The organism is Rhizobium aethiopicum, from assembly GCF_014197535.1.
In the GTDB taxonomy this organism is placed as follows: Bacteria; Pseudomonadota; Alphaproteobacteria; order Rhizobiales; family Rhizobiaceae; genus Rhizobium; species Rhizobium aethiopicum_A.
The window spans coordinates 112504-326220 of sequence record NZ_JACIFV010000005.1; the positions used below are offsets into that span (position 1 = coordinate 112504).

209 protein-coding genes, 8 pseudogenes and 1 riboswitch (1 of these 218 only partly in view) are annotated in these 213717 nt (G+C 61.2%); of the genes and pseudogenes, 105 read left to right on the forward strand and 112 right to left on the reverse strand.

The annotated features are described in order from the left end of the window. Positions 1–525 carry the 5' portion of an aldose 1-epimerase family protein gene (locus GGD53_RS09650; RefSeq protein ID WP_184455304.1) on the reverse strand. Its footprint begins 345 nt before the window's first position, so only the first 525 of its 870 coding nucleotides appear in the window; it begins with the start codon at positions 523–525; the stop codon falls past the left edge of the window. An 85-nt stretch (positions 526–610) separates the two neighbouring features. Then, positions 611–940 carry a DUF6665 family protein gene (locus GGD53_RS09655; RefSeq protein ID WP_184455306.1) on the reverse strand — a complete coding sequence of 110 codons (330 nt, stop codon included), beginning with the start codon at positions 938–940 and terminating at the stop codon, positions 611–613. A 143-nt stretch (positions 941–1083) separates the two neighbouring features. Here GGD53_RS09655 and GGD53_RS09660 point away from each other — a divergent pair, with 143 nt between their 5' ends. From GGD53_RS09660 to GGD53_RS09680, 5 genes are all read left to right on the forward strand, one after another. Beyond that, positions 1084–2706 carry an ABC-F family ATP-binding cassette domain-containing protein gene (locus GGD53_RS09660; protein WP_184455308.1) on the forward strand — a complete coding sequence of 541 codons (1623 nt, stop codon included), beginning with the start codon at positions 1084–1086 and terminating at the stop codon, positions 2704–2706. Positions 2707–2804: 98 nt separating this feature from the next. Continuing rightward, complete coding sequence (locus GGD53_RS09665) at positions 2805–3377, forward strand: hypothetical protein (RefSeq protein ID WP_348647408.1); 573 nt, start codon at positions 2805–2807, stop codon at positions 3375–3377. 92 nt (positions 3378–3469) lie between these two features. Continuing rightward, the gene (locus GGD53_RS09670) at positions 3470–3634 is read left to right on the forward strand and encodes a DUF1328 domain-containing protein (protein WP_003571841.1); all 165 of its coding nucleotides are present in this window, start codon (positions 3470–3472) and stop codon (positions 3632–3634) included. A 326-nt stretch (positions 3635–3960) separates the two neighbouring features. After that, entirely contained in the window at positions 3961–4482 is a 522-nt protein-coding gene (locus tag GGD53_RS09675) for a DUF992 domain-containing protein (protein ID WP_184455310.1), read from the forward strand. A gap of 79 nt (positions 4483–4561) precedes the next feature. Further along, a complete protein-coding gene (locus GGD53_RS09680) occupies positions 4562–5029 on the forward strand; it encodes a GNAT family N-acetyltransferase (protein ID WP_184455312.1) in 468 nt (155 codons plus the stop codon). Positions 5030–5087: 58 nt separating this feature from the next. On the opposite strand, the pseudogene GGD53_RS09685 reads toward GGD53_RS09680, so the two are convergent. Beyond that, positions 5088–6015 (reverse strand): annotated as a pseudogene (locus GGD53_RS09685) (LysR substrate-binding domain-containing protein). 73 nt (positions 6016–6088) lie between these two features. Here GGD53_RS09685 and GGD53_RS09690 point away from each other — a divergent pair. The 10 genes from GGD53_RS09690 (at position 6089) to glpK (ending at position 17209) form a co-directional block, all read left to right on the forward strand. Then, a complete protein-coding gene (locus GGD53_RS09690; protein ID WP_184455687.1) occupies positions 6089–7006 on the forward strand; it encodes a DMT family transporter in 918 nt (305 codons plus the stop codon). Between the two features lie 110 nt (positions 7007–7116). Then, positions 7117–7890 (forward strand): DeoR/GlpR family DNA-binding transcription regulator, encoded by a 774-nt coding sequence (locus tag GGD53_RS09695; RefSeq protein WP_184455314.1) that lies wholly within the window; start codon positions 7117–7119, stop codon positions 7888–7890. A 121-nt stretch (positions 7891–8011) separates the two neighbouring features. Further along, the gene (glpD, locus tag GGD53_RS09700) at positions 8012–9526 is read left to right on the forward strand and encodes a glycerol-3-phosphate dehydrogenase (RefSeq protein ID WP_184455316.1); all 1515 of its coding nucleotides are present in this window, start codon (positions 8012–8014) and stop codon (positions 9524–9526) included. A 42-nt stretch (positions 9527–9568) separates the two neighbouring features. Then, positions 9569–10666, forward strand: coding sequence for an ABC transporter ATP-binding protein (locus tag GGD53_RS09705; RefSeq protein ID WP_184455318.1), 1098 nt, complete (start codon positions 9569–9571; stop codon positions 10664–10666). 9 nt (positions 10667–10675) lie between these two features. Next, a complete protein-coding gene (locus GGD53_RS09710; RefSeq protein WP_184455320.1) occupies positions 10676–11746 on the forward strand; it encodes an ABC transporter ATP-binding protein in 1071 nt (356 codons plus the stop codon). Positions 11747–11749: 3 nt separating this feature from the next. Further along, positions 11750–12616, forward strand: a complete 867-nt coding sequence (locus GGD53_RS09715; RefSeq protein WP_184455323.1) for a carbohydrate ABC transporter permease — start codon at positions 11750–11752, stop codon at positions 12614–12616. Between the two features lie 14 nt (positions 12617–12630). Then, positions 12631–13458, forward strand: coding sequence for a carbohydrate ABC transporter permease (locus GGD53_RS09720; RefSeq protein ID WP_184455325.1), 828 nt, complete (start codon positions 12631–12633; stop codon positions 13456–13458). A gap of 13 nt (positions 13459–13471) precedes the next feature. Then, positions 13472–13753, forward strand: a complete 282-nt coding sequence (locus GGD53_RS09725) for a DUF2160 domain-containing protein (protein WP_184455327.1) — start codon at positions 13472–13474, stop codon at positions 13751–13753. Between the two features lie 77 nt (positions 13754–13830). Beyond that, positions 13831–15555, forward strand: a complete 1725-nt coding sequence (locus GGD53_RS09730) for an ABC transporter substrate-binding protein (protein WP_184455329.1) — start codon at positions 13831–13833, stop codon at positions 15553–15555. Positions 15556–15706: 151 nt separating this feature from the next. Next, positions 15707–17209, forward strand: coding sequence for a glycerol kinase GlpK (gene glpK / locus GGD53_RS09735; protein WP_184455331.1), 1503 nt, complete (start codon positions 15707–15709; stop codon positions 17207–17209). A gap of 102 nt (positions 17210–17311) precedes the next feature. On the opposite strand, the gene GGD53_RS09740 is transcribed toward glpK, so the two are convergent. Next, positions 17312–18247, reverse strand: coding sequence for an alanine--tRNA ligase-related protein (locus GGD53_RS09740; protein ID WP_184455690.1), 936 nt, complete (start codon positions 18245–18247; stop codon positions 17312–17314). Between the two features lie 70 nt (positions 18248–18317). On the opposite strand from GGD53_RS09740, the gene GGD53_RS09745 reads away from it, so the two are divergent. Beyond that, positions 18318–18749: an antitoxin Xre-like helix-turn-helix domain-containing protein gene (locus tag GGD53_RS09745; RefSeq protein ID WP_184455333.1), complete on the forward strand. Its 432-nt coding sequence runs from the start codon at positions 18318–18320 to the stop codon at positions 18747–18749. Beyond that, positions 18746–19228, forward strand: a complete 483-nt coding sequence (locus tag GGD53_RS09750; RefSeq protein WP_184455335.1) for a type II RES/Xre toxin-antitoxin system toxin — start codon at positions 18746–18748, stop codon at positions 19226–19228. The genes GGD53_RS09745 and GGD53_RS09750 overlap by 4 nt, the downstream gene beginning before the upstream one ends. A gap of 57 nt (positions 19229–19285) precedes the next feature. On the opposite strand, the gene pdxA is transcribed toward GGD53_RS09750, so the two are convergent. The 4 genes from pdxA to GGD53_RS09770 form a co-directional block, all read right to left on the reverse strand. After that, positions 19286–20272: a 4-hydroxythreonine-4-phosphate dehydrogenase PdxA gene (gene pdxA, locus GGD53_RS09755; protein ID WP_184455337.1), complete on the reverse strand. Its 987-nt coding sequence runs from the start codon at positions 20270–20272 to the stop codon at positions 19286–19288. Positions 20273–20353: 81 nt separating this feature from the next. Next, positions 20354–21487, reverse strand: a complete 1134-nt coding sequence (locus GGD53_RS09760) for an iron-containing alcohol dehydrogenase (RefSeq protein ID WP_184455340.1) — start codon at positions 21485–21487, stop codon at positions 20354–20356. Positions 21488–21842: 355 nt separating this feature from the next. Next, positions 21843–23033, reverse strand: coding sequence for a sialidase family protein (locus GGD53_RS09765; protein ID WP_184455342.1), 1191 nt, complete (start codon positions 23031–23033; stop codon positions 21843–21845). 11 nt (positions 23034–23044) lie between these two features. Beyond that, positions 23045–23950 (reverse strand): dihydrodipicolinate synthase family protein, encoded by a 906-nt coding sequence (locus GGD53_RS09770; RefSeq protein WP_184455344.1) that lies wholly within the window; start codon positions 23948–23950, stop codon positions 23045–23047. Positions 23951–24274: 324 nt separating this feature from the next. Between GGD53_RS09770 and GGD53_RS09775 the strand changes: the two genes are divergently transcribed. From GGD53_RS09775 to GGD53_RS09805, 7 genes are all read left to right on the forward strand, one after another. Continuing rightward, entirely contained in the window at positions 24275–25912 is a 1638-nt protein-coding gene (locus tag GGD53_RS09775) for an ABC transporter substrate-binding protein (protein ID WP_184455346.1), read from the forward strand. A gap of 130 nt (positions 25913–26042) precedes the next feature. Further along, positions 26043–26999, forward strand: coding sequence for an ABC transporter permease (locus tag GGD53_RS09780; RefSeq protein ID WP_064696813.1), 957 nt, complete (start codon positions 26043–26045; stop codon positions 26997–26999). 2 nt (positions 27000–27001) lie between these two features. After that, a complete protein-coding gene (locus GGD53_RS09785) occupies positions 27002–27961 on the forward strand; it encodes an ABC transporter permease (RefSeq protein ID WP_184455348.1) in 960 nt (319 codons plus the stop codon). After that, positions 27958–28965 (forward strand): ABC transporter ATP-binding protein, encoded by a 1008-nt coding sequence (locus GGD53_RS09790; protein WP_184455351.1) that lies wholly within the window; start codon positions 27958–27960, stop codon positions 28963–28965. The genes GGD53_RS09785 and GGD53_RS09790 overlap by 4 nt, the downstream gene beginning before the upstream one ends. Further along, positions 28965–29957, forward strand: coding sequence for an ABC transporter ATP-binding protein (locus GGD53_RS09795; RefSeq protein WP_184455354.1), 993 nt, complete (start codon positions 28965–28967; stop codon positions 29955–29957). The genes GGD53_RS09790 and GGD53_RS09795 overlap by 1 nt, the downstream gene beginning before the upstream one ends. Next, the gene (locus tag GGD53_RS09800) at positions 29954–31018 is read left to right on the forward strand and encodes a four-carbon acid sugar kinase family protein (RefSeq protein WP_184455356.1); all 1065 of its coding nucleotides are present in this window, start codon (positions 29954–29956) and stop codon (positions 31016–31018) included. The genes GGD53_RS09795 and GGD53_RS09800 overlap by 4 nt, the downstream gene beginning before the upstream one ends. 131 nt (positions 31019–31149) lie before the next feature. Beyond that, the gene (locus GGD53_RS09805; protein ID WP_184455358.1) at positions 31150–31914 is read left to right on the forward strand and encodes an FCD domain-containing protein; all 765 of its coding nucleotides are present in this window, start codon (positions 31150–31152) and stop codon (positions 31912–31914) included. 27 nt (positions 31915–31941) lie between these two features. Here the strand turns inward: GGD53_RS09805 and GGD53_RS09810 are convergent, their stop codons facing one another. From GGD53_RS09810 to GGD53_RS09835, 6 genes are all read right to left on the reverse strand, one after another. Next, positions 31942–32250 carry a HigA family addiction module antitoxin gene (locus GGD53_RS09810; protein ID WP_184455360.1) on the reverse strand — a complete coding sequence of 103 codons (309 nt, stop codon included), beginning with the start codon at positions 32248–32250 and terminating at the stop codon, positions 31942–31944. A gap of 28 nt (positions 32251–32278) precedes the next feature. Then, positions 32279–32557, reverse strand: coding sequence for a type II toxin-antitoxin system RelE/ParE family toxin (locus GGD53_RS09815; protein WP_184455362.1), 279 nt, complete (start codon positions 32555–32557; stop codon positions 32279–32281). Positions 32558–32664: 107 nt separating this feature from the next. Next, positions 32665–34449, reverse strand: a complete 1785-nt coding sequence (locus GGD53_RS09820; RefSeq protein WP_184455364.1) for a thiamine pyrophosphate-requiring protein — start codon at positions 34447–34449, stop codon at positions 32665–32667. 114 nt (positions 34450–34563) lie between these two features. Further along, on the reverse strand, positions 34564–34959 hold the full coding sequence (locus GGD53_RS09825) for a DUF2934 domain-containing protein (RefSeq protein ID WP_184455367.1): 396 nt from the start codon (positions 34957–34959) through the stop codon (positions 34564–34566). A gap of 51 nt (positions 34960–35010) precedes the next feature. Next, on the reverse strand, positions 35011–35538 hold the full coding sequence (locus GGD53_RS09830) for a DUF4142 domain-containing protein (protein ID WP_184455369.1): 528 nt from the start codon (positions 35536–35538) through the stop codon (positions 35011–35013). Positions 35539–35640: 102 nt separating this feature from the next. Then, positions 35641–37623 carry a protein-L-isoaspartate(D-aspartate) O-methyltransferase gene (locus GGD53_RS09835; protein ID WP_184455371.1) on the reverse strand — a complete coding sequence of 661 codons (1983 nt, stop codon included), beginning with the start codon at positions 37621–37623 and terminating at the stop codon, positions 35641–35643. A 354-nt stretch (positions 37624–37977) separates the two neighbouring features. Here GGD53_RS09835 and GGD53_RS09840 point away from each other — a divergent pair, with 354 nt between their 5' ends. The 3 genes from GGD53_RS09840 to GGD53_RS09850 all read left to right on the forward strand — a co-directional run bounded on the left by GGD53_RS09840 (position 37978) and on the right by GGD53_RS09850 (position 40494). Beyond that, positions 37978–39876: an APC family permease gene (locus tag GGD53_RS09840; protein WP_184455373.1), complete on the forward strand. Its 1899-nt coding sequence runs from the start codon at positions 37978–37980 to the stop codon at positions 39874–39876. A 77-nt stretch (positions 39877–39953) separates the two neighbouring features. Continuing rightward, complete coding sequence (locus GGD53_RS09845) at positions 39954–40199, forward strand: hypothetical protein (RefSeq protein WP_184455375.1); 246 nt, start codon at positions 39954–39956, stop codon at positions 40197–40199. Positions 40200–40230: 31 nt separating this feature from the next. Next, on the forward strand, positions 40231–40494 hold the full coding sequence (locus tag GGD53_RS09850) for a hypothetical protein (protein WP_184455377.1): 264 nt from the start codon (positions 40231–40233) through the stop codon (positions 40492–40494). Between the two features lie 51 nt (positions 40495–40545). Here GGD53_RS09850 and GGD53_RS09855 read toward each other — a convergent pair whose 3' ends face one another. Both GGD53_RS09855 and GGD53_RS09860 read right to left on the reverse strand, forming a co-directional pair. Beyond that, entirely contained in the window at positions 40546–41346 is an 801-nt protein-coding gene (locus GGD53_RS09855; RefSeq protein ID WP_184455379.1) for an SDR family NAD(P)-dependent oxidoreductase, read from the reverse strand. 11 nt (positions 41347–41357) lie between these two features. Further along, positions 41358–42527 (reverse strand): alcohol dehydrogenase catalytic domain-containing protein, encoded by a 1170-nt coding sequence (locus tag GGD53_RS09860; protein ID WP_184455381.1) that lies wholly within the window; start codon positions 42525–42527, stop codon positions 41358–41360. Positions 42528–42750: 223 nt separating this feature from the next. Here GGD53_RS09860 and GGD53_RS09865 point away from each other — a divergent pair, with 223 nt between their 5' ends. Then, complete coding sequence (locus GGD53_RS09865) at positions 42751–42957, forward strand: hypothetical protein (RefSeq protein WP_184455383.1); 207 nt, start codon at positions 42751–42753, stop codon at positions 42955–42957. Positions 42958–42975: 18 nt separating this feature from the next. Here the strand turns inward: GGD53_RS09865 and GGD53_RS09870 are convergent, their stop codons facing one another. Then, positions 42976–43698 (reverse strand): metallophosphoesterase family protein, encoded by a 723-nt coding sequence (locus tag GGD53_RS09870; RefSeq protein ID WP_184455385.1) that lies wholly within the window; start codon positions 43696–43698, stop codon positions 42976–42978. A gap of 9 nt (positions 43699–43707) precedes the next feature. Beyond that, the gene (locus GGD53_RS09875) at positions 43708–44469 is read right to left on the reverse strand and encodes a nucleotidyltransferase family protein (protein WP_432443123.1); all 762 of its coding nucleotides are present in this window, start codon (positions 44467–44469) and stop codon (positions 43708–43710) included. Between GGD53_RS09875 and GGD53_RS31435 the strand changes: the two genes are divergently transcribed. The 4 genes from GGD53_RS31435 to GGD53_RS09890 are packed head-to-tail and all read left to right on the forward strand — an operon-like array spanning position 44468 to position 45294. After that, positions 44468–44668: a hypothetical protein gene (locus GGD53_RS31435; RefSeq protein ID WP_210303162.1), complete on the forward strand. Its 201-nt coding sequence runs from the start codon at positions 44468–44470 to the stop codon at positions 44666–44668. The two genes, GGD53_RS09875 and GGD53_RS31435, sit on opposite strands and share 2 nt — an antisense overlap. A 43-nt stretch (positions 44669–44711) precedes the next feature. After that, on the forward strand, positions 44712–44933 hold the full coding sequence (locus tag GGD53_RS09880; RefSeq protein ID WP_184455390.1) for a hypothetical protein: 222 nt from the start codon (positions 44712–44714) through the stop codon (positions 44931–44933). Beyond that, complete coding sequence (locus tag GGD53_RS09885; protein WP_184455392.1) at positions 44930–45127, forward strand: hypothetical protein; 198 nt, start codon at positions 44930–44932, stop codon at positions 45125–45127. The genes GGD53_RS09880 and GGD53_RS09885 overlap by 4 nt, the downstream gene beginning before the upstream one ends. Then, positions 45124–45294 carry a hypothetical protein gene (locus tag GGD53_RS09890; RefSeq protein WP_166486940.1) on the forward strand — a complete coding sequence of 57 codons (171 nt, stop codon included), beginning with the start codon at positions 45124–45126 and terminating at the stop codon, positions 45292–45294. Before GGD53_RS09885 ends, GGD53_RS09890 begins: the two co-directional genes overlap by 4 nt. A gap of 4 nt (positions 45295–45298) precedes the next feature. On the opposite strand, the gene GGD53_RS09895 is transcribed toward GGD53_RS09890, so the two are convergent. Together GGD53_RS09895 and GGD53_RS09900 are read right to left on the reverse strand one after the other, a co-directional pair. Then, on the reverse strand, positions 45299–46324 hold the full coding sequence (locus tag GGD53_RS09895; protein WP_184455394.1) for a Gfo/Idh/MocA family protein: 1026 nt from the start codon (positions 46322–46324) through the stop codon (positions 45299–45301). After that, entirely contained in the window at positions 46321–47310 is a 990-nt protein-coding gene (locus GGD53_RS09900; RefSeq protein WP_184455395.1) for an MDR/zinc-dependent alcohol dehydrogenase-like family protein, read from the reverse strand. The genes GGD53_RS09895 and GGD53_RS09900 overlap by 4 nt, the downstream gene beginning before the upstream one ends. Before the next feature lie 198 nt (positions 47311–47508). Between GGD53_RS09900 and GGD53_RS09905 the strand changes: the two genes are divergently transcribed. The 13 genes from GGD53_RS09905 (at position 47509) to GGD53_RS09965 (ending at position 65043) form a co-directional block, all read left to right on the forward strand. Further along, complete coding sequence (locus tag GGD53_RS09905) at positions 47509–48612, forward strand: NAD-dependent epimerase/dehydratase family protein (protein WP_184455397.1); 1104 nt, start codon at positions 47509–47511, stop codon at positions 48610–48612. Continuing rightward, positions 48609–50651, forward strand: a complete 2043-nt coding sequence (locus tag GGD53_RS09910) for an NAD-dependent epimerase/dehydratase family protein (protein ID WP_184455400.1) — start codon at positions 48609–48611, stop codon at positions 50649–50651. The genes GGD53_RS09905 and GGD53_RS09910 overlap by 4 nt, the downstream gene beginning before the upstream one ends. Positions 50652–50689: 38 nt before the next feature. After that, the gene (locus tag GGD53_RS09915; protein ID WP_184455692.1) at positions 50690–51760 is read left to right on the forward strand and encodes a glycosyltransferase family 4 protein; all 1071 of its coding nucleotides are present in this window, start codon (positions 50690–50692) and stop codon (positions 51758–51760) included. A gap of 2 nt (positions 51761–51762) precedes the next feature. Next, positions 51763–52893 carry a CgeB family protein gene (locus GGD53_RS09920; protein ID WP_184455402.1) on the forward strand — a complete coding sequence of 377 codons (1131 nt, stop codon included), beginning with the start codon at positions 51763–51765 and terminating at the stop codon, positions 52891–52893. After that, positions 52890–53978: a CgeB family protein gene (locus tag GGD53_RS09925; RefSeq protein WP_184455404.1), complete on the forward strand. Its 1089-nt coding sequence runs from the start codon at positions 52890–52892 to the stop codon at positions 53976–53978. The genes GGD53_RS09920 and GGD53_RS09925 overlap by 4 nt, the downstream gene beginning before the upstream one ends. Continuing rightward, positions 53975–55075: a CgeB family protein gene (locus tag GGD53_RS09930; RefSeq protein WP_184455406.1), complete on the forward strand. Its 1101-nt coding sequence runs from the start codon at positions 53975–53977 to the stop codon at positions 55073–55075. The genes GGD53_RS09925 and GGD53_RS09930 overlap by 4 nt, the downstream gene beginning before the upstream one ends. A 12-nt stretch (positions 55076–55087) precedes the next feature. Beyond that, complete coding sequence (locus GGD53_RS09935) at positions 55088–56134, forward strand: UDP-glucuronic acid decarboxylase family protein (RefSeq protein WP_184455408.1); 1047 nt, start codon at positions 55088–55090, stop codon at positions 56132–56134. Between the two features lie 14 nt (positions 56135–56148). Next, positions 56149–56883 carry a TIGR04290 family methyltransferase gene (locus tag GGD53_RS09940; protein WP_184455694.1) on the forward strand — a complete coding sequence of 245 codons (735 nt, stop codon included), beginning with the start codon at positions 56149–56151 and terminating at the stop codon, positions 56881–56883. A gap of 151 nt (positions 56884–57034) precedes the next feature. Beyond that, positions 57035–57949, forward strand: a complete 915-nt coding sequence (locus GGD53_RS09945; RefSeq protein ID WP_184455410.1) for a cytochrome c — start codon at positions 57035–57037, stop codon at positions 57947–57949. Between the two features lie 156 nt (positions 57950–58105). Then, positions 58106–59278: a helix-turn-helix domain-containing protein gene (locus tag GGD53_RS09950; RefSeq protein ID WP_184455412.1), complete on the forward strand. Its 1173-nt coding sequence runs from the start codon at positions 58106–58108 to the stop codon at positions 59276–59278. A 165-nt stretch (positions 59279–59443) separates the two neighbouring features. Then, complete coding sequence (locus tag GGD53_RS09955) at positions 59444–59839, forward strand: response regulator (protein ID WP_184455414.1); 396 nt, start codon at positions 59444–59446, stop codon at positions 59837–59839. Positions 59840–59987: 148 nt separating this feature from the next. After that, positions 59988–61013, forward strand: a complete 1026-nt coding sequence (locus tag GGD53_RS09960; RefSeq protein ID WP_184455417.1) for a chemotaxis protein CheB — start codon at positions 59988–59990, stop codon at positions 61011–61013. Positions 61014–61074: 61 nt separating this feature from the next. After that, positions 61075–65043, forward strand: a complete 3969-nt coding sequence (locus GGD53_RS09965) for a CheR family methyltransferase (RefSeq protein ID WP_184455419.1) — start codon at positions 61075–61077, stop codon at positions 65041–65043. Between the two features lie 180 nt (positions 65044–65223). On the opposite strand, the gene GGD53_RS09970 is transcribed toward GGD53_RS09965, so the two are convergent. The 20 genes and pseudogenes from GGD53_RS09970 to GGD53_RS10060 all read right to left on the reverse strand — a co-directional run bounded on the left by GGD53_RS09970 (position 65224) and on the right by GGD53_RS10060 (position 82103). Further along, on the reverse strand, positions 65224–65481 hold the full coding sequence (locus GGD53_RS09970) for a hypothetical protein (RefSeq protein ID WP_184455421.1): 258 nt from the start codon (positions 65479–65481) through the stop codon (positions 65224–65226). Positions 65482–65689: 208 nt separating this feature from the next. Further along, complete coding sequence (locus tag GGD53_RS09975; protein WP_184455423.1) at positions 65690–66112, reverse strand: c-type cytochrome; 423 nt, start codon at positions 66110–66112, stop codon at positions 65690–65692. After that, the gene (locus tag GGD53_RS09980) at positions 66087–66983 is read right to left on the reverse strand and encodes a cytochrome c oxidase assembly protein (protein ID WP_184455425.1); all 897 of its coding nucleotides are present in this window, start codon (positions 66981–66983) and stop codon (positions 66087–66089) included. Before GGD53_RS09980 ends, GGD53_RS09975 begins: the two co-directional genes overlap by 26 nt. Beyond that, the gene (locus tag GGD53_RS09985) at positions 66980–67582 is read right to left on the reverse strand and encodes a cytochrome c oxidase subunit 3 (protein ID WP_184455427.1); all 603 of its coding nucleotides are present in this window, start codon (positions 67580–67582) and stop codon (positions 66980–66982) included. The genes GGD53_RS09980 and GGD53_RS09985 overlap by 4 nt, the downstream gene beginning before the upstream one ends. Beyond that, positions 67579–69489, reverse strand: coding sequence for a cytochrome c oxidase subunit I (gene ctaD / locus GGD53_RS09990; protein ID WP_184455429.1), 1911 nt, complete (start codon positions 69487–69489; stop codon positions 67579–67581). The genes GGD53_RS09985 and ctaD overlap by 4 nt, the downstream gene beginning before the upstream one ends. Continuing rightward, positions 69486–70469 (reverse strand): cytochrome c oxidase subunit II, encoded by a 984-nt coding sequence (coxB, locus tag GGD53_RS09995; RefSeq protein WP_184455431.1) that lies wholly within the window; start codon positions 70467–70469, stop codon positions 69486–69488. The genes ctaD and coxB overlap by 4 nt, the downstream gene beginning before the upstream one ends. Then, entirely contained in the window at positions 70466–71023 is a 558-nt protein-coding gene (locus GGD53_RS10000; protein WP_184455696.1) for a c-type cytochrome, read from the reverse strand. Before GGD53_RS10000 ends, coxB begins: the two co-directional genes overlap by 4 nt. A 206-nt stretch (positions 71024–71229) precedes the next feature. Next, positions 71230–73632, reverse strand: a complete 2403-nt coding sequence (locus GGD53_RS10005) for an FdhF/YdeP family oxidoreductase (protein ID WP_184455433.1) — start codon at positions 73630–73632, stop codon at positions 71230–71232. Between the two features lie 171 nt (positions 73633–73803). Then, positions 73804–74055, reverse strand: a complete 252-nt coding sequence (locus tag GGD53_RS10010; protein WP_184455436.1) for a hypothetical protein — start codon at positions 74053–74055, stop codon at positions 73804–73806. A 611-nt stretch (positions 74056–74666) separates the two neighbouring features. Beyond that, positions 74667–74945 carry a FadR/GntR family transcriptional regulator gene (locus tag GGD53_RS10015; RefSeq protein WP_246717731.1) on the reverse strand — a complete coding sequence of 93 codons (279 nt, stop codon included), beginning with the start codon at positions 74943–74945 and terminating at the stop codon, positions 74667–74669. A 70-nt stretch (positions 74946–75015) separates the two neighbouring features. Then, on the reverse strand, positions 75016–78039 hold the full coding sequence (gene ydiJ, locus GGD53_RS10020; protein WP_184455438.1) for a D-2-hydroxyglutarate dehydrogenase YdiJ: 3024 nt from the start codon (positions 78037–78039) through the stop codon (positions 75016–75018). 65 nt (positions 78040–78104) lie between these two features. Then, positions 78105–78724: pseudogene (locus GGD53_RS10025) on the reverse strand (thiamine phosphate synthase). Continuing rightward, positions 78721–78832, reverse strand: a pseudogene (locus GGD53_RS32365) (thiazole synthase); the annotation flags it as partial. The pseudogenes GGD53_RS10025 and GGD53_RS32365, both read right to left, overlap by 4 nt. A 43-nt stretch (positions 78833–78875) precedes the next feature. After that, positions 78876–79122, reverse strand: a pseudogene (locus GGD53_RS10030) (GSU2403 family nucleotidyltransferase fold protein); the annotation flags it as partial. 30 nt (positions 79123–79152) lie between these two features. Next, positions 79153–79440, reverse strand: coding sequence for a hypothetical protein (locus GGD53_RS10035; RefSeq protein WP_176536298.1), 288 nt, complete (start codon positions 79438–79440; stop codon positions 79153–79155). A gap of 62 nt (positions 79441–79502) precedes the next feature. Next, positions 79503–80567 (reverse strand): fatty acid desaturase, encoded by a 1065-nt coding sequence (locus tag GGD53_RS10040; RefSeq protein WP_183706733.1) that lies wholly within the window; start codon positions 80565–80567, stop codon positions 79503–79505. 65 nt (positions 80568–80632) lie between these two features. Continuing rightward, a complete protein-coding gene (locus GGD53_RS10045; RefSeq protein WP_183706732.1) occupies positions 80633–81004 on the reverse strand; it encodes a DUF6481 family protein in 372 nt (123 codons plus the stop codon). 156 nt (positions 81005–81160) lie between these two features. Next, complete coding sequence (locus GGD53_RS10050; protein WP_088396361.1) at positions 81161–81370, reverse strand: cold-shock protein; 210 nt, start codon at positions 81368–81370, stop codon at positions 81161–81163. 226 nt (positions 81371–81596) lie between these two features. Further along, complete coding sequence (locus GGD53_RS10055; protein WP_097599675.1) at positions 81597–81839, reverse strand: hypothetical protein; 243 nt, start codon at positions 81837–81839, stop codon at positions 81597–81599. Positions 81840–81905: 66 nt separating this feature from the next. After that, on the reverse strand, positions 81906–82103 hold the full coding sequence (locus GGD53_RS10060; protein WP_184455440.1) for a hypothetical protein: 198 nt from the start codon (positions 82101–82103) through the stop codon (positions 81906–81908). Between the two features lie 650 nt (positions 82104–82753). Between GGD53_RS10060 and GGD53_RS10065 the strand changes: the two genes are divergently transcribed. From GGD53_RS10065 to GGD53_RS10080, 4 genes are all read left to right on the forward strand, one after another. Next, complete coding sequence (locus GGD53_RS10065) at positions 82754–83527, forward strand: hypothetical protein (protein WP_184455442.1); 774 nt, start codon at positions 82754–82756, stop codon at positions 83525–83527. 621 nt (positions 83528–84148) lie between these two features. Continuing rightward, positions 84149–84415 (forward strand): DUF1488 family protein, encoded by a 267-nt coding sequence (locus GGD53_RS10070; RefSeq protein ID WP_184455444.1) that lies wholly within the window; start codon positions 84149–84151, stop codon positions 84413–84415. Between the two features lie 39 nt (positions 84416–84454). Further along, a complete protein-coding gene (locus GGD53_RS10075) occupies positions 84455–84721 on the forward strand; it encodes a BON domain-containing protein (RefSeq protein WP_184455446.1) in 267 nt (88 codons plus the stop codon). A 1402-nt stretch (positions 84722–86123) separates the two neighbouring features. Then, on the forward strand, positions 86124–86339 hold the full coding sequence (locus GGD53_RS10080; RefSeq protein ID WP_425516143.1) for a DUF982 domain-containing protein: 216 nt from the start codon (positions 86124–86126) through the stop codon (positions 86337–86339). A gap of 586 nt (positions 86340–86925) precedes the next feature. Here the strand turns inward: GGD53_RS10080 and GGD53_RS10085 are convergent. The 3 genes from GGD53_RS10085 to GGD53_RS10095 form a co-directional block, all read right to left on the reverse strand. Next, positions 86926–87465 carry a hypothetical protein gene (locus GGD53_RS10085; protein WP_184455450.1) on the reverse strand — a complete coding sequence of 180 codons (540 nt, stop codon included), beginning with the start codon at positions 87463–87465 and terminating at the stop codon, positions 86926–86928. 750 nt (positions 87466–88215) lie between these two features. Then, entirely contained in the window at positions 88216–88539 is a 324-nt protein-coding gene (locus GGD53_RS10090) for an ATPase inhibitor subunit zeta (protein ID WP_184455452.1), read from the reverse strand. Further along, on the reverse strand, positions 88536–88862 hold the full coding sequence (locus GGD53_RS10095; RefSeq protein WP_432443122.1) for a hypothetical protein: 327 nt from the start codon (positions 88860–88862) through the stop codon (positions 88536–88538). Before GGD53_RS10095 ends, GGD53_RS10090 begins: the two co-directional genes overlap by 4 nt. A gap of 426 nt (positions 88863–89288) precedes the next feature. Between GGD53_RS10095 and GGD53_RS10100 the strand changes: the two genes are divergently transcribed. Next, complete coding sequence (locus GGD53_RS10100) at positions 89289–89648, forward strand: hypothetical protein (RefSeq protein ID WP_184455454.1); 360 nt, start codon at positions 89289–89291, stop codon at positions 89646–89648. A 39-nt stretch (positions 89649–89687) separates the two neighbouring features. Here GGD53_RS10100 and GGD53_RS10105 read toward each other — a convergent pair whose 3' ends face one another. Further along, positions 89688–89903, reverse strand: a complete 216-nt coding sequence (locus GGD53_RS10105; protein ID WP_097599683.1) for a hypothetical protein — start codon at positions 89901–89903, stop codon at positions 89688–89690. Between the two features lie 259 nt (positions 89904–90162). On the opposite strand from GGD53_RS10105, the gene GGD53_RS10110 reads away from it, so the two are divergent. From GGD53_RS10110 to GGD53_RS10120, 3 genes are all read left to right on the forward strand, one after another. Beyond that, positions 90163–90606 (forward strand): hypothetical protein, encoded by a 444-nt coding sequence (locus GGD53_RS10110; protein WP_246717732.1) that lies wholly within the window; start codon positions 90163–90165, stop codon positions 90604–90606. A gap of 466 nt (positions 90607–91072) precedes the next feature. Next, positions 91073–91372, forward strand: coding sequence for a hypothetical protein (locus GGD53_RS10115; protein WP_184455456.1), 300 nt, complete (start codon positions 91073–91075; stop codon positions 91370–91372). A 295-nt stretch (positions 91373–91667) separates the two neighbouring features. Continuing rightward, positions 91668–91979: a hypothetical protein gene (locus tag GGD53_RS10120; RefSeq protein WP_184455459.1), complete on the forward strand. Its 312-nt coding sequence runs from the start codon at positions 91668–91670 to the stop codon at positions 91977–91979. An 87-nt stretch (positions 91980–92066) separates the two neighbouring features. Here the strand turns inward: GGD53_RS10120 and GGD53_RS10125 are convergent, their stop codons facing one another. The 6 genes from GGD53_RS10125 to thiC all read right to left on the reverse strand — a co-directional run bounded on the left by GGD53_RS10125 (position 92067) and on the right by thiC (position 96843). Beyond that, positions 92067–92330, reverse strand: coding sequence for a cold-shock protein (locus tag GGD53_RS10125; RefSeq protein ID WP_097599688.1), 264 nt, complete (start codon positions 92328–92330; stop codon positions 92067–92069). A gap of 99 nt (positions 92331–92429) precedes the next feature. After that, positions 92430–93056, reverse strand: a complete 627-nt coding sequence (locus GGD53_RS10130; RefSeq protein WP_184455462.1) for a thiamine phosphate synthase — start codon at positions 93054–93056, stop codon at positions 92430–92432. Further along, positions 93053–93826, reverse strand: a complete 774-nt coding sequence (locus GGD53_RS10135) for a thiazole synthase (protein ID WP_184455464.1) — start codon at positions 93824–93826, stop codon at positions 93053–93055. The genes GGD53_RS10130 and GGD53_RS10135 overlap by 4 nt, the downstream gene beginning before the upstream one ends. Before the next feature lies 1 nt (position 93827). Further along, the gene (gene thiS / locus GGD53_RS10140; protein WP_085781504.1) at positions 93828–94025 is read right to left on the reverse strand and encodes a sulfur carrier protein ThiS; all 198 of its coding nucleotides are present in this window, start codon (positions 94023–94025) and stop codon (positions 93828–93830) included. Further along, complete coding sequence (thiO, locus tag GGD53_RS10145; protein WP_184455698.1) at positions 94022–95008, reverse strand: glycine oxidase ThiO; 987 nt, start codon at positions 95006–95008, stop codon at positions 94022–94024. The genes thiS and thiO overlap by 4 nt, the downstream gene beginning before the upstream one ends. A gap of 2 nt (positions 95009–95010) precedes the next feature. Then, complete coding sequence (gene thiC, locus GGD53_RS10150) at positions 95011–96843, reverse strand: phosphomethylpyrimidine synthase ThiC (protein ID WP_184455467.1); 1833 nt, start codon at positions 96841–96843, stop codon at positions 95011–95013. A gap of 95 nt (positions 96844–96938) precedes the next feature. After that, positions 96939–97070: riboswitch (TPP riboswitch) on the reverse strand. Positions 97071–97159: 89 nt separating this feature from the next. On the opposite strand from thiC, the pseudogene GGD53_RS10155 reads away from it, so the two are divergent. After that, positions 97160–97832, forward strand: a pseudogene (locus GGD53_RS10155) (flotillin family protein); the annotation flags it as partial. 47 nt (positions 97833–97879) lie between these two features. On the opposite strand, the gene GGD53_RS10160 reads toward GGD53_RS10155, so the two are convergent. Genes GGD53_RS10160 through GGD53_RS10185 form a run of 6 tightly spaced genes read right to left on the reverse strand, consistent with a single transcriptional unit; the run spans position 97880 to position 102924 of the window. Then, positions 97880–98188 carry a YciI family protein gene (locus GGD53_RS10160; RefSeq protein ID WP_184455469.1) on the reverse strand — a complete coding sequence of 103 codons (309 nt, stop codon included), beginning with the start codon at positions 98186–98188 and terminating at the stop codon, positions 97880–97882. Continuing rightward, positions 98185–99033 carry a dioxygenase gene (locus GGD53_RS10165; protein ID WP_184455471.1) on the reverse strand — a complete coding sequence of 283 codons (849 nt, stop codon included), beginning with the start codon at positions 99031–99033 and terminating at the stop codon, positions 98185–98187. Before GGD53_RS10165 ends, GGD53_RS10160 begins: the two co-directional genes overlap by 4 nt. A gap of 20 nt (positions 99034–99053) precedes the next feature. After that, positions 99054–100112, reverse strand: a complete 1059-nt coding sequence (locus GGD53_RS10170; RefSeq protein ID WP_184455474.1) for a maleylacetate reductase — start codon at positions 100110–100112, stop codon at positions 99054–99056. 1 nt (position 100113) lies between these two features. Further along, positions 100114–101094, reverse strand: a complete 981-nt coding sequence (gene tsdA / locus GGD53_RS10175) for a gamma-resorcylate decarboxylase (RefSeq protein ID WP_184455476.1) — start codon at positions 101092–101094, stop codon at positions 100114–100116. A 47-nt stretch (positions 101095–101141) separates the two neighbouring features. Next, the gene (locus GGD53_RS10180; RefSeq protein ID WP_184455478.1) at positions 101142–102374 is read right to left on the reverse strand and encodes a flavin-dependent monooxygenase; all 1233 of its coding nucleotides are present in this window, start codon (positions 102372–102374) and stop codon (positions 101142–101144) included. Between the two features lie 10 nt (positions 102375–102384). Further along, positions 102385–102924 carry a flavin reductase family protein gene (locus GGD53_RS10185; RefSeq protein WP_184455480.1) on the reverse strand — a complete coding sequence of 180 codons (540 nt, stop codon included), beginning with the start codon at positions 102922–102924 and terminating at the stop codon, positions 102385–102387. Between the two features lie 205 nt (positions 102925–103129). On the opposite strand from GGD53_RS10185, the gene GGD53_RS10190 reads away from it, so the two are divergent. Together GGD53_RS10190 and GGD53_RS10195 are read left to right on the forward strand one after the other, a co-directional pair. Then, entirely contained in the window at positions 103130–103582 is a 453-nt protein-coding gene (locus GGD53_RS10190; protein WP_184455482.1) for a MarR family winged helix-turn-helix transcriptional regulator, read from the forward strand. A gap of 181 nt (positions 103583–103763) precedes the next feature. Then, positions 103764–105065, forward strand: coding sequence for an MFS transporter (locus GGD53_RS10195; RefSeq protein ID WP_184455484.1), 1302 nt, complete (start codon positions 103764–103766; stop codon positions 105063–105065). Between the two features lie 45 nt (positions 105066–105110). Here the strand turns inward: GGD53_RS10195 and GGD53_RS10200 are convergent, their stop codons facing one another. Then, positions 105111–105389 carry a hypothetical protein gene (locus GGD53_RS10200; RefSeq protein WP_184455486.1) on the reverse strand — a complete coding sequence of 93 codons (279 nt, stop codon included), beginning with the start codon at positions 105387–105389 and terminating at the stop codon, positions 105111–105113. 144 nt (positions 105390–105533) lie between these two features. On the opposite strand from GGD53_RS10200, the pseudogene GGD53_RS10205 reads away from it, so the two are divergent. From GGD53_RS10205 to GGD53_RS10215, 3 genes and pseudogenes are all read left to right on the forward strand, one after another. Beyond that, positions 105534–105790 (forward strand): annotated as a pseudogene (locus GGD53_RS10205) (flotillin family protein); the annotation flags it as partial. A gap of 154 nt (positions 105791–105944) precedes the next feature. Next, positions 105945–107213: a metallophosphoesterase family protein gene (locus GGD53_RS10210; RefSeq protein WP_184455488.1), complete on the forward strand. Its 1269-nt coding sequence runs from the start codon at positions 105945–105947 to the stop codon at positions 107211–107213. Continuing rightward, positions 107213–110686, forward strand: a complete 3474-nt coding sequence (locus tag GGD53_RS10215) for an AAA family ATPase (RefSeq protein WP_184455490.1) — start codon at positions 107213–107215, stop codon at positions 110684–110686. Before GGD53_RS10210 ends, GGD53_RS10215 begins: the two co-directional genes overlap by 1 nt. A gap of 46 nt (positions 110687–110732) precedes the next feature. Here the strand turns inward: GGD53_RS10215 and GGD53_RS10220 are convergent, their stop codons facing one another. Both GGD53_RS10220 and GGD53_RS10225 read right to left on the reverse strand, forming a co-directional pair. Next, on the reverse strand, positions 110733–111155 hold the full coding sequence (locus GGD53_RS10220) for a type II toxin-antitoxin system VapC family toxin (protein WP_184455492.1): 423 nt from the start codon (positions 111153–111155) through the stop codon (positions 110733–110735). Then, the gene (locus GGD53_RS10225; RefSeq protein WP_184455494.1) at positions 111152–111406 is read right to left on the reverse strand and encodes a type II toxin-antitoxin system Phd/YefM family antitoxin; all 255 of its coding nucleotides are present in this window, start codon (positions 111404–111406) and stop codon (positions 111152–111154) included. Before GGD53_RS10225 ends, GGD53_RS10220 begins: the two co-directional genes overlap by 4 nt. Positions 111407–111640: 234 nt before the next feature. On the opposite strand from GGD53_RS10225, the gene GGD53_RS10230 reads away from it, so the two are divergent. After that, positions 111641–112555 carry an acetamidase/formamidase family protein gene (locus tag GGD53_RS10230; protein WP_184455700.1) on the forward strand — a complete coding sequence of 305 codons (915 nt, stop codon included), beginning with the start codon at positions 111641–111643 and terminating at the stop codon, positions 112553–112555. 16 nt (positions 112556–112571) lie between these two features. Here the strand turns inward: GGD53_RS10230 and GGD53_RS10235 are convergent, their stop codons facing one another. Together GGD53_RS10235 and GGD53_RS10240 are read right to left on the reverse strand one after the other, a co-directional pair. After that, positions 112572–113474: a proline iminopeptidase-family hydrolase gene (locus GGD53_RS10235; protein WP_184455496.1), complete on the reverse strand. Its 903-nt coding sequence runs from the start codon at positions 113472–113474 to the stop codon at positions 112572–112574. Positions 113475–113536: 62 nt separating this feature from the next. Next, positions 113537–114331, reverse strand: a complete 795-nt coding sequence (locus GGD53_RS10240) for a helix-turn-helix transcriptional regulator (RefSeq protein ID WP_184455499.1) — start codon at positions 114329–114331, stop codon at positions 113537–113539. A 127-nt stretch (positions 114332–114458) separates the two neighbouring features. Between GGD53_RS10240 and GGD53_RS10245 the strand changes: the two genes are divergently transcribed. The 5 genes from GGD53_RS10245 to GGD53_RS10265 are packed head-to-tail and all read left to right on the forward strand — an operon-like array spanning position 114459 to position 120418. Then, positions 114459–115349, forward strand: a complete 891-nt coding sequence (locus GGD53_RS10245; RefSeq protein WP_184455501.1) for a proline iminopeptidase-family hydrolase — start codon at positions 114459–114461, stop codon at positions 115347–115349. A gap of 51 nt (positions 115350–115400) precedes the next feature. Next, positions 115401–116339 (forward strand): ABC transporter permease, encoded by a 939-nt coding sequence (locus GGD53_RS10250; protein ID WP_184455503.1) that lies wholly within the window; start codon positions 115401–115403, stop codon positions 116337–116339. Beyond that, positions 116336–117187, forward strand: coding sequence for an ABC transporter permease (locus tag GGD53_RS10255; protein ID WP_184455505.1), 852 nt, complete (start codon positions 116336–116338; stop codon positions 117185–117187). The genes GGD53_RS10250 and GGD53_RS10255 overlap by 4 nt, the downstream gene beginning before the upstream one ends. Continuing rightward, positions 117184–118884, forward strand: coding sequence for a dipeptide ABC transporter ATP-binding protein (locus GGD53_RS10260; RefSeq protein WP_184455507.1), 1701 nt, complete (start codon positions 117184–117186; stop codon positions 118882–118884). The genes GGD53_RS10255 and GGD53_RS10260 overlap by 4 nt, the downstream gene beginning before the upstream one ends. 19 nt (positions 118885–118903) lie before the next feature. Then, positions 118904–120418, forward strand: a complete 1515-nt coding sequence (locus tag GGD53_RS10265) for an ABC transporter substrate-binding protein (RefSeq protein ID WP_184455509.1) — start codon at positions 118904–118906, stop codon at positions 120416–120418. A 77-nt stretch (positions 120419–120495) separates the two neighbouring features. Here the strand turns inward: GGD53_RS10265 and yghU are convergent, their stop codons facing one another. From yghU to GGD53_RS10300, 7 genes are all read right to left on the reverse strand, one after another. Continuing rightward, complete coding sequence (gene yghU, locus GGD53_RS10270; RefSeq protein WP_184455511.1) at positions 120496–121371, reverse strand: glutathione-dependent disulfide-bond oxidoreductase; 876 nt, start codon at positions 121369–121371, stop codon at positions 120496–120498. 152 nt (positions 121372–121523) lie between these two features. Then, positions 121524–121904, reverse strand: a complete 381-nt coding sequence (locus GGD53_RS10275) for a cupin domain-containing protein (protein ID WP_184455513.1) — start codon at positions 121902–121904, stop codon at positions 121524–121526. Between the two features lie 14 nt (positions 121905–121918). Beyond that, positions 121919–123010, reverse strand: a complete 1092-nt coding sequence (locus GGD53_RS10280; RefSeq protein WP_184455515.1) for a Gfo/Idh/MocA family protein — start codon at positions 123008–123010, stop codon at positions 121919–121921. A 2-nt stretch (positions 123011–123012) separates the two neighbouring features. After that, complete coding sequence (locus GGD53_RS10285; protein ID WP_184455517.1) at positions 123013–123840, reverse strand: carbohydrate ABC transporter permease; 828 nt, start codon at positions 123838–123840, stop codon at positions 123013–123015. Further along, complete coding sequence (locus GGD53_RS10290; protein WP_184455702.1) at positions 123837–124772, reverse strand: carbohydrate ABC transporter permease; 936 nt, start codon at positions 124770–124772, stop codon at positions 123837–123839. Before GGD53_RS10290 ends, GGD53_RS10285 begins: the two co-directional genes overlap by 4 nt. Positions 124773–124831: 59 nt before the next feature. Next, the gene (locus GGD53_RS10295) at positions 124832–126085 is read right to left on the reverse strand and encodes an ABC transporter substrate-binding protein (RefSeq protein WP_184455519.1); all 1254 of its coding nucleotides are present in this window, start codon (positions 126083–126085) and stop codon (positions 124832–124834) included. A 70-nt stretch (positions 126086–126155) separates the two neighbouring features. Then, positions 126156–126827 (reverse strand): GntR family transcriptional regulator, encoded by a 672-nt coding sequence (locus GGD53_RS10300; protein ID WP_184455521.1) that lies wholly within the window; start codon positions 126825–126827, stop codon positions 126156–126158. 132 nt (positions 126828–126959) lie between these two features. On the opposite strand from GGD53_RS10300, the gene GGD53_RS10305 reads away from it, so the two are divergent. The 5 genes from GGD53_RS10305 (at position 126960) to GGD53_RS10325 (ending at position 131031) form a co-directional block, all read left to right on the forward strand. Beyond that, a complete protein-coding gene (locus GGD53_RS10305; protein ID WP_184455523.1) occupies positions 126960–128156 on the forward strand; it encodes a Tm-1-like ATP-binding domain-containing protein in 1197 nt (398 codons plus the stop codon). A 10-nt stretch (positions 128157–128166) separates the two neighbouring features. Next, positions 128167–128991 (forward strand): phosphoenolpyruvate hydrolase family protein, encoded by an 825-nt coding sequence (locus GGD53_RS10310; protein ID WP_184455525.1) that lies wholly within the window; start codon positions 128167–128169, stop codon positions 128989–128991. Between the two features lie 262 nt (positions 128992–129253). After that, positions 129254–129700, forward strand: coding sequence for a universal stress protein (locus GGD53_RS10315; protein ID WP_184455527.1), 447 nt, complete (start codon positions 129254–129256; stop codon positions 129698–129700). Between the two features lie 90 nt (positions 129701–129790). Then, positions 129791–130705, forward strand: coding sequence for a DnaJ C-terminal domain-containing protein (locus GGD53_RS10320; RefSeq protein ID WP_085781529.1), 915 nt, complete (start codon positions 129791–129793; stop codon positions 130703–130705). 2 nt (positions 130706–130707) lie between these two features. Continuing rightward, entirely contained in the window at positions 130708–131031 is a 324-nt protein-coding gene (locus tag GGD53_RS10325) for a chaperone modulator CbpM (RefSeq protein WP_184455529.1), read from the forward strand. 18 nt (positions 131032–131049) lie between these two features. On the opposite strand, the gene GGD53_RS10330 is transcribed toward GGD53_RS10325, so the two are convergent. Continuing rightward, a complete protein-coding gene (locus GGD53_RS10330) occupies positions 131050–131979 on the reverse strand; it encodes a phosphatidate cytidylyltransferase (protein WP_184455532.1) in 930 nt (309 codons plus the stop codon). After that, a complete protein-coding gene (locus GGD53_RS10335) occupies positions 131976–132653 on the reverse strand; it encodes a lysophospholipid acyltransferase family protein (protein WP_246717739.1) in 678 nt (225 codons plus the stop codon). The genes GGD53_RS10330 and GGD53_RS10335 overlap by 4 nt, the downstream gene beginning before the upstream one ends. A 237-nt stretch (positions 132654–132890) precedes the next feature. Between GGD53_RS10335 and GGD53_RS10340 the strand changes: the two genes are divergently transcribed. Genes GGD53_RS10340 through GGD53_RS10365 form a run of 6 tightly spaced genes read left to right on the forward strand, consistent with a single transcriptional unit; the run spans position 132891 to position 140123 of the window. Further along, positions 132891–133877 (forward strand): BMP family protein, encoded by a 987-nt coding sequence (locus GGD53_RS10340; RefSeq protein WP_184455534.1) that lies wholly within the window; start codon positions 132891–132893, stop codon positions 133875–133877. Positions 133878–133885: 8 nt separating this feature from the next. Continuing rightward, positions 133886–135298 (forward strand): amidase, encoded by a 1413-nt coding sequence (locus tag GGD53_RS10345; protein WP_184455536.1) that lies wholly within the window; start codon positions 133886–133888, stop codon positions 135296–135298. After that, on the forward strand, positions 135295–136827 hold the full coding sequence (locus GGD53_RS10350) for an ABC transporter ATP-binding protein (protein ID WP_184455706.1): 1533 nt from the start codon (positions 135295–135297) through the stop codon (positions 136825–136827). Before GGD53_RS10345 ends, GGD53_RS10350 begins: the two co-directional genes overlap by 4 nt. Further along, positions 136817–137866 carry an ABC transporter permease gene (locus tag GGD53_RS10355; protein WP_184455538.1) on the forward strand — a complete coding sequence of 350 codons (1050 nt, stop codon included), beginning with the start codon at positions 136817–136819 and terminating at the stop codon, positions 137864–137866. Before GGD53_RS10350 ends, GGD53_RS10355 begins: the two co-directional genes overlap by 11 nt. Then, positions 137863–138807, forward strand: coding sequence for an ABC transporter permease (locus tag GGD53_RS10360; RefSeq protein WP_184455540.1), 945 nt, complete (start codon positions 137863–137865; stop codon positions 138805–138807). Before GGD53_RS10355 ends, GGD53_RS10360 begins: the two co-directional genes overlap by 4 nt. A 26-nt stretch (positions 138808–138833) precedes the next feature. Further along, positions 138834–140123: an amidohydrolase family protein gene (locus tag GGD53_RS10365; RefSeq protein ID WP_184455542.1), complete on the forward strand. Its 1290-nt coding sequence runs from the start codon at positions 138834–138836 to the stop codon at positions 140121–140123. Here GGD53_RS10365 and GGD53_RS10370 read toward each other — a convergent pair. After that, a complete protein-coding gene (locus GGD53_RS10370) occupies positions 140117–140908 on the reverse strand; it encodes a class I SAM-dependent methyltransferase (RefSeq protein WP_184455544.1) in 792 nt (263 codons plus the stop codon). The genes GGD53_RS10365 and GGD53_RS10370 overlap by 7 nt on opposite strands. 148 nt (positions 140909–141056) lie before the next feature. Between GGD53_RS10370 and GGD53_RS10375 the strand changes: the two genes are divergently transcribed. Further along, on the forward strand, positions 141057–141923 hold the full coding sequence (locus GGD53_RS10375; RefSeq protein ID WP_184455545.1) for an alpha/beta fold hydrolase: 867 nt from the start codon (positions 141057–141059) through the stop codon (positions 141921–141923). A 68-nt stretch (positions 141924–141991) separates the two neighbouring features. On the opposite strand, the gene msrA is transcribed toward GGD53_RS10375, so the two are convergent. Continuing rightward, entirely contained in the window at positions 141992–142501 is a 510-nt protein-coding gene (gene msrA / locus GGD53_RS10380; RefSeq protein ID WP_184455547.1) for a peptide-methionine (S)-S-oxide reductase MsrA, read from the reverse strand. A gap of 187 nt (positions 142502–142688) precedes the next feature. Here msrA and GGD53_RS10385 point away from each other — a divergent pair, with 187 nt between their 5' ends. From GGD53_RS10385 to GGD53_RS10400, 4 genes are read left to right on the forward strand one after another with little or no spacing between them, the layout of a single operon-like run. Next, complete coding sequence (locus GGD53_RS10385) at positions 142689–143834, forward strand: extracellular solute-binding protein (protein WP_184455549.1); 1146 nt, start codon at positions 142689–142691, stop codon at positions 143832–143834. Further along, entirely contained in the window at positions 143834–144724 is an 891-nt protein-coding gene (locus tag GGD53_RS10390; protein WP_184455551.1) for an ABC transporter permease, read from the forward strand. Before GGD53_RS10385 ends, GGD53_RS10390 begins: the two co-directional genes overlap by 1 nt. Continuing rightward, positions 144721–145548: an ABC transporter permease gene (locus tag GGD53_RS10395; RefSeq protein WP_184455553.1), complete on the forward strand. Its 828-nt coding sequence runs from the start codon at positions 144721–144723 to the stop codon at positions 145546–145548. Before GGD53_RS10390 ends, GGD53_RS10395 begins: the two co-directional genes overlap by 4 nt. A gap of 35 nt (positions 145549–145583) precedes the next feature. After that, a complete protein-coding gene (locus GGD53_RS10400) occupies positions 145584–146663 on the forward strand; it encodes an ABC transporter ATP-binding protein (RefSeq protein WP_184455555.1) in 1080 nt (359 codons plus the stop codon). A 5-nt stretch (positions 146664–146668) separates the two neighbouring features. Here the strand turns inward: GGD53_RS10400 and GGD53_RS10405 are convergent, their stop codons facing one another. The 7 genes from GGD53_RS10405 to GGD53_RS10435 all read right to left on the reverse strand — a co-directional run bounded on the left by GGD53_RS10405 (position 146669) and on the right by GGD53_RS10435 (position 153926). Beyond that, positions 146669–147502, reverse strand: coding sequence for an inositol monophosphatase family protein (locus GGD53_RS10405; RefSeq protein ID WP_184455557.1), 834 nt, complete (start codon positions 147500–147502; stop codon positions 146669–146671). Positions 147503–147608: 106 nt separating this feature from the next. Then, a complete protein-coding gene (locus GGD53_RS10410) occupies positions 147609–148685 on the reverse strand; it encodes an ABC transporter ATP-binding protein (protein ID WP_184455559.1) in 1077 nt (358 codons plus the stop codon). A gap of 61 nt (positions 148686–148746) precedes the next feature. After that, positions 148747–149634, reverse strand: a complete 888-nt coding sequence (locus GGD53_RS10415) for a carbohydrate ABC transporter permease (protein WP_184455561.1) — start codon at positions 149632–149634, stop codon at positions 148747–148749. Between the two features lie 3 nt (positions 149635–149637). Continuing rightward, a complete protein-coding gene (locus GGD53_RS10420) occupies positions 149638–150546 on the reverse strand; it encodes a carbohydrate ABC transporter permease (RefSeq protein ID WP_184455563.1) in 909 nt (302 codons plus the stop codon). Between the two features lie 66 nt (positions 150547–150612). Then, positions 150613–151875, reverse strand: a complete 1263-nt coding sequence (locus GGD53_RS10425; protein WP_184455565.1) for an ABC transporter substrate-binding protein — start codon at positions 151873–151875, stop codon at positions 150613–150615. Positions 151876–151980: 105 nt separating this feature from the next. Then, the gene (locus GGD53_RS10430) at positions 151981–152880 is read right to left on the reverse strand and encodes a TIM barrel protein (RefSeq protein WP_184455568.1); all 900 of its coding nucleotides are present in this window, start codon (positions 152878–152880) and stop codon (positions 151981–151983) included. A gap of 11 nt (positions 152881–152891) precedes the next feature. Further along, positions 152892–153926: a Gfo/Idh/MocA family oxidoreductase gene (locus GGD53_RS10435; protein ID WP_184455570.1), complete on the reverse strand. Its 1035-nt coding sequence runs from the start codon at positions 153924–153926 to the stop codon at positions 152892–152894. Between the two features lie 134 nt (positions 153927–154060). Between GGD53_RS10435 and GGD53_RS10440 the strand changes: the two genes are divergently transcribed. Both GGD53_RS10440 and GGD53_RS10445 read left to right on the forward strand, forming a co-directional pair. Next, entirely contained in the window at positions 154061–155104 is a 1044-nt protein-coding gene (locus GGD53_RS10440) for a substrate-binding domain-containing protein (RefSeq protein WP_184455572.1), read from the forward strand. A gap of 175 nt (positions 155105–155279) precedes the next feature. Further along, complete coding sequence (locus GGD53_RS10445) at positions 155280–156149, forward strand: glycerophosphodiester phosphodiesterase (RefSeq protein WP_184455574.1); 870 nt, start codon at positions 155280–155282, stop codon at positions 156147–156149. A gap of 23 nt (positions 156150–156172) precedes the next feature. On the opposite strand, the gene GGD53_RS10450 is transcribed toward GGD53_RS10445, so the two are convergent. The 7 genes from GGD53_RS10450 to GGD53_RS10480 all read right to left on the reverse strand — a co-directional run bounded on the left by GGD53_RS10450 (position 156173) and on the right by GGD53_RS10480 (position 163362). Then, positions 156173–156982: an inositol monophosphatase family protein gene (locus tag GGD53_RS10450; RefSeq protein WP_184455576.1), complete on the reverse strand. Its 810-nt coding sequence runs from the start codon at positions 156980–156982 to the stop codon at positions 156173–156175. After that, complete coding sequence (locus tag GGD53_RS10455; RefSeq protein WP_184455578.1) at positions 156982–157986, reverse strand: LacI family DNA-binding transcriptional regulator; 1005 nt, start codon at positions 157984–157986, stop codon at positions 156982–156984. The genes GGD53_RS10450 and GGD53_RS10455 overlap by 1 nt, the downstream gene beginning before the upstream one ends. Further along, the gene (locus GGD53_RS10460; protein ID WP_184455580.1) at positions 157979–158749 is read right to left on the reverse strand and encodes a glycerophosphodiester phosphodiesterase; all 771 of its coding nucleotides are present in this window, start codon (positions 158747–158749) and stop codon (positions 157979–157981) included. The genes GGD53_RS10455 and GGD53_RS10460 overlap by 8 nt, the downstream gene beginning before the upstream one ends. Then, entirely contained in the window at positions 158749–159804 is a 1056-nt protein-coding gene (locus GGD53_RS10465) for an ABC transporter ATP-binding protein (RefSeq protein WP_184455582.1), read from the reverse strand. Before GGD53_RS10465 ends, GGD53_RS10460 begins: the two co-directional genes overlap by 1 nt. Beyond that, on the reverse strand, positions 159804–160646 hold the full coding sequence (locus tag GGD53_RS10470; protein ID WP_184455584.1) for a carbohydrate ABC transporter permease: 843 nt from the start codon (positions 160644–160646) through the stop codon (positions 159804–159806). The genes GGD53_RS10465 and GGD53_RS10470 overlap by 1 nt, the downstream gene beginning before the upstream one ends. A 2-nt stretch (positions 160647–160648) precedes the next feature. After that, positions 160649–161950 carry a carbohydrate ABC transporter permease gene (locus GGD53_RS10475; protein ID WP_184455586.1) on the reverse strand — a complete coding sequence of 434 codons (1302 nt, stop codon included), beginning with the start codon at positions 161948–161950 and terminating at the stop codon, positions 160649–160651. A 65-nt stretch (positions 161951–162015) separates the two neighbouring features. Then, entirely contained in the window at positions 162016–163362 is a 1347-nt protein-coding gene (locus GGD53_RS10480) for an extracellular solute-binding protein (RefSeq protein ID WP_184455588.1), read from the reverse strand. 249 nt (positions 163363–163611) lie between these two features. On the opposite strand from GGD53_RS10480, the gene GGD53_RS10485 reads away from it, so the two are divergent. Further along, positions 163612–164070: a YbaK/EbsC family protein gene (locus GGD53_RS10485; RefSeq protein ID WP_184455590.1), complete on the forward strand. Its 459-nt coding sequence runs from the start codon at positions 163612–163614 to the stop codon at positions 164068–164070. An 84-nt stretch (positions 164071–164154) separates the two neighbouring features. Next, positions 164155–165162: a Tim44 domain-containing protein gene (locus tag GGD53_RS10490; protein WP_184455592.1), complete on the forward strand. Its 1008-nt coding sequence runs from the start codon at positions 164155–164157 to the stop codon at positions 165160–165162. 55 nt (positions 165163–165217) lie between these two features. On the opposite strand, the gene GGD53_RS10495 is transcribed toward GGD53_RS10490, so the two are convergent. Continuing rightward, a complete protein-coding gene (locus GGD53_RS10495; RefSeq protein ID WP_184455594.1) occupies positions 165218–166249 on the reverse strand; it encodes a hydroxyacid dehydrogenase in 1032 nt (343 codons plus the stop codon). 285 nt (positions 166250–166534) lie between these two features. Between GGD53_RS10495 and GGD53_RS10500 the strand changes: the two genes are divergently transcribed. From GGD53_RS10500 to cydX, 7 genes are all read left to right on the forward strand, one after another. Beyond that, entirely contained in the window at positions 166535–167134 is a 600-nt protein-coding gene (locus GGD53_RS10500) for a HupE/UreJ family protein (RefSeq protein WP_184455596.1), read from the forward strand. Between the two features lie 274 nt (positions 167135–167408). Beyond that, positions 167409–167984, forward strand: coding sequence for a GbsR/MarR family transcriptional regulator (locus GGD53_RS10505; protein ID WP_184455599.1), 576 nt, complete (start codon positions 167409–167411; stop codon positions 167982–167984). Positions 167985–167988: 4 nt separating this feature from the next. Continuing rightward, positions 167989–169719, forward strand: coding sequence for a thiol reductant ABC exporter subunit CydD (gene cydD / locus GGD53_RS10510; RefSeq protein ID WP_184455601.1), 1731 nt, complete (start codon positions 167989–167991; stop codon positions 169717–169719). Continuing rightward, complete coding sequence (locus GGD53_RS10515) at positions 169716–171410, forward strand: amino acid ABC transporter ATP-binding/permease protein (protein ID WP_184455604.1); 1695 nt, start codon at positions 169716–169718, stop codon at positions 171408–171410. Before cydD ends, GGD53_RS10515 begins: the two co-directional genes overlap by 4 nt. 77 nt (positions 171411–171487) lie before the next feature. Continuing rightward, on the forward strand, positions 171488–173068 hold the full coding sequence (locus GGD53_RS10520; RefSeq protein WP_184455606.1) for a cytochrome ubiquinol oxidase subunit I: 1581 nt from the start codon (positions 171488–171490) through the stop codon (positions 173066–173068). A gap of 6 nt (positions 173069–173074) precedes the next feature. Further along, positions 173075–174229 (forward strand): cytochrome d ubiquinol oxidase subunit II, encoded by a 1155-nt coding sequence (cydB, locus tag GGD53_RS10525; protein WP_184455609.1) that lies wholly within the window; start codon positions 173075–173077, stop codon positions 174227–174229. Positions 174230–174242: 13 nt separating this feature from the next. Then, the gene (gene cydX / locus GGD53_RS10530; protein WP_184455610.1) at positions 174243–174365 is read left to right on the forward strand and encodes a cytochrome bd-I oxidase subunit CydX; all 123 of its coding nucleotides are present in this window, start codon (positions 174243–174245) and stop codon (positions 174363–174365) included. A gap of 43 nt (positions 174366–174408) precedes the next feature. Here cydX and GGD53_RS10535 read toward each other — a convergent pair whose 3' ends face one another. From GGD53_RS10535 to GGD53_RS10555, 5 genes are all read right to left on the reverse strand, one after another. Then, entirely contained in the window at positions 174409–176412 is a 2004-nt protein-coding gene (locus GGD53_RS10535) for an aldo/keto reductase (protein WP_184455612.1), read from the reverse strand. A 37-nt stretch (positions 176413–176449) separates the two neighbouring features. Then, a complete protein-coding gene (locus GGD53_RS10540; RefSeq protein WP_184455614.1) occupies positions 176450–177532 on the reverse strand; it encodes an ABC transporter ATP-binding protein in 1083 nt (360 codons plus the stop codon). A gap of 13 nt (positions 177533–177545) precedes the next feature. Next, positions 177546–178382 (reverse strand): carbohydrate ABC transporter permease, encoded by an 837-nt coding sequence (locus GGD53_RS10545; protein ID WP_184455616.1) that lies wholly within the window; start codon positions 178380–178382, stop codon positions 177546–177548. After that, a complete protein-coding gene (locus GGD53_RS10550; RefSeq protein WP_184455618.1) occupies positions 178379–179239 on the reverse strand; it encodes a carbohydrate ABC transporter permease in 861 nt (286 codons plus the stop codon). The genes GGD53_RS10545 and GGD53_RS10550 overlap by 4 nt, the downstream gene beginning before the upstream one ends. 87 nt (positions 179240–179326) lie before the next feature. Then, positions 179327–180601, reverse strand: a complete 1275-nt coding sequence (locus tag GGD53_RS10555) for an extracellular solute-binding protein (RefSeq protein ID WP_184455620.1) — start codon at positions 180599–180601, stop codon at positions 179327–179329. Positions 180602–180687: 86 nt separating this feature from the next. Here GGD53_RS10555 and GGD53_RS10560 point away from each other — a divergent pair, with 86 nt between their 5' ends. Next, complete coding sequence (locus GGD53_RS10560) at positions 180688–181608, forward strand: helix-turn-helix domain-containing protein (protein ID WP_184455708.1); 921 nt, start codon at positions 180688–180690, stop codon at positions 181606–181608. 42 nt (positions 181609–181650) lie between these two features. Here the strand turns inward: GGD53_RS10560 and GGD53_RS10565 are convergent. Continuing rightward, positions 181651–182043 (reverse strand): annotated as a pseudogene (locus GGD53_RS10565) (VOC family protein); the annotation flags it as partial. 142 nt (positions 182044–182185) lie between these two features. On the opposite strand from GGD53_RS10565, the gene GGD53_RS10570 reads away from it, so the two are divergent. Further along, the gene (locus GGD53_RS10570; protein WP_184455622.1) at positions 182186–182695 is read left to right on the forward strand and encodes a GNAT family N-acetyltransferase; all 510 of its coding nucleotides are present in this window, start codon (positions 182186–182188) and stop codon (positions 182693–182695) included. 4 nt (positions 182696–182699) lie between these two features. Here GGD53_RS10570 and GGD53_RS10575 read toward each other — a convergent pair whose 3' ends face one another. Beyond that, positions 182700–183794, reverse strand: a complete 1095-nt coding sequence (locus tag GGD53_RS10575; RefSeq protein ID WP_184455624.1) for a Gfo/Idh/MocA family protein — start codon at positions 183792–183794, stop codon at positions 182700–182702. A gap of 10 nt (positions 183795–183804) precedes the next feature. Continuing rightward, a complete protein-coding gene (locus tag GGD53_RS10580) occupies positions 183805–184815 on the reverse strand; it encodes a Gfo/Idh/MocA family protein (RefSeq protein WP_184455626.1) in 1011 nt (336 codons plus the stop codon). 369 nt (positions 184816–185184) lie between these two features. Here GGD53_RS10580 and GGD53_RS10585 point away from each other — a divergent pair, with 369 nt between their 5' ends. After that, the gene (locus GGD53_RS10585; RefSeq protein ID WP_184455628.1) at positions 185185–186345 is read left to right on the forward strand and encodes a fumarylacetoacetate hydrolase family protein; all 1161 of its coding nucleotides are present in this window, start codon (positions 185185–185187) and stop codon (positions 186343–186345) included. 45 nt (positions 186346–186390) lie between these two features. Here GGD53_RS10585 and scpA read toward each other — a convergent pair whose 3' ends face one another. From scpA to GGD53_RS10615, 6 genes are all read right to left on the reverse strand, one after another. Next, on the reverse strand, positions 186391–188529 hold the full coding sequence (scpA, locus tag GGD53_RS10590) for a methylmalonyl-CoA mutase (RefSeq protein ID WP_184455630.1): 2139 nt from the start codon (positions 188527–188529) through the stop codon (positions 186391–186393). A gap of 116 nt (positions 188530–188645) precedes the next feature. Beyond that, positions 188646–189299 (reverse strand): methionine ABC transporter permease, encoded by a 654-nt coding sequence (locus GGD53_RS10595; RefSeq protein ID WP_184455632.1) that lies wholly within the window; start codon positions 189297–189299, stop codon positions 188646–188648. After that, positions 189280–190365, reverse strand: coding sequence for a methionine ABC transporter ATP-binding protein (locus GGD53_RS10600; protein ID WP_184455634.1), 1086 nt, complete (start codon positions 190363–190365; stop codon positions 189280–189282). Before GGD53_RS10600 ends, GGD53_RS10595 begins: the two co-directional genes overlap by 20 nt. A gap of 80 nt (positions 190366–190445) precedes the next feature. Next, positions 190446–191285, reverse strand: a complete 840-nt coding sequence (locus GGD53_RS10605) for a MetQ/NlpA family lipoprotein (RefSeq protein ID WP_184455636.1) — start codon at positions 191283–191285, stop codon at positions 190446–190448. Between the two features lie 310 nt (positions 191286–191595). Further along, complete coding sequence (locus tag GGD53_RS10610; protein ID WP_184455638.1) at positions 191596–192798, reverse strand: MFS transporter; 1203 nt, start codon at positions 192796–192798, stop codon at positions 191596–191598. Further along, entirely contained in the window at positions 192798–192974 is a 177-nt protein-coding gene (locus tag GGD53_RS10615) for a hypothetical protein (protein ID WP_164517817.1), read from the reverse strand. Before GGD53_RS10615 ends, GGD53_RS10610 begins: the two co-directional genes overlap by 1 nt. 170 nt (positions 192975–193144) lie before the next feature. On the opposite strand from GGD53_RS10615, the gene GGD53_RS10620 reads away from it, so the two are divergent. Continuing rightward, positions 193145–193597: a helix-turn-helix domain-containing protein gene (locus GGD53_RS10620; protein ID WP_184455639.1), complete on the forward strand. Its 453-nt coding sequence runs from the start codon at positions 193145–193147 to the stop codon at positions 193595–193597. 50 nt (positions 193598–193647) lie between these two features. Here the strand turns inward: GGD53_RS10620 and GGD53_RS10625 are convergent, their stop codons facing one another. Next, a complete protein-coding gene (locus tag GGD53_RS10625; protein WP_184455641.1) occupies positions 193648–193998 on the reverse strand; it encodes a hypothetical protein in 351 nt (116 codons plus the stop codon). Between GGD53_RS10625 and repA the strand changes: the two genes are divergently transcribed. The 6 genes and pseudogenes from repA to GGD53_RS10655 all read left to right on the forward strand — a co-directional run. Then, positions 193997–195211, forward strand: coding sequence for a plasmid partitioning protein RepA (gene repA / locus GGD53_RS10630; RefSeq protein ID WP_184455643.1), 1215 nt, complete (start codon positions 193997–193999; stop codon positions 195209–195211). The genes GGD53_RS10625 and repA overlap by 2 nt on opposite strands. Before the next feature lie 42 nt (positions 195212–195253). Continuing rightward, on the forward strand, positions 195254–196303 hold the full coding sequence (gene repB, locus GGD53_RS10635) for a plasmid partitioning protein RepB (RefSeq protein WP_184455645.1): 1050 nt from the start codon (positions 195254–195256) through the stop codon (positions 196301–196303). Between the two features lie 149 nt (positions 196304–196452). After that, the gene (repC, locus tag GGD53_RS10640) at positions 196453–197745 is read left to right on the forward strand and encodes a plasmid replication protein RepC (RefSeq protein ID WP_184455647.1); all 1293 of its coding nucleotides are present in this window, start codon (positions 196453–196455) and stop codon (positions 197743–197745) included. Positions 197746–198019: 274 nt separating this feature from the next. Then, complete coding sequence (locus GGD53_RS10645) at positions 198020–198586, forward strand: sugar transferase (protein ID WP_184455709.1); 567 nt, start codon at positions 198020–198022, stop codon at positions 198584–198586. 124 nt (positions 198587–198710) lie between these two features. Continuing rightward, positions 198711–200705, forward strand: coding sequence for a polysaccharide biosynthesis protein (locus tag GGD53_RS10650; protein ID WP_184455649.1), 1995 nt, complete (start codon positions 198711–198713; stop codon positions 200703–200705). Positions 200706–200935: 230 nt separating this feature from the next. Further along, positions 200936–201472 (forward strand): annotated as a pseudogene (locus tag GGD53_RS10655) (O-antigen ligase family protein); the annotation flags it as partial. A gap of 37 nt (positions 201473–201509) precedes the next feature. Here GGD53_RS10655 and GGD53_RS10660 read toward each other — a convergent pair. Genes GGD53_RS10660 through GGD53_RS10670 form a run of 3 tightly spaced genes read right to left on the reverse strand, consistent with a single transcriptional unit; the run spans position 201510 to position 203484 of the window. Then, entirely contained in the window at positions 201510–202301 is a 792-nt protein-coding gene (locus GGD53_RS10660) for an anti-sigma factor family protein (protein WP_184455651.1), read from the reverse strand. Further along, positions 202298–202903 carry an RNA polymerase sigma factor gene (locus GGD53_RS10665; protein ID WP_184455653.1) on the reverse strand — a complete coding sequence of 202 codons (606 nt, stop codon included), beginning with the start codon at positions 202901–202903 and terminating at the stop codon, positions 202298–202300. The genes GGD53_RS10660 and GGD53_RS10665 overlap by 4 nt, the downstream gene beginning before the upstream one ends. Positions 202904–202947: 44 nt before the next feature. Further along, on the reverse strand, positions 202948–203484 hold the full coding sequence (locus tag GGD53_RS10670) for a tetratricopeptide repeat protein (protein ID WP_184455655.1): 537 nt from the start codon (positions 203482–203484) through the stop codon (positions 202948–202950). A 169-nt stretch (positions 203485–203653) separates the two neighbouring features. Here GGD53_RS10670 and GGD53_RS10675 point away from each other — a divergent pair, with 169 nt between their 5' ends. The 3 genes from GGD53_RS10675 to GGD53_RS10685 all read left to right on the forward strand — a co-directional run bounded on the left by GGD53_RS10675 (position 203654) and on the right by GGD53_RS10685 (position 206527). After that, on the forward strand, positions 203654–204706 hold the full coding sequence (locus tag GGD53_RS10675) for a 3-oxoacyl-[acyl-carrier-protein] synthase III C-terminal domain-containing protein (RefSeq protein WP_184455657.1): 1053 nt from the start codon (positions 203654–203656) through the stop codon (positions 204704–204706). Next, on the forward strand, positions 204703–205206 hold the full coding sequence (locus tag GGD53_RS10680; RefSeq protein WP_184455659.1) for an isoprenylcysteine carboxyl methyltransferase family protein: 504 nt from the start codon (positions 204703–204705) through the stop codon (positions 205204–205206). Before GGD53_RS10675 ends, GGD53_RS10680 begins: the two co-directional genes overlap by 4 nt. A gap of 73 nt (positions 205207–205279) precedes the next feature. Continuing rightward, positions 205280–206527, forward strand: a complete 1248-nt coding sequence (locus tag GGD53_RS10685) for an NAD(P)/FAD-dependent oxidoreductase (RefSeq protein ID WP_184455661.1) — start codon at positions 205280–205282, stop codon at positions 206525–206527. Here GGD53_RS10685 and GGD53_RS10690 read toward each other — a convergent pair. The 7 genes from GGD53_RS10690 to rirA all read right to left on the reverse strand — a co-directional run bounded on the left by GGD53_RS10690 (position 206517) and on the right by rirA (position 213458). Then, positions 206517–207059 (reverse strand): gluconokinase, encoded by a 543-nt coding sequence (locus GGD53_RS10690; RefSeq protein ID WP_184455663.1) that lies wholly within the window; start codon positions 207057–207059, stop codon positions 206517–206519. The genes GGD53_RS10685 and GGD53_RS10690 overlap by 11 nt on opposite strands. 27 nt (positions 207060–207086) lie before the next feature. Further along, positions 207087–208040, reverse strand: a complete 954-nt coding sequence (locus GGD53_RS10695) for a peptide ABC transporter ATP-binding protein (RefSeq protein ID WP_184455665.1) — start codon at positions 208038–208040, stop codon at positions 207087–207089. Beyond that, the gene (locus GGD53_RS10700) at positions 208037–209053 is read right to left on the reverse strand and encodes an ABC transporter ATP-binding protein (RefSeq protein WP_184455667.1); all 1017 of its coding nucleotides are present in this window, start codon (positions 209051–209053) and stop codon (positions 208037–208039) included. The genes GGD53_RS10695 and GGD53_RS10700 overlap by 4 nt, the downstream gene beginning before the upstream one ends. After that, a complete protein-coding gene (locus tag GGD53_RS10705; RefSeq protein WP_184455669.1) occupies positions 209053–209943 on the reverse strand; it encodes an ABC transporter permease subunit in 891 nt (296 codons plus the stop codon). Before GGD53_RS10705 ends, GGD53_RS10700 begins: the two co-directional genes overlap by 1 nt. 9 nt (positions 209944–209952) lie before the next feature. Continuing rightward, on the reverse strand, positions 209953–210957 hold the full coding sequence (locus GGD53_RS10710) for an ABC transporter permease subunit (protein ID WP_184455671.1): 1005 nt from the start codon (positions 210955–210957) through the stop codon (positions 209953–209955). A gap of 87 nt (positions 210958–211044) precedes the next feature. After that, positions 211045–212640: an ABC transporter substrate-binding protein gene (locus GGD53_RS10715; protein ID WP_184455673.1), complete on the reverse strand. Its 1596-nt coding sequence runs from the start codon at positions 212638–212640 to the stop codon at positions 211045–211047. Positions 212641–212975: 335 nt separating this feature from the next. Next, the gene (gene rirA, locus GGD53_RS10720) at positions 212976–213458 is read right to left on the reverse strand and encodes an iron-responsive transcriptional regulator RirA (RefSeq protein WP_064800737.1); all 483 of its coding nucleotides are present in this window, start codon (positions 213456–213458) and stop codon (positions 212976–212978) included. Positions 213459–213717 lie beyond the last annotated feature (259 nt).

Sequence of the window (213717 nt, forward strand, 5' to 3'; positions counted from 1 at the left end):
CTCCAGCCGCACAAGCTCAGGCTCACCCTCATTGTCGAGCGTGACGGTGTGGGCGCGCCCGGAGGCATCCGGCAGCGGCCAGGCGAAGGCCGGATGGAAGCCCAATCCGAACGGCATCGCCTGCTGATCGCGGTTGCTGACCTCGGCGGTGACGGTTAAGGCGTGGCCCTCGACCGCATGTTCCACGGCCAACAGAAAGTCGAACGGATAGACCGCCCGGGTGGCCGCCGACGCGGCAAGCTCGTGCCGGCAGCTCGTTGCCGTGGAGGCTGTAAGGGCAAATTCGCTGCGCCGGGCAAACCCGTGCTGCGCCATCGGATAGACCGTGCCGCCGATCGCGAGCTTGTCGTCCGGCGCCTTGCCGACGATCGGAAACAGGATCGGCGAGCGCCCTGCCCAAAACGCCGCGTCGCCCGTCCACAACCAGGAGCGCCCGTCATTGGTGGTCAGCGCCTGCATTTCTGCGCCGAGGGAAGAGACGTCGACGGTGATATCCCCATTGCCGATCCGGATTGTGCTTGGCATGGCAATTCCTTTCACGCTGGTTCGGTACAAGCATAGCTGCCTGCACCGCGGTTTCTATCTGTGGGTGGAAGACGTACGTCAGCCGTTATTTCCGTATTGCGCCCAGTCTGGCGATCACTTCGTTCGGGATGCCGTAGCGCTGGATGGCGTCGCGGTTGTTGCGCAAGCCGCAAATCTCCCGCTGAATGAAGAATGCCCAGACGGCGTCGGAGGCGTCATTGACAAGCCTCTCGCGTGCCTCTGCGCTTCGATGCTCGCCGGTCCAGGCTTTCAGCGCGGTGAGTGCCGCCTCCACCTTCAGTCCGTGACGTCCGAGCGCATCGGCGCGTTCCGACATCAACTCGTATTCGAGGACGTTGAAGCCGTTTTTATCCTGCTGGGATTGTCTGAAGGATTGTGGCGGACGAACGCTCATGGGTACGGATTCCTTGATCGGCGTAGGCCAACAACATTATCCAATGCGGCCTTCGAGATCGAGAGGGTAGGGGAACGGACCTATCCCGCCGTTTCGCCGCGTGGTAAGGGCGCCGTAACTTTTTTCCGGCCCCGCAGCACATCATGATTCGTATCGAAAATATCAGCAAGCAGCTCAGCCACCGCATCCTCTTTATCGAGGCTTCGGCAGCTCTCAACAAAGGCGAGAAGATCGGCCTCGTCGGCCCGAACGGCGCCGGCAAGACGACGATCTTCCGGATGATCAACGGCGAAGAGCAGCCCGACGAGGGCCAGGTCTCCTGCGAGAAGGGCGTGACCATCGGCTATTTCAACCAGGACGTCGGCGAAATGGCGGGGCACAGTGCCGTCGCCGAGGTGATGAACGGCGCCGGGCCGGTCAGCGTCGTTGCCGCCGAGCTGCGGGAGTTGGAGGCTGCCATGGTCGATCCCGAGAGGGCCGGCGACATGGAGGAGATCATCGAGCGCTACGGCGAGGTGCAAGCGCGTTACGAGGAGCTGGACGGTTATGCGCTCGACGGCCGCGCCCGCGAAGTGCTTGCGGGCCTGAGCTTCAGCCAGGAGATGATGGACGGCGATGTCGGCGCGCTGTCGGGCGGCTGGAAGATGCGTGTAGCTCTTGCCCGCATCCTGCTGATGCGCCCCGATGTCATGCTGCTCGACGAACCGAGCAACCATCTCGATCTCGAAAGCCTGATATGGCTCGAAGAGTTCCTGAAGGGCTATGAGGGTGCGCTGCTGATGACCTCGCATGACCGCGAGTTCATGAACCGCATCGTCAACAAGATCCTCGAGATCGATGCCGGCTCGCTGACCTCCTATTCCGGCGATTATGAATTTTACGAGCAGCAGCGGGCGCAGAACGAAAAGCAGCAGCAGGCCCAGTTCGAGCGCCAGCAGGCGATGCTCGCCAAGGAAATCAAGTTCATCGAGCGGTTCAAGGCGCGCGCTTCGCATGCTTCGCAGGTGCAGAGCCGCGTGAAGAAGCTGGAGAAGATCGACCGGGTGGAACCACCCAAGCGCCGCCAGTCGGTCGCGTTCGAATTCCAGCCAGCGCCGCGCTCCGGCGAGGACGTGATCAGCTTGAAGAACGTCCACAAGAAATATGGCACCCGAAGCATCTATGAGGGGCTGGATTTCATGGTGCGGCGGCGAGAACGCTGGTGCATCATGGGCATCAACGGCGCCGGCAAATCGACATTGCTGAAGCTGGTGACGGGCACCACGACGCCCGACGAAGGCAGTGTCGCTCTCGGTGCCAGCGTCAAGTTAGGCTATTTCGCCCAGCACGCCATGGATATCCTCGATGGCGAGCGCACGATCTTCCAATCGCTGGAAGATCGGTTTCCCCAGGCAGGGCAGGGGCCTTTGCGGGCGCTCGCCGGATGTTTCGGCTTTTCCGGCGACGATGTCGAAAAAAGGTGCCGGGTGCTGTCGGGCGGGGAGAAGGCCCGATTGGTCATGGCGATGATGCTGTTCGACCCGCCGAACCTGCTCGTGCTTGACGAACCGACCAACCATCTCGACCTCGACACCAAGGAAATGCTGATCAAGGCGCTCTCGCAATATGAGGGTACCATGCTGTTCGTCTCCCACGACCGGCATTTCCTGGCTGCGCTTTCCAACCGCGTGCTGGAGCTGACGCCGGAGGGCGTCCATCAATATGGTGGCGGCTATACGGAATATGTGGCGCGTACCGGCCACGAGGCGCCCGGACTTCGGAGCTGAACGGCTATTTTTCCGCCGGCTGTGAGGGCCGTTCATGTGAGCGAAGAACAGCGCCGGCCGACATTGCCGGCGTTCTGCCACGATGATGACCCATTTCCGTGGTGTTCGGGCCTTCTTCAAACAATCGGGGCGGGCACATCAGCATGGACTGGATCAATCGTCATATCGATCAGCCGTTATTGAACGGCGCGGCAGGCTTGCTGCGGCAGTGGCACATTCGTACACGGCAGTCGCCGGAGCTGCTGGAGCCGACGTGGAATCTTGTCGTGCTATCCTTTCTCCTGATTGCCAGCGGACAGGTTATGACGGGCAAGCCTTTCGCGCTCAGCATTGCCGCGCTGATCATGCTGGCCCTGCCTTCAGCCAAAAAATTGCTTTCGGCGGTCAAGGCAGGGGGAAGCGCCTATGGCGCCCGGGAATACAAGTCGTCGCGGGCGCGCGCCGTCGCCAAACGGGAAGCGGAATGGTCGGTGCGAATCATCGTGCTGTTTTCATCCGCCTGCCTTCCATTCATCGCCCGCATCGATGATCCGGTGGGCGCCTGTTTCATGCTGGGGGCAAGTGTCTGGTTCGTGCTGACCGGGCCGCTCAAGACTTATCTCGATGCGGCCGAACCTCCCGAACCGACTGAAGGCGACCGGATGTACAGCGGCGTCTTTCATTTCGGTTGAACAAAGCGACGGTCCAGCCGCAGGCCGTGAGAGTGAGGGAACCAAACAGGGCGGTCGCCGTTATCTCCGCAGCAACGTAAAAGGAGATTGCGATGCTTTACTACGCTCTGGTGTTTCTCGTTGTGGCCTTGATTGCCGGCGTCCTCGGATTTGGCGGCATCGCAGGGGCTTCAGCTTCCATTGCCCAGGTTCTGTTCTTCATTTTCCTGGTGTTGTTCGTCGTCTCGCTTGTGATGCGCTTCATGCGCAGAGTATAGTGAAGATGGGTCAAGTATAAAGCCCGGTGATAATTATCGCCGGGTTTTGTTTTTCTTGAGTCCCGCAGCGGTCGGCGGAAACTCGCTTCGAGCGAATGTGCTTTTCGTGCAACCATTCCTAACAAGATCGTGAAAGACCGCATGCTGGTCGCATATGCCTTCGAAATGTCCCAATGGGGCTGAACCGTGAGGCTGTCGCTTGCGCCTTCCCACGCGCTTTGAGACGCGACACGAAAACGGCGCCGTCCGGGATTGCTTTGCGGTCCCCTCCGATATCCGGTGCCGCCAGCCGGGTGTTCCCGTCACGATTTGAGAAGGAGAGACTTATGAAAAAAACTCTTGCGACGGCGTTTGCCGCGGTATCGTTGACGTTTGTCGGCGCGGTGGCGGCCAATGCCGCCGACCCCGTCGCCAGAACCTATGAAGAGCCGGACCTGCGCAACGGCGTGAAAATCGGTTATCTCACTTGCGATATCGGCGGCGGCACGGGTTATGTGCTCGGCTCGTCCAAGGAAGCCGATTGCGTCTTTCAGTCAATTGTCGGCAATGAGCTTTTCGATCACTACACCGGCGAAATTCGAAAGCTTGGCATCGATCTCGGCTTCACCACGCGCAGTCGCCTGATCTGGGCGGTGTTTGCGCCGACGGCTGGTTATCATCGCGGGTCGCTCGCCGGACTTTATGTCGGTGCCAGCGCAGAGGCGACGGTTGGTGCCGGCGTCGGCGCCAACCTACTAGTCGGTGGCACCTCCGGTTCAATCCATCTGCAGACGGTTAGCCTGACCGGCCAGCTTGGCCTGAATGTTGCGGCCGGCAGCGCATCGATGACCTTGACCCCGGCGGATTGACGGGTTTTGTCGCCCCCCGCCGCGACGCGGCGGGGGCGTCACGAGCTTATTGGCTTGGCTTTGCGCTGGCGGCGAAGCAATGGATATCCGAATTGCAATGCCCGACGAGGATGAGATCCTGGTCGGGCACTACCTGAAAATCTGGGACAGCTATGGCACGCCGCCCGAACATTACAGGCCGGACGCGGGGGTGCGGATATTGTCGTTTTTGAGAAGCGGTCGCGAGGAGCGACGCCTCGCCTCGTTCTTCGCCATTGTGGACGATGAAATCGCCGGTTCCGTATCTTGCCAGCTGCACCAATCGCCGTTTCCGGAAGTCATTCGGCCGGAGCAGCGGTTGCACGGTTACGTCTGGTGCGTCTATGTCGCGGAGGCCTTCCGCCGGCGCGGCATCGCTTTGGCGCTGACGAACAGGGCCGTTGATTATCTGAAATCCATCGGCTGCACGACCGCTGTCATCCACGCCTCGGATGCGGGGGAGCCAGTCTATCGCAGCGCTGGCTTCGAGCTGGCGAAGGAAATGCGCCTAAAGTTCCCCGGGGAGTGAGCCGCGTAGCCGAAGCGCCTACAGACGGCTGAGGAATGTGCGCGGCGGCGTCGTCCATTTACCCTTTCGCCCTGCCGGGTGCGATAAAGGCGTTGATCGTCGCCTCGTCATGGCCGGCTTCGCGCAGGAAGCGGCCGGCGAATTCGATTGCAGGGCTTCTCAATGCATCGTCCGGCCGGATCAGGTGAAAAGCGACATGGGAATCGAGGGTGCGCTGTGACACTGCGACGACGCGCCCGGCGGCAAGCGCGGCATCCGACAGCGGCGGCCGTGCAAGCGCAATGCCGAGCCCTTGCGCGCAGGCATCGACCACCAGATTGTAATCCTCGAAGCGTCGGTCCTGGCCACGCGGCGTATAGTCGACGCCCTCACGCGCAAGCCAGCGACGCCAGCCCTCGATATTGGAGTCGTGAAGGATCGGCAGATCGAGCAGCGAAAGCGCATCCGAGCGTTGCCCGAGTCGTGCTGCCATCGCCGGTGAGGCGATCGGAAAAGATTTCTCCTGCCAGAGCGGCAGGGCGCGCACGCCCGCCCATGGTCCCTTGCCGCAGCGGATGGCAAGGTCCGTGCCCTCACCGAAATCCGCCAGGCGGTGTTCGAGCGTCAATTCGACATGCAGCCCATTTCCTTCGAGCTTTGCCAGGCGCGGAAACAACCATAGAGAGGCGACGGACGGAGTAACGGAAAGGCGCACCACCGCCTTGGTCGGCCGTGGCAGCCAGCGCTCGCCGGTGTTGCCGAGCAGGGAAAGGGCTTCCTCGGCACGGGCGAAACCGCATGCCCTCCGGGGTGAGGCGCACACCGCGAGCCTCACGCGCGAAGAGCCGCACACCCATCCAGCGCTCGAGCCGCGAGACCTGCCGCGATACGGCGCCATGGGTGATTCCGCTTTCCTCGGCCGCGGCCGAAAACGATCCGAGCCGGGCGGCGCGAGCAAAGGTCTCGAGCGTATCGAGCGGTGGGAGCACTGGCGAGCTGTGAACCATGTGCACATTTGATCATCGATTGCGGTGCTTTTCAAGCATGCATCGAAAGCCTAATTCGTTGTCGCACGCACAGATGGAGGCGAAAATGAGCATGGCGGCAAGCGCACCGGTTTCGGCCAAACAGCAAGGCGGCTTCGACCTGATCGCCTTTGCCGCGATTGTCGTCACCATCCTCTTCTGGGCCTCTTCCTTCGTGGTGATCCGTATCTGTCTCGGACCGCTGACGCCGATCGAACTGGCAACGGCCCGTTATGTGGCGGCAGGCGTCCTCGCCCTTGTCTACCTAGCCATCTACCGGCCGATGCCGGAAAAGCGGGATTTCCTCCGCCTGTCGGTCGCTGCCGTGCTCTTCATCGCCGCCTATGCGGTTCTCCTGAACACCGGCGAGCAGACCGTGGCGGCGGGACCGGCGAGCTTCATCATCAATACCATGCCGGTCTTCACCGCCCTGATTGCCACATTCGTGCTCGGCGAGCGCTTTGGCCTCTGGGGCTGGGTTGGCACCGCGGTTTCCTTCGGCGGCGTGGCGCTGATCGCCGTCGGCTCCGACGGCGGCTTCAAGCTCGATCCGAACGCTGTGCTGATCCTCGGTGCAGCGCTCTGCTCGGCGATCGCCAGCGTGTTGCAGAAACCGCTGCTCGCTCGCCTGCCGGCGCTTGCCGTCACCGCCTGGATCCTGCTGATCGGCTCCGTTCCGCTGTTTCCGGCCGTCCCATCGACGATCAGCGCGCTGGCCGCGGCGCCGGCAGAGGTCAATTGGGGCGTTGCCTATCTTGTCATCTTCCCGACTGCGATCGGTTATCTCACCTGGGCCATCGCGTTGAAGCGGCTGACGGCCGCGCGCGCCTCGAATTTCCTCTACGGCGTCCCGCCGGTCGCAACGCTGATCGGGTTCGTCTGGCTGGGCGAGGCGCCGACGGCACTGGGTGCTGCCGGCGGCGTCATGGCGATCCTCGGCGTGCTCGTCGTCAACGTGATGCGGAAACGATAGGTGCATCGCACTGCCGCCATATTAAGGTGACGAAGTCGGCTCGCTGACAAATAGGCATTGCGCCGCCGTTCGCTTTCTTTAAAAACGAAAGCAGATCGAAAGGGGCGCCGATGTTCTTGACCGACCGACAAACTGAAATCGTGTCAATTGCGAAATCGAGCGGCAGGGTTCTGGTCGAGGAGCTTGCCTCCCGTTTTTCGGTGACGCCGCAAACAATCCGCAAGGATCTGAACGATCTCTGCGATGCCCAGGTGCTGACACGCATCCATGGCGGTGCGACATTCCCGAGCGGGACGGAGAACGTCAAATATGAGGCGCGGCGGCAGATCGCCGCTTCCGAGAAGCAGGCAATCGGTATGGCGGCGGTCGAGCTGATCCCGAGCGGAGCCTCGCTTTTCATCAACATCGGCACGACGACCGAAGCGGTGGGTGAGGCGCTCGCCAATCACCACGAGCTGATGGTCATCACCAATAATATCAACGTCGCCAACAGGTTGCGTCTCTTTCCGGCTATCGAGGTGGTGATTGCCGGCGGCGTCGTGCGTGGCTCGGACGGCGGCATCGTCGGCGAAGCGGCGGTCGATTTCATCCGCCAGTTCAAGGTCGATTACGCCGTCATCGGCGCATCGGCGATCGATATCGACGGCGCGCTCCTCGATTATGATTTTCGCGAAGTGAAGGTCGCTCAGGCGATTATTGCCAATGCCCGCCACGTTATTCTGGTTGCCGATTCGACGAAATTCGAACGCACCGCGCCGGTTCGGATCGGCCAGCTTTCCCAGGTCCATACCTTCATCACCGACCAGTGTCCGGTGCCGTCGATCCGCAATCTCTGCCTCGAAAACAATGTGAAGCTGATCGAAACGAACAGCAGATCGCGTTAGGTCATGCGAATGGAACAAACATTCGTTTGACATTCACATTCCTTTCGTTTTAACTGTTATCACTTTCGCAATCGCGCAGATTTTGTGCGATGCGAAATCAGCAGTGGGCTCGGAGGGGCAATTGGGCCGGGAGATACACGACATATTCGTCATCGGCGGCGGCATCAACGGCTGCGGCATTGCGCGCGACGCCGTCGGGCGCGGCTATTCCGTCGCGCTGGCGGAGATGAACGATTTCGCCTCCGGCACCTCGTCCGGAGCCACCAAGCTGATCCATGGCGGCCTGCGTTATCTCGAGCATTATGAATTCCGCCTGGTGCGTGAATCGCTGATGGAGCGCGAGATCCTCTGGGCGATGGCGCCGCACATCATCTGGCCGCTGCGCTTCGTATTGCCTTATCATAAGGGCGGCATTCGCCCCGCCTGGCTGATCCGGCTCGGCCTCTTCCTTTACGATCATCTCGGCGGCCGCAAGCTACTGCCGGCGACGTCGGTGCTCGACATGCGCAGGGATCCGGCCGGCAAGCCGCTGAAGGCGCTGTTCACGAGAGCATTCGAATATTCCGACGGCTGGGTCGATGATGCCCGCATGGTCGTGTTGAACGCCCGCGACGCTGCCGACAAAGGGGCGACGATCATGCCGCGCACCAAAGTGGTGTCGGCGCGACGGGAGAATGGTCTCTGGCACATTGACACGACCGATACGGTCACTGGCCGCAATGACAGTCATCAGGCCCGCATGCTGATCAATGCCGCCGGTCCCTGGGTCGATCATGTCATCCGTTCCGCCTTCGGCCAGAACGGGGCCCACCACGTTCGTCTCGTTCAGGGTAGCCATATTATCGTCAGGAAGAAGTTCGACGACCCTCGTGCCTATTTCTTCCAAAATCCCGACAATCGCATCATCTTCGCCATCCCCTATGAGGGCGACTTCACCCTGATCGGCACCACCGACCGCGACTACACCGCCGATCCCAAGGATGTGCGGATCTCCGAGGAGGAGACCGTCTACCTCTGCAACGCGGCTTCGGAATATTTCAAGGAGCCGGTTCGGCCTGAGGACATCGTCTGGACCTACTCGGCAGTCAGGCCGCTTTTTGACGACGGCGCCTCGAAGGCGCAGGAGGCGACCCGCGATTATGTGCTGAAGCTGGAAGGCGAGGGCGGGGCTGCGCCGCTGCTCAACGTCTTCGGCGGCAAGCTCACCACCTATCGCCGGCTTTCCGAACATGCGCTGGAGAAGATCGGCGCCGCGATCGGTGTCAAGGGTGCTCCTTGGACGGCCAAAAGCCATCTGCCCGGCGGCGACTTCCCGGTTCGTGGCTACGAGGCGGAGGTCGCCGGTTTGAAGCGGCGCTATCCGTTTCTTGCCGATGCACACGCCCGCCGGCTGGTGCGCCGCTACGGCACGCGGGCTGCGGCGCTGCTCGGCGCTGCTCGCGGCCTTGAGGACCTCGGGCGGCTGTTCGGCGGCGATCTTTACGAGACCGAGGTCAAATATCTCGTCGAGCATGAATGGGCCCGGCACGCCGAAGACGTGCTGTGGAGGAGAACAAAGGATGGTCTGCGCCTTTCGAAGGAACAGGCTCAGTCACTGGAGGAGTACATGGCTGCCATACCGGCGATGGCCGGATAAGGCGGCGTGTGGTCCCCGCTGCGTGGAGGCACGGGAATCGGAATGCTGGAACTGCGAAACGCCGCCAAGATGGTAGGCGCGGACTATCACATCTATCCGACCGATCTGGTCCTTGAGCGGGGTACGCTGAATGTCCTGCTCGGTCCGACGCTGTCGGGCAAGACGTCGCTGATGCGGCTGATGGCCGGGCTTGATCGTCCGACTGCCGGCTCCGTCCATTTCGACGGCGCCGATGTCACCGGCATGCCGGTGCAGAAGCGCAACGTCGCCATGGTCTACCAGCAGTTCATCAATTATCCGGCGCTGACCGTATACGAGAACATTGCCTCGCCGATGCGCATCTCGGGCAAGGATGCTGCCACGATCGACCGCGAGGTGCGCAAGGCGGCCGAGCTTTTGAAGCTGACGCCCTATCTCGACCGCACGCCGCTCAATCTGTCCGGCGGCCAGCAGCAGCGCACCGCGCTTGCACGCGCACTCGTCAAGAATGCCAGCCTCGTGCTGATGGACGAGCCGCTCGCCAACCTCGATTACAAGCTGCGCGAAGAACTGCGTGAGGAACTGCCGAAGATCTTTGCCCAATCCGGCGCGATCTTCGTCTATGCGACGACCGAACCGTCCGAGGCGCTCCTGCTCGGCGGCAATACGGCGACATTGAACGAAGGCCGGGTAACCCAGTTCGGGCCGACCATCGATGTTTACCGCCGGCCCGCCGACCTCGCCACCGCAGGCATCTTCGCCGACCCGCCGCTGAACACGCTCGACGTCACCAAATCCGGCAATGTCTTTACGCGGCCAGGCGGAGCCGCACTTCCGGTTCCCCCGCATCTGGCTGCCGTGCCGGACGGGCCGGTGACCGTCGCTTTTCACCCGCATCATCTCGGCTTCAAGCCGCAGACGGACGACGCAGCCCGTTTGCAGGCGCGCACGCTGGTGTCGGAGATCACCGGCTCTGAGAGCTTCGTCCACCTGGACTATGACGGCGTGCGCTGGGTGATGCTCGCGCATGGCATTCACGACATCGATCCGGACGTCGAGATCGAGGCTTTTCTCGACACGCGCCACCTCTTGGCCTTCGGCGGCGACGGCCGCGCCATCGCCACGGTCGGCCACGCTGCCGCTGCAGTCGCAAAGGCATAGGAGAGTCCAATGGCACGCATTACGCTCGACCATATCCGCCACGCCTACGGAGCCAATCCGCAGACCGAGAAGGATTATTCGCTCAAGGAAGTCGACCACGAGTGGAACGACGGCGGCGCCTATGCGCTGCTCGGTCCTTCCGGCTGCGGCAAGACCACGCTGCTGAACATCATCTCGGGTCTGCTGCAGCCCTCGCATGGCCGCATCCTCTTCGACGGCAAGGACGTGACGAACCTGTCGACGCAGAGCCGCAACATCGCCCAGGTCTTCCAGTTTCCGGTCATCTACGACACGATGACCGTTTACGACAATCTCGCCTTCCCCTTGCGCAACCGCGGCGTGGCGGAAGCCGATGTCGACCGGCGTGTCCGCGACATTCTCGAGATGATAGATCTTGCCGGCTGGGCCAAGCGCAAGGCGCAAGGGCTGACGGCGGACCAGAAGCAGAAGATCTCGCTCGGCCGCGGCCTGGTGCGCAACGACGTCAACGCCATCCTGTTCGACGAGCCGCTGACCGTTATCGATCCGCACATGAAATGGGTGCTGCGCTCGCAGTTGAAACGGCTGCACAAGCAGTTCGGCTTCACCATGGTCTACGTCACCCATGACCAGACTGAGGCGCTGACTTTCGCCGAGAAGGTCGTCGTCATGTATGACGGCCAGATCGTTCAGATCGGCACGCCCGCCGAACTTTTCGAGCGGCCGAGCCACACCTTCGTCGGCTATTTCATCGGTTCGCCGGGTATGAACGTCATGCCGGCGCAGATTGACGGCAGCGCCGTCAAGGTCGGAGACGAGGTGCTGGCGCTCGATTACGCGCCGAAGACTACAGGCAGCTCCAAGACCGAACTCGGCATCCGCCCGGAATTCATCCGCCTCGGGCGGGAAGGCATGCCGGTCAGCATCACCAAGGTCGAGGACATCGGTCGGCAGAAGATCGTCCGCGCCCGCTTCGCCGGACAACCGATTGCGATCGTCGTGCACGAGGATGCTGACATCCCCACGGATGCCCGCGTCACTTTCGATCCGTCCGCCATCAGCATTTACGCCGACAGCTGGCGTGTCGGCAGGGAGGCCTGAGCCATGCAGAAGACGTGGAACAACAAAGCCTGGTTTCTGGTCCTGCCGGTGCTGCTGCTCGTCGCCTTTTCGGCCGCCATCCCGCTGATGACCGTCGTCAACTATTCGGTGCAGGATACGTTCGGCAACAATGAGTTCTTCTGGGCAGGCACTGACTGGTTCGTCCAGACCCTGCATTCCGATCGCTTCTGGGAAGCGCTCGAGCGCAACTTGCTCTTCTCCTTCATCATCCTGGCGCTGGAAATTCCGCTCGGCATCTTCATCGCGCTCAACATGCCGAAGAAGGGTATCGGCGTTCCGGTCTGCCTCGTTCTGATGGCGCTGCCGCTGCTCATTCCGTGGAATGTCGTCGGCACCATCTGGCAGGTTTTCGGACGCGTCGATATCGGCCTGCTCGGCCATACGCTCGACGGGCTCGGCCTCGATTACAACTACGTCCGCGATCCGGTCGACGCCTGGGTCACGGTCATCGTCATGGATGTCTGGCACTGGACGAGCCTCGTCGTGCTGCTCTGCTATGCCGGCCTCGTATCGATTCCCGACGCCTATTACCAGGCCGCCAAGATCGACGGCGCCTCGCGCTGGTCCGTATTCCGCTACATCCAGCTTCCGAAAATGAAACGGGTGCTGCTTATCGCCGTTCTCCTGCGCTTCATGGACAGTTTCATGATCTATACCGAGCCCTTCGTCGTCACCGGCGGCGGCCCCGGCAACTCGACGACCTTCCTGTCCATCGATCTCGTGAAGATGGCCGTCGGCCAGTTCGATCTCGGCCCCGCCGCGGCGATGTCGATCATCTACTTCCTGATCATCCTGTTGCTGTCATGGATCTTCTACACGGTCATGACCAGCAGCGACGCCAACGCCTGAGAAAGGAGAGATCCATGGGTTCGACGATGAAATACAAGCCCGCCGGGAACCTCTCATGGGTGGTCACGACGCTCTACATCGTCTTTCTGCTCCTGCCGATCTATTGGCTGATCAACATGAGCTTCAAGGAGAATGCCGAGATCACCGGCGCCTTCTCGCTCTGGCCGCAAAACCCGACGCTCCGGAACTATACCGTCATCTTCACCGATCCGTCCTGGTATAGCGGTTACATCAATTCCATCATCTACGTGGTGATGAACACGGTCATTTCAGTGCTTGCGGCGCTGCCGGCGGCCTATGCCTTCTCGCGCTACCGCTTCCTCGGCGACAAGCACCTGTTCTTCTGGCTGCTCACCAACCGAATGGCGCCGCCGGCCGTCTTTGCGCTGCCCTTCTTCCAGCTCTATTCCGCCTTCGGCCTGATCGACACCCATATCGCCGTGGCGCTTGCCCACTGCCTGTTCAACGTGCCGCTGGCGGTCTGGATCCTCGAAGGCTTCATGTCCGGCGTGCCGAAGGAGATCGACGAGACCGCCTATATCGACGGCTACTCCTTCCCGCGCTTCTTTGTGAAGATCTTCATGCCGCTGATTGCGAGCGGGATAGGTGTCGCCGCCTTCTTCTGCTTCATGTTCTCGTGGGTCGAACTGCTGCTGGCCCGCACGCTGACGACGACCGCGGCAAAGCCGATCTCGGCGATCATGACGCGCACGGTTTCGGCGGCCGGCATGGACTGGGGTGTACTGGCGGCAGCCGGCGTGCTGACCATCATTCCCGGCGCACTCGTTATCTATTTCGTTCGCAACTACATCGCCAAGGGCTTTGCCCTGGGCCGCGTCTGAGGAGGAGACGGTCATGAATTTTTCCTGGATGGCCTGGACGCTACCGACGGCGCTGTTCTTCCTGACGATCCTGACGCTTCTGATCGCCATGAGCGTCTGGGAATATTTTTCGCCGGGCGGCACGCCGCGCACGGGCGTGCTGCGTTTCGAGACGACCCGCGGCGACCGGCTGTTCATTTCGCTGCTTGGCGCAGCGTTTATTCATCTTGCATGGCTTGGGCTCGCTGGGCCCAACCTGTGGTGGGCTCTTGCCATTTCCGTAGTCTACGCCATCGGCGTGTTCCGCTACGTGTGACGGCAAGGAGAAGACAGATGGCCGGGGGTACTGGCCGCCTGAGACGTGACTGCAATCGCAAACCCTGGGAGGATATTATGCGACGGCACTTATTGACGACGACAGCAGGCTTGCTGCTGGCGATGACAGCATCGGCCTATGCCGGCATGGACGAGGCCAAGACCTTCCTCGACAAAGAAGTCGGCGACCTCTCGACGCTTTCCCGCGCCGACCAGGAAAAGGAAATGCAGTGGTTCGTCGATGCCGCGAAGCCCTTCGCCGGCATGGACATCAAGGTCGTTTCCGAAACGATTACCACGCATGATTACGAGTCTAAGGTGCTGGCCCCGGCCTTCACCGCGATCACCGGCATCAAAGTCACCCATGACCTGATCGGCGAGGGCGACGTTGTTGAAAAGCTGCAGACGCAAATGCAGTCGGGCGAAAACATCTACGACGCCTATATCAACGACTCGGACCTGATCGGCACCCATTGGCGCTACCAGCAGGCCCGCTCGCTGACCGACTGGATGGCCAATGAAGGCAAGGATGTCACCAATCCTGGGCTCGACGTCGACGACTTCATCGGCAAGTCGTTCACGACAGCGCCCGACGGCAAGCTCTACCAATTGCCGGACCAGCAGTTCGCAAACCTCTACTGGTTCCGCTACGACTGGTTCAACGACGAGAAGAACAAGGCGGACTTCAAGGCGAAGTACGGCTACGATCTCGGCGTGCCGGTCAACTGGTCGGCCTATGAGGATATTGCCGAGTTCTTCACCGGCCGCGAGATCGACGGCAAGAAGGTCTATGGCCATATGGACTATGGCAAGAAGGACCCATCGCTTGGCTGGCGCTTCACCGACGCCTGGCTGTCGATGGCCGGCAACGGCGACAAGGGCATTCCGAACGGCAAGCCGGTCGACGAATGGGGTATCAAGGTCGACGAGAACTCCCGTCCGGTCGGTTCGTGCGTCGCGCGCGGCGGCGACACCAACGGCCCGGCAGCGGTCTATTCCATCCAGAAGTATCTGGACTGGATGAAAGCCTATGCACCGGCCGCCGCTCAGGGCATGACCTTCTCCGAATCCGGCCCGGTCCCCTCGCAGGGTGAAGTTGCTCAGCAGATGTTCACCTACACGGCCTTCACGGCCGACTTCGTCAAGGAAGGCCTGCCGGTCGTCAATGCGGACGGCACACCGAAATGGCGCTTCGCACCGAGCCCGCACGGCGTCTACTGGAAGGACGGCATGAAGCTCGGCTATCAGGATGCCGGCTCCTGGACGCTGATGAAGTCCACGCCTGTCGATCGCGCCAAGGCGGCCTGGCTCTATGCCCAGTTCGTCACTTCCAAGACTGTCGACGTGAAGAAGAGCCACATGGGCCTCACCTTCATCCGCCAGTCGACGCTCGACCATAAGTCCTTCACCGATCGCGCGCCGAAGCTCGGCGGCCTGGTCGAATTCTACCGTTCGCCGGCCCGCCTTCAGTGGTCGCCGACCGGTACGAACGTTCCTGACTATCCGAAGCTCGCGCAGCTGTGGTGGCAGGCGATCGGGGATGCCTCTTCCGGCGCCAAGACGGCGCAGGGAGCAATGGACTCGCTTTGCTCCGAGCAGGAAAAGGTGATGCAGCGCCTCGAACGCGCCAAGGTCCAGGGCGATATCGGTCCGAAACTCGCCGAAGAGCATGATCTCGCATATTGGAACGCGGATGCGGTGAAGAAGGGCAACCTGGCACCGCAGCTGAAGATCGAGAACGAGAAGGAAAAGCCGCTTACCGTCAACTACGACGAACTCGTCAAGAGCTGGCAGAAGAAGTAAGGCGGACCCGGTCGGAGGCGACGAGGCCTCCGACCATCACTTCCTGCCACCGGCTTGGAGCCGGTGGCACCCACAATCTTTCTCTCATCAAACCTTGTGCCCTGCCGCTGAGCGGCGGGCCGAGCGGTTTCGTGCGAGCCGGAGATGTTGTATGAGCGGCTATATTCTTTCGATCGACCAGGGCACGACCTCTTCACGCGCCATCATCTTCGATGGCGACATGAAAATGGCCGGCTCGGCGCAGGCGGAGATCACCCAATATTATCCGCAGCCCGGATGGGTGGAGCATGACGCCGCCGAAATCTGGCAGTCCGTCCTTAATACAGTGCGCAAGGCGATCGCCGATGCCGGCATCGACGCCGCCGCGATCGCGGCAATCGGCATCACCAATCAGCGTGAGACGGCGGTCGTCTGGGATCGCAAATCCGGCATGCCGCTTTCCCGCGCGATCGTCTGGCAGGACAGGCGCACCGCCGAAATGTGCGAGAGCCTGAAGGCCGACGGATATGAGAAGCTGTTCAGCGCCAAGACCGGCCTGCTGCTCGACCCCTATTTCTCCGGAACGAAGCTGCGCTGGCTGCTCGACAATGTCGCCGGCCTGCGCGAGAAGGCGGAGGCGGGCGAGGTCTGCTTCGGCACGATCGACAGCTGGCTGATCTACAAGCTGACTGATGGTCGCGTGCACGCCACCGATGCGACCAACGCGTCGCGAACGCTGCTCTACAATATCGATGACGGCGCCTGGGACGAGGAGCTTCTCGGCATTCTCGGCATTCCCTCTCCCATGCTGCCCGAAGTCAGAGAATGCGCCGATGATTTCGGCCGTGTCGACGAGGCTCTGTTCGGGGCCGCGCTGCCGATCCTCGGCGTCGCCGGCGACCAGCAGGCTGCGGCCATGGGCAATGCCTGCTTCGAGCCCGGCATGATGAAATCCACCTATGGCACCGGCTGCTTCGCCCTTCTGAACACCGGCAGAGACCGTGTTTCCTCCTCCAACCGGATGCTGACGACCATTGCCTGCCGGCTCGACGGCGAGACGACCTATGCGCTGGAAGGTTCGATCTTCATTGCAGGTGCTGCTGTGCAATGGCTGCGCGACGGTCTCGGCATCATCAGCCAGGCTTCCGAAGCGGGAATTCTTGCGACCAAAGCGGATCCCGGACAGCAGGTCTATATCGTTCCGGCCTTCACCGGCCTCGGCGCTCCCTATTGGGATCCGGCCGCGCGCGGCGCGATCTTCGGCCTGACGCGCAACAGCGGCCCGGCGGAATTTGCCCGCGCCGTGCTTGAATCCGTCGCCTATCAGACGCTCGACCTGCTGGTGGCGATGAAGAAGGACTGGGGCGCCAACCAGTTGGAAACCGTGCTGCGCGTCGATGGCGGCATGGCGGCTTCGGATTGGACGATGCAGTGCCTGGCCGACATCACGGGAAATCCGGTCGACCGTTCGGCGATCCGCGAGACGACGGCGCTGGGCGCTGCCTGGCTCGCCGGCTCGAAAGCCGGTATCTGGCCAGGCAGGCGGGAGTTCGCGCGGGCCTGGGCCTGCGACCGCCGCTTCAATCCCTCGATGAAGGAGGGCGAGCGGCAGGCCAAGATCATAGGTTGGAAGAACGCCGTGTCGCGGATGATTTCGGACACAGCGGCGGGATAGCGCCGGATCGGGTTTGGACTGTCTGACGCGGCATGTGACCAGAGGGGCCTTCGGCATCTGGCAAGGCCGCCTGTTATCGTCTGTCGGGCGGCCTCCTCCTTGTTATTCGCCCATGGTCTCCTGAATGTCAGCGAGATCAATGCCATGGGTGTCAAACCACCAATCCGCACTCATGGCGCAATAGCGGTCACGCAGGCGCAGATATTTTGCGCGGAGCCGCTTCTGGCGTTCGACCTCGTCCCTGAAGAAGGGATGGTCGAGCGTGCCGCCCATTTTATGGATGCGGCGGAGCAATTTGCGCAGAACATATCCCTGTTCCTTGTTGCCCGGCCGATAACCGCTCTCCACGATCGTCATGACCGTCTCGCACAATGTCTGCAGCGCATCGCTTTGCGGCGTGCCGTTGACGATCATGTCGAGACGTTCCGCGCCGAAGCCGACGTCTATGCAGCTTCCGAGCGGATTGACGATGTTTCCGATCTCGACGCCATCCTTGTAGAACTCGGTGCAGTATCCGGTGATGCTGCCATCGCTCCAGATGCATTCCGGATCTGGAACGACGGGCATGCGCCCGGCATAGAGCGGCGTCCATTCGATCAGACGGTCCGGATGGATCGTTACATGATCCGGCGCCAGACCCAGCGTTCCCAGAAACTTAAGCCAGAAGTCGATGGCATCGCCGACTGTCATTTCTCTGAAGGAGAAAAGGCCGAGCATGGTGAAGTGGAGAAGATGAGTCCCGTCGCCGATCTCATCGAGGTCGCCCATGCGCAGGCAAGCCTGGCTGTTTGCGACGGTTCGACGATAGGAAGGATCCAAGAACAGAGATTTGTACTGCTGCATTCCAGCGCTGCAGAAGAGCGTTGTATCGTCGTGCGGCCGTACGGATTCAATGCGTGTGAAATCGATGCCCTTGGAAAGGCAGAAGTCTTGATAGTGCTGGATCAGGCGTCCCGCGATGACATAGGCAACCTCCTTTGCTGTTCGTGCCTTTCTGCAAGATAGCGATATCGCACGCCTGCGGCAATCTGCTGGCATCAAAGACAGGCTCTTGAACATTGGCTCATTTGAGACTAAATGTAACCTCAAGTGAATTGGAGCCATTGTCATGACCGGATTTGCAGTCATTGCCGATGTTCTCGGCTTGCCAGCCAGGGAGCCGGCCTCGCGTTCGGCCTTCGGGCTGCTGTCCAGCATCGAGGAGGGATTGCCGGTCAAGGCGCTTGACCGGATGGCGCTGCTTCTCGCCCCGAGCGATGCGCAGTTCAAGTACCGACTGGTGCCGAAGGCCACCTATGAGCGGCGCAAGTCCAAGCATCGGCTTTCCTCCGACGAGGGCATAAAGCTCGCTCGCCTCGCGCGCGTCTGGGGACTGGCGCTCGAAGTCTGGCAGAGCGAGATCGAGGCGCGAGATTTCCTGTTCCGCCCCCATCCGATGCTGGAGGACAGGCGGCCGATCGACGTCGTTATCCAGAGCGAAATCGGCGGCGAACTCGTTCTCGATATCCTCGGAAGCCTGAAATACGGCAGTGCTGCGTGAGCGCGCAACGCCTGGATCGCACGCTGACATCTGTCCGCATCGGAGATCCTGACGGAACCTATCCGATCTTCGACGCCACCGGCTCGACCATCGCGCCGGGGCGGTGGAATACGGCAGGCAGCCCGATCATTTACACGAGCGAACACTATTCGACGGCGCTTCTCGAAAAGCTCGTGCATGGCAGCGGGCGGCTGCCGCCCAACCAGCATTATGTCACCATCACCATACCGCGCGGGGTTAGCTACGAAGTTTTCTCTGAGCCCGCGCTGCCGGGCTGGGACAGCATGCCGGCCAGCGTCAGCAAGGACTTCGGTGAAGGCTGGTGCCAGGAGAAGCGCAGCGCCATCCTGCTGGTGCCGAGCGTCGTTGCCCGCATTGACCGCAACGTGCTGATCAATCCGGCGCATCCGGAATTCTCCTCTATCACGGCGAGTCTCCACGAGCCAGTGTTCTGGGATCGCCGTCTGTTCGGCATGTGACGCGGCAGCAGGAAACGTTTCCCGCGACCAATGGCGCGCTGCTCCCTGATGTTGCGATCAGGTCTTCTGGCGCGGCGAGCGGGCCATCAGCCTGGCATAGGCAATAGCCGACAGCATGTTGACGTGATTGGCTTTACCGGTGCCGGCGATATCGAAGGCGGTGCCGTGATCGACTGAGACGCGGTCGATCGGCAGGCCGAGCGAGACGTTGACGGCCGTCTCGAAGGCGACGAGCTTGATCGGGATATGGCCCTGATCGTGATACTGGGCAATGACCAGATCAAAGGCGCCGTTATAGGCCCGGGCGAAAACCGTGTCGGCGGAGATCGGGCCGACAACGTCGATACCCCTGGCCTGCGCCTGCTCGACGGCCGGCGCCAGGAATTCCATGTCCTCGGTGCCGAATAGGCCGTTTTCGCCGCAATGCGGATTGAGGCCGGCGACGGCAATGCGCGCCTTTTTGCCGAGGCGCAGGAAATGCCTGTGGCCGGCTTCGATGGTGGCGAGCACGCGCTCGGTCTTGGCGCGTTCGATCGCGCCCTTCAGCGAGATATGGGTCGAGACATGAATGGTGTTCAGCCGCTCGGAAGCAAGCAGCATGAAGGAGCTCTTCGAGCCTGTGAGGTGTGCGAGAAGCCCGGTATGGCCGTCATGGTGATGGCCGGCAAGGTTCATCGCTTCCTTGTTGATCGGGGCGGTGACGATGACATCGGCCTGTCCGGACATGGCGAGATCGACGGCGCGGGTGATGTAGCGCACCGATGCATCGCCGGCGACCGGGCTGACCCTGCCGATCTCGGGCAGGGCGGCGCCGAGCGGCACTTCGTCGACCGCGATCCTGTCGCCGCCGGCGGCCTCGGCGGGTCCGAATTTCAGGCCCGAGCCGGTAACGCGATCGGCCCGCTCCAGCGCTTCCACATTGCCGACGATGACGAAATCGCGGCGCTCTTCGCTTGGAAGCGCCGCCAAGGCCTTGACGATCACTTCGGGGCCGACGCCGGCGGGATCACCGAGTGTCACGGCGACTTTCGCATTCCTGTCCATCAATCGAGTTCCTTCTGAAACCGTTGCTTAGGTCCGAAGCATGATGTCGTCCGAACCGCCCACGCTTTTCGGCATCATGCTTTAAAAGGCGGCAGCGTAAATCGAGCGAATGTCGGCGCGGGTGAGATCGCGCGGATTGTTGTCGAGCAGTCGGCGAATGGCAAAGGCGTCGTCGGCCATAGCGTCGAGATCGCTTTCCGGCACGCCCAGACCGGAGAGCTTCATTTCGATGCCGAGTTCGGCGCAGAAAGCGTAAGCCGCATCGAAGACGGAGGCGATATTTTCCGCGGTTTCGTAGCCGAGCGCCGCCATCACCGCTTTCGTCTTCTCCGCCGCTGCCGGCGTGTTGAAGGCGAGAACATGCGGGAAGATCAGAGCATTCGCGGCACCATGCGCCACGTGCCAGCGCGTGCCGAGAGGGTAGGCGAGAGCATGGCCGCCGGCAGTATTGACCGGGCCGAGACAGCAGCCGCCGTAAAGGGAGGCGAGCGCGAGACCGGCGCGCGCCTCCGCGTCGCCGCCGTCCTTGACGGCACGGGCGAGATATCTGCCGACGAGCCGCGTTCCCTCGATCGCATAGATGTCGACCATCGGATGGGCTTTGCGGTTGGTGAAGGCCTCGACACAATGGGCCATGGCGTCGACGCCGGTGGCCGCCGTGGTGCGCGCCGGTACGCTGAAGGTCAGAGCCGGATCGATGACGGCGATGTCGGCCAGCATATGCAAGCTTTCAACGGCGAGCTTCGCCATCGTCCTGGGATCGGTGACGAGCGCGCGGATGCCGGCCTCGCTGCCGGTGCCGGAAGTCGTCGGCACCTGAGCGAGCCCGACTTTGCGCGGGCCGTGCACATTGTTCGGACCGACAACCTCGTGCAGCGTCTGCGTCGAGCCGGCAAGAACGGCGGCGAGCTTTGCCAGATCCATGGCGCTGCCGCCGCCGAAGCCGACGATCAACTCGGCATCGGCGGCGTTGGCCACTGCCAATACTTTGTCGAGATTGGCCGTATCCGGCTCGGGCGTCACCTCGGAAAACACCGTGACCTCGCCCTTCAGTTCCAGCACATCGATGCGCGAAGCGTTGAACGCATCCGAGATCACAAGCGTGCGCCTGTAGCCCTTTTCGGCAGCCCATCTGCCGAGCTTTCCCGCCGTGCCGATGCCGAACTCGATCAAATGCGGCCGAACTATCGTGATTGGCAAACCCAAGCTGGCCATGAACCAGTCCTCCCTGCGGATCTTGCGGCAACAGTGTCGTCTTCTTTAATGTAAAGTTGTAATGTCAATGTCAAGTCGGCATTCCCGAGAGCTGAAAATTTTGTCGCCTGATATCGGAACGTTGAAGCTCTCATGCGAAGAGAATACATATAAACATAGATAAATCTGAGAGTTATCGGATCTCCGTCTCTGAACTCCAATAGCCCACGCAGGCCGAACCTGCCTGTCGTATGTTCGAGGAGCCAGCCGAACTTGTTATCAAGCTCAAGACGTTCGGCCGGTCGAAGCCATTGAAACCCGCACGTCCTTCTCCTTCTTCGCAAGCAGATTTACAATTGCCCAGCCGCCGCTTCGCTTACGGCACGGATTGCGGGGCGAGGCGCACATATTTGATGGCGCGCCGATAGTATGTGTAGGCGATATGGAGTGTGCCGTCGCCTCCTTGGACGATCGACGGATAGGAGAATTCGCGGTTCAGCGAATCCTTGGAATTGTTGCTGAGGCAGTACCCGTCGCCGGTATCGAGATCCATGCGATGCGGAAAGCTCTTGCCGCCATTCCTCGATATCGCAAGGCTCAGCGGCGCACGCGGGACACCCCAGACCGCCTTGCTGCCGATATCGGGAGCAGGAACGGTAGCTGTCTCTCCAGCCTCGTCGCCCTCGATTTCATCATAGAGAGACTGGCGCCGTGCATTCGATACGGCTGCATTCGAATGATTGTAAACCATTGCAATCGCTCCATCATCCAGGACTGTCGCCTGGATCGAGGAATTGTTGTTCGGCAGTTCCGTGGGCTCGGGAGCGCTCCACGTCCTGCCGCCGTCGTTTGATCGGCTGGAAAGAACGGTTTCGGCGAAACGGTTGCGGTAGAAGGCGATCATCTCGTAGCCGCCGAGCGGCAGGATGTTCATGTGCACGGCGCCGATGCTGTCGGGAATATCATTCATCTGCCAGCTCGCGCCGCCATCGCATGAGATCAGCACCGCTGCCGTATCGGCGTCGCCGCTCCAGCGCCGCCCGTTGAGGCCGACACAGCGGAAGACCGGAAGCAGCCATTCGCCTCTGTCGTTCACGACGATCGGCTGGCGAACGAAGGTGCCGGGCATGTCGCAGAGGATCCGGACCGGGCCGAACGTCCGACCGCCATCATCGGAGATCCGACATTTGACAACGGAACCATCCTGATTGCCCGAGGTCTGCGAGGTATAAAGCAGCCATGTCTTTCCGTCAGGAGCATTGAAAATCAACGGGTTCTGCTCGGATTTCTCCGGGTCGTCGCTCATCTTCTCCGGCTCGGACCAGCGATCGGACCGCGGCGCCAGCCGCGACATGTAAATCGAGATATCGCCCATGCCCTCCATCGTGCCGCCGAACCAGACGCAGGTCAGTGTGCCGTCGGGCAGAAAAGCGAGATTTGCCGCATGGTTCTGGATGCAGGGCGAGGGCAGATAGGCATCCGTGCGACCCTCGACAGCGGGGTGAGGGGTGATGGCCCCGGTCATCAGGGCGGGAACGGCTTCGGCGGGCAGTCCGGTAAAGCTCATGGCGGGTCTCCTCAGGACAGATTGGCGTAGCTCTCGGCGAGTGCGGCATAATCGGTATCGCTGAGCGGCATCAGCGGTGCGCGGGTGCGCTTCCATGCCGGATTGCCTGTTTTCAACCCGACCATCGCCTTGATGGTCGGGATCTGGACGTAGGAATTGGAAAGCGTGCGATAGGCGTTGATGCGCGCCTGCGCCGCCTCGACTTCGCCAGCGCGCCTCTCGTCATGGACATGGTCGTAGACGGTGCGCAGCGAATCCGCCACGAGATTGGAGGTCGCCGTGATGCAGCCCGCGCCGCCGGCCTTCAAAAGCGGCAGCAGCAGAGGATCGGCGCCGGCCAGGACGGAAAAGCCGGGATAGGCGGCGATAATGGCCTGCATGTTATTGAAATCGCCTGCAGATTCCTTGACGCCGACGACGGTCTCCGGGAAGGCGGCAATCAGCCGGCCGATCAGCGAAATGGAGAGCGGCACACCCGAGACCTGCGGGATATGATAGAGGATGACCTGTAGCCGCGTGTCGGCGACTTTCTCCAGTACCTGCGAATAGGCGGCAAAGAGGCCGTCGTCTGAGACCCCCTTGTAATAGAAGGGCGGCAGCATCACCACCTTGGTGACGCCGAGCGACAAGGCATGCCGGGTCAGTTCGATGGTCTCCGGAATGGCGACGACGCCCGTCCCCGGCAGCAGCTTGTCGGCGGGAATGCCTGCCTCCAGCGCCGCTTCCAGAATGGCGCGCCGCTCGCTTCCGGAAAAGGAATTGGCCTCACCCGTCGTGCCGAGCAGGGCTACGCCATGACATCCCTCGGCCAGCAGCCTTCGGCAGTGGTCGGTGAAAAGGCCGAGATCCGGCGCATTGTCTGCGGTTAGCGGCGTTGCTGCCGCGCTGAAAACGCCTGTAATCCTGTGATGGCTCATCTCGCCCTCCCTCGGCGCGCCTTGTCTTGCCGACCCGTCGAACCGTCCGGCAGCGCATGCAATTGTCATTTGTCTGTAGCGATGGAGTGAAAAGAACTTTTCCATCACGGTGCTTTTGTCAAGAAGACAAAATGGATGACTGCGGAGGCTGATTATTATCTAACTGTAATCCCAGCATGATTTTTATCAGATAATTTTCCTCGGATTAAAATCGTGTTTTTTTGTTGACATATTTACAATAACAAGGGAACGATATGACAGGGATTATGCTGCGCCTGGGAGGGTGCAGGGAGAGTGCTGCCGAATTAATCGTGGGAGGAATGCATGTCTTTTGATCAATCTGACAAAACCAATCTATCACGTCGCAATGCATTGAAACTCGGCCTCGCCGCCGGCGTCGGCCTTACCGTCTTCGGGATGAATGCCCGCATCGTGCTGGCGGACGAAGGCCAGGTGCTGAAAGTCGCGCATCCGGCTTTCGACCAGGATTGGTCGCCGCTGCGCGGTGGCGGCAGAACCTTCCGCTGGAACTCGATCTGGTGGGCTTCGCCGATGTATTTCGACAGCCAGGGCAATCTCAAGCCCTATGTCTTCACCAGCTGGGAATCGCCCGACAACACCGTCTGGACCTTCAAGATCGATCCCAAGGCCGTCTTCTCCGACGGCAGCAAGATCACCTCGGCCGACGTCAAGGGGTCGTGGGAAGTCGCCTCGATGCCGAACACCAAGAGCCAGCGCGCCGACCAGGTGCTGAGCAAGGTCAAAGGTTATGCCGAGATCGCCGCCGGCTCCGGCAAAGAACTGACCGGTGTGGCGACGCCCGATGAGGGAACGGTCGTCGTAACGCTTACCGCCGCCGATCCGATCTTCTTCATGCGCCTGGCAAACCACATCGCGCCGATCACCAAGGCGTCGCAGTCACGCGGCAGCGATGGCGAGGAAGTGATCGATTGGTACAAGCCCGACAGCAAACCGGTCTTCTCCGGCCCCTTCAAGCTGACGAGTCTGGATATCGACGCCGGCAAGCTCACTTTCGAGCCGAATGAGAATTTCTTCGGGCCGAAGCCGAAGCTTGCGCGCATCGAGATCACCTCGATCGAGGACAATGTCACCGCGACCTCGCTGATCAATTCGGGCGAGTTCAACGCCCATACCGAGCTCGTCACCTCGACCATTATTCAGGATCTCGGCCCCGAATTCTCGGCCGGCCCGCTGATCCCGACCAGCCAGCATTTCTGGTTCAATATCTCCCGCGCTCCGATGGACGATCCGAAGGTCCGCCAGGCGCTGATCATGGCGGTCGACCGTGACGGCCTGTTCAAGGCTTCTTACCCGGATGGGCCGCACAAGAAGGCCGACCAGATCCTCAACTCGGTTCCCGGCGCTGAGAATTCCGGTTTTGAACCTTTTCCCTATGACCCGGAAGGCGCCAAGAAGCTGCTCGCCGAATCGAGCTATGGCGGTCCGGAACGGCTGCCGAAGATCATGTTCGTCGGCATTTCGGCGCCGGCGATTGAGGCGGCAGCCCAGTTTATCGCCGAGCAGTGGCGCCAGAACCTCGGCATTACAGCGGTTGACATGAAGCCGCAGCAGGACGCCTATGCCGGCCCGGACCAGAATTCGGTCCAGATCTTCCGCGACGACGTCGGCACCCGCGTTCCCGATGCCGTCTCCTATCTCACGGGCTGCATCGCCTCGACCTCGTCGAATGCGCAGAACAAGCTCGGCGGATACAAGAACGACAAGGTCGACAGCGCCCTTGCCGAAGCGGCGACCAAGGCTGCGGACGATCCGCAGCGCATTGCTCTCGCCCAGCAGGCGCAGAAGGCCTTCCGCGACGATTGGGCCTTCATTCCGTGGTATTCTCAGGCGATGTCGCGCTGGGCCACCAAGGAGGTCAAAGGCCTCGACAAGAACCTAGACTGGCAGGTCGTCGAACCCTGGAACATCTCCATCGGTTGATCCCGGAAGGCACTGTTCGAATTGGCAATGAGGGCGCGAAGGCCTTGCGGCCTTCGCGCAAGTTTCAAGAAGAGATGCGATCCGTCAGGCTGATGAGGGAAACACATCGTATAACAGGTGGGAGGTGGCCTTGCTGCGCTACGTGCTAACCCGGTTTGCCATCTGGATTCCGTCCGTTCTCGTGGTCATGCTGGCTGTCTATGCCCTGGCTTTTTACGGCGCCGGCGACCCGATCAAGCTGATCTTCCTGCGCGCGCCGGGCGACGTCGCTTACAATCCGCAGCGTATCGAAGCCATTCGCGAAAGCGCGGGTCTGAACAGGCCCTTCATCGAGCAGTTCGGCCTTTACATCTGGAACCTGCTGCACGGCCAGTTCGGCAACTCGCTGACGTCGGGCCGGGCCGTCTGGGCGATGGTCTCGGCCGCTGCGCCCGTCTCCTTCCAGCTTGCTCTCTGTTCCATCATTCTGACCGCTGTCGTCGCGATCCCGCTCGGCATGATCGCCGCGCTGAACCAGAATTCGCGGCTCGACTATGCGATTCTGGGCTCCGCGCTTTTCCTCTGGGCGATCCCGGCCTATGTCGCCGGACCACTGCTGATGGTCGGCCTCATCGTACTGCTGCCGGGCGTAAAAGTGCCTTATGGCTGGGGCGGCATCCTCGATATAAGAATCCTGCTGCCGCTGATCGTCCTCTCCTTCCAGCCGATCGCGCTCATCGTGCGCCAGACCCGTGCAGCCGTCATCGAGGTGCTGTCGGAGGATTTCGTCAGGACCGCCCGGGCCAAGGGCGTGCCCGAGATCATCGTGGCGCTGCGCCATATCCTGCGGCCGGTGCTGACGCCTGTCGTCACGCAGCTCGGCCTGATCATGATCACGATCGTCAACGGCGCGATCTTCGTCGAACTCGTCTTCGGCCTGCCGGGTCTCGGCCGGCTGACAGTGCAGGCGCTGATCAATTCCGATTATCCCGTCATCCTGGCGATTACACTGATCGGATCGTTCCTGGTGATGGTGTCGAACCTGCTGGTGGACGTGCTTTATCCGCTGCTCGACCCCCGCGCCAATGATTCAAGAAGGAGCCGCTGACCATGTCCGCAATCCCTCTTTCCACCACCGAAACCGTCGAAGAGCCGCCGGTCAGCCTGTGGCGCGACGCCTGGCATCGGCTGCGCCGCAACAAGCTCGCCGTCTTAGGCCTCGTCGTCGTCCTGATCCTTGCCTTCACGGCGATTCTCGGGCCGTATCTCACGCCCTATGATTATCTCAGCCAGGACCTCAAAGCCCGCAATGCGCTGCCGTCGATGAGCCACCTCTTCGGGACCGACGATCTCGGCCGCGACGTCTTCAGCCGCGTCGTCTTCGGCACGCGGACCGCCTTCCTCGTCGCCGTCATCGTCACTTTTTTTGCGGTGCTGATCGGCCTGACGCTCGGCGCCGTGGCCGGTTTCTTCGGCAATCCGTTCGATCGCGCCATCATGTGGCTGACCGACGTGACGATGTCGGTTCCAAACCTGCTGCTCGTCGTCGTCATCAACGCGTCGCTGAAATCGCCGATCACCCGATGGATGGAGGCGCGTTACCTCGAGACCCTCAATCCCTTCTACCGCCAGACCATCTGGGTGGATTTCATCCTCGTCTTCGGGTCGATGGCGCTGATCTCCTGGCCGCCTTATGCCCGTCTGGTGCGCGCCCAGGTGCTGTCGATCCGCAGTCGGCCCTACATCACCGCGGCCCAGGCGCTCGGCCTGTCGAACTGGATCATCATCAAACGTTATGTCGTGCCGAATGCGCTTGGCCCGCTGATCGTCTCGGTCAGCGCCGGTCTCGGCACAGCGATGGTGTTGGAAAGCGCCTTCAGCTTCTTGGGTGTCGGCGTCAATCCGCCGACGCCGAGCTGGGGCAACATGATCTCGGACGGCCTGCGCGTCTGGCAGCATTATCCGCATCTTCTCGCCGCTCCGGCGGCCGTGCTCGGCCTCGCCTCGGTTGCCTTCAGCTTCCTCGGCGACGGCCTCAACGACGCGCTCAACCCGCGGGGCGGCAAATGATGGATACGAAAAGCACAGAACGCCTGCTCGATGTCAGGGGTCTTACCGTCGAGATCGATGGCCGCAACGGCTCGGCCGTCGTCGTCGACGGCATCGATCTCCACGTTGACAAGGGCGAGACCCTCGGCGTCGTCGGCGAATCCGGCTGCGGCAAGAGCCTGACCATGCTGAGCCTGATGCGGCTCCTGCCGAACAAGATCAAGGTCGCCAGGGGATCGGCGACCTTCGACGGCCGCGACCTGCAAACGATGTCGAACGGCGAATTGCGTAAGGTGCGCGGCGGCGATATCGGCTTCGTCTTCCAGGATCCGATGACCTCGCTCAATCCCGTCATGCGCGTCGGCGACCAGATCTGCGAGCCGCTGATCTATCACCGCAAAATGAAAAAGGCGCAGGCCCGCGCCCGCGCCGTCGAGCTTCTGCGCCTGGTCGGCATTCCCGGTCCGGAAGAGCGCCTGCAGGCCTTTCCGCACGAACTATCAGGCGGCATGCGCCAGCGCGTGATGATCGCCATCGGCCTCGCCTGCAATCCGAAGCTCCTGATCGCCGACGAGCCGACGACGGCGCTCGACGTCACCATCCAGGCCCAGATCGTCGATCTGGTGAAGGATCTGCGCGCCAAGCTCGGCATGTCCGTCGTCTGGATCACCCATGATCTGGCACTGATCGCCGGCCTCGTCGACCGCGTCGCCGTTCTCTATGCCGGCACGGTCGTCGAAGACGCGCCGGTCGACGAGCTTTATGCCGGTCCGAGCCATCCCTATACGCGCGGTCTGCTGTCCTCGATCCCTAAACTGTCGGATCCGCCGGCAAGTCGGCTGAGCTCGATCGGCGGCACGCCGCCGGAGCCTGGCCGCCGGCCGAAGGGCTGCCCCTTTGCGCCGCGTTGTCCGCTTGTCGAAACGATCTGCCACGAGAAGGTGCCGCGGCTCGAACCGTTGAGCGGCAGCAGTAAACACCGCGCCGCCTGTTTCGTCGTCCAGAGAATGCAGGAGGCTGCGTAATGGCTGCTCAACCGCTGCTCAAGGTCGAAAACCTGGTCAAGCATTTTCATGTCAAGCTTGGCGCATTCGGCGAGCGCTCGGCGACCGTCTATGCGCTTGACAATGTCGATCTCGACATCATGGAAGGCGAGACGCTGAGCCTCGTCGGCGAATCCGGCTGTGGCAAATCGACGACCGGTTTCACCATTCTCAATCTCTACAAGGCGACCAGCGGCAGGGTCGTCTACAAAGGCCAGGATCTCGCGACGCTCGACGAGAAGCAGATGCGGCCCTTCCGCCGCGACCTGCAGATCGTTTTCCAGGATCCCTATTCGACGCTCAATCCGCGCATGACCGTGGGCGAAGCGATCGGCGAGCCGATCCTCTTTCATAAGCTCTGCACCAAGGCTGAGCTGAAGGAGAGGGTAGCGACGCTGCTCACCGATGTCGGCTTGCCCAAGCGCTTTGCCCAGCGCTATCCGCACGAGCTTTCCGGCGGCCAGCGCCAGCGCGTCGTGATTGCCCGCGCGCTTGCCTGCCAGCCGAAATTCATCGTCTGCGACGAGGCGATCTCAGCACTCGACGTGTCGATTCAGGCGCAGATCATCAACCTGCTGCTCGATCTGCAGGAGAAATACGGGCTGACATACCTCTTCATCGCCCATGATCTCGCGGTCGTGCGCCATATCAGCACCCGCGTTGGCGTCATGTATCTCGGGCGGCTCGCTGAACTGGCGACCCGCGAGGAGCTCTTCGACAATCCGCTGCATCCCTATACCAAGGCGCTGCTGTCGGCCGTTCCGGAGACCGATCCGGAACTGGAGCGCACCCGCCAGCGCCAGATCCTGCAGGGCGACGTGCCGAGCCCGCTGAACCCGCCGTCCGGCTGCCGTTTCCACACGCGCTGCCCGATCGCCATGGACGTCTGCAGCAAGGTCATCCCGACCTGGAAGGAAGCCAAGCCCGGCCATCTCGTTGCGTGCCACGCGGTCAATACGGTGCAAATCGCATGACGCTGAAGGCTGCGATCATTGCCGACGATCTGACCGGCGCGCTCGATACCGGCACGCCCTTCGTCGAAGCCGGTCTATCGGTCGCCGTCGCCATCGATATAGAGGCGGCGCGGGAGGCGGTCGCCACCGGCTGCGATGTCGTCGTCATCAACACCGCCTCCCGCGCACTGGATGAGCGCGAAGCCGCCGAAAGTGTACGCTTGGCGGCGAAAATCTTTCATGGCGAGAAGCCTGCGGTCCTCATGAAGAAGATCGATTCCCGGCTGAAGGGCAATGTCGCGGCGGAAAGCATAGCGCTGGCGAAGGTCTTCGACCTCAAGACCATCCTCGTCGCGCCCGCTATTCCCGATCAGGAGCGGTTGACCTACCGGGGCTGTGTCGTCGGCCGCGGCGTCAACCGGCCGCTGCCGATCGCTGAGCTGTTCAAAACCGGCGCGGACCACGTTGTCGTTGCCGATGCCGAGGAGGATGCCGATCTTGACCAGATCGCCGAGGGGCATGACTGGCAGACGACCCTTGCGGTCGGCGCACGGGGTCTCGGCGCCGCACTTGCGCGCCACCTCGGCGAGACAGGTCAGTCGACCGTGAGGGAATTTGCGGCAAGCCCGCGGACCCTGTTTGCCTTCGGCTCGCGCGACCCGATCACTGCCGCTCAGATGAACCGGCTTGAAAGCACAGGCGCCTTGCGCATGGTAGTGGACGCGCCGATGGGCGAGATCGAATGTGGAGAGGGTCTGGCGCTGCCCGTGCTGTTGCGTTGCACAGGCGATATGGCGGCCGATGCTGGGCTCGTCGCCCGTAGCTTTGCGGCAGGCGTCAAGATTGTAATCGACGACACGAGGCCGGATGTGCTGATGGTCGGCGGTGGCGATACGGCCCTTGCCGTTTTCCGCACATTGGGTGTGAATGTATTGGCGCCCAAGGGCGAGATCGAGGCGGGCATTCCCTGGTTCGATGTGGCGGCCGCCGATGGCCGGCGGTTTCGGTGCGCCGTCAAGTCGGGGGGCTTCGGCAAGCCCGATAGTCTGCTTAAACTGGTTCTTGGGAATCAGGCGGCATAGAACAGGATGATTTAGGCCAACCAGCCTAAATCATCCTGTTCTAAATTCTGTAGTGAGAGCATGATGTCGTCCGAAAACCGCTCACACTTTTCGGCATCATGCTCTAGTAAGATACCGTCGGGGAGAATGACGTGGTTGAAGCGAATGGCGAATCTTTGAACGCGGAAGCCGGCCTGCCGGGCAAGCCCGAACGCGGCAAGGCCGTCAAGCTGGTCGATCGTGTCTTCGACCAGCTGCTCGAGCGGATCCGTGGCGGAAACTACCCACCGGATTCACGCCTTCCCGGCGAACATGAACTTGCCTCGATGCTGGGTGTTTCCCGGCCGATCGTCCGCGATGCGCTGGCGCGCCTGCGCGATCAGGGCATGGTCTATGCCCGACAGGGGGCCGGCACCTTCGTCAGCGCGCATGGATCGCCGACGACGCAGCTTGCCTATTCGCCGGTCAAGACTATCGCCGATATTCAGCGCTGCTACGAATTCCGTCTGACCATCGAACCGGCCGCGGCCTATTTCGCCGCCAAGCGCCGCAATGAGCAGGCGATCCAGAAGATCGCCAGCGCCCTTGCCGATCTGCGCGAAGCGACCAGCCATCAGCTGCACCGCACAGACGCCGATTTCATCTTTCATCGCGCGGTGACGGAGGCTGCCAACAACCATTATTACACCGCCTCGATCGATGCGCTGAAAGCCCATATCGCCGTCGGCATGCACCTTCATGGTCTTTCCCTGCTCGGCCCTCGCCAGGGGCTGGAACAGGTCTATGAGGAGCATAACGCCATCTACAAGGCGATCGCCGATGGCCGGGCTGATGATGCACAACGGCTGATGAAGGCGCATCTCGAAGGTTCCCGGGACCGTCTGTTCGAGGGCAGGGTGCTCGACCTGTCCTTTTGAACCTCGTCGCCGAGCCGCTGAACTTGGTCATGCCGCCCGGATTGTCGGGATGCCGGAGACGTCGACTTCCCGTTCGGCATGCCAGGCGTCATAGGCAGCCTGCATGCGCAGCCATATTGCGGGGCCATCGCCAAACAGCTTCCCAAGACGGGCAGCGACATTGGGCGATACGGGCTTCTTCTCGTTCAGGATATCATAGAGGTGCTGACGCGAGATACCCAGCAGGTTAGCGATTTCCACCTTGGTCTTTCCCGTTGCCGGGATGATGTCATCGAGCAATGCCCCAGGGTGGGAAGGGCAGCGCGTCGTCGGCCTCGTCGTTTCATATACGGGCATCAGATGTTATTCCCCAGTCCGAGCCGCTTTAGTGATATTGCTCGAAGTCGACGCGGGCGGCATCATTGCCGTCGAATTCGAATGTGATGCACCAGGGGCCGTTGACATGAACGGTGTACCGGGTGGGATTATGCCCTTTAAGGGCATGGAAGTCGAAGCCGGGGAGGTTCATGTCCTCCGGCTTTTCGGCTTGTTCCAAACGGTCGAGCCGGATCAGAATACGCTTTTGCAGCTTGGTATCGATCTTCGCTGTTTTGCCGGTCGCAAAGAGATCTGCCAGAGCCTTGTTTCTGAACGACTTGATCATGGTCAATATGTAAGTCTACAGCTGACACATGTCAACAATTAATTGACGCTCTCGGCTGGGAATTCAAGTGTTGATCATTTGAGCATGGGCCTGAAGCGGTAATGAGATTATCGTCGCGACAGGATGCCGGCAAAGAGCTGGCGGAAAGTACCGGCAATGACACCCTCCTGATGCGGATCCCCCGTCATCAGCGCCGAGGTGAGATTCCGCATCTGCTCGAAGGTGATGTGCGGCGGCAACGGCGGCACTTCGGGGTCGGTCTTCACCTCGAGGATGACGGGGCAACCGGCGCTCAGGGCTGCTTCCCATGCGGCGCCGAGCCTATCCGGCTGGTCGACGAAAATGCCGCGCAATCCGATGAGGTCGGCGAACTTATGATAGGCTATGTCAGGGATGGATTGCGACGCGTCGAATTTCGGATCGCCCTCCATCACCCGCTGCTCCCACGTCACCTGGTTTAGATCCTGGTTGTTGAACACGCAGATGACGAAGGTCGGATCGGCCCAGTCCTTCCAGTATTTGGCAACGGTGATCATCTCGGCGAGATTGTTCATCTGCATGGCGCCGTCGCCGACCAAGCCGACGACGGGGCGATCGGAATGAGCGAATTTGGCGGCGATCGCGTAAGGGACGGCAGCGCCCATCGAGGCCAGTCCGCCGGAAAGCGATGCCTTCATGCCGCGCCGCATCTTCAGGTCCCGGGCATACCAGTTTGCGCAGGAGCCGGAATCGCTGGTGACGACGGCGTTGGCCGGCAGCCGCGGTGAAAGTTCACTGACGACGCGCTGCGGATTGACCGGATTGGCGTCGACGTGGGCGCGCTCGTCGAGTGTCTTCCACCAGGAGGTGACGTCTTTCTCGATCGTTTGCCGCCAGCTGCGATCTGGATTTTCCCGCAAGAGAGGCAGCAGCGCCCTGAGCGTTTCGGCCGCATCACCGGTCAGGTTGAGCTCCATCGGATAGCGCAGCGACAGCATGTCGGGATTGATGTCGATCTGCACGCCGCGCGCCCGGCCCTCCTCCGGCAGGAATTCGGAATAGGGAAAACCGGAGCCGATCATCAGCAGGGTGTCGCACTCGCGCATGAGGTTCCATGAGGGTTCTGTCCCGAGAAGGCCGATCGAACCCGTCACCCATGGCAGGTCATCCGGCAGCGCGGCCTTGCCGAGCAGGGCTTTGGCAGCGCCCGCCTGCAGGCGGTCCGCAACGGCAATGACCTCGTCCGTGGCGTTGAGCGCGCCGGCGCCGACGAGGATCGCCACTTTCTTTCCCGCGTTCAGAATATCGGCCGCAGCCTGAAGATCGTCTCCATGCGGAAACACCCGCGGCGGCCGGTAACCCGGCCCCGAATGCACGGTTCCATGCTTTCGCGCCGGCTCCTCGTAGGGCATTTCCTGCAGATCGTTCGGCAGAATGATCGCTGTCACCGTCCGGTTTGCGAGCGCGATGCGAACCGCGCGGTCGATCAGATGGCGCACCTGCGCCGGAGCGGAAGCCTGCTGCACGAAATCGCTCGCGACGTCCTTGAAGAGGGCGGCGAGGTCGAGCTCCTGCTGGTAATGTCCACCGAGCGCGCGGCGCGCCTGCTGGCCGACAATGGCGAGAACCGGCTGGTGGTCCATGCGAGCGTCGTAAAGACCGGTGATCAGATGGGTGGCACCAGGTCCCGAGGTTGCGATGCAGACGCCGAGTTCGCCTGAGAACTTCGCATAGGCGGCTGCCATGAAAGCCGCCATTTCCTCGTGTCGCGCCTGGATGAACTCCATCTTGTCGGATGCGCGATGGAGCGCCCCGAAGACGCCGTTGATGCCGTCGCCGGGATAGCCGAACAGACGTCGCACGCCCCATTCGCCAAGCCGTGCCACAAGAAAATCGCCGACAGTTTTCGCCATGGATGCTGTTCTCCTGGGATCGTGTGGGATGCGCTGGAAGCCGATCTACTCCGGGTCAAGCCGCAGTTTCAGTGCCGGCCAATCGATGCGACCCGGTCTGCTTCAGCTGTGGGTTTAATAGCTGAGGTGGCCCCAGGAGGGATCCCATTCGACGTCCTCGACAAGTTCGACGAAGACGGGGCTGGTGCTGTTGCCTCTATGGGACTCTGCCAGTTTGAATGCCGCCTCAGGCTCCATTTCCTCGCCGGGATAGACCGTGTCGTCCAGGTCGCTTTCCGCGACCTTGCGGACATATCCCCGAATCTGGTTGCCCGATCGATAAAGTTTGATGATCAGCGACCCTGCCGGCGCCGCGCCATGGGAATATCGGATGTATTCCCGACCATCTTGCGCCGGGTCAACCGTTTCGTCATCCGCTCGATACCAATGTGCGAGGTCCTGACCTTCCGGGCGTCCCTCGCTTTCCCAAATCCGGTAGGCACGGATCCTTCTTGTCTCCTCATCAATCATTCTTGCCTCCCGGCGGACCTCATGATCACCTTGATCATGCGGTCTAGCCGCTTACTTGTTGAGCTCTTTGGCCATCTGCAGATGATGTTCCAGAGCGGGGCGCGTGCTTGCAGCCCATGCCTTCAGTTCGGGATTGTCTCCTTCGTCGCCATAGCGCTTGAAGAGATCGACCGCGTCCTCATGGGCAGATTCCTGGTCGGAGTGATATTGCTTGTTGAAATCGGCTCCTTGCAGGCCGTTCAGCTTGTCGAGCATGCTTTGCTGATCCGACGTCATGGCGCTCGGAAGCGCCGCCTTGACCTTGCCGCCGGAAACCAGCGCCTTGAGTTCCTCGCTGGTCTTCTGGTGGTCGGTGAGCATCTGCTGCGCGAAGGCCTTCGTCGCATCGTCGCCACGCTCGGTCGCAAGCTTGCTGGAGGCGATTTCGAACATGTCGCTAGTACCTGCTTCCTTGACGAAATCTTCCGTTTTCGGCGGCACACCGATCAGGGAATTGACCCCGCTTTTTTCGGCAGCTGATTGCGCGAACGCCGGAACAGCAAGCGAGAGGGCGAGCGAAGCGATAACAAAGCGTTTCATAAGGATCTCCTGGGTTGATGATCGCCAAACTTGCGGACAGGCGCAGAGTTCCCGCCTTATCGCGTTGTTGATGATCGCTGTCCGTTCGACAGAGGCCGGGTCTTAGAGCCCAAAGGGAAAAGTTTCCGGATCCGAGGTGCCGGACTCCGGTGCCGTGAGCGGTGAAAGCGCCCGGGTTTTATCGAACCAGAGAAATGCATCATATTGCCGCGACAGCGATGTCGACATGTAATGGCTCAGCCGTTCGGTTTCCGGCCGGTAGATGACCCCGATGAAGCGCTGAAGCCGCTGTTCGACGAGGCTTGCATGCAATTCCTTATCGGCCGCGAGGTCGAGGAGAAATCGCGGCTTTTCGGAGTCGTGACAGAGGCGCTCGTAGCTTTGCGGCAGGGACGGATTGACTTGCTTCTTCTGGGCCTGTCCATCCCAGTCGTCTGCCGCAATCACCTCGCCGGAATGCGTTCCCAGTCCTATGAGGCTTGTCATTCCATCGAAACGCTGCCGGCACAGCTGGCCAAGGTTCAGCTCGTCGCGGGCGGTCGCCATATCGGTATAGCGGGCATCGCCGATATGCGAGTTGTGCGCCCATATGATGATCTTTGCCGTCGGACCGTGGAAGTCGAGGAGGTGCTCGATGGTATCGGCCATGTAGGTGTCGCGGAGATTCCAGGCTTGAGAACCGCCGTAATACATGATCCGGTAATACCGCTCGGCTGCGGCAAGCAACCGCGCCGACTGGGCGGCGTTCAGAAAGTCATGACCGTCTGAGGCGGCGGCGTCCAGGGATCGCGCCAGGAGCTCCGTGCATTGCTTCAGCACCGCCTCCTCGCATGACCTATAGGCATCGGTAAGCACGGCCCGGCCATAAGTCGCCGGATCGCTCTGCCAGGGGCTGAGGCAGCCGTAGCGTTCCCTGGCAATCTCGGCGGCTTCCGGGCTGACATTTTCGAGATAGTCGAGGACGGAGCGGATCGATCCTGACATGTTGTAGAGATCCAGGCCGTAGAACCGGACCGGATCGGCGTGTAAAGCCTTGCGACGCTCGTTATCCCCCTTCAGCCAGCCGAGGAATCGCGAAAATTCCAGGTTCCGCCACATCCACCTGGGAAAACGGCTGAACGGCGGATCGCCTTTCGACGGCTGGCCGTTTATCCAGCGGTCGACCGCCGCGGCATCCGGCCAATCCGCCTCGACCGCCACCATATTAAACCCGTGATGTTCGATCAGGTGACGGCTGATGGCAGCGCGCGCCTCGTAAAATTCGGCCGTGCCATGGGTGGATTCACCCAGCAGAACGATGCGGCTTTCGCCAAATCGATCGAAAAGGGCGGCAAAGCTCCGGTCGTCGACCGCGGGAAATTCTTCCGCCACAGCCGCGATGAGTTTGTAAGGCATTTCCTCCATGCGCGATGACGGGGCTGCCGCGGTGTACATCGGATGTGCGGCAGTCCAGGCATCCTCGCCGATCAGGGGCACGAAGAAGACGCCGCCGAGATCCTCCTCCTCGAAGCTAGTTGCACCGGTGCGCGTGATGCGTTTCAGGCGCTGCTCGTCATCTCGGCCGACCGGGATGACGAGCCGCCCTCCGAGATCCAGCTGCTCCTTCAAGGCGGCCGGCACCTCGGGTGCGCCCGCCGAAACGATAATGGCATCGAAGGGAGCGGCTTTGGCCCAGCCCTTGCTGCCGTCGCCCACTCGGACGTCGATGTTGCGGTATCCGAGCTTCTCGAATCGCTCCCGAGCCTGAACCGCCAGCCTTTCATGCCGTTCAATGGAATAGACGTGTCTTGCGATCCGGCTGATGAGGGCCGAGGCGTAGCCGGAACCGGTTCCGACCTCCAGAACCTTGTCGCCAGCGTCCAGATCGGCTTTTTCGATCATCAGGGCGACGATGTAAGGCTGCGAAATTGTTTGCCCCTCGCCGATCGATAACGGCGCATCCTCATAGGCGAATTCCTCGAAACCAGGATCGACGAATTTTTCGCGCGGCACCATCCGCATCGCCCTGGTGACGCCTCGATCGCGAATGCCGCGACGCATGACGTGATGTTCCACCATGTGGTCTCGGATGCGGGTCATATCCATGGGTCACCTCCAGTCTCGGGGAGAACAGCTGAAAGCAGGTGGTTGTTCCCGGCCAATGCGGCCATGGCCTTGCTAGGCTTACACGCGTTTGCGGTCATGGCTTGCGGGGTTCAACCGGATCGCAGCGCCCGTCAGCTCGGCTAATATCAGGCGCGCGTCATAGATGGTCGAGCACAATACTGCACGCAAGGCCGATTGTTCCGCACAATTCGCGAGTTTTGCACTTTCTGAGCGGATGCGATCGGCGACAGAGGGACGGTCAGCTGCCTGGGGCCGTCCATGCCGTTGGCTTCGGGAACCCGAGCCGCCGCTGGTTGTTGGTTATCGCCCCAGCCCCCGGATACGGAATAGAAATTGAACCTCAGCACCCTCCTGTTCGGTCGGCGTCTCGCCAATCGCGAGCACGAAGACAAGAAGATCGGTTGGATAGAAGCCGTGCCCGCCATGGGGCTGGATGGCCTCGGCTCATCATCCTACGGGCCGGAGGCAGCGCTCACCATCCTCATTCCACTCGGCGCGCTTGGCGTTGTCTATATCGGCCCGGTGATCTTCTGTATCGTTGCTCTGCTGGGGGTTCTCTATTTCTCCTACCGGCAGACGCTCGCCGCTTACCCGACGAATGGCGGCGCCTATGTGGTGGCGAAGGAGAATCTCGGAGAATATCCGAGCCTGCTTGCCGCCGCGGCGTTGATGATCGATTACGTCCTGAATGTCGCTGTCGGCGTTTCTGCAGGGGTTGGGGCACTCGTCTCGGCGGTACCGAGCCTTCACCCCTACATTCTGCCCCTCTGCCTTGGCATCGTCCTCCTCGTCATGCTGGCCAATTTGCGAGGAACGGGAGAGGCCGGCTGGCTATTCGCATCGCCGACCTACCTCTTCATCATCTGCTTCCTGGGCGCCATCGGTTTTGGGTTAACCGGGATCGTTCTGGCGGAGAAACCTGCACCCGTCGTCCCGCCGCCTCCGCTCGGTCTGGCAGCACAAGGCGCGACGATATGGATTCTCATGCATGCATTTGCCAGCGGTTGCACGGCGATGACCGGGGTTGAAGCCGTTTCCAACGGAATGGGTTCGTTTCGGCAACCGGTCATGCGCAACGCCTACATCACCCTCACGATTATCGTCGTTATTCTCACGTTGTTGCTCGGCGGCATCGCAACCATCGCCACTGTCTTCGAGATCGGCGCAATGGATCAGACGAAGGAAGGATACCAGAGCGTGTTGTCGCAGCTGGTCGCCGCCGTCGCCGGCCATGGCGCTTTCTACTATATCGCGATGGCAAGCCTTCTCAGCGTTCTTTGCCTATCGGCCAATACCAGCTTTGTCGGCTTTCCACGTCTTTGCCAGATGGTTGCCGCCGACGGTTATCTTCCCAAGGCCTTCGCTCAGCCGGGACGCCGGCTGGTATTTACAGTCGGCATCCTCTTTCTTTCCGGCTTCGCCGCACTGCTTCTGATCGTCTTCGGAGGGATCACCGATCATCTGATCCCGCTCTTTGCAATCGGCGCATTCTTGACGTTCACGATTTCTCAGGCAGGCATGACTGTACATTGGCGCCGTCGATCCAGGGGATACGCGGCAAAACTGACGATGAACGCCGTCGGTGCGGCAGCGACCGGCGTTGCGCTCGTCATCATCCTGACGGCAAAATTTGCGGAAGGCGCGTGGATCACGTTGATTACCGTGCCGCTGACGATCGCCATTCTGAAGTCGATCAAAAACTACTACCGATCGCTTCAGCGCGAGTTGCGCAAACCCGGTCCGATCACCGTCGAAGACGTCGAGCCGCCGACCGTTATCGTTGTCACTGAAACTTGGAACAGATTGAGCGAACGCGCCATCAAGTTTGCATTGACGATCTCGCCTGATGTGGTCGCCGTCCATTTGATCCGTCTCGGTGGACCGGAGCTGGATGAACGTGAAACCGCGCTTCGCGAGGAATGGCGTGTCGAGGTGGAAGAACCGATCGCCGCGCATGGACTGAAGCCGCCCAGACTCATGTTCATCCCCGCACCTTATCGGCAACTGCATGAACCGCTGCTGCGACTGATCGAAAAGCTCGATGCCGATAGTCCGGAACGGCGGGTGGCGGTTCTCATCCCTGAAACGGTTAAAGACAAGTGGTGGCAGAAGTTGCTGCATATGAACAGGGCAGGGCGGCTCAGGGCAAAACTGGTCAAGCTCGGCGGGCCTCGTCTGACCGTAGCAACGGTTCCCTGGCGATTATATCGGGAAGAGCAGGAGGCGGGGTGATCGCTCTTTTGCCCGGTCTGTCTATGGAACTTAGTATAAGAAGCGAAGTTGGACAGGCATCAAGCAAAGAGGCGCCAGTGTCCACCAAACCACTTACCAGCGAACCGGTCGAAGATTTCGTCTCCCGCCTTGAGGCGATGACGGACGACGAGTTGTTCGTGATCATGAATGATCTGGAAAAAGCGAGTGAGGCCGCCAAAGGCGGCGCAGCAGAGGAGATTCTTGCCCGTATCGCTTTGACTGAAAGCGAGATCGAACGGCGCTATCCCGGCCGGTTGCTCGCCCCGTATCGCGACTGGAAGCAAAGACAACCACTCCTGTAAGCACTCGGACATCATGTGAAAGGAAGCTTTAATGAGCAGCTCTGAGACAACGACGGACCACAAGAAAATCCGCAAGTGGGCGGAGGAAAGAGCCGGCAGGCCGGCGGCTATCAGGACCCGCGGCAAGGGCGGCGTTCTCCGGATCGATTTCGGCGAAAAGGAAGAGGAATTCGACGAGATCGACTGGGACGAATTCTTCAAGATCTTCGACGAAAACAAACTCGCCTTTCTCTACCAGGACAAGACCAAGGACGGAAAGACGAGCCGCTTCAACAAATTCGTCGAGCGCGACTGAGCGCTCAACCTCATTGCCTTCTGCTCGCTGCCGTGATGACGGCGGCGTCCGCTATTTTGTGCCCGAACCGGGCTTTGCCACTTTCGAATGCTGATAGGCGAGCACGCTTGCCGGCGTGACATTGGCAACCGCTGCCTGGAGCTTGTTCTTCCAACCGCTCACAACATCGCCTTCGCCGTCCATCATCGCGTCATAGCCGATGCGCGCGACCTCGCCGGCGTCGTCCTTCTTCGACTGACCGATCGCCGTATCCAGAAGGCCGGCGCGTTTGAAGAACTCGGTTTCCGTCGCTCCCGGCATGAGGCAGCTGACGGTGACGCCGGACTCCTTCAACTCCTCGCGCAAGGCGAAGGAGAAGCTGTTGATGAAGGCCTTGGTGGCATTATAGACGGCCTGGTAGGAGCCCGGCATGAATCCGGCGATCGAGCCTGTCAGCAGGATGCGACCCGCGCCGCGGCTACGCATCTGGTTGCCGATCTGATGGATCAGATAGATCGTTCCGGTGATGTTGGTATCGACGACTTTGCGCGCCTCGTTGAAATTCTGATCGAGGAAACCTTCGCCAATGCCGCGGCCGGCATTGGCCATCAAGAGATCGACCGAACGGCCGCTGGCGGTGATGCGCTCGGTCAGCCGGTCGACGCCTTCAAGCGTCGAAAGGTCGGCCTCGACAGCATCGACCGACGTGCCGAACGCCTTGAGATCTGCGGCTGCGTGGCTGATCCGCTCCTCGTCGGCGACAACGATGAGATCATACCCGTCACGGGCCGCACACTTCGCCAGTTCGTATCCGATGCCGGTGGAGGCGCCGGTGACGACGGCCAGGCCTTTGCCTGGTTCATCAGGAGCCATCATGTTTCTCCTTAAGGTTTGAGAACGACCTTGATGCATCCGTCCTGCTTGTCGCGGAACGTCTTGTAGAGGGTCGGACCGTCTTCCAGCGTGCCGCGATGGGTGATGACGAAGGACGGGTCGATGTCGCCCTTTTCAATACGCTCCATCAGGATCGGCAGATAACGCTGGACCGGCGTCTGCGCCATCTTGAAGGTCAGGCCCCGATTGATTGCCGAACCCATCGGGATCTTGTCGAGAAAACCGCCATAGACGCCGACGATAGAGACCGTGCCGAAGTTGCGGCAGCATTGGATTGCCTGACGCAGCACATGCGGGCGGTCGGTTCCCATGAACATGGCGACCTTGATGCGATCGAGGCGCGAATCCCAGCTGGCAGCCGCCTCGGCTTCGGTTCCCACCGCGTCGATGCAGGCATCCGCACCGCGGCCATCGGTCAATTCCATGATCTGGTCGTAGACGTCCTTGTCCATGAAATCGAGGGTGACGGCGCCGGCCGCTTCAGCAAGCGCCATCCGCTCGGGCACTGCATCGATGGCGATCACCCGTTGGGCGCCAAGCAGGAAGGCCGAGCGTATTGCCATCTGGCCGACCGGGCCGCAGCCCCAGATCGCGATCGTATCGCCGGGCTGGATGTTGCAGAAATCGGCTGCCATATAACCGGTCGGGAAAATATCGGAAAGGAAGAGCACCTGCTCGTCGGAAAGCCCTGCCGGCACTTTGACCGGCCCGATATTGGCATAGGGCACGCGCAGATATTCCGCCTGTCCGCCGGCATAGCCGCCGAGCAGATGCGAGTAGCCGAACAGGCCCGCCGGCGAATTGCCCCAGAGTTTCGTAACCTTGGCTCGATCGGGATTGGAGCGCTCGCAGCCGGAATAGAAGCCGCGCTTGCAGAAGAAACATTCGCCGCAGGAAATGGTAAAGGGCACGACGACGCGGTCGCCGACCTTCAGCTTGGCATTGTCCTTTCCGACTTCCACCACTTCGCCCACCGTCTCATGACCCATGACGTCGCCGCTGTGCATCTCCGGCATGACGCCGTCGTAGAGATGCAGATCCGATCCGCAGATCGCACAGGCCGTGACCTTGATGATGGCATCGCGCCCGTCCTGGATCTGAGGATCGGGAACGCTGTCACAGCGGATGTCGTGCTTGCCGTGCCACGTCAGAGCTCTCACGGGTGGTTCCTCTCGCCCGATGCGCAGATTCAAGGTGTTAGCGCGCCGTTGAGCGTCCGAAAGGACGCGCAACGCTCTAATGGCGCTTCAACCTCAGCTTCGGAGAAATGTTCCCGGCAATGCAGGGCTTTCATGGTGACGGGTTCATGGGTCGCTTCAGGGGAACCAGGGGCTACGCAGTGAGTTCACTCCGGAAGGGTCGCAACGTTTCAAGGAGAAAATCATGACCTCCCCCAAACATGCCAAGACCACCAAGCCTAGCGATATCGACCTTTCGGACGACCTGGGCATCAGCCGTTCGCGTGGCATCGTCTCGCCGCCGGACGACGAAATGATGCAGGCCGAAAACACCGTCGAAGGCGATACAGCCAACGATACGACGCCGCAGGGCGGTGTGGATCCACGCCATCGTGGACGCACCAACAAATAGTCGTGGCGCTCGGCCCGGTCAGAGATCAAGCAACGCGTAAGTCTTGCCGGTGGGTTTCTCGATATGGGCCGCGACATTGTAGACGGGGGCGCCGCCCGGCGTGCGGCCCTCATAGGATCCGCGGTGGGCATGACCGTGTACGACCGCATTGACGCGGAATCGGTCGATCGTTTCGGCCAGCCGTGAAGAGCCGAGAAACGGATAGATTTCCAGGGGCTCGCCGACCACTGTTTCGGCAATCGGCGCGTAGTGCAGGATAACAAGGGAACGATCGGAGCGGACCTGGCGCATCGCGTTTTCCAAGCGCATCGATTCCTCGACGCTTTCGGCGACCATCGCCTTGATCGCCGCCTCGCCGAACGAGCCGAGCATGTGCCGCCCGAAACCGCCGGCAAAGCCCTTGACGCCGACGAAACCGACGCCGGCGACTTCGGCCGCCTGGCCGTTGAGCAGTTTCACGCCGGCATCGGTCAGGACCCGGCAGACGTCATCGACCTGGCCGCTCTCGTGATCATGGTTGCCGAGGACGGCGACGGTCGGCACCGTGCAATGGCGCAGATCGCTCGCAAGCAGCTCGGCCTCCTTGGGCTTGCCGAGATCGGTGAGGTCGCCGGCGATGACGAGAACGTCGGCCACGGAGGAGATCTCCGCGAACAGATCCTTGTAGGACTTCGCACCATCTTCGGTCATATGAAGATCGGCAACCGCCGCAATTCTCACGCTCTTTCGCTGATCATCCATCAGGTTCTCCTAATCTCCTCGCAGTTCACCTTCGCCGCCGACATCGGCAAAACCCCACTCCCTCACGTCGATTTCGAAATCCACGCGGGAATACATGCGGCCGCGGCATATTTTCATTTGCGGCAGCGGCAGCTCCTGCTGCGCCTTGAGCCGGTCCAGCAGCTCTTCCAGCAGCCACTGCGGAATCTTGTCTCGCTCGGTCGGGTAGATCCACCTGAAATTGAGGAGATGGATGAGAAGGACTTCCCAGTGGACTTCCAGATAAGCCAGCAATTTGCGCCAATCGATGGAATCATGTGCCTTCAAGATGACGTGCGCAATATCGGCGCCGTCATAACGGTGGCGCAACTGGACAAAGCACTTCGACCAGACCAGTTCGGTCGGGCTGACGATCCTGACCGTGTGGCCGCACATCTTGACCCTGCGCGCATCCTCGAACCAGTCGTCGCCGACCGGCATCGTTCCGTTGGAGGAGGCAAAGATGACGTCGAAGAAATGGTTGCCCTTGAAGACCTTTCCGAGCCAGCGCTCGTCTTCGACTTCGACCGTGTAACCCTTTGCCTTGAAGTGGCCGAGGATGCGCGCGTAGTCGCCCGCTTTGCAAAATATGTCGAAGTCCTTCGTCTGGCGCGAAATGCCCGTATAGGCGCAGACAGCATAGGTGCCGGCGACTAGAAACGGGATCTGCGATCCGACCAGTTCTCGCACGGCCTGGGTCACGAACGGCTCGGCGTCTGGATCGATGAGTTCCGGAACCGCCTTCACTTTCATGAGCGTATTGTTGCTTTTGTCTCTTTCGGCACTTCGAGCGGTCATCGTCGATCCCAGCATTGATACGAAAAGCAACACCTGGATGGCTTCTATGTTCCGCCGCGCCCGTCCGGGCGATGAAGCTGCGGTAATGACAGGGGCCGACGAAAGCTCTCGAATCATCCGGAACTTCGCTACCGGCGCGTCGTTTGGACCATAACAAGCATCGCAGAAACGTTCCCGAGATCTGAACGGAGGATGTCATGGACAAGCGAGCGAAAATATCTACCGGCACCAACGACAGGCCCAGAAACGAGACCATTGCTGAAAGCGGCCCCGGCATTCCCGACGATAGCGGCCGGATGGTTGAGGTGCCGGATGTGGAAGCAAGGCGTATGAAAGCATCGCTGCTGCGCGATCGGCTCGACGAACTCAAGGAGAAGCTCGATGAAGAGACCGAGCTTCCGCAAAGGGGTTCGCCATGAGCGAGGTGAGGAAAGGCGGCCTCAACCCTTCAGGAATGAGCCACGATAACTCCAAACCGCCGCGGCGCATGATGATATTCGTCGTCACCATATTCCTGATCGCCTGCCTTGTCGCACTCGCATTCACATGGATGAGGCATCCCGGCGAACCGGACAAGACATCACCTGCGGCGACGACGGAGCAGACACGATGAGCGAGGGGGATAGAGATCCTGTTCAGCGGCCGTCGTCCTCTTCCGTAGGCAAGCGCACCAGGCTCAATGCCGGCAGAATAGCCCTGATCCTGGTCGGGACGGTCGCCGTTGTCGCATTCACCCTTTATGCGACAATTGTTCTCTACGGGCTCATCAAGGGCTCCTGATCGATCACATGCCGGCGCCATAGATGCCGTCGATCGCTTCCGCGACCGCGATGAAATTCTCGGACGCGGGATCGTAGCGCTGGCCTCCGGCGAGCTTTCTTGCCCAATCTACGGCAGCCCGTCCGCCCCAGTCGTCGGGAGGGATGGCCAGAGTTTCTCTCGAAGTGCCGGACATCCTGACGGCCGTAAAATCGTAGAATGAGCCATCGACATTCCTGAAGGAGGCGCCTCCCTCGGTTCCGAAGAAATCGGCGCCGATCTCGGCGTCACAGCCGGCGTTGAGGCGCCAGGAGCATGTCAGTCGGATGATTTCGCCGCCGGCAAGCGTCAGCGTTGCGGCCGCAAAATCCTCGACCTGACCTTTGTTTTCAAGCCGTTTCCCGCCCGCTCTCAAGCCGCTCGTGACGTTGGTGACGGAAGGAAAATCGAGGCACCATAAGGCCAGATCGACGAGGTGGACCCCGAGATCGATGACACAGCCGCCGCCGGACTGGTGCTTGTCATAGAACCAGGGCTTGTCAGGGCCAAAGGCGTTATGAAAGGTCAGATCGGCGGCAAAGATCTTTCCAAGAGCATTCGAACGGATGAGCTGCCGGATCTGCTGCATGCCTTGCGTGTGTCGATAGGAAAGATCGACGCCAAGCAGCCTGTCGGCGGTTCTGGAAGCATCGACAACAGCCCCGACCTCGGATGCCGTTCGGCCAAGCGGCTTCTGGCAGAAGACGGCAAAGCCTGCCCCGAGGGCGCGGATGGACTGTTCGGCATGTGCGGCGCTCGGCGTCGCAATGACGATTCCGTCGAGCTCCAGGTCAAGCAACGCGTCCAGATCGGAAACGATCATGGCATCGGGGGCCAGTGCCGCGGCCTCCCGCGCCATGTCTGCGGAAGGATCGGCGATAGCGACGGCTTTGGCCACGCCGCTCTCGAGGATCGCTTTCATTCGATGCCGGCCGATCCACCCTACGCCGAGAAAGCCGAGCTTCAGCCGTTTGGCGGTCGCCGCATTACCCTCGGAAATCAACACATTCATGAATATTGCACCAAAGCCTTGAGAAAACCGTCCGGCCGGTCGCGCGTCGTGTTGAGGGCGTCGTCCAGCCTCTCCAGCGGATAGATATGCGTGTAGAGCGGCTGCGGATCGATGCGGCCCTGGCGCACGGCTTCTATGGCGTCGCGAATGCCTTTGATATAGACGGCCGGCTCGCGCTCATGAGCGTTGATGACGTCGAGCCCGCGCCAGTTCCAAAGCTGCATGTTGATTTGACGAGGCCCGTCCTGGTGATAACCGGCGATGATCAGTCGCCCCCGTTCCTTCGTAAGCTCGCCCGCCAGGTCGAGCGGCCATTGTTTGCCGACGGCTTCGATGACGCAGTCGCAGAATTTTCCGCCCGTAAGTGCTTTGACGCGCTCGATGATGCGCCAATGATCGTCCATCGGAATGGTCTCGGCCGCTCCCATCTCTCTCGCCACCTCAAGGGAATAGGGCCGGCGCGAGATGGCGATCACCCTTGCGCCGGCTGCCGCGGCAAGGCGGGTGAGGAGGGCGCCCAAGAATCCGATGCCGATGATGGCGACGGTGTGGCCGCGCTCGATGTTGCTGCGGCCGAAGATGTTCATGGCGCAGCCGAGCGGTTCGCCCGGAAAGGGCTTGCCATCCAATTCTTTCGGCAGTGATGCGACCATGGAGGCTTCGGCAATGTCGTGCGTGGCGTAGGCATGATAGGAAAGAGCAGCAACCCGCTCTCCGATCTGAATCCCCGTGACATCGGCGCCAATGGCGTCGACAATACCCCAGCCCTCGTGGCCTAGCCCACCTGCCTCGGTGGGGAACGTCATCCAGTCCGGTCCGGCCCAGGGCGTGAGGTTCGAGGCGCAGACGCCGCATCCTTCCAGTTTAACCCTGACCTGGCCCGGACCAGGTTCGGGCAGGGGGCGGGTCTCCACCGAGATATGTCCGGGGCCGGTGACGATGGCAGCCCGCATGAGCCCGGCCTTCTGTGTCGCCGCAATGTCCATGAGATGTCCTCCATGTGGCACCCCTAGAACAATAGGCCTCCTGAAGAGTTCCGGTAGAGCTCAAAGAAGTCATTGATGATGAAGTCAATAAAGATGTCATTGAAGCAGGAAAGATGTCATTGAAGCAGGAACTTTTCCATCCGCGTTCGGTTCGGCGCCTATCTCCGAAGCAAATTATTCAACCGGACGGATCTCATAATGACGATTTTGATAACTGGCGGGTGCGGCTTCATTGGTCGCCACGTTGCTGAAGAACTTCTGAACAACGGCTATGAGGTGCGCATCCTCGATGCGCTGATCGACCAGGTGCATGGCGATGCCGAAGTCAGCGTGCCTGATGGAGCCGAGATTATTCAAGGCGACGTCAGAGACAAGGACGCCGTGCGGGCGGCGCTTGCCGGTGTGAACGGCGTCATCCATCTCGCTGCCGAAGTAGGCGTCGGACAGTCGATGTACGAAATTGCCCGCTATGTCGGCTGCAACGACCTCGGCACGGCGGTGCTCCTCGAAGCCATGATCGGCCTTCCCGTCAAGACGATCGTCGTCGCCTCATCGATGAGTGTCTATGGAGAAGGGCTCTATCGGACTGGGGATGGAAAGCGGCTCGGCTATGTCAGGCGACGCATGCAGCATGTCAAGCAGGGCCAGTGGGATCCGCTTGATCGGGACAACCAGCCGCTGACTCCGGTCGCCACCGATGAGGAGAAACCGGTCGATCTTGCGTCCATTTACGCTTTGACGAAATACGCCCAGGAGAGGCAGGTTCTGATTTTCGGTGAAGCCTACGGCCTGGATGCCGTCGCGCTGCGTCTCTTCAACGTGTTCGGTGCTGGCCAGGCGCTTTCCAATCCTTACACCGGCGTGCTCGCCAATTTCGGTTCGCGCCTCGCCAACGGCCAGCCGCCGATGATCTTCGAGGACGGCAGGCAGCGGCGCGATTTCGTCCATGTCCGCGATGTGGCGACAGCCTTTCGCCTGGCGCTCGAAAAACCCGCGGCAGCCGGCCACGTGATCAATATCGGCAGCGGCCAGGCCTATTCGATCGCCGATGTCGCGACGCTTCTCGCCGATGCCATGGGCGTGCCCGAGATTGGCCCGGACATCATGAACAAGGCGCGTTCGGGAGACATCCGCAATTGCTTCGCCGACATTTCCAAGGCGCGCGAACTGCTCGGCTTCGAACCGAAATATCGTCTCGAAAATACCCTCGCTCCCTTCGCCGAATGGGTGCGGCAGACGGGGGCGGTCGACCGTGGCGCCGAAATGAAGCGGCAACTGGAAGAGCGGGGGCTGGTTTCATGAACAAGGCCGGTGCTCGAGCATCCGATCACCAGGAGACGAGGCGGTTCGGTTTCGTCGAATGGTTCCGGCCCGGAGAATATGAGCGGGCTGAAGCCGCGTTGCCGGATATTCTGGAAAGCGGCGCCAGTTATCTCCGTACGCATCTTTCCTGGGCCGAATATCTGGCCCCTGGCGGCCAGCAATGGTTCGATTGGCTGATCCCGCGTATCGGCAGCGAAATCGATCTTCTGCCGTGCATACATTATACGCCGCCCTCTCTGTCCCGGACGGGCAGGTCTTCGGGCCCGCCGGTCGATCTCAAATCCTATGCCGATTTCGTCGATCACATCCTGACGCGCTATGGCCGCTATATCAGTCATATCGAGCTCTGGAACGAGCCGAACAACCTGCTTGACTGGGACTGGCGCCACGACAGCGACTTCCTGCTTTTCTGCGAAATGGTCGGGAGCGCCGCCTACTGGGCGAAGCAGAGGGGCTACAAACCTGTGCTTGGCGGCCCGTGCCCCTTCGATCCCTATTGGCTCAATCTGATGGGCACGCGCGGCGTACTCGGCGTCGTCGACGCAGTCGGCTTCCACGGCTTCCCTGGAACCTGGGACAGTGAGGAGGCAAGCTGGGGCGGCTGGGACATGCATCTCGGAGAGATGCGTGGGATTATCGATCGTTATAATGCCGATGCAGAAATATGGATCACCGAAACCGGCTACTCGACCTGGCGCAATGACGAGATCGAACAGGCGCGGCGCTTTATCAGGGCGCTGAACGTGCCGGCCGATCGCATGTACTGGTATTCATGGCGCGATGTGCCGCCGGATGTTCCGGTTCAGGAAGGCCTGTGGTTCGATCCCAGGCATTATCATCTGGGTGCTGTCGGTCACGACAATAAACCGAAGCTGCTTGCCCGCCTTCTCACGGAAGGAGGCGTCAAGAGGCTGGAGGAGGTCGCGGCCCTTGCCGCTCCCAATGTCGCCTCCGGCGCCGCGCCGATCGTCGTCACCGGCGGCAGCGGGTTTGTCGGCTGCAATCTCGCCGACCGCCTGCTCAGCGACGGCGAGGACGTCATCATTCTCGACAATCTGGCACGGTCGGGGGTCGATCAGAATCTCTCCTGGCTGAAAGAGCGGCATGGCGGGCGGGTGCATCCGGTCCTCGCCGACGTTCGCGACCTGCTAGGCATCGAAGCAGCCTTCAGGGATGCCAAGGCAGTGTTCCACTATGCTGCGCAGACGGCGGTGACCACCAGTCTCGTCGACCCGCTGGAGGATTTCGAAACGAACGCGCGCGGCACGCTCAATGTGCTGGAATCGGTTCGCAGGGCAGGCAAACGGGCTCCGGTCATCTTCGCCAGCACCAATAAGGTCTATGGCGCTCTCGACGATCTCGGCATGATCGAACTCGATGATCGTTATCTTCCCGAAGACGAGACCATCAGGACGCAAGGGATCGGCGAGGACCGGCCCCTCGATTTCTGCACGCCTTACGGATGTTCGAAGGGCGTGGCCGACCAGTATATCCTCGACTACGCGAAATCCTACGGCATCCCTGCCGCCGTCCTGCGGATGAGCTGCATTTATGGACCGCGCCAGTTCGGCACCGAGGACCAGGGCTGGGTGGCGCATTTCCTGATCCGTGCGCTCGGCGGCGAACCCATTTCCATCTACGGCGACGGCAAACAGGTTCGCGATATTCTCCATGTCGATGATGCCGTCGCTGCCTATCGGCTGCTGCTTTCCAATATTGAGCGGGTCAGCGGCAGAGCCTTCAACCTCGGCGGCGGGCCGCGTAACGCCGTCAGCGTCCTCGCGGTGTTGCGCGAGATCGAAGAGCTTGCGGGCCGTCCTCTCGAAACCAGTTTTGGCCCATGGCGCGCCGGCGATCAACTCTATTTCGTGGCCGACACGACGAAGCTTGAACGGGAAACCGGCTGGCAAGCCGGAATCGGATGGCGTCATGGTTTGCGGCACCTCGCCGAATGGCTGATCGCCCATCGTTTCGGCGGCCGGCAGGTCCGCAGGGAAAAGCGGAAGGCATCGGCATGAGCGAACATGGACGAAGCAAGGGGCACCGCCGCGTGCTGATGACGGTTGACGCCATCGGCGGCGTCTGGCGCTACGCCATGGACTTGGGCGCAGCCCTGAAATCGAATAATATCGAGGTTGTCTTTGCGGGGCTGGGGTCTTTCCCGGCAGACGACAAGGTCGCCGAGGCCGGCCGGGTCGGCAAGCTCGTCTGGCTGGATGCGCCGCTCGACTGGACGGTCGAGAATGAAGAGGCAGTTGCCGAAGTTCCGCGGCTGATCGCCGATCTCGCGCGCCGCGAACAGGCCGATCTTCTGCATCTCAATCTGCCGTCGCAGGCGGCGGGCATGGAAACAAACCTGCCGATTGCCGTGGTTTGCCATTCCTGTGTCGTCACTTGGTTTGCCGCCGTCCGCGGAAGTGAAGTGCCAAAGGACTGGCAATGGCAGTACAGGCTGAACCAGGAGGGCTTTGCATGTGCGGACGCCGTGATCGCGCCAAGCCGCAGCCATGCGAGAGCGATGGAAGCGGCCTATGGAACCATCGGAAATCTGCAGGTCGTTCACAACGCCAGCGCCCTTGAGGCTTCCGACGAGCCCAAGCAGGACTTTGTTCTTGCCGCCGGGCGCTGGTGGGACGACGGCAAAAACGGCGCCGTGTTGGATAAGGCTGCAGCTATGACGCGATGGACGGTGGCGGCGGCCGGCGCGACCACCGGCCCGAACGGCCAGACCATGCGATTTCGCCATGCCGATTACCGAGGCGAGCTTTCGCATCAGCGGATGAGCGCCTTGACGCTGCAGGCGGCCATCGTGGCCTCGCCGTCCCTCTATGAGCCGTTCGGTCTTGCCGCTCTCGAGGCGGCGCGGGCGGGCGCGGCCTTGGTGCTTTCTGATATCCCCACCTATCGCGAGATATGGGACGGAGCCGCTCTTTTTGCCGATCCGCATCGTCCCGAGATCTTCGCCAATGCTTTCAATACGCTTGCCGACGATCCGCAGCTGCGCGCTGCGTTCGGACGAAAAGCGCGTGCCAGGTCCGCCGGCTTCAGCGTCGAGGCTCAGGCAGAGGCGATGTGCTCGATCTATTCCGGCATGTCCGCCCGCGATTTTTCAACAGCGGCGGAGTGATCATGAAGTTCGTTTTCTACACCCATTCGCTGGTCTCCGACTGGAATCACGGCAATGCTCATTTTCTTCGCGGCGTCATGCGCGATCTCCAGCGGCGCGGCCATGACACGCTGGCGCTGGAGCCGCAGGATGCCTGGAGCCGGGTCAATCTGGTGAGGGACCAGGGGCCGGCCGCAGTCGAGGCATTTCACCAGGCATTTCCGCAGCACCGTTCGCAGATCTACAGCGAAAGATTCGACCACGAAGCAGCGCTTGGCGATGCCGATGTCGTCATCGTCCACGAGTGGACGGAACCGCAATTGATCGAGAGGCTCGGCCGCATCCGGCGCGATGGCGCGATCTTCACCCTGCTTTTCCACGATACGCACCATCGGGCCGTTTCCGCCCAGGGCGACATCGCAGGACTGGCGCTTGACGACTACGATGGCGTGCTGGCCTTCGGACAGACACTGCGTGAACGTTATCTCAGAGCCGGCTGGGGAAAATCGGTATTTACCTGGCACGAGGCGGCGGACGACGCCCTCTTTCGGGCGCTGCCGGATATCGAGAAAACCGGAGACCTGATCTGGATCGGCAACTGGGGCGACGATGAAAGGTCCGCCGAAATCGGCGAATTCCTTATCCGTCCCGCGAAAGACCTGAAGCTCGACACCGTCGTTCGCGGCGTGCGCTATCCCGACCATGCATTGGACGAGCTTCGCAAGGCTGGCGTCGCCTATGGCGGCTGGATCGCCAATGCCGATGTTCCCGCGGCCTTCGCCCATCACAAAGCAACGATTCACATTCCGCGGCGGCCCTATGTCGAACATCTGCCGGGTATTCCGACCATCCGCGTCTTCGAGGCGCTCGCCTGCGGAATACCCCTGATCTCGGCGCCCTGGAACGACGTCGAACATCTCTTCGACACCGGCAGCGACTATTTGGTCGCCGGTGATTGCGAGGAGATGAAGAAAAGACTGCGCGATGTCCTCTCCGACACCGATCTGGCTGCGAGCCTTGCCGCCGCCGGGCTTGAAACAATCAAGACCCGTCACACCTGCCGCCACCGCGTCGACGAGCTTTTGGCCATCCTGGCGCGCTGTGGCACGCACAGGGTCACTGCAAACCTGCAATCCAGGGAGGCTGCCGAATGAAGATCGCTTTTTACGGTTCCAGTCTCGTCTCCGCCTATTGGAACGGCGCCGCTACCTATTATCGCGGCCTGCTGCGGGCGCTGGCGGAAAAGGGTTACGAGATCACTTTCTACGAACCCGACGTCTATGACCGGCAGAAGAACCGCGACATGGATCCGCCGGACTGGTGCAGGGTCGTGGTCTACGAGGGGACGATCGATGCCCTCAAGGCCGTGACAAGCGAGGCGGCCGAGGCTGATATCGTCGTCAAGGCAAGCGGTGTCGGCTTCGAGGACGATCGATTGCTGGAAGAGGTGCTGCGTCACGCACGCCCGCACGCGTTGAAAATCTTCTGGGATGTCGATGCGCCGGCGACGCTCGCCGAACTCAGGGCCAACCCCGATCATCCATTGCGCCGTGCGCTCGCCGGGCTTGATCTCGTGCTGACCTATGGCGGCGGCGACCCCGTCGTGAACGCATACCGTTCCGTCGGAGCGGCCGAATGCGTGCCGATCTACAATGCGCTGGACCCGCAAACGCATCATCCGGTGCCGCAGAACTACCGCTTCGCCGCCGACCTCGGTTTCCTTGGCAACCGTCTGCCGGATCGCGAGACGAGGGTCGAGCATTTCTTCCTGGAACCGGCGTCGCGTCTGCCGAACCGGACATTCCTGCTTGGCGGGTCCGGCTGGCAGGACAAGCCGATCCCTTCAAACGTCCGCTATATCGGCCATGTCCCGACGCGCGATCACAACGCCTTCAACGTGACGCCGATGGCGGTCCTCAACATATCGCGTGCCAGTATGGCGGAGAATGGTTTTTCCCCGGCGACGCGGGTCTTCGAGGCGGCCGGCGCCGGGGCTTGCCTCATTACCGACTACTGGGAAGGCATAGATGTCTTTTTGAAGTCCGGCGAGGAGATCCTGGTCGCGCGCGACGGACAGGACGTGGCTGCCTTGCTCAGCGGCTTGTCCCACCAGTCCGCACGGGAAATTGGAGAAAGGGCGCGCCGGCGCGTTCTGGCCGAACATACCTATGTCAATCGCGCCGAAACGGCAGACGAGATTTTTCGCGCCCGTCTTGGCGCGCGGGAGGCGGCCGAATGACGAGATCGCTCGACATCGTCTTCCTCGGGCTTTCCCTTTCCTCTTCCTGGGGGAACGGTCACGCCACGACCTATCGCGCCCTGATCAAGGGTCTTCGGCAGGACGGCCATCGGCTCTTGTTCCTGGAGCGGGACGTGCCGTGGTATGCCTGCCATCGGGATCTGCCTTCACCTGACTTCTGCGAGCTCGCCTATTATTCCGATATCGGCGCAATGATCGAGCGTCACGGTGAAAGGCTCGGCAAGGCCGATGCCGTCATCGTCGGATCCTACGTTCCCGATGGCGTGCTGCTCATCGACAGGCTCGAGGCGTTGGAGCTGAAACGCCTCTGCCTCTATGACATCGACACGCCGGTCACCCTCGCCAAGCTCGATCGCGGCGATGAGGAATATCTGGCGCTGCGGCAGGTTCCCCTGTTTGACACCTATTTCTCCTTCTCCGGAGGAAGGGTGTTAACGCGGCTCGAACAGAGATATGGCGCGCGCAGAGCCATCGCGCTCTATTGTTCGGTCGACGAGGGCCGCTATGCCAATACCGGCGAATCCACCTGTTGGGATCTCGGTTATCTCGGAACTTATAGTCCTGACCGCCAGCCGACACTGGAGAGCCTTCTCTTGGAGCCGGCACGCCGCCTGCCGTCGATGCGCTTCGTTGTCGCCGGGCCGCAATATCCGGCCGAAATCGAATGGCCGGCCAATGTCGAACGTATCGAGCATCTGCCGCCTGCCGATCATGCAGGCTTTTATAGCCGGCAGCGCTTCACGCTGAACGTGACCCGCAGCGATATGATTGCCGCCGGCTGGTCTCCCAGCGTGCGGCTGTTCGAGGCTGCCGCCTGCGGGGCGCCTATTATCAGCGACTTCTGGCAGGGTCTCGATGAGCTGCTGCCGGACGGCGAGGCTTTGTTCATTGCGCGCGCGCCGGAGGATGTCGCGGCGCTGCTGACGGAACTTCCCGACAGCGACCGTCTGGCGGCCGCCGCCGCAGCGAGAAAGCTGGTGATGAGCAGTCATACCGGTGCCGCACGTGCCGGCGAGCTCGTCAGGGCTCTTTCCGACCTGCCCGCCAAGCCAGCTTTCGACCGTATCTCAGCGTGAAGGAGAGTATCGATGCTTCAAGTCAATCGTCGCGGAAAAGGCAAGACTGTTCTGGTGGCAGGAGGCGCTGGCTTTGTCGGCTCGCATCTCTGCGATGCTCTGCTCGGCCGTGGCGACACCGTCATTTGCGTCGACAGCTATATTACCGGCTCGCGCGACAATGTCAGGCCGTTGATGAACCATCCGAGCTTCCGGCTCATCGAACAGGATATCTGCAAATTCATTGAAATCGGCGAACCGCTCGATCAGATCTATAATCTGGCCTGCGCCGCGTCCCCGCCGCAATATCAGGCGGATCCCGTTCACACGATGATGACGTGCGTCGCCGGTACGGGCAATCTGCTGGCGCTCGCCGAGCGGCACCGGGCCGCCTTTCTCCAGGCCTCGACGAGCGAGGTCTATGGTGATCCCGCCGAGCATCCGCAAAAGGAAGACTATCGCGGTAATGTCAGCTGCACAGGACCGCGCGCCTGCTATGACGAGGGAAAACGCGCCGCCGAAGCTCTTTGCTTCGACATGCTGCGTGGCGGCCGCGTCGACGTGCGGGTCGCCCGCATCTTCAACACCTATGGGCCGCGAATGCAGGCCAATGACGGCCGGATCGTATCCAACCTGATCGTGCAGGCACTCTCGGGGAAACCGCTCACCATCTACGGAAGCGGCATGCAGACCCGGTCCTTCTGCTACGTCAGCGATCTTGTCGGCGGCCTCATGGCGCTGATGGATGTGCGGCCAAACCCTGGCGTGCCCGTCAACCTCGGCAATCCCGGGGAGTTCACCATCAACGAGCTCGCGCAGATGATCCGTTCGATGGTGCCGGTGCGAACGGCTGTTGCCTACAGACCTTTGCCGAAGGATGATCCTCAACGCCGCCGGCCCGATATTTCCCGCGCGAGCGAACTTCTCGATTGGCAGCCGACGGTGCCCCTTGCCGAGGGGCTCAGATCTACGATCGACTGGTTTGCCGCCAATTTGGACGATCGTCCCCGTAAACGCGTCGCTTCGCCTCGCCGTCATCGCGGCGCGGCTGCTTCGCAGGCTGCCCCCTTCGACAACTGACGCGGATGCACGCGATGATGAACCTAGCTTTGCAACAGCGTATCAAAGAACTAGGCCCCTGGTTTCAGAATATTCGGTTCGGAGAGATCGAAACCGCGCCGGATCATATTCTCGGCGACTATCCAGCGTTCAAATGGGAACGCTTCAAGCATGTCGTGCCCAAGGATCTGGAAGGGCGCAGCGTTCTCGATATCGGCTGCAACGCCGGCTTTTATGCGCTGGAGATGAAGCGCCGCAATGCGGGGCGGGTGTTGGGCATCGACAGCGATCCACGTTATCTCGAGCAGGCCCGTTTCGCCGCCGATCATTTCCGCCTCGGTGTCGAGTTCAGGCAAATGTCGGTTTACGAGGTGTCGAAACTTGGGGAGAGGTTCGATCTGGTGCTCTTCATGGGCGTGCTTTACCACTTGCGCCACCCGTTGCTAGCATTGGATCTGCTCTACGAGCACGTGGTCGAAGACCTCATGCTGTTCCAATGCCTACAGCGTGGCGAAGAGCATATTGCCACGCTTGAAGAGGACTACGACTTTTCGGAATGGAAGGTTTTTGATCGGCCGGATTTTCCGAAGCTGTTCTTTGTCGAAGAGCGCTTTGCCGCCGATCCCACCAATTGGTTCATTCCCAACAAGGCGGCGGTCGAAGCGATGCTGCGCAGCTCGGGCTTTGTCATAGAGGCCAATCCCGAGCGAGAAGTTTATCTCTGCCGCCGAGGCCGGCGGCCATACATGGTCGAGCCGCCGCCCGGTTGAGGCGATTGTTCACCTGGAGCGGTTCAGCTTTCCATGGAAGCGCAGAACGGCTCTAAGTTTTTGTTTTTACGCAATTCCCGGCAAAAGCGCTTCGCGCTTTGCCTGGGAAACCGTTTCACACTTTTCCTGGAGTTGCTCTGGCGGTTTCAGAATGCTTAGAGGTGCCCGATTGTTTTCGACCGCTGTCGCTGCGGTCCTCCTTGTCTTCTCCTCGACCTGGCTGCTGACGAGACCGCACCCGCGTTTCGCGGCCGGCGATCCCACGCTGACGCCGGGAGATGCCGGGCGCGGCAGACTGGTCTTTGCCGCAGGCGGATGTGCCTCCTGCCATGCTTCCCCCGGTCAGCCGGACCGCTTCAGGCTGGGAGGAGATCTTGCGCTGGCCTCGCCCTATGGGACCTTCAGAGTTCCCAATATCTCGCCCGACCCGCAGGCCGGCATCGGATCGTGGTCGGTTGCCGATCTCGCCAATGCGCTGATCTCAGGGGTTTCTCCGTCAGGTCAACATTACTATCCCGCATTCCCCTATGCCAGCTACACCGGCATGACGCTCGACGATATCAGCGATCTCTATGCCTTTCTGCATACGCTTTCGCCTGTGCCGGAGCACCCGCAACCGCATGATATTTCCCCCTTATTTCGCATCCGCCGCTTCGTCGGCTTCTGGAAGCTCCTGTTCTTCCACGAAGGCAGATCGGAAGGAACGGAGAACGGCGATTCCGTTCATGATCGCGGCGCCTACCTCGTGGAGACGCTTGGCCATTGCGCCGAGTGTCACTCCTCCCGCAATATCTTCGGGGCGGTAAAGCCGAAAACCCGGTTCGCCGGTGGGGTGAGTTCGGAAAATGTCGGCTTCAACCCCAATATCACACCGACAGGCATCGGCTCGTGGTCGGAGCAGGATCTCGCCGAAATGCTTCGCAGCGGCAGGACGCCCGATCACGGCTATGTCGGCTGGTCCATGGCGGATGTAGTCGAGAATACGGCGGAGCTCCCGGAGGCCGACAGGATGGCCATCGCCCGGTACCTGAAATCGCTGCCGCCGCGCCCGACGCCCTATCCTTGATGCGTATCGTCGATCGTGTGATCTTCAAGAAAGCGAGGGAAACGGCGAGCGCTTAAACTATTATTGATGCAACGTCGTCAGGTTTGGCACCGACGGAACAGGGCAATGGCCGCAACGTTTTGAGGTGAACAGGTATAATGTGGGAGGCAGATCGTCATGAATACGGCTTTTGACGAACTCGCGCAAAAAGCTGTCTTGGTCGTCGAGGACAATTACGCTCTCGCCAGCGAACTCGCATCGAAGCTGACCGCAACCGGAATCAAGATTGTCGGGCCCGCACCGAGCGTCGAACGAGCGTTGCAATATATTGAAGATTCCCAAATTGAAGTTGCCATTCTGGATATCAATCTCGGTGGAACGATGGTGTTCCCTGTCGCCGATGCGCTGGCGAAGCGCAATATCCCGTTCTTCTTCGCAACCGGCTACAGCCGCGACGTTGTGCCTCCCCGCTTTGCGGATCGGATTTTCGTGGAAAAGCCGCTGGACACGAGCGCGATTTACGCTGCCCTTTCCGATTGTCGAACTTCGACGGCGAAGTCATCAGGCGGTCAGAAGAATCTCGTTCTTTCCGCTCTTTCTCTGCGAGAAAATGATCTTATCCGGCCGCTTCTCAAGCAGGTTCAGCTGATTCAAGGCGAGGTTCTTGAAAAGCAGTTTGGAGAGATCACGACGGTTTCCTTCATTGAAAGCGGGACGGTCTCGCTGGTCGCCTCGTCTCTGGATGGCTCACAGGTAGAGGTTGGCCTTATCGGGCGTGAAGGGGTAACCGGCACGGGGCTGTTGGAGGGCGATTGGCGCACTCCCTACAATCTGGTGGTGCAGACCGAAGGAACCGCGCAGCGCATTGACATCGACAGCTTCCTTCGTCTGACGCAGAGGGCACCGCAGTTGCGCTCGCTTTCATCAACGTTTTCAAGGACGCTCGCAATTCAGATGGGTTATACGGCCCTCGCCAACGGCCGATATTCCATCGAACAGAGACTGGCCCGTTTGCTGCTTATGCTCGATGATCGATCGGAAAGCCAGGTGCTGCTTCTCACCCACGAGGACATGTCTTCCATGCTCGGCGTCCGGCGTTCCGGAGTTACGGGCGTGCTTCCCATCCTGGAGGGCGAAAAACTCATCAGGTCGGTACGAGGCAAGGTGATCGTCCTCGATCGCGAGGGCCTCATTCTCAAGGCCAATGGCTCTTATGGCATTCCGGAGGCGGAATACGAGCGGTTAATGGGGTTTTCATTGCGGGGCAGCGAGAATGTTAGAAGGGCTCATAACCAATCACGTCCTCACTTCTACAGCCCCCAAATTCCGGGGAGAGATAGCCGCTCATAAATCTCAGTGGCCAAAATTGCTGAATTTCGTCACAGACGGAGATCTCGTCTAAAAGCGTGCAACTTTTGCCGCCCTTAGCCGTTCGGCCCTACAACCCGCATTTTTCGGACGCGCAAAGGACTTTGTAACAGTTTGAATCGATGCATCGTGCTCGAAAGGCGCCCGATGGAAAAAATCAATCAAGCGAGACTTTTCGCGGGAAAGCGTATTCTGGTTGTCGAAGACGAGTATTTTCTTGCCGACGAGACCCGCCGGAAATTGGAAAATCTTGGGGCAATCGTCGTGGGCCCCACCGCAAATATCCGCCGCGCGCTCGACCTGATCGCTGGGGAAGATGTCGACGCGGCGATCCTTGACGTCCACCTCCGTGACGAGTTGGTGTTTGCTGTCGCCGATGAACTGGAGGCGCGACAAATCAACTTCGTCTTTGCCACCGGCTACGACCCGTCCTTCATTCCGGCAAGGTATAATGGTTTTGCCTTGTGTGAAAAACCGACCGAACTCGAAAAGATCGCCGTTGCACTCTTTGGTGCGGCCGATGGTTTGAAACGGTTTGATTGATCGCCTCGGTGGAGCTGTTTTGCAGGGTGCTGAGGCGCCGCCAGCCGTCGCTTCGAGCCGGTGCCCGGCGGACTGATTCCGTTTGCGCTCGCGCGCAAGGGAACCATATGGAGCATCGGCTGTTGGGATGACATGAAAGGGCAAGACCATGTCTTCCAGCGCCACCAAGGATATCATTGCGATCGGCGGGTCGGCGGGGAGCAGAGCTGTCCTCAAGACCCTCTTTGCCGATTTGCCCTCCGACCTTCCGGCAAGCATTTTCGTCAGCACCCATATTCCTGCAAACTCTCCCAGCCTGCTGGCTGAGATTCTTGCCGATAGTTCCAACCTGCCCGTCAGGCAGGCGGTCGACGGGCAGCCGATCGAGCGCGGCCATATCTATGTCGCTGCACCCGACCGCCACCTTCTTCTCATGGGGGAAACGATCAAGTTCGGAGCCGGTCCTCGCGAGAACATGGTCCGTCCGTCGATTGACCCGATGTTTCGATCTGCTGCCCTGTCGTTCGGTCCACGAGCAGTGGGGCTCGTCCTGACGGGGATGCTCAATGACGGAGCGGCGGGGCTGCATGCGATCAAGTCCCATGGCGGGACGACCGTGGTGCAACACCCGCTTGATGCGGAGGCGGATCAAATGCCCTTGGCCGCGCTGGAAGCAGTGGAGGTCGATCACGTCGCCTCGGCAGCCGACCTCGGCGGGCTTCTTGTCAAAATTGCCGGAAGCGAGGCAGGGCCGGCTCCTGATGTGCCATCCGACGATCTGCGGCTCGAGGTCGAAATTGCCGCTGGCGACCGGCTTGGCAGTGCCGAACTTCGGAAGATCGCGTCTCCCAGCGCCCTGACCTGCCCCGATTGTCATGGCGTGCTTTCCGAGGTTCGGGGTTCGCGGCCGTTGCGATTTCGGTGCCAGATCGGCCACGCCTATACCGCCGACGTCCTTGCTTCGCATATCGACGAGCTTGATGAGGCGATCAGAATCGCCATGCGCATCATGGAGGAGCGTCTGACGCTTGTGGAACGGATGGCACGAGACGCTCGCGCCACCGGGCGCAACGCCGTCGCCGAACTCTACGAGGCAAGGGCGGCCGAGTATCGGCAATATTCCGCGACCCTGCGTGACGCCGCTCTAAGCTCGCTGCGCCACGGTCGCGCGTCGCCGTTCCAGGACATCTGCTAAAGTTGTATCTTTCTACCGTGCGGACGGTTTAGAATCGCCGCGGCAGAGGCATGGATCGACGATGGCGTACGACGAACGGGACATGGAGCAACAGGCAGGCGCGGCTGAGCTGGATCAGCACGAGCAGCCTATCGTGATCGTCGGGATAGCGGTGTGCGCTCGCTCGCTCCGTTCGCTCGAGCGGATATTCTCCGACATCGGCGTTGGCCTCGGCGCATCCTACCTCGTGGCGGTGCGCCAGCAGGAGGGGCTCAGTGCAGCTGCCGTCCTTGAAATGCTGGCACAGCAGCAACGACTGGCGGTGACGGTCGCGGTGGACGGAGAGCGTATCCTTCCGAATCATATCTACGTCGGCGGCTCCGACGATATGATGACCGTCGAGGATGGTCATATCCGCATTCGGCCAGCCTCGGAACCCGTCGGCCATCGTGGCACGGTCGACACGATGTTGATCTCGCTGGCAGAACATGCCCATGAGCGCGCGATCGCTGTGGTTCTGGCGGGTCTCGACAATGACGGCATCGCCGGGGTGGCGGCAACCAAGAAATTTGGCGGTCTGTCGATCACGGAGATAGGCGACGGCGACGATCAATCTGCTGAGGAGGGAGGGGCGTTGGCAATCGCCGACTTGCGACTGCCGGCGAAGGGTATCGCAGCCCACATTGCGCTCTATGCCGGCAATGTCGTCGAGGAGGAAGACGCCGGCCTGGATGAGGAGCCATCGAGCGCCATCGAGGCACAGATCACGCAAATTGCTACGGTTCTTCGTAATGTCACCAGCCATGACTTCCACGGATACAAGCGCGGCACCTTCACGCGGCGCGTTCAGCGGCGTATGCAGGTGCTGCAAATCGGCGATATCGATACCTATATCGAGCGGCTGCGCGCCAGCCGCGACGAAGTTCAAAACCTCTTTCAGGACCTGCTGATCGGCGTTACCCAGTTTTTCAGAGATCCCGCCGAGTTCGAAGCGCTGGAGCGTGAAATTCCGAGGCTGTTCGAGGGAAAGGAACCTAGTGATCAGCTGCGCGTCTGGGTGCTGGGCTGCGCGACCGGGGAAGAAGCCTATTCGATCGCGATGCTGCTGCGCGAGCACATGGCGACCATGGATTACCCCCCCGACGTGCAGATCTTCGCGACAGATCTCGATGCCCGCGCGCTGGGGATTGCGCGTGCCGGGCGTTATTCCGCAGCGATAACCTCCCAGCTCCAGCCGGACCGGCTTGCCCGATGGTTCGTGCGTGAGGGCGACACCTATTGCGTCGTCAAGGAATTGCGGGAAATGTGCATCTTCTCGCCGCACAACATCGTCAAGGATGCGCCATTCTCTCGAATCGACATCCTCTCCTGCAGGAACTTGTTGATCTATCTCGACAGCGAGCTGCAGAACCGGGTCATCCCGATCTTTCACTTTGCCCTCAGGCCGAGTGGTATTCTTTTTCTGGGTTCATCGGAAAACGTCACCCGCCACGCTAAGCTTTTCGCGCCCGTCGACCGAAAGAACCGGCTGTTTCGAAGGCTGGAGACGGCGACCCGCATCATTCCGGACTTCCCGCTCACTCCACGTCCTCGCAGCCCCGACCATGCGCTTTCGGCGCCGGCGCCGATGCTGCAGACCGGCCGGCTGTCGGCCACGATCAGCCGCCAGGCAGAGGTCGTCGCCGAGCGATTCGCACCGGCCTATGTCGTCGTCGATTCACACTATGACGTGCTGCACTTCTCGGGACGCACGGGCCGCTACCTCGAACCGGCTTCGGGGACTGCGACCCTCAATCTCCTGAGCCTTGCCCATCGTGATCTCAGGCTCGACATGCGATCCGCCTTGCAGCGTGCCACGACCGAGGCGGTCAAGGTCGAAGTTCCAAGGGTGCTGCTGCGCCAGGACGATCGCACCTACGCCGTCAACATTATTGTCGAACCCCTCGGAAGCGGCGACGTCACCTCGCTGATCGTGCTTTTTCAGGATGCCGGACAGGTGGCCGAAGGGACGGCTCCTGACGGAGGAAGGCTGACGAGCGAAGAGCATGTTCAGCGTCTGGAGACCGATCTGCGCGTCACCCGAGATCGCCTTCAGGCAACGATCGAGGAGCTCGAATCGACCAATGAGGAGCTCAAATCTTCCAATGAGGAATATCAGTCGATCAATGAAGAGCTGCAGTCGGCCAACGAGGAGATGGAAACCTCGAAGGAAGAATTGCAGTCGGTGAACGAGGAGCTGCAGACCGTCAATGGCGAGCTTGCCCATCGCGTTACCGAACTCGATCGGACGAATTCCGACTTGAAGAACCTTCTCGAAGCGACGCAGATCGCCACTGTGTTCCTCGACAACGATCTGCGCGTCAGGAGCTTCACGCCGGCGGCGACGGAAATATTCCATCTGCTCGAAACCGACGTCGGGCGACCACTGGACCATGTCGTCTCGCGCGTCGCCTATCCGGAACTGCTGGACGATGTTCGCCTTGTCCTGAGAACGCTGGTGCCCGTCGATCGGAAAGTCAGCGATCCCGTTAATAATCGCCATTATGCTGCACGCGCCCTGCCTTACCGCAGTGTCGACAACTATATCAGCGGTGCTGTCGTCACCTTTACCGATCTGACCGCCACGTACGAGGCGGAGGTGGCGCTTCGACGGAGCGAGGAGCGACTGCAGCGCGTCCTGGAGACGGACGCGGTCGGGGTGATTTTTCTTCATCGGGACGGCGTCATATTCGACGCCAACGAGGTTTTCCTGAAGATGTCCGGCTACAGCCGCTCGCAGATGGAACGCGGCGAGCTGCACTGGCGTCGGCTGACTCCGGAGGAGCATCTCGCCGAGACCGAAGCCCAGATGGAGGCTCTGAAGGAGACCGGCAAGATCGGGCCATATGAGAAGGAGTTTTTCCTCGCCGACGGGACGCGCCGCTGGATGTTGATTGCCGGGCGTGATCTCGGCGATGGCACGATCGCCGAGTTCTGTATCGACATCTCGGCGCGAAAACAGGCGCAAGCAGCTGTGCGGCAGGGGGAGGAACAGTTCCGCCTGTTCGGCGAAGCCTCTTCCGACGTTTTGTGGATCCGAGACGCGGAGACGCTGCAATGGGTCTATTTGGCGCCGGCTTTCGAGACCATCTACGGTGTCGACCGGGAGCAGGCCATGACCGGCAACCATTTCCGCAGCTGGGCCGAACTCATCATTCCTGAGGACCGGGAACAGGCGCTTTCCGAGATCCGCCGTGTACGAGAGGGGGAACGGGTGGAATTCGAGTATCGCATCAGGCGGGCCTCGGACCATGAAATTCGCTGGTTGCGCAGCGCCGATTTCCCACTTTTCGGTGAAGAGGGGAACGTCAAGCAGATCGGCGGTATCGGCCGCGATATCACCGACGAGAAGGCCTCTGCCGACCGAATGAAGGTACTCGTCGCCGAGCTTCAGCACCGCACGCGCAACCTCATGGCCGTTGTCCGCTCGATGGCTGATAAGACCATGCGAACCAGCGTTAATCTTGCCGATTTCAACGAAAGATTTTGCGACCGTCTGGATGTGCTGGCGCGTGTGCAAAGCCTCCTCTCGCGGCTGCAGGAGGGTGAGCGCATCACGTTCGACCAGCTTGTCCGCTCCGAACTGGCGGCTCACGGCGCACTGGACGGCCAGATGGACCGGATCACCCTGGGTGGCGCGGAAGGCGTCAGGCTTCGCTCGACCAGCGTACAGACTATGGCCTTGGCAATGCATGAGTTGGCCACCAATGCCGTCAAATATGGGGCGCTTAGCCAACCTCAAGCGCAACTGTCGATCATGTGGCGCGTGGAAGAAGCCGGTGAAGGTGGCAAGCCGTGGCTGCATGTCGACTGGCGGGAGAACGGAGTGAAGATGCCGTCCGAAGATTCCGGACCGCAAGGGGGCGGCCAAGGCCGCGAACTGATCGAGCGCGCGCTGCCCTACCAGCTTGATGCAAAAACCTCCTACACATTTGGAGAGGATGGAATCAGTTGCTCGATCGCAGTTCCCATTTCCGTCAGCAATTTGCTCGAGGACGAGGCGAACGGCTGAAGGACAAGGCGTCGATGCTTGGCGTGCGATGGAGGGCAGGTTGTTGCTGACGGAGTTCTGGGGCGGCTGAGACAAAGCCCTTGAACGTCAAGCCCATAGGCTGACGGCCGTGCGTCTGCCGCAGCTGTTTCGATGTCAGCGGGTGCTGTAGCTAAAATAACGGCGTAAAATTCTCGCCTGTTACAAGGCCAACCTGGATCTGCCGGCCTGATGCTTCTCATCACATTCTCGCAGCTCTTCCTTAAGCCTCTCAAGGTGCGCCACATGCATGACCTGCGACTCCTCGAAATTGGTCAAAAGCCGTATCGCTTCCGTCACGTCGGTGCCGCGGTTGGTCAGTTCAGCGACGATCTCGCGCTGGCGAGCTATATGCTGTCCTCCCAGGGCGACATGTTCCAGGGCCTGCTCTAAATGCTTCTTCACAATCGCGCGATCCATGCGGATCTCCTTCTAAAGCGCGTCGAGCAAATACATTCATGTCACGCGCTTTAGTTTTTTGTTTTGATGCATGTCTCGATCTTGGAACTGCAGACTTCCGGACGGCATGCACCGGAGCATGATCATGCGCTTATTATCAACGTTTGGATACTGGCGCTGTGATGGACCGAGTAACTTTAAAGGCGGGTTGATCGGAAAGCCAAATTTCTTAACGAGCATAGAGATAGGCCGCGAGATCACGGGCTTCCTGTTCGGATATTCCGGTCGCCGGCATCGCCGTCTTTGGCGAATGGGCCTGCGGCGCGACGATCCAGCCGACGAGGTTGTCGGCGGAATTATTGAGGACACCGGCAATGTAGACCCGCTCGCGCAGACCGGAAAGATCGCCGCCCACCTTGCCGTCGGCACCCTCGATGCCCGGAATGGTGTGACATCCGGCGCAGCCATATCGGCGAAAAATTGCCGGCGCCCGCGCCGGATCGCCTTTTGTCATGGCGACGGCAACAGCCTGCCTTTCGGATCGCTGCCGGTAGATGTCGGTCAAGGCCAATGCCGCCGTCAGGCTCACCACGCAGGCGGCGATGACAAAGGCGGGGCGAAGGGAATTATGGGGCAGCGATACGCGTTCCATCTGCGCCTCCCTTTCCGGAATCCCTGATCCACAACGCCGTCAGCGCCAGCGCAACCGTGGCGTAGACGATGCCGGCGGGAACCCACATCACCAGCCCCGCCATCTGCTGATCTTCGAGCGGCGACAGCCCCCAAGCTCCAGACGATCGTGTCTGCACGGTGTAGAGCACGCTCGGTGAAAGGGCGATGAGAGCTCCGAGAATGCTCATATGGAGCATGGTCAGGAAGAGATGCCAGGCCGCAAGCCCTCTGTCCGTCTTCCAGATGACCGGCCACCAGAACAGGACGGCGCTCAGGAAAAAGGAAAGATGCTGCAGGCGATGGAGCGGCGTGCTTTCGATCGCCGCGTCGAAGAGGACGGGCGAATGCCATGCCCAGATCGCCGCCCCGTGCAGCAGCGTCGTTACGGTGCCGTTGCTCAGCAACGTCCAGGTCGTGCGGACCACGCGCGACGCGAGCACCTGCCCCGCCCGGCGCCTGACGATCCTGGGCAGCCCCCACAGCAGCACCGCCGCCGGGCGTGCCAGGACGATGAGCGGCGCGGCGACCGCCATAACCAGCTCATGTTCGATCATGTGGAAGGTGAAAAGCTGCTCTCCCAGCCAATGCAGGGGAGAGACAAGTGCGGCGGCAAGCACCAGCCAGCCGGCCCAATAGGCCAAAAGACGGTGCGCGAAGACGCGACGGCCTGCCGATGATCTCGACATGAAGCGAAGGCTTCCGCTTGCATAGAGGACTGCGCAGACTGCTAGCGGCGCAATTATCCAGGTATCGGCCGTCCAGGGAAGGGAACTCGCATGGGTATGGCCTTCATGTGCCAACCCCGGTGTCGCCATCAGAAAAAGAAAGGCGATTGTCGCTGCTGTTCTCATAGTCGTGGCACCCAGTAGATGCATCCGTAGAGGGGAAGCCACGCCAGCACGACAAAGTTCCAGTAGAGCGCATTGTCTTCGACATCGCCGTAGCGCCGGGTGTTGTCGCCATGCTTCGAAAACATCAGGCAGGCGAGAACGACTGTATCGACGAGGTCGGTGATGATGTGGGTCGCGTGCAGGCCGAGCATCGTCCAGACGATCGATCCGTAGGCATCGTCGTCCCAGCCTATGTGAAGGGCAGGAAATTCGTAGGCGCGAGGTATGAGGGGCGCAGCTCCAAGAAGCGCCATGATGATCAGCCCCGCGCGCACCTTGCGGAGATCCCTCTGCTTCGCCCATCGCGCAACGAGCATATTCGGCACGATGCTGGCGAGAAGCAGCAGGGTCAGAATCGTCCCGGGAAGGAGATCCGGGGCAGGCGCTTCGATCGGCCAACGCGGCGCCAGGCTCATGAGATAGAAGTAGACCACGATCGCCAAAGCGAACCCCATGCCTTCGATCAGCATGAAGGCGCTGGTGCCCCAGAAGGTCAGGCTGGCGCTGCCCAGGCCGTGCAGGGGAAGCTTCGACAGATCGGTGACCACGCGCTCCTTCATGACTCATCCTCCGGCGTTTGCTTCGGCCAGAACCATCCTGTGAGGGTGATAGCCACCGGAACGGCTCCCCAAACCACCGCCCACGGGCTGAAGATCGAGCCGATCAGCATGATGCTCGTGGCGATGGCGGCCAGAAATGGCCAGATGGAATCGGCTGGCGAGGACTCCCGCGCCTCCGGCTTGCCCGCGGCGACGCTGCTGACGATCAGTTCGCGCCGATCGAGCCGAAGTCCCGTCGCCACCGGCAAGGTCTCCCCATCGGTCCAGAGCGGTTCGGCGGTTTCGACCACGGGAATATGCCGAAAATTATAGGGGGGAGGGGGCGAGGATGTGGCCCATTCCAATGTCGATGCGTTCCAGGGGTTCGGTCCCGCAGGCGGACCGGATCTAAAGCTGCGGATGGCATCGATGAAGAAGACCAGGAAGCCGGCGGCCAGGATCACCGCGCTGAGACTGACGAAGAGGTTCAGGCCGGCCCAGGGCAGCTCGGGCTGATAGGTGTAGACTCGCCGCGGCATGCCCTGGAGCCCTAGGATGTGCATCGGAAAGAAGGTCAGGTGAAAGCCGGTGAAGATCAGGCCGAAGGCCCACCGGCCGAGCCTTTCGCTCATCATCCGCCCGGTCATCTTCGGGAACCAGTAGTAGATCGCGCCGATCAGCGGGAAGACGGAGCCGCCGATCAGGACATAGTGGAAATGGGCGACGACGAAATAGGTGTCGTGGACCTGGGTATCGAGCGGCACCGACGCCACCATCACGCCGGTCAGACCGCCGATGACGAAGGTGATGAGGAAGCCGATGATGAAAAGCAGCGGCGTCTTGAAGACTGGACGGCCATCCCACAGCGTTGCCAGCCAGCAGAAGATCTGGGTTCCGGCGGGAATGGCGATCGCCATGCTCGACGCGGTAAAAAAGCTGCTCCCCAGTCGCGGCAGTCCTGCCACGAACATGTGGTGCACCCACAGGCCGAAGGAGAGAATTCCGGTGGCGATCATCGCCAGCACCAGCGGCATGTAGCCAAAGACAGGACGCTGCGTGAAGGTGGAAATCATGGCGGAGACTATGCCGACCGCCGGCAGGAAGATGATGTAGACCTCGGGATGGCCGAAGAACCAGAACAGGTGCTGCCACAGAAGTACATCGCCACCTTCTGCGGGATTATAGAACTGAGTGCCGACCAGCCGGTCGAGAATGAGCGACGAGCTGGCGAACATGATGGCCGGCATGGCCAGGATGACCAGAAAGGCCGTGACCAGCATCGACCAGACGAAGACGGGGATCCGGTCGAGCGACATGCCGGGCGCCCGCAGCTTGAAGACGGTCACGACGATTTCGACGGCAACGGCGAGGGCGGAGACCTCGGTAAAGGTGATCATCTGTGCCCAGATGTCCGTCCGCTTTCCCGCGCCGTATTCGGGGCCGGCCAGAGGCACGTAGGAGAACCAGCCGACATCGGGAGCGGTATCGAGCGCAAGCGAGATCCATAGCAGCAGCCCGCCGGCGAGATAGATCCAGTACGAAAAGGCATTCAGCCTGGGAAAGGCGATGTTGCGGGTTCCGACCATCAGAGGAACGAGATAGACCGCCATGGCCTCCATCACCGGAACCGCAAACAGGAACATCATGTTGCTCCCGTGCACGGTGAAGATCTGGTTGTAGCGGTCGGCGCTGATGAAGCGAGCCTCCGGGAAAGCAAGCTGGAGGCGCATCGCCAGTGCAAGGATGCCGCCGAGGAGCAGGAAGATGAAGGCTGTCGCGATATAGCGTCGGCCGATGATCTTGTGATCAACCGTGGAGAGCGCTGCCAGCAATCCAGGCGGCGTCGACCATGTGCGCCTGAGGAAGGCCTCCGCTTCGGGACAGCCGGCAGCCAGGTCGGCGGGGGAAGGGGTTCTGCCGCCCCTCATCGCAAACCACTCAGATAGGCGCTCACTTGTCGCAGCTCTTCGCCGGTGAGGGGAACCAACGGCATGTTGTTGCCCGGCTTCAGTGTTTGCGGGTCGGCAATCCATGCCGCAACCGATCCCCGCGTGTTCTCCAGCAGCCCCGCGGCAATCATGCTGCGGCTGCCGACATGGGTGAGGTCAGGCCCCGAGGTGCCCGATGCCTCGGTACCGCGGATGGTGTGACAGGCAGCGCAAGGCTTGCCCATGAAGACGAGCTTTCCCGCCGCGGCATCACCATCGGCCGGTGCGGCTGCCGTCTTTCGCTGCGACTCCAGCCATCTGGCATAGTCCTCCGGCTCCTCGGCGATCACCAACAGCGCCATGTGGCTGTGCTGCAGGCCGCAGAATTCGGCACATTGGCCGCGATAGATGCCGGCTTTGCTGGCATGCAGCGTCAGCCCGTTCTCGCGGCCGGGGACCAGATCCTGCTTTCCCGTCAGGTTCGGCACCCAGAAGGAATGAATGACATCAGTCGCTTCCAGACGCAGCCGGACATCGGTTCCCACCGAAATATGCAGCTCGTTGGCGGTCTGGAATGTCCTGGCGGGATCCGCATCGAGATAGGTAAACTGCCACCACCACTGCTGCCCGCGAACGGCGATGGTCGGCGGATTGTCCCAGCCGCGGTCGACGCCATTGGTTGCGTAAAAGCTGGTGATGGCCAGGAAGCTTACGACCAGGAAGGTCGTCATGATGGCGCCGGTAACGACCCTGCCCATGGAAAGCTCGGTCTGCGGTTCGCTGGGGCGCTCGTTCTTCCCGCGTACCAGCGCCCATACCATGACGCCCATGACGAGCACGAAGACGACGCCGCAGACGGCGACGAATAGGAATAACAGGCTCTTGAGTTCCGAAGCGGCGGGTCCGTCCGCATTCAGCGCGGATTGCGTCCCTGCAGTGCAGCCGGACAGAAACAGGGTGCATGCCGGGGCGATCTTCAAGGCCAGACACCTCGATCGGAGCGGAAGCCCGCCGGCCCTTCCTCGAAAAGAGTTGCGGCCGGCGCCCGGTTCTCGGCCGGCCTCGTATGCTTGTCGTCATTGCGGCTCGGCGCGGTATAGAGGGCGGAATAGGCGCCGATTGTCCTGACATAGCCGGCGAGCTGCCAGATCTGGTCGCTCGTCATTTGGTTCGCAAAGGCAGGCATGCCGTGAGGCCGTCCGTCGCGTATAGATGCCACGACCGATACCATTTCCGAGCCATAAAACCACCAGCCGTCAAGAAACGAAGGGCCGGTCCCGCCTCGTCCATCCCCATGGCAAGTAGGGCAGCCGAACCAGGAATAAAGGCGCTTGCCCTGGCTCAGATCATAGGCGGTGCTCTCATAGGGCTTACCAAGCGCGAAATAGACGTCGGGTGGTGTGCCGCCGATCATATCTGGCATCAGCCGGAACTGATCGAGAGACGATGTGACCGGTGGATCGGCGCGGTATTGTCTTGGATGTCTTGCCCCGCCGATCGCGGCTCCGATCACGAACATAGAGAGCAGCACCATCGAGACCAACCAGATGCCGTCCTTCTTGACGGCGCTATCGGCAAGCAAAGGGAACCGATCGGGACCGGACGCCACGGGGGGACGGGCGCGACGCAAGCGTGGACGGCTTGCCCGGGCGATGGCGGCCCAGACGGCGGCCATCGCGAGAAGCGATACTGCCGCCGACCAGGGAACGTGCTTGCTTTCGCGCATCGCCGGGACCTGGGTCAGGAGCGCGACGAGAGGGCCGAGAGACTGAGCCGCACCGGCAACATCTTGTAAGAGGGGGTCTTGGCTTTGGCGTCGTGATGCGCCAGCGGAAAGAGCGGGTTCGCCTCAGGGTAATAGGCCGCACAGCACCCGGTCGGAATCGCGTGCCTGGCAATCTTGAAGCCGGTGACGCGGCGCGTTGTCGCAACGTCGATGGCAGTCGTCAGATCGACGAAATCGCCTTCTTTGAAGCCCAGTCTGCCAATATCCTCTTCGTTCATGAAGACCACCTTTCGCGTTCCCTTCACGCCGCGATAGCGATCGCCGTAACCGTAGATGGTCGTGTTGAACTGGTCGTTGGAGCGCAGCGTGGCGAGGTTGAGAACCTCAGTGGCGCCCGGACCGATGTCGAGTTCGGGAAAGAGCCGCGGCGGCGTGATGAAATTGGCCTTCTGGTTAGGCGTCGTCCATTTGCGCTCCCTGGCCGGCACCGGTCTCGGAATGCCGCCCGGCTGAAACATGCGTTTGTTGAAATCCCTGAACGTCTCGGGATAGGTCGCTTCGATCGCGTCGCGGATCTTCGAATAATCGCCGACCCATTCGTCCCACGGGACTCGGCCCTTCGCCAGCGTCGCCTTGGCGATGCCGGCGATGATGGCGGGCTCCGACAGAAGCTCCTCGCTTGCGGGCTTCGCCTTCCCGCGCGAGCCATGGAAATGCGCCACGGAACTTTCGATAGAGACGGCTTGCGGACCGCTCGCCTGTTCATCGATCTCGATGCGGCCGAGACAGGGAAGGAGATAGGCGATTTCGCCATGGATGACGTGGCTGCGATTGAGCTTCGTCGCGATCTGTACGGTCAGGCGGAGTTTGCGCCAGGCCTCTTCCATCGCTTCCGTTTCCGGGACAGCGCGCAAGAAATTGCCGCCGAGGCTGACGAAGGCCTTGGCTTCGCCCTCCATGATCGCCTTGCAGGTGTCAACGGTCGCGCGTCCTTCCCATTGTGGCGATTCGAACTGGTAGAGTTCCTTCAGCTTATCGAGCGGCACGAGGTCCGGCTTTTCCGTTATCCCGACCGTGCGCTGGCCCTGCACGTTCGAATGGCCGCGCACGGCGCAGATATTGGCGCCCGGCTTGCCGATATTGCCGCGCAACAGCGCGAGGTTGGCGACCATATGAACGTTCTGGACACCCATCACATGCTGCGTGAGACCCATGCCGTAGATCATCAGCACCGCCTCCGAATGGGCGTAGGTGCGGGCTGCCTGAATCATCTGTTCGCGGGTCAAGCCGGAAACACGTTCCAGCTCGGCCCAGTTATAGTGGCGGGCGGCTTCGGCAAACTCCTCGAAACCCGACGTATGCGTGTTGATGAAATCGTGGTCGAGAACATGCTTCTTGTCGGCGGCGGCAATGGAAGCGGCGAAGGCCACCGCCGCGGCATTATCCGGCTTATGGGGCACGGCATCGGAGCCTGAAACCTTGCTCATGCCCAGTGCCTTCATCGCATCGTCGGCTTCGATCAAGGCTTTGCAGACCCCGAAGAGGGCCGCGATGTCGCCTCCGTTCTTCACCTGGTAATATTCCGATGAAATCGGCGTCGACCGACCGGTCAGCATCTGGCTCGGCATTTGCGGGTTGATGAAACGTTCAAGCCCCGGTTCGCGCAACAGATTGAAGGTAACGATTTTCACGCCCCGGTCCACGGCATCCTGAAGGTCATGCAGCATCCGCGGGGAGGAGGTGGCGACGTTCTGCGCCATATAGAAAATGCAATCGCAGTTCTGGAAATCGGACAGGATTGCCGTGCCTACGGAGGCTCCGATGCTTTCCGGCAGACCGACCGAGGAGCTTTCGTGACACATGTTGGAAGAGTCGGGCAGGTTGTTGCTGCCAAAGATCCGGGCAAAAAGCTGATACATGTAGGAGGTCTCGAGGGAGGCGCGCCCGGAGGTGTAGAAATCGACCTCACGCGGAGGAATTGACCGCAGCGCCTCGCCGATGTCTGCGAATGCATCGTTCCAGTCTACCGGCTCGTATTTGTCGGTCGAGCGGTTCCACCGCATCGGATGGGTCAGGCGCCCTTGTTCTTCGAGATCGTGATCGCTCCACTGCTCCAACTCATGCAATGTATGGGCGGCGAAGAAGGCGCGGTCGGCGCGGCGGGAGGTGACCTCCCAGGCGGTCGCCTTTGCGCCGCTTTCGCAAAATTCCATGGCATGCGGTTTTGCAGGCTTGGCCCAGGCGCAACTGACGCACATGTAGCCGTCGGGTTTGTTGTGATGGGAAAGCAGCGACGGCCCCGATCGGGGGACGTGTTCGCGCAGCAGAATTTCTCCAAGAGATCTCGCCGCCGCCCAGCCGCCAGCCGCAGGCGTGCTCTCGCCGATCGTTGGCGGATGTTTCGATCGCGCTGACATTTGTGCCTCCCGATATTGCCGTAGCGGACCCCCGGCAGATATTTTGCGATCCAAACTCTTCGAGAAACAAACTGTTCCAGGCGAGTCGGCAAAGTGACGAGCGGGGCTGCCGACAGCCGATGACGGGAGACGATTGGCATAGGCTGGGCTTCCCAGCCGCATCGCATATGCTCAGAGCGGCGTCGGAGCGTCGGCCTCCACCTCGGCATAGAGCTGACCGCACATCGTCAGCGATCGCCGCATCGCAGCGACGCGATCTTCGGCGTCTTTGGCTGAATAGGCCCAGATGTCGGTCGCCCAGCTCTTGCCATCCATCTCGTACTGCAGGGCAAATCTATAGAGCCGTCGCTCATTTGCATCGGTGCTGACGAAAGCGCGATCGGGATCATCGTGGCGCTGGCGCGGGAAACTTACAACATTCACAACCTGCTCCTCGGGTTCACCTCATCGCCAGGGCTCGAAAGGCCGCTTTTCCTTTGGACTAACCTGATCGCCCGGATTTCGTTCCCTGCGCACCTCGTCGGAGCAGGCCCATTCGCGGTCTGGCCCGGCCATGACGACTCCGACCGTTCATGGTCTCGACCAGGCTGGAGGTCGTCATCCTTGCTCCTGGCGTTGGCATTGACCAGAACATCGAGAGGCGAGACTGTCGCATCTCTAACTGGCCCAACTGTCGCATTACTAAATAGGCGCTACAGGCGAATCTGGCGTAAGCTGAATTATGGAACTTGATTCATGGGGTCGGCTGTTCAACATGGCCGCGCGTTGTGCTCGGCCCGGTGCCGAGCATCTGACGGAATTTCTTAACGAGAAAACGTTATTTTCAGCCACTTAATCAGGCCATGCGCAGATCCTCGGCACAAGGCCTGGGATGACGTCGCCGGTTTTGCAGTGGTTTGTCAGCAGGCCCACACTGGCGTGCGGGCTCTTCCCCTGAGGCGCCGCAGCTTTGTTTCGAATAGCCGCGAAACCGACGTGGCCCTACTCCACGGTCTCGCTGTTTGCCGGTTCGTCGAGCAATGCGCGGTAGCGGTTCAAGCTTTCTTCCAGATGCGCGGCGATGGCGTTCTTCGCGGACTTGGCGTCACCCTGGGTGATCGCCGAATCCCTGATAGGCGCGTGAGGACTGCCGGTGCTTGAGCACGCGACGTCAGCGCCTCGCGCACTACCGTTCGCGACGCGCCGAACTCCTCGCAAAGCTGGGCGCTCGATGGTATTTTCTCCCCCGGCGCATATAATCCGGAGTCGATGCGCTCGGTGAGCTTGGCAACGACGATTTCTGCGAGGTTTCCCCGTTGCGTGATGATCGACAACTTATGCTCCGATTCTATGTTTCTAATTTAGCACATATCACATATCACGCCAGCTGCGGCGCCGGGGTTTTCAACTTAGCATATCCCGGATGACTTCCAGCGGATGGGGGATTGTCTTGCGATCTATTTCCTTGACCTGCGATCGGCAGGAATAACCGGTCGCCATGACGACGGTCCCGTTCTTGCCGGCGGCGATCTGTTCCGCCCAGCTCATCGCATAGAGCCTTTCGGACATCTCTCTGTTGCGGGCTTCGTGGCCGAACGTTCCCGCCATGCCGCAGCAGCCCGCATCGGCCACCTGCAGGTCGATGCCGAGGCTGCGGAAGACCGCTTTCCACTGCGCCACCGCCGAGGGCATGTTGGTGCGTTCGGTACAGTGCGGCAGAAGCCGGACCGTCGCCCCGGCCTGCCGCCGGATCGCCTCCTCCAGGTTCTTGCCGTTTGCGACCAGCCATTCCTGCGGCAGCAGCACGGATGGGGAGGATGGCCCTTTCGGCAGGGTCTTGTACTCGCTGCGATAGGCAAGGGTCATGGATGGGTCCAGCCCGACAAGCGGCACGCCGGTTTTCGCCAGACGATCCAGGGAGCGTGAGGTCGCGACGGCCGCCTTTTCGAAACGGTCGAGATAGCCGTGGACATGCAGCGCCTTTCCGTTGGTGAGCGGCGGCGCGATCAACGGCGACAGGCCGAGCTTGCGGGCGACCTCGATGGCGGCGACGACCACTTTGGGATCGAAATGCGCAGTGAAGGCGTCGGGAATGAAGATGACGGCGCGGGCGCGCGCCTCGGGAGACATCGCCATGATCTGCTCCGCGTCGGCGGTCGGAATCCCGAGGCCGGCCAGCGATGCCGGCGGCATCTTCGGCAGCGCGGTCAAGCCAACAAGCTTCATCGCCGCGCGGCCGGCAGCCGTTCCGGCAAGGAGATTGTAGAGAGGACGGATCCGCGCCATCAGCGGCAGAGTGGCCTCGATGCCGGCTACCAGCGGATCTTTCAGCGGCCTGAGGTAGCGGCCGTAATAGAGGTTCAGGAACTTCGACCGGAACGCCGGGACGCTGACCTTGACAGGACATTGGCCGGCGCAGGCCTTGCAGGCGAGGCACGTATCCATGGCCGCCCGCACTTCGTGCGAAAAATCGGACCGATTGGCCGGGTTCAGCGAGTTGAATGCCCGCCTGACGAGCCCGATCGCCTTGTTGGAATTGCGGAGCCGAACCGCTTCCTCGCGGGGATCGACACCCTGCTCGACGAGGAGCCGCAGCCATTCCCGCATCAGGGCTGCGCGTCCTTTCGGCGAGTACACCCGGTTTCGGGTCGCCTTGTAGGACGGGCACATCGGGCTGGTCTCGTCGAAATCGAAACAGGCGCCGTTTCCGTTGCAATAGGCCGCATTGTCGAAGGCTGCGCGGATCTCGTTGCCGATGATGCGGTCGACGCTTCCGCGCAAGGGAACCTCGTCGATCTTCATCAGTGCGCCATCGCCGGGTGTGGCGATCTTACCCGGATTGAGGCGGTTCTCCGGATCGAACGCCTTTTTGATCTGCTGAAGGCTAGGATAGAGATCCTCGAAGAATTCCGGCACATATTCTGACCGCACACCCTTGCCGTGCTCTCCCCAGAGAACGCCGCCATGCTTGCGGGTAAGCGCCACCACCGCGTCGGTGATTTCCCGGATGAGCGGGACATGGTCGTCCCGCGTCAGGTCGAGGGCCGGCCGCACGTGAAGCACGCCTGCATCCACATGCCCGAACATGCCGTAGGAGACGCCCGCGGCATCGAGGAGCGCGCGAAATTCGCTTATATAGGCGGCGAGATTGTCGGGAGGGACGGCGGTATCCTCGACGAAAGCCACCGGGCGCACCGGGCCTTCGACACTGCCGAGAAGGCCGACTGCGCGCTTGCGCATGGCCCATATAGCCTCGACGTCCGCTTTCTCCCGGGCGATCGTAAGGCCGATGTTGCGGACGACATCGGCGCCGGCCAGTGCCGACGTCACCGCCATGAGCTTCTGTTCCAACTCCATCGGTTCGTCGGCCAACACCTCAGCGATATTGATGCCGTTGGCCGCGCCGCGCTGATCGTCCGGAAAAAACCGGGCGATGCCGCTCCACACGATGTCGTCCTTGGCAAGGCCAAGCACCTTCTCGTCGATCGTCTCCACTGAGGCGACATTCAGCGCGGTCAGCGACCTTGCGTCTTCGAGGGCTGTGTTGAAGTCGTCATAGCGGATATTGACCAGCGCCGCATATTTCGGGATCGGCAACAGATTGAGCTCGATCTCGGCGATCATCGCCAGCGTGCCTTCCGAGCCGCACATAATCGCATTGAGATCGAAGCGTCCGTCCTCGCGGCGGATATGCGCGAGGTCATAACCCGTCATGTACCGGTTCAGGCGCGGAAAAATTTCCTCGATGCGCTCGCGCTTATCGCGCGCAATGCCGTCGACCGTCCGATGGATCTCCCCGACGCGGTCGCCGCGTGACTCGATTTCGGCGAGAGACACGTCGTCGAGAGGACGCGACCACCAATCCGTTGCGTCGGTCAGGACGATCCTTAGGCCGAGCACATGGTTGCTCGTTTTGCCGTAGAGACAGGAGCCCTGGCCGCAGGCATCGGTCGAGACCATGCCGCCGATCGTCGCCCGATTGGAGGTCGAAAGTTCCGGTGCGAAGAACAGGCCATGATCCTCAAGGACGCGATTGAGCTGGTCCTTGACGACTCCGGCTTCGACGCGGGCGACACGCCGCACCGGATCGATCTCCAGGATCCGGTTCATATGCCGTGAGCAGTCGACGACGAGGCCGTCCGTCAGCGATTGGCCATTGGTGCCGGTGCCGCCGCCGCGCGCGACGACGCGCAGACCGCGGAACGGGTCTTCGGAGAGGACCCGCATCACGGTCTTCATGTCCTCGATATCCTTGGGAAAGAGGATCCCCGCCGGCTCGATCTGGTAGATCGAATTATCAGTCGAAAGAACGGTGCGCGAGGCGGCACTGGTTTCGATATCACCCGCAAAGCCCGCCTCGAGCAGCCGCTCGAAGACGCCGGCTCCGGGAAGAAGTGACGATTCTCTAGTCTTGATACGAGGGATCATTTTTTATCGCTGTCGATCGCCAGAGCAGCATTAAAGGTTTCCGCGCTGTCGGCAAGATCAACCCTTCATACCTCTTTCGCGGGCCGCCATGGCGCGGTCGCGGCCAGCCACTGTCGCGTGCGGACCTCGGGATCCGCGTTGCGGGTGATATCGGTGACCACGGCAGCACTGTCGGCGCCTTTTTCCATACCAGCGGCGCGCGTTCGGCGGTGATCCCGCCGATGGCGACGAGCGGTATCGCGCCGACACGCTGGCGCCAGTCGGAAAGACGTTCAACGCCTTGCGGCGCCCATTTCATCTGTTTGAGGATCGTGGGCCAGACCGGTCCGAGCGCAACATAATCCGGCTCGGCCGCCAGCGCCGTCTCCAGCTCCGATATGTCGTGGGTGGAAAGGCCGAGCTTCAGGCCGGCGCGACGAATGGCATTCCTGTCGGCGGCCATAAGGTCCTCCTGCCCGAGATGAATGAAATCGCATCCTTCATCGATCGCCAGTTTCCAGTAGTCGTTGACGACCAACTGGCAAGCCGTGGCCGCGCAGGCAGCCTTCGATCGCCGGATCTGCTCGCGAAGCACGGAGTCCGGGCAATCCTTGATGCGCAGCTGGACGAGTTTGACGCCGAGCGGCACGAGACGCTCGATCCATTCGGCGCTGTCGACGATCAGATAGAAGGGGTCTAGCGTCATGAAAAGACTGCCTTGCCGATGACGGGAGTGGATGGGACGGCGACGTCGCGTGGCTCCAGCGGTATGGCCCCATGCGCCAGACCGGCCGGCATCGATGGCAAGCGCGAAGCCGCACGGCATCTTTTGCCGCCAGCATTCCTACCCGGGCTCAAATATTTTGTTGCCACGCAAGCCCGCGCTCCGATGCGTCGTTGTAGACGAGCGCCAAGTCGGCAGATCGCCTTGTCTGCTGCAGGGCTTCAAAGAGCAGCGCCGGTTGACGAACGTCCTTCTCGCGCTCGCCACCCCTGCCCGTCAGTGTGTCGGCGGCTGGCGACTATGAGCTTGTGGACCGCATGCCGGAGTGGATCAGGGACTGGGACACCGCTCTGGTGGAGCAGCATTGTCCTGACGGTTTCTGCTGTCGCGGGCGCTGCAACTGACCGGATTTATTTATGCTTCAGCAGCCACATCTTTCCGGCCATCGTGATGCCGTGCGGCGAGATGGCTGGGTCGGCGTCGGGATCGAGGGTCTTGAGAAGACCGCTGATTCTCAATTCGCCTACCGTCGCCGTTGTTGCGAACTTGATTGCAATCGGCCGCTCCTGAAAGCGATCGGCTTTGGCGAAGGTAATCGTCGCATTGAGATGCGTCCACTTCTTGCTCTCCTGAAGGTACAGGTCCCCATCCCTTGCAAGTTTCAAGCCTCTGATCTGGGGAGGCGTCAAAGTGACCATCAAAGCGGCCGTATTGGGACTTGTTTTGGCGGTCGTACTCATCTTGGATCCTAACATGCTATTCAAACGATCCGCATAAAGCGGTCAGATATCGATGGGCCGAGGCTCTCGGCCTCTCGGAAGGAGATGAGCCTGCCGCTCTGTTCATCCCACAAAGCAAGCCGGACACATTCGAGGCTTTGCCGAAGGGTGACGCGGCCGATAGCCACCAACTCGGGGTGATTGCGCAGGACTTCCGGAAGCCGGTAATACGGAATGCGGCTTGAAAGGTGGTGGATGTGGTGGATACCGATATTCCCGGTCAGCCATCGAAGCACGAGCGGAAGATCATAATGTGACGCGCCGTGAAGAGCGGCCCGCGGAAATTTCCATTCTCCCGTCTTCGACCAGTGCGTTTCCTCGAACTGATGTTGGACATAAAATAGCCAGACGCCGGCTGCCCCTGCTAGCAAAACGATCGGCAGATGCACCAGCAGGAGGGGGATAGGCCCAATCGTCCACATTAACAGGCCAACTACGATCGCGATCGCTACATTCGTGGCCATCGTGGAAACCCAAGGCAAGGCTCCCGCCCGCATCATCTCGATCGGCAGGCGTTGCTTGAAGATAAAGAGCCAGGCGGGTCCAATGCCGAACATGACGATCGGATGCCTGTAAAGTCGGTAGGCGAGTCGCCCGGTTCGAGAACGGGCGCGATATTCCTCGAGCGTCAAGGTCGTGATGTCGCCGATGCCACGTTTATCAAGATTGCCCGCAGATGCATGATGTTCCGCATGTGTTTGCCGCCAATAATCGTACGGCGTTAGGGTCAAAACGCCGAGTGCCCGTCCTGTCCACGTATCCAGCTTTCGCCGGGCGAAGAATGAACCGTGCCCGCAATCGTGCTGGATCATGAATAACCGGAGCAGGAAGGCGGCGGCTGGCAGGATCAGTATGTAGCCGGGCCAAAAGTCTTGCAGCAAAGAGGCATATGCGCCGACCCATAGCAGCGCGAAGGGGACAGCTGTCACAGACAACTCGAACGCGCTGCGCCAAAAGCTCGGTTGCCGGTATTTCGCGAGGATCTTCAGCCACGCACCGGCGGAGTCTTCAAACGGCTCGTGCAACTGGCCGGCTTGGCTTCTCATAGGTTTTCTGATTCCTTTGGGACGACGATGCAAATTGGCAGGAGCCACGGTCGGATGTTCATCCGTCAAGCGCGACGAGCCTTACGTGCGGCATAGCGCCGGTCGCGCTCGGCCTTGCGTGCCGCTTCATCGGCGACGACACGTGCGATTCGGTTATTGGCTTCCAACTGGCGAGCCTCCGCCTCTGCTCTTTGATGAGCCTCGGCAACATCGGCTAATGCGGCAGCTTCCTGAAGGAGGCGGTCATTTTCCGCCGCCTTCATCGCATCGCGCTCGGCGCGACGCGCAGTCCTGGCCGAAGCAATTGCCGCCAACCGTTCTTGCATTACAGGGTCGGTCGGCTTCGGAGCCGACTCAAATTTTGCAATCAGCTGACGTCTGGCGCTTTCGGCGGACTTACGACGTTCTGAAAAGGGGGTGTCGCCTGAGTGTTTCAATCGATGTCCTTGCCCAACAGGATAGTCCAGGCCGCTACGCTTCAAGACATACGCTGTTCACTTCTTGAATGAAAAAGGCCAGACATCTGCCTGGCCTTCAACTGCCCTTGCCAGCCACGCCAGTACCTCCGTGGTCGCAGCGGCTATAAGAGCCTTTTAGGCCGCTTGGAGCTGGCCTGCAGACATTTTGCCGGACTTGCGGTCATGCTCCAATTGAAAGCCGAGCTTCTGGCCTTCAGCGATTGAACTCATTCCCGCGCGTTCAACGGCAGAGATGTGAACGAAGACGTCAGCGCTCCCGTCGTCAGGCTGTATGAAGCCAAAGCCTTTGGTGGCGTTGAACCATTTTACTGTGCCAGTGGTCATGATAAACCCTTTCATCGGCATACATTTAATCGCCCGCCGAGCGGCGCGCGGCGGTGTTTCGACTTTTGAAGGGAGAGTTGATCAAGAGGCGCAGAGCGCAGCCAAACAAATATCGGCAAACAAAGTATCGATGTCTGCAGGGATAGACTGGAGATCCTTCCCCGTCAACCTCTTGTTTTCACCTTCTCGCAATTTCCACTTCTGCGAGCAATCCCGTGTGATGCGTTTAAGGTCGGCGCGTCAGCGGATAAGCGTCGGCTTCATAGAGTTTGCGCATCTGCAAACCATCGAAGCGCGCCTCCTCGACTTCGAGCACGGATCCACGGAGGAGAGAAGCCGGCATGTCCTCGATCGCAAAGCGAAGAGCTTCGGCGACGGAATCGAACCTCTTGTAGACGAGGCTGCCTCTTCTGTTGATTGTCTTGCACGGGTAAAGCCCCGCGCCAGCATTATAATCGAAAACGGTCATAACTTAATCCTTGCGGCGTGAGCGATCGTCGAGGACAGTCGATCTTTGCCGTTCCATCTTGCGGTATCAACGGAAAAAAGAAGCCAGTCCAACCGTTCCGCCAGTCCGTTTTTCGAGACGCTGCTGCATCTCGGCAAGCTTCGTCGCGCGCCTCCGGAGAGCTTGCCTGCTGAGGAAATCCTGCAGCTTTGCTGCATCCGATCCTTGTTCTGGCTTGGAGCGCTTGAACATGCTTTCGGCGGCATGGCGGGTGGTGTTGGTCATTATGGCATCCTCAGTGTGGCTGCGGGACGAATACATCCGGAACAAACCGCTCCAGCCAGTATGGCGGAGTTCGCAACGTTCGCAAAATCAGGGTTTGCCAAGCAACCGACGCAGCCGGGAGGATCAGGTAGCCGAAAGGCTGAAAACGTGCCCTGTATGTAAGGTTTCAATCAGCCTCATTCAAGGCACCACATGAATAGCGAAAGCTTGCTTGCCAAAGGCGGAAATGAAGTCCAGGGTGCGATGTCGGCTGCAACTGGTCAGGGCGCTGCCGCCTGAGGGACAAGAGCGCGCCCTAGCCCCGACAAGAGGAGGACGCGATGACGTCCCGATCCTCGCATGCCTGCTTCCTGCTCTACTTCCAGAAAATGCTCCTGAACGCCAACGGCGAAAGCAAGCGCAAACCAGGCAATCGGAAAGCGCATAGGACCTTTCCCATGGTCCGCAACAGAGGACAGCTTCATGGCTCGTCACCTGTCGGTCGCGGGATGTGGGCCGGCGCGCCCATTTTTCCTGAGAAAGCTCCCGAGAAAAAGCCAAGGCTCTGGTAGCGTCGCACGGTATCTGTCCTTCCCTCTTTACTGCCCTTCAGAGTTATTTCTTGGAATTAGGACCAGGAGATCGCAGATGCAGGCCTTTGGAGACAACTTATGCGCCAATCATATTACAGGGCGCTGGCCCTGATGATGACCATCCCCCTGCATTCTGCATCGGGACTCAGCTCCTCGGCGCTCGGCCAGACCTCAAGGTCGGTGCCTGAAAATGCCCAGGCAAGCCGCTATGGCCTCGGCTGGGAATGCAATCGTGGTTTTCGAAGGCAGGATGACGCCTGCTTTAAGGTGAAGCTTCCCGACAACGCGTTTCTGACGAACTCCTCCTTTGGCAAGGGCTGGGATTGCCATTACGGCTTTCTGGAGAAGGGGAACCAGTGCCTCACCGTCCAAGTTCCGGCCAATGCATATCTCGACCCATATTTCGGCGATCGCTGGAGATGCCTGCGTGGATACCGTCAAACCAATGTGGGTTGCGACCCTATCAAAGTCCCGGAGAAAGCATTCCTGTCCGATAATACCACAGGATCCGGCTGGGAATGCGAAAGAGGTTATCGCGCGCTACAACAAGCATGTCTCAAGCTCGAACTCCCCGCCCACTCATATCTGACATCCGCCGGAAATGAGTGGAGGTGTGATAGAGGCTTTGAAAACAAGGATCAGACGTGTGTCGCTGTCGAGGTTCCGGAGAATGCCATCTTCGTCGACGCGCCCCACGGACTGAAATGGAAGTGCGACCGCGGCTTCGAGCCGAGGGGCAATCAATGCCTGCAGCTCAAGCTTCCCGAAAACGCACATCTTAACTCGACGGGAAACGGATGGGACTGTAATCGTCCGTACCAGCTTCGCGGTGGCGCCTGCATGATCGAATGACAATCAGCTGAAGTCTACCTCGGTGCCACCCTCGCCGTCTAAATAGCTGATGATTTTTCACTCTGCTCGTTTTTTCTATCGGAAAGCAAACGGCTGGGCGCCGAAGACGGAAACTCCAGAAGAGCGACGAGATTACTGTCAGCGCGTAAATGAAATCTTCCAATTCCGACACTATATCGTCATCATAACAGCGGGTATCACGATGAACCGTCTGCAGGAGTTTTCGATCAGACCAAATGGGGATCGATGGTGCGAAACGCGGACGCCGTAGAAAGGTTTCATAACCTGCCCCCGTTCGGCCCGAACGCGATGCTCTCGTCGCAGCCCTCCTCAAGCGCAGACAGATTCCAGCCAGCCACGAACTCTCCTCTGACCCTACATTGCAATTCGAGGGCCGCGCCCCATATTTCTTACGACCGGAGCTGCGAAGGAGCAGCCGTCGTTCCGGGATTCGGCACCCCGACAGCAGGTAGCCGGACAGGAGGAAGGTCTCCTGCATCTGTAGCACAGCGGCAACCTGACCAGCCCTGCCGCGCCTCAGTGAGCCGGCGGAAGTTCAATGACATGATCTGCTACAGTCCAGTGTGACCTGGCATGACCAATCCCTCCGGGAGAGAATGCGTGACACTGACCTTTCCTAATAGAAGTCGCAGTTTCGACGAGAGCCGGAATGCCGTTCGCTTCTCCGGATATGACGGAATGTTCGAGGTGCGGTTTTTGATTGAAGCCAATGCATTGCGGACCGCAAGCCAGGCCGCCCGCTCCGAAGACGAGTGCTTGAGAGCCTTTGATATGGCGCGCGATGCCATTTTGGATGCGGCCACCCATGCATACGGCAACGGCCGCAAGAACCAACATATCCTGACGGCGCGGGATATCCGCCGATAGGCTATTACACCCGACAAGGGCCGCGCAGGAGGCGAAACGATGTCAGTCGACAGAAAACATCTCAGCGTCGCGAGCCGCGTAGCAACCCGGCATCCCGACCAGGACGATCTTGAATCGGCGGTCTACAGCGCGCTTGCCGATTTCGGCGATCTGGACTCCAGCTATATCTTCGTCACCGCACGCGGCAGCGATATCACGCTGGCCGGGTGGGTGCATGTGCAAGCGGAGGTGTTGTTGGCGGAGGAGATTACGCTGGGAACGAAGGGCGTGCACAAGGTTCATAATGAGCTGTCGCCGGATTTGTGAGGCGAATCCGTCCGGCATTATTTCGCTCGGAGCGCATCCGCGCCGTGTTCCGGCCCTGACCGGGAGCAAGCGAACGAGCTGCGAATTGCGTCTACAAAGGCGCGGTGCCAAGGACTTTGCCGCCGCGAATACCGCAGGAATTACAGTTGGCTGCTTTGAAAAGCGGGCTCGCTTTCAGCTTCTCAAAGCGAGCCTCCCGAGTTGCTACTATCAGACGTCTATTTGCGTCCACCACTAGGACGGGATTTGGCACCTGTTCCGCCTGCGGTCTTGGCGTCGGGAGCTTGCCCGAAGTTTGTTCCGCCCAAGTGCCCGCCACCGCTTGTGTTCGCGGCCTGGCGTTGAGTTCTGCGCTGGATCTCAGCCGCATTGGTTTTGCTCATTGTCAATTCCTTTTCGTCGCATGAGTGATCGCTGCCGGACGTCGCCCGGAAGACCGAAGTTCGATTTTGAGAGAAAAGGTTTGCTTGACGCCAAATCGGCGCGAAACGAAGCTCGACTAGCAAACTCGATGTGGCAACCTGAGCCGCCATTGTGTTTAAACGAAGTTCTCGGCCAGCGGGCCGGCCAACAAAAAAGGCCGGAGCGAGACCGCACCGACCTTCCTCACATCGCTACTCGTACCAGTGCCAGTACATCCGTGGTCAAAAGCAGAAAGCGATTGCGGCAATTGCGAGCGACAGATGCTTCCAGCGCTCATCAGCAATGCCGATGGGTGCCATATAGGCACTCGCTGCATGAAACGCAACCGCAATTTTTGGTTTTGTTAAAGATATCTTATAAAAATTCAAATTGCGTGATTCACATTGCATCCGGAGCCGCGCTCAGGCATGGTCACTTCGTCAGCAGCCAATGTTACGGGCGCTGCTGCATCAGGGCTCAGAGCCCTCGCCCCAAATTGAAGGAGGACCGGAAATGTCTTCCGAACACGTCCATATCTTAAATTCCAGAGACCTCACAATGCTGCGAGGCGTCTTGGATGCGGCTGGATACAATTCAGCCAGAAGCGTCGCCCATCCTGAGCGATACAGCGCGGCAGCGAAGTTGCTTATCCACCGTTTCCAATATGGGATGACCTCTGCCGACGACCTTTCCAGGGAGCTGGAAAGGTGTTTCGGCGAGCCAATTTCGTCGAAGTCTCCGCCAAGCTTTGAGCGGACACGCGCCTCCATTCAGGGACGACGGCCTGTTCGATAAACCTCCGACAACCGTAGTACTTATCGGCCCTCCCAGTATGGTAAGGCGATAGCATGGAACAACGCGTCAAGGCGGTGGTTGGGGTGTGGATTGCACGGGTGAGGAACGTTTCTCCCTCATGTCGTACTCCGGCTAACTGTGAGATCCACTATTTCTCAAATGTGGAATCGGAGACTGTGTGTCGACATCAGCGTGGCTGCTCTTAGTGGTTGAACGCAATCAGGTGCGGCATACTATTGCGTCCGCAGATGAAGCCCTTGACATGCTTTTTAAGAATTGGCCGGTGACGAGCGGTAGCGCTTTCTTCATGGCAATGGAGGCCTGTGCGGGCACGGTAGAGGGCATAGTAACCGAAGGGGAAGCCCAGTCCGCATTCCTTGCAGCAGCTTTTGACGCGCGAGTCGCGGTTCGGATCGCCTAGCTCTTGACTTAAAAGTACTGCCAATTTCCTCGTCTTCGGTCATAACAACCGGGAGGCGGCGTCCGAGGCAGGTCACGGAAGGCCGCAATGGTAAGCGCAAATCGCCGCCTCTGCGTGGCTTGGCGGCGTCGAAAACAGAGATTGTCAAACCGCTGCGGAGGTACCTCGCCACTTTCGCCAGGCCGGTCCGCAAGTATGGGAATCAATGCATCGCGTTCTTGCCCAATGGGCGCCGAACGCCTCGCGCGGCGTCGGTTGCTTAGCGGTAGCATACCGATCGATTTTTGGAGTGCTCATTCGCTCCGCCAGGATTTTGCCCTCTCCACCTGCTCTTTCTGCAAGCGGTGGTCTCTGAAGAGTGCATCGTCAATCTCGCCTCGGGTAAAGGCATCTGCTGTCGTTAGGGTTCTGCGTCTCGATGGGAGGAATTTCAAGACGAGCGGCGTTAGTTTTATAGGCCAGGAACGACACGTCCTCCAGTGCATCTTCCTTCTCGCCGAGCCGGTAAGTGCCCGGCGCGAGAGGAGACACGAGTGAGCCGATGTTGAATGCGTTATCAAATCACATGAACGTCTCAAGTTTCTGCTCATGTGACGCGCCAACAAAACTGCTCTCGTTCTTTTCGCTGTCGTTTAAGGTGGGCGGTCTTAATTATTCGATCGGTGTCGGCCCGGCGAGTGATCGCTTTCGATACCGCGCTTGTTCGCTGATCGTCATCCGGGTCCTTCGCAGCCCAATCCGATTTGAATACCGCGAGGCTGCGACTAGCCAGTTCTGTGGCCACCTCTAACGGAACATCCGCCAGCTCCGCGGATCCAATGTTAGGGGCGGGATTGGACGCTGCCGGGAGCGGAATGCCTTGAATCGAGAACCGGTTGAACAAGGGGCGAGAGTAACGCGGAGCCGGCATCTGCGGGCGTCCGAAGACCATTTCCAGGTCTTTTTTCAGTTCTTCAGGATTTCGCGTTCCCGCCCGAAAGAGGGTAATGAGAAGCCTTGCAGCGATGTTGTGGAGCCGCGGCGGTGGTGAGACATTTCCGGAATAGCCCGCTTCGTGCAAGACGTCTTGCAGCAGGCGCAAATCGGCGGATGTAAGATGGGAAGTTTCCTGTTCGGAAGACATCATGCCCTCCTTCTGTTGGGGCGAGGACTATTGAAAGCCCTCAATCGGCAGTGCCCGTTCAGTGGCTACCGAGAAAGAAACCTTGCTCCCTGTCAGGTCATATAGCAAATGGATTCGAGCATCTGGAGGCAACGCAGACACGCAACACCCGATCATCCTGCCGGGAGGCAATTGTCGCGTCGAATGTTCGATCGCTCAGATGAATGAGGAGCGCAATAATTCGCGAAAGTGCGCATGCAACAGTCCCAGCAAGCAGCCCGCCCAACGTTTGACCAGTGACGGTCGAAATCGGCGTTCTTGGGAATAGGTAACGAGCTAGTCCTTGCCGCCGCAGTGCCAGCCTTCCGCGCTGCTCACGTCTCTTCTTAGAGACACCAACATCCAAATCCGCTTCATAGATTTCGCGGAAAGTCGCACCCCAAACCGCGATGCCTTTCTCCGCAAGAGATGGAGCCCGCAAAGCGCGCTTGCCGGTTCCAGCGATCTCGACTCCAGCTATATCTTCGTCATCGCACGCGGCAGCGATATCACGCTGCCGGGTGGGTGCATGTGCAAGCGGAGGTGTTGTTGGCGGAGGAGATTACGCTGAGAACGAAGGGTGTGCACAAGGTTCATAATGAGCTGTCGCCGGATTTGTGAGGCGAACCCATGGCACTATTTCCATCGGCGCGCATCCGCGCCGTGTTCCCGCCCTGACTGGGAGCAAGCCCGGCACGCTGCCGGGTTTTCGTTAACCGCAGATGGATCTCCCGATCACAGAGGCGGTTGGCGGACGAGGTCCTGCATGGCGGCGACGCTCAAAGCCTCCATGCGTTCCCGCAAGGCTTGCTCATCGACATTCTTGCTGGCCAAGCGTAAATCTGCCAGGATCTTGGCAATCACGCCCTCATCGTCAGCGCCTGCCATCCTGACATTGAAGATCTCCCCGGCATAGGCTTCGGCATCGGCAGTGCCCGTCATGCCGCAGATCCAGACCGCCAGCAGGCGGTCGCGGCGCGATCGCACCTTGAAGGCAATTTCCGAATTCAGGAAATAGATCTGCTCCAAGGCTTTCTCACGGTCTTCGATGGCATTCATCGGGACAGCTCCTCAGTCGCATTCGTTGCTGCCAAGAGATCAGCGAGCGCCGTCGGCTCGATCCGGACGATCCTGCGCAAGCGGTTCCCCTGAGCAATCGACGGCAGATGGATGTAGGTTGCGACGCGGCGGTAGGCAAGCCAAGACAGACCTTCGATCGGCTCTTCATCCTGCGCGATCTTGTAATCGCCGGCCGGATGCATCTCGCCAGCCAGATCGGGCAGCGCGAAAGGGGCGGAGAAGTGCACGATGGTGTTCGTCGTGCGTGTAGATGATATGTCCATGGACATGGTGACAGGCTCCAGTTGAATACGGTCAGCCAAGCGCGTGATTACTTCCTACAGGGCATTGGCAGAGCGATCGGAATTCAGGCCGATGATGGCCCGCAAGCTTCTGGCACCTGCGAGAGCCACAGGGCCAAACGACATAGAGATTCCTACGCCCCAATTGCGTCGCAACTGGGATGAAATGCTAAACTGAAGGTTTTGTTCAAGCTCGATTGGCAAGATCTGGAATTATAATATTATTGGTTGATGGAACTAAATTGAACTAATCTTCAGTAATGACCTATTTGCCTTTTTATTGTGTTATTTTCCTGAAATATAAGATGCTGCAATTCCAAGATCGGATTTGCGAAAATATGCGCCACCTTAGCGAGCCCGCTCGACACGCGGGGGGGCCCGCCCTAAAAGGGCGTCGCTGCGTGAACGGCAGGCTCGTGGCCTCACAATAAAACGGAGGGCATCTAAATGTCGAAACATAACAACGCCAAGCGCTTTGCTGCCCGTGATCGCGACGACGCCAACGGCAAGCGCCCGGATGGCAATCCCTCGGCCAAGGAATTGATCGCCCATGCCGTCGCCGCACGCACCGACCTCGCCGTGCCGCCCGAGGGAGCTCGCGCAGTTGACGAACGCCGTGAAGCAAAGAAGCCGCGGCATCGGTTCACAAAGCGCCAAAGCACTGAGGTCGATGACAAGAGCATGGGTGTCCGGGACCTTCCCACAATGAGAGAACTCGAGCAGGCGCGGACCGATCACAGCCGGAAGATCGCCAGCCAGGAAGCTGATAGGCGTGCCGAGGAGCCTGACGAGAAGGCTGCGGAGTGAACAAGCGGGAAGCCCGTCAACCGCCCCGAGTGCGCAGGCTCAGCGTTCCAATCGGATCGACGCCTGAATCAGATCCTGATGGAAGCAATGCTTGCGTAGATCCTCTGTCAATTTGACCAGCCTTTCGTTGGCCAGCCCAGCGGGCTCGCCTCGCGTCAGCATTCCGTCGATCAGGCTCTGCTGAGCGCAGATCATCTGCCGGTCGATAGTCACCTGCCGGCGCGCGAGTTCCAGGTCCTTCGGGGAATAGGTCATGAGAGACTATATCATACAGGCAGATGAAAGTAGGATTCAATTCGGAGCCGCCTCGGTACTATCGCGGCCGCCAGGTGAGTTGATATCGCTGAACGAGCCGAGGAGAGCCCACGCCTCTCGCCCCGTGACCTAGTAGCTCCGCAACGAGAATTATATGGTTGCGTGGCACCGCGTTAGCCGCTTTCGCCTTGGATAAGGCACAATAGAGGCGCATGTTGGCATATCGGCAGCCAATGAAACGGGCGCTACCGATCAAGGGGTGGCTCCCTTCGCCCCAATCAAGGGAGGACAAGATGTCTTCCACCTTCAAGCACCCTTCCCATATCGCGGCATATGGCGACTTCTTATTCAGGGCTTCCATCCTGGCGAGCTTCGCCGTCATCATCAGTTTAATTTTGAGAGGCTGGTTATGGTAGTAATCATCACAACCGGAATTCCGACGAAACGCGACGAGAATTGGCGGCTCCGGTCCATCCTCAAGCGCGCGGACTACGCGACGACAGATCTCGTTGCTTCAGAACATGGCGACCATCACGAAGAGGTGATGATGATACGGCGCATCAAGGCGGCGACGATTCCCGCGCCCGCCTACCCCTCTTCGAGACGGCGGAAGCTGCATGCCGATCCTGAGGCTTTGGCATCATGGGAAAACGAAGGGGGCGCCACGCGAGATGTGGACGCGCCTACGGACAAGAAGAATTGATGACCCGCGAGGCAATTGAGCATGGAATGCCGGATTGGCGATCAGGCTCGGTGGTCGAAAGCCCAGCCCCTCTTAGTCTTTGGTGATGCTGAAATTCTGCCCATGTTGCAAAGACCTGCAGCGATCATGCCGTCGCAGGCGTGATGTCCGCATGCTGTCGCATTGCTCCAGCTCGGAAAGAGGTGATCGAGCGATTTCCGGTTCACCGACTTCATTCGGAGTTAGGACGGCATGTGCGTAGGTCCTTTTACGTCCTTCTGGCCCTGATGATTGAACCTGGAAAGAGATGATTGCGAAAAATCACCACATTGGGACGCACAGGTCTGACCGCTTTCTCCTCATCCCACAATATTCAGTTTGCCAGCCGTATCGATTAGGCGCATGGTAGGTCTTCAGTAGCTGTTTCTCAGGGCGCTACTGCGTGGAGGTCGGTTTCTGCCTTCGCCCCAAATTGAAGGAGGACAACATGTCTTCCAATCTCAACATGTCTGTGCGGACCTCTGACCTGGCTGTATTGCAGGGCGTCCTTGACGACGCAGGATACGATTGCACAAGCAGCCTTGCAGACCCGAAACATTACAACGTTGCCGTCAGACTGCTGTTCAAGCTTTATCACGACGGAATGACCTCGCCCGCCGCCCTCTCTATCGAACTCAGCCGGCACTTCGGAAAAACACCACTGTCCTCGAAATCATCCGCGGAGTTCGAAAACAATCGCAAGCGGATTCAGGGTATCCGTTCAGCCGTTAAAGGCCGTGTTGGGTAACTTCTCGCAAAGCTCATTCGACGAAGGCCTTACCAACGCGATGGAGGGTTGCATGCCGGCGCCGTTCGAACAGCTAGACGACCTTCTCATCGCCCCCGGCGCAAGCGTCGGAGGCGCAGGAAGTCGTTGACTCTCCGTGCCATGAACTACCTGCAGCGAAAGTGCACACGGCGCCGGATTGCGCCGGCGGTCCAAGCCGTTCACTCAAGACCTTGCTGCTGCGCTTGCGAAACCATAATGCGCAACAGCCCGCCGGGAAGCGGCACAATAATGGGCACCGTCAGAGGAGGCTAGAATGCCAGAAGCACCAAACGAATTTGCGGCCAGTCCAAACGGAGACAAATGGTATCTCGAACATAACGAAACAGCGAACCAGCATACTGTCATCCATCGCGCCAACGATGCCTCCGGCGGCACTGTGACGAGATGGCCGATTTCGAGCTTTCTGGAGCACTTCGGCGATCATCCGCAAGGTCAGGCTCTTCGCGAGGCATTGCACGATGCTGGATCAGCTGAGCAGGAAGTACCGAGTGAACATACGCCCGTTGTGCAGAAACTGGTGACTTCTTTCCCTTGGTCCCGCAAAACGCAACACGTTGAGGATTGAGTACGCTCTCACTTACCTGAAAGGGTAGCCCCACGGGCGGTCTCAGGCTCGGCATATGCAAACGATGTCAGCAGGGTCGTCGAAAAATTACTGGCGCGGTCCTTGACGAGGACCTCCGTCCACTCGTCTGTACCCCTTCAAGCAGACTGAAGATTGCCAGGCCGACATCTTGCCGGACTTGTCGTCATGCTCCAAGTCGTAGCCGTTCTTCTGGCCTTTGACGATTTCGCGCACGCCAGCGCGTTCCACGGCAGAAATATGGACGAACGCGTCCCGGCCGCCGTTGTCAGGCTGAATGAAACCGAGCTCATTAGTGGAATTGAACAGATCCGGCGTCCGCCTCGCAAGCAAACGGAGCAACCGAAAAGTCGAATTTCGTGAGGTAGTTGAGTATATGGATAATACCCGCGCCGGCAGGATCGAAGGCTTCCCCGTTGCCGGCGGGATGTATCAACCTTCATCCTCATTCGCGCGCCGCCACGGCGCGGTTGCGGCCAGCCATTGCCGCGTGCGGGCCTCGGGATCCGCGTTGCGGGTGATATCGGTGACCACGGCAGCACCATCGGCGCCTTTTTCCAGCACCAGCGGCGCGCGTTCGGCAGTGATCCCCCCAATGGCGACGAGCGGTATCGCGCCGACGCGCCGGCGCCAGTCCGCAACACGTTCAATGCCTTGCGGCGCCCATTTCATCTGTTTGAGAATCGTCGGCCAGACCGGTCCGAGCGCAACGTAATCCGGCTCTGCCGCCAGCGCCGTCTCCAGCTCCGCTATGTCGTGGGTGGATAGGCCGAGCTTCAGGCCGGCGCGACGAATGGCATTCCTGTCGGCGGCCATCAGGTCTTCCTGCCCGAGATGAATGAAGTCGCATCCTTCATCGATCGCCAGCTTCCAATGGTCATTGACGACCAATTGGCAACCTGCTGCCGCACAGGCAGCCTTCGAACGCCGGATCTCCGCGCGAAGCACGGAGTCCGGACAATCCTTGATGCGCAGCTGGACGAGTTTGACGCCGAGTGGCACGAGACGCTCGACCCATTCGGCGCTGTCGACGATGAGATAGAAGGGGTCTAGCTTCATGAGAAGACTGCCTTGCCGATGACGGGGGTGGATGGGACGGCGATGTCGCGTGGCTCCAGCGGTATGGCCCCATGCGCCAGGCGGCCGGCATCGATCGCAAGCGCGAAGGCCTCGGCAATGCTGGCGGGATCTCCGGCGCCGGCAACGGCAGTGTTGAGGAGAACGGCATCATAACCGTACTCCATGACGGTGGCGGCGTGAGACGGGCGGCCGATGCCGGCATCGATAATCAGCGGCACATCCGGAAAGTGCGCCCGGAACGATCGCAGCGCCATCGGGTTCAGCGGCCCTTGAGCGGAACCGATCGGCGCGCACCAGGGCATCAGAACACGGCAGCCGGCATCCAGCAGCCTTTCGGCGACGACAAGGTCGTCGGTCGTATAGGGGAAGACCTGAAAGCCCTCGCCGGTCAGGATGCGGGCCGCTTCGACAAGGCCGAAGACGTCAGGCTGCAACGTATCGTGATGACCGATGACTTCGAGCTTGATCCAGTCGGTGCGGAAGACGTCGCGCGCCATCTTCGCCGTCAACACGGCCTCCTGCACGCTGTGACATCCGGCCGTATTCGGCAGCACTTGCACGCCAAGCTCGCGGATTAGGTCGAAGAAGGCGCCGCCTGCTTTGCCGCCGGCGGCTTCGCGGCGAAGCGAAACGGTGACGATCTCGGTCTTCGAGCGCTTGACCGCCTCTGCAAGCACAGCTGGAGACGGATAGCGGGCGGTGCCGAGCAGCAGTCGGGAGCGGACTTCAACACCATAAAGTTTCAGCATCTCAGCCTCCTTGCATGGGTGAGAGAATTTCGATGCGGTCGCGTTCGCCGAGCCTGAAATCGCCGCGGTCCTCGCGGTGCACCAGCTCGCCGTTGACAGCGGTTGCCAGCCATTCGCCTTCGTAGTCGAGAGCGAGAAGAAGATCTGCGAGCGTCGCGGCCGCGACCTCCTGTTCCTCGCCGTTTATGATGAAGGTCATGAGGCCCTCCTTTCCGAGTGCTTGCCTTCTCCAAGAAGAAGCCGCGCCACCTCGCCTGCCATGGCCGGCGCCAGCAGAAAACCGTGGCGGTAGAGGCCGTTGACATGGACCGTGCGCCCCTCCTGCGTCACACGCGGCAGATTGTCGGGATAAGCCGGCCGCACGCCTGCGCCGGTTTCCGTAACCCGTGCCTCGCCGAAGGCAGGATTGAGGGTATAGGCGGCATTCAGCAACTCCATCAGCGAACGCGCGGTGATCGGGCCGGTATCGTCACTTTCGATCATCGTCGCCCCGATCATGAAACGATTTCTTTCGCGCGGCACGATATAGATCGGATGGCGCGGATGCAGCAGGCGAACGGGGCGAGAGAGAGTCACTTCGTTCGTTTCGACGCAGAGCATCTCTCCGCGAACGCCGCGCAAGCCGGGCAGAAGGCCGATCTGAGCAGCCCCGGTGCAGTCGATCACGCGATCGTAAGAGGCAAGGTCAGCATCGCCCGTGGCGCCGAATGTGAGACGCATGCGGGCTTCCTCAAGTCCGGCGGCGAGCCCCGAGAGCGCTTGGCGCGGATCGAGATGCGCTTCCTGCCGGAAGAACAATGCCCTGCGGAAGCGGCCGGCGAGATCCGGTTCAAGAGCCGCGATCGCCGGCTCGTCCAGCCATTCCCATCCGCTTGTCCGGCGACAAAAGCGGTCGAGCTCACCGGCATCGCGCCCGGCCGCCACGACAAGCGTTCCCCGGCGATGGATATGGCCGGGCAGTGCTGCCTCCCACCAATCGGCGGCCAGACGGCCGAGCGCCAGGACCGGCTCCTCCGCGCTTTCCCGTTCGCACCATGGGGCCAGCATGCCGCCGGCAAAGCCGGAAGCGCCGGCGCCGACCGTGCCGGCGTGCTCAGCGATGCTGACCTGCAAACCATGCCGGTAGAGCTGCCAGGCAACGGTGAGGCCGGCAACGCCGGCCCCCTTGACGAGAATATGCATCATCATTCTCCGGCAGGCGTTTTCGCAGCCTCGGCGACCGGCATGTAGAGATCGCCGCCGTCGCGATACCTGGCGGCCATGGCTTCCAGCCCTTCTTTCTGGGCTTCGGCGCGAATGTCGTGGGAAATGCGCATCGAACAGAATTTCGGGCCGCACATCGAACAGAAATGCGCCACCTTGTGGGCCTCCTTCGGCAAAGTCTCATCATGGAAGGAACGCGCCGTTTCCGGATCGAGGGAGAGGTTGAACTGGTCTTCCCAGCGGAATTCGAAGCGTGCCCGCGACAGCGCATCGTCACGGATGCGGGCGGCCGGATGGCCCTTGGCAAGATCGGCGGCATGCGCGGCGATCTTGTAGGTGATGACACCGGTCTTGACGTCGCTGCGGTCGGGCAGGCCCAGATGCTCCTTCGGCGTGACGTAGCAGAGCATCGCCGTGCCGAACCAGCCGATCATGGCTGCTCCGATGCCGGAGGTGATGTGATCGTAGCCCGGCGCAATGTCGGTCGTCAGCGGTCCGAGCGTATAGAAGGGAGCCTCGCCGCAGACCTCGAGCTGCTTGTCCATATTCTCCTTGATCTTGTGCATCGGCACGTGGCCGGGGCCTTCGATCATCACCTGGCAGTCCTTGGTCCAGGCGATCTTGGTCAGTTCGCCGAGGGTTTCGAGCTCGGCAAATTGCGCGGCGTCATTGGCATCGGCGATCGAGCCGGGGCGAAGGCCGTCTCCAAGCGAGAAGGACACGTCATAAGCGCGGCAGATGTCGCAGATTTCCTCGAAATGCTCGTAGAGGAAGCTCTCCTTGTGGTGATGCAGACACCACTTGGCCATGATCGAGCCGCCGCGTGAGACGATGCCGGTAACACGATTGACGGTGAGCGGAATATAGGCAAGTCGCACGCCCGCATGAATGGTGAAATAATCGACGCCCTGCTCGGCCTGTTCGATCAGCGTGTCGCGATAGACTTCCCAACTGAGATCCTCGGCAATGCCGTTCACCTTTTCAAGCGCCTGGTAGAGCGGCACCGTTCCGATCGGGACCGGCGAATTGCGTATGATCCATTCCCGGATGTTGTGAATGTTGCGGCCGGTGGACAGGTCCATGACCGTGTCGGCGCCCCAGCGGATCGCCCAGACCATCTTTTCCACTTCTTCCGCCATCGACGAGGTGACGGCCGAGTTGCCGATATTGGCGTTGATCTTCACCAAGAAATTCCGGCCGATGATCATCGGTTCGGATTCCGGATGGTTGATATTGGCGGGGATGATCGCCCTGCCCTCGGCGACTTCGCGCCGCACGAATTCGGGTGTTACGAAATCCGGAACATGTGCACCAAAGCTCTCGCCGTCGCGCGCAAGCGCTTCCTTCGCTGCCTGCCGGCCGAGGTTTTCACGAATTGCGACGAACTCCATTTCTGGCGTGACGATGCCGGCCCGCGCATAGGCGAGTTGGGTGACGGCGCGGCCTGCCTTTGCCTTGAGCGGCGTGTTACGACGCGGGAATTCCGGCGTCAGCCGCTCGCCTGTGACAAAACCATTATCTTCAGGCTTCACCACCCGGCCTTCATAGGCTTCCACGTCGCCCCGCGCCCTGATCCAGCTCTCGCGCAAACGCGGCAGCCCGGCGTCGATCGAGACGGAATGGGCCGGGTCGGTATAGGGACCGGAGGAATCATAGACCGTTACCGGCGGTTCGCCGGAGGTGGGGTGAAGGCTGATTTCGCGCATCGGCACGCGAAGATCCGGATAGAGTGCTCCGGGCTTGGCGATCTTGGTCGAGGCCGGAAGCGGGCCGGTGGTGACGACCGGAGTAAGCTTGGGTGCGGCAATATTCATGGGTGAGGCTCCAAGGTTTGACGTTTGGAGACCCAGTTCCAGTGTTGGAATGATGGAAAGACGCCTTAAGCGACAAAGCGAAAATCCGCCCGACAGCCGCAGCGTCCGCACCGTCCCTACGCCAGTATGAACTGGATCAGGTTCAACGGGTCACTGCGCCACAACAGGCAAAGCCGTATTGTTCAGCAGAATCTCAGCCCCTTGCCGGGACACCCCTGGTGAATGCTCGGCATCAAAGACCGGAGTGGCCCTGATGTCAAGCCAACGCTCACGCGTTCTCATCCGGACCGTTTGAGTCGGCCGCCTCGAGCTGTAGGAGGTGCTGATCGGTACGCCTCGCGCCAGCAATGGCCAGAACAGCATCGCATATCCTCATCCAGCTGCGCGAACGTCAGATCGCCGTTGAAAAGGTCGAGACTTATAAATTGCAGGAAGCAGCGGCGATTCAGGAGCGCACATTGCGCGAGAAGGAAGCGCTCGCCGAACAGCAGGCCAAGATCACGACGTCGGCGCTCACCATCGAGATCAGCCAGAACGAAGGCAAGGCGCAACTCGCCCGCACCCGCCAGCAGGCAGAGACCATTCAGGTCACCGCCAAGGTCGAAGCGGAAAAGGTCCGGCTCGCCGGCCTCGGTGAGGCCGACCGGATCAGGGCGATCGCACTTGCAGATGCCGAGCGTATCAAGGCGACCGGCCTTGCCGATGCCCAGAAGGTACGCGCCGTCGGTCTGGTGGAAGCCGAGGCCACCGAGAAGAAGGTCGCGGCCTTCGGCGGTCCGGACTATCAGCTCCACTCGCAGGTGCTGATGCGCTTTGCCGAAGCGATTGAAAACGGCAAGCTGCCGCTCGTGCCGCAGATCCAGATCGCCGGTGCCGGCGGCGACAAGGGCGGCGCCAACGGCCTGGTGGAAATGATGCTGTCGATGCTGGTCGCTGACCGGCTTGGACGACAGGGTGCCCCGGCTATGGTGCCAGCGCCGGCCGAATAACATTGATTGTGGATGGGCCGGTCATGCCGGCCCATTTTTCTTCCTGCCTAAAACGCTGGTCGGAAACTCTCGCGAAGAATTCCGAAAGTGGGCCGCCATTCGAATAGATCGACCCTTGTGTACACGCCGGAGCCGACGAAGGGGTCTCCCGCGCTGAACGCCTCGAACTCGGCCAGCGTTTCGACTTCCGCAATTACGACGGCGGTAGAAGCCCTGCCCTCGGCCGGCGGTGCAGACGGGCCGGAAAGCATGATGCGGATCGCCGCGCCGCGCAGATAGGCCTTGTGTTCCTCGATCAATCGGGAACGTTCGGCCGCCCTGCCGGGGTCGCATACGGCATAGCGGACAACGATCATTGTTTATTCCAGACCGGCGTCAGCACGAAATCGAAATCGGAGCGCCAGACCGTCGGACGATCGATACGCTCGAAAGGCGCGACCAGGCTGTTTTTGACACCAAACACCGTATCGGATTCCAGATAGGGATCGTTGCCGACAAAAGTGTGGGTTACGAGCTTCTGATAACCTGGAGCCGTGATCAGGTAGTGGGTATGGGCGGGACGGTAGGGATGGCGGCCGAGCGAGGCCAGCATCTGGCCGACCGGACCGTCATCCGGGATCGGATAGGAGACCGGCTTGATGCCGACGAAGCTATAGGCGCCATCTGCACCGGTGATGAAAATGCCCCGGTTGTTCCATTTCGGCTGGATATCCGGCTGCTGGACGTCGTAGAAGCCATCGGCATTATCCGACCATACGTCGATCCGGGCTCCCTCGATCGGATGAGCATCGAGATCCAGCACTCGCCCGATGAAGAGGCAAGTCTCACCCTTGCCGTCGAGCGAGATGTTTTCGCCCATCTGGCGGACGGGCGCCCCTTCGATATGAAACGGTCCAAACACGGTATTTTCCGTGGCGCCCGGCGGACGCCGGTTATTGATCGCATCCACCAGCATCGAGAAACCCAGCGTATCGCTGAGCAGGATGAATTCCTGTCGCTGGTCATGACAGAGATGGCCGGTCCGGGTCAGGAAGCGTATGGCCAGCTCCCATTCCTCCTGGGTCAGGCTGATATCCTTGGCAAAGGCATGCAAATGCTTGACAAGCGACGCCATGACTTCGGCCAGACGTGGATTGATGTCCGGCCCCATCCGCGTGTTGACGGCTTCCGCGGATCTCTCTTCGCTGAAATATTCAGGCACGTGGCCCTCCTCCTAACGCGTTAACGCGGCCGTGCGCCCTCCCAGGCGCTCTGCAGCAAAGCCCGGATCGCTTTTCCTTCGATCGGGCGCGGGTTCCAGTAGGGATTCCCAGTGGCAAGTTCTGCCGCATGATCCAGATCGGCTTCCTTCATACCCAGATCCCGCAGCGCCATCGGGGCACCGATCGAAGCGGCAAAATCATAAAGACCGCTGCCCAGCGAGCCGCCAAAAAGATCGGCAGCGGGCTTGAGCGCATCCGTTGCGGCTGCGGCATTGTAGGCAGCGGAATGGGGCAGAATGACCGCATGGGTTTCTGCATGCGGCAGATCGAAGCTACCGCCCAGCGTATGGCAAAGCTTGTGATGCAGGGCCATTCCAACGGCTCCGAGCACCGTGCCGCACAGCCAGGAGCCGTAAAGCGCTTCGCTTCTGGATTCGATATCCCTCGGGGCATTGACGATTTGCGGCAAAGCCTGCTTCAGCGCGCGCAAGCCCTCGACCGCCATCATCGACGAAATGGGATTGCGATCCTGCGCATAGAGCCCTTCGACCGCATGCGCCATGGCATTGAGCCCGCTGCTGACGCTGATGTTGACCGGCAATCCCAATGTCAATTCAGGGTCGTAGATCACCACCTCAGGCAGGATGCCGGGGCCGCGGACCGTGGTCTTCTGTCCGTTCTCCGTCTGGCCGAGGATCGGAGTAACCTCCGACCCCGCATAGGTCGTTGCCACCACGATCTGTGGTGCGTCGTTGCGATAGGCGATTGCCTTGCCGAGACCGATCGTCGATCCACCGCCGATCGCGACCACGCAATCCGCACCGGCCTTCTCGTATGCCGCCATCGCGCGCTCGGTCACATCGACCGGCGTGTGCATGACAGCACCGTCGAATAGTCCCGCCGCAAGCGGGCCGAGGGAAGCAGCGATGCGCTGAGCGTCGGCTTTCTGGTGCGGGGTCGAAAGGATCAGGGCGCGCTTGCCGCCCTGCCCTGTAATCGCCTCGGCGAGGCGACTGACCGAACCGCTCCCGAAGATGACCTGGGCTGCGCTGACCGTGTATCTGAAAGGTGCGACCATGTTATCGATCGAGCTTGAACAGTGAAACTGCATTGGTGCGACCGATTTTCAGACGGTCGGCTTCGGAGATGGTGGCGCTGTCGAACCAGTTTGCAGCGTGGTCGACGTTTTCGAATGGCCAGTCTGTCGAAAACAGAATTCTGTCCGCGCCGATTTCCAGCATAGCATCGATCAGCGATTGCGTGCGGAAATTCCCCGACGTCGTAATGTAGAAATTCTCGTTGAAATAATCGGCAATCGGGCGTTTGGCCGGATAGTTCTTTTCCACCTTGACCCACGCATTCCGGTTGTCGATGCGCCACATCATGTACGGCAGTCCTTCGCCCATATGACCGACGATGATCCGCAAAGCCGGGTGCTCGTCAAACAGGCCGGATCCCATCAGGCGCAGCGCATGAACAGCGGTCTCCTGCGCGAACGCCCATGTCGGACCCATCAGCCAGGAATGGCCGGCATAGATCCGGCTATCCTGCGGCAGCGGGTTGCGCGGGTGCAGATAGAAAGGAATGTTGAGTTTTTCGACTTCGGCCCAGAACGGACGGTATTGCGGCAGATCGTAGTAGAGCGGCGTTGTTCCGTCGCCTTCCTGCGAGAAGCCGTTGACCAATGCGCCGACGAAACCCATCGTCGTCACGCAGCGCTGCAATTCCTGCGCAGCGGCATCCGGATCCTGCAGCGGCAAAGCTGCAAATCCCAGAAAACGGTTCGGGTTTTTAGCGCATTGCTCGGCCAGAAAGTCGTTGGCGCGTCGGGAAATCTCCAGGGCCTGAGCCCTGTCCGGGATCGCTTGCACGGCTGGTGCGTTCAGCGACAGGATCATTTTCTCGATACCGTGAGCATCCATCAGCCGCAAACGCTTGTCCTGGATATCCAGGAGACGGGCGGACAGTTCCGTCCAGTAGTCGCCCGGCACGAATCCGGCCGAATCCTGCAGCGTCTCGGGAATGGCGAAATGTTCTTCAAGCGCGATCTTGCCTTGCACGATATGCTCTCTTTCCTGTCTTCAATCGAAATAATGAGGATGGCGGATCAGAATTGTCCCTTGGGCGGAAGACCGAGCAGTTGCTGGCCGACCATGGTTCCGACGGCATCCCAGTTCATGGAAATGTGGCGCCCGACGGCATTTGCATCGCGCCATGCCCGCTGCACGGGATTGGACATCTGCAGGCCGAGGCCGCCGGTCGATGCATTGAGTGCTTCGACGGCCCGAAGCGCCAGGCTGACCGCAAAAGACTGGCTGCGGCGGGCAAGAATCCGATCTTCCTCGGTGATCTCGCCGGTGCCATCCGCGCGGGCCTGGGCCAGTTGCTGCGCCCTGGCAATATCGCGCAGGATGATTTCGCGGGCAGCATCCACGGATGCGGAGGCTTCCGCCACGCGGAGCTGGATCGTCGGAAATTCGGCGATCTTGTTGTTGCCGCCGGCAACCGCACCCCGTGTCACCCTGGTGCCGATGTGGTCGATATAGCTATCCAATGCGCCCTTCGCCGCACCGACGGCCGCGCTGCCGAGGCAGAACGGAATTCCCATGAGGAGCGGCATGTTGAAGAGGCCGATACCTTTATAGAAGCGCCCGCCCGGCGTTCTTCCGGAGGTCGCGTCCGGAAAGCTCAGTATGCGATATTGCGGAACGAAGACATTCTTGAGGATCAGGCTTTTTGAGCCGGTGCCCGCAAGGCCGACCACATCCCATGTCTCGGCAATGGTATAATCGCTGGCGGGAACCAGAAGGAACGCCGGCATAGGACGCTCCCCCTCGCCGTTTGGCGGAATGATCGCCGCACATAGGGCCCACTGGGCATTTTCGCATCCGCTCGCGAAGGCCCAATCGCCGGATAGACGGAAACCGCCCTCGACGCGTTCAGCCATTCGGACCGGCGCGTAGGAACCGCAGAGCAGCGCATCCGGATTGCTGCCCCACACGTCCTGCTGGACCCTTTCCTCGAACATGGCGAGGAGCCATTGATGTGCGGAAAGGAGGCCGGCGACCCAGCCGGTGGAGGCACAGGCCGCCGACAGTTCGATATTTGCATCGACAAGCTCGGCAAACGATCCTTCGTTGCCGCCGAAACGGGCGGGCTTGACGATATCGAAATAGCCGGCGGAGCGCAGCAGATCGATATTGCGCGCCGGCACGCGACCGGATTTTTCGGTTTCGCGGGCGCCGGCACGGATTTCGTCCAGCACCGTGGCGATGCGATCTGCAAGACATGCGTTCTCGACCCGCATTGCGGCGGGAAACAGGGCAGCTGTATTGTTCATGGAACGACCTTCAGTTCTGGGATGTGGGAAGCGCGTGCTGTGGTGCGCAATATTTCGAGTTTTCGTACATCAGCGGGATCGTGTCTTGGGAAAGGCGTGTATCCACCACCTGCCCGATGAAGATCGTGTGCGTCCCGTAGGGAACCGCACCCATGCGGCGGCAGACAACCGAGGCATGAGCGGAATCAAGCACCATCATGCCGCGCTCATGGCGAACCCAATCGGCAGCCTCGAACCGACGTTCAGGCGCAATCTTGCCGCTGAAACCTTCCGACAGGGCGGCCTGCCTGTCGGTCAGAATGCTGACTGCAAATTCCGGCACCTCAAGCAGCATGTCATGCAGGTAGGTGCGATTGTTCAGGCAGATGAGGAGAGATGGCGGATCCATCGAAAGTGACGTAACGGCAGTTGCCGTCATTCCATGGTCCGTACCGTTGCGGCAGGCGGAAATGATCGTCACCGTCGCCGGGAAACGGCGCATGGTCGATCGAAACGCATCGCTGATCGGTGCGGGGGCCGGCACTATGCCGAGAGCAGCAGTGGCAGACATGATTTCCTCCCGTGTTTCCTCGCCGTCAGAATTATTGCATTTGCAACTGTTGTCAACGCAAATCTAGAAGTCAAGCGGGAAAAATGTTTGATCTACCCCGCCATTGTCGGCGGCTGAAAGCCAATCATGTTGTCATCCCGGTCATTTAGGTGCATGTCGGAGAGATCGTTCAGTAAGCGCCCCGAATCCGCCAGCAGACAGAGATATGTACAAACTTACCGATTCCGTTCCGTATCTTCTCAATCGCGCCGGCGTGCGGATAGCCGAGGTGTTCGCGCAGAGAATTGCCGAAGACGATCTCAGCGTGGCGATGTACCGGGTTCTGGCGATGCTCAAGGAGCGCCGGGAGAGCACCCTGGGGGATCTCGCCGACGTCGTCTCTGTCGAGATTTCGACGCTTTCGCGCCTGGTCGGCACACTGGCCAAGCGTAAGCTGGTGTCGAGAACACGTCCGGAAGACAACGGCCGTATCGTCATCGTCAGGCTGACCCCGCAGGGCGAGGCGCTGACGGAAAGGCTCATGCCGCTTGCCGTGGAGCTTGAACGCACCGCGGTTCACGGCATGTCGGCCGAGGAGGTCGCAGCCCTGAAGAACGCGCTGCGCCGCATGCATAGCAACCTGCCGGCAATATCCGCAAAGGGAAAAGTTGCCGGCTGAAAAGTTTGCAGTTGCAAATATTTTATTCGCAAGTATCTAATAGCGTGGCATCGTTGTCTTGACATCGCCCGCTCGCGGGTGAGTCTGGCGCTGGGAGGAACCACGCCGGCAATGATCCAGGAGGATTTGTACATGGATCGACGCGGACCTGCCGCTGGCAGGAGCGTACTTCCTGTACGCAATGTATGGGGAGGGAAAATTGGCCATACAAGATCTCGCTATTTTCAACGAACGCGTTCGCAGCCCGAATATTATCATCGCCCTTTGCGGTCTGCTGATCCTGTTCGACGGTTATGATCTGATCGTATACGGCGCAGTTGCGCCGGCGCTGCTCGGTGAAGCAAGCTGGGGCTTGACGCCCGGCATGGTCGGACGAGCTGCCTCCATCACCCTGTTCGGCATGCTGCTCGGCGCGCTCGTTGCGGGAACACTCGCCGACAGGATAGGCCGTCGCAAGGTCATCATCGGCAGCCTGCTGAGCTTCTCGGTTATGATGATCGGCAGCGGTCTGGCGCCCAACTTTCTCATTTTCGAGGCAACCCGCTTTCTCGCCGGTCTGGGCCTCGGCGCTCTTTTTCCGACAGTAACCGCGTTGATCATCGAGTTTTCCCCGCCGAAACGGAAGGCGATCGCCTATTCGATTGCTCTTCTCGGTTATCTCGCCGGCGGCATCATCTCGGGTATGCTCGGAATGTTGCTGATACAGAAATACGGATGGCGCCCATTGATGATCATCGGCGGCGCACCGATCCTGCTTCTGCCTTTCTTCATCCGCCTCATCCCCGAGTCCCCCGAATGGCTGGCAACGAAAAACCGCCAGGCCGAAGCCAACCAGATCGCAAACCAGTACGGACTGCCCAATCCCCTAGCCAGGCCCGTTGGACAACGCCAGGTCGGCACCCGGTCGCTGTTTTCCGAAGGTCGCCTGCTGCCGACCTTGAACGCATGGGGCATCCACTTCTGTTCGCTTCTGCTGACATTCGGAATGGTCAACTGGCTCCCGACCATTATGAACAAAATGGGCTACGACCTCGGTTCTGCCCTGCTCTTCTCCGTGACGCTCAATCTCGGAGCCGCAGTCGGCCTGCTGATTGGCGCAAGGATTGCCGACCGTGGAAATGTCAAAATCGTCGTGGCAGGTCTGTTTCTTCTTGGAGCCTGCTCGATCTGGTTGCTGACGCAGGTGGATCAGGGCCTCCAGGTTTACGCTCTCGTCGCACTTGCAGGGACGGGAACGATCGGCACGCAGATCCTCGCCAATATTCTCGTTGGAAACCTCTATCCGGTCGAGATCCGCGGAACCGGCCTTGGCTTCTCGCTCGGCATCGGCCGTATCGGAGGCATGATAGGACCGGCCATCGGCGGTGCGGTTCTGGGTGCGGGCCTTGCTCCGCAGTGGAACTTCTACATCTTCGCTTCGGTCGGAGCCTTGGGATGCGTCCTCGCACTCATGACATTGCTGTATCCCAAAAAGGCTGAGTGATGCCGGATTGTCGGCAGGTTCACCATCCGGAACCTGCCGACAATACTAATGAACCATTCCAGGTTTCGCCCTGTTGGTGAACTGGTGGACGAGCATGATGCCCTGCTCAAGCAGCAGTTCGGCCGCCCGCAGATTGTGTGGCGCAAGCTCCCCCGAAAGTCCGCGGATCGTATTGGCGATGCAGACGGAGTTGGCGACGAAACGGGCGTCGCCCTCCCCTTCGGCCTCCTCGGCGGTCGCCTCCAAGGCGTCGGCGACGGTGTCGAGCAGGCTCGACCTTTCAACAAGCGTCATGTCGTTCAGAGTCTTCGAAATGCCGTTCATGATTATCTCCTCGCGCGAGCCCGAGGCGGGCCGCAGCGCCGATTTTCTCGATGTGAGTCAGATGGCTGTGACTGTCAGATGGAGATGCATGTCTTCAGAAGCAACGCATGGCTGCCGCGCGCTTCACGCATGCGTGCAGCGCGGCTCGAGACCACCGAGAAGAAAGTCGCGGCCTTTGGCGGGCCGGACTATCAGCTTAATTCGCAGGTCCTCATGCGCTTTGCCGAAGCGATCGAAAATGACCCGGTCCGCTCGTGCCGCAGATCCAGATCGGCGGCGCCGACAGCGAAAAAGGCGTCACCAACGGTCTTGTGGAAATGATGCTGTCGATGCCGGTCGCCGATCGGCTTGGACAGCAGCGGGCGCCGGCTGCAGTGCCGGCGCCGATCGAGCAGCATTGATTGTGGATGGGCCGGTTCCGCCGGCCCATTTTACTCGCCAGGACGCTGCCGCCATGCTCTGAATATTCGTGGCACGGTCTCATGTTTCGCTGACGGGCAATAACGTCCGACGGCGCCTGCTGGATCACTCTATCGCAACACCATTCTTGCATTCATGGCCTATCGTTTCGTTCACACCGCCGATCTCCATCTCGACTCTCCCTTGCGCTCTCTCGCGCTTCGCAACGCAGAGCTGGCCGACCTCGTGAGTGACGCCAGCCGGCAGGCGCTGGTCGCGATCGTCGATCTTTGCCTTGAGGAGCAGGTCGACGCGCTTGTCATCGCCGGCGATCTCTACGACGGCGAGCAGACGTCGATGAAGACGGCGCGGTTCCTGGCAGGCGAGCTCGAACGGCTGCACCGAGCGGGCATCTCAGTCTTCAAGATCCGGGGCAATCATGATGCGATGTCGAAGATCGCCAGGGAACTGGTGATGCCCGATACGGTGAAGATCTTCGGCGGCCATGCCGAGATCGTGGAGGCCACGAATGGCAGCTTGTCGGTCGCGATCCACGGCCTGAGCTTTGCGAAACCGCAAGCCCCGGACCCGCTGCTGCCGAAATTCAAGCCGCCGGTAGCGGATGCCGTCAATATCGGCATCATGCATACGAGTCTGGCCGGATCGGCCGGACATGACGTCTATGCGCCCTGCAACGTGCTCGACCTGCATGCCTCGGGTTTCGATTACTGGGCGCTCGGGCATCTCCACCAGCGCAGCCAGTATCCCGGCACGGCGACGGTCATCATGCCCGGCATGCCGCAGGGCCGCGACATCAATGAAGCGGGGGTCAAGACCGTGTCGCTGGTGACCGTGGCGGACGACCGGACCGTGACGGTCGAGGAGCGGCGCACCAGCATCGCGCAGTTCGAGCGCGTCAATGTCGACCTCACGGATGTCGATGATTGGCGTGAGGCGGCCATGATGGTCGAGACGGCGCTGATGGCGCAGCGCGACCGCACGGCTTCGCCGCATCTTGTCGCACGCCTCAGGCTTTCCGGCCGCACGCCGCTCTCCTGGCAGCTGCGGCGCGATGTCGACCTCATGCAGGCGGAAGCCGAGCGGCGCAGCGACGTGATCGGCCGCACCTGGATCGAGAAGCTGGAACTCGCCTTCGAAGCGCCGTCGATCCCCGCAGACGCGTCCGCCGCCGACCCCGTCGTCGAACTCGGGGCGCTGATGCGGGACGAGGTCATCGCCCGCAGCGGGTTTCGCGACGATGTCAGGGAGATGGTCCGGGACCTGCTCGCCGACCTGCCGCCCGAGAGCCGGGCATTTGCCGGCCAGAACGAGGCGGGTTTTGAACGCTTCATCGACAGCCTTCTCGCCGATGGCGCCGAGGATATCGCCGCCCGGATGAAGGCGGTGGATCGGGGAGACAACTGATGCGTCTGCGCCGCCTCGACCTCACCCGCTATGGCAAATTCACCGATCACTCCATCGATTTCGGCGCGGCCCGTCAGGGTTCGCCGGACTTGCACATCGTTTATGGCCTGAACGAAGCAGGCAAGTCGACCACCTTCGCCGCCTATCTTGATCTGCTCTACGGCATTGGTGAGCGCAGCACCTATAATTTCCTGCATCCCTACAATACGATGAAGGTCGGTGCGCGGCTGGAATTTGGTGGCTCGGAATACGAGCTCGCCCGGCTCAAGCTGCGGACTGGCAGCCTTGTCGACGATCGGGGACAAGCTGTGAACGAGGCGCTCCTGACCGGCGCGCTTGGAGGCGTCGGTCGCGAGGCCTATCGCACCATGTTCTCGCTCGACGATCAGTCGCTCAAGGAAGGCGGCAACGCCATCATACAAAGCAAGGGCGAACTCGGCGAATTGCTGTTCTCGGCCAGCTCGGGTCTGGCAGGTCTCAGCCGTTCGCTGGTGACTGCGGCCGACGAAGCCACCGCGATCTACAAGAAGCGATCGTCGAGCACCAGGCTCGCGGAACTCAAGCGCGCGCTCGAAGCGCTCAAGGCCGAGCGCAATGCCATGGACACGCTTGCCTCCACCTATTCGGCCCTGAAATCGACTTATGAGCAGGCTGACGCTGCCTATGGCAAAACCACGCGGGAACTGGCCGAGGCCAAGACCCGGCATCAGGAGCTCACGCGCCTTCTCGGCGCCCTACCCGCGGCCCTGGAGCTCCGCCGGCTGGATACAGATGCAGCCGGCATGAGCGATCTGCCGCGGCCGCCGTCTGAATGGTTCGCGCTCCTGCCCCAGCTTTCGCGCGACGAGACGCGGCTGCAGGCGCTTGTCGAAACCGCCGACCGCACGCTGCGCCAGCTTGCAGAAGAGATCGAGTCGATCTCGATCGACGACAAGGCGCTGGCGGTCGCCGCGCATATGGACCTGCTGGATCAGGGTCGGGCGCGCTATCTTGCGGCTGAGAGCGACCTGCCGAAGCGCCGGCTGGCGCTGGCCGAACAGGAGGGTGAGTTGGTCCGACTGCTGGCCGATCTCGAACAGCCCGGCCACACGGCGCCCGAGGCACTGCTGCTGCCCGCTTCGCTGATCGGCATCATCCGCGATCTCATCGAACGGCGTTCCGGCGTCGAGGCGAAACTGACAGCCGCCGATCGGGAACTGTTGCGAGCGCGGGAGAACCTCGAAAGGCTGGACAGGGAAGGCGGCTCGCGAGACGGAGCTGGGGTCCTGGATCCTGCGCGTTTCGGCCACATAGAGAGCGCCCTGAGCCGGCTGGCGGGATCTGATCTCCCCGTGCGGCTTACCATGGAAGAACGCACACTTGTCCAGGCGAAGCGAACGCAGGAGAACCAGTTCGCACAGCTCGCACCCTGGAGCGGCAACGCCGTCGCTCTGCGGCAGACGACCGCGGCAGAGCCTCGACAGATCGAAGCCTGGCGTGGCCAGGCGACTGCTATCGACAAGCGGATTGGCGATCACGAGGGAAGGCTGCGCGATCTCGGCACCGAACAGGCGCTGACCAAAGCCCGGATCGCGGCCTTCGTCGCCGGCGGTTCGATCGACGATACCGAGGCCGCTCGGCTGCGCGATGAACGCGATGCCGCCTGGCAGGCGCATCGCACCAGCCTGAATGCCGCCACGGCTCGGACGTTCGAGGAGCGGATGCGGCAGGACGACGTGGTATCCGCCGGCCGGCTGTCGCGGGCGCAGGAACTGGCCGAGCTGCGCCAACTCCGCCAGGCGGAAGCGGCAACGGCCGCAATGATCGAGCGGCAAAGGGAACTGCTTGGCGAAGCGCGCGCCGAACACGATGCGCTTGCCGAGCGCATCGGTGATCTGCTGCCTGGCAACATCGAATATGACGCCGAAGCCGCGGCGCGCGTGGCCGCACTCGAGACTTGGAGCACCAAGCGAGCCGCGGCGCTGGCCGCCTGGGACGATCTGCAACACGCAGAAGACACGGTGCATGCGCTTCGCATCGAACGGGATAGGCATGCCTCAACGCTTGCGGAGAGCCTTGCACAAGCCGGTCTTGATGACGCAGATCAGCTACCGGTCGCCGAGCTGATGCAGGCTGCAAATGATATACTCGCCGCCGGCAGAGCCGAGCGGGCGGCGCGGCAGGCGCATGAGAAGGCGGTCGGCGACCTCAGCCACGATCTCAGGGAACGCCAGCGCGACCGGCAGGAGGCGCAAACCGCCATGGCGGCCTGGGAGCGGGAGTGGGCGGAGGCGCTGTCGCGAACCTGGTTTGCCGACAAGGCCGGTTCGATGGCCGCCGTCCGCGCGATGCTGAATGCGCTCGCCACACTGCCCTCCATCCTGAAGGAGAGGGATGACCTCGCAAGCCGTGTTGCCGCGATGGAGCGCGACCAGCAGCAATTCCGCGAGCATATTGCCGGTTTGCTCGTAGACTGCGGTCTCAACCAGCCGGCGATGGATACGCTCGCCTCCGCAAACGCGCTTGTGGAACGTCATGAGGCGGCGCGTCATGCGGCTCAGCTTCGGGCGGACCGGCAGGCGGATCTCGAAAAACAATTGGAAAAACGGCGTGCGCTGGAGGAGGAACTGGCCGTTCACAATGCCCGCAAGGACGAATTGACCGGCTATTTCGCCGCAGACTCGCTTGCTTCGGTGGAAGCATTCCTGAACCAGTCCCGAGAGCGGGACCGTCTGGAAGAGCGGGCCGCCACTTTACGCCACCAGATCACCGAGGCATTGCGTGCTGCGAGTTTTTCCGAGGCCGAACAGCGCCTCGACGGTGTCGACGCCGCTGCGGTCGAGCGCGACGCCATGGAGCTTGGCGCCCGGATCGAGGATCTCACCGAGCGTGCGAAGCTTCTCTATTCCGACGTGTCGCTGGCGCGGCAGAAGCTCGAGGCCGTCGGCGGAGACGACGCCGTGGCCCGGATCGAGGCCAAGCGGCGGACCATTTTCCTTGAAATCGAGGAACTGGCGGTGCGGCATCTGACGCTGCGCGCCGGTACGCTCGCGGCCGAACAGGCGCTGCATATCTATCGCGAAAAACATCGCAGTTCGATGATGAACCGCGCATCGGAGGCCTTTCGCCTGATCACCGGCGGCAATTATTCCGGCCTGACGACCCAGCCCGACCGGGACAAGGAGATATTGATCGGCGTGTCGCGCGACGGTGGTTCGAAGCTTGCGGATGCGATGTCGACCGGCACCCAGTTCCAGCTCTACCTCGCGCTTCGGCTGGCGGGCTACGAGGAATTCGCAGCGTTTCGCCGGCCCGTACCCTTCGTCGCCGACGACATCATGGAGAGCTTCGATAATCCCCGCTCCGAAGAGGTTTTCCGCCTGCTCGGTGAAATGGCAAAGGTCGGACAGGTTATCTACCTGACCCACCATTGGCATCTCTGCGAGATCGCGCGAGACGTTGTTCCGAACGTGACCATACATCGACTGCCGTGACAGGGCGCAAAGAAACGCGCGCCACCTCTGCGTTTCGGCAGGGAGATCAATCTTGCCACGGATCCAGCACGATAATGCCCGCGCCTTCGAAATCCCGGACATTGCGGGTAACGACGGTCAGGCCGTGAACCAGGGCAGTCGCGGCAATCAAGGCGTCGGCTTCATTGCGCCGGTCTGGAACATGCAGATGCGCGCAGCGCGTCGCGACCCTATCGTCGATCGGCAGGATACGGTCGGCGAATGCCGGTCGAACCTGATTTTCCAGCCACGCACGCAGACGAGCGCCCTGCGTTGCATCGCGGCGCTGCACGCCGAGTATTCCACGTTCCAATTCCAGGATCGTCATGGCGGAGATGCATAGGCCTGTTGCATCTTGCGCTCCAGCCCATGCGACCACATTGGCATCGGCCTTGCCGTCTCCGACCTTGCGCAGTTCGGAAACAACATTGGTATCCAGCAGATATTTCAAGATAGATCGACTCCTCGGGGGGCGATCTCAACACGAGGCAGATCGAAGTCGATATCCGAGAGGCCTGGCATGGAGAGAGCATCGACGAGACTGCGGGGCTTGCCGGTTAGCCGCTCGAATTCGTCATAGGTCATCAACACGTGCGATGGCTTCCCACGATCCGTGATGATGACCGGACCATTTTGCGCCGCCTTCTTTGCCCTGCTCACGTCGTGATTGAGTTCGCGGCTGGAAAGATGTGTCACGCTCATAATCCATCTCCGATGTAGGTACTTGCCTACATATAGCATCCGGAGAATGAAAGGCAAGATCAGCCGACCGTTTCGCGGCCGGAGACGTCGGGTCACAATGGCGAATCGATGCGGGGCTACACGAGCGATGTCGGGATATTGGCTTCCCAGATCATCTCTGATCTAGTCTCGCTTCTCAGCCGGGCAGCCCAGCCGCGGCTGATGGTATTCGAAACAAGCGAGAGCCGTATTCTCATGACCACTCACCGCTTCATTCCGACGACCTTTCACAATGTCATCGGCTCTCTTCCGCCCGCCTTGTATGTCGCTGACGGCGATACCGTCGTCACGGAGACGCTAGACGCGATCGGCTATGACAAGGACGGCATCCGGCGGACATCCGGTCCCAACCCGATGAACGGCCCGATCTTCGTGGAAGGCGCCGAGCCCGGAGATGCGCTGAAGGTCGAGATCATCAGCATGACACCGACAAGGGACACTGGTTTTACGCGCAGCATCGTCGCGGCCAATGTCATCGATCCGGAGACGGTTCGCGACCTGCCGCCGCGCGATATGGCGATCTGGGCGATCGACCGCGAAGCATTGACGGTCCGATTGTCCGAGCCGGTCTCCGGCCTCGAAAATTTCGTGCTGCCTCTTGCGCCGATGATCGGCTGTTTCGGTGTTGCCCCCAGCCTCGGCCAGGCAATCTCGACGGCGACCAGCGGCGAATATGGCGGCAACATGGATTATCGCCTGTTCGGTCCGGGCACGGCCGTTCGATTGCCCGTATCGGCGCCGGGCGGCCTTTTCTTTTTGGGCGACTGCCATGCCGTGCAGGGAGATGGCGAGATCGTCGGCACCGGCGTCGAGACCACTTTCGAAGTCACGGTGCGGCTGACGGTGGAAAAGAAGGCCGGGCTAGTCTGGCCACGCGGAGAAACCGCTGAAGACATCTTCACCATCGGCAATGCCCGGCCCCTCGATCAGGCGCTTCAGCATGCAACCAGTGAAATGTTGAATTGGCTGGCATCCGATTATGGCCTCGACAGAACGGCGGCAAGCCATCTGCTGGGCCAGGTGGTGCGTTATGATGTCGGCAACGTCTTCGATCCGGCCTATACGATGGCCTGCAGGGTCGCCAAGAGATGGCTGGTTCGCCGATCGTGACGGAACGGCATATGCGTCAGTCGTGCCGCGACAGGAAGCGGGAAACGGTCGCCATGCAAAGCTGCCTTTCCTCGACATGCGGCATGTGGCTGGAATTTTCGAACAGCACCCATTCGCAGCCGGGAACGCGTTCGAGGTAGGGCCTGACCACCAGCGGTGTCGCCTCGTCGTATTTGCCCGAGATCAGCAGCGTCGGTGCTTCGATGCGGTCGAGCCTGTCTTCGATCGTCCAATCCTTCATCGTTCCGATGACGTGGAATTCGGTTGGGCCGTTCATGTTGCGATAGACGGTGTTGTCTTCGTCCATGATGGCGAAGGTCCGCGCCACTTCGGGCGGCCATGGCGCCACGCGGCAGACATGGCGATCATAGAACACGCGGGAGGCGGCGATATAGTCCGGATCGGTAAGGCTTCCCGCTCGTTCGTGCTTCAGCAGCGTGTCCTGCACCTCCTTCGGCAGTTCCTGCCGCAGCCGGTTGGCTTCGGCAACCCAGGTGTGCATGTTGGCCGGCGAGTTGGCGATGACAAGAGCCTTCAGACCTTGCGGCCGGCGCACCGCATGTTCGGCGCCGAGCATGCCGCCCCAGGACTGGCCCAGGAAGGCGTAACGATGCTGGATGCCGAGATGGGCAAGCAGCGCGTCGAGCTCTTCGAGGAAGAGGCCGACCGTCCAGAAATCCGGCCCCTTGTCCGGAAGGCGGGTGGAATTGCCGTTGCCGAGCTGGTCGTAGTGGATGACCGGGCGGCCGTCGAGGGCGGCGATCTCTTTGAAGGAATCGACGTAGTCATGGGTGCAGCCGGGCCCTCCGTGCGCAACGACGAGAGGCAGCTTGTCGCTTTCCAGCGAACCGGTGACGCGGTACCAGGTGCGATAATCGCGAAAGGGCAGATAGGCTTCACTTGTTGCGACTTCGGCCACCGACATCTCCATTCCCCTAAAGTTTGGAAACCATAACGCGGCGGCAGCGGCGAAGGCAGCTATCACAAGTTATAGGATGGCAATGATCGGCCCTGCTCTTCGAGCAGGCGGTAATGGGTGGCGCGTACGACGGCCTGCGTACGGTTGCGGGCGCCGAGTTTTTTGGCCGCGGCGTTGAGATGCATGACCACGGTCGGGACGGAACGGCCGATGATGCGCGAGATTTCCTTGGCGGAATAGCCTCCCGCCGAATGGCGCAGGCATTCGCGCTCCCGCTCGGTCAGGCGGATGGTGCCGACGCTGCGAGCCTTCGTGTCGAAAAGCGAATAGGCGGTCTCATGGAAGACGTGGGCAAGCAGGTTGAAGTCAGCGATGGAGCGCAACGCATGCCGTTCGAAATCGCGGTCGCCGCGGAAACGGATGCCGGTGACCGTCGCATAATCGCCTCCCGGCATATGGACCGGCACGGTGACCCCCGTCGACATATCGCGTTCACTCAAATAGCGCGTCACCGGTGCGGTGTCGTCGCTCATGAAGCGGTTGATCAGCGTGTCCGCATTCGTGTCGTAATTCCAGAAGAACGGCGCGCTGCTGCGCAGCGCCACCTGCTGGACCGGGTCGATGCGGAAATAACCGCGATCGAACCAATAGTCGTGCATATCGTCGGCGATGTTCCGGAGCTTCAGCAGCGACGGGATCATGATCGCGCCGTCGAGGTCGTATGGCACCGGCGTATAGTCGTAGATCAGGGCCTCGAAGCCCAGCTGCTTCATCGCCTCAAAGGCCTGGTCGATCCGGCCGTCCAGCGTTTCATGCGCTGTAAACTGCCGTCTGATCGTTCCGATGTCGTCAAGCATGGGCTGCTCCGGGTTTCGGCGTGGCGCCTACCCTATCACTTCTTATAGCTGGCACGGAACGCGATTTACGGTAAAAATTTAACCACGCCCAAATATTGAGCAAGGGATATTTCTGCTGGAGCAATCAATGTGGCGTGAAATACAGCCGGACGCGCGATTCGAGATCGATGTCGGTGGCTATCGCGTCGTCGCCTATAGCTTCGGGACCGGCAACGAGACGGTGTTCTGCCTGAACGGCGGTCCCGGTCTGCCCTGCGATTACCTGCGCGAGGCGCACTCCTGCCTGGCCGAGAAGGGCTACCGCGTCGTCGCCTTCGATCAGCTCGGCACCGGCGCCTCCGACCGGCCGGACGATCTTTCGCTCTGGACGATCGGCCGCTATGTCGAGGAGACCGAGACGGTGCGCAAGACGCTCGGGCTCGGAAAGGTCCACATGCTCGGCCATTCCTGGGGCGGGTGGCTCGCGATCGACTATGCGCTGACCTATCCCCAAAACCTCAAGACCTTGATCCTCGGGGATACCGTCGCCGATATGCCGCATCTGATTACGGAACTGGAGCGGCTGCGGGCAGCACTCGGCCCCGAGACCGTCTCGATGATGCAGAAGCACGAGGCACAAGGGACTTACGACCACCCGGAATATCTCGCTGCCGTCACCATCCTCAACTACCGCCATGTCTGCCGCCTGGCCGAATGGCCGGCACCGGTGCGCCGCTCGCTCGACGACTGGAACATGGCGCCTTACGCGACGATGCAGGGCCCGAACGAGTTTCTTTATATCGGCAACCTCAAGGACTGGAACCGCATCCCGGATCTGCCGCGGCTGACGCTGCCGGTGCTGATCACCACGGGAGAGCATGACGAGCTGACGCCGGCCTGCGCTCTCAGGATGAAGCTCGCGCTGCCAAATGCCGAGCTCCGGGTGTTCGCCAATGCCAGCCACATGCCCTTCTACGAGAACCCGCAGGACTATTATCCGGCGCTTCTCGATTTCCTCGACCGGCACAAGGCAGCCTGATGCAAATGAAAGCGGCGCAAACCGGACGAAGACAGAGGGGCGAGCGCCGTCATGCATCGCTATAAATTCGTTCTGACCCGGCCGCTGCAGTTCCTGCCGGTCATTTTCGGCATCAGCGTCATCACCTTCATTCTCGTCCGGTTGATCCCCGGCGATCCGGCGCGCAACATCCTCGGCACGCGCGCCACACCGGCTGCCCTTGCCAGCATCCGCGCCCAATACGGTCTCGACCAGCCGATGTGGCTGCAATATGTCTATTTCCTCAAGAACCTCGCCAATGGCGAGATGGGCAAATCGATCCTCTACAAGATCGACGTGCTGAAGCTGATCGTCACCCGCATCGAGCCGACGCTCGCGCTTGTTGCCGCCAGCGTCATCCTGTCGGTCCTGATCGCGCTGCCGATGGCGGCAATCGCTGCGCGCAATGCCGGCCGGGCGCCAGACCATGCGGTGCGCATCGTCTCGACCTTCGGTATCGGTTTCCCGCCCTTCTGGCTGGGGCTGATGCTGATCATCCTCTTCAGCGTCGAGCTAGGCCTGCTGCCGGTTTCTGGCTACGGCGCGACCCTCGGCGAAAAACTTGCGCATCTTGTGCTGCCGAGCCTGACGGTGGCGCTCTCGCTCTCGACGGTGCTGACACGCAGCCTGCGGGCGGCAATGATCGAGGCGCTGAAATCGGATGTCGCGACGGCGGCGCGCGCCCGCGGCATGCCCGAAGGCATCGTCTTCTGGCGGCACGTGCTGCCGAATTCGCTGGTGCCGACGATCAACCTGCTCGCCGTCAATATTGGCTGGCTGATCGGCGGCACGGTTGTGGTCGAGAGCGTCTTTGCGCTGCCCGGCATGGGCCAGCTGCTGGTCAGGGCGATCTTTTCGCGTGACTATATGGTGGTGCAGGGCGTCGCCATGGTCTTTGCCTGCGCCACCGTGCTGATCAACTTCATCGCCGACATCGTCACCGTTGCCGTCGATCCGAGGGTGAAGCTATGAGCATCGAGGCGACGGCACCCGCGTCCCCTGGCTGGCGCCGCCTTCTCGGCCGGCGGCCGATGTTTGCCGTTGGCGCCGGCGTGCTGCTGTTCTTCATCCTGCTGGCGCTTGGCGCGCCTCTTATCGCGCCCTATGACCCGATCATGCAGAATGCCGAGGTGCGCCTGCAGGCGCCTTCGCTGCTTCACCCCTTCGGCACCGACAATTTCGGCCGTGACATCCTTTCCCGCGTCATCTGGGGTGCGCGCATCGATCTGCAGATGGCGCTGATCGGCGTCGTCTTCCCCTTTCTGATCGGCACGACGATCGGCACCATTGCCGGCTTCTTCGGCGGCCTCGTCGATGCGCTGTTCATGCGCCTCGTCGATATCATTCTCGCCTTCCCCTTCCTCGTGCTGATGCTGTCGATCATCGCGATCCTTGGCCCCGGGCTCGGCAGCTTCTACATCGCCATGGCGTTGGTCGGCTGGGTCTCCTATGCGCGACTGATCCGGGCGCAGATGCTGGTGCTGAAGGGCAGCGATTACGCCGTTGCCGCCGTCAGCCTCGGCTTCAGCCGCAGTCGCATCATGTTCCGCCATTTGCTGCCGAACGCGATTGCCGGCTCGATCGTCTTTTCCATGTCCGATGCGACGCTGGTGCTGCTGAGCGGCGCGGCCGTCAGCTATCTCGGCCTCGGCGTCCAGCCGCCGATCGCCGAATGGGGTGTCATGGTCGCCGAAGGCCAGAGCTTCATCACCACAGCCTGGTGGATCACCCTGTTTCCCGGCCTCTCCATCGTCTGCCTCGCCTTTGGCTTCAGCATGCTTGGCGATGCCCTCGGCGAAATGCTGGGAGTACATGAATGAGCGGCTCCGTGCTCTCCGTCCGCGATCTCACCGTCAGGGCGCATCTCGATTCCGCCCCGCGAACGCTCATCGATGCGGTCTCGCTCGATCTCCGCAAGGGCGAGATTCTTGGTCTGGTCGGCGAAAGCGGCTCGGGAAAGAGCCTGTTCTGCCGCTCCCTGGTGCGTCTGCTGCCCTCCTCGCTGCTGAAGATCGAAAGCGGTAGCGTGCTGCTCGAAGGGCGCGATCTCATGCGGGTCGACGATGCTGAGATGCTGAATGTGCGCGGCGGCGAGATCGGCATGATCTTCCAGAACCCGACAAGCCATCTCGATCCGGTCATGAGAATCGGTGACCAGATCGCCGAGGGCATCCGCTACCATCAGGGCCTCGGCGCCCGCGAGGCTCGCGCGGCAGCGACGGACATCCTGGCGCAGGTCGGCTTCCCCGATCCGAAGCGCCAGTACGATAGCTACCCGCATGAATTTTCCGGCGGTATGCGGCAGCGGGCGATGATCGGTGTGGCCCTGTCCTGCAACCCGAAGATCCTGATCGCCGACGAGCCGACGACGGCACTCGACGTGACCATCCAGGCGCAGATCCTGCGGCTGTTGATCGACATTCGCGACCAGCGCGGCCTGTCGATCATTCTGATCACCCACGATCTCGGCATCGTCGCCCAGACCTGCGACCGCATCGCCGTACTGCGCGGCGGCAAGCTCATCGAAGAGGGGCCGAAGCGGGCAATCCTGGCGCGGCCGCAACATCCCTATACGATCAACCTGATCAACAGCCATCCTTCCCTGCCGGGCGGGATAGCCGCACCGACGCTCGAGCTTGCCGAGGTCAGGCGGCCGGCGAGACCCTTGCTGGAAATCGACGATCTGCACGTGCGCTTCAGAGCCGGCGGCAGCCTGTTCAAGGGCAGTGCCAAGACGATCAGTGCCGTTGCCGGCGTCAGTCTGCAGATCATGCCGGGCGAGACGGTCGGCATCGTCGGCGAATCCGGCAGCGGCAAGAGCACGCTTGCCCGCGCAATACTCGGCCTCACACCACTTTCCTCGGGTCACGTGACCTTCGACGGCGTCGATCTTACGCTGCAGAAAAGCGCGGGCTTGGCAAAGCTCAGGCGCGAAACGGCGATGGTGTTCCAGGACCCCTATAATGCGCTCAATCCACGGCTGACGATCGGGCAGATGCTGGCCGAGGTGCTGAAGGTGCAGGGCAAGGTGGCGAAGGCCGATATTCCGGCGCGGATCGACGCGCTGCTCGATCTCGTCGGTCTCGAACGCGAATTCGCCCGCCGCAAACCGCGCAGCATGAGCGGCGGTCAGTGCCAGCGCGCCGGCATCGCCCGAGCCCTTGCCGTCGAGCCGAAGCTGATTATCGCCGACGAATGCGTGGCAGCCCTCGACGTCACCATCCAGGCGCAGATCATCGAGCTCTTCCGCGAGCTCACGGCGAAGATGAATCTCACGCTGGTCTTCATCGCCCATGATCTGGCGATCGTGCGCAATCTCTGCCAACGCGTCGTCGTGATGTATCGCGGCGAGATCGTCGAGGAGGGCCGCTCCGACGAGGTCTTCGCGCGGCCGAAGCATGCCTACACCGCGGCGCTGATCGCTGCCATTCCCGACATCGATCCCGACAAGCCGCTGCTGCAAGGCACCGGCCGCAGGGAAGAGCCGCAATCCATATCCGTCAAACGCATGCCATAACAAAGAAGGGAACGAACTGATGACAAACAGGTGGAAATCAATCGGGCTCGCCGCCATGCTCACTGGCCTGACGCTGAGTGCAAGCTATGCCGAGGCCGCCGGTGTGCTCACCATCGGCCGCCGCGAGGATTCGACGACATTCGATCCGATCAAGACCGCGCAGAACATCGACAATTGGGTGTTCTCGAATGTCTACGATGTGCTGATCCGCGTCGACAAGACAGGCACGAAGCTGGAGCCGGGGCTGGCCGAAAGCTGGACCGCCTCGGACGACGGGCTGACCTATACGCTCAAGATCCGCGACACGAAATTCTCCGACGGTTCGCCGCTGACGGCGGAAGACGCGGCCTACAGCCTGCTGCGCATCCGCGACGACCCTGCCTCGCTCTGGAGCGATTCCTACAAGGTGATCGACACGGCGGTCGCAACCGACGCGCATACGCTGACGATCAAGCTCAAGAACCCGTCCGCGCCTTTCCTCTCGACGCTGGCACTGCCCAATGCCTCGGTTATTTCCAAGAAGGGCATGGAATCGCTGGGACCCGATGCTTATGGCGAGAAGCCGATCGCATCCGGTGCGTTCGTGGTCGACGAATGGCGGCGCGGCGACCGCGTCATCCTCAAGAAAAACCCGAATTTCTGGGAAGCCGACCGCGTCAAGCTCGACGGCGTCGAGTGGATTTCGGTGCCCGATGACAACACCCGCATGCTGAACGTTCAGGCCGGCGAGCTCGATGCTGCGATTTTCGTGCCCTTCTCCCGCGTCGAGGAGCTGAAGAAGGATCCGAATCTGAATGTCGCCGTCGACGCATCCACACGCGAGGACCATCTGCTGATAAACCACGCGCATGGAGCGCTCGGCAAGAAGGAAGTCCGCCAGGCCTTGGACCTTGCGATTGACAAGAAGGCGATCGTCGACACCGTCACCTTCGGCCAGGGCGCCGTCGCCAATTCCTACATTCCGAAGGGTGCGCTTTATTACTACGCCGACAACCTGCAGCGGCCCTATGATCCCGCAAAGGCGAAGGAGCTGCTGGCAGCTGCCGGCGCCTCCGACCTGACGCTGAATTACGTGGTGCGGGCCGGCGACGAAGTCGACGAGCAGACGGCCGTCTTGGTCCAGCAGCAGCTGCAGAAGGCCGGCATCACCGCCAATCTGCAGAAGGTCGACCCGAGCCAGGAATGGGATATGCTCGTTGCCGGCGACTATGACATCTCCGTCAACTACTGGACCAATGATATTCTCGACCCGGACCAGAAGACCACCTTTGTCCTCGGCCACGATTCCAACAACAACTATTTGACCAACTATAAGAACGAGGCAGTGAAGGATCTGGTCGCCAAGGCGCGTCTCGAGCTCGATCCGAAGAAGCGCGAAGAGATGTATGTAAATCTGCAGAAGATGGCCAAGGACGACGTCAACTGGATTGACCTCTATTATAGCCCTTACATCAACGTCTCGCGCAAGAATATCGAGAACTTCCACCAGAACCCGCTCGGCCGCTTCTTTCTGGAAGATACGGTCAAGAACTGAGTTCGTGCAGCATGCAAAGGCTCCGCCGCCTTTACGGCCGCGGAGCCATTGCCGTGACAAGTGAATGATCGGCTTGCTTACTCGGCAGCCGCGAGCTTGTCCTGCGTTCTGGTTTCGAAGTCGCTGGCGTCGTGGCGCTCGTGCAACTGGCTCGACGGGTCGCCGGAGAGGCGGTTGACCATGCGGCCGCGCTGCACGGCGGGCCGGCTGTGGATAGTGTCGGCCCAGCGCAGGACGTTCTTATAATCCTCGACCTGCAGGAATTCGGCCGCCCCGTAGCTCCAGCCCTTCACCAGGCCGCCGTACCACGGCCAGATGGCAATATCGGCGATCGTATAATGGCTGCCTGCCACATATTCGCTTTCGGCAAGACGGCGATCAAGCACGTCGAGCTGACGCTTCACTTCCATGGCGAAGCGGTCGATCGCATATTCGATCTTGACGGGCGCATAGGCGTAGAAATGGCCGAAGCCGCCGCCGAGATAGGGCGCGCTTCCCATCTGCCAGAACAGCCATGACAGGCATTCGGCGCGCTCACCCGGCTCGGTCGGCAGGAAAGCCCCGAATTTCTCGGCGAGATAGGTGAGGATGGCGCCGGATTCGAAGACGCGGATCGGCTTCGGACCACTGCGGTCCATCAACGCCGGAATCTTGGAGTTGGGATTGACGGCGACAAAGCCGCTGCCGAACTGGTCTCCCTCGCCGATCTTGATCAGCCAGGCGTCATACTCCGCGCCGCTATGGCCGAGCGCCAACAGCTCCTCGAGCATGATCGTGACCTTCTGGCCGTTCGGCGTGCCGAGCGAATAGAGCTGCAGCGGGTGGCGGCCGATCGGAAGCTCCTTCTCATGTGTCGGTCCCGCTATTGGGCGATTGATATTGGCGAATTGGCCGCCATTCGCCTTGTTCCAGGTCCAGACTTTCGGGGGGATATAGTCGGAGGTACCGCTCATCTTTCAAACTCCTGGCATTGATCGGACAGAGCGCGACGCCTGTTGGGTCGCCGCATTTTTCCTGACATAGCAGAGGTGATGAGGGTTTGTCACAGCTATCGGAATGGTTTCACGCAAACGTCAGAGCTTGGCAAAGTTGCGGAAAACGCGGTTCAGGCCGCCCCCTCGCCTTCATGATTGACCGCCGTCCTGGTGCCGGAGGAGAACATAATCAGGGCGAAGAGCGGTTCGCTGCCGAGCGCGCGCGCCCAATGGCGGATATTGCGGGGGATACGGATCGCGTCGCCGGCTTCGAGCCGATAGAGGGCGTCACCGAGCTTGTGCTCGCAACTGCCTGAAACGACGTAAAGGATCTCCTCGCAATCGGGATGCGAGTGCAACTGGTTGCGCTCGCCGGGATTGATGCGGCAGGTGCCGAAGGTCATCTCGGCGCCGGGCGTGCCGTCGCCGGTGATCTTCCAGTTGAGTTCGCCCCAGGAGGTCGGCATGAATTCGCCGCCGGCTTTCCTGAAAATGATGTCGGTCTCGTTCAAGACTGTGCCTCCGGTCAAAGATTGGAAGTGACGCCGGCATCCGTGCGTCTGTAGAATTCGAAGAGCTTCATGATCTCGCGGGCGATTTCGAGCGTGCCCCTTGATATCTGCGCGCCGGAGAGGATCGCGTCGGTCAGGTGCAGGATTTCGGGCACATAGCCGAGATAGAAGAGGTTGTTGTTATAGAGCTGGCCGAGCGAATGTTCGGGCTCATAGAACAGCGCCGCATTCTCGTCCGGCTGGATGAAGCTTGCGGCGCGGCCATAGGACGGCAGGTCCGCCTTGCGGAAATAAGTCAATCGGCTGCCGTTCTCGACAATGGCGTTGGCGCCTTCGCCGATGATCTCGACCCGCTCGAAGATGCTGCCGCCCGATTGGCCGGCGGCAAAATGCAGCGTGCCGATTGCGCCGGAGCGGAAGCGCAGACTGGTGACGCTCGCGCCCGTCAGCGGCTCCCATTCATACCCCGCGCGATCGATCTCGCCGCCGAGGAAATTGAGGATCGCGCCCGGATGGTAGATATGGTCGAGGAAACTCTGCATCTTGACGAGATCGGCGCGGTCTTCCGGTCTCGGCAGGCTCTGGGGATAACGGACGTTGATCGAGGTCAGCCTGCCGAAACCGGGCGAGCCGATCAGATCCTTGAGCTTCTCGATCGTGGGGAAAAAGGTCTTCTTGAGACCGGTCATCACCATGCGGCCGGCCGCCGTACTTGCCGCCTGCAACCTTTCGATATCCTCCATGCTCGCAGCCGTCGGCTTTTCCATCCAGACGTGGGCGCCGGAGGCAAGTGCGTCGAGCGCCAGATCTGTCGCCTGCACGCGGCCGTCGGGATGATAGGCAGTGACGAGGAAGACCAGGTCCGGCTTTTCCCGCATGAGCATCTCGCGATGGTCGGTATAGGCTTTGCCGGCGCCGAAGAGCTTGGCGAATTTCTCGGCGCGGCCGATATCGAGATCGCAGATGCCGGCGAGGTCCACGGGCGCATAGCGCAGCGCCGGATAGACATTGCGGTAGGCATGGCCGCCGGCGCCGATGAAGCAGGCCTTGATGCGGTAATCGAATTCAAAATTGTAGCGGATTTCCCGCTGGACATGATGCGACATGGTCAGCCCTTGATTGCTCCCTGCGTCAGCCCCTCGGTGAAGCGGCGCTGCATCAGGATGTAGAGTAGAATGATCGGCAGGAACGAAATGACGGTGCCCGAGAAGACCAGGCGATAATCGGAGGCATAGGTGCTGGCGAAACGGACCAGCCCGAGCGGCAGCGTCTGTACCTCGGGGCTGATCAGCACGATCAGCGGCAGGAAGAAATCGTTCCAGGTGGAAAGCGCGCTGATGATGACGAGCGCTTGCACAGCCGGCGTCGAGATCGGCAGAAAGACCTTGGTGAGGATCTGGAAATGCGAAGCGCCGTCGATCTTGGCGGCTTCGATCAAATCATCCGGCACGCCGATGAAGAAGCTCCGCATCAGGAAGATGCCGAAGGGAATGCCGTTGCTGACCTGCACCAGCACGATACCGGCAAGCGTGTTGACGAGGTTCAGCCCGAAGAGCACCTGGTAGAGCGGGATGACGATCGCCTGGACCGGCACGGTGAGGCCGAGGATGAAGGCATAGAACAGCCATTCCCGGCCGGGAAAACGGATCTTGGCAAGGGCATAACCAGCCGGCGCGCAGGTGACGAGCGACAGGGCGACGACGCCGACGAGGTTGATCAGGCTGTTGCCGACGAGATCGCCGAAACCGCCGATCTGCCAGGCGTCGAGATAATTCCGCCACATCAGGTCGGCGGGCCGGGTGAAGGGATCGGCCCGGCCGATCTCGGCCTCGGTCTTGAAGCTCGAAATCAAGAGCCAGACGAAGGGGGCGAGGATCAGGATCAAGACCGGGGTCAGCGCCAGCGCCACCGGCCATTCGCGGTTGCGCACACTCATTGGGAAAGCCTCGCGCGCCAGCGGTTGAAGACGATGGTGATGGCGATCGCAAGCAGGCTGAGCAGGATGCAGAGCACCGCCGCAAGCCCGTGATCCTGCGACTGGAAGGCAAGCCGGTAGATATAGGTCGTGATCAGCTCGCTCTGATAGAACGGGCCGCCATTCGTCATGACGAAGACCGTGGCGAAGCCCTTCAGGCCGTTGATCATTGCCAGCGAGATGACGAAGGTCGTCACCTCGCGAAGCCCCGGCAGCGTGACATAGATCAGCTTCTGGAAGGCGTTGGCGCCGTCCACTTCGGCCGCGTCATAAAGCGAGTGGTCGATATTCTGCAGGCCGGCGATGAAGAGCAGCATGTAAAGACCAAAACCCTGCCACGAGCTTGCGACATTGACGGAGAACAGCACGAGGGCGGGATCGGAAAGCCAGCCTTGCGTGAAGGCGCCGAGGCCGATCCTTGTCAAAGCCGTGTTCAGCAGCCCGAAAAACGGGTCGTAGATATTGGCCCAGATGACGCCGACCACGGCGAGCGACACCAGATGGGGCAGGAAAAAAGCGGTGCGGAAGAAGACCCGCGTGATCCTGAGCCTGCTGACCGCAAGCGCCAGCAGCAGGCCGAGCCCGCCGGCCATCACCACATGATAGGCCAGCCAGAGGAAGGTATGGCCGAGGCTCTTCCAGACGATCGGATCCTGCGCCGCCTTGGCGTAGTTGTCGACACCGACGAAGCTCGCGGACGTGTTGAAGCCGGCGGAGCTGTTGAAGCTCAGCCAGAAGGTGGCAGCGATCGGCAGCAGCGTGAAGACAGCATAGAGAGCGAGCGCCGGCGCCATCAGCCAGAATGCGGTGCCGGTATCGCCATCGGGCCAAGCCGAGCCTGCCGTCCGGCGTATGGACATACGGGCGGGATTGCCGCCCGTATGCCCCGCCATGGCAGGTGCAGTGCTGAGAGGAGCCATGACCTTGCTTCCTGGCGTTTCTGGAATGACCACTATTTCGCCTCTGTCATCTTCGCTTGGATCTGCTTCATGCCGTCCTCGCCTCCGATCTGGCCGGAGATGAGACCCTGGATGACCTGGAAGTAGGTGTCGAGCACAGGGCCGGGCAGGTAGACGCTCGGATTGTAGCCGACGCCGCCGGCGGCAGCCGCGAAGATCTCTTTCAAGACAGGGGTCGGCGGTTCGACGCCGGGGATCTCGCGCGGATAGATCATCGTGCTTGCCGGATCCTGCGCGCGCTTCTTCATCACCGCATCCGACAGCATGAAGTCGATCCACTTCATCGCCAGTTCCGGCTGCTTTGAATTAACCGGCACCAGCCAGCTCCAGCCGACGCCGCCGGTCGGTATCGCCGCCCCCTTGATGTCGGAAGGCATGGGCGCATAACCGGCGTTGGCGAGGTCATAGCCGGCCTTACGGGCATTGGCGGTGAACCAGGGGCCGGCAACGAACATGGCGGCGCGCTTGTTGAACCAGAGGCGCGAGGCGCCGTCGAGGTCGAGACCCGCCATTTCCTTTTTGATGTAGCCCGCCTCGACCAGCTTCTGCAGCCGGACGGCGCCGGCGGCGACCGAAGGATCATCGAAGGCGATCTCGCGGCGCAGCGCCTTGCCGATCACGTCCTTGCCGCTCGCCGATTGCAGCAGATTGCCGAAGAGATGGCCGGCGCTGCCCGGCGTGCGCGGACCGATGGCGATCGGCTGCAGGCCGCTTTGCTCGATCGACTTCATTAGCGTTTCGAACTCGGCCCAGGTCGCCGGGATCTTCCAGCCCGCCTGCTCGAAAAGATCCTTGTGGTACCAGATGCCGAGAGCGTCGAGCCCATCGGGAACTTCGTAGATTTCGCCGCCGAACTGGCCCTTCAGTTCGGTGTACAGCCACGGATAGATTTCGTCCTTCCAGCCGCGCTTTTCATATTGTTCGGTGAGCGGCATGACCTGCTTGGCGTTCTTGACGACGCTGATGCGGCCGATGCCCGAATTGGTGAGGATTACATCGGGGCCGGCATCCGACTGGATCGCCGCCTGCACCGCGCCGTTGCTGATCGTGCCGGTCGGCGGCATGAATTCGACGGTTACACCGGGATTGGCCTTTTCGAAATCGACCTTGATGCCGTTCCACAACTGGGCGACCAGTGGTTCGGTGATCTGTTCCGGACCCCACATCTTCAGGGTCTCGGAATGGGCCGGCGAACTTGCGGCGATCATCGCTGCCAGTGCCGTTCCGCGGGCAAGAAATTTCAGCATTGTTCCCTCCTCCGGGCCGCTCCTCGGCCACGTTTTTCGCTTGTTGAGAGGAGACCTCCCTCTCCTTCATTCATCCGTCAAATCGCCGTTTTTCCTTCTGAAAGCGTGCCATGACGGCCTGCTGGACGTCGCTGATATGCGCGTGCATCAGCGCCTTGGCGCGGCTTATGTCGCGCGACCGGAAAGCCTGCAGGATCTGATCGCGCTCCTCGGCTGCCCGCTCGGCGAGATCGCGGCTCTCATTGGCGATCGAGCGGCAGATCTGGATTTGCAGCGCGAGCCGTGCCAACGTTTCGACCAACGGGGCGCTTCCCGAAAGCTCGGCAATCGTCTCGTGGAATTCCTTGTCGCGGATGCCGTAGGTCGCCATGTCGCCGCGGCGCAGCGCCGCCACTGCCTCATCCAGAATACGTTCGAAACCGGCGATATGCCGGTCGCTCATCTGCGGAACGGCGAGCTCGACGGCGAAACACTCGAGCGTCTTGCGCAGCTCGTAGAGGTCGTCGATCTCCTTGGGCGTGAAGCTGCGTACGAAGAAGCCGCGATAAGGCTTGATCTCGATCAGCCCTTCCTTGGCAAGCGTGCCGATCGCTTCGCGGAATGGCGTGCGGCTGACCTGCAGGCGTTCCGTCAATTCCTTTTCGTCGATCGAGACGCCGCTCGGCAGTTCGCCGGAAACGATCAGCCGAACGATTTCCTCGTAGATCCGCTCTCGAAGGGTCAGGTGGCGCGGTGCGTTCATGGTCTCCACTTCCGTCTGGCATTCGCGATTTAAGTATGCAATATACGTAAGAATATACAATATGGAAAATACAGAACGGGGAATTTTGTTGGAAAATCAGCGGGAGCTGGACCAAAAAGGGGAGGAAAACCAATGAGAAAGGTCTATATCGTCGGCACCTCAGACACCAAGGGCGCTGAACTGAACTACGCCAGGGAGGTGGTTCTTTCAGCCGGAACCGAGGCCGTTCTGATTGATGTCGGCACGCTTGGTGAGGGTGCGGGCGCCGATATTCCAGCGCGCGACGTCGCGGCATTTCATCCGGATGGTGCTGCGGCCGTGCTCGGGCAGACTGACCGGGGAACGGCGGTTTCGGCCATGGCCAAGGCGCTGACGGGTTTCCTGAAATCACGCAACGATATCGGCGCTGTGCTCGGCCTCGGCGGTACCGGCAATACTGCGCTGGTGACCGAGGCGATGCGGGCGCTTCCGATCGGCCTGCCGAAACTGATGGTCTCGACGGTGGCCTCAGGCAATGTGGCGCCCTATGTCGGCCCGAATGATCTGACCATGATGTATTCGGTCGTCGACATCGCCGGTCTGAATGCGATTTCACGCAGAGTGATCGGGAATGCGGCCAATGCCGCGGCCGGCATGGCCCGCAACCCCGTTCCCGCCTCCACGGATGATCGGCCGGGCATCGGCATGACCATGTTCGGCGTCACCACGCCTTGCGTGACCCAGGTCCGCGAGATGCTCGGCAAGACCCATGAAGTCTACGTCTTCCATGCGACCGGCGTCGGTGGCCAATCGATGGAGAAGCTCGCCGAATCAGGTCTGCTGCAGGGCGTGATCGACGTGACGACGACCGAGGTTCCCGATCTCCTTGTCGGCGGCGTCTTTCCCGCGACCGAGGATCGCTTCGGCGCAATCATCCGCACCGGCCTGCCCTATGTCGGCTCGGTCGGCGCCGTCGACATGGTGAATTTCGGCGCGCGGGAAACGGTGCCGGCGGCTTTCCGCGACCGCAGGCTTCACGTCCATAATGCGCAGGTGACCCTAATGCGCACCACGCCGGAGGAAAACGGCAGGATCGGCGCTTTCATCGTCGACCGGCTCAACCTCATGCAGGGCCCGGTCCGCTTCCTGCTGCCGCTTCAGGGCGTTTCGGCAATCGACGCCGTCGGTCAGCCGTTCCACGATCCGGAAGCCGACGCCGCGCTGTTTTCCGCCATCCGGACCGGCTGGCGCGACGCGCCAAACAGACGCCTCGTCGAGATAGATACCCATATCAACAGTCCGGAATTTGCCGCGACACTCGTCGCCAGCTTCCACGACATCCCTGCCTGAGGAGAGAGTTTTGTCCCGTATCGACAGAAACGACATTCTGAACAAGCTTCGCCGCAAGATCGCCGAGGGTCGGCCGATCATCGGCGGCGGCGCCGGCACGGGCCTTTCGGCCAAGAGCGAGGAGGCCGGCGGCATCGACCTGATCGTCATCTATAATTCCGGCCGTTATCGCATGGCCGGGCGTGGCTCGCTGGCCGGCTTGTTGGCCTACGGCAATGCCAACGAAATCGTCAAAGAAATGGGCCGCGAGGTGCTGCCGGTCGTGCGCCACACGCCGGTGCTTGCCGGCGTCAATGGCACCGATCCCTTCATGCTGCCCGATCACTTCCTCGACGAATTGAAGGCTATGGGCTTTGCCGGCATCCAGAATTTTCCGACGGTCGGGCTGATCGACGGAACGTTCCGCGCCAATCTCGAAGAGACCGGCATGGGCTTTGAGCTGGAAATCGACATCGTCGCCCGTGCGCACGCTAAGGATATGCTGACGACACCCTATGTCTTCAGCAGCGATGACGCCGCCGCCATGACCAAGGCCGGCGCCGATATCGTCGTCTGCCATCTCGGCCTGACCACTGGAGGCGCGATCGGCGCCGAAACGGCGCTGACGCTCGACGGATGCGTGGAGAAGATCAACGCATGGTCGGACGCCGCAAGATCGGTGCGCGACGACGTCATCGTGCTCTGCCATGGCGGCCCGATCGCCATGCCCGCGGATGCGGCCTACGTGCTGGCCCGTTGCAAGGGATGCAACGGTTTCTACGGCGCAAGTTCGATGGAGCGGCTGCCGACCGAGGCCGCCATCCGCGCGCAGGTCGAGGACTTCGCCAGGATATAAGCGCGGTTGGACCGGCCGCATGCCAGCCGCCGGCGCCTCCGTTGTGGGGCGCCGGCATGTGAATCTCGATGATTGACGACATCGCGGTAAAACTATTGCCGACGGCCATGCCGCCAACTGAACGATCAGCCGCGAGCCCATTCCGAATCCGACCGCCGTTGCGTTGCGATGCTGCGGCATTTGTGTTTGATATCGGTCAAAACGGAGGTCGCCGGTGCCGGTATGATCGGTGCGGCTATTCGCATTCGGGATATCGGTTTCAATGTATCGAACGATCATCTGCGGCATAGGCATGGGTTCCCGGGAAACGGCAATCCGCCTCCTGCGTCGGGCGGCGGCGCTGTTGGACCACGGCGGCAACATTGTCGTCTTGCATGTCATCGAGAACATTCCGCACCGCCACCCCATGGATCTTCCGGAGGAGTTCGAAACGACGGCGATGGCCGAGGCTGAAAAGAAGCTCGTATCGCTCTGCAGGGAACTGGGTGTTCCGGCAACGATCGAGGTTCGCATTGGCGTTGCGGCCTCCATGCTCGTATCGGCCGCCGCTGAAAAATCGGCCGATCTCATCCTGCTGTCATCGCATGTCACCGATATCACCGACTACGTCTTTTCTTCGATCGTCGAAAAGGTCGTGCGTCGCGCGGGATGCTCGGTCCTCATCGATCGGCGTCCCGATCAGCCGCAGGAAGACGAAGCCGTTTTCTGAGTCTCAGGGCCTCCCCTCCCCGCCGGCGCCTTGACAACCTATATCACAGCCAAATCAACGGCAGAATTGGCTGTCTAAGCGGAGACATGCATGAGCCAGGATCCCTATGAGCTTCTGGGCGTGAAACGGGATGCGTCGCAAAAGGATATTCAAAGCGCGTTCCGTAAACTTGCCAAAAAATTGCACCCCGACCTGAACCCAGGCGACAGGAAGGCCGAGGAACGTTTCAAGGAAATTTCGACCGCCTACGAGATTCTGAGCGACGAAGAAAAGCGCGGACGCTTTGACCGCGGCGAGATCGATATGACAGGCGCCGAGCGGGCGCAGCGCAACTATTATCGCGACTATGCCTCGGCCGGCGGCGCCGATAATCCCTATCGCAACAGCGCCGGCTTTGCCGACTTCGGCGATGCCGATGACATTTTTGCGAGCTTCTTTTCGCGCCGTACCGGCGGCGGCCGGGCGCGCAGCCAGGGCCAGGACCGGCGCTTCTCCATGGAGGTCGATTTTCTCGAGGCCATCAACGGCACCAGAACCGAGGTCAAGCTCCCCGATGGCCCCGCGCTCGAGGTCGGGATCCCGCCGGGAACGCGCGACGGCCAGACTTTGCGGTTGCGCGGCAAGGGTGAACCGGGCATCGGCGGCGGGCCGGCGGGCGATGCGCTCATCGAAATTCATGTGCGCCCGCACCGTTTCTTCACGCGCGACGGCGACGACATCCGCCTCGAGCTGCCGATTTCGCTCAGCGAAGCGGTGCTCGGCGGCAAGCTTCGCGTCCCCACGCCTTCCGGCCCAGTCAATCTGACGCTGCCGCCTCATTCGAACACCGGGAAAGTCCTGCGCCTGAAGGGCAAGGGCGTTCCGAAACGCGGCGGCGGGCATGGTGACATCTACGTCACCTTGAAGATCGTGTTGCCCGACCAACCTGACGAACGGCTGCCGTCCCTGGTGAAGGAGTGGGCGGCGGCGCATCCATACGATCCGAGGAAGAACATGGAGGCCTGATCATGGATGATCATGAGTTCCGTCTTTACTTGAAAATCGATGTGGTCCAGCTCGATTTCTGGGTCGAACAGGGTTGGCTGATCCCGGAGACCTCAGGCGAAAAGCGACAGTTTCGCGATGCCGATGTCGCCCGCGCCCGGTTAATTCTGGATCTCATGGGCAATATGGGCGTCAACGAAGCCGGCGTCGATGTCGTCATGGATCTGGTCGATCAGCTTCATGGAATCAGGGGAACAATGAGTCAGCTGATGACCGCCATCTCCAGGCAGGAACGCGATGTCCAGCGGCGGTTGTTAGAATGTCTTGAGCATCTCGAACAGTTTTGACGAGGCCGCAGCTCGTGTCTATGTCGTGAACCAGTAGCGGATGATGTGGAAGAACAGCGGCGCGGCAAAGGTGATGGAGTCGAGACGATCGAGCACCCCGCCATGGCCCTCGATCACATAACCCCAGTCCTTGGCGTTGAGATCGCGCTTGATGGCCGAGAGCACGAAGCCGCCGAAGAAGCCGGCGACGACGATGACGGTGCTGACGGCTGCGGCCTGCAGAGGCGAGAACGGCGTCAGGCGATAGAGCAGCGTTCCCACCAGTATGGCCGATGCGCCGCCACCGAAGAGGCCTTCAAGCGTCTTCGATGGGCTGATGTTCGGCGAGAAGCGGTGTTTCCCCAGGAGCTTTCCCCAGACATACTGGAAGACGTCGCTGAGCTGCACCACGATGACGAGATAGACGAGCAGCAGGGCGGGCGGCGTGCCGGTCTCCAGCATCAGGAGCGCGGGGGCATGGCTGATCGAATAGACCGTCAGCATCAATCCCCATTGCACCCTGGCGGTGCGCGCCAGGAATTCGTTCACGTCGCCCGTCAGGGTCGCCACTGCCGGCAGGATTAGGAATGCATAGACGGGGATGAAGATCGAAAAGAGGCCGTACCATAGCGTCCCGAGCAGCACATATTGCACCGGCAGGACGACGAAGAAGGACAGGAACAGCGCCAGGTGATCGCCGCGCCGCGATGGCGTCAGCGTCCAGAATTCGCGCAGTGCCATGAAGGACAGGAATGCGAACAGGACGACCACAGCGGTGTCGCCGAGCAGGATCGCACCGCCGAATATCGCGACCATGATCCACCATGAGCGGATGCGGGCATTGAGGTTATGCACGGTGGCGACGGATCCGGGCTCGGTCGCGCGCCGCTGAAGGATGAAACCAATAGCGGAGGCGACGGCCAGCAGGCCGAGGATTGCGGCAAGCACGATGGAGAAAAAGCTGGTCATGCGATGTGCTTTCCGTCCGCTAACTCGATGACTGCGGCACGGGCGCGGGCCAGGAACGTGTCCTTTCCTTCGCCCGGTTCGACGCGCAGCGGCTTGCCGAAGCGGGCCGTGCAGGTGATCGGCACGATGAGCCAGCTTCCCTTCGGCAGGATGCGCTGAAGGTTGTCGAGATGGATCGGCACGAGATCGACATCGGGGAAACGGCAGGCAAGGCGATAGATGCCGCTGCGGAACGGGGCGATCTCTTCGCTGGCGCTTCTCGTCCCTTCCGGGAAGATCAAGACCGAGCGCCCCTCCTCGAGCAGGCGCTCGACCGGCTCCAGCGGGTTGCTGTCGGGCAGAGGCTTGCGGTCTATCAGGACGGCGCGCAGGCCTTTCTCGGCAATGAAACGGCGCAAGGCGCTCGTTCCCCAATAGTCGCGCGCCGCCACCGGATGGGTCAGCCGCCGGACCGGCCATGGCAGGGCGGCAATGACGGCGACGGTATCGACATGGCTGTTGTGATTGGCGAAATAGATGCGGCGGCGGGGGTCGGGCCTACAGCCCCGCCACTCGCTTCGGGCGCCGACCATGATCCGGACGAACAGCACGAGAAGGCGACGGACGAGCGCAATCGCCCAGGACGACGACCGGCTCGCGATCGGCCGCCGCGAGGCGTCTTCTTCTTCACCCATTTCATTTTCCCCAACCCAGTAGTTCTATGCATAGCCTGCCGGAGTTGTCGCGCCAAGCCCTGCAGACCCGGCTCGAGAAGCACGGCGGCACCGGGCATGCAGACCTAGGACGTCTCGTTCATTCAGCCAGGCTGCTGCGGCCGATTTAGCCTGATTTTTAAGCCTGTTCGCTGCTTGACACATTTTTGGGCGCTACTATGATTTTTGAACCAGCTGGTAAAAAAAGGGGAGCAATCAATGACCAAAGACATGTTGATTTCACGCCGGGCAGTCATCGCATCGGGCATTGCGCTTGGCGTCAGCAGCTTCTCCCCGCTCGCAAGGGCTGCCGCGCCGCTGAAAGTTGCCGGCATTCATGCGTCGCCGGTTGAAAATGCCTGGAACTCATGCCTGCACAAGGCCCTTCAGGACGCGGCCAAGGACGGCGTCATCGAATATGTCTTCTCCGAAGGCGTCTCCGGCACCGATTATCCCCGCGCCATGCGCGAATACGCCGAGCAGGGCAACAAGCTCATTATCGGCGAGGCCTATGCCGTGGAGAAGGAAGCCCGCCAGGTGGCGGCCGATTATCCCGATACGGCTTTCGTGCTGGGTTCGAGCGGCGACCAGGCCGGCGACAATTTCGGTGTCTTCGGCACCTGGAATCACGACGGCGCCTATCTGGCCGGCATGCTGGCGGGCAAGATGACGAAGTCGAACATCGTCGGTTCGGTCGGCGCCATTCCGATCCCCGAGGTCAACATGCTGATCAACGCCTTTGCCGCGGGCGTCAAGGCGGTCAACCCGGACGCAAAGCACCTCGTCTCGTTCATCGGCACCTTCTTCGACCCGCCGAAGGCCCGCGAAGCCGGTCTTGCGCAGATCGACGCCGGCGCCGACATCCTATTCGGCGAGCGCATCGGCACAGCCGACGCCGCCAAGGAACGCGGCATCAAGTCGGTCGGCTCGCTGATCGATTACACCCGGCGTTATCCAGATACGGTGTTTGCCAATGCCATGTGGTACTTCCGTCCGATCCTGAACGCCGCGATCGCCGACGTCGCCGCCGGCAAGCCGGTCGGCCGGAACTACACATCCTACGGCCTGATGAAGGAAGGCGGCAGCGACATCGTCTTCGTCAAGGGTGTCGCGCCGGCCGAAGCGGAGGCCGCGATGGAAGCTAAGCGCGCCGAGATCAAGGCCGGCACCTTCGAAGTTCCGAAGATGATGGACGAGCCGAAGTAGTTCGGTCCATGCAGGGCGACGCAACGGAGCTGGCGGCAGCGATCAGGCGCGGCAGCCTGAGCGCTGCGGAAGCGATGCAGGCCTCTCTCAAGAGAGCTGCACGGCGTGAGTCGCTCGGCGCGATCGCCTATCTCGATGCCGCCATGGGCCTCGCCGACGCACACGCCAGCGACCGGGAGCGGCGGAGCGCGCCGGATCATTTCTCTGCCCGGCCCTTTGCCGGCGTGCCGACCTTGGCGAAAGATCTTGGCGGTCCTTTTCGAGGGCTGCCGGTAACGGCGGGTTCACGCCTGTTGGAAAGGAAGGGCAGCGAAGCCGATTCCGATCTGGCTGTCCGCTTCCGCAACGCGGGCTTCTGCCCGTTCGGCCTGACGACGAGCCCCGAATTCGGTCTATCGCTCGCCAGCGAACCGGCAATTGGACCGGTCTGCCGCAATCCGCTCGATCCGGCGCGCACCGCTGGCGGCTCGTCCGGCGGCGCGGCGGCAGCGGTTGCTGCCGGGATCGTCGCGATCGCCCATGCCACCGACGCCGGCGGCTCGATCCGTGTGCCTGCCGCCTGTTGCGGCCTCGTCGGACTGAAGCCGACCCGCGGCGCCATTCCCGGCGGTCCATCCTTCGGCAACCACCTCGCCGGTATTGCCAGCGAACTGGCGGTCTGCCGCTCGGTGCGGGATACGGCGCTGATTTTCGACCGGTTGAGCGGCAAATCGCGCGGACCCTTTCCGGATCCCGCCCCCACCGATATCGACAACGGCCGTCTGCGGATCGGCCTGCTGACCGATACCGGACCGACCTATCCGACCGAGGGTAGCCGGCTTGCCGCCGTCGAAGACGCGGCGCGCATGCTGGAGAGCGACGGACACCTCATCGTTCCTTTGGCGTGGGCCGATTTCGAATGGAGCGTCGCCGCCAGCGGCCGCGCCTTTGCCGATATCGTTTCCGTCAACCTTTCCGCACTCATCGAGGCAGCGGCTCTTGAGGAAAGCAGGGCCGAGCCTCTAACGCAGGCTTTCGCGGCCCGCGGCCGGGCGCTTTCGGCGTCCATGCTCTGGAACACGCTGAACGCTGCCGTCCTGGTCAGCCATCGTCTCTGGTCATTGTTCGACGGGATCGATTGCATCCTGATGCCGATGCTTGCCTCAGCGCCCCTTGCGATCGGCTCCTTTCCGTCCGATCATGCCGACACAGATCTGCATCTCGAACGAATGGCGGCATTCGCGCCGCTTGCCTGCCTCGCCAATATTTCGGGTTTTCCCGCTTTGACGCTTCCTTTCGGACAGGATCAACAGGCCATGCCGCTGCCGGTGCAGCTCATGGCTCCGATGGGCCACGAGCAGAGGCTTCTATCGCTTGCCGCACGCCTGGAAGCCGAAGGGCGATGGCAGCACCGGTTTCCGGTCGCGGGATTGCCGTCATGACCGGGCCTGTTCTGGAAATCATCGGCGTCAGCAAACGCTTCGGCGCCAATCTCGCGAATGACGATATTTCCATGACCCTTGCCAAAGGCGAGATCGTGGCCCTGCTCGGCGAGAACGGCGCCGGCAAGACCACACTGATGAGCATCCTTTTCGGCCACTACATGCCGGATGCCGGCCGAATTCTGATCGAGGGCGCGGAGGTGCCGCAGGGAAAACCGCGTGCGGCGATCCGCGCCGGAGTCGGCATGGTGCACCAGCATTTCTCGCTGGCGCCCAATCTGACGGTGCTTGAAAATGTCATGACCGGCACCGAAAAACTATGGTCCTGGCGTTCGGCAACGTCAGCGGCGCGCAAGAAGCTCCTGGCCATTTCCGAGCGCTTCGGCCTCACGGTCGATCCTGACGCCCGCCTTGGCGATCTGTCGGTCGGCGAGCAGCAGCGGGTCGAGATCCTCAAGGCGCTCTACAACGACGCCCGTATCCTGATCCTCGACGAGCCGACGGCGGTGCTGACCAACATCGAAGCCGAGCGGTTGTTCACGACACTGAAGGAAATGGCCCGCCAAGGCCTATCGCTGATCTTCATCTCGCACAAGCTCGACGAGGTGATGGCCGCGGCCGACCGCATCGTGGTCTTACGCGGCGGCAAGATGGTCGCCGAACGCAGGGCATCGGAAACCAGCAAGGCGGAGCTGGCCGAACTGATGGTCGGGCGCCGCGTCACCCGGCCCGTGCGCGAGCCGTCGGCACCCGGCGCCATCGCCCTCGAAGCGGAGGGTGTGACGGTGCGCACCGGCGGCGTCGACCGGCTGAAATCGATCAGCTTCCGGCTGCATCAGGGAGAGATCCTCGGCATCATCGGCGTTTCGGGCAATGGCCAAGCGGCGCTGGCGCATCTTCTGTCCGGCACGCTGGCGCGCAGCGGTGGCGACCTCAAGCTGTTCGGGGAAGCCGTCGGCAATCTCGGCGTCGCTGATGTCGTCGACGCCGGCATCGGCCGCATTCCCGAAGACCGCAACCATGAAGGCGTGATCGGGGAAATGGCGATCTGGGAAAATGCAGTGCTGGAGCGCATTGCTTCGCCCGCCTTCTCGCGCCGTGGTTTCGTCGATCGCAAGGCCGGCATGGCTTTCGCCAGAGAGATCATCGACGGGTTCGACGTTCGCGGCGGCGGCCCGGCCATCCGCACCCGGCTGCTTTCCGGCGGCAATATGCAGAAGCTGATCCTCGGGCGCAGCCTGTACCGGCGGCCGCGTATCCTGATTGCCGCACAGCCTGCCCGCGGTCTCGATGAAGGTGCGGTTGCCGCCGTGCACGCGCGCCTGCTCGAAGCGCGCCGGCAGGGGACCGCCGTGCTGCTGATCTCGGAGGATCTCGACGAGGTGATCGCGCTTGCCGACCGTATCCAGGCGATCGTCGGCGGCCGCCTCTCGCCGCCGGTCGAGGCCGATGGCGCCGATGCCCGCAGGCTGGGGCTGATGATGGCCGGGGAATGGCAGGAAAACCCAGAGGCCGACCATGCGATTTGAGCGCCGCGAGCACCGCCCGCTTTCTCTGCTGATATTCACGCCTGTCGTCGCGGTCATTGCGGCGCTGGCGCTGGCCGGCATACTGATCGCGATTGCCGGCGCGCCTGTTCTCGATGCCTATTGGCGTATCCTGACTGGCGCCTTCGGCTCGCGACTGTCGGCGACCGAAACGCTGACGCGGGCGACGCCGCTGATGCTGACAGGGCTTGCTGCCGCCGTTGCCTTCCGGGCGCGGCTCTGGAATATCGGCGCCGAGGGCCAGTTCTATCTCGGCGCCATTGCCGTTGCTGCGGCAAGTTCGAAACTGCTGGGCGACCTTCCCGCGCCCATCCTCATCCCGCTCCTGCTGCTGATCGGCGCCATCGCCGGCATGGTGCTTATCCTGGTTCCGCTCTGGCTCAGGCTGCGCTTCTCTGTCGACGAGGTCGTCACCAGCCTGCTCCTGAACTTCATCGCCGTGCTTTTCGTCTCGATGCTGATCGACGGTGTTCTCAAGGATCCGCTCGCCTTCGGCTGGCCGCAATCGCAATCCGTCAGCGATCACGCCATGCTGCCGAAGCTGATCGCCCGATCGCGCCTGCATATCGGCTTTGCGATCGCGATCGCACTGGCGGTCATCGTTCATCTGGTTCAATCGCGAACGGTGTTCGGCATGCAGTCCCGCGCCGCCGGCCTCAATCCCGCCGGCGCGGTCTTCGCAGGCGTTCCGCTCGGCAGAACGTTGGTGAAGGTCGCCTGTCTCTCGGGCGGGCTGGCGGGGCTTGCAGGAGCGGTCGAGGTTATGGGAGTCAAAGGGTATGTGACGACCGACCTGTCGCCCGGTTTCGGCTATGCCGGCATCGTCGTCGCCATGCTTGCCAACCTAAATCCGCTCGGCGTCGTCTTCGCTGCTATTTTCACGGCCACCATGTTCGTGGGCGCCGACGGCATGAGCCGCGGTCTCGGCATTCCGACCTATATCGCCGATGTCACGGTAGCACTGTCGCTGCTGACGATGCTGATCGCGTTGTTCTTCACCCAATACAGGATCCGGCGATGACGCAGCTGTTCGACATTGTCGCCTCCGCCGGCCTCTGGGCGGCAATTCTGCGAATCGCCACGCCGCTGATCTTCGGCACGCTCGGCGCCCTGCTGTGCGAACGGGCCGGCGTGCTCAATCTCGGCATCGAAGGCATCATGACCTTCGGGGCGATGATCGGCTGGCTGTCGGTCTATCACGGCGCCGATCTCTGGACCGGTCTACTGATTGCGGCCGTGGCCGGCGGCCTGTTCGGCTTGCTGCATGCGGGGCTGACGGTGACACTCGGCCTCTCGCAGCATGTCGCCGGCCTTGGCGTCACGCTCTTTGCTTCGAGTTTCAGCTATTATGTCTTCCGGCTGATCGTGCCGCTTGCCAATACGCCGCCCACCATTGTGCCGTTCCAGCCGATCGCCATTCCCGGCCTATCGACGCTGCCTTTCATCGGTCCCGCCTTCTTCACGCAGACGGCACCGACCTATCTTGCGATAGGCATCGCCCTCCTGATGGCCTACATTATCTTCCGCACGCCGGTGGGGCTTGCAATCCGCATGACCGGCGAGAACCCGCATGCGGCGGAAGCCCAGGGCGTCAATCCGATGAAGGTGCGTTACGGCGCGGTCATCGCCGGCAGCGCGCTGATGGGAATGGGCGGCGCCTTCCTGACCTTGTCGGCGTTCAACAGCTTCTTTCCGACCATGGTGCAGGGGCGCGGATGGATCTGCATCGCGCTGGTCGTCTTCGCCTCCTGGCGGCCGGGCCGCGCCCTGTTCGGCGCCCTGCTCTTCGCCTTCTTCGATGCCTTCCAACTTCGGCTGCAAACTGTGCTGAGCGGGCTGGTGCCCTATCAGCTCTTCCTGATGACGCCCTATATTCTCTCCATCGCCGCGCTTGCCGTCATGGCCCGCCGTGCCCGTGTTCCGCAGGCGCTGATGCAGCCCTATCGCCGCGGCGAGCGCTGAGACCGTCCACATCCAACGAGGCCCCGATGTTCGATCTGATCGTCAGAAACGCAAATCTCCCTGATGGCCGCACCGGCATCGATATCGGCATCGAGGGCGATAGGATCATCGCCGTCGAGCGCAATCTCCTGGCGCAGGCGGGCGAAGAAATCGATGCAATCGGCAGGCTGGTCAGCCCGCCTTTTGTCGATCCGCATTTTCATATGGACGCCACTTTGTCGCTCGGCTTGCCGCGCATGAACGTCTCCGGCACTCTGCTCGAAGGCATCGCGCTTTGGGGCGAGTTGCGCCCCATCGTGACAAGGGAAGAACTGGTCGACCGCGCGTTGCGCTATTGCGATCTGGCGGTGACGCAAGGCCTGCTCTTCATCCGCAGCCATGTCGATACCAGTGATCCCAGGCTGGTGACCGTCGAGGCGATGATCGAGGTCCGTGAGAGGGTCGCGCCCTATATCGACCTGCAACTGGTCGCCTTTCCGCAGGACGGCTATTACCGTTCGCCAGGCGCCATCGATGCGCTCAACCGAGCGCTCGACATGGGCGTCGATATCGTCGGCGGCATTCCGCACTTCGAGCGGACGATGGGCGAAGGGACGGCCTCGGTCGAGGCGCTCTGCCGCATCGCTGCCGATCGCGGCCTGCCGGTCGACATGCATTGCGACGAAACCGACGATCCGCTCTCGCGCCATATCGAGACGCTGGCGGCTGAGACCATCCGCTTCGGCCTGCAGGGACGTGTCGCCGGCTCGCATCTGACCTCGATGCATTCGATGGACAATTATTATGTCTCGAAACTCATTCCGCTGATGGCGGAGGCTAAGATCAACGTCATTCCCAATCCGCTGATCAACATCATGCTGCAGGGCCGGCACGACGCCTATCCGAAACGCCGCGGCATGACCCGCGTAAGGGAATTGATGGATGCCGGGCTCAACGTCTCCTTCGGGCACGATTGCGTCATGGACCCGTGGTATTCGATGGGATCGGGCGACATGCTGGAGGTCGGCCATATGGCGATCCATGTCGCGCAGATGGCAGGCATCGACGACAAGAAGAAGATCTTCGACGCCCTGACCGTCAATTCGGCGAAGACGATGGGGCTTGCAGGCTACGGCTTGGAGAAGGGATGCAACGCCGACCTGGTCATCCTTCAGGCGAGCGATCCGCTGGAAGCGCTGCGGCTGAAGCCGAACCGGCTGGCGGTGATCCGCCGCGGCAAGGTCGTCGCCCGCTCGGCCCCGCGCATCGGCGAGCTTTTCCTGGACGGGCGTCCGGCCCGCATCGACGGTGGCCTGGATTACGCACCGCGCTATTGAGACGCGTCGACGCCTGCTCGGCGAGCTGTGATGATCCAGGCGCGGGAGTCGAAAAAGATACCCTCCGGCGTTATATGCGCCTCCAGCAAATCGCGCAGCCGCTGCAGCGCTTTGCCGGGCGCTTCATCGGTGTGGGCGAGCGCGTCCTTCACCAGATAGAGGCCGGCGAGCGCCTCCGACGCCGCATCGACGTTCGGTCCATAGTAGACCGGCTCTCGCACGTCGGCAAAGTCGATCGACGTAAAACCTGCTGCGCTCAAAAGGTCCTTCGCAATGGTAGGATCGCCAAGCGAAAACGGATCGGGACCACCTGCCGAAACCGCAGTTCCGGGCGTCAGGGCCTGCCGTATGGCGCCAGACCACGGGTTACGCTCCCGGCTTTGCCATACCATCCACACAAGGCGCGCGCCCGACCGCATCGCCCGGCCGATATTGGCAAAGGCGGCTGCCGGATCGGCAAAAAACATCACGCCGAACCGGCTGATGCAGAGATCGAAGCCGCCAGCCGGAAATGCGTAGACTTGCGCGTCTGCCTGCTCAAACACCACATTTCGCAACCCCTCGTCAGCACTCCGTCGCCTTGCGACTTCGAGCATCTCAGCTGATGTATCCACCCCGACCACTTCTCCCTGTGATGCGGCGCGGGCGGCCTCGCGCGTTGTCTGTCCCGCGCCGCAGCCGATATCGAGCACTAGGTCATTCGGGCCAACGCCGGCAGCAACTCGGAGGTGCCGATTGTGTCTCGCCAGTTCCGCGTCGTAAAAGTCGGCACGATCCAATGCCATAACCCTCACTTTAATTTGTTCGAGGATTGATCGTCAGTCTGATGCGTAGAGGGGTCTTCGCATGCCAAGCCTCTCAAACAGATTGCACATTAGGATCAGTCATGCAAGATGGGGACTAGTTGCATACTGCAATCGGACAAGGTGAGATATGGAAATGACCGGAGCAACTCTCGTCGCCGAAAAGATCATCGCATTCGAAGATGCGCAGCTGCACACCCAGGCCTTCGGCGATCCGGCCCACCCGCCCGTGTTGTTGATCATGGGAGTGATGTCTTCGATGCTGTGGTGGCCGGAAAGGTTCTGTGAGGAACTCGCCGCCCAAGGGCGCTACGTCATCCGTTACGACCAGCGCGACACCGGCCTTTCCACCTGTTATCCACCGGGCGAGCCGGACTATTCGTTCAGCGATCTGGCCGACGATGCCATCGCCATTCTCGACGGATATGGAATTGAAGCCGCGCATCTTGTGGGCATGTCGATGGGCGGTTTCCTGGCACAAGAGGCCGCATTGCGTCACCCCCGGCGCGTGCGAACACTCACCGTGATCAGCTCGTCGCCGCTTGGAGTCGACGGCCTGCCTTCTTCGACCAAAGCCTACCAGGAGCATTCCGCCGCTGCCGAAAGCCTCGACTGGTCGGATCTAGGGGCCATTTCCGATTTCCTGCGTCGCGATTCAGCCATGCTGGCCGGCACCAGGCATCCGCACGATGCCGAGGCGGCGAGTGCCCTCATCGCACGCGACATGGGCCGGACCGCGTCCTTCGCCAGTGCGACCAACCATTTCATGCTGTTGAGCGAGGACAAGGCGGCCACGCTGCATGCGTCCCGCATCGACGTGCCGGTTCTCGTAATCCACGGTACGTCGGACCCGCTTTTCCCGATCGAACACGGAGAAGCCTTCATCCGTGTCGCGCCGACCGCCCAACTGCAACGGATTGCTGGCGGGGGGCATGAAATTCACGATCAGGACGTCGACGAAATGGTGCGTGTCATCGCCGATCACACCGGGTTCTGACCCGCCTGCTGAGAGCCGGACGTGCCATGCACCCCGGCATTGTTTCCGGCATGCATGCACGAATTGCGTCAGGCGATCTTCTGGCGGGCCGGCAGTTTCCAGCCGGGCCGGACGAAGTGGCAGGTATAGCCGTTCGGAATCCGCTCCAGATAATCCTGGTGCTCGGGCTCGGCCTCCCAGAAATCGCTTACCGGCACGACTTCGGTGACGACCTTGCCGGGCCACAGGCCGGATGCGTCGACATCGGCGATCGTATCGCGGGCGACGCGTTCCTGCTCCGGGCTGGTGTAGAAGATCGCCGAGCGATAGCTCGTGCCGACGTCGTTGCCCTGGCGGTTGCGCGTGCTCGGGTCATGAATCTGGAAGAAGAATTCGAGGATTTCGCGGTAGCTGATCCGGGCGGGGTCGAAGATGATCTCGATCGCCTCGGCATGGGTCCCGTGGTTGCGGTAAGTGGCATTCGGCACATCGCCGCCGGTATAGCCGACGCGGGTCGAAATCACGCCCTTATAGCGGCGGATGAGGTCCTGCATGCCCCAGAAGCAGCCGCCGGCGAGCACTGCACGTTCTTCGGTCATTGGATGTCTCCTTGTTTCCCGAGAGATAGTGTCTCCCACCGCCGATTTCCATACGACGGAAATCAGCACAGCTGTGCAATTTCCTTCGAACGGGGCCGTCCTGTCATGCCGATGTTACGCGCCGGCGCTAGCAAAGTCGTGGACAATCCTGCGGAGGCTGAGCCTCGACACTTGATGGAGACGGGTTATGAACAGGCGTGAATTTGTGATCGCATCGTCGGCTGCGGCCGGTCTTCTGGCTCTTCCGCGTTTCGCAGCGGCCGCGGCCGGCACGATCGACCTCTACAGCGGTTCGGATGCCAACATCGTCGACCTCTGGAACAACATCATCCGCCCTGCCTTTGAAAAGGCCCATCCCGGCGTCGCCCTGAAGGTCACCGACGCCGGCGACAATAACGGCCTGCGCGCCATCGCCGATCGCGCACTCGCAGCCCTGAAGACCAAGACCGATCCGCAGGCCGACCTGTTCGAGCAGTTCGATCCGCGTCTGCCGTCCGGCGGCATCGATGCCGGCCTCTGGGCCAAACTCTCCGCCGAAAACATCGAAGGCTATGACCGCATCAATCCGCTCGCCCTCGATACCGCCTATTCCCTTCCCTACCGCGGTTCGCAGGTCCTGCTCGCCTATGACAAGACCAAGCTGGATCCGAAGGATGCGCCAAAGAGCTGGGACCAGCTCACCACATGGATCAAGGCCAATCCGGGCCAGTTCATCTACAACAGGCCCGACAAGGGCGGCTCGGGCGGCAATTTCGTCCGCCGCGCCATCCATGAGGTCAATGGCCGCGATCCGAGCAAATTCAAGGTCGACAATTTCACCGCCGACTTTGCCAGCCAAGCCCTGACACCGGCCTGGAAGATCCTCAGCGATCTCGCCCCCTCGCTCTACGACAAGGGCGCCTATACATCAGGCAATACGCAGTCGATCCAACTGCTCGCCCAGGGCGTTGTCACCATGGTACCGGTCTGGTCGGACCAGGTGCTGCAGGCGATCGCCCAGGGCGTGCTGCCGGATACGACCGGCCTCGTGCAGTTCGGCGATCTCGCTCTTTGCGGCGGCTTCTCCAGCATCACCGTGTTCTCGAACGGCGCCAACAAGGAAGCGGCCCTGAAGCTTGCCGCCTTCATGCTCACCAAGGAAATGCAGGAAGCGATCATCACCCAGATCGGCGGTTTCCCGGCCGTTTCTTGGGATCACGTTTCCGACGATCTGCGCAAGAAATATGCCGACGTCATCCCCTCGACGATCCCGACCTTCCCGGGCGGCGATTGGGAAAAGGCGATCAACGACGGCTGGTATCGCAACGTCGCCCCCAACATCAGCCGCACCTGATGTCCGCCGATCCTGCCCCGGCGGCCTGGCGTCGTCACAGATCCATCATCAGGGGGAGCGCGATCGGGCTCCTCCTCGTCGCCCTGCCGGTGTTCCTGCTTGCGTGGTTGATCATCTTTCCTATTCTTTCGGCGGTCGTCGGCACGATCTTCGTCCGAGGGCCTGACGGGGCGACGGGCTTTTCGTTCGCCTCCTACCGCTTCTTCTTCACCGATGGCTACAGCCTCGCCAATCTCGGGGTGACGCTCTGGACCACCGCCGTCTGCGGCGTCCTGCTTCTGGCGATCGGGCTTCCGATCGCACTTTACCTCCGTTTCTCGCAGGGACGCCTTGCGGCCTATGTGCAGGGCCTGGCGATCTTCCCCATGTTCGTGCCGTCGATCATCCTCGCCTATGCGCTGATCAGGACCATCGGGCCGAACGGCACCGTCGACCTGCTGCTGAATTCTGTCGGCCTACCAAAACTGCGTACGCCCTATCTGACGCCATGGGGACCGGTCATCGGTCTGGTCTGGGACAATCTTCCGCTTACGGTGCTGATGCTGACGGCCGGGCTCTCCTCCGTTTCGAACAGCGCCATCGAGGCTGCCCGCGATGTCGGCGCAAGGCCGTTGCGGGTCTTCGTCTCGATCATCCTGCCGCGGATGGGCAATTCGCTGCTGGTGACCGCCTCCTTCGCCGTGCTCGGCATCTTCTCCGCCTTCACCCTTCCCTATGTGCTCGGCCCGGCATCGCCTGAAATGATGGGGCCGTTCATGCAGCGCACCTTCGCCGATATGAACGATCCGCTTGATGCCATGACCCAGGCCGTCATCACTTTCGGTTTTTGTCTGGTCTTCGGCATCTTTTATATCAGATCGATCGCCCGCAACCGCGAGGCTAGGCCATGAGTGTCGGCAGAGCGGGCACCAGCCTCTGCGTCGACTGGATCGGCCTGCTCTTTGCCTGTCTGTTGACGCTGTTCATCGCGCTGCCGCTTCTCGTCGTGGGAACATGGGCCTTCACCGAGGTCTGGCGCTATCCCTCGGTAGTTCCGCAGCAATTCGGCCTGCGCTTTTGGGGCCAGACGCTGGCGCGGCCCGATGTCTGGAATGCTCTCCTCCTCAGCCTGCGATTGACGACGACGGTCACGCTTCTTTCTGCCATTATCTGCCTTCCCGCGGCTTATGCTTTTGCGCGCATGCGTTTTCCCGGCAGAAACATTCTCTTCCTCTCGTTCCTGGCGTCACATGCCTTTCCGAAATTCGGCCTGCTCGTCGCCATCGCCGGCATCTTCCTGCAGCTCGGCCTGATCAGCACCTTCTGGGGCGTCGTGTTGATCCAGCTCGTCGGCACGCTGATGCTGATGATCTGGATTCCGGTCGCCGCCTTCCAGAATGTCGACCGGCGCATGGAAGAGGCGGCCCGTGACGCGGGGGCAACACCGCTGCGCGTCTTCTGGTCGATCACCCTGCCGCAGGCCGCGCCGACCATATCCGCCGCGCTGCTTCTGACCTTCGTCGGCACCTTTTACGAAACCGAAGGCGCCTGGCTGATCGGTGCGCCGGAGATCCGCACCATGCCGGTGCTGATGATCAGCTTCATCAACAATCAGATCGTCGTGCAATACGGCGCCGTGCTCTCCGTCATGCTATGGGTGCCGTCCTTCATCGCGCTGATGTTTGCGCGGCGCGTCGTCGGCACCGGCGCCTTTGCGAGAGGTTTTGGCGCGTAAAGCGTCACGCACCCAATTCAGGGAAGGGTTTGAGAATGGCACATCTGGCGATCGAGGGCGTTTCGAAGCTGTTCGGGACCACCTTTGCCGTTCGCGATTTTGCGCTCGAAGTGGGCGACGGCGAGCTCGTCTGCCTGCTCGGCCCGTCCGGTTCCGGCAAGTCGACTCTGTTGCGGATGATTGGCGGCTTCGAGCGACCGAGCAGTGGAACGATCCGCATCGATGCCAAGGATGTGACGAACCTGCCGCCCGAGCGGCGCCCGACCGGCATGGTGTTCCAGAGCCATGCGCTTTGGACGCATATGGATGTCTTCAACAACATCGCCTTCGGCCTGAAGCTGCGCCGCCTGCCGAAAGCGGAAATCCGTGAGCGGGTCGAAAACGCTTTGGCGCTGGTCGGCCTTGCCGATTACGGACGCCGGATGACGACGCAGCTATCGGGCGGACAGCAGCAGCGCGTCGCGCTCGCCCGCTCGCTGGTGCTCGAACCGAAGATACTGTTGCTCGACGAGCCTTTCGCCAGTCTCGACCAGCACCTGCGCGAAAGATTGCGGGAGGAAGTGCGCGATATTCAGCAGCGCCTCGGCATCACCACGCTCTTCGTCACTCACGGCCAGGACGAGGCCCTGGCGCTTGCCGATCGCATCGTCATCATGCGTGACGGATGCACCGAACAGATCGCCCCGCCGAGCACCATCTACCGGCAGCCGCAGACGGCCTTCGTCGCCGGCTTCATCGGCTCGATGAATTTCGTCGAGAGCCACATCAGAAACGGCGTCTGCGAGTATCCGCTCTTCCCGCTCACCGTCCCTGTCGAAGACGGGCCGGTGACGCTTGCCAGCCGCCCGGAAGCACTGGCGATCCGCCTCTCTGATCGGGCGAATGCGGCGACTGTCCACCGCACCGTCGATTTCGGCACCCACAAGATGGTCGATGTCGATCTTGCCGACGGCACCCGTCTGAAGGCGATGGTGGCGCCGGACGATCGGATCCAGGCCGGAATGAAGGTCGAGCCCAGCTTCACGAGCTTTTTCGCCTTCCGCGATAACGCCCTCGTGCATGAGTCGATGCCGTCAAAGAGCGATGCGGAGGCCGGTCGACTGCTGCCGGTCTGACGGCGTCACACCTGATTTGAGAAGCCTTCCTTGAGCCAGGGATGCAGCGCCTTGCTGGCGGCAAGGATATCGCCGCGCCCGTCCACTTCAGCGCCGGAAAACCGCGTGACGATGCCGCCGGCCTCTTCGACCATCAGCGCCGAGGCGCCGAAATCATGGATCGAGAGGCCATCCTCGAAGAAGCCGTCCAGCCGGCCGCAGGCGACATAAGCTATCGACAGAGCCGCCGAGCCCAGGCGGCGCACGCCCGCCGTGTTGGCCATCAGGCGTTTGATGGCATCGAAATAGGTCTCTTCCGCAACCGCCTTCACCTGGCCTGGAATGGGCAGCCCGGCACCGATCAGGACGTTTTCGATGTCGCAGACATCGGCGCAACGGATGCGCTCGCCATTGAGATAGGCGCCGCCGCCGATCTCGGCGCTGAAGAGCTCGTCCTGCATGGCGTCATAAACGACTCCCGCCACCAGCCTGCCGCGTTCGGCAATCGCGATCGTCATGCCGAAGTGCGGCACGCCCCAGGCGTAGTTGGTCGTGCCGTCGATCGGGTCGATATAGATGATCGGCGTCTCCGGTCCGGCCGTGCGGTTGCCGACCGCCTCCTCGCCCTGGATGGCATAATCAGGGAAGGCCTTCGTCATCTCATCGACGATGATGCGCTCGACGGCGACATCGATCTCGGTCTGGTAATCGCGCGGCGCCTTGGCCAGCATTTCCCCGGATGTCCGCCGCCGCAGGGACGCCCGGGCCGTCTCGCCGGCCTTCAACACCGTTTCGGCAAGAATGACGAGGCGGGGCGACGCGTTCGGGGAAAGGCGAGCCGAAGTCGGGGAGGATGCCATGAAGAAAATCCGGATGCTGCAGAAATGAACGAAGCGAATCGTGCGGAGCCACTCCCTTCGCAGAGACCGATGATGGTTTTATGAAGCTGCCCACGCCTGACGGGTCTTATATCAGGCGTTCTGTCGATGCGTCAAAAAGATGGACCTGGGCCGGATCGACAGAAAGTCCGATCATCTCTCCTGGTCTGACCTTGTCGCGCCGCGTCTCGACGATCGTCAGTTCCGGCTGCGTCGCCGCGACGATGAAGGTCGAGGAGCCGGTCGATTCGACGAAGGCGATTGGCACGTCAAAGCTGCCGTGACCGAGCGCAACGACCTCGATATGTTCCGGCCGTATACCCGCGACAAGCTTGCGACCCGGCTCGACGACGCGGGTTATCGGAAGTCTCTGCTTCACCGCGCCGAAATCCAGGATCAGGCTCTTTCCGTCTTCCCCGGCGATCGCGGGAATGAAATTCATCGCCGGCGAACCGATGAAGCCCGCGACGAAACGGTTTGTCGGCCGGTCGTAGAGATCAAGCGGCGCGCCCTGCTGTTCGATGATGCCGTCGCGCATCACTACCACATGATCGGCCATCGTCATCGCTTCGACCTGGTCATGCGTGACGTAAACGAAGGTAGCGCCTAGCCGGTCGTGCAGGGCGCGAATTTCCTTGCGCATCGAGACACGCAGCGCAGCATCAAGGTTGGAAAGCGGCTCGTCGAACAAGAAGGCCTGGGGGTTGCGGATAATGGCGCGGCCCATGGCGACGCGCTGCCGTTGGCCCCCGGAAAGCTGACGCGGATAACGGTCGAGCAGCCGGGAAAGACCAGTGATGGCAGCGACTTCCTCGGCTTTCTGTTTTGCCTCAGCCTTGGGGACGCGGTGCATCTTCAGCGAATAGGTCAGATTCTGTTCCACCGTCATATGCGGATAGAGGGCGTAACTCTGAAAAACCATGGCTATATCGCGTGCCCGCGGCGGCACGTCGTTCATCACCTTGCCGGCAATCTTCAGCGTGCCGCCGGTAATTTTTTCCAGCCCGGCAAGCGAACGGAGCAACGTGGACTTGCCGCATCCCGACGGACCGACCAGCGCCACGAACGTGCCCTTGGGAATTGAAAGGTTGACGTTCTTAAGCGCGTGAAAGGCGCCGTAGTGCTTCTCGACGCCCGAGAGCTCGATTTGGATGTCCTGGCTCATACCGAAAACCTTGCTGGTCCCCAACCGGGACCGATGGGATGGTCAAGGGTGAAAAACGGCGTCACTTGACTGCTCCGGCGGCGATGCCGCGCGTTAGCGTGCGCTGGAAGATCAAGAAGAAGATTACGGTCGGTATTATACCCAGGAAAGCCGCCGAGGCCTGCAGCACCGGGTCCGACATGTTCTGACCGCGGGTGAGGCCCATGGCGACCGAGACCGTCTGATTGTTGTTGGACACCAGCATGACGAGCGGGATCAAGAATTCGTTCCAAGTCCAGATGAAAAAAAAGGTTCCCAGGACCATGAGCGTCGGCCTCAGCATCGGGACGACTACGAACCACAGCGTTTTCCAATGGCTCGAGCCATCCATCTCCGCCGCTTCGAGGATCTCCTTGGGAAAGGTACTCAGCACGGTCGAGAGCAGGTAAGTCCCGAAAGCGCTTTGCAGGACCGCGAAAATGATGATCACGGAAAGCTGCGTATCATAGAGGCCGCTAGCTTTCGCCATGTAGTAAAGCGGGTAAATGATGGACTCCTGCGGCACCATAATGCCGAGAAGAAAGACCACCAAAATCACGCGCGAACCCGGCACCTTGCCGACCCCAATCGCATAGGCGTTGAACAGGCTTATCAGTACCCCCAACACCGATACAGCGAGACTGATCACCACGCTATTGAGCAGCTTGCGGCTGAAATCAGACACCGTCCAGAATTTCTCGATCGCCGTGAGATCGATCGACCGAGGAATTGAAAGCGGTCCGCCGACTGCGTATTCGGCGCTCGCCTTGACGGCGTTGAGCAGAGCAAGGAAAAAGGGAAAGAGCGTAAAGGCGAGGAGCAGAATAAGGATGGCCAGCACCACCCACCGCATGGGATCGCGTCGGGCGCGATCGGCAGGTGCGGTCGCTTTTGCCTTGGTGGTGCCGTCGCTGAGAACTGAGTAAGCCATGATCTACTCCTTCGACTCCTGCTGGCTCTGGAAGCGTAGGAAAATCACAGCCAAAGCGATCGTCAGAGTCGTTTGAACGACCGCGATGGCTGCGGCATAGCCGACGCGTTGCGTTGTGAAGAAGTGGTAGTAAGTCAGATAGGATGGCACCAGAGTGGAGTTGTCGGGGCCGCCGGCGGTGATGACAAAGATTGGCGCAAAGACTTTAAGCGCTGCGATCAGCGTGGTCAGCACGACGACGAAAATCTCCGGCGCCAGAAGCGGAATGGTGATCGTCACCAGCCGGCTCCACCAGTTTGCCCCATCGAGCTCCGCAGCCTCGTAGAGAGAAGGGTCGATGCGTGAAAGACCGGCCATGAAAACCACCAGACAATAGCCGACCTGTATCCAGACAATGACGAGCGAGACGGAAGTAAGCGCGTATGTCGCATCGCCGATCCAGTTCTGGGCGAGATTATCAAGGCCGATGGACTTTAGCGTGATGTTGATGACGCCGACGGGATTGAGAATCCAACCCCAGAGCACGCCCGCGACCGTTACGGGCAGAATCTGCGGTAAGTAAAAACCGGCCCTGAAGAAGCTCGAGACCCATTCCCCGAATTGGTCCCTGACGTAGTCGAACAGCAAAGCGGCCAGCACCAGGCCGATGCACACCGGTATCACGGTCATCGAGACGATGAACAGCAGCGTGTGATACATCGATCCCCAGAATTGATCGTCCGTAAGCAGGCGATGATAGTTCTGCAGGCCGACCGGTCGCGGCGTACCAACGCCTTTCCATGCCGTGAAGCTCAGCCCGAGATTAGCAAGCTGCGGTATGAGCACGATGAGAATGAAGCCGATCGTTCCCGGGATGAGGTAGAGGCTATAGCTTCGTGAACCGTCGCTCGATCGCTGGCTGGATATGGCCATATCATTCTTCCTTTAGCCTCCCAAAATGGGCTGCGCCAAAGGCGCAACCCAGCGTTCAACGTCGCGCTACTGATTTTCCTGCGCGTCGTCGTAAACCTGCTTGATCTGTTCGACGAACTGTTCCGCAGTCAGACTGCCCTGGAAGAGACCGGTGTCTTTCTGATTGAGCACGTCGTAGTAGCCGGGGACCGGCCAGTCAGGATAGAAGCCGAGGCCGTTTTTGTCAGAGATCTGCTTGAAAACCGCTGCGGCGTTCTTGCCGATAGGGTTGGTGATGGCGGAAAGATCAGCGGCGATCGGGACGCCGCCCGCATTGCCGAGTTCAGCTTGGTACTTCGGCGACAAGGTCAGGCTGATCCACTCGGCGGCGAGATCGGGATTCTTGCTACCCTTGGGAACGACCCAGAGATTGCCTGTCGAGCCGACAGAATATTTCGGCGTCGGAATCACGAACTGACCCCACTTGAAGTCTTTGATAGTCGACGCAAAGGTGCCGAGATTCCACGTGCCCGAGACGTACATTGGTGCCTTGCCGGACGTAAAGAGCAGAGCTGCATCCGGGTCCTTCATGCCCGTGGAGTCCTTGCTGATGTAGCCCTTGCTGACCCAGTCGACCAAGGTCTGCGCCGCATAGAGGTAAGGCGCGCCGTCGAGAGGCGCCTTCAAACCCTGATAATTCTGGATCCAAGCGTCATCGGCCTTGGTATAGGCGAGAGAGGCAAGCAAGTGCTGACCACTGGTGTCGATGGCGCCGAGCGCGAGAGGTGTGAGACCTTTCTGCTTGAAGGCTTCCAAGTCAGCGACCCACTCTTCAAGCGTCGTCGGCGGCTTGAGGCCTGCCTTTTCGAACATGTCAATATTGTAGAAGCACGAAACATATTCGCCGAAGACAGAAACGCCCCAAACAGGGCCGGAGCCATAGATGCCCTTTTCGTCATAACGGCTCAGGACAAAATCGCCTTCGTTAAGGATCTTGTCCCAGCCCTCCTTCTTCACGTAGGCATCCAGATTGGTCAGCAATCCCTGGCTTGCAACCAAGCCAGCGGTCGCATTGCCCTTGTTGTACTCGAGCACGTCGGGGGCCTGATCCGAATTAAGGATCATGCCGCCTGAGGCCTGCAACTGCTGAAAGGTCTTCTGCTCGAAGCTGACGTTGATATCAGGATGTTTCGCCTTGAACTCCTCGAGCGCCTTCTTCCAGACAATGCCCTGAGCCGTGGTCGGCTCCTCGAACCACCAGATCTTGAAAGTCTTCTGTTCGGCATGGCCGATCGATGTCATCAGCATCGCCGTGCCGAGTGCTAGCGCAAGTGTTGCAATTCTTTTCATGCCTTCCTCCCAAAAAAGCGGCTGCGCCGCGAAAAGACCAGTTAGTCAGTCATGGCGCCCCGCCCCAGCCTCCCAGCCCGGCGGCGCTCCATTTTAGGCGGTTGATCAGGGATCAACAATGAAATCTCCGCCCCGGCATTTCTTTAGATAGTTGAGCCCGTGAACCTGGCCAGTCATCTCAAGTTCGTCGCGATAGACCGGGTCGTGCCACCCCTCGATGTCGATCGAGCCCGACCAGCCGGCAAGGCGCAGCTCGGAAATGATGTCGGTCCAGTCGCTGTCGCCGAAGCCCGGCGTGCGCATGAAGACGAACTTTTCCTTGCCGAAGATGCCGTGTTCCTTGATGACCTCCCAGCGGATGGTCGCGTCCTTGCCGTGGACGTGGAAAAACTTGTGCGCCCATTTGCGGATCTGCGGCATGGGGTCGATCAGATAGACCATCTGATGGCAGGGTTCCCATTCCAGCCCAATATGGTCATCCGGCGTCTCGTTGAAGATCAATTCCCAGGCATCCGGGTTGTGAGCGATGTTCCAGTCGCCACTCGCCCAATTGCCATCCATGGCGCAGTTCTCGAAGGCGATCTTGACGCCTTTGTCGGCGGCGCGTTTGGCGAGTTCGCTCCAGATCTCTTTGTAGCGCGGCAGACTGTCGGTCAGCGGCTTGCCGCGAATGCGTCCGGTGAAGCCGGCGACGCAGGTGGCGCCGAAATGATGAGCGTTGTCGATGCAGTCCTTCCAGCCCTGCAACGTCTCCAGGTCGATCGCGTCCTCTTCCAGCGGGTTACCGAACATGCCGAGCGTCGAAATCGTGATGTCGCGGTCGCCGATCGCGTCGAGGCAGCGCTTGCCGAGCTCGGCGAGGTTCTGTCCCTTCGTCGTCTGCCAGAAGAACGGTTCGAAGCTCTCGAAGCCCAGCTCGGCAATCTGGCCAATGCGTGTGGCGGCGTCGCCCTTGTTGCCGCTGACCATGGTGCCGATGCGAATGGATTTTGCAGGGTTGCTCACGTCACTTCATCCTATGCTGAAATTTCGATGCGCCGGCCTGTCTTGGCGCTTTCGATCGCGCCGAAGACCATCGCAAGGCTTCTGATATTGTCGGAATTGACGGTTTCGGGCTGATTGCCCGTGCGGATCGCGGCGATGAAATCGGCGATGACGCTGGCATGGCCGTGAGTTTCCTCGTCACGCTCCGGGCCGGGAACGTTTACGGAAACGAAGCCGCGCAACAGGCCGGGCTCTTGCCCGGCGACGGCGGCCTTGAAGCTCTCCTCACCGTCCCAGGTCAGCATTCCCTTTGAGCCGACGAGCCGCCACTGGCTCTCCCAGCTGGTGCGCTCGCCTTCGGCGCACCACGAACCGCGATAGGTGAAGACGATATCGTCGGAAAATTCGAAGATGGCGTTTGCCGACGCGCCGTGCCGGTACCAGGAACCCTTCGGGTTGCGCTCGACGCAATAAACGGCGACCGGCTTTTTATCCGCGACGTAGCGGGCGGCATCGAATGTGTGGATCGCCATGTCGAGAAGCAGCACATTTTCCATCTCCTCGCGAAAGCCGCCGAAATGCGGCGCGAGGAAGAAGTCGCAGTGAATGCCGGTGAGCTCGCCGATCGCACCGCTGTCGACAAAACGGCGCAGGCGCCTGACGCCCGATATGAAGCGTCGGTTCTGGATGACGGCATGGATACGGCCGGTCTCTGCGGCGAGATTGATCAGCGCAGCGCCTTCGGCCAGCGAGGCCGCCATCGGCTTTTCGCTCAGCACGTGGCATCCGGCCTTGAGCGCGGTCGAAACGACATCGTATCGGGCAGCTGGAATGACGATGTCGAAGACGAGATCGGCCTTCGTGGCATCGATGACTTCGGACAGGTCAGAGCCGATGACAGCGTCTTCCAGACCGAACTCGGCCGCGAGCTTTTCCGCCGTCTCCCGGTTCAGGTCGACAAGGCCGACGATGGCGATGGACTCGGCGAGTTGAGGGTGGGACGCGATGGCGCGCAACCAACCCTTGGACATAGCTCCGCACCCGCACAGAATGGCACTGAATTTCACGATTTCCTCCGAGGGAATGGCGCCCACTCTCCTGGTGACACGCATCCCGTAAACGTTTACGACTGTAGGCGGAAACGTTTTTGGATGTCAATAGAGGCGAATGCGAAAATGCGGACCGGAGGAAAAGCTCAGCCATGAAAGGGATTCGCCAGCTTGCCGAGCACCTGGATATCTCGATCGGCACGGTCTCCCGTGCGCTGAACGGCAAGCCTGACGTCAAAGAGGAAACTCGCCGGCGCGTGCTGGCGGCGGCCGAGGAGCTCGGCTATGTCGCCAATCAATCGGGGCGAAGCCTCCGGCAAGGCGAGACGAAGGTCATCGGGCTGATGATCGAATCCAGCCAGGAAGCGGTCGAAAATGCCGATAACTTCTTCCTCGGCGTCACCAGCGGTCTGCAGCATGTCTTTGCCCGTCATCAGCTCGATCTCCTGATGCTTCCCTGCCCGGCGGACGAAGACCCCTGCGAATATCTGAAGCGCATGGTGGCGCGGCGTGTCGTCGATGCGATGATCATCTCCAATACGCAGCGCGTGGACCGGCGCGTCGATCTTCTTTCGCGAGCAAAGATCCCCTTCGCCGCCGTCGGCCGCAGCCTTTCGGCCGGCAATTTCCCCTGGGTCGATCTCGATTTCGAGGGTGTCGCGGAACGCGCTGTCGAACGGCTGGTCGCCCGCGGCCATCGCCGGATCGGGATCACCGCGCCATCGAGCGAGGTCAATCTCGGCTATGTCTTTGTCGAGAGCTATCGCCGCGCGCTCGAACGGCACGGCATTCCCTTCGACCCATCGCTCGTCATTCGTGTCAAGTCGAGCGAACAGGGCGGCTACCAGGCAGCGCATGAATTGCTTCAGCTTGAAGATCGGCCGACCGCGGTCATCCTGATCTACGAGCTGATGGCGATTGGCCTTTACCGTCGGCTGATGGAAGCGGGTATCCGTATCGGCCGTGATCTCGCGGTGATCGGCTTCCGCGATGCGCCGCGCGCACGCTTCCTGCAGCCCTCGCTCAGCTGCTTCCGCATGTCGCTCTACGATCTCGGTATTGCGCTCGGTCAGACGCTTCTCGCCAACATGCCGGCCTATCGCGCGTTCTATCCGGACGGCGGCCGCAACATCGTCTGGCCGCTGGAGCTGGTTCCGGGGGAAAGCGATGCCTTTGAGGTCGAGGCCCAGGCTTGAGCGCTGCGGCGGCGACGGTCCCGTGCGCTACGATCGGCCGCCGCCGCGCTCGCGGCAGCCGTTCCCCTCTCGTGATCGAACCGTAGTGAAGGGGCAGGCCGGCATCTCGTCGTGAAGGTCATATTCGGCCCTTGATAATCGCGGCTTGGCAAGGCAGGAGAGTGACATCGCGGAGATGCAGATGACGAGATTGGCGGATTTAAAGGGCCTGGAGATTTCGCATGAGGGGCATCGCACCCGTCTGAAATGGCACCGGCTGCGCAAACGGTTTGCCGATCCCCTGTTCTCCGCCGAGGTGATGGCGGAGGGTTTTGCAGCAGGCGCCTCGATGGAACTCGATCTGCGCGTGCGCGCCGACGGCGGCTTCGTCGTGCTGCACGACATGGAGCTCGAAGGTGAAACGACGGGCCGTGGACCAATCGCTGCGAAGAACGCTGCCGACCTCCGCGATGTCAGGATGAAGGACGGCGCCCGGCCGCTGATCCTCAGTGAGGATCTGGCCGATATGATGCGGGCAACGCATCCGGCCGCATTGCTGCAATTCGACATGAAGGACGATTACGAAGCTGTCGGCACCCGCGGCATCGAGCATCTTGCCGGGCATTTCCGCGATATCGCCGCCTCGGTGATCGTCAGCGGCGGCAGCCTCGACCTCATTGTGGCAGCCAAGAAAAAGCTTCCGCATCTGCTGCGCGGCATCGATCCGACCGAGAAACTTTACGATATTCGGCAGGCCGGCGGCTGGAGCGCGGCGGAAATGGAGCTGCGCGCCGACCTGCGCGGTCCGACAGAACCCGACACGATCTATCTCCACTGGCAGCTGATCCTTGATGCCGCCAAGGATGGCCTCGACCTGATCGGGCTCTGCCGGGACGAAGGCAAACGCGTCGATGCGTGGACCTTCACGCTGAAGGATCCGGTGGCCGGTTTCAGCGATGCGGAATGGCGGAGCTTCTCGACATTGATGGCGCTGAAACCGGATCAGATCACCACAGACGAGGCGCCGGCGACCGAACGCGCCTGGGCGCGCCGCATAGCGGCTTGACCGGCGAAAGGACGCACGGCGCTCTACAGTCCCTCGATATCAAGGATGAAGGCGAATTCACCGGCAAGCCCTGACGCGTGGGCGATGACAGGCCCGCCTTGCGCGAGCAACCTGCTGACCGGCGGCATCGCGACGATCGCGCCGGCCTCTTCGGCGATCAGCGCACCGGCCAGCATATCCCAGGCATTGAGGTGGCGTTCGTAACAGAGATCAGCAGCACCCTCGGCAACGCGGACAAGGTCAATGGCGGCTGCGCCCAAGCGCCGATAATCCATGCCGCGCTCATGAAGTCGCTTGGACAGCGCGAGATACTCATCGAAGCTCGTCTTGCGCGAATGGCCGAGAATGATGAGCGCATTGGCCGGATCGACAGTCGTCGCCGCATGGATCGGCAGTCCATCCTTGAAGGCGCCGCCGCCGCGCACCGCGTGAAAGACTTTGTCCTCGGCAGCGTCGTAGACGACGCCGATCTCGACCTTGTCGCCGACGACAAAGGCGATCGAAACGCCCCAGTGGCGGAAGCCCCTGATGTAGTTGGTCGTGCCGTCGATCGGATCGACGACCCAGGTGCCGGCCCCTTCCGATTGCCCGCCGCTCTCCTCTCCCATGAAGGTATCGTCCGGAAAGCGCGAGATGAGCCCGTGGCGGATCGCCTGCTCGGCCCTCCTGTCGGCGATGGTGACGAAGTCCTGCAATCCCTTGCTTTGAACGGCAAGGGTGCCGGGATCCGACTCGCGTCGAAACCTGGCCGTCTCCCGTCCGACCTCGAGCGCAACGGTAATCGCGGCCTCCGCCCGTGCGCGGATGGCAGCGGCGTCGAATGCGGCATTCATCAGGCAGTCCTTCTTTTTATCAATGTCACCGGTGTGAACTCGACACGCGCCGGCAGCTCCGGTTCGGCCATCCGGCTGATCAGCAGATCGACGGTGCGTTCTGCCTGGAGGTCGCACGGTTGGCGGATGGTCGTCAGGTCGTAGGCGGTCCACGCGGCCTGGGGGATGTCGTCATGGCCGATAATGCGGAGCGGCGGCGTCTCGTCGCGGCTCCTGCCCTGCATGACGCGGTCGATGACCCCGCAGGCCATGTAGTCATTGGCGCAGAACAGCCCATCGATGCCGGATGCAGCCAGGTCGGTTGCCGCGTCATAACCGCTCCGATAGTCGTTGATTTTGACCTGCAGGAACTGCCCCTCGACGCCAAGCTGCTTGCAACGGGCGACGAAGGCCTCGCTGCGACGTCGCGCGGTATAGGATCTGGCCGGGGCAGCCATCACGGCCGGCTTACGCACGCCGCTATCGATCAGATGGCTGGCCGCCAGATGACCCGCCATGCTGTCGTCGGAGATGATGCGGTCGACAAAAGGAATGTCGTTGCCCTTGTTGATCAGCACGATCGGCACGCCTTCGGCTGCGCATTGTTCGCAGATTTCGGTCGGCGGTGCGTCCGATGTGACGATGACGCCTGACACGGCGTAATGCAGCAACTGGCCAATGACCGTTGAAGTATCCGCCTCTTGTGAGGTTGGCAGCAGGATCGGGCGGAAGTTACGGGCGAGCAGCGCCCGAGACAGATGCTCGATCTGCAGCGTGCGGAACGGGTTGTCGAAACCGGCGGCGACGAGACCGACGAGATCGGAACGCTTGTTGGTGAGGCTTCGGGCAAGATAATTCACTCGATAGCCGAGTTCCTTGGCAGCCTGATAGACCTTCTCGCGCGTTTTCGGCGAAACGCTGGCATCCGGGGTGAAGGCGCGCGACACGGCGGCGCGCGAGACGCCGGCCACCCGCGCCACGTCGAAGGAGGTTGCCTTGCGCGGCCCCTTGTCCTTGTCAGCCAAGTGCTTTCTCCTTGATCGGAGGCGGCCGCATCAGATCGGGCAAATCGGTGCAGATGCCGAGAACCGGGAGTGTCATCAGGTCATCGAGAATGGTCCGCCGCTCCTCGTGCCAGAGCACGATCTCGCGGCCGGCCTCGAAGGCACGAGCCATCAGCGACTCGGTCACCAGATCCTGCGGGCGCTCCCCTGCCCTCTCCCAGCAGAGATGGAGAATATCGGCGCTGGCCTCATCACCGAGCGCATGCGGATCGTGACCGACACGGATCAGCACCGAGAGCGGAAAATCGCAGCTCGCGTCCCTGAGTTCGCGCACCTGCGCGGTATCGAAGGAGCCAAGGCAGGCAAAGCGCTGGTTCATTTCGACAAGGTGCCGCCAGCATCGGATGCCGGTCTCCGGCGCCTTGAGCTCGACATAGAGACCGGTCCCGGTCTCGCGGGCGAGAGCGGCTGCCTGCGAAAAGCTCGGCACGTCGACGCCGTCAAGGCCGGCAAGCTCAGCCGCCGTCATTTCCGAGATGCGCCGGTCGATGCCGTAGACCCGCTCCAGATGGTCGTCATGGGAGACGACCACCACGCCGTCACCGGTCAACTGCGTGTCGAGCTCCCACATCTCCGCGCCGAGTTCGGCCGCGCGGCGGAAAGCGGCGAGCGTGTTTTCGCGTTCGTGGCCGCTGGCGCCGCGATGGCCGATGCAGAAGGGAAGCCGGCCCTTGGCCGTCGGCCAGCCGTAACGATCGAAGAAGGCTGAAAAATCGCGGGTCATCAGAGCCTCGTTCCGTTCTCGTCGAAGACGAACACGCCGCGGCTGTCGATCCCCCAGGCGACATCGTCGCCGACGTGAATATCGTTGCGCGCCGGCTGGATCGAGCGCAGCAGCGGCCCGCCGGCAACCCGCACGTCGTAAAGGTTCTCCCGCCCTTGTGTTTCGGCGAAGGTGATCTTGCCGGACACGGTGACGTCGCCCGCAGGCGTAAAATGCTCCGGCCGCACCCCGAGCATCAGCTTGGTGCCTTCTGCGGCGCCGATGGCGTTCGGCAACGGGACCCGGATCTCACTTTCCGGGATTGCGAAGGCGCCCTTGTCCATGACGCCGCGCAGGAAGGTGATCGGCGGATTGCCGAGGAAGCCGGCGACGAAAGCGGTCTTTGGATCGTTGTACATCTCGGCCGGCGTGGCGATCTGGACGATCTCGCCCTCTTTCATGATGGCGATGCGGTCGCACATGCTCATCGCCTCCACCTGGTCATGGGTAACGAGGATGGCGGTGATGCCGGTCTCTCGCTGCAGGCGGCGGATCTCCGAGCGCATTTCGAGGCGCAGCTTGGCGTCGAGATTGGCGAGCGGCTCGTCGAGCAGCAGCACGTCCGGCTTTCGGATCAGCGCGCGCGCCAGCGCCACACGCTGCTGCTGGCCGCCGGAAAGTTCAGCCGGCCGGCGGCCCATCAGATTGCCGATGTGGACCAGGCCTGCGATGCGATCGACCTCTTTGCGGATCTCGGCGGCAGGCGCGCCCTTGACCTTCAGAGGAAATCCAATGTTCTCGGCAACTGTCATGTGCGGGTAGAGCGCATAGGACTGGAAGACGACACCGACATTGCGGGCCTGGCTCGGGAGATCCGTGACATCCCGCTCGCCGAAGAGGATGCGCCCGCCGGTCGGCCTGTGAATGCCGCAGACTGCAAAAAGCGTCGTCGACTTGCCGCAGCCGGACGGACCAAGCAATGCCAGCATCTCGCCACCGGCGACTTCGAGCCGCATGTTCTCGATGACCTTAGTGGAGCCGAAGCTCTTCGAGAAATTGTCGAGGAGGATGCGCATCAGCCTTTGCTCCCGCCGCCGTAGATGTTCATGAGGTATTTGTTGAAGAGCGCGTAAGCGATCAGCACCGGAATGAGGTAGAATAGGCCGACCGCCTTGAACATGTTGAAATCGTAATTGTTGTCGTCGGCGAGGAAGCCAGCGAGATAGACCGACAGCACCTGCACCTGATTGCCCGGCGCCAGCACCTGCGGCAGGATGAACTCGCCCCAGCCGGACAGGAAGGAGAACAGGCCGAGGGCCATGATGCCGGGCTTGACCTGCGGCAGCACCAGGCTGCGCCAAACCCTGAAACGCGAGGCGCCGTCAACGACGCCGGCCATTTCGATTTCCCAGGGCACGGTATCGTAGAAGCCCTTCATCAGCCAGATGCCGAGCGGTAGGTCGATCGCCGCCTTCACCAGGATGACGCCGATCAGGGAGTTATAGAGGCCGATCATCTGCAGCACGATGAAGATGGCGATGATCAGCGTTACCGACGGGAAGGCGTGCAGCACCATGACGCCGGCAAGGAAGAAGCCGCGTGCCGGCACGTTCAGCCGAGACAGCACATAACCGGCCATCGAGGAGACGATCAGCACCAGACTGGTGGTGCAGGCCGAAAACAGCAGCGTATTCAGGGTCACGTGCCAGATGTTCGCCTTGCCCGCCGTTGTCTGCCACAGGAAACGCCAATGGTTGAGCGTCAAGCCGGAGGGCAGCAAGGCGTCCGGCGGCTTCACCGTGACGGTGTCGAGGAAGAGATAGACATACATCAAGAGCAGCGGCAGGCTGACGATGGTCAGCGCCGTCAGGACAGGCCAATTGCGATAATTTGCCGAGGGCTGCGAGCGTTCGACCATGGTCAATCCTCGATCAAGGGCTTGGCGACAAGCGTGCCATAGTTGAAGACACGCAGATAAAGCAGCGACAGCACCACGCCGATGACGACGAGCACCAGCGCCATGGCGGCACCCAGCCCGTATTCGAGATTGCCGGCATAGTTTCTGAGTGCGGTGTGATAGGCGGAGAGCGCCCAGACCTCGGTCGCGTTGCCCGGCCCGCCATTGGTGGCGAGCAGGATTTCATTGAAGGAGGCAAGCAGCGACAGCGTCTGATAGCAGGTGACGAAGAGGATCGGCCAGCGCATCTGGGGCAGGATGATGTAGCGGATCTGCTGCCAGCGTGAAGCGCCGTCGACCTCGCTCGCATAGAACTGGCTCTTCGGGATGGCCTTCATCGCCGATGAGAACACCAGCATGCCCATCGAGGCGCCGATGAAGCCGTTGATCAGCACGACGAAGAACCAGGCATTATAGGCGGTATCGAGCAGGTAGTTCTTCGGGGGGTAGCCGAACTTGCCCATCAGGATCGAAATGAAGCCGCTGTCCCAGGCGAGCCACTTCCACAGCATGACGTAGATGACGACGGGCGTGATGCGCGGCAGGAGCCAGATGCCGCGAAAGATCGAGGCCGGCGTCGGAGGCATGTAATGCGTCCAGATGGCAAGCAGCAGCGCATAACCGACGTTGAAGAGCATCAATACCAGCGCGACGTAGAGCACGGTATTGAAAAGCACACGCGCCATGTCGGGCGAGCTCGCCATGCGTGAGAAATTGTCGGTCGTCCAGGTCCAGCCGGTATAGGTGGTCTTGGCGACGGTTTCCTTCTGCTCCGGCGTCAGCTTGAAACCCAGACCGTCCAGCGACGAAAACAGCTGTTCCTTGCTGTCGAAGCGCGTGTTGAGGACGGAGCGGTTGAACTGTTCGGAGATCTGCTTGACCTCGCGCGTCGAAGGCCGTTCGGCAAGATCCTTGATCATGCGCTCGACGTCGCGCCGCGTCGCAAAGACCTCGCCGGCGTGCTTGGCGCGCAACTCCCCCGCGATCGCAGGCGCAAGGCCGAGGCCCTCCACGGCCTTGAGGCCGGCTTCGTCGATCGTGTAACGCGGCTCGGCCATCTCGGCGGCGATCTCCGGCATCGCCGATTTCAGCGTGATCAGCGAATTGGGTGCGATCTGATAGACGCCCCCTGAAATGCCGGTCGCCGTGGTCATGTTGGTCATTGAGAAGACCGCTGTCAGAACGACCGGCATCAGGAAGAAGAGCACGATCATGACCGCTGCAGGCGCGATCATTACCAGTCCGAGCGTTGTGGATGATTTCATGGAAGCCTCCTCGAAGGGATCGATCGGGCGGCGGAGTTGCCGCCGCCCGGAGGGATGCTTCGATCTTAGCGGATGACGATCTTGTCGCCGAGCGTGCTTTTCAGCTCGCTTTCGGCATCGCCGATGGCGGCGTCGACAGTCTTGGCGCCGGTCCAGGAAGCTTCGAGGTTCTTCCACATGATGTTCCAATAGGTGCCGAAATCGGAATTGTTCGGCATCGCATTGGCATGCGGCAGCAGGCGTTCGGTGGCTTCGCGGGTCCAGCGGTCAGCCGAGTAGAAATCCACTTCGGACTCCGCTTCCGAGATGCCGAGATGGGCTGACTTGACCGCATGCAACGCATTGGTGCGCGGCTCCGAGGCGATCGTGATCAGCTTGGCGGCGATATCGGTGTCCTCCTTGTCGTGACCTGCGGTCAGGAGATAGACGAGCGGATGCGTCAGCGTGTTGGCCTTGCCGCCTTCGCCGGCCGGGATCAGCGTGAAGATAACGTTGCCGAAGAAATCCTTGAGGCCTTCCTGATTGACGAGGCGGGCATAGTGCCAGGTGCCGCCGTCCCAGATGCCGGCCTTGCCGGTGGCGACTTCCTTCCACCACTGATCGCCTGGCATGCCGATGTGGTTCTTCTTGGTGACGCCTGATTTAACGGCATCGGCGAAGAACTGGTAGGTGCGGGCCATCGCGGCCTTGTCGAAGACAAGCTTGCCGCCTTCTTCCATCGTGCCGCCGAAGCTGGTGTAGAACTGCCAGTAATCCGGCCCGTTGCTGGTGCGCGGATAAAAGCCGTAGCCGGGCTGGACGAGGCCCTTGTCCTGCATCTTCTTGGCGTCTTCGAGCAGGTTCTTCATCGTGTACTTGCCGTCCTGCACGTTCTGCGGCAGGGCGTCGAGATCGGCGTCGCTGTAGCCGATCGCCTTCATATACGGCTTCCAAAAGAACATCGGCCGGGATTCGGCATCCTGCGGGATGCCATAGACGGTGCCGTTGTAGGAGGCGATCTTCAGAAGATTTTCATAGATGCCGTTGAGCGGCCAGGAATCGAGGTCGACATAATCTTCGATCGGAACGATCAGGCCGGATTGCGACCAGGGTGCGATGTCCTCGTGGCCGCTGACGACAATGTTCGGGGCGGTTTTGGCTTCTGCGGCAAGGGTCAAGGCCTGTTTGAAGTCTTCCCAAGCGCTATAGGGCTTCTTTTCGACGGTGATTTTCAGGTCTTCGCCCTTGAGGGCGGCTTCGCGCTGCAGCTGCTGCGCCGCGATCTCGATGGCGTCGAGACGATAGACGTCGTTCGGGCCGGTGCCGCCGGCCCAGACGCTGATGGTGACGTCCTTGGCGAGTGCGAATACGGAGGTCGAGGCCAGGATGGCAGCCGCGATCGTAAGGGATTTCAATGTCGGCAAAATGGTCATCTTCTTCATCTCCCCAGAAGAGCAGTGTGAGGCCTCTTTGACGGGTCATCACTGGTGTTGACGACCGCTTCGAAAGCCCGCAAAAACGTGACAAGTCCCGCTCTATGGGCTGAACGTAACGGCCGAATGACAAAATTGAGCACGTGTGCAAAATTATTATGACGATGTCCGCGGCACTTGCAAGCGGCGGTGTTCGGCGGGCATCTTTTACGCTTCAAATTGCGCCTTTCCTGGTCTAGCATCGCACCCATGAGCCTTGAATCCGTCCGCGCCTTCTTCGGCACCCACGCACGCGACATCGAAATCATCGAAACCGCCGAGAGCTCCTCGACGGTGGCGCTTGCCGCCGAAGCCCATGGCGTCGAGCCCGCCCAGATCGCCAAGACGATCTGCCTGCGCGTCGGCGAGCAGATGATGCTGGTCGTTGCCGGCGGTACGGCGCGGCTCGACAATCGCAAATTCAAGGATACTTTCGGGGCCAAGGGGCGCATGCTCGATGCCGAAGAGGTCGTGGCGGTCACCAGCCATCCTGTCGGCGGTGTCTGCCCGTTCGGCCTGCCCTCGCCGCTGCCGATCTATTGCGATATTTCGCTGAAACGCTTCGACGAAGTGGTGCCGGCGGCCGGCTCGACCAATTCGGCCGTCCGCATCGCCACAGGACGGCTTGCCGAGTTGACCGGCGCCAGCTGGGTCGATGTTTGTCAGTAAAGTGGCCGAAAAACTTCAAACAGAAGAAAGACCACCTATATTCTATCCCGACATGCCGTGATTGTGCATGACAGGAGACCAGGAATGCCGAGTGCCGTTTCGCGTTTTGCCAAGATGGCGGCCATTGCCGTACTGACGAGCGCTACCGTTTTTGCCACGATCAGCGATGCCGATGCGCGCCGCGCCGGCGGGTTCGGCGGGTTCGGAAGCCGTGGCACCCGTACGTTCAGCGCGCCTCCGGTTACCCGTACTGCGCCTGCCCCGGCTGCCCCCATTGAACGGTCGATGACGCCGCGCCCGCAAACGACCGCGCCCTATAGCACGCAGCAGCCCGGCTACGCCCAGCAGCGCCCAGGTTTCTTCAACGGCTTCGGCCGTTCGATGATCGGCGGCCTGATCGCCGGCGGTCTTCTCGGCATGCTGCTCGGCCACGGTTTCGGCGGCGGCTTCGGTTTCCTCGGCATGCTGCTGCAGATCGCTTTGATTGGCGGCGCCGTCATGCTCGCCATGCGTTATTTCGCCAACCGCCGCCAGCCTTCTTACGGCGCCGGCGGTCAGAGCCGATCCTACGGCCAGTCGTTCAACATGTCGCCCACGAACTCTTCGTCGTTCCAGATCCCGGCGATCGGCTCTAGCGCCGGCGGTCCGTCGCGCGGTAATCGCCCGAGCGACGAGGTCGGGCTGGCCCAGGCTGATCTCGACCAGTTCGAAGAGTTGCTGACGAGCGTGCAGACCGCTTACGGCGCCGAAGACTACGGCGCGTTGCGCCGGCTGACGACGCCTGAGGCAATGTCCTATCTTGCCGAGGAACTGGGAGAAAACGCCACCAACGGCGTGCGCAACCGTGTCTCCGACGTCAAACTGCTGCAGGGCGATATTGCCGAGACTTGGCGCGAGAACGGCCAGGACTATGCGACGCTCGCCATGCGTTATTCCTCGATCGATGCCATGGTCGAACGCGACAGCGGTCGTGTCGTTTCTGGCGACGACCGCCGTCCGAGCGAAAGCACCGAGATCTGGACCTTCGTGCGCAAGCCGGGCACGGACTGGAAGCTCGCTGCGATCCAGGGCACCGGACAGCGCGCCGCCTAAGGAAGCCAGCCTCTACAGATGCCGCCCAAGCTGTCGATCAGGCTTGGGCGGCATTCTAATTCACCGCCACCGGCTTGGAGCGCATGCGGGAGACCGTCTCGCGCTCCGCCCGTTTGCAGCGCATCGGTGGCAGGCCGCGATCCATCAGGTCCATGTCTTCCAATACCATGTCGCCCATCTTCTTGAAGGCGCTGTCGAGCGCTCCGGCCCGGTGCGCCGAGCGGATGAAGCCCTTCAGGCTGCGTACCGGATGATCAGGCGGCAGCGGTTCCTCAGGGTAGACGTCGCTTGCCGCGACGATATGGCCCGACGAAACGGCCGCCATCAATGCGTCGAAATCGACAACGTCGGCGCGACTGAGCAGGATGAAGGCCGCTCCCCTGCGCATGCTGGCAAAGGCCTCAGCACCGAGAAAACCTTTGTTTTCGCTGGTGACGGCTGCGACGACAAAGACGAAATCGCTCTTCGTCAGCACATTTTCCAGGCTCGCGGGCTCGACGCCGTTTTCTTCGAGGATCGAGCGGGGCAGCCAGGGATCGAAGACCCGGATGCGCGCCCTGAAACCGGACAGCACGCGGCGCAGCGCCTTGCCGAGATCGCCGAAGCCGACGATGCCGATCTCGGAACCGGCGATCAGCCGCGCGCTCGCATTGCCCTCCCCTCCCCAAAGTTCGCTGCCTTCGCGGAAGGCAACATCCGCATCGACGATGCCGCGCGCCAGGGCCAACGCGAAGCCGAGACCGATTTCGGCCACCGGCTCGGCGAAAACCTGGCCCGTCGTCACGACATGGATGCCGCGCTCGAACAGCACGTCATAGGGCATGTTGTTGAGAAGGTTGCTCTCGACGTTGAGGATCGAGCGTAGAGCCGGCATTCTGGCGAGCGTTTCCGCCGAGAGCGGCGGCTGACCGATGACATAGCGCGCTCTGCCGAGAATCTCGCCGCCCAACCCGGCGATGTTCTCCGGATCGGCTTCGACGATCTCGTATTTCGCATACAGTTCGGCACGTGCCTTGTCGCTGAAGATCAGATCGAGCGTGCGCGGCTCGGGCGCGCTGATCGCCAGCGGCCGTTCGGTATTTGTCATCGGCATCTCCTCCGTCGCAGGCGGCTGCGTTTCCTCGGCTGGAGAATTGATAACCTCCGGCCGCGGCCGTTTCCAGTTGGCGGACGAGAAATTGGAGAGCGTACCTTTGATCGGTGTTGATCATGGGCGGCCGACGCAATTGAAAGCGGCATTTGCCTATCAGATAAGCAATTGAATTCTCTCGCTATTCATGTTGACGGTTCGACCTGCCTGAATTAGCTTGAGGCATTCAACCTGCGCGCCCCGCCGCGGCAGGAAGTCGAAGCATTGCAAAGGAAACGAACCATGAAGTCAGTACTTAAAAGCGGCCTGCTTGCCTTGGCTGCCGCAGCGCTTCCGGCTGTCGCTTCCGCCCATCCTGCCGTTGGTGACGCTGCCGGCTTCAGCCATGGCTTTGCTCATCCGATGTCCGGCCTCGATCATGTCCTCGCCATGGTGATGGTTGGTGTGGTTGCTTTCCAGCTCGGGAGCCGCGCCATCTGGCTCTTGCCGTTGACCTTCGTCCTGATGATGGCGTTTGGCGGTGCTCTCGGCGTTGCCGGCGTTGGTCTTCCCTTCGTTGAGACGGGCATAGCGCTTTCCGTCGTCGTTCTGGGCGGCATGGTTGCAATCAATGTCAGGGCGCCGTTGGCCGCGGCGCTCGGCATGGCAGGCCTCTTCGCCATCTTTCATGGCCATGCGCACGGCGCCGAAATGCCGGACAACGCTGCCGGCGCCGCCTATGCTGCCGGCTTCATGATGGCAACCGGATTGCTGCACGGCGTCGGCCTTGCGCTTGGCTACGTCATCGGCCACGCCGGCGAACGCCAGGGCGTTTTCGTCACGCGGGCGGCGGGCGGCGTTGCCGCCATTTCCGGACTGGGCATCCTGGCCGGTCTGATCTGATCTGTCCGCATCTCGGCAAGAAGCCGATACGCAGCTGACGCACCTCGCTCAGACAATCACGCCCGGCATGCGCGACGCAATGCCGGGCATAGTTTTGCGTTATTGTGCCGACGAACCGCGCACTTGCGCCGCGTGATCCTCTGCGGTCAATCCGACGCGTGAATTGACAATATCCAAATTGACGCAGGCGTATCTTGCTGATTGTCGGCGGGGCGCAAAACTCTGTATAGTGATTTCAGAAATTTCTGAAATCACAGACGTCACGGAAATTGCCATGAACCTTCCGCCTCTCGTTCAGTCCTTTGTTCTCCATTTCGGCGAAATGGGATCGCGCTGGGGGATCAATCGCACGGTCGGTCAGATCTACGCCCTGCTATTCGTCTCCCCCGCCCCGCTCTGCGCCGAGGAGATCGCCGATTCCCTCAGCATCTCGCGCTCCAATGTGTCGATGAGCCTGCGCGAGCTGCAGGCTTGGAACCTCGTTCTTCTCAAACACAAGCCGGACGATCGCCGCGATTTCTTCACCACCCCCGATGATGTCTGGCAGATATTGAGGACGCTTGCCGAGGAGCGGAAGAAGCGGGAAGTCGACCCGACGCTGTCGGTTCTGCGCGAAATCCTGATGCAGCGCCCGGCAAGCGAAACCGAGCGTTATGCGCAGGAGCGGATGGGTGAGATGCATACGCTGATCGAACAGCTGACGCATTGGTATGAAGACGTAAAACAACTTGAAACGGAAAGGCTCGCGACGCTACTCTCGCTGGGCGCGAAAGTGACAAAGCTTCTGGAGGCTAAGGACCGGGTCGTCTCGCTCGGCCGCCGCCGGCCGAATCCTGCGAACAAGAGTTAGCGGCATGGGCACTGCTTTCTTCGACGCGGCAAACGAAGCGGATGGACGGCCGCGGGCTAGAGAGGTCGCGTCGCAACACGCCGATGCGGGCAAAGCCCGGCTGCGCAATGCGGCGATGCTGCAGGCGCTGGCTGCTGTCATTTGGATCCCGCAGGCCGCACTGCTGGCCGCCTCGGTCGGCCGGATCGCCGATGGCGGCGAGCTGCATGACGTTCTCTGGCCGGCCGTCGGCATTCTCGTTCTCGGATTGGTAAGAAGCGGTCTCGACGCGGCTGGCGGCCGCCTGGCCTTTCGCGCCGCGCGGAGCGAACTCAGCCGGAAGCGGCAGGCCGCGGCCGGTTCCCTCTCCCTGTGGTCGCCGGTCGACCGCGGCCGGCCGGCATCCGGCAAGGCCGCGAGCGTCATCGGCGAACAGGCCGAACTCATCGTGCCCTATCTCGCCCGCTTCCAGCCGGCGCGTGTGAAAGCGAGCCTTGTGCCGCTTGTCATCCTTGTCTTTATCCTCCCCGTCTCCTGGATCGCCGCGCTGGTCCTGCTGTTTGCGGCGCCGCTGATTCCGATCTTCATGGCGCTGATCGGTTGGCGCGCCCAGGCGGCCAGCGAAAAACAGCTTGTCGCGACCGGCGGCCTCAACAGCTTCCTGCTCGATCGCCTGCGCGGACTGACGACGATCCGTGCGCTGGATGCGGTCGATACAACGGCCCTGCGGCTGCGTCGCGAGGCGGAATCGCTGCGCGCGCGCACCATGTCCGTGCTGAAAATCGCCTTTCTGTCCTCCGCCGTGCTCGAGCTTTTCGCAGCGCTCGGCGTGGCGATGGTTGCCGTCTATGTCGGCTTCAGCCTGCTCGGTGAAATCCGTTTCGGCACTTGGACGGGCCGGCTCGACTTGACCGAAGGCTTGTTCATCCTGCTGCTTGCACCCGCCTTTTTCGAACCGCTGCGCGAGCTTTCGGCCGTCTGGCACGACCGGGCGGCGGGAGAAGCGGCGCTGAAAGCCCTGGACGCGCTTGCCGCCGAAGGTCTGCCCATACGGGGATCGGCCAAACCGGCGGCTCTCGCCAGCACCGAGGTGCCCGCCATCCGACTTGAAAATCTCACCTTTCGTTACGGCGCCGACGAGCCGCTGATCCTCGACAGCTTCAACTTCGATATCGCCGCCGGCGAACATCTGGCGCTGCTCGGTGCCAGTGGTTCCGGCAAGTCAACGCTGCTTTCGCTGATAGCAGGGCTGGCGCCCTGCGTCGGCGGTCGCATCGTCATCGGCGGCGTCGAGCTCGGGAATGAGACAGCCGCCAGCCTAAGGGGCGCGATGGCTTGGATCGGTCAAAAGCCGCATATCTTTGCCGGGACCATCGCCGGTAATATCGCGCTCGGAAGACCCCGCATCTCACGCGACGCCGTGGCGGAAGCGCTCGATGCCGCCAGCCTCCGGAAGGTGGCCGATGCCTATGGCTGCCAGCCACTCGGCGAAGGCGGGATCGGGCTTTCCGGCGGCGAGGCGTTGCGGCTTGCGATCGCGCGCGCTGCCTGCAATCCGGATCTGAAGATCATCCTGGCCGACGAGCCGACCGCCCATCTCGACGCCGACACGGCGGCTGATGTGACCGAGAGCCTGCTCGCGCTAGCGCGGGGTCGTACCCTCATCGTCGCGACGCATGATCCGCTGCTCGCCGCCCGAATGCATCGCGCCATCCGCATCGATGCCGATTTCGCCATGAGGCAGGCGGCCGAATGAGCTTCTTTGTTGCAGACATCAAGCCGATCCTTCGTCTGTTCTTCGCCGAACGTCGACGCGCGCTGTTCGTCGGCGCCGTGCTTTCGGCGGCAACGGTGACGGCAGGGATCGCGCTGCTCGGACTCTCCGGCTGGTTCATCACCGCCACTGCCCTTGCCGGGCTATCGGCCGCGGCCGCCATGACCTTCGACGTTTTCGCACCGGCCGCCGGCATCCGCCTGCTCGCCGTCGTTAGGACCGCGGCACGCTACGGCGAGAGGCTTGCGACCCATGATGCGACACTCGGCGTGCTTGCCGCGCTGCGCGAGAGGCTGTTTCGCGGCTTTGCCGAACCGGGTGCTGCCCGCGCTCTCTTGCACCGCCCCGCGCGGTTGCTGTTCCGGCTGACCGCCGATATCGATGCGCTCGATTCCCTCTATCTCCGAATTTTCGTGCCGGCTGCTGTCGCGATCGGCGCAACGCTGGCTGCGAGCGTGGTGCTGGGCCTGATGCATCCCCTGTTCGGCCTGTGTTTCGGCCTCTTTCTAGCCGGCGCCGGCCTTGGGCTGCCATTGATCGCGGGCCGCGTTGCCCGCAAACCCGCCCGCAGGCGCGCCCATGGCATCGAGGTGCTGCGGTCGCGGACGATCGATCTCGTCGCCGGCCAGACCGACCTGCTGATGGCCGGCCGGCTCGAGGCGCAGACGAGCGCCATCGCGGATGCCGACAGTTACGCGGCTCAAGCCGATGATCGATTGAACCGTGTCGAAACCGGTCTGACATTCGGTTTTGGCCTCGTCTCGACGCTCCTGCTGACGGCATCGCTGCTCACGGTGGCCGCGCTTGCGGAAACGAAGGCGATTAGCGCGCCTGTCGCAGCCCTCGGCCTGCTCGTCGCCTTCGCGGCGGTCGAACCCTTCGCGGCGCTCCGCCGCGGCGCTTTGGAACTCGGGCGGACGCTGCTGGCGGCAAAGCGGATCGCACCGCGGCTTGCCGTCGCTGATGATGAGACCCAACCGCCAGCGACGCCGCTGCCGGGATACGCCTTTTGTCTGGCCGGCGTGTCCGCCTTCCATGAGAATTCCGCCGTGCCGGCGCTGGTGGACATCGACCTGGTGCTCAAGCAGGGCGACCGCCTTGCCGTCATCGGCAGCAGCGGCGCCGGCAAGTCGAGCCTGCTCGCTCTGCTTTCCCGCGAGTTGCCGGCAAGCAAAGGAGGCGTCTCCGCGATGAGGGCGACCTTGCTGACGCAGCGGACTGAACTCTTCGGGGATAGCCTCCGCGGCAACCTTCTTCTTGCGAACCCGGATGCGAGCGAGGCCCGCCTTGGCGAAGCGCTCGCCGCCGCCGGCCTGCTTGCCGATATCGAGGCGATGCCACAGGGGATCGACACAAGGCTCGGCGAGGGTGGGCTTGGACTTTCGGGCGGCCAGTCGCGCCGGCTGGCGCTTGCCCGGCTCTTCCTGCGCGACACGCCGCTCTGGCTGCTCGACGAGCCGACCGAAGGCCTCGACGGCGCCACCGCCCGCGATGTGCTCTCACGGCTGTCGTTAATGGCGGCAGGCCGCTCGCTGGTGATCGCAACGCATATCCGCCGCGAGGCTGCGGTTGCCGACCGCATCGCCGTCATCGAAGGCGGCCGTATTTCAGAAGTTTCGCGCCGTGGGGAGGCGGCGTTCGAAAAGGCGCTCGACCGGCTTCGATCGGACTGAGCAAGACCCGCATGCCCTCACGCGCCGGCCGGCGCTGAGGAACGCTCCGTACCCCGTGGGACCGTGGGAGAAAGACAATGGAACTAGATATCGTAGCACTTTCGCGCTTCCAATTTGCGCTGACGGCGCTTTACCACTTCCTGTTCGTGCCGCTGACGCTTGGCCTATCCGTGCTGCTCGCGATCATGGAAACCGTCTATGTCATGACCGGTCGTCAGATCTGGCGGCAGATGACAAAATTTTGGGGCACGCTGTTCGGCATCAATTTCGTGCTCGGCGTGGCCACCGGCATCGTCATGGAATTCCAGTTCGGCATGAACTGGAGCTATTACAGCTATTATGTCGGCGACATCTTCGGCGCGCCGCTGGCGATCGAGGGCTTGATGGCCTTCTTCCTCGAGGCGACCTTCGTCGGGCTGTTCTTCTTCGGCTGGGACAAGCTGTCGAAGGTCGGCCATCTCGTCGCCACCTGGGCTGTGGCGCTCGGCTCGAATTTTTCCGCGCTCTGGATCCTCATCGCCAATGGCTGGATGCAGAACCCGGTGGGATCGGCGCTCAATCCGCAGACGATGCGCATGGAGATCACGAGTTTCTTCGACGTCGTCTTCAACCCGGTCGCCCAGGCGAAATTCGTCCATACGGTGTCGGCAGGTTATGTCTGTGCCTCAATCTTCGTGCTCGGCGTTTCGGCCTGGTATGTGCTGAAGGGCCGGCATATCGAGCTTGCCAAGCGCTCGATGACGGTCGCCGCCTCCTTCGGCCTTGCCTCGGCGCTGTCCGTCGTCGTGCTCGGTGACGAGAGCGGTTATCTCGCGACCGAAAACCAGAAGATGAAGCTTGCCGCGATCGAGGGCATGTGGGAGACGGAGCCGGCTCCGGCGGCTTTCACCGCGTTTGGTTTCCCGGATCAGGAAGCGCGCGAAACACATTTCGCCGTGCATATCCCCTGGATCATGGGCCTGATCGGCACACGATCGCTGACGACGGAAATCCCCGGCATCGACAAGCTCGAACAGCAAGCCGAAACCCGCATCCGCGACGGCATCAGAGCTTACGACGCGCTGATGCAGATTCGTGCAGCGCCGACGCAGGATCAGGTTGCGCAGGAAGTGCGCACCTCCTTCGAGGATCTCGGTCATGATCTCGGCTACGCGCTTCTGCTGAAGCGTTATGTCGACGATCCCCGCCAGGCGACCGACGCGCAGATCGTTCAGGCGGCGCGTGATACGATCCCGCATGTGCCCACGCTCTTCTGGTCCTTCCGCATCATGGTCGGCCTCGGCATCTTCTTCATCCTGCTGACATCAATCTTCTTCTGGCTGTCGGCGCGGCGCCATCTCGACAAATATCCGCTGCTGCTGCGGATTGCCGTGCTGGCGATCCCGCTTCCGTGGGTCGCCATCGAGCTCGGCTGGGTCGTCGCCGAATTCGGCCGCCAGCCCTGGGTGATCGAAGGCGTGCTGCCGACGGCGGCAGCCGTCTCCAGCCTCGGCGCCGTCACCGTACTTTTGACGATCATCGGTTTTGCCGCGCTCTACACGGTGCTGATCGTCATCGAGATGAGTCTGATGATCAAGGCGATCCGCCAGGGACCGGAACCGGACGACGAGCCGGAGGCCGTCCTGATTTCCGAAACCCTCGTCCCGGCCGCGGAGTGACCTGTCATGATCCTTCACGAACTCCTCGATTATGAAACCCTGCGTCTGATCTGGTGGCTGCTGCTCGGCGTGTTGCTGATCGCCTTTGCGACGACCGGCGGCTTCGACCTCGGCGTCGGCACGCTCCTGCCCTTCGTCGCCAGGACCGATACGGAACGGCGCGTGGCAATCAACACCATCGGCGCCACCTGGGAAGGCAACCAGGTCTGGCTGATCCTCGGCGGCGGCGCCATCTTCGCCGCCTGGCCGCCGCTTTATGCAGTCTCCTTCTCGGGCTTTTATCTCGCAATGTTTGCGATCCTCTTCGCGCTCATCCTGCGCCCGGTCGGTTTCAAATACCGGTCGAAACGGGAAAGTGTCCGCTGGCGCAACGGCTGGGACTGGGCGCTCTTCATCGGCGGCTTCGTGCCGGCGCTGATTTTCGGCGTTGCCGTCGGCAATGTGCTGCAGGGCGTGCCCTTCCGCTTTGCCGACGATATGCGGATCTTCTACGAAGGCTCGTTCTTTGCCCTGCTGAACCCCTATGCGCTGCTCTGCGGCCTGCTCTCTGTCGCCATGCTGACGATGCACGGCGCGGCCTGGCTGGTGTTGAAGGCGAGCGGGCCGGTTGCGGAACGCGCCAGGAGTTATGGCAGCATCGCCGCCCTTGCCGCCATCGTGCTCTTTGCCCTCGGCGGCCTCTTCCTGTGGGTCGGCGTCGGCGGCTACCGCATCACCAGCGATATCAGCCCGATCGGACCTTCCAATCCGCTGCTGAAGACGGTGGTGGTCGAGAATGGCGCATGGCTTGCCAATTATAGCGCGCATTCCTGGATGATTGTGGCGCCTGTCCTCGGCTTTGCCGGCGCGGCACTGGCCTTCATCGCCATGCGGACAAGGCGCGAGGTGATGACGCTGCTTTTCAGCAAGCTCGCGATCCTGGGCATCATCTCGACGGTTGGCCTGTCGATGTTTCCGTTCATCCTGCCTTCCTCGCTCGATCCGCGCTCGAGCCTGACGGTCTGGGATGCATCCTCCAGCCATATGACGCTGTTCATCATGCTGGTGGTGTCGGCGATCTTCCTGCCGATTATCTTTGCCTACACGGCCTGGGTCTACAAGGTTCTGTGGGGCAAGGTCGACGAGAAATCCGTCACCGACAAGAACAGCCACGCCTACTGAGGGAGCGCAAACGATGTGGTATTTCGCATGGATCCTCGGCCTGCCGCTGGCAGCCGCCTTCGCCGTCCTCAACGCCATGTGGTACGAGCTGATGGACGATGCAGCCAAAAAGAAGGCGTCGGAGACGCGCAAGTAGATATGGAAGGGGCGCGATCCGAGCCGCGCCCTCCCCTCTTTCGTCAGCCTTCCAGCCACTTCACCTGGTCGGGTGTCAGCTTGATATCGAGCGCCGAGAGGCTGTCCTCCAATTCGGCGATGGTGCGCGGCCCGATCAGCGGAATGACCGGGAAAGGCTGGGCGATCACATAGGCCAGCGCGATATGGATCGGATTGCGGCCGAGCTTGTTGGCGAGCTCGATGGCGCGGTCGCGGCGCCCGAAATTGCGCTCGGAATACCAGACGCGTACGATCTCCTCATCATCCCGCTTGTCGCGGCCGGCACGGTCGGTGAAGAAGCCGCGGCCCTGGCTGGACCAGGCAAAGTTCGGGATCTGCTTCTCGTTCAGCCACGTCTTCCAGTCGTCGTCGGAGGCGGCGACGCAGCCGGCCCAGATCGGATCGAGCATCTCGGCAAGCGAGAAGTTGTTGGAGAGTGCCGCCGGCGCTGCCTTGCCGGTCTTTTCGGCATAGGCGATCGCCTCGTCGAAACGTGCGCGCGTCCAGTTCGAGCCGCCGAAGATGCCACGGATGCGGCCGCGTTTGACTTCGGCATCCATGGCATCGACGAACTCGCCGACAGGTACGTCGGTATTGTCGCGATGCATGAAATAGATGTCGACATAGTCGGTCTTCAGCCGGGCGAGCGACTGGTCGAGCTGCTTTGCAATCATGTCGGGATAGCAGAGCGGCGAATGCGCGCCCTTGCCGATCAGCACGATCTCCTCGCGCGGCACTTTGCGGCTGGTGTGCCAGTCGCCGAAGATTGCCTCCGTCTTGCCGGCGCCATAGACAAAGGCCGTATCGAAGGCGTTGCCGCCGGCTTCGTAGAAGGCGTCGAGCGTCAGGGAGGCGGCGGCGAAGTTCGGGAAGAACTCGAAGCCGAGGGTCACGACCGAAGCCGTCTTGGAGATGCCCGGAATCTGTCGCTGCGGAATGCTGTTGCCGCGCGTGACCGCGCCCCCTGATATATTGGCCGTGCGCTTGTTGGCTTTCTCGACGCCATATTCGAGACCAACCGAGGCGCGCCACTGGTCGAGCACGCGCAGATTTGCGATCGAATCCGCCCAGCTCATGCCGGGGGAACTGAACTCGGTTCTGCCGGCCCGGATCGCATCGCCCGCGGCATCCGCCTCGAAGGAATAGAGCCAGCGCTCTTCCCGGACTTCGATCGTCTCTCGGCTACCGCCCTTGAAGACCTCGATCTTGCCGATGCCGCCCTTCTGGCCGGAGGCGAACCAGAAGTCGGCCACTTCGATCCGGCCCTCGGAGCCGATGATGCGCAGCACATTGTCCTGCTGAGCCATGATCGAGCAGGAGACTTCGGCGATGATCTCGTTCGGGAACTTGAGCACGGCCGACGCCCATTCGTCGACGCCACTCTCTCCGAGATGGGCGACGCCCGACACCTTCTCCGGCTCGAGGAAGGCTTTGCCTTCCGCGGCGCCGGCGATCAATCGCGCCATGGAAACAGGATAGCCGCCAACGTCGAGAATGCCGCCGCCGGCGGTATCATTGGCGAAAAGCCGATGCTCCGGCTTATAGCTGCCCATGTTGAAGCCGAAGCTCGAGCGGATGATGCGGATCGTGCCGATGACGCCGCTCTTGATGAGCTGAACCAGCTTTTCTGTCTGCGGATGCACCCGGTACATGAAAGCTTCGCCAGCAAAGACGCCGGCTTTCTTGGCTTCGTAGTAAACGGCTTCGGCATCATAGGCCGAAAGCGCGATCGGCTTTTCCACCAGGATGTGCTTGCCGGCGCGCGCCGCCTTGATCGCCCATTCGGCATGGCCGGTATGGGGCACGGAAATATAAACCGCATCGACCTCGGGGTCGGAAAGCAGCGCCTCGTAGCCATCGACGATGCGGGCGCCGGGGAAGTTTTCGGCAAGTCCCGGCTTGGAAGGATTGCGGGTAGCGATCGCGACCAGTTTGCCGGTGCGCGAGTGGGCAACGCCATCGGCAAAGGTGCGAGCGATGGTGCCGGGGCCGATGATGCCCCAGCGGATCGGTTGATCGGAAGTCATGGAAACCTCTTTCGTCTTTCTGCCTTGGGATTGCGGTTTAGCGGAGCCGTTTGCCGGCGCCGTCGAAAAGGAATGTGCGGCTGGCGGGAAGGCCGACCGTCAGCGTCTCGCGATTGCCTGATGTGCGCGATTCCGGCCGCTCGATGATCAGCTGTTCGTCGCCGACGGCGGCATAGATGTAGCTGGTATTGCCGAGGTGTTCGGCGACGTCGATGGCAACGGTGAGATCGGTATCGCCGGCACCTCCGTCGACGAAATGTTCGGGCCGGATGCCGAGGGTCACTTTTGCGCCGATGTCGATTGTATCGGCGACGGACAGCGGCAGGCGCGTCTCCGGATTGCTCTCCAGCGCGATCACCGCCCTGCCGGGCTGGGCCTCGACGACCACGGCTTTCAAGAAATTCATCTTCGGCGAGCCGACGAAGCCGGCGACGAACTGGTTGGCCGGGTCGTCATAGAGGTCGAGCGGTGCGCCGATCTGCTCGATGTTGCCGGCGCGCAGCACAACGATGCGGTCGGCGAGCGTCATCGCTTCCGTCTGATCGTGGGTCACGTAGATCATCGTCGTGCCGAGCTGTTTGTGCAGCCTTGAGATCTCGACGCGCATCTGCACGCGCAGCTCTGCGTCGAGGTTCGATAGCGGTTCGTCGAACAGGAAGACCTCGGGCTCGCGGACAATGGCGCGGCCGATGGCGACGCGCTGGCGCTGGCCGCCGGAAAGCTGCTTGGGCCGCCGTTTCATCAGTTCGGTGATCTGCAGGATATCGGCGACATGGCTCACACGCCGCTCGGTATCGGCCTTCGGGTTGCCGTTCATGCGCAAGCCGAAGCTCAAATTCTCCTCGACCGTCAGATGCGGATAGAGCGCATAGGACTGGAAGACCATGGCGATGCCGCGATCGGCCGGCTCGACGTCGTTGACGACCTTGCCTCCGATCCGAAGCTCGCCCGATGTAATATCCTCCAGGCCGGCGATCATCCTCAGCAGCGTGGACTTGCCGCAGCCGGAAGGACCGACGAAGACGACGAATTCGCCGTCCTTCACCTCCAGATTGGCGCCATGGATGATCTCGAAGCCGCCGAAGCGTTTGACGATGTTGGTCAATGAAAGCTCTGCCATTCGGCTTCCCCGATTACTTGATTGCGCCGGCCGCGATGCCGGCGATGAAATGGCGCTGGAGCGCCACGAAGACGACGAGAATCGGCGCCGTCAGCAGCACCGCGCCGGACATGATGCCACCCCAGGATACCTTGGTGAGGCCGATCAGCGTTCCCAATGCCACCGGCGCCGTCATCATCCCCGGTCTGGAATTGATCAGCAGCGGCCAGAGATAATTGTTCCACGAATGCAGGAAGAGAATGATCGCCAATGCCGCCATGGTCGGGCGCGCCAGCGGCAGGGCGATGCGCAGGAAGATCTGCCATTCCTTGACGCCTTCGACGCGGGCTGCGTCGAAGAGCTCGCCCGGCATCATCGAGAAGGACTGCCGCATGAATAAGACGCCGAGGGAATTGAAGAGCGGCGGCACGATCAGAGCCACCCAGGTGTTTGCCAGCTTGAACTCGCGCGCCACCATGATGAATTGCGGGATGACCACCACGGAGAACGGCAGCGTGATCGTGCCGAGGATGATGGCGATGACGACGGAGCGGCCGATGAAACGGTAACGTGCCAGCGCCCAGCCGGCCATCGACGTCAGCATCACCGAGAGCACGGTATAGATAAGCGCCACGCCGATGGAGATCACCATTGCGCCGACGAAATCGGTATCGGCCTGCAGATTTTTGAAATTCTCGACGAAGTTGGTCGATGGCCACAGCACGATCTCGGGGTTGAAGATGCCGTTGTCGGGCATTGTCGAGAAGACGAACATCATCCACAGCGGAAACAGCCAGATCAGCGCCAGCGGCGCCAGCGCAGCGTGCAGTGCGATCTGACGGATGAGAAGGGATTGCGACTTGGATCTCATTTCGGGTCCCTCCCGATCCAGAGATTGAAAAAGGAGATCACCACGGCGAGAGCGGCCATCGTATAGGCGATCGCCGAGGCATAGCCGAAATTCAGCGAGGTGAAACCCTGGCGGTAGAGGAAGAGGCCGAGTGTCTCCGTGCCGCCGCCCGGACCACCGCGATTGGTGATGAGGAAGGGCTCGGTAAAGAGCTGCATGGTGCCGATCACCGAGAGCACCACACAGAAGAGGATGATCGGCTTTAAGAGCGGCAGGGTGATGTGGAAGAATTGCTGTGTCTTGTTCACCCGGTCGAGCGTCGCGGCCTCGTAGACATCGTCGGGGATGGCCTGCAGGCCGGCCAGGATGATGATGGCGTTATAGCCGGCCCAGCGCCATGTGACCGCGAGGATGATCACTGCCATTGCGGCATTGGCGTTGTCGAACCAGGAGATCGGGCTGAAGCCGACCGCTGAAATCATCTTGTTGATGATGCCGAAATCCAGGCTGAACATCAGCCGGAACACGGCCGCGTAGGCGACCTCACCGACGACGACGGGGGCAAAGAAGGCGAAACGGAAAAGCGGGCGCGCTTTCAGGAGCGGCGAATTGAGCAGCACGGCCATGACGGTGGCCAGCGCGATCATTACAGGCACCTGGATCACCAGGATGATCAGCGTGTTGTACAGAGCATTATAGAAGGCAGGGTCGTAGAAGAGCCGGCCCCAATTGGCCTGGAAACTGTATTTCCACGGATTGATGCGCGTGTTCTGAAAGGAAATCAGGAACGAGTCGATGATCGGCCAGACCCAGAAGGTGGCGAAAACAAGCAGATAGGGGGCGAGGAACGCATAGGCGCTCCGGGTTCTGAACGGCATCGAGCCTCCTCCTCACGAACGAATGAATGACCGGCCGCGTTGCAAGCCGGGAGAAAGCCGGGCGCGGGAAGCGCCCGGCTTCGTCATTCATTGCGCGATCGGAAGTCCGGTTGCTGAAGCGATCTGCTTGGCGGCATCGTCGAGAGCCGCTTTCGCGTCGGGGTAGCCGCCGGCGAAGAATTTCGCCTGCGTTGCCTTGAAGATGCCTTCGGCATCGCTCTGGAAGGCGGTGCCGCGGCTCGGCACGATCTTCGGCAGTGTCGCGAGGATGTCGGCCCAGACTTTCTGGCCGCCCCAATAGGGCTGCGCCTCGTTGACGAAAGGATCCTTTTCGGCAGAAAGCAGCGACGGCACCAGACCGAATTCCTTCAGCATGGTGACCTGCCCTTCATTCGTACCGAGGGCGTAGTTGACGAATTTCCAGGCGGCTTCCTTGTTTGCGGAAGTCGCCGAAATGGCGAGCGAGGAACCGCCGAGGTTGGCGGCATGGGGACCATCGGCCGTCAGGCTCGGCATTCTGTAAACGCCCCACTTGCCCTTGAGGTCAGGCGAGGTCGAGCGCACAGTGCCTTCATACCAGCCGCCATAGAGCTGGCTTGCGGCCTTGCCGGCGGTATTGGCCTGGATCTTCTCATCCCAGTTGGCTGCGGTCAGCGTGCCGGCATCCTTCATCTCCTTCACCTTTTGCAGCGCGGCGACGCAGGCGGGCTGATTGATGGTGATGTTCTGGCCGTCGGTCGAGAAATAGCCGCAGCCCTGCTCGTTGGCGATCATGCGGAACCATTCGCTGTCGCCGTTGAAATCCGCCTGCGCCATGACGACGCCGGAATTGGCGGCAGAAATCTTCTTGCCGGCGGCGATGAAATCGTCCCAGGTGCTGATCGTGCTCGGATCGACGCCGGCCTTTTCGTACATGTCGCGGCGGTAGAAGACGGCGACGGGACCGGAATCCCACGGCATGGCATAGGCGACATCGCCGACCTCAAGTTCGGTGCGCTTGAAGTCGGGGAACTTCGCCTGGATATCGGCCGTGTAGCCGAGCTCCTTCAGGTTAGCGAAGCAGTCCGGGAAACGGCTCCAGAAGATCTCAGCCTCGAAATTCTCGATGCTGACAATGTCGGGCAAGCCGTCGCCGCCGGCAGCGCAGGCCGCGAGCGTCTTGTCGAAGACCTGGCTGTTGCCAAGGTCTTCGACGTTGACCTTGATATCGGGGAACTGTTTGTTGAAGCCGGGAAGCGTGGATTTCAACGCTGATGCGGCGACATTCCAGCTCCAGATGGTGAGATTGGCCGACTCAGCGAAGGCGGAGCCGGAAGCAAGCAGTGCGAGAGCTGCGGTCGCAGCGAGAAGTTTGAAGCGCATTGAAAATCCTCCCTTTTCAATTGCCGATCTTTCACGAACGCGGTTAGACTATCCGCAAGGGAGCGGCTGTCTCCTAAAAAGGGAATATGGATTTGGCGGAAAGTAAGGTCGGCGCGCGCGCAATCTATCAGCCCGGCGCAAGCAGCATTGAGGGTTCGCCGACGGCGCTGCAGATGTTTCATGCGCACCCGCCCGTCATGGCCATGCCGCACTGGCACGCGCAGGTCGAGATCAACTATGTCATGCGCGGCAGTGTGCATTACCGCATGAACGATCACGCGTTCCGGCTGAACGCCGGTGAAATGTGCCTGTTTTGGGGTGGGCAGCCGCATCAGATGGACGAATCCTCGGATGATTCGCTCTATGCCGGGGCCCACCTGCCGCTCGTCTATTTCTTCCGACTGCGCCTGCCGATCAGCATTTCCAGCCGTCTTATGAAAGGTGAGACGTTGCTGACCTCGGCAACGGACGCTGCCGACAAGGAAAACTTCGCTCGCTGGTTTCGCTATGCCAATTCCAGCGATTCCGCCAGGGCCCAGCACGCCGTCGATGAATTGCTGCTGCGCATCGAGCGTATCGCATTCGAACCCTATTCGATGACGACATCGAAGACGACCGCCAGCCTGGAAGGTGATCAGCTGCATCCCAACTCCTCGCGCAGCGTCGCGCGCATGTGCGATTTCATCGCCGCCAATTTCCTGCAGGACATCGATTCGGTCGATATCGCCCGCGCCGCCGATCTGCATCCGAAATATGCCATGAATCTTTTCAAGCGATCGACCGGCATGACGCTCAGCAAATATGTGACGCTGCTCAGATTGTCTCGCGCCCAGGCGATGCTGATGAGCGAAGGCGCCAACGTTCTGCAGGTGGCAATGGACAGCGGCTTCGGCTCGATCAGCGCCTTCAACAAATCCTTTCGCCACATCGCCGGCATGTCGCCATCGGACTTCCGACGCGATATCCGGCTGGTGACGACGATCCCCGCCGGCGCCTTCCGCAATTAACGCATGTTCCGCCTCGTCGCCGTCATGCGCGGCTGAGGACTTTTTTTTGTCAGCGAGCTCAATCTGGATGCCATCGGGATCGCGCACGAAGGCGACCTTGTGCAGGACCTCGGCGTTGATTGCCAGGCGCGGCCGCTCCTTGACCTCGACGCCGGCCTTTTGCAGACGGGTGAAGGTCTCCTCGACATCTTCGAACAGGAAGGTCAGGTGGCGCAGACCGGCCGTCCCGTCCGGCACATCGACCGCCCTCGCAGCGCCTCCCGCCGGCGCGAAAATTTCCAGCATGCCGCCGCCGGCGTCGAGAAAGGCGATCTCGGCGCCATCGGCCATCCTCTTGCGCAGATGCAGGCGCAGGCCGAGCAGACTGCAATAGAAATCGACGGACCGGTCCATGTCACTGACCGTCATGCCGACATGTTCGAAGGATTTCAGCATAGGTGCTTCTCTCAGTTCGGATTCCAAAAGGATTTCATAAAAGTCTTTCAATCGAAGGGCGTTGACGGCAGCAGACGGGGCGGCCGCTTGTGCTCTGTGGACGTCGCCGCTACGGTGACGGTCAAAACGGGGTCAGTACCATATGCATATTCGAAAGGCGGTATCCGCCGATGCGGAGGAGCTGTGCAGTCTCCTGAACGAAATCATTCTGGCCGGCGGAACAACCGCGCTCGAGACGCCGTTGACGGCTGCGGAATTCGCGGATTGGTTCATCGACGGCGAATTCCCCCTTGTCTGTCATGTTGCGGAGCATGATCGGTCGCCTGCCGGCTTCCAATCGTTGAGCCTCTATGGCGATCCGCCAATAGGTCATGCCGATATCGCAACATTTGCCCGCGTAAACCCGAAGATACCAGGCGTAGGCCGCGCCCTTTTTCCGGCGACGCTGGCAGCAGCCGGGGAACTCGGGCTTGAATTCATCAATGCGACCATTCGTGCCGATAATGTCGGCGGTCTTGCCTATTACACAAAGATGGGCTTCGAGCCCTATGACAGGCTTATCCAGGTTCCGCTTTTGGATGGAACGCCCGTCGATCGGGTCAAGAAGCGTTTCAGGGTGGATGCCAAGCGCCGCCCGGCATCCCCCGCTTGATCATTCAGAGGCTGCCAGCCCCGCGCTGTTCTTCCGGAAGCCAGGAGCGATAGAGCGGATGATCGGCGGCAATCGGCATCGGCGTCGGCTGGCCGGTGCGCTGCGAGAAATAGGCGGCCGTCACCAACTCCAGTGAATTGCGGGCATCCTGCAACGTCACCGGCGGTTCCGTGTCCTCGACGATCGCCTTGTGGAAAAGCTCGAACTGGCGGGTATAGCCATCTTCGCCCGGCACATAGGCGGCAAGCGCCGCATCGATCCGCGCCTGGTGCTCTTCGGTTCCGGCGGTAAAGACCCAGGGATCGCGGCCCATCGTATAGGGTTCGAGGATGCTTTCGGCGACGAGATCGCTGAAGCAGAAGCGCAGCCGCGAGATTTCCTTGCGCGAGCCGAGCGTCATCGACAGCGTCGCCAGCGAGCCGTTCTGCATTCTCACCGAAAGGGCGGCGGTGTCCTCGACCTCGATCGGATTGACCAGCGTCGCCCCATAGGAGAATACCTCGGCGCAGGGGCCGTGCACATAGTTCAGCATGTCATGGGCATGGATCGCGTGGCCGAGAAGACCACCGCCGAGCTCGGTCGTCCATTTGCCGCGCCACGGCACGGCGTAATAATCCGGGCCTCGCCACCAATGGGTCTCGATCGTCGTCAGGAACGGCTTGCCGGCGAGGCCCTGCTCGATCAGCAGTTTCAGCTTCTGCAGGCCGGAGCCGTAGCGATACTGAAAGATCGGCATCAGCTTCCTGCCGGGGAAGCGGGCGAGGATGCCGCCCATCTCGTCGACCTCGGCAATCGAGCCGAAGAGCGGCTTTTCACAGATCACGTGCTTGCCTGACACAATGCCCTTGCGGCAGAGCTCGAAATGCGAGCTCGGCGGCGTCGAAATGTCGATAATGTCGAGATCGTCGCGGGCAAACAGCGAATCCGCATCCTGCGTGTATTCAGCAATGCCGAATTCATCGCACAGCGCCCTGCCGCGATCCTCATCCAGCGAGCAGAGCACGGGGACCTCGAAGAGATCCTTGTTCCAGCTGAAGCCGGTCAGGTGCCGCGCGGCAATACCAGCGCCGATAACGCCGACGCGCAATTTCCTCGTCATGATATCCTCCTCAGCGGGCGCCGATGCGCGCGGCTTTCGTCTGGGCTTCGAGCGAAAGGCGGCAGACTTCGAAAACGTGATCCTGCGTCATCGCCGTCTGCGTGCGGTTTGCGACATCGGCGGTGAATGCGTCGAAATAGTCGAGTTTTTCACCGCTGCAATCGATATGGGTCATTTCCTTGCCGTTGACGAGGAAGAGGTGATCCTTGCCCGGCCGCCCGGCAACATCAATATATTTGCGCAGCTCGATATAACCCTCTGTGCCGAGGATGGTGAGGCGGCCGTCGCCCCAGGTCGGCAGCGCCTCCGGCGTGAACCAGTCGACGCGGACATAACCCGCTGCCTTGTCGGAGCGCAGCAGCACCTCGCCGAAATCCTGGAAGGCGGGTTTATCGGGCATGCCGAAATTGCCGATCGAGCTGGCGATGACCTCGCCTGAGGTCGAGCCGGTATAAAACAGGAACTGATCGACCTGATGCGAGGCGATGTCGACGATGATGCCACCGAAGGCTTCGGGATCGAAGAACCAGTCCGGACGTGTCGGCAGCTGCAGCCGGTGCGGACCGACGCCGAGCGTCTGAATGACCTTGCCGATCGCGCCTTCCTTTACCAGCTTGCCGGCCTTGACGGCGGAGCGCACGCAATGGCGCTCGGAAAAGCAGATGGAGAAGATCTTGCCGGTTTCGGCAACGGTGCGCTTGACCTCTTCGAGTTGGGCAAAGGTCGTCACGCCAGGCTTGTCGGTCATCACGTCCTTGCCCGCTTTCATCGCGCGGATGGCAAGCCCGGCGCGGTCGCGCGGAATGGCGGAAATACAGATGACATCGATCGAGGGATCGTCGAACAGTTTCTCCCGGTCGATCTGCGGCGCATCGGGATAGGTCTTCTCAAAGGCTTCCCGCAACGCCAGCACGGAGGTCTGCGGGCAATAGCCGACGAACTCGCCGCCTGCGGCGAGCAGTCCCTTCACGTGATCGAACGTATGCCCATGGTCGATTCCGACGACGGCAAATCTCAACATCGCTGCAATATCCTCCCGGGATTTTCGTGCGGCCGGCTGAAGCCGGCATCCTCCATGTCAGCCAAAACAGATAACGAAAGCAGGCTCCTGTCAAGGCAAGCTGGGGGGTGAAATCGCCAGTGTTCGTATTTAACCTTCTGAAAAATAAAGCTTATTATGTATCTAAATAGTTATTTGTGATCTTCATCTGAATTGCTGCAGGCAGCAGAGCCGCTTTTCAATCCGATCCGGCAAACGTCTTTTTCCCCCGCCTATCTTGCTCCATTCGGCCGAATGTGATCGATTTCGGCCGCCGCCGGGCTGGAGGGCGGCAATGATCTCGGAATTCTTTCAAGAGCGCTCGCCGCTTGCCTGTGACGGAGGATCACTATGTCTCATCCCCTTCTCGATGCTGCCGCTTCCGGCGGAATTTTTGTCGGCCGCGTCTGGAATCCCGAAGTTGCCGGCCCGAGCATCGTTACGCTTCGTGAGGGGATGCTCATCGACATCACCTCGCACGAGGCGCCGACGCTGAGCGCCCTGTTCGAGAGGCAGGATGCTGCGGGCTTCGTCCGAGCCGCAAGTGGCAAGGCGATCGGTTCTCTGGAGGAGATTGCCGCCAACAGCACCGGAAAACCGGATGCCGGACGGCCCTACCTCCTGGCGCCCGCCGACCTGCAGGCGGTCAAGGCCTGCGGCGTCACCTTTGCCCAGTCGATGATCGAACGGGTCATCGAGGAGAAGGCGGCCGGCAATCCCGATCGCGCCGCCTCGATCCGCGAGCGGGTCAGCGCCCTGATCGGCGGCAGTCTCACCAATCTCAAGGCCGGTTCGCCCGAGGCCGCCAAGGTCAAGCAGGCGCTGATCGACGAGGGCATGTGGTCGCAATATCTTGAGGTCGGCATCGGCCCCGATGCCGAGGTCTTCACCAAGGCGCCGGTGCTCTCTTCCGTCGGCTGGGGTGCCGATGTCGGCCTGCATCCGATCTCGACCTGGAACAATCCGGAGCCGGAAATCGTGCTCGCGGTCAACAGCCGCGGCGAGATCAAGGGTGCGACGCTCGGCAATGACGTCAACCTTCGCGATGTCGAAGGCCGCTCGGCACTCTTGCTCGGCAAGGCCAAGGACAACAATGCTTCCTGCTCGATCGGTCCGTTCGTCCGGCTGTTCGACGCCGGTTACGGGCTGGATGAGGTGCGCAGGGCAGAACTCGATCTAAAGGTAACCGGGCAGGATGGCTTCGTGATGCATGGGAAAAGCTCGATGTCACAGATCAGCCGCGACCCGACCGATCTCGTCAAACAGACGCTTGGCCCTCATCATCAATACCCCGATGGTTTCATGCTCTTTCTCGGAACGCTGTTTGCGCCGACGCAGGACCGTGACGCGCCGAAGCAAGGCTTCACGCACAAGATCGGCGATGTCGTCGAGATTTCCTCGGCCGGGCTCGGCGCGCTCGTCAATACCGTGCGCCTCTCCACCGAATGCCCGCCCTGGACGTTCGGCATATCGGCGCTGATGCGCAACCTTGCGACACGCGGCTTACTCTAAGCAAAGTGCGCAGCGGTTTGCCTACGGCTGCGCAGATTTTATGAACTATTGGTTTCGCCGTTTGCCTTCTAGCAGGTCGAGAACGGAGTTTGCCGCTTCCAGAACGTTCGTGCCCGGGCCGAACACGGCCGCAACGCCGTGTTCGTGGAGGAATTCATAGTCCTGCCGTGGAATGACGCCGCCGCAGACGACGATGATATCGTCACCGCCCTTTTCCCGGAGCCTGTCGACCAACTGCGGCAGCAGCGTCCTGTGGCCTGCGGCGAGCGACGAGACACCGACGACATTGACCTTTCGATCAAGTGCCAACTCGACAGCCTCGTCAGGCGTCTGAAACAGCGGACCGGCGAGCACGTCGAAGCCGATGTCGCCGAAGGCCGAGGCGATCACTTTAGCGCCCCGGTCGTGCCCGTCCTGACCAAGCTTGGCGACCATGATTTTCGGCCGGTACCCCATCGCTTCCGTCACCCCTGCCATACGCTCCCTCAGGACGGCAAGTTCCGGCTCATTGTCATAGGCTTCGCCATAGACTCCCCTGATGACATCAGGTGTCGCGGCATGATCACCAAAGGCAGCGCGCATCGCATCCGATATCTCGCCGACAGTGGCGCGGGCCCGCGCCGCCTCGATGGCGACCGCCAGCAGATTGCCCTTGCCGCTGCGTGCGGTTTCTGCCAGAGCGGCCAGCGTTTCGCGCACGGCGCTGCTATCGCGCCGCCGCTTCGTCTCCTCGATGCGGCGGATCTGCGCGTTGCGCACCGCGCTGTTGTCGATCTCCAAAATGTCGATCGGCTGTTCGTTGTCGAGCCTGTAGCGATTAACCCCGACGATGACCTCCTCGCCCTTGTCGACGGCGGCCTGGCGGCGCGCCGCCGCTTCTTCGATCAGCCGCTTCGGCAAGCCTTGGTTGACAGCCTTCGTCATGCCGCCGAGCGCTTCCACCTGCTCGATCAGCGCCCAGGCCTTGTCGGCGAGTTCCGTCGTCAGGCTCTCGACATAATAGGAGCCCGCCAGCGGATCGACCACCTTGGTCACCCCGGTTTCATGCTGGAGGATCAGCTGAGTGTTGCGGGCGATGCGGGCGGAGGATTCCGTCGGCAGCGCAATCGCCTCGTCGAAGGAATTGGTGTGCAGCGACTGCGTGCCGCCGAGCACGGCCGACATCGCCTCGAAGGCGGTGCGGATGATGTTGTTGTAGGGATCCTGCTCCTGCAGAGAGACCCCGGAGGTCTGGCAATGGGTGCGCAGCATCAGCGAGGATGCCTTCTTCGGCTGGAACTCCTCCATGATGCGGGTCCAGAGCAGCCGGGCGGCGCGCAGCTTTGCCGTCTCCATGAAGAAGTTCATGCCGATCGCAAAGAAGAAGGACAGCCTTCCGGCGAAATCATCGACGTTGAGACCCTTGGCGATCGCCGCCCTGACATATTCGCGGCCGTCGGCCAGCGTGAAGGCAAGCTCCTGGACCAGTGTCGCGCCGGCCTCCTGCATGTGATAGCCGGAGATCGAGATCGAGTTGAATTTCGGCATCTCCCTTGCCGTGTAGTCGATGATGTCGGCAACGATCCGCATCGAAGGTTCTGGCGGATAGATATAGGTGTTGCGGACCATGAACTCCTTGAGGATGTCGTTCTGAATGGTTCCCGACAGCTCGGCCCTCGGCACGCCCTGCTCTTCGCCGGCGACGATGAAGGAAGCGAGGATCGGAATGACGGCGCCGTTCATGGTCATTGAAACCGACATGTCCCCAAGCGGAATGCCGTCGAACAGGATTTTCATGTCCTCGACGCTGTCGATCGCGACGCCCGCCTTGCCGACATCGCCCTCGACGCGAGGGTGGTCGCTGTCATAACCGCGATGGGTGGCAAGATCGAAGGCGACCGACAGGCCCTTCTGGCCGGCAGCGAGATTGCGGCGATAAAAGGCGTTCGATTCCTCTGCCGTGGAGAAGCCGGCATACTGGCGAATGGTCCAGGGACGGCCGGCATACATCGTCGCGCGCGGTCCGCGGGTAAAGGGCGCAAAACCGGGCAGCGAGCCGAGATGCGCGGCGCCTTCGAGATCCTCGGCGGTATAAAGCGGCTTGACAGCGATGCCTTCCGGCGTGTGCCAGGTCAGTGTCTCGGGTGAGGCGCGCAGTTCCTTCTGCGCAAGCTCCGCCCAATCCGACAGCGTCTTCTTCGTCATGCGTTCCTCCGGCTGCTTCATCGCCACCTTATCACTTCACAGGTGGATCACGCGATACAGCCTTAGGACAATTAACGCAGCAAGCCATTCGCCCGCCGCAAGCCTCCGACTTGGACCTATCTATGGTCGAGCTTGGCGACCAGCCGGTCGCCGAGCCACTGGATGCCGCAGACGAGGATGACGAGGACGGCGACCACTGCGATCATGACATTGGTTTCGAAGCGCTGATAGCCATAGCGAATGGCAAGGTCGCCGAGGCCGCCGGCGCCGATCGCGCCCGCCATGGCCGAGGCGCCGATCAGCGTCACCAGCGTGACGGTGAAGCCGGCGACGATGCCCGGCAGCGCTTCAGGCACCAGCACCTCGCGGATGATGGTCCAGCGATTGCCGCCCATGGCGCGCACGGCATCGATCAGCCCGCGGTCGACCTCGCGCAACGACACCTCGGCGATGCGCGCATAATAGGGGGTCGCGGCGATGGCGAGCGGCACGATGGCGGCCCCGGTGCCGAGCGCAGTGCCGACGATCAGCCGCGTCAGCGGGATCAGCGCCACCAGCAGGATGATGAATGGCACCGAGCGGAAGCCGTTAATGACGGCACCGAGCATGCGGTTGATCCAGAGATTTTCGGCGATGCCGCCGCGCGCCGTGACGACGAGAGCAAGGCCGAGCGGCAGGCCGGCGACGAGCGAAATCACCCCCGAGGCGACGGTCATCAGGACCGTCTCCCAAAGCGAGCGAAGAAGCAGTTCAAACATGATCGGCGTCATAACCAAGCACCTCCACCCGGGCGGACCGGGCTGCCAGGAATTGTTCGACCTTTCCGGCGAGCGCGGGGTCGCGCGCGGGAACGGCGATGAAGAACCGGGCCACCGGCTGGTTCTGGATATGGTCGATTCCGCCATGGACAAGGCGGAAGGAATGCGGCAGCGTCGCCGAGAGTTCGGCAAACAGTGCGCCCTGCGCTTGCGGCCCGGCAAGATCGACACTGAGGATCACTTCGCTGCCCGTCGTCGCCGACAGCCGGCCGAGAATATGATCGGGAAGTTGCGGGCGGATGCCGCCAAGCAAGCTCCTGGTGATGTCAGTCTGCGGATTGGCGAAGACCGACCAGACCTGGCCCTCCTCGACGATCCGTCCGGCATCGATGACCGCGACGCGATCGGCAATGCCGCGCACCACTTCCATCTCATGCGTGATCAGGAGAATGGTCAGTCCGAGCTTACGGTTGATATCCCTGAGCAGCGCCAGGATCGATCGTGTTGTCTCAGGGTCTAGGGCCGATGTCGCCTCGTCCGACAGTAGTAGAGCCGGGCGCGCCGCCAGCGCCCGGGCGATGCCGACGCGTTGTTTCTGGCCGCCGGAGAGTGATGAGGGATAGGCCTGCGCCTTATCTGCGAGACCGACGAGCTCGAGCAGTTCCTGTGCCCGCTGCAGGCGCTCGGCCCTGGCAATACCCTCGATCTTCAGCGGCAGGGCAACATTGTCCTCGACCGTCTTGGCGGAAAGCAGGTTGAAGTGCTGAAAGATCATGCCGATGCGGCGGCGCAGCGGCTGCAGCTCCTGCTCTTGAAGCCCGGTAATATCACGGCCCTCTATGCGGATCTCGCCGCTGTCGGCGCGCTCCAGTCCGTTCAGGCAGCGGATCAGCGTCGACTTGCCGGCGCCGCTGCGGCCGATGATGCCGAGGATCTCGCCCCTCATCACGCTCAATGAAATACCGTCAAGTGCCGGCGTGGTCCCGAACCGACGCTTCACGTCGATAAGCCTCACCACCTCTTCGGCTGGCGCCTGCGGCCGCGGCTCGATTGCCGCCCTTGATACAACGGAGTTCATGTACTTATCCCTTGAAGGCGGCCCCGGCAGGAACGCCCGGGCCGCCTTTCGGCAGGCCTTAACTGCGGCCCGGTTTCGGATCAATAGGCGCTGAGACCCGTCCCCTTGTATACCTTGTCGAACTCGGCCTTGACGGTGTCGTTCTGGTAGGAAGATACCAGCGTCTTGACCCAGTCCGCATCCTTGTTCTCTTCCTTGACGGCGATGAAGTTGCGGTATGGGTTGTCGGCGATCGGCTCCTGCGCAATGCGCTCGGCCGGAGAAAGTCCGCTCTTCAGCGCCCAGTCGGTGTTGACGACGCCGGCGTCGAGATCGTCGATCGAACGGCCGACGATGCCGGCATCGAGCTCCTTGATCTCGATCTGCTTCGGATTGTCGCTGACGTCGGCAACGGTCGCAAGAATGCCGGTGCCGTCCTTCAGCTTGATCAGGCCTTCATTCTGGAGAACCCGCAGTGCCCGACCTTCGTTCGAAGGGTCGTTCGGTACGCCGATGACGGCGCCCTCGGGGATCTCGGCGACGGCCTTGTGCTTCTTGCTATAGAGGCCGATCGGCCAGACGCCGGTGTAGCCGACGGGGACGATGTGATAGCCGTGCTGCTGGATCTGGTTGTCGAGATAGGGCTGGTGCTGGAAGGCATTGGCGTCGATTTCGCCGCGCTCCAGCGCTTCGTTCGGCTGCGTGTAATCGTTGAAGATGACGGTCTCGATCGTCAGGCCCTTCTTGGCCGCCTCGCTGGTCACCACCCGCCATACATCCTCATCCTCGCCGGCCATGATGCCGACCTTGATCGACTTGTCCTCGGCAAAAGAAGGTGCCGGTACTGTAAAGGCAAAAACTGCCGCCGCGGAAACAGCGACGGCCGCAAGAGCCGCGCGGCGCGAAAGGTGGAAGCGGTGAAGATTTTTGTTCTTGGTCATTTTTTATCCCGTCTGACTGAATGAGGCCGAACGCCCCGAGCAGGCCAATCATGGCAAATGGCTGGATCACGAGCGAAGCAAGAATGTCTGATGTAGGGGAAAGGCCGGAAAAACTCTTGCCCTGCCACCAATGCCGGCAGGATAAATTTCCATCAAATTTATGGATTAATTGCGGCTTTTGAGCATGTTCTAAAAAAGGAAACCGTCGCCTGCGGCCGCCGTTTCCTATGACGGCGGCCTAAGGCCGACGGAATTCTCCGACCGCTGCGAAAGCGGATCGGACGAGACTCCGCAATCGTGACGGATGGTCTCAGGCCGGTTTGTGCTTCGGAATACGGGGCAGGAAGATCGTCAGCAGGCCGAGCAGCGGCAGGTAGGAGCAGATGCGGTAGACGAAGGCGATGCCGTGAGTGTCGGCAAAATCGCCGAGCAGCGCGGCCCCTAGCCCCCCTGCCCCGAATGCAAAGCCGAAGAAGACACCGGCAATCAGCCCGACGCGACCGGGCACCAGTTCCTGCGCGAAGACGACGATCGCTGAAAAGGCCGACGCGAAGACCAGGCCGATGACGATGCTGAGTACGCCTGTCCAGAAAAGATCGGCATAGGGCAGCAGCAACGCGAAGGGAATGACGCCGAGGATCGAAAACCAGATGACGAAACGGGCCCCGAAGCGATCGCCGATCGGTCCGCCGAGGAAAGTGCCGACGGCGACCGAGCCGAGGAACAGGAACAGCATCAGCTGCGCCTGCTGCACGCTAAGTTCGAACCTGTCGATGACATAGAAGGTGAAGTAGCTCGACACGCTCGCCATGTAGACATTCTTCGTCGCCGTCAGCAGCACGAGGATCAGCAGCGCCCAGACGACCCGGTTCTGCGGCAGCGGCAGAGTTCGGCTGACGGCCGGTTTGCTGGCGTTTTGACGCCTGTGGCTCATATACCAGCTGCCCACCCAGCTCAGCACGACCATGCCGATCATGGCGATGGCGGCAAACCAGGACACGCTGTGTTGCCCGAGCGGCAGCACGATGAAGGCGGCGAGCAGCGGACCGATCGCCTGGCCGGCATTGCCGCCGACCTGGAAAAAGGACTGCGCGAAACCGTGGCGGCCGCCGGAGGCAAGACGGGCAACACGCGAGGATTCCGGATGGAAGACCGCCGAGCCGAAGCCGATCAGGCTTGCCGCGACCAGCAGCAGCGCGAAACTGCCGGCATTGCCGAGCAGAATGAGACCGCAAAAGGTACTCGCCATGCCGACCGGCAGAGAATAGGGCATCGGCCAGCGATCGGTAACGATGCCGACTGCCGGCTGCAGCAGAGACGCCGTGACCTGGAACGTCATGGTCAGGAGGCCGATCTGGACAAAATCGAGATCGTAGTTTGCCTTGAACAGTGGATAGAGCGAGGCGAGCAGCGACTGCATGATGTCGTTCAGCATATGGCAGAAGCTGACAGCCATCAGAATGGACATCGTTGTCTTCTCGAAACGGGGCGCGCGCTCGGCAACGGTTGCCATCAATATCCCTCCTGAACAGGCACGATCAGTGCCGCGGCGTTTTCGATGGATTTTGGGCGATCGGGGCTGGCGAGACTATCGAGCGACGGTCGCTGAAAGATATTTACCGCAGGCCGGGCAATGATCACCAGCCCGGTTTGGCCTGGATCGGTACGGCTTTTGTTTGATTTGCCCATCCCCGACCGGCTCTTGCGTCGCCGGCCGTCTGTCGGATGGGGGTTTTCAGATCACAGTCAGCCGCGATCATCGCATGTATGCTATACTATATGAAAACAACCGTGGAAAACTGCTGACAGGGGTACTACAGCTGCGCCGATTGAAATCCGATCGAGGCTGAAAACACGCGATGAATGTGAAGACACCGAATGCCATAGACAGCTACGTCGGCGCGCGCATCAGAACACGCCGGCAGCTGCTTGGAATGAGCCAGGAGCGGCTTGCCGAGCAGATCGGCGTGACTTTTCAGCAGGTCCAGAAATACGAGAAGGGCATCAACCGCATTGGTGCGAGCCGTTTGCAGCGAATTGCCGAAGTGCTTCACACCTCACCGAGCTTCTTCTTCGAGCAGAACGAGTCCCAGCCATTGAGCCTGCAAGGATTGGCTCTGCCGGACAATGCCGACCCCGTCGCTGAATTCCTGCGAACGAAGGAGGGATTGGTGCTTAACCGCGCCTTTCTGAAGATTGCCGATCCCGATATTCGTGAAACGATCATCGCATTGGTGAAAGCGATGGCGCAGGCGGAAAGCGCTCCGGCTTTGCCTTCGATAGCGAATATCACCCCTCCACCTCTGGAGTAGCTGGCCAGGCGGGCAATTCTCCTGTGAGCTTAGGCGAGTGATTTGGCAAGTTACGGCTGATCGACCAGACCCGGGCTTACCGCCGCGCCCCGCTCAATGCACGCCGGCGAACCGGTGCCTTGAAGCTGCGGGCGTGGCGCAAAGCGCTTTGCACGCCCGACATTACGATTCGGATTATACTGCCGTTGTTTCCAGCCGGTCTCGTCCGATTCGGCCTGCGAATGTGCGATTGCCGGACGGCCGGCGACACGCGCGGCCTGCGCAAGCGTTTGAAATAGATCGGACAACCGCTTTTGATAGGATCTTGTTAACCCTATTTGCCTTGCCACGCCTCCAGAATCGGCGCTAAATGCGGTTTCAAAGCGCGCAGAGCTTTTAAATCGCATTTTCGAGATTTCCATGAATATGGCACCACAAATAGAAAAAGCAATTTCCGATGTCGACCAGCTGATCATCGGTCAGGCGCAGGAACTATCCGACAAGCTGAAGCAGCATCGGCTCGAAATGTTTCCTCCGCGCGCGCTGAAGGGTCTGCGGGAATTTCAGCTTGCCGAAGTGGCGCGGTTTCTCGGCGTAACCAGCGGCTATCTTCGAAATCTCTCGCTCGAGGGCAAGGGCGCCCTCCCCCAGGTTACGCCGTCTGGCCGCCGGTCTTATACGGCGGAGCAGATGGAAGAGATGCGCGGCTTTCTCGAGCATAATGCGCGTGCCGGAACGCATTATATGCGTCATCGCCGCGGCCACGAACATCTGCAGGTCGTCGCCGTCGTCAACTTCAAAGGCGGCAGCGGTAAGACGACGAGCGCCGCGCACCTTGCCCAGCATCTTGCCCTGACAGGTCACCGCGTCCTGGCCGTCGATCTCGATCCGCAGGCGTCTCTTTCTGCCATACACGGCTTTCAGCCGGAGTTCGACGTCAACGAAAACGAGACGCTCTACGCCGCCATTCGCTATGACGATCAGCGGCGTCCGCTGCGGGACATTATTCGGCCGACCAACTTCCCGAACCTTCATCTTGTGCCGGGCAATCTCGAACTGATGGAATTCGAGCACGACACGCCGCGGGTCCTCGCTCAGGGCAAAGCGAGCGATTATGGGCGCGTCTTCTTCGCGCGGCTGGATGAGGCGCTGGCTTCGGTCGCGGACGATTACGACGTCGTCATCATCGACTGCCCTCCCCAGCTTGGCTTTTTGACCATGAGCGCCATTTGCGGTGCGACGGCGGTTCTGATCACCGTTCATCCGCAGATGCTCGATGTCATGTCGATGTGCCAGTTCCTGCAAATGCTTGGCGAGGTGCTGAACACGCTGAAGGGAGCCGGCGGCAACATGAATCTCGACTGGCTGCGTTATCTCGTGACCCGCTACGATCCGCAGGACGGGCCGCAGACGCAGATGGTCGCCTTCATGCGCTCGATGTTCAAGAGCCATGTGCTCACCAACCCGATGCTGCGCAGCGTCGCGATCTCCGATGCGGCGATGACCAACCAGACACTGTATGAGGTCGAGCGAAGTCAGTTTACCCGCGCGACCTATGACCGCGCCATGGAGGCGATGGATGCGGTCAATACGGAAATCGTCGATCTCATCCATAAGGCATGGGGCCGGAAATGAGCGGGAAGTTTACTGCGGTAAACCAGGGCAAGGAGCTGGCTGATGGCGCGTAAAAATCTTCTGTCGGGCCTGATGGACGATTCCAAGAAGTTTACTGCGGTAAACAATGAGGATGAGCCGGCCCATCGCGACGAGAGGCAGCATATCACCTATAAAGGAATTGGCGCGCTCGGGGCGGTCACCCGCAGCATCGATGCCCTGGCCGCCAAGGCTGATGCCGCCAAGGCGATCGAAGAGCAGCTGGCGAGCGGCGAGACGGTGATCGATCTCGACCCGGCGCTGATCGAAGATTCCTTCGTGACCGACCGGTTGGCGCATACCGACGAACAGTTCCGGGAACTGGTCGAGGCGATCCGCCTGCGCGGCCAGGATTCACCGATCCTCGTGCGCCCGCATCCGGAGAGGGAGGGGCGATACCAGATCGCTTTTGGCCATCGTCGCGCCCGGGCGGCAAAGGAGCTCGGCCGACCTGTCCGGGCGGTGGTCAAGAAACTCGACGACCGCGACCATGTCATTGCGCAGGGCCAGGAGAATTCGGCGCGCGCCGATCTCTCCTTCATCGAGAGGACGATGTTTGCCGACAAGCTCGATACGTTGGGTTTCGACCGGGAAACGATCATGTCGGCACTCAGCGCCGACAAGACGACGGTGTCCAAGATGCTGTCGGTCACGAAGCGGATTCCGGCCGAAGTCCTGACCGCGATCGGCGCAGCCAAGACGACCGGCCGCGATCGCTGGCATGATCTTTCGGTGAAATTCGAGACGGAAAACATCGCCGCCCGGGCGATCGAGTTCACCAGATCGGCGGAGTTCGAGACGGCGGAGCCGGACGCCCGCTTCGACATGCTCGTCGCCTTCATTGGCAGGAAGCAACCGGCTTCGCCCGCCGCCGCAATTCAGCCGGTGGCGCACGCCTGGCAGCGCCAGGACGGAGCCGTCAAGGCGAAGATCAAGGATGATGGAAAACAGTTCACCATCGCGCTGAAGGCGGAGAAGGCATCTGCCTTTGGCGCCTACATCGCCAGCAATCTGGATCGTCTCTACGAGGCGTTCGAGAAGACACAGGATTTGACGAAGAACGGAGATCAATAAGCAAAAGAAAAGGCCCCCGAACGTTGCCGTCGCGGAAGCCCTCTCTGATCTAGACACCCAGAGAATCACATTTCCGCGAATCATAGTCAAGAGTCTTTGGCACCGAATTTGGTGAGCCGTGATCTTTTGCCTTGAAGAAGGCGAAGAAAATGGAAAGCGGAAGTGTGACGACGCCCTTCGGGCGACGGCCGATGACGTTTGGCATGTTGGCAAGTCAGGCCGCTGCCCGAAAAATCGAGCCGGGCCGATCGATTGACAAGTGGAAACTCTATCGCGCCCTGTGCGAGGCCAGGCCGCTGCTCGGCATTACCGACCGGGCGCTTTCCATCCTGAACGCCTTACTGAGCTTTTATCCCAAGGGAGAGCTCTCCGAGGACAACGGGCTGGTTGTTTTTCCTTCGAACACGCAGCTCTCCCTGCGCGCGCATGGAATGGCGGAGCAGACGATCCGTCGCCATCTGGCGGCGCTGATCGAGGCCGGATTGCTGATCCGCAAGGACAGCCCGAACGGCAAACGTTATGCCCGCAAGGAGCAGGGCGGGGAGATCCGTGAGGCATTCGGTTTCTCGCTGGCGCCGCTGCTTGCGCGCGCGGACGAGATCGAGCGGCTGGCGGCGGAGGTGACAGCCGAACGATTGCAGCTGCAGCGGCTCAAAGAACGCCTGACGCTTTGCCGGCGCGACATCGCCAAGCTCGTCGAGATGGCCGTGGAAGAGGGGGCCTCCGGTGATTGGAGCGGGGTTCACCTGCATTTTCGAGGCATCGTCGAACGGCTGCCGCGGTCGCCATCCTTCGAGAAGATCGCCGCCGCACTCGACGAACTGGAACTGTTGCGCGAAGAAATCACCAATCAGTTGGAAATGCAGGTTAAAGCTCCAAATCAAAGCGGCAATGCCCAACATTCTGAGCGGCACATACAGAATTCAAACCCACATTACACTACTGAACTTGAACCAGGCTTCGAAACGAAGCAGGGCACAACGGCGGAGGACCAATCGGAAGGTCGGGCCGAGCCGACGGCCAGAATAGCGACACATGAAGGGAAGGGCAGGCCCGTGCCGGCTGCGAGCTCGGCCTCGGTTGCCGGCGGCGGGCTCAGATCCTTCCCGCTGGGCCTGGTGCTGCAGGCCTGCCCAGAGATCACCGCCTATGGACCGCAGGGTTCGGTGGACACATGGCGCGATCTGATGACGGCGGCTGTCGTCGTGCGCTCGATGCTCGGAGTGAGCCCCTCGGCCTATGAACAGGCCTGCGATGTCATGGGGCCCGAAAATACGGCTACCGTCATAGCGTGCGTGCTTGAAAGGGCAGGGCACATCAATTCCGCCGGTGGTTACCTCCGTGACCTGACCCGCCGCGCCGAGAGAGGCGAATTTGCCATCGGACCGATGTTGATGGCGCTTGTCCGCACCAATTCGCCCATCAGGGGCAAGACCGGATGAAAAATGTCGTGTCATTTGTCCGCGCCGATCTATGGTTAACAAAAGGTGACGGAAACAAACGGGGAGATAACTTCTTGTTAAGATCTTCTGCCTTTGAGATCATGAGGTTACAAGATTTTTGATCGGCAAGGCGAGGGAAGGGTCTGATCGACGATCGGCCGATGCTCCCTGGAGAAACGGTACGGTTGGAGTTGACGTGCAGCGCCTTTTTGACGATACGGCGCGGTGGCGTATGGCGGAAATCCGCTGAGAGGCAATGGAAGAAGTGCGGGGCATGGGCTTGAAACGGGCAGTGGATTTTTTCCTGGCTTTGGTGGCTTCGGTCATCCTGCTCGTTCCGATCCTTGTCGTCGCTCTTAGTGTCCGGCTAACGTCGCCGGGACCGATCCTCTACTGGTCAAAACGTATCGGGCGTTTCAATCAGATCTTCCTGATGCCGAAATTCCGCAGCATGCGCGTCGACACGCCGACAGTCGCGACGCATCTGCTCGAAAACCCCGAGCGGTTTCTGACGCCCATCGGCTCGTTTCTGCGCAAATCCAGTCTCGACGAACTGCCCCAGCTCTGGTGCATTCTGGCGGGCAAGATGAGTTTCGTCGGGCCGCGCCCGGCGCTCTACAATCAGTATGATCTGATCGAATTGCGGACGGCCCACGGCGTCGACAAGCTCCTGCCCGGATTGACCGGGTGGGCGCAGATCAACGGGCGTGATGAATTGCCAATTCCGGAGAAGGTGAAATTCGATGTCGAATATCTTGAGCGGCGCTCCCTCGGTTTCGACATGCGCATCCTGTTTCTGACGGCCGACAAGGTCGTCCGCCGTAAGGGAATAAGGCACTAAAATTACCTACTTCTGATAGATAAGCGGTGCGGAAGACTTTGATTTCCGATTATTTCAGTTGCGCTCGTTGTAGAAAATGACAAGAAGGTGGGTGTCTGATTGATCCGCGAGACGCTGGGAAGCAATGCCTGAAAATACCCCCACTGAGACGCCACGCTCGAGATGGTTCTTGGTGCCGATGCAGGCGCTCGTCGCCCCTCTGCTGGCCATGCCGCGTGCTGCCAAACGCGCGCTCGCCTTGCTGGTGGATTCCGGTCTTTGCGTCCTGACGATCTGGCTGGCTTATTGCTTCCGTCTGAACGAATGGACGGTGCTAACCGGCGTGCAGTGGTTGCCGGTCTTCGTTTCCTTGTGCATGGCGCTTCCCATCTTCATCGTGATGGGCATGTATCGGGCGATCTTCCGTTATGCCAACATGGCCGCTTTCATTGCCGTTCTAAAAGCAATTGCGATCTACGGCGTCGCCTTCATGACGATATTTACGGCGCTCAGCGTTCCGGGCGTTCCGAGAACCGTCGGCATTCTCCAGCCCTTCCTGCTCTTGATTGCGATCGGCCTGTCACGGTTGGGCATCCGTTATTGGCTCGGGGACACCTACCAGCGTATTCTTCACCAGAATACGCTCGCCAAGGTGCTGATCTATGGGGCAGGAAATGCCGGCCGGCAACTCGCCGGCGCTCTGACGAACAGCGCCGAACTCAATGTCGTCGGTTATCTCGATGATGATCCGCGCCTTAAGGGCGGCATCATGGGCGGTTTGCCGATCTATGACCCGTCGGATCTTCCGGTGCTCGCCGAAGCACTTGGCGTGCACAATGTGCTTCTTGCTCTTCCATCCGCATCGCGGCAGCGTCGCAATGAAATTCTCGAGCATATCCGCAAAGCCAGGGTGAACGTCCGGACATTGCCGGATCTCACGGCGCTGGCACAGGGACGAGTCGCGGTCTCCGATATTCGTGAGCTGGAGATCGAAGACCTGCTGGGCAGGGAAGCGGTTGCGCCGCGGCAAGAGCTGCTCGACAAGGCGATGCGCAACAAGGTGGTGATGGTCACGGGCGCCGGCGGCTCTATCGGCGGCGAGCTATGTCGCCAGATTCTGCGCAACGCGCCTTCGAGCCTCATCCTCATAGATCAGAACGAGTTTGCGCTTTATAATATTCATGCCGAATTGCTGAAGCTGGCCGAAGTTTACAAGCATGAGAGCCTGCAGATCGTGCCGATCCTTTGTTCGGTCCGCGACCAGGATCGCATGGAACATATTATGCAGAGCTGGCGGCCTCAGACGCTTTATCACGCCGCCGCTTACAAGCATGTGCCTCTCGTCGAACACAATGCCGTGGAAGGCATCAAGAACAATGTCATGGGGACATTGATCACCGCACGTGCGGCAAATAAATGCGGCGTCTCGAATTTCGTGCTGATCAGCACGGACAAAGCCGTGCGCCCGACGAATGTGATGGGCGCCAGCAAGAGGCTGGCCGAGATGGTGCTGCAGGCGCTTGCGGCAGAGCTGACCGCTGACGGATTGCGGACGAACTTCTCGATGGTCCGCTTCGGAAATGTCCTCGGTTCCTCCGGATCCGTCGTGCCGCTGTTCCGGCAGCAGATCAAGGACGGCGGCCCGGTTACCCTGACGCATTCGAAAATAACCCGCTACTTCATGACCATTTCGGAAGCCTCGCAACTTGTCATTCAAGCGGGCGCCATGGCCGACGGCGGCGATGTTTTCCTGCTCGATATGGGCGAGCCCGTCCGCATTGCGGATCTCGCCCGCAAGATGGTCGAACTGTCCGGATTGACCGTCCGGGACGTTGATAATCCAGAAGGGGACATCGAGCTTGCCGTTACCGGCCTGAGGCCGGGCGAGAAGCTTTATGAAGAACTGTTGATCGGGGATAACCCCGAGACAACTGAACACCCGCGGATTATGAAGGCGCGCGAGGATTTCCTGTCTTGGGCGGAACTTTCAAAGAAGCTCAATTCGCTCAATGCGGCATTGGATCGTACCGACATGATCGCGGCCCGCGCGACTTTGGCAGAACTCGTTTCCGGCTATTCCTCGACGGGTGAGGTTTCCGATCTGGCATTCACCGGCGTCGAAACGAATACGGCGGCCTGAGACATGACTTTTGGTACAGCGGCCCTTCAAGAGTGATTTCTCTAAGGCTAATTTTCTCCAGAATGGATTATGGCCCGGCCTATTCAAGGGCGCATGGATGGTGATGCGGAGAATTTAAGGAAGGCGAGATTATTCCGGTGGTGAGGGAGTTGGCGAGTGCGCGAGGCCGACCACTGCACGAACGGGACTTCAGAAGCGACGCTTTACAACTGGAAAGTCTAGCGGACTGGCTATTCCGACTCCTGCCTTTCGTCTCGATCTGGCTGATTTTGCCCAGAATGCGGCAATCTCCAGATGGTCGCCTCGTGTCGCTGTTTAAACGCAGCGAGGGTGAAGTCACGTCGCTCAGCGCGCGGCTCGCTCTGTACAAAGGCGCATTGTCAGCAATCAGCAAAGACCCCTTGACTGGTTACGGCCGGCAAAACAGGATGGCCTCGGTTTTAGCGGAACTGCCCGACAACATAAGGCCGCAATTGCCCTTTTCGCATGTTCACAATGGTTTTCTAACGGCGGAGATCGACACGGGTATTGTCGGCATAGCAGCGCTTTCCTTGCTGCTTCTGACGCCCGTGATAGCTGCGTGGAAAAAAGAACCCGGCCCGGGCCGAGATCTCTCCATGGCGATCGCTCTCCTGCTCGTCAGCAGCTACGTCATCACCGGCAGCTTTGGCGTCATGTTCAACTTGGATCCGATCTTCGCATATATGGCCGCCCTAATTTGCGCGGTTCCGGGCAGCACACGTTTTGCGCCCGCGGTCCAAAGCTGACATTTGGCTTTAGACGATATGAAGTCGCTTGCCCTGTTCAAAATTCGACAGCCACCTTCCCCCGCACCCCATCCGCAATCGCCGTCATCCTGTCCGCCGTCGCATAACCGATCAGCATGAAGGCATGAGTCGCATTCGACCAGAAGACGACATTCATCCCTTTGCGATTTTCCAGATCCGGCGCCTTCGGGCCTGCGTTAGATTTCACAATGCAGAGGGCCATCGGGCCGGTCTCGGGGTCGAGATAGGCGATCTGGGCGAGAGCCTTGCCTTCATATTGCAGCAGCAGGGCGCGTTTGAAATCGACCCCCGGGAGCGAGACGGCTTCGGGGGAGAGTGACAGGCCGAGCTTCTCGTCAAGGCTGGCGAGCTGGGCGGTCTGCTCCTGCCTATCTGGGACGGGGCCGGCGAGCGTTTCCGCGGTATAGAGCGAGATATAATCGGCGACCACGGCGCGCCATTCGCTGTTTTCGTCCTTGCCGATGCCGATGACGGAGCGGTCGATGGCGATGCCGGCCACAAGCGAGGCGGCGAGCGCGCCGAGGAAGCGACGGCGGGTGACCGCAGGCGCAGAGGCGGGTTTTGCGTTCTCATGCACAGGAATGGCGGCGAGCATCGCCTGCAGTTTTTCGCGCGGGGCTTCGGAGAGGAGCGGAGCAAAGGCCTGCTCGAACGGCAGGCTGGCGCGGGCCAGGAAATCCAATCGTTCGGCGACGCTCTCGTCTTTCTTGACGATGGCCTCGATGCGGGCTCTCTCTTCCGAGGTCAGCTCGCCGTCGATGAAGGCGGTCAAGTCCTCGTCGGAGGGAATGGTGTGTTTCGTGCTCATGGCCGTCCCCCTGCCGGTCCGGCGCCGGAGAGCCTGGCGCGGGCGGCCGCCAGCCGGCTCATCACGGTCCCGATCGGGATATCCAATATGCCTGCAACCTCGCGATAGGAAAGTCCTTCCACATAGGCGAGGAAAACCGCCGTCCGCTGCGCCTCGGGCAACGCATTTACCTGCTTCAAAACCTGCCCCGCCATCACATGCGTTTCGGTATCGTGCGCGCCGTCGAACGTCAGCGCCTCGCCGGCATCGACGAAACCCTGGCCCTGGCGCACCCGGCGCGAGCGGATCTCGTTCAGCCAGATCGAATGCAGGATCGAAAACAGCCAGCGGTCGAGCCGGGTGCCGGGAACGAACTGGTCGGCGCGCTCGAGCGCGCGAAGGCAGGTCGCCTGCACCAGGTCGTCGGCGACATCGCGCTGATGCGAGAGAACGAGACCATAACGCCAGAGCCTGGCCAGGTTTTCCGTCAGACCGCTCCTGATATCCGCTTCGCTCGCGATGGCCGCCTCCGCCGATCCTGCATCCCTTGGAACCGCCTGATAAACCGGCGCTTCCATTCTCGTGCGACTATAGGCAGGAAATGTAGCGTCCGCGACCGACATTCGGATATCCTTTTCCGGCTCCATTTCCCGCCAGTGGCCTACTCTCAGATCTTCGACGGGTCGAGGATGACAGCGTTCAGATCCTGATATTCCTCGCACGCCATGCCGCAGATCGTCTTGATCGTGTTCAATTGCTCCTTTGCGAGATCGAGCCGGCCCTTGATGACATAGGCTTCGCCGAGATATTCACGGACCTTGGCGTATTGCGGATCCATCTTCACCGATTGCAGGTAATAGGAGATGCCTTCGTCGGTGCGGCCGAGCTTGCGGGTGGCGTAACCGCGATAGTTCAGCACCTCCGCGCTGTTCTGGTCCCTGACGGTATCGAGCATGGCAAGCGCCTCTTCATAACGGCCGGCCTTGGCCAGCGAATAGGCATAGTCGGTACGGTTCTCGTCCGAAACATTGGCGCTCTGCTGCTTGACGCATTTCTTGGTCTTCTGGTCGTAGATCTCACCCTTCTTGCAGGTCGGCATCGTGCTGTTGTCATTGCCGATCGCAAAGACCGGGCCGGAGAAGAGCGAAGCGGCAAGGCAGCCGCCGAGAAGGATGGAAGCGATGCGGACTGTCGTGATCGTCATGGGAAAACTCCTGGAAAGTGACGTTGCGAGGAGAGAACACCGATGTCCTGGGCTTTATTCGCCTGCCTCTCTATTTTCTCCATCACTGCTTCGTGAAGCCATCGACTCCGAATAAATCATCGGGACCGGGTGTTTTCAGCATTGCGCCGGGAACGACAAGGAGAATTCCGTGACCGATACCGTCAGTCTCGTCAGCCTCGCCACTGCCACGCCCGAACATGTCATTTTTCAAAACCAGGCGGCCGAAGCCTCGGCCCGGCTGTTTGCCGGCCGTTTCGAGGATTTCCATCATCTAGCCCGCGTCTTCGACAGCGCCGGTATCAACAAGCGCCATGCGGCGCGGCCGCTTGCCTGGTTCGACGAAACGCATGGCTGGCAGGACCGCATGCAGGCCTATGGAGAGGTGGCGGGCGCCCTTTTCGTCGAGGCGGCCACCTCGGCGCTTCGCCGGGCGGACCTCAGCGCCTGTGATGTCGACTGTGTCGTCACCGTCTCTTCCACCGGTTTTACGACGCCGAGCCTCGATGCGCAGCTTGCCCGCCGCATGGGCTTCAGGGCCGATATCGAGCGGGTGCCGGTCTTCGGGCTCGGCTGCGCCGCCGGCGTCTCGGGCTTTGCCATCGCGGCGCGGCTGGCACGCAGCCGGCCGGGCGCCGTCGTGCTTTTCGTTTCGATCGAGCTTTGCACGCTCGCCTTCCGGCTGGACGAGCTGACGCGGCCGAACATCATCGCGACAGCGCTGTTCGGCGACGGCGCGGCCGCCTGCGTGCTCCGCGCCGGCGAAGGCGGGCTAGTCGAAGTGGAGTCAACCGGCGAGCACCTCTTCCCGGACACGCTCGACATCATGGGCTGGAAGATCGACGATGGCGGCTTCGGCATTGTGCTGGCGCAATCCTTGCCGCCCTTTGCCGAACGGGAACTCGCCCCGGCGGTGACGGCCATTCTGGCGCGAAACGGGTTGGGACTGGCAGACATCGACCGTTTCATCTGCCATCCCGGCGGCACGAAAGTGCTGGCTGCGATGGAGAGCGCGCTTTCACTGACACCCGGCACGCTCGATCACGAACGAGCCGTGCTTGCCGAATACGGCAACATGTCTTCGCCGACCGTGCTGTTCGTGCTGGAGCGGGTAATCCGCGCCGGGCTGCCGGAGCGGGCGGCGATGATCGCCATGGGGCCAGGCTTTTCGGCCAGCTGCGTGACGCTCAGGAGGGCGGCATGATGTGGCCGTCGATCGCGCTCCTGACATTCGTGACGCTGCAGCGGTTGGGCGAGCTCATGCTTGCCCGGCGCAACACCGCCGCCCTGCTCGCCAAAGGCGGCCGGGAAGTCGCCCAGGAGCATTATCCCGTCATCGTGGCGCTGCATGCCGCCTGGATCATCGGCCTTTGGCTGCTGGCGCCGGGCAGGCCGGTTCAACCCTTCTGGTTCCTGGTCTTCATCGGGCTGCAGGCGATGCGGCTTTGGGTGCTGGCGACGTTGAAGGGCCGCTGGACGACACGCATCATCATTCTGCCAGGGGCACCGCTCATCCGCTCCGGCCCCTACCGCTTCTTGCGGCATCCGAACTATGCGATCGTCGCCGGCGAGATCGCTGTCCTTCCCCTTGCCCTCGGCCTGCCGGTCTTTGCAATCGTCTTTTCGCTTTTCAACGCCGCAACCCTGCATATACGCGTAAAGGCCGAAAATGCCGCACTGGAAAGCGCAATGATTTTGAAATGAATGCGATTTTTCGTTTGCACGCCGCGATCGGCGGGGGCATTTTCACTGCGATAACAGAGCGGAATGCAGGGGAATGACAAAGAACGCAATCGTGCTCGGCGCCGGCATCGTCGGAGTGTCCACGGCAATCCATCTTCAGCGGCGCGGCCGGCAGGTGACGCTGATCGACCGCAAGGACCCAGGCAGCGAAACCTCCTTCGGCAATGCCGGCCTCATCCAGCGCGAAGGGGTGGCACCTTACGGCTTCCCCCAGCAGTTCGGCCTGTTGCTGCGCTATGCGCTCAACAACCAAATCGATGCGCATTATCACCTGCGCGCCCTGCCGGGCCAGCTCGCATTTCTTGCCCGTTACTGGTGGCATTCGAATGCCCGGCGCCACGCGGTCATCACCCGGGCCTATGCGCCGCTGATCGAAAACTCGATTGCCGAGCACAAGGACCTGATCGAGGCCTCGCAGGCGCAGGCGCTGATCCGAAAAGACGGCTGGATGAAGATCTTTCGGACGGAGGCCGGGCGCGACGAGGCCCTTGCGGAGGCCGCGCTGTGGCAGAACGAATTCGGAGTGGACTATGACAGCCTGACGCCGGCCGACATCGCCCGCATGGAACCCGATATGACCGTCCGTTTCGCCGGCGGTATCCGCTGGCGCGATCCCTGGTCAGTGCTCGACCCGCATGCGCTGACGTCAGCCTATCGCCGCTATTTCGAAAGCCTCGGCGGCCGCTTCGTCACGGGTGAGGCCGCCTCGCTCGGCCAGTTCGGCGCCGGCTGGAAGATCATGACCAGCGAAGGCCCGCTCGGAGCAGAGGATGCGGTCCTCGCACTCGGACCCTGGGCAGCCGTCGCGACGCGCCGGCTCGGCTATTCCTTTCCCCTTGGTGTCAAGCGCGGCTATCACATGCATTATGCCGCCAAGGGGAATGCCACGCTCAACAACTGGCTCCTCGATGCCGAGCGGGGTTATTTGCTGGCGCCGATGAACCGTGGCATCCGCCTGACGACAGGAGCGGAGTTCGCATCGCTTGACGCACCGAAGACGCCGGTGCAGCTCGACCGGGCCGAAGCCGTGGCGCGTACGATCTTCCCTCTCGGAGGCAGGCTCGATCCCGAACCATGGATGGGCGCGCGCCCCTGCACATCAGACATGATGCCTGTCATCGGTAAGGCACCGCGCCATCGGGGCCTATGGTTCGCCTTCGGCCACGCCCATCATGGGCTGACGCTCGGGCCGGTGACCGGCCGCGTGCTTGCGGAACTCATCACCGGCGAGACGCCGTTCATCGATATTTCAGCCTACTCGCCGCAGCGATTCAGGCCATAACACCGAGGGCGGAGAGCCCCCTGAGGGCCGACGCCGCGATGCCGCCGATCGTATCGTCGATATCGACCGTGACGACACCGATCTCGCCTGTCGGCACCTCGAGTGTCGCGAGCTGACTTTCGAGCAGCGAGACCGGCATGAAATGCCCCATGCGCTCGCCCATGCGCTTGGTCAGCAGCGCCTTGGATCCTTCGAGGTAGACGAAGAACAGATTGCCGCCGGCAGCAGCCCTCAGCCTGTCGCGATAGATGCGCTTCAGCGCCGAGCAGGAGACGATGATGCCCTCGCCTTTCTCAAGCGAGGCCTGCATGCGTTTGCCGATCAGGTCAAGCCAGGGGATCCGATCCTCATCGGTCAGCGGAATGCCCTTCGACATCTTCTCGACTTTGGCGGCCGGATGAAGCGCATCACCTTCGACGAAGTGGAGGTGGTGCAAGGCCCCAGCGAGTTTTTCGCCGACCGAGGATTTGCCGCAACCGCTGACCCCCATGACAATGATCGCATGAGGTCTGTTGATCCGATCGTCCTGCATGTTTCCTCTCAAACGGCGGCTCCCCGCTCAATCGAGCGGGAAGTGACAGGCATATTGTTGCGTGCCTTCTCCGCTTAATTCGGGAGAAACCTGGCGGCAATAGTCCTGCGCCTTCCAGCAGCGCGGATTGAAGTGGCAGCCCGACGGTGGCTTCAGCGGTGACGGCAATTCGCCCTGCAGGCGAATGCGGTTCTTCTCGCGCTCGGGATCGGCAATGGGCGTGGCCGACAGCAAGGCTGCCGTATAGGGATGGCGCGGCCGGGCGAAGACCTCGGCGGCGGGACCGGTTTCGACCGGGCGGCCGAGATACATCACCATCACCTCGTCGGCGATATGATGGACGACGGAAAGGCCGTGCGAGATGAAGAGATAGGCAAGGCCCATTTCCTTCTGCAGGTCCATCAACAGGTTCAGCACCTGCGCCTGGATCGACAGATCCAGCGCCGAAACCGGCTCGTCGAGCACCAGCACCTTCGGCCGCAGCATCAGAGCGCGGGCGATGGCGATGCGCTGGCGCTGGCCGCCGGAGAACATATGGGGGTAACGGCCGTGATGTTCCGGACGCAGGCCGACGCGGGCCATCATCTCCTCCACCTTGCGGCGGCGGGCGCTGGCATCAAGATCGGTATTGATCTTCAGCGGCTCGTCCAGAATTGCACCGACCTTCTGGCGCGGGTTGAGCGAGCCATAGGGATTCTGGAAAACGATCTGCACCTGGCTGCGCAGGCTGCGGTCGCCGACCCGCGCCGGCTTGCCGTCGATCAGCAATTCGCCGGCCGTCGGATCCTCGATCATCGTGACCAGACGGGCGAGCGTCGACTTGCCGCAGCCGGATTCGCCGACGACGGCGAGCGTCTTGCCGGAATGGAGGCTGAAGCTGACGCCGTTCAGCGCCCTGACCGTGGCGTCGGCTTTGAAGAGACCACGGTTGACGGTGTAGAAACGGGCGAGATCCCTGCCCTCGAGAACAGCGCCTGTCATACCAGGTCTCCTGCAGTTTCATTGGCCATGACGCCGGGATGCCCGAGCGGCTTGCCGTCCTTCAAAGGATAGTTGCACAACGCCAGCCCGAGTTCCGGTCCCTGGCGCACCACACCGCGCTCGCATTCGACCGTTGCATAGCCGCAGCGCGGGGCGAAAAGACAGCCCGTCGGGCGGCCGTGCTGGCCGGGAACGACGCCGGCGATTGAAGGCAGACGATGGCCGACCTGAGCGCGCTCCGGCAAGGCGGCGAGCAGGGCTGCCGTATAGGGATGATGCGGGTCACGGAACAGTGCCCTCACCGGCTGCTCCTCGACCTTCTGGCCGGCATATTGCACCTGCACGCGCTCGGCGGTTTCGGCGACGACACCCATGTCATGAGTGATCAGCACCAGCGCCATGCCCTGCTCCTTCTGCAAGCGCACGAGCAGATCGAGGATCTGCGCCTGAATCGTCACGTCGAGCGCGGTCGTCGGCTCGTCTGCGATCAGGAGCTTCGGATTGCAGGCGAGCGCCATGGCGATCATGACGCGCTGGCTCATGCCGCCCGACATCTGGTGCGGGAAGTTCGACAGGCGGTCTTCCGGCGCCGGAATGCCGACGAGGCTCAAGAGTTCGATCGAACGTTCGCGGCGCTCTTTCCGGTTGAGGCCCATATGGACGCGCAGGGTCTCGCCGAGCTGGAAGCCGACCGTGAAGCACGGGTTCAGGCTCGACATCGGCTCCTGGAAAATCATCGCCATCTCCTTGCCGACGATCCGGCGGCGCCGGCGGGCGGAGATGCCGCGCAGATCCTGGCCGTCGAACTGCATGCGGTCGGCGGTGATCCTGGCGGTCCAGGGCAGAAGGCCCATCAGGGCCAGCATGGCAACGGATTTGCCCGACCCGGATTCACCGACGACCGACAGGATCTCGCCCTTGTCGCAAGTCAGCGACACGCCGTCGACGGCGCGGAAAAGACCGGATGACGTCTGGAACTCGACAGTCAGATTTTCGATTTCGAGGAGCGGCATCACGACCTCTTCAGCTTGGGGTCAAGCGCATCGCGCAGGCCATCGCCCATCAGGTTGATGGCAAGAACGGTGATGAGGATGGCAAGACCCGGAAATGTCACGACCCACCAGGCGCGCGAGATGAACTCGCGTGACTCGGCAAGCATGGTGCCCCATTCGGGTGTCGGCGGCTGGGCGCCCATACCGAGAAAGCCGAGGGCGGCGGCATCAAGGATCGCCGCCGAGAAGGCAAGCGTCGCCTGAACGATCAGCGGCCCCAGACAGTTCGGCAGGATCGTCTTGAACATCAAGCGCAGCGTTCCCGCGCCGGCGACACGTGAGGCGATCACATATTCCTTCTCACGTTCTGAAATGACCGAGGCGCGGGTCAGCCGCACGAAATGCGGCTGGTTAACCAGCGAAATCGCGATCATCGCATTGGTAAGGCCGGGACCCAGGACCGCCACCAGCACGAGGGCGAGCAGCAGCGACGGGAAGGCCAGGATGATGTCCATCAGGCGCATGATGGCGGTATCGATCCGGCCGCGGAAATAGCCGGCGACGAGGCCGATCAGGACGCCACATATGACCGACAGCGTGACGACCACGACGCCGATGAAGAGCGAGAAGCGCGCGCCATAGATCAGCCGCGAGAGGATATCGCGGCCGACCGCATCCGTTCCGAGCGGGAAGGAAGCGCTGCCACCTTCCATCCAGGCCGGAACCGCGAGTAGCACAGCGCGGTTCTGCTCGTTCGGCGTATGCGGCGCAAAGACCGGTGCGAAGATCGCAACGACGAGAATGACGACAAATACAACGAGGCCGATGACGGCGCCCTTGTTACGGGAGAAATAGTGCCAGAATTCCGCAAGAGCGGAAGGCTGGCCGGTTTTGACGGTGACCGTGCTCATGGGCCGCTCCTAATGACGAATGCGCGGATTGATGAAGCCGTAGAGGACGTCAACAATCAGATTGACCAGCATGATGACGCCGGCGATCAGGAGAAGACCGCCCTGCACCACCGCGTAATCGCGCTTGAACACCGAATCGACCATCCATTTGCCGATGCCCGGCCAGGAGAAGATCGTCTCGGTGAGGATGGCGCCGGCAAGGAGAACGCCGATCTGCAAGCCGATCGTGGTAATCACGGGGATCATCGCATTGCGTAGCGCATGCACGCCGACGACGCGCAGCGGCTTCAAACCCTTGGAGCGGGCGGTGCGGACATAGTCCTCGCCGAGAACCTCGAGCATGGCCGAACGCGTCTGGCGGGCGATGACGGCGAGCGGGATGGTCGCCAAGACGATGGTCGGCAGAATGAGATAGCTGACGGCCGAGGCAAAGGCCCCTTTCTGACCTGACAGCAAGCTGTCGATCAGCATGAAGCCGGTCACCGGCTTGAAGAAATACATCAGCGAGATGCGGCCGGAAACCGGCGTCCAGCCGAGATAGCCGGAGAAGAAGATGATGAGCAGCAGACCCCACCAGAAAATCGGCATGGAATAACCGACGAGGGCGACACCCATCACGCTCTGATCGAACCACGTGCCTCGCTTGACGGCCGCAAAGACGCCGGCGGGCACGCCAAGACAGACGGCAAGGATGATGGCGCAGAACGAAAGCTCCAGCGTTGCCGGAAACAATGTCAGGAATTCGCCGAGGACCGGCCGCTTGGTGACGATCGAGGTGCCGAGATCGCCGTGCAGGACTTTTACGAGATAGTCGAAATATTGCACATAGACGGGCCGGTCGAAGCCGAGATCGTGCATGATCTGGGCGTGACGTTCCGGTGCCATGACACGCTCGCCCGACAGAAGCATGACCGGGTCGCCGGGAATCAAGCGGATGAACGAGAAGGCTATCAGTGAAACGCCGAGGAACGTCGGGATCAGCACGGCGAGACGGCCGATGAAAAAACGCAACATAGCAGGTTTTCCAATAGTTTCCGGCGGTCAGGGGAGCCTGACCGCCGGCCGCACCCGGCGTTAACCGGGCAGTTTACAGATTTTTTATTATTCGGAAATGTCCACACCGTCGAAACGGTGAATTCCGAGCGGATCCATGAAGAAGCCCGAGACCTTCTTGCTCATCGGAACGAAGACTAGCGAGTGGTCGAGCGTATTCCAGGGCGCTTCTTTCTTGAAGATCAGCTGAGCCTGCTCATAGGCCTTCGTGCGTTCGGCAACGTCGGCCGTTTCCTTGGCCTTCGTCATCAGATCGTCGAATTCCTTATTGCACCACTGAGCGCGGTTGTTGCCGCCGACAGCGTCGCAGCCAAGCAACGTATCCATGAAGTTGTCAGGGTCGCCGTTGTCGCCGGTCCAGCCGAGGATGACGGCGCCGTCGCGCTTCTTGTCGGACGAGAGCTTCAGATATTCGGCCCATTCATGGGTGACGATTTCCGCCTCGACACCGACCTTGGCCAGGTCGGCCTGCATCAGTTCTGCGGCGCGACGCGCGTTCAGCATGTACGGACGCGAAACCGGCATCGCCCAGATCTTCATCTTCAGACCCTTGACGCCTGCATCCGCCAGCATCTTCTTCGACGCTTCGGGATCGTACTTGTCGTCTACGACGGCGTCGTTATACGACCACATGGTCGGCGGGATCGGGTTCTTGGCAACGGCCGCGGCACCCTGGAAGACGGCATCGACGATCGCCTGCTTGTTGATCGCCATGTTCAGCGCCTTGCGGACTTCGGCCTTGTCGAAGGGAGCGATCAAGGTGTTGTAAGCGAGGTACGAGACGTTCAGGCCGGCCTGCTCCTGAACGACCAGATTTCCGTCCTTCTTGAGTTCGGCGACGTCAGCCGCATTCGGATAAGGGATGAGGTGGCATTCGCCGGCCTTCAGCTTCTGCGCGCGGACGGCGGCGTCAGAGGTGATGGCGAAAACCAGATCGTCGATCTTTTCCTTGCCCTTGAAATAGGTTTCGTTCGCCTTGTAGCGGATGACGGCATCCGGCTGGTAGGCGACAAAGGTGAACGGGCCGGTACCGAGCGGCTGCTGGTTCATCTGCGCCATCTTGCCGTCGGCGGCGAGCTTGTCGGCATATTCCTTGGAAATGATCGAGGCGAAGTCCATGGCGAGGTCGGCCAGGAATGGCGCTTCCGGGTGGTTGAGCGTGAACTTGACCGTGAGGTCATCGACCTTCTCGACCGACTTGATCAGGTCGGGGAAGCCCATGCCGGCTGCATATTCGTAGGAGCCGCCCTCGACATACTTGTTCCACGGATTGTCAGCCTTGAGCTGGCGCTCGAAGGAGAAGATGACGTCGTCGGCGTTGAAATCGCGCGACGGCGTGAAGAAGTCAGTGGTCTGGAACTTGACGCCGGGATGAAGCTTGAAGGTGTATTCCTTGCCGTCGTCCGAAACGCTCCAGCTGTCGGCCAAACCGGGTTCGATCTCGGTACCGCCATGCTTGAATTCGACGAGGCGGCTGTAGACGGTGCGCGAGGACGCGTCGAAGGTCGTGCCTGCCGTATAGAGGCTCGGGTCGAAGCCTTCCGGCGAACCCTCGGAGCAATAAACAAGGGTCTTGGACCAGGCCGACGTCGCCATGACCGAAATCAGGGCCGTCGCTGCCAGCATGACAGAGATCTTTTTCATAATATTGTTTCCCGGTTGTTCTTTTTTGATGTCTGGAGACCGCACATAGGCATCCCGATCGACGGTCGATGGAACGACATTTATCTACTGAAAGCAACGGCCTACGGAGAAAATTTTTCCAGCTGGACAATTTTAGAAATTTTTAGTCAAAAATCAGCCTCATTCGGAAATTTTCGGACAAAAATGTCCGGGATTTCGTCGTAATTTGGATAATTGCGCCCTCTCAGCAGCGCATGTTGGACATTTCAGCACCCTAAGTGCAACCGGACAGCGCAAACAAAAACCGCGATCGCCGAGGCAACCGCGGTTTCATAAGTCTGTCCTGTTTCTTGAAATCAGGCGGCGGGGGCAACGGCCGCCGGCTTGCGGTAGTGGTGCTCGCCGGTAATTCCGAGGAGGAAATTGATCTGGGGACGGGCCTTGACGAGGTCGTCGATCGAATATTCCGAGAGCACGCCGAAGAAGGCGTTCAGCGCCTTGCGGAGCGCCGAGTTCAAGCCACAGCTGTCGACCAGCGGGCATTCGACCATGCCGTCATCTTCGAAGCATTCGGCCATGGCGAAACTGTCTTCCGTGACCCGGACAACGTCGAAGAGCGTGATTTCGGCCGCCGGCTTGCCCAGGCGCACACCGCCGTTGCGGCCGCGCACCGTCTCCACCAGGCCGGCCTTGTTCAGCGGCTGGAGGATCTTGAAAAGAAAGAGTTCGGAAACCCCGTAGGCCTTGGCAATTTCCGGAATCCGGCTCAGCTGCCCTTCGTTGGCAGCACAATACATCAACATGCGAACCGCATAGTTGGTCTGCTTCGTCAACCGCATGCCGATCTCCTGACTCGTGCCTGTTCAGACGTATATAGGCGGTTTGGTAGTTTTGAACAATTCCAAAATATGAAATTTGCATTCAGCTTATGAGGCCATTTGCCGGGAGGTCAATCCTGCTCCACGATCTTCTGGTTACAGTCCAAATTGGCCTGCCGACACTTAATCGGCATAGGGGGCGATCGATGTGATCGCACCCCTGCCACACCACCCGGCATGCGGGTCCGCACCGGGCGGTTCGAGAGATTGAGGTTTACGC

What these genes read in the sequence shown, in the direction of transcription:
- GGD53_RS09945 (WP_184455410.1), top strand. Translation starts at nt 57,035, where the DNA reads ATGCTTAGAGGTGCCCGATTGTTTTCGACCGCTGTCGCTGCGGTCCTC.
- pdxA (WP_184455337.1), bottom strand. Translation starts at nt 20,272, where the DNA reads ATGGACAGGAATGCGAAAGTCGCCGTGACACTCGGTGATCCCGCCGGC.
- GGD53_RS10240 (WP_184455499.1), bottom strand. Translation starts at nt 114,331, where the DNA reads ATGCTTGACGACATCGGAACGATCAGACGGCAGTTTACAGCGCATGAA.
- GGD53_RS10185 (WP_184455480.1), bottom strand. Translation starts at nt 102,924, where the DNA reads ATGTCTGCCACTGCTGCTCTCGGCATAGTGCCGGCCCCCGCACCGATC.
- GGD53_RS09910 (WP_184455400.1), top strand. Translation starts at nt 48,609, where the DNA reads ATGAACAAGGCCGGTGCTCGAGCATCCGATCACCAGGAGACGAGGCGG.
- GGD53_RS10200 (WP_184455486.1), bottom strand. Translation starts at nt 105,389, where the DNA reads ATGAACGGCATTTCGAAGACTCTGAACGACATGACGCTTGTTGAAAGG.
- GGD53_RS10035 (WP_176536298.1), bottom strand. Translation starts at nt 79,440, where the DNA reads ATGGTCACTTTGACGCCTCCCCAGATCAGAGGCTTGAAACTTGCAAGG.
- GGD53_RS10295 (WP_184455519.1), bottom strand. Translation starts at nt 126,085, where the DNA reads ATGCTGAAATTTCTTGCCCGCGGAACGGCACTGGCAGCGATGATCGCC.
- GGD53_RS10500 (WP_184455596.1), top strand. Translation starts at nt 166,535, where the DNA reads ATGAAGTCAGTACTTAAAAGCGGCCTGCTTGCCTTGGCTGCCGCAGCG.
- GGD53_RS09855 (WP_184455379.1), bottom strand. Translation starts at nt 41,346, where the DNA reads ATGGCTCCTGATGAACCAGGCAAAGGCCTGGCCGTCGTCACCGGCGCC.
- GGD53_RS10690 (WP_184455663.1), bottom strand. Translation starts at nt 207,059, where the DNA reads ATGCAGGACGATCGGATCAACAGACCTCATGCGATCATTGTCATGGGG.
- GGD53_RS09985 (WP_184455427.1), bottom strand. Translation starts at nt 67,582, where the DNA reads ATGAAGGAGCGCGTGGTCACCGATCTGTCGAAGCTTCCCCTGCACGGC.
- GGD53_RS10580 (WP_184455626.1), bottom strand. Translation starts at nt 184,815, where the DNA reads ATGTTGAGATTTGCCGTCGTCGGAATCGACCATGGGCATACGTTCGAT.
- repB (WP_184455645.1), top strand. Translation starts at nt 195,254, where the DNA reads ATGGCGCGTAAAAATCTTCTGTCGGGCCTGATGGACGATTCCAAGAAG.
- GGD53_RS10475 (WP_184455586.1), bottom strand. Translation starts at nt 161,950, where the DNA reads ATGAAATCATCCACAACGCTCGGACTGGTAATGATCGCGCCTGCAGCG.
- GGD53_RS10660 (WP_184455651.1), bottom strand. Translation starts at nt 202,301, where the DNA reads ATGAGCACGAAACACACCATTCCCTCCGACGAGGACTTGACCGCCTTC.
- ydiJ (WP_184455438.1), bottom strand. Translation starts at nt 78,039, where the DNA reads ATGATCCCTCGTATCAAGACTAGAGAATCGTCACTTCTTCCCGGAGCC.
- GGD53_RS10620 (WP_184455639.1), top strand. Translation starts at nt 193,145, where the DNA reads ATGAATGTGAAGACACCGAATGCCATAGACAGCTACGTCGGCGCGCGC.
- GGD53_RS10305 (WP_184455523.1), top strand. Translation starts at nt 126,960, where the DNA reads ATGAGAAAGGTCTATATCGTCGGCACCTCAGACACCAAGGGCGCTGAA.
- GGD53_RS10085 (WP_184455450.1), bottom strand. Translation starts at nt 87,465, where the DNA reads ATGATGTCTTCCGAACAGGAAACTTCCCATCTTACATCCGCCGATTTG.
- GGD53_RS09680 (WP_184455312.1), top strand. Translation starts at nt 4,562, where the DNA reads ATGGATATCCGAATTGCAATGCCCGACGAGGATGAGATCCTGGTCGGG.
- GGD53_RS09965 (WP_184455419.1), top strand. Translation starts at nt 61,075, where the DNA reads ATGGCGTACGACGAACGGGACATGGAGCAACAGGCAGGCGCGGCTGAG.
- GGD53_RS10535 (WP_184455612.1), bottom strand. Translation starts at nt 176,412, where the DNA reads ATGACTTCCGATCAACCGATCCGCTGGGGCATCATCGGCCCCGGCACC.
- GGD53_RS09935 (WP_184455408.1), top strand. Translation starts at nt 55,088, where the DNA reads ATGCTTCAAGTCAATCGTCGCGGAAAAGGCAAGACTGTTCTGGTGGCA.
- GGD53_RS10180 (WP_184455478.1), bottom strand. Translation starts at nt 102,374, where the DNA reads ATGAACAATACAGCTGCCCTGTTTCCCGCCGCAATGCGGGTCGAGAAC.
- msrA (WP_184455547.1), bottom strand. Translation starts at nt 142,501, where the DNA reads ATGACCGAAGAACGTGCAGTGCTCGCCGGCGGCTGCTTCTGGGGCATG.
- GGD53_RS09695 (WP_184455314.1), top strand. Translation starts at nt 7,117, where the DNA reads ATGTTCTTGACCGACCGACAAACTGAAATCGTGTCAATTGCGAAATCG.
- GGD53_RS09865 (WP_184455383.1), top strand. Translation starts at nt 42,751, where the DNA reads ATGACCTCCCCCAAACATGCCAAGACCACCAAGCCTAGCGATATCGAC.
- GGD53_RS10450 (WP_184455576.1), bottom strand. Translation starts at nt 156,982, where the DNA reads ATGAATGCCGCATTCGACGCCGCTGCCATCCGCGCACGGGCGGAGGCC.
- GGD53_RS10555 (WP_184455620.1), bottom strand. Translation starts at nt 180,601, where the DNA reads ATGCGCTTCAAACTTCTCGCTGCGACCGCAGCTCTCGCACTGCTTGCT.
- GGD53_RS09770 (WP_184455344.1), bottom strand. Translation starts at nt 23,950, where the DNA reads ATGAGCCATCACAGGATTACAGGCGTTTTCAGCGCGGCAGCAACGCCG.
- GGD53_RS10470 (WP_184455584.1), bottom strand. Translation starts at nt 160,646, where the DNA reads ATGGTCGAACGCTCGCAGCCCTCGGCAAATTATCGCAATTGGCCTGTC.
- GGD53_RS09915 (WP_184455692.1), top strand. Translation starts at nt 50,690, where the DNA reads ATGACGGTTGACGCCATCGGCGGCGTCTGGCGCTACGCCATGGACTTG.
- GGD53_RS09670 (WP_003571841.1), top strand. Translation starts at nt 3,470, where the DNA reads ATGCTTTACTACGCTCTGGTGTTTCTCGTTGTGGCCTTGATTGCCGGC.
- GGD53_RS10425 (WP_184455565.1), bottom strand. Translation starts at nt 151,875, where the DNA reads ATGAAAAGAATTGCAACACTTGCGCTAGCACTCGGCACGGCGATGCTG.
- GGD53_RS10440 (WP_184455572.1), top strand. Translation starts at nt 154,061, where the DNA reads ATGAAAGGGATTCGCCAGCTTGCCGAGCACCTGGATATCTCGATCGGC.
- GGD53_RS10135 (WP_184455464.1), bottom strand. Translation starts at nt 93,826, where the DNA reads ATGCTGAAACTTTATGGTGTTGAAGTCCGCTCCCGACTGCTGCTCGGC.
- GGD53_RS09815 (WP_184455362.1), bottom strand. Translation starts at nt 32,557, where the DNA reads ATGATCAAGTCGTTCAGAAACAAGGCTCTGGCAGATCTCTTTGCGACC.
- GGD53_RS09875 (WP_432443123.1), bottom strand. Translation starts at nt 44,469, where the DNA reads ATGAAAGTGAAGGCGGTTCCGGAACTCATCGATCCAGACGCCGAGCCG.
- GGD53_RS09660 (WP_184455308.1), top strand. Translation starts at nt 1,084, where the DNA reads ATGATTCGTATCGAAAATATCAGCAAGCAGCTCAGCCACCGCATCCTC.
- GGD53_RS10685 (WP_184455661.1), top strand. Translation starts at nt 205,280, where the DNA reads ATGACAAAGAACGCAATCGTGCTCGGCGCCGGCATCGTCGGAGTGTCC.
- GGD53_RS10400 (WP_184455555.1), top strand. Translation starts at nt 145,584, where the DNA reads ATGGCACATCTGGCGATCGAGGGCGTTTCGAAGCTGTTCGGGACCACC.
- GGD53_RS10260 (WP_184455507.1), top strand. Translation starts at nt 117,184, where the DNA reads ATGAGCGGCTCCGTGCTCTCCGTCCGCGATCTCACCGTCAGGGCGCAT.
- GGD53_RS10570 (WP_184455622.1), top strand. Translation starts at nt 182,186, where the DNA reads ATGCATATTCGAAAGGCGGTATCCGCCGATGCGGAGGAGCTGTGCAGT.
- GGD53_RS10485 (WP_184455590.1), top strand. Translation starts at nt 163,612, where the DNA reads ATGAGCCTTGAATCCGTCCGCGCCTTCTTCGGCACCCACGCACGCGAC.
- GGD53_RS10465 (WP_184455582.1), bottom strand. Translation starts at nt 159,804, where the DNA reads ATGCGCATCCTCCTCGACAATTTCTCGAAGAGCTTCGGCTCCACTAAG.
- GGD53_RS10700 (WP_184455667.1), bottom strand. Translation starts at nt 209,053, where the DNA reads ATGCCGCTCCTCGAAATCGAAAATCTGACTGTCGAGTTCCAGACGTCA.
- GGD53_RS10405 (WP_184455557.1), bottom strand. Translation starts at nt 147,502, where the DNA reads ATGGCATCCTCCCCGACTTCGGCTCGCCTTTCCCCGAACGCGTCGCCC.
- GGD53_RS10600 (WP_184455634.1), bottom strand. Translation starts at nt 190,365, where the DNA reads ATGAACTCCGTTGTATCAAGGGCGGCAATCGAGCCGCGGCCGCAGGCG.
- GGD53_RS10325 (WP_184455529.1), top strand. Translation starts at nt 130,708, where the DNA reads ATGGATGATCATGAGTTCCGTCTTTACTTGAAAATCGATGTGGTCCAG.
- GGD53_RS10290 (WP_184455702.1), bottom strand. Translation starts at nt 124,772, where the DNA reads ATGGCGGGGCATACGGGCGGCAATCCCGCCCGTATGTCCATACGCCGG.
- cydX (WP_184455610.1), top strand. Translation starts at nt 174,243, where the DNA reads ATGTGGTATTTCGCATGGATCCTCGGCCTGCCGCTGGCAGCCGCCTTC.
- cydD (WP_184455601.1), top strand. Translation starts at nt 167,989, where the DNA reads ATGGGCACTGCTTTCTTCGACGCGGCAAACGAAGCGGATGGACGGCCG.
- thiC (WP_184455467.1), bottom strand. Translation starts at nt 96,843, where the DNA reads ATGAATATTGCCGCACCCAAGCTTACTCCGGTCGTCACCACCGGCCCG.
- GGD53_RS09975 (WP_184455423.1), bottom strand. Translation starts at nt 66,112, where the DNA reads ATGGAACGCGTATCGCTGCCCCATAATTCCCTTCGCCCCGCCTTTGTC.
- rirA (WP_064800737.1), bottom strand. Translation starts at nt 213,458, where the DNA reads ATGCGGTTGACGAAGCAGACCAACTATGCGGTTCGCATGTTGATGTAT.
- GGD53_RS10595 (WP_184455632.1), bottom strand. Translation starts at nt 189,299, where the DNA reads ATGACGCCGATCATGTTTGAACTGCTTCTTCGCTCGCTTTGGGAGACG.
- GGD53_RS09930 (WP_184455406.1), top strand. Translation starts at nt 53,975, where the DNA reads ATGACGAGATCGCTCGACATCGTCTTCCTCGGGCTTTCCCTTTCCTCT.
- GGD53_RS10090 (WP_184455452.1), bottom strand. Translation starts at nt 88,539, where the DNA reads ATGAATGCCATCGAAGACCGTGAGAAAGCCTTGGAGCAGATCTATTTC.
- GGD53_RS10160 (WP_184455469.1), bottom strand. Translation starts at nt 98,188, where the DNA reads ATGATCGTTGTCCGCTATGCCGTATGCGACCCCGGCAGGGCGGCCGAA.
- GGD53_RS09835 (WP_184455371.1), bottom strand. Translation starts at nt 37,623, where the DNA reads ATGGATATGACCCGCATCCGAGACCACATGGTGGAACATCACGTCATG.
- GGD53_RS31435 (WP_210303162.1), top strand. Translation starts at nt 44,468, where the DNA reads ATGAGCGTATTGTTGCTTTTGTCTCTTTCGGCACTTCGAGCGGTCATC.
- GGD53_RS09950 (WP_184455412.1), top strand. Translation starts at nt 58,106, where the DNA reads ATGAATACGGCTTTTGACGAACTCGCGCAAAAAGCTGTCTTGGTCGTC.
- GGD53_RS09800 (WP_184455356.1), top strand. Translation starts at nt 29,954, where the DNA reads ATGACGCTGAAGGCTGCGATCATTGCCGACGATCTGACCGGCGCGCTC.
- GGD53_RS09850 (WP_184455377.1), top strand. Translation starts at nt 40,231, where the DNA reads ATGAGCAGCTCTGAGACAACGACGGACCACAAGAAAATCCGCAAGTGG.
- GGD53_RS10105 (WP_097599683.1), bottom strand. Translation starts at nt 89,903, where the DNA reads ATGACCTATTCCCCGAAGGACCTGGAACTCGCGCGCCGGCAGGTGACT.
- GGD53_RS10520 (WP_184455606.1), top strand. Translation starts at nt 171,488, where the DNA reads ATGGAACTAGATATCGTAGCACTTTCGCGCTTCCAATTTGCGCTGACG.
- GGD53_RS10315 (WP_184455527.1), top strand. Translation starts at nt 129,254, where the DNA reads ATGTATCGAACGATCATCTGCGGCATAGGCATGGGTTCCCGGGAAACG.
- GGD53_RS10300 (WP_184455521.1), bottom strand. Translation starts at nt 126,827, where the DNA reads ATGAACGCACCGCGCCACCTGACCCTTCGAGAGCGGATCTACGAGGAA.
- GGD53_RS10670 (WP_184455655.1), bottom strand. Translation starts at nt 203,484, where the DNA reads ATGACGATCACGACAGTCCGCATCGCTTCCATCCTTCTCGGCGGCTGC.
- GGD53_RS09725 (WP_184455327.1), top strand. Translation starts at nt 13,472, where the DNA reads ATGAATTTTTCCTGGATGGCCTGGACGCTACCGACGGCGCTGTTCTTC.
- GGD53_RS10075 (WP_184455446.1), top strand. Translation starts at nt 84,455, where the DNA reads ATGTCAGTCGACAGAAAACATCTCAGCGTCGCGAGCCGCGTAGCAACC.
- GGD53_RS10370 (WP_184455544.1), bottom strand. Translation starts at nt 140,908, where the DNA reads ATGGCATTGGATCGTGCCGACTTTTACGACGCGGAACTGGCGAGACAC.
- GGD53_RS09720 (WP_184455325.1), top strand. Translation starts at nt 12,631, where the DNA reads ATGGGTTCGACGATGAAATACAAGCCCGCCGGGAACCTCTCATGGGTG.
- GGD53_RS09940 (WP_184455694.1), top strand. Translation starts at nt 56,149, where the DNA reads ATGATGAACCTAGCTTTGCAACAGCGTATCAAAGAACTAGGCCCCTGG.
- GGD53_RS10545 (WP_184455616.1), bottom strand. Translation starts at nt 178,382, where the DNA reads ATGAGATCCAAGTCGCAATCCCTTCTCATCCGTCAGATCGCACTGCAC.
- GGD53_RS09905 (WP_184455397.1), top strand. Translation starts at nt 47,509, where the DNA reads ATGACGATTTTGATAACTGGCGGGTGCGGCTTCATTGGTCGCCACGTT.
- GGD53_RS09740 (WP_184455690.1), bottom strand. Translation starts at nt 18,247, where the DNA reads ATGCCAGCAGATTGCCGCAGGCGTGCGATATCGCTATCTTGCAGAAAG.
- GGD53_RS10420 (WP_184455563.1), bottom strand. Translation starts at nt 150,546, where the DNA reads ATGGCCATATCCAGCCAGCGATCGAGCGACGGTTCACGAAGCTATAGC.
- GGD53_RS09775 (WP_184455346.1), top strand. Translation starts at nt 24,275, where the DNA reads ATGTCTTTTGATCAATCTGACAAAACCAATCTATCACGTCGCAATGCA.
- GGD53_RS10625 (WP_184455641.1), bottom strand. Translation starts at nt 193,998, where the DNA reads ATGGAAATCTCGAAAATGCGATTTAAAAGCTCTGCGCGCTTTGAAACC.
- GGD53_RS10100 (WP_184455454.1), top strand. Translation starts at nt 89,289, where the DNA reads ATGTCGAAACATAACAACGCCAAGCGCTTTGCTGCCCGTGATCGCGAC.
- GGD53_RS10395 (WP_184455553.1), top strand. Translation starts at nt 144,721, where the DNA reads ATGAGTGTCGGCAGAGCGGGCACCAGCCTCTGCGTCGACTGGATCGGC.
- GGD53_RS09880 (WP_184455390.1), top strand. Translation starts at nt 44,712, where the DNA reads ATGGACAAGCGAGCGAAAATATCTACCGGCACCAACGACAGGCCCAGA.
- GGD53_RS09980 (WP_184455425.1), bottom strand. Translation starts at nt 66,983, where the DNA reads ATGAGAACAGCAGCGACAATCGCCTTTCTTTTTCTGATGGCGACACCG.
- GGD53_RS10115 (WP_184455456.1), top strand. Translation starts at nt 91,073, where the DNA reads ATGTCTTCCAATCTCAACATGTCTGTGCGGACCTCTGACCTGGCTGTA.
- GGD53_RS09820 (WP_184455364.1), bottom strand. Translation starts at nt 34,449, where the DNA reads ATGGCGAAAACTGTCGGCGATTTTCTTGTGGCACGGCTTGGCGAATGG.
- GGD53_RS10385 (WP_184455549.1), top strand. Translation starts at nt 142,689, where the DNA reads ATGAACAGGCGTGAATTTGTGATCGCATCGTCGGCTGCGGCCGGTCTT.
- GGD53_RS09810 (WP_184455360.1), bottom strand. Translation starts at nt 32,250, where the DNA reads ATGCCCGTATATGAAACGACGAGGCCGACGACGCGCTGCCCTTCCCAC.
- GGD53_RS09785 (WP_184455348.1), top strand. Translation starts at nt 27,002, where the DNA reads ATGTCCGCAATCCCTCTTTCCACCACCGAAACCGTCGAAGAGCCGCCG.
- scpA (WP_184455630.1), bottom strand. Translation starts at nt 188,529, where the DNA reads ATGACGAAGAAGACGCTGTCGGATTGGGCGGAGCTTGCGCAGAAGGAA.
- GGD53_RS09795 (WP_184455354.1), top strand. Translation starts at nt 28,965, where the DNA reads ATGGCTGCTCAACCGCTGCTCAAGGTCGAAAACCTGGTCAAGCATTTT.
- GGD53_RS09920 (WP_184455402.1), top strand. Translation starts at nt 51,763, where the DNA reads ATGAAGTTCGTTTTCTACACCCATTCGCTGGTCTCCGACTGGAATCAC.
- GGD53_RS10490 (WP_184455592.1), top strand. Translation starts at nt 164,155, where the DNA reads ATGCCGAGTGCCGTTTCGCGTTTTGCCAAGATGGCGGCCATTGCCGTA.
- GGD53_RS10705 (WP_184455669.1), bottom strand. Translation starts at nt 209,943, where the DNA reads ATGAGCACGGTCACCGTCAAAACCGGCCAGCCTTCCGCTCTTGCGGAA.
- GGD53_RS09830 (WP_184455369.1), bottom strand. Translation starts at nt 35,538, where the DNA reads ATGAAACGCTTTGTTATCGCTTCGCTCGCCCTCTCGCTTGCTGTTCCG.
- GGD53_RS09690 (WP_184455687.1), top strand. Translation starts at nt 6,089, where the DNA reads ATGGAGGCGAAAATGAGCATGGCGGCAAGCGCACCGGTTTCGGCCAAA.
- ctaD (WP_184455429.1), bottom strand. Translation starts at nt 69,489, where the DNA reads ATGAGGGGCGGCAGAACCCCTTCCCCCGCCGACCTGGCTGCCGGCTGT.
- GGD53_RS10000 (WP_184455696.1), bottom strand. Translation starts at nt 71,023, where the DNA reads ATGGTGCTGCTCTCTATGTTCGTGATCGGAGCCGCGATCGGCGGGGCA.
- repA (WP_184455643.1), top strand. Translation starts at nt 193,997, where the DNA reads ATGAATATGGCACCACAAATAGAAAAAGCAATTTCCGATGTCGACCAG.
- thiS (WP_085781504.1), bottom strand. Translation starts at nt 94,025, where the DNA reads ATGACCTTCATCATAAACGGCGAGGAACAGGAGGTCGCGGCCGCGACG.
- GGD53_RS10550 (WP_184455618.1), bottom strand. Translation starts at nt 179,239, where the DNA reads ATGCCGTTCAGAACCCGGAGCGCCTATGCGTTCCTCGCCCCCTATCTG.
- GGD53_RS10060 (WP_184455440.1), bottom strand. Translation starts at nt 82,103, where the DNA reads ATGACCAACACCACCCGCCATGCCGCCGAAAGCATGTTCAAGCGCTCC.
- GGD53_RS10480 (WP_184455588.1), bottom strand. Translation starts at nt 163,362, where the DNA reads ATGACCATTTTGCCGACATTGAAATCCCTTACGATCGCGGCTGCCATC.
- GGD53_RS10540 (WP_184455614.1), bottom strand. Translation starts at nt 177,532, where the DNA reads ATGGCAGAGCTTTCATTGACCAACATCGTCAAACGCTTCGGCGGCTTC.
- GGD53_RS10495 (WP_184455594.1), bottom strand. Translation starts at nt 166,249, where the DNA reads ATGACAAATACCGAACGGCCGCTGGCGATCAGCGCGCCCGAGCCGCGC.
- thiO (WP_184455698.1), bottom strand. Translation starts at nt 95,008, where the DNA reads ATGCATATTCTCGTCAAGGGGGCCGGCGTTGCCGGCCTCACCGTTGCC.
- GGD53_RS10170 (WP_184455474.1), bottom strand. Translation starts at nt 100,112, where the DNA reads ATGGTCGCACCTTTCAGATACACGGTCAGCGCAGCCCAGGTCATCTTC.
- GGD53_RS10350 (WP_184455706.1), top strand. Translation starts at nt 135,295, where the DNA reads ATGACCGGGCCTGTTCTGGAAATCATCGGCGTCAGCAAACGCTTCGGC.
- GGD53_RS10280 (WP_184455515.1), bottom strand. Translation starts at nt 123,010, where the DNA reads ATGTCGCATCATGTCCAGCGGGAAATCCGCTACAATTTTGAATTCGAT.
- GGD53_RS09870 (WP_184455385.1), bottom strand. Translation starts at nt 43,698, where the DNA reads ATGGATGATCAGCGAAAGAGCGTGAGAATTGCGGCGGTTGCCGATCTT.
- GGD53_RS10375 (WP_184455545.1), top strand. Translation starts at nt 141,057, where the DNA reads ATGGAAATGACCGGAGCAACTCTCGTCGCCGAAAAGATCATCGCATTC.
- GGD53_RS10680 (WP_184455659.1), top strand. Translation starts at nt 204,703, where the DNA reads ATGATGTGGCCGTCGATCGCGCTCCTGACATTCGTGACGCTGCAGCGG.
- GGD53_RS10050 (WP_088396361.1), bottom strand. Translation starts at nt 81,370, where the DNA reads ATGACCACTGGCACAGTAAAATGGTTCAACGCCACCAAAGGCTTTGGC.
- GGD53_RS10515 (WP_184455604.1), top strand. Translation starts at nt 169,716, where the DNA reads ATGAGCTTCTTTGTTGCAGACATCAAGCCGATCCTTCGTCTGTTCTTC.
- GGD53_RS10195 (WP_184455484.1), top strand. Translation starts at nt 103,764, where the DNA reads ATGTATGGGGAGGGAAAATTGGCCATACAAGATCTCGCTATTTTCAAC.
- GGD53_RS10340 (WP_184455534.1), top strand. Translation starts at nt 132,891, where the DNA reads ATGACCAAAGACATGTTGATTTCACGCCGGGCAGTCATCGCATCGGGC.
- GGD53_RS10330 (WP_184455532.1), bottom strand. Translation starts at nt 131,979, where the DNA reads ATGACCAGCTTTTTCTCCATCGTGCTTGCCGCAATCCTCGGCCTGCTG.
- GGD53_RS10005 (WP_184455433.1), bottom strand. Translation starts at nt 73,632, where the DNA reads ATGTCAGCGCGATCGAAACATCCGCCAACGATCGGCGAGAGCACGCCT.
- GGD53_RS10695 (WP_184455665.1), bottom strand. Translation starts at nt 208,040, where the DNA reads ATGACAGGCGCTGTTCTCGAGGGCAGGGATCTCGCCCGTTTCTACACC.
- GGD53_RS09675 (WP_184455310.1), top strand. Translation starts at nt 3,961, where the DNA reads ATGAAAAAAACTCTTGCGACGGCGTTTGCCGCGGTATCGTTGACGTTT.
- GGD53_RS10445 (WP_184455574.1), top strand. Translation starts at nt 155,280, where the DNA reads ATGCAGATGACGAGATTGGCGGATTTAAAGGGCCTGGAGATTTCGCAT.
- GGD53_RS10605 (WP_184455636.1), bottom strand. Translation starts at nt 191,285, where the DNA reads ATGACCAAGAACAAAAATCTTCACCGCTTCCACCTTTCGCGCCGCGCG.
- GGD53_RS10355 (WP_184455538.1), top strand. Translation starts at nt 136,817, where the DNA reads ATGCGATTTGAGCGCCGCGAGCACCGCCCGCTTTCTCTGCTGATATTC.
- GGD53_RS10365 (WP_184455542.1), top strand. Translation starts at nt 138,834, where the DNA reads ATGTTCGATCTGATCGTCAGAAACGCAAATCTCCCTGATGGCCGCACC.
- GGD53_RS09925 (WP_184455404.1), top strand. Translation starts at nt 52,890, where the DNA reads ATGAAGATCGCTTTTTACGGTTCCAGTCTCGTCTCCGCCTATTGGAAC.
- GGD53_RS10665 (WP_184455653.1), bottom strand. Translation starts at nt 202,903, where the DNA reads ATGTCGGTCGCGGACGCTACATTTCCTGCCTATAGTCGCACGAGAATG.
- GGD53_RS10265 (WP_184455509.1), top strand. Translation starts at nt 118,904, where the DNA reads ATGACAAACAGGTGGAAATCAATCGGGCTCGCCGCCATGCTCACTGGC.
- GGD53_RS10505 (WP_184455599.1), top strand. Translation starts at nt 167,409, where the DNA reads ATGAACCTTCCGCCTCTCGTTCAGTCCTTTGTTCTCCATTTCGGCGAA.
- GGD53_RS10055 (WP_097599675.1), bottom strand. Translation starts at nt 81,839, where the DNA reads ATGACCGTTTTCGATTATAATGCTGGCGCGGGGCTTTACCCGTGCAAG.
- GGD53_RS10710 (WP_184455671.1), bottom strand. Translation starts at nt 210,957, where the DNA reads ATGTTGCGTTTTTTCATCGGCCGTCTCGCCGTGCTGATCCCGACGTTC.
- GGD53_RS09745 (WP_184455333.1), top strand. Translation starts at nt 18,318, where the DNA reads ATGACCGGATTTGCAGTCATTGCCGATGTTCTCGGCTTGCCAGCCAGG.
- cydB (WP_184455609.1), top strand. Translation starts at nt 173,075, where the DNA reads ATGATCCTTCACGAACTCCTCGATTATGAAACCCTGCGTCTGATCTGG.
- GGD53_RS09710 (WP_184455320.1), top strand. Translation starts at nt 10,676, where the DNA reads ATGGCACGCATTACGCTCGACCATATCCGCCACGCCTACGGAGCCAAT.
- GGD53_RS09895 (WP_184455394.1), bottom strand. Translation starts at nt 46,324, where the DNA reads ATGAATGTGTTGATTTCCGAGGGTAATGCGGCGACCGCCAAACGGCTG.
- GGD53_RS10255 (WP_184455505.1), top strand. Translation starts at nt 116,336, where the DNA reads ATGAGCATCGAGGCGACGGCACCCGCGTCCCCTGGCTGGCGCCGCCTT.
- GGD53_RS09900 (WP_184455395.1), bottom strand. Translation starts at nt 47,310, where the DNA reads ATGGACATTGCGGCGACACAGAAGGCCGGGCTCATGCGGGCTGCCATC.
- GGD53_RS10460 (WP_184455580.1), bottom strand. Translation starts at nt 158,749, where the DNA reads ATGACCCGCGATTTTTCAGCCTTCTTCGATCGTTACGGCTGGCCGACG.
- GGD53_RS09790 (WP_184455351.1), top strand. Translation starts at nt 27,958, where the DNA reads ATGATGGATACGAAAAGCACAGAACGCCTGCTCGATGTCAGGGGTCTT.
- GGD53_RS10615 (WP_164517817.1), bottom strand. Translation starts at nt 192,974, where the DNA reads ATGGGCAAATCAAACAAAAGCCGTACCGATCCAGGCCAAACCGGGCTG.
- GGD53_RS10215 (WP_184455490.1), top strand. Translation starts at nt 107,213, where the DNA reads ATGCGTCTGCGCCGCCTCGACCTCACCCGCTATGGCAAATTCACCGAT.
- GGD53_RS10345 (WP_184455536.1), top strand. Translation starts at nt 133,886, where the DNA reads ATGCAGGGCGACGCAACGGAGCTGGCGGCAGCGATCAGGCGCGGCAGC.
- GGD53_RS10285 (WP_184455517.1), bottom strand. Translation starts at nt 123,840, where the DNA reads ATGAGTGTGCGCAACCGCGAATGGCCGGTGGCGCTGGCGCTGACCCCG.
- GGD53_RS10715 (WP_184455673.1), bottom strand. Translation starts at nt 212,640, where the DNA reads ATGAAAAAGATCTCTGTCATGCTGGCAGCGACGGCCCTGATTTCGGTC.
- GGD53_RS10390 (WP_184455551.1), top strand. Translation starts at nt 143,834, where the DNA reads ATGTCCGCCGATCCTGCCCCGGCGGCCTGGCGTCGTCACAGATCCATC.
- GGD53_RS10575 (WP_184455624.1), bottom strand. Translation starts at nt 183,794, where the DNA reads ATGACGAGGAAATTGCGCGTCGGCGTTATCGGCGCTGGTATTGCCGCG.
- GGD53_RS10415 (WP_184455561.1), bottom strand. Translation starts at nt 149,634, where the DNA reads ATGGCTTACTCAGTTCTCAGCGACGGCACCACCAAGGCAAAAGCGACC.
- GGD53_RS10250 (WP_184455503.1), top strand. Translation starts at nt 115,401, where the DNA reads ATGCATCGCTATAAATTCGTTCTGACCCGGCCGCTGCAGTTCCTGCCG.
- GGD53_RS10230 (WP_184455700.1), top strand. Translation starts at nt 111,641, where the DNA reads ATGACCACTCACCGCTTCATTCCGACGACCTTTCACAATGTCATCGGC.
- glpK (WP_184455331.1), top strand. Translation starts at nt 15,707, where the DNA reads ATGAGCGGCTATATTCTTTCGATCGACCAGGGCACGACCTCTTCACGC.
- GGD53_RS10040 (WP_183706733.1), bottom strand. Translation starts at nt 80,567, where the DNA reads ATGAGAAGCCAAGCCGGCCAGTTGCACGAGCCGTTTGAAGACTCCGCC.
- GGD53_RS10065 (WP_184455442.1), top strand. Translation starts at nt 82,754, where the DNA reads ATGCGCCAATCATATTACAGGGCGCTGGCCCTGATGATGACCATCCCC.
- GGD53_RS09655 (WP_184455306.1), bottom strand. Translation starts at nt 940, where the DNA reads ATGAGCGTTCGTCCGCCACAATCCTTCAGACAATCCCAGCAGGATAAA.
- GGD53_RS09715 (WP_184455323.1), top strand. Translation starts at nt 11,750, where the DNA reads ATGCAGAAGACGTGGAACAACAAAGCCTGGTTTCTGGTCCTGCCGGTG.
- GGD53_RS10560 (WP_184455708.1), top strand. Translation starts at nt 180,688, where the DNA reads ATGGATTTGGCGGAAAGTAAGGTCGGCGCGCGCGCAATCTATCAGCCC.
- GGD53_RS10245 (WP_184455501.1), top strand. Translation starts at nt 114,459, where the DNA reads ATGTGGCGTGAAATACAGCCGGACGCGCGATTCGAGATCGATGTCGGT.
- GGD53_RS09825 (WP_184455367.1), bottom strand. Translation starts at nt 34,959, where the DNA reads ATGATTGATGAGGAGACAAGAAGGATCCGTGCCTACCGGATTTGGGAA.
- yghU (WP_184455511.1), bottom strand. Translation starts at nt 121,371, where the DNA reads ATGAGCGGTACCTCCGACTATATCCCCCCGAAAGTCTGGACCTGGAAC.
- GGD53_RS10410 (WP_184455559.1), bottom strand. Translation starts at nt 148,685, where the DNA reads ATGAGCCAGGACATCCAAATCGAGCTCTCGGGCGTCGAGAAGCACTAC.
- GGD53_RS09885 (WP_184455392.1), top strand. Translation starts at nt 44,930, where the DNA reads ATGAGCGAGGTGAGGAAAGGCGGCCTCAACCCTTCAGGAATGAGCCAC.
- GGD53_RS10320 (WP_085781529.1), top strand. Translation starts at nt 129,791, where the DNA reads ATGAGCCAGGATCCCTATGAGCTTCTGGGCGTGAAACGGGATGCGTCG.
- GGD53_RS10120 (WP_184455459.1), top strand. Translation starts at nt 91,668, where the DNA reads ATGCCAGAAGCACCAAACGAATTTGCGGCCAGTCCAAACGGAGACAAA.
- GGD53_RS09760 (WP_184455340.1), bottom strand. Translation starts at nt 21,487, where the DNA reads ATGGCCAGCTTGGGTTTGCCAATCACGATAGTTCGGCCGCATTTGATC.
- GGD53_RS09705 (WP_184455318.1), top strand. Translation starts at nt 9,569, where the DNA reads ATGCTGGAACTGCGAAACGCCGCCAAGATGGTAGGCGCGGACTATCAC.
- GGD53_RS09955 (WP_184455414.1), top strand. Translation starts at nt 59,444, where the DNA reads ATGGAAAAAATCAATCAAGCGAGACTTTTCGCGGGAAAGCGTATTCTG.
- GGD53_RS10360 (WP_184455540.1), top strand. Translation starts at nt 137,863, where the DNA reads ATGACGCAGCTGTTCGACATTGTCGCCTCCGCCGGCCTCTGGGCGGCA.
- GGD53_RS10610 (WP_184455638.1), bottom strand. Translation starts at nt 192,798, where the DNA reads ATGGCAACCGTTGCCGAGCGCGCGCCCCGTTTCGAGAAGACAACGATG.
- GGD53_RS10210 (WP_184455488.1), top strand. Translation starts at nt 105,945, where the DNA reads ATGGCCTATCGTTTCGTTCACACCGCCGATCTCCATCTCGACTCTCCC.
- repC (WP_184455647.1), top strand. Translation starts at nt 196,453, where the DNA reads ATGGAAAGCGGAAGTGTGACGACGCCCTTCGGGCGACGGCCGATGACG.
- GGD53_RS09890 (WP_166486940.1), top strand. Translation starts at nt 45,124, where the DNA reads ATGAGCGAGGGGGATAGAGATCCTGTTCAGCGGCCGTCGTCCTCTTCC.
- GGD53_RS10585 (WP_184455628.1), top strand. Translation starts at nt 185,185, where the DNA reads ATGTCTCATCCCCTTCTCGATGCTGCCGCTTCCGGCGGAATTTTTGTC.
- GGD53_RS10225 (WP_184455494.1), bottom strand. Translation starts at nt 111,406, where the DNA reads ATGAGCGTGACACATCTTTCCAGCCGCGAACTCAATCACGACGTGAGC.
- GGD53_RS09970 (WP_184455421.1), bottom strand. Translation starts at nt 65,481, where the DNA reads ATGGATCGCGCGATTGTGAAGAAGCATTTAGAGCAGGCCCTGGAACAT.
- GGD53_RS09765 (WP_184455342.1), bottom strand. Translation starts at nt 23,033, where the DNA reads ATGAGCTTTACCGGACTGCCCGCCGAAGCCGTTCCCGCCCTGATGACC.
- GGD53_RS10650 (WP_184455649.1), top strand. Translation starts at nt 198,711, where the DNA reads ATGCCTGAAAATACCCCCACTGAGACGCCACGCTCGAGATGGTTCTTG.
- GGD53_RS09730 (WP_184455329.1), top strand. Translation starts at nt 13,831, where the DNA reads ATGCGACGGCACTTATTGACGACGACAGCAGGCTTGCTGCTGGCGATG.
- GGD53_RS10645 (WP_184455709.1), top strand. Translation starts at nt 198,020, where the DNA reads ATGGGCTTGAAACGGGCAGTGGATTTTTTCCTGGCTTTGGTGGCTTCG.
- GGD53_RS10190 (WP_184455482.1), top strand. Translation starts at nt 103,130, where the DNA reads ATGTACAAACTTACCGATTCCGTTCCGTATCTTCTCAATCGCGCCGGC.
- GGD53_RS10130 (WP_184455462.1), bottom strand. Translation starts at nt 93,056, where the DNA reads ATGAAGCTAGACCCCTTCTATCTCATCGTCGACAGCGCCGAATGGGTC.
- GGD53_RS10335 (WP_246717739.1), bottom strand. Translation starts at nt 132,653, where the DNA reads ATGGGTGAAGAAGAAGACGCCTCGCGGCGGCCGATCGCGAGCCGGTCG.
- GGD53_RS09960 (WP_184455417.1), top strand. Translation starts at nt 59,988, where the DNA reads ATGTCTTCCAGCGCCACCAAGGATATCATTGCGATCGGCGGGTCGGCG.